This is a genomic window from Halorubrum sp. 2020YC2 (assembly GCF_018623055.1).
Classification (GTDB): domain Archaea; phylum Halobacteriota; class Halobacteria; order Halobacteriales; family Haloferacaceae; genus Halorubrum.
The window spans coordinates 57,672-279,005 of the sequence record NZ_CP076019.1 but is presented as its reverse complement, the minus strand read 5'-3'; the positions used below and the strand labels follow the sequence as shown (position 1 = coordinate 279,005).

The window sequence follows — 221,334 nt, the reverse complement described above, 5'->3', positions numbered from 1 at the left end:
GCGGGCGCTCCGCGACCTCGGCGTCGACACCGAAATCGTCTCGGCGGACGCGCCGGCCGACGAGGTCGAGGCGGACGGGGTCGTCCTCTCGGGCGGCCCGGACATGGACCGCGTCGGCAACGCCCCCGACTACCTCGACCGCGACATCCCCGTGTTGGGGATCTGCCTCGGGATGCAGCTGATCGCCAGCGAACTCGACGGCGCGGTCGGCGCGGGCGACTACGGCGGCTACGCCGACGTCGACGTCGACATCGTCGACGACGCGGACCCGCTCGTCGGCTCGCTCGCGCCGGAGACGCGCGTCTGGGCCTCCCACGCCGACGAGGTGACGGAACTGCCCGACGGGTTCGCCCGGACGGCCACCTCCGACGTCTGCGACATCGAGGCGATGGCGGACCCGGACGCGGGGCTGTACGGCGTTCAGTGGCACCCGGAGGTCGCCCACACGGAGCGGGGCGAAGAGGTCTTCGAGAACTTCGTCGCGATCTGCGAGTCGTCGTAAGACGCGTCGGCCGGCAGCGCGCGCCCGTCGCTCCTCGGTCGGGAAAGCGACGGGAGCGAAAAAGCGGCGAGCGGCTACGCTTCGAACAGCTCGTCGACGGCCTCGCCCGCGGTCTCGACCGCCTCCTGCGCGACCGCCTCGCGGTCGGGGTCGGCGTCCTCGGGGGCGTTGAGGTAGACGTCGACGTCGAGGACGCCCTCCTCGAACGTGACGGTGACGTCGAGATCCGTGACCGTCGACTGGTCGTAGTGTTTGAACACGATCCCCTCGGCCGCCTCGGCGGCGGTGCGAACGACCTCGTCGTCGCTCGGCTCCGCGCCCGCGGCGGCCGTCTCGGAATCGTCGCTTCCGTCGTCGCTCACGGCCTTACGCGCCGCCGGCGCCCGGGCCGCCCGGTCCCATCGGGCCGCCGCCGCCCGCGCCGCCCTGAAGCATCTGCTGGAGCTCGCTCTGGAGGTCGTCGAACTGCTCTTCGACGCGCTCCTCCTGCTTTTCGAGCTGCTCGACGCGGACTTCGAGCGAGTCGACCTTGTTCTCGAGGTCGTCGTAGGCGGACTCGTAGTCCGTCTCGACGAGGACCTCACCGATCTCGCGGTACATGCCCGCGTCCTCGTCGACGTCTTCGAGGGCGTCGAGGGCGGTCTTCGACTCGTTGAGCGCGGACTGCGCCTGCTCCCGCTGCTCGGCGACCTGCTGTGCGGTCTCCTGAAGCTCCTGAAGTTCCTCGATCTTCTCCTGTGCCTCGGGCGGCATGTTCCCTTGCATGGACGAATCGAGGCGGCCCGGACGGAAAAACCCCCGACTTCTCCGACGGCGAGCTATCCGGTCGGGATAGGCCCGGAGACGGACGTTATCGGCGGTGGCACGGTAGCCTCATTCGCCGCCCGCGCCGACGCGCTCGGCCACGGCGACCAGCCGCGACCAGCTGTTGACGCCGGCGCGGAGGGCCACGAGGTCGTCCGCGAGCACGCGGACGCGGACCGCGTCGCCCTCGCGGTCGACCGTCGCGGTCGAGCGGGCGTCGTCGATTTCGCCGACCTCGGGACCGAGCGCGTCGGCCACGACGCGGGCGCGCCGCTCGGAGGGGTAACTGAAAGAGAGGACCGTCTCGTGTGCGCGCGTCGCGGTCACGGTCCGGAGAGGGGGCGAGGCGACGTTACTCGACGTCGACTTCCTTGATGTCGCCGCCGCGCTCCTTCAGGAGGACGCGGTGGCCGCAGTACGGGCAGCGCACGCCGCCGTACTCGTCGAGGGTGACGTCGCGCTTACAGCGGGAGCACTTGTAGCTCATCGTCCTATTCCTCGTCGGCGAGCGCGGCGCGGATGGAGCGGCGGACCGTGCGACCGCCGGGCGTCTCGGGGCGGTACGCGCCGCCCGTGAACGTCTCGCCGGTCTCCTCGTTGACCCAGATGCCGGTGCCCTTGCGCGTGACGTCGTCGCCGTCGACGGTCGCGTTGCGCATCTCCGCTTCGATGTCCTGGACTCGCTTGCGGGCGACCCGGCCGTAGCGGGCGCCGAATCGGCCCGCGCTGCCGGTGCTTCGTGCCTTGTCCTCAGCCATAGTGAGTCCGTCTACCGCCAGCGCGGGTAAAAAGGCTGCGAGTTGCGCCGGTCGGGAACGCCCGCAGTGACGATGGAACGCGGGTGATGGAGGCGGTGGCGCGTGCCGACGAGCGCCCGCAGGGCGCGATGTCGCACGCGCGAGGGACGCGGTGAGCGACGGGCGACCGAAGGGAGTCCGGAGCGAACCGCGAGGCTGGGGAGGGGTGAGGCGCGGAGCGGTGCGGGGCGGGACTCAAAGGGGCAGTCGCGAGGGCGCCGTAGGCGACGCAAGGACCGCAGGGAGCGAGCGGAGCGAGCGACCGAGGACCGCAGCGAGCGTACGGCGTCCTCGCGACTGGGGCTTTGGCGGTGTTCGTATCGGTAGCGTCTGTGTATCGCCGAGCGACTGGGGCTTTGGTGGTGTTCGTATCGGTAGCGTCTGTGTATCGCCGAGCGACTGGGGCTTTGGCGGTGTTCGTATCGGTAGCGTCTGTGTATCGCCGAGCGACTGGGGCTTTGGCGGTGTTCGCCGCCGTCTCACAGTCACGGCGTATAAACACAGCCGCGTATCGACCGCAACACATTTCACAACCAAGTAATACTACGGAGTTGTATGGACGGATTCAACGGCTTCGCGGACGTGAGCGAGACTGACGTAACGAAAGCGATCGGCAACGAGTGGACCGACGGGTTCCTCGATTACACGGACTCCGAGGTCATCATCCTCGGCGGCGGTCCCTCGGGGCTGATGGCCGCGAAGGAGCTGGCCGAGCGCGGCGTGAAGGTGATGATCGTCGAGAAGAACAACTACCTCGGCGGCGGGTTCTGGCTCGGCGGGTTCCTGATGAACACCGTGACGGTCCGCGATCCGGCACAGGAGATCCTCGACGACCTCGACGTGGACTACGAGCCGGTCGAGGACGTCGACGGGCTCTACACCGCGCCGGGGCCGGAGGCCTGTTCCGGGCTGATCAAGGCGGCCTGCGACGCCGGCGCGCGCGTCCAGAACATGACGGAGTTCACCGACCTCGTCGTCCGCGAGGACCACCGCGTCGGCGGCATCGTGATGAACTGGACGCCGGTCCACGCGCTCCCGCGCGAGATCACCTGCGTCGACCCCATCGCGGTCGAGTCCGACCTCGTCATCGACGCGACCGGCCACGACGCGGTCGCGATCAGCAAGCTCGACGAGCGCGGCGTCCTCTCGGCGCCCGGCATCGAGCACGCGAAGGAGCACAACACCGGCATGGACCAGACCGATGACGGCGAGTACGGCGCCCCCGGCCACGACTCGCCCGGCCACGACTCGATGTGGGTCGGCGAGAGCGAGGACGCCGTCGTCGAGCACACCGGCGTCGTCCACGACGGCCTGATCGCCTCCGGGATGGCGGTCGCGACCGCCCACGGGCTCCCGCGCATGGGCCCGACGTTCGGCGCCATGCTCGTCTCCGGCAAGCGCGCCGCGCAGTCCGCCCTGGACGAACTGGAGGTAGACGCCCCCGAGGTGTCGCTGTCGACCGGAAGCGCGCCCGCGCCCGCCGACGACTGATAACTTACCGCTGACGCTCCGGCGACCCTCTCCTCCAACGTCTCAGTTTCTTATTTATAAATGACTAACCGCAAATCGCCGGCGAACACCTTCAAATCTTCAGCCGCTCACGGATAAACTGCTACCGACGGATCGACGGCGAACACCGCCAAAGCCCCAGCCGCGAGGACGCCGCACGCTCGCTGCGCGCTTCGGTCGTTCGCTTCGCTCACTCCCTCTAGTGCTTACGTCGCCTGCGGCGTCCTCGCGACTGCCCCTTTGAGTCCCACCCCGCACAGTACCGCGACCGCGCCTCACACCTCCCCAGCCTCGCGGTTCGCTCCGGGCTCCCTTCGGTCGCCCCTCGCTCACCGCGTCCCTCGCGCGTGCTGCTCGCGGCCTGTCGGCCGCTCGCAGGCACGCGCCGACTGCGTGTTGATTTATAAATAGTCGTCGCGATCCAAGTCGAGAAGCCGCGAGACAGCCGTCCATCACGAACGTTTACTCGGGAGCGACGCAACCGGATGCCTTTTTCCGGCCATGCGTCGAACCCGGCGACATGCGAAACGCCAAGATCGTCTGTACGATCGGTCCCGCCTCGGACGGCCGGGACACGATCCGCGGCCTCGCGGACGCGGGGATGTCCGTCGTCCGACTCAACGCCAGCCACGGAACGACCGACCACCGGGAGACCGTGATCGAGCGCGCCCGCGAAGTCGACGAGGAGATCGACGACCCGCTCGCGGTGATGGTCGACCTGAAGGGGCCGGAGGTCCGCACCGCCGAGATCGACGAGCCGATCGAACTCGCGACCGGCTCGGAGGTCACGTTCGTCGAGGGCGACGAGGCGACGCCCGAGCGCGTCGGTCTCACCCACTCGATCGGGGCCGCCGGACCGGGCGACACGATCCTCCTCGACGACGGCCGGATCGAGTGCCGCGTCGAGCGCGTCGACGACGGGTCCGTGGCCGCCACGGTCGTCTCCGGCGGGAAGCTCGGCTCCCGGAAAGGCGTCAACCTCCCGGGCGTCGCCATCGACGTCGACCTGATCACGCCGGAGGACGAGGCCGAACTCGACCTCGCGGCCCGGACGAACGCCGACTTCGTCGCCGCCTCCTTCGTCCGCGACGCCGACGACGTGTACGAGATCGCCGACGAGCTCGAGGCCCGCGGCGGCGACGACATCCCGATCGTCGCGAAGATAGAGCGCGCCGGCGCGGTCGAGAACCTCGAAGGGATCGTCGACGCCGCCGACGGCGTGATGGTCGCCCGCGGCGACCTCGGCGTCGAGTGCCCGCTGGAGGACGTGCCCGTGATCCAAAAGCGGATCATCCGGACCTGCGTCAACGAGGGCGTCCCCGTCATCACCGCGACGGAGATGCTCGACTCGATGGTCTCCTCGCGGCGGCCGACCCGCGCGGAGGCCTCCGACGTGGCCAACGCCGTCCTCGACGGCACCGACGCGGTGATGCTCTCCGGCGAGACCGCCATCGGTGAGGACCCGGTCAACGTCGTCGAGACGATGGACCGGATCGTCCGGCAGGTCGAGTCCAGCGACGAGTACGCGGAGACGCGCGAGCAGCGCGTCCCGACCGCCGACGAGGGGTCGCGCACGGAGGCGCTGGCGCGCTCGGCGCGCTACCTCGCGCGCGACATCGGCGCCTCGACCGTCGTCGCGGTCTCCGAGTCCGGCTTCACCGCGCGCAAGACCGCCATGTTCCGCCCGGGCGTCCCCGTGGTGGCGACGACGCCGAACGACCGCGTCCGCCGCCAGCTCGCCCTCTCGTGGGGCGTCCGCCCCGTGTTGACCGAGTACGCCCACGACATGGAGGGGATCCTCGACAACGCGGTCGACGCCGCGCTCGACCGCGGCGGCGCCGCGTCCGGCGACACCCTCGTGGTGCTCTCGGGCATGCTCACCGAGTTCGAGGGGACGAACACGACGAACACGCTGAAGGTCCACGTCGCCGCCGAGACGCTCGTGACCGGCAAGGCGGTCGTCGCCGGGCACGTCTCCGCACCGGTCCACCGCACCGACGACGGCGACATCGACGCGCTGCCGGACGGGTCGGTCGTCGCGCTCGGCCCCGACTTCGACGGGGAGTTCTCCGGCGACCTCGACCGGATCGCCGGCATCGTCGACGCCCGCGAGGGGATGACCGGCTACCCCGCGGTCGTCGCCCGCGAACTCGGCGTCCCGATGGTCTCCGGCGCCCGCCTGCCGGAGTCGGTCGCGGACGGGACCACGGTGACCCTCGACGGCGAGCGCGGCGTCGTGTACGACGGCGACGTGATCGCCGCCGCCCGGAAGCGGTAGGCCGTCTCCGCGGCCGGGGTCGCGTCCGCCGCCCGGGGCTGCGTCCGACACGCTGAGACCGCGCCCGCCAGCCATTTATTACGGAACCGCGTACGACCGCCCATGAGCGACGAATCCGGCGACGGTGTCCGCGACGGGAGTTCGAGCGCCGACGCCGGCGACGAGGCCGCGGCCCCCGGCGACAACGCGGTCTCCGGCGACAGGAGCCGGGCCAACGACGCCGCCGACGGGGCCGCGGACGACGGGTCCGAGTGGCGCTTCTCTGTCGACGACGTCGGACCGGACGGCGTCACCGAGGACACCGCTACGCCCGCAGACGAGCCGATCGAGCCGGGCGATATCACCCTCGAACACGCGGCGTTCGTCGTCCTCGGCGTCGCGCTCACGGTTGGCGTGCTGCTGCTCGGCCTCTGAGCGGAGGCGACGCCGGACGAGGCGAATCGGGCCGGCGACCGTCGACCGGGTGACGGACCCCGCGGCCGCGCACCACTTATCAGGCCGCGGCCGTAGGACCGAACATGGACGCGCTCGCACAGTCCGGGCTCCTCTCTCCGGACACTCTCCCGCTTCTACTCCTGACCGCGGGGCTGCTGCTCTCGATGGCGGAGGCGCTCGCGCCGGGGGCGAACTTCATCGTCGTCGGCATCGCGCTCATCGGCGCCGGCCTCGGCGGGCTCATCCTCTCGTCGGTCGTGGCCGGCGCCGCGCTGGTCGCCCTCATGGCCTTCCTCACGCTGGCGTTCGGCGCCGCCGCCTTCTACGGCTACCACGAGTTCGACCTCTACGGCGGGAAGGGGCAACAACAGACCAGCGACAGCGACTCCCTGAAAGGGAAGACCGGGACCGTCACGGAGCGGGTGACCCCCACGGGCGGCGAGGTGAAGCTCGCCGGCGGCGGGTTCAACCCCCACTACTCCGCCCGGTCGATGGAGGGCGAGATCGACGAGGGCGAGGAGGTGATGGTGGTCGACCCCGGCGGCGGCAACGTGGTCACCGTCGAGTCGATGGGGTACGTCGAGGACGACATCGACCGCGAACTCGCGGCCGACCGCGCGCGGAAGGCCGCCGCGAGCGAGGCCGAGGAGACCGACGCCGACGCGGAGACCGAACTCGACCGGGAGTGACGCGGCCCGCGTGAGGCGTCGGATCGGTCCCGGACCGCGGTCACCGCCACCGAGCGGAAAAGCACTTGCCGATCGCCGGAGATGCCCCGACCATGCCCTCCCCGCTCGCCGCGCTCGCGAGCCTGCCCGGTGGCCTCGTCGACCGCGTCCGCGACGCCTTCGGCTCCCCCCGAGCCGAGAGCGTCGCGGTCGCGATGCTCGTCGTCGTCACGGTCGGCACCGCCCTCGGGATCGTCGCGCTCGGGGCCGTCTTCGACGCGACGGTCGACCAGCAGATCACCGTCGACAACCCCGATCGCCCGCCGGAGTCGACCTGCGAGACGTTCGGTGACGACTCCGACTCCGTGCTTGCCGACCAATGCGACGAGCCGAAACGGATCGAGGTCGACGCCGGGGAGGAACTCCGCGACGCCGCGACCGGTTACATACACTACGGCCTGCTGGGCGTCCCCCTCTGGTGGATCATGTTCGCGCTCGCGCTCCACGTCGGGGCGCGCGTCGCGGGCGGTTCCGGCTCCGTGGGTGACTCCTTCGTGATCGCCGGGTGGGCGCTCGGCGCGGAACTGCTCCGACTCGGGGCCGGGATCGCCGCGATCTGGTACGCGCTCTCGAACGCGGCGCCGGCGGGGTCGTCGTTCGAGGCGCTCGCGACGGACCTCGTCGCCGCGATCACGGGCGCGACGGGACCGCTGCTGGTCGCGTCCGCGATAGCGATAGCGATCCAGTGGGTCGTCGTCGTCGCCGGGTTAGAGGCCGAACACGACCTCGGTCGCGGGGCCGCGGCCGGCGTGGCGACGTTCTTCGCCGCCATCGCGCTGTTGCTGGCGGCGGTCTGAGTCCTCAGGACGGTCGGCCGCGGCCGTCGGTCGGAACGGGCGCGACCGCGAATTCGGGAGTTTTTAAGCCGCCGGCGCTCCCCGTCTCGGTATGATCCTGTCGGACGCCGACATCCTCGACCGGCTCGCGGAGGGCGACCTCGCGATCGAGCCGCTCGACGACGTCGACCAGCAGGTCCAGCCCGCGAGCGTGGACCTGCGCCTCGGCGAGCGGTTCTTAGAGTTCCAGCGCACCAACATCCCCTGTATTCACCCGACCGACGCGGGCGAGGTGAGCGAGTACGTCACCGAGACGACCGTCGACGAGGGCGACGAGTTCATCCTCCACCCCGGCGACTTCGTCCTCGGGACGACCGTCGAGCGCGTTGCGATCCCGGACGACCTCGTCGCGCACGTCGAGGGGCGCTCCTCGCTCGGCCGGCTCGCGATCGTCGTCCACGCGACCGCGGGCCTGTGTGACCCCGGCTACGAGGGGCAGATCACCCTCGAACTCTCGAACCTCGGGACCGCCCCGGTCGCGCTCTCGCCGGGCATGCGCGTCTCGCAGCTCACCTTCACGGAGCTGAAGCGGCCCGCCGACCGCCCGTACGGCGCCGAGCGGGGCTCGAAGTACCAGGGACAGGACGGCCCGCAGGCGTCGCGGATCGGCAACGATCCCGAGTTCGGGGGCGAGGGCGGCGAGGCGGCGAAAGCGGCGGAGGGTGATCGCGAATGAGGTTCATCGAGGAGGTCGTCGTCGACGAGTTCCTGCCGACCGTCCGCTCGATGCTCGCGGAGGACCTCCGCGACCGCGGGTTCACCCAGAGCGAGGTGGCCGAGGCGCTCGGCATCTCGCAGTCGGCGGTCTCGAAGTACGCCGCCGGCGACGTGGCCAGACGCGAGGCGATCGTCGCGGACGAGCGCGTGCGCGACCTCGTCGAGCGCGTGGGCGAGGGGCTCGCGAGCGGCGACCTCACGCCGGTGGCCGCGCTCATCGAGATAGAGGTGCTGATCCGCCAGCTGGAGGAGGGAGACCTCCTCGCGGACCTCCACGAGGAGGCGATGCCGGCGCTCGCGGACGCCGACGTGGAGTTCTCGGTCCACGACCCGGACAGCGGCCTCCGCGAGCGCGAGCGCGTCCTCACCTCGGTCCGGCGGGGGCTCCGGACCCTGACGAACGCCTCTGGGTTCGCCGGGCTCATCCCGAACGTCGGCGCGAACGTCGCGGAGTGTACCGCCGACGCCGCCACCGTCGACGACGTCGCCGCAGTCCCGGGTCGGCTCGTCGACGTGAAGGGGCGGGCGATGGTGCCCGGCGAGCCGGAGTTCGGCGTGAGCGAACACGTCGCGACGGTGCTGCTCGCGGCGCGCGAGGCGGGCGCGGACGTTCGGGGCGCGGTGAACCTCCGGTACGACCCAGGGACGGTCGAGGCGCTCAACGAGTCCCACCCGACCGTCGAGTTCGACGCCGAGCGCCCGACGCGCGAGGCCGTCGCTGACGCGGTCGCGGCCGCCGACCTCCCCGCCGGCGAGGAGACGCTCGTGCTGTACCAGACCGGCGCGGTCGGCGTCGAGCCGATCGTCTACGTCCTCGCGCCCACCGCGGCCGAGGCGGCGCGGATCGTCCGCGAGCTGCTGTGAGTCGACGCGGACCGTCCGCGGGCTGCCGTGAGCCGACGCGGGCGGCTCGCGGGCCGCCGACCGGCGACGCTTTTTAGACCTGACCGCCCGAATCGACGGGTGTGACCGATACTCGGCGGTCCGGGATGCGGATGCGCTCCTTCTAGCGGCGGGTGGACCCGTCGCGCCGCAGTCGGTCGGTAACGCGACCGGCGTCGGCGCTCCGGCGAATCCCGTCGCCTCTCCGCAGCGCCCGGGCCGTCGATTCCGGCGGTCTTCGCTCCGGCGATGACGGCCCCGAACCAGCGGGCTTTAGACCCGATCGACCGACACACGACATACACACCACATGAGCCACGACGACTTCCCCACCGACCGCCCGGCGGTGGTGACCTGTGGACTGCCGTACGCCAACGGCGACCTCCACATCGGTCACCTCCGCACCTACGTCGGCGGCGACGTGTACAGCCGCGCGCTCGAACGACTCGGCCAGGAGACCGCCTTCGTCTCCGGCTCCGACATGCACGGCACCCCCGTCGCGGTCAACGCCGAGCAGGAAGGGGTCTCGCCAGAGAAGTTCGCGCTCGACTGGCACGAGCAGTACGCCGAGACGTTCCCGAAGTTCAACGTCGAGTTCGACAACTACGGCCACACCCATGACGAGACGAACACCGAGATAACCCAGCGGCTCGTCCGCGACCTCGACGAGGCCGGCCACCTCTACGAGAAGGAGATTATGGTCGCGTACGACCCCGTCGACGACCAGTACCTCCCCGACCGCTACGTCGAGGGGACCTGCCCGTACTGCGGCGCCCACGCCCGCGGCGACGAGTGCGACGAGGGGTGCCAGCGCCACCTCGAACCCGGCGAGGTGGAGGACCCCGAGTCGACGATCACCGGCAACCCCGCGGAGTACCACGAGCGCACCCACAAGTTCTTCGCGGTCTCGGAGTTCTCGGAGTACCTCTCCGAGTTCCTCGACCGGCTGGAGGGGACCTCGAACGCCCGGAACCAGCCCCGCGAGTGGATCGAGCAGGGGCTTCAGGACTGGTGTATCACCCGCGACATGGACTGGGGGATCGACTACCCCGGCGACGACGGCGAGCAGGACTTGGTCCTCTACGTCTGGGTCGACGCCCCGATCGAGTACATCTCGTCGACGAAGCAGTACTCCGAGCGCGTCGGCGCCGACGCGTTCGACTGGGAGACCGCGTGGAAGGAGGGCGCGAGCGACGAGTACCCCGAGGGCGGCGAGATCGTCCACGTGATCGGCCGCGACATCATCCAGCACCACACCATCTTCTGGCCCGCAATGTTAGAGGCGACCGACCACGCGGAGCCGCGCGCCGTGTTGGCGTCCGGCTTCGTCACCCTCGACGGCAAGGGCTTTTCCACGAGCCGCGACCGCGCGGTCTGGGCCGACGAGTACCTCGACGAGGGGTTCCACCCCGACCCGCTGCGCTACTACCTCGCGACCAACGGCGGGTTCCAGCAGGACGTGGACTTCTCGTGGGAGAAGTTTGCGGAGCGGGTCAACACCGAACTGGTTGGCACCGTCGGCAACTTCCTCTACCGCTCCCTCCTCTTTGCCCACCGCAACTACGAGGACGGTCCCGACGCCGACGCCCCGAGCGACGACGTGGCGGCGCGGATCGACGAGGCGGTCGACGACGTCGCGGCCGCGGTCAACGACTACTCCGTCCGCGCGCTCGGCGACGCCGTCACCGACCTCGCGCGGTTCGGCAACGAGTACATCCAGCGCAACGAGCCGTGGAAGCTCGTCGACGAGGAGCCTGAAGCGGCCGGACAGGTGATCTACGACTGCGTCGCGCTCGCGAAGGCGATCGCCGTCCTCTTCGAGCCGCTGGCGCCCGAGAAGAGCGAGCGGCTCTGGGACCAGTTGGGCGAGCCCGGCTCCGTTCACGACGCCACCGTCGAGGCCGCCCGCGAGGGGCCCGCCGGCGACCTGAGCGAGCCGACCGAGCTGTTCGAACAGATCGAAGACGAGCGCGTCGAGGCGCTGAACGAGAAGCTCGAAGCGCGCGTCGCCGAGTCGGAGCGCGACGACGAGGACGACGAGGAAGGCGAAACGGACGCCGGCGAAGCCGACGACACCGACATGACCGACATCGAACCCCTCAGCGACGACCGCATCAGCTTCGACGAGTTCCAGGAACTGGACATCCGCGTCGGCCGGATCGACGAGGCGGAAGGGATAGAGGGCGCCGACGACCTCGTGCGGCTCACCGTCGGCCTCGGCGCCGAGACCCGGACGATCGTGGCGGGGCTCAAGCAGCTCCACGACGTCGACGACCTCCCCGACACGAAGGTGATCGTCCTCGCGAACATGGAGAAGGCGGAGCTGTTCGGCGTCGAGTCGAACGGCATGGTGCTCGCGGCCGGCGAGGAGGCCGACCTCCTCACCACCTACGAGGACGCCGGGCCGGGCACGAAGGTGAAGTGAGCCGACCCGCGGTCGGTCGCGGAGCGGTACCTCGAGGTTTTATTTGACTGACGCGTGAACGCGGGACCGCAATGGCCCTCCTTCCCCGCTGGTTCGAGACGCTCTCGTTTCAGGCGCAACTGATCCTCACCGCGCTGGTGTTGGATCCGATCGGCTTCGGCGCCGGCTACCTGCTCGCCCCCGAGTTCGGCGTCGAACCGATCCTCGGCGGCGTCTACGGGCTGGTGGCCGCGAGCTTTCCGATGTCGCTGCTCGTGATGCGCGAGGTAGGTCGACAGTAGTCAGCGGGGGCGAGCCGGCGCGACCTCAGGCGTCGAGCACTTCGATGAGGTTCCCCTCCGGGTCCCGAACGAACAGGATCGTCGTCCCGCTCTCGGTCGTCCGCGGGGGCTGAGCGTCTCCACGTCGGCCGCGAGGTCGGCGTAAAAGGCCTCCACGTCGTCGACGGTGAGACCGAGGTGGGTCGCGCCGGATCGGCTCAGTTCGGGGTCAGCGGTCTCTTCGCCCGCCGGGTCGTACGCGACGAGTTCGACGATCGCGTCGCCGGCGTCGAGGTGGGCGAACTCGGCCGACGCGCCCTCGACGCCGACCGCCTCCGCGAAGGCGTCGCCGCCGACGGAGAACTCGCTGACGACGTCGAGGCCGAACGTCTCGGCGTAGAAGTCGACGGCGCGGTCGAGGTCGGACACGGTGACGCCGACGTGGTGCGCGGTTGGGTCGGACACGGGTGGGCGCTCGGCCGGCGCCGGCTAAACGGTGTCGGGTCAGAGCCCGAAGAGACGGGCGGCGAGGCCAGCCAGCACGACCAGCGCGCCGAGGATGAACGTGCCCGGGATCGGGAGGACGAAGAGGAACACGCCGAGGACGATGAGCAGCGTTGAGCGTCTCATGGCCTCACGTTCGTCGTTCCGGCGAATACGTGTTGGGGTGGGACCTCCACGACCGAAACGACCATTTCGCCCCGGGACGACCCTGACGTATGCACGTGGTCGTCAACGCGGCCCAGAGCGTCGACGGGAAGCTCGCCACCCGCCGCCGGGAGCAGCTCCGCATCTCCGGCCCGGAGGACTTCGACCGGGTCGACCGCGTCAGGGCGGCCGCGGACGCGGTGCTCGTCGGGGTCGGGACCGTCCTCGCGGACGACCCGCACCTCACGCTCGACGAGGAGGACCGCCGGGTCGAGCGCCTGCGGAACGGGCGCCCCGGTGACCCCGCTCGCGTCGTGGTCGACTCAACGGGTCGGACGCCGACCGACGCCCGGATCCTCGACGACGCCGCGACGACGTACCTCCTCGTCTCGGCCGCGACCGAGCGGGACCGGCGGGAGTCGCTGGCCGACGCGGGCGCGGAGGTGATCGTGGCCGGCGAGGAGCGCGTCGACGTCGCCGCGGGGTTCGGGAAGCTCGCCGACCGCGGCGTCGACCGCCTGATGGTCGAGGGGGGCGGCGAGGTGATCTTCTCGTGTTTCGAGGCCGGCGTCGTCGACGAGCTTCACGTCTATGTCGGCTCGCTCGTGATCGGCGGCCGCGACGCGCCCACGCTGGCGGACGGCGCCGGCTTCACCGAGGGGTTCCCCGACCTGACGCTCACCGAGACGGAGCGGTTCGACGACGGGGTCGTCCTCTCGTACGCGGTCGAGAGCGGCGACGCGTCGTAGGCGCGGACGGCCGTGTGAACGATAACCACGGAAATCGAGCGGTACACGCCCCGTGACACCGGTGTACACGGAAATCACCGAAGTATTTATGTATCGCCCGGGGGTAGTTGCGGGTACCAGAACGCCTCTGGCGCTGGTGGGATCGCACGCTGAAATGAACGGGATTTCTTGCAGACGGCCCGACGCACCACAGCGAGCGTCCGCTATCGCCGGAGCGGTGATGGAGAGATAACAAATGGTAACGAAAGAAGAAGTCATCGAGCAGTACGACGTGGAAGCGATGGACGAGGCGGACAACGTGGACCTTTCTGAGGACGACTTGGAGAACGGCTCCAAGGGGCAGCTCATCAAGCGCGCCGGTCAGCTGCGAGACCGACGCAACGAGCTGAACCAGATGGCCTCCGAGCGCGCCTCCAAGCGCGACGACCTCAACGCGAAGACCCGCGAGAAGGTCGACGAGGCCCAGGAACACCGCGAGAACCGCGACGAGCTCAACGAGCAGGTCCAAGAGCACAAGGACAAGCGCAACGAGCTCAACGCCGAGGCCAACGAGCTGTTCGACGAGGTCGAGGAGCTCAAACAGGACCTCGAACTCGGCTCCGGCAAGTCCATCGAGGAGCTCGAAGAGGAGATCGAGGACCTGGAGTTCCGGCAGCAGACGGAGGTCCTCGACGCGGAGGACGAGCGCGAGCTGATCGAGAAGATCGACGACAAACGCGAGAAGCTCGCGGAGAAGAAGGAGAAGGTCGACGACACGAGCGAGCTGGACGACCTCGTCGAGGAGGCCGAGGAGGTCCGCTCCGAGGCGTCCCAGCACCACCAGAAGGTGACGGAGCTGGCGGACAAGGCTCAGGAGCACCACAACCAGATGATCGAGGCCTACCGCGAGGCCGACGACATCCGCGATGAGGCCGACGAGATGCACGAGCTGTTCGTCGAGGCCCAGGAGGCGGCCGACCGCCACCACGAGGACTTCGTCCGCGTCCAGAAGCGCCTGCGCGAGCTGGACAAGAAGGAGGAAGAGGAGCGGCAGGACGAGCGCGCCGAGAAGCGCGAAGAGGAGAAGGAAGAGGCCGAGGAGATCTATCAGAAGTTCAAGGAGGGCGAGACGCTCGACACCGAGGACCTGATGAAGCTCCAGAAGACCGGCCTCCTGTAAGCCGGCGACCTGCGGTTCCGACGCGGTTTTCTGCGGCTTTTCGCGACGGAGAGCGTCGCGGCCGCGACGACCGATTCGAGGCCGGCCGCGACGGTCCGCGCCGGCCACGGCTTATAAACGCGTGCGCCGCCAACCGGCGGTATGGACGACGCGCCGGCGAACGGACGGAAGGGGTTGCTCGCGGCCGCCGCGGTGGGCGCGGCGACGACGATAGCGGGCCGCGCGGTCATCTCGCGGCTCACCGGCGGGCGGTTCGGTGACGCCGACGAGTACAACACCGCGAAGGTGACCGTGTCGGGGCCGATCCGACGGAGTCAGGGGCGACCGTCGCCGCTGTCGGGCCCGGGCGGCGCCACCGCGGACGACGTGGTCGAGCAGATAGGGGCGGCCGACGAGGACGAGGACGTCGAGGCGCTGCTCGTCGAGCTCAACACCCCCGGCGGCGAGGTCGTCCCGAGCGACGACATCCGGCGGGCCGCCGCCGACTTCGACGGGCCGACGGTGGCGTACGCGACCGACACCTGCGCCTCGGGCGGCTACTGGATCGCGAGCGGCTGCGACGAGCTGTGGGCGCGCGAGGCGAGCCTCGTCGGCTCCATCGGCGTCGTCGGCTCGCGGCCGAACGCGAAGGGGTTAGCGGACAAGCTCGGGATCTCTTACGAGCAGTTCACCGCCGGCGAGTACAAGGACGCCGGCGTCCCGCTGAAGGAGATCGAGGAGGACGAACGGGAGTACCTCCAAGGGATCATCGACGGCTACTACGAGCAGTTCGTCGAGACCGTGAGCGAGGGCCGCGACATGGACCCCGACGAGATCCGTGCCACCGAGGCCCGCGTGTACCTCGGGGACGAGGCCGCGGAGCTGGGGCTCGTCGACGAGCTGGGCACCGAGGACGACGTGGAGGACCGCCTCGCTGACCTGCTCGGCGCCGAGCCGGAGGTCCGGGAGTTCTCCCCGGAGCGCGGGCTCGCAGAGCGGCTCGGCATCGGCGCCGAGCGCGTCGCGTTCGCCGCCGGGAGCGGCGTCTCGGACGCCTTCGTCGACGACGGCGGCGACATCGACGTCGAGCTCCGATAGCGGGCGGGAGAGCGCCTCGAAAGACCGAACGCCGCGGGGCGGCCGACGGGGAGGATTTTTGTCCGGCCGCGGTGTGAGTCGACACGTGACGACGCTGGTCATCTGCGTCGACCGCTCGGGGGCGATCGGTCGCGCCACCAACGTCCCGATGCCGGTCGCCGGCTGGGAGGCCGTCCGGTCGCTGGTCACCGACGCCGGGCTGGACGACCCCGAGGACGCCAGCGTGAACTGCCTGCTGGAGTCGCTGCGCGTCGCGCGCGACCTCAGGGACGAGCGCGAGGAGTCTGTCGTGGCGGTCGTCTCCGCGGAGAGCGACACCGCGGTCGGCGCCGACCGCTCCATCGCGGCCCAGCTGGACGACCTCGTGGAGCGGTACGACCCGCGGGCCGCGATCGTCGTCGTCGACTCCGCCGAGGACGAGCGCGTCCTCCCCGTCGTCGAGTCGCGGATCCCCGTCGACTCAGTCGACCGCGTCGTCGTCCGACAGGCGCGCGACATCGAGTCCACCTACTACCTGCTGAAGCAGTTCCTCGCGGACGAGCAGCTGCGGTCGACGGTGCTGGTCCCCATCGGCGTCGCGCTGCTGTTGTTACCCGTACTGTTCTACCGGTTCTCCGCCGGAGAGGCGGTGGCGGGCGTCGCCGGTCTGCTCGGCGCCGCGCTGCTGTACAAGGGCCTCGGGGTCGACCGGTTCGTCGCGGGGATGCCGGAGCGCGTCCGAGAGGCGCTGTACGCCGGGCAGGTGTCGGTCGTGACGTACGTCGTCGCCGGCGGGCTGGCGCTGGTCGGCGGGTTCTTCGGCTTCCTCGCGGCCTCGGAGCTCGGTCCCGGATCCCCCCGGCTCGTCGAGGTCGTGGAGTTCGCCTACGCCGCGGTCCCGTGGTTCGCGGTCGCCGGCGTGACCGCGGCCGTGGGGCGGCTGCTCGACGAGCTGATCCGCGACGAGGGGATCCGGACGCCGTACCTCAACCTCCCGTTCGTCATCGCCGCGGTCGCGCTCGTCGTCCGCGGGTTCGCCGGCTACTTCCTCGCGCAGGAGGCGATCCACGAGCCGCTGTCGATGTACGGGATGACGGTGACCCCGGTCCAGCAGCTCGCCGCGTTCATCGTGGGGGGCATCGTCGTGTCGCTCGTCGGCGTCAAGATCGCCAGCGACGTCGGCACCGAGACGCTCGAAGACGTCATCGACGCGGAGCGGGACGCCGAGGGGCGGCGGGAGTGAGGGGCTGACCGGACCGCTCGGCGCCCGACCGACCGCCTTTTGTCGGTCGCGGCCGCGTGAGCGGGCATGGACGTGTACGGACTGATCGGGAACCCGGTCGGCCACTCGCTGTCGCCGCCGATGCACGAGGCGGGCTACGAGGCGCTCGGTCTCGACGCGCGCTACGTGACCTTCGAGCCGGACGCCGACGCGGCGGCCGCGGCGATTTCGGGCGCCGCCGACCTCGGCGTCGCGGGACTCAACGTGACGGTGCCGTTCAAGCGGGACGCGCTGCGCGCGGTCGACGCGGCCCCGCTGGCCGAGCGCATCGGCGCGGTCAACACGGTCGATTACGCCCCGGTCCGGGCCGGCGAGTCGGAGCGCCCCCGCGGGCGCAACACCGACGCCGCCGGGGTGACGCGGGCGCTCGCGCACCACGACGTCGGAATCGACGGCCGCGACGCGCTCGTGGTGGGCGCGGGCGGCGCGGGGCGGGCGGCCGCGTTCGCGCTGGCGGACGCGGGCGCGACGGTCCACGTCGCGAACCGCACCGCGGAGCGCGCGGTCGAGTTGGCCGGGGACGTGCCCGGCGCGACCGGCGGCGGCCTCGACGACTTGGGCGAGCGCGTCGCGGCCGCGGACCTGCTCGTCAACGCGACGAGCGTGGGGATGGAGGCGCCGGAGGAGACGCCCGTTCCGGCGGCGCACCTCCACGGCGACCTCGCGGTCCTCGACGCGGTGTACGCGCCGGTCGAGACGCGCCTGCTGCGCGAGGCGGCCGCCGCGGGGGCGACGACCGTCGACGGCGCGTGGATGCTGCTGTACCAGGGGGTCGAGGCGTTCGAGATATGGACCGGCGAGGACGCGCCGGTCGACGCGATGAACGCGGCGCTGCGGGCCGAGTTGGAGTGAGGCTGACGGCGCCGGGCGCGGGGTGCCCCAGTCGGGGCGCTCGGTGCCCGGCGCGCGTCGCTCGGGTCGCGGTCAAAACGAGAGGTCGGGATCGTCGTCCGCGCCGGTCCCGAGCGGCACGCTGCCGCGGTCGTCGTAGTACTTGCGACCGATGAACGTCTCGTCGAGGTTGCCGACTATCGTGGCGTAGAGGGCGTCCGAACTCAGGTACCCCTCCTCGTCGACCGGGTCGAGGACCTCCCGAATCGTCACGAAGTCGCCGGAAGGGGACTCGATCTCGACGGTACCGATCTGTTCGATCACGGCGTCGCGCGTCACCGGAAACTCGAGCGACTGCTCGACGACCCGCTCGGTGTCTGAGTATTCCATGTGTGTTGGTCGAGAACCGATGTATCGGTCTCTGTGTCTCCCGGTAGGCGACAGAACTGCATAAACACGGGCGTATTTTACCAGACGGGGGTTTTTGATTATGTGCGTCACAGCTCTCGAGCCGAGACGGAAGTCGCTCGTCGGTCGCTTTCGGCCTGGAACGGCGTCGAGAAGCGGGAGCGACGGAGCGGAGCCGCTAGATCAGCGTCGGGCTGGCGAGCAGTCCGGCGGTGACGATGAGTCCGACGGAGACCGCCGACGCGCCGTAGAGGAACGGCTTGGCGTCGCGGGCCGGCTCCCGGAGCTTCCCGGCGTCGAGTCCGTCGGCCAGCTTCGAGCCGGCGACCTCGACGAGTCCGGTCCCGACGAACCACAGCCCCAGCATCGTCACTACGAGGTGACCCCGCGGCGTGCTCGTCAGCGCCTCGAACGTGTACAGGGTCCCGGCCATGTGCCCGCCGGAAGCGACGAACGCGACCGCGCCGATCCGGGTGATCCAGCGCAGGCGGCCGACGACCGACCCGAGCGCGTCCCCGCCGATGTCGCCGCGGAGCGCGGGCGGGAGGACCGCGAGGGTGACGAACAGCACGCTGCCGACCCAGAGGACGGCGAAGCCGACGTGGACCGACCACATGACGGGGTTGATAACGTCCATACCGCCGGGACGGGCCGGTTACACTTATAAACCGGCGAGACGGAGCGACGGTTCGTTGCGGCGGAGACGGTTTTTAAATATCTCGCACGTGTAGCCGCCGGCAATGGCGCTACTTCAGAAGCTCAAAGAGAAGCTCGGATTCGGGAGCGGCTCGGCCGAACGCGAGTCCGGCGAGACCGAAGTGACCGTCGAGCGCGAGTCGGAGCCGGCCGCCGAGGCGTCCGCGGAGGCCACCGACGAGCAGCCTCCCCGGACCGGCGTCGACGAGGAGGGAGGCGAGCCGGCGGCCGCCGCGGCGACGGAGGCCGCCGCCTCGACCGAGTCGCTCGTCGACGAGGAGGCCGGCGCGACGGACGACGCCGGGACCGAGGCCGACGAGGGCGCGGAGCCGGCGGAGGCCGCGGCGGGCGAGGCGGACGACGCCGCGGTCGACGGCGACGACCGCGGCCCGAGCGTCGAGGAGATCAAGGGGATCGGCCCGGCGTACGCCGAGCGGCTCGCCTCGATCGGTATCGAGACGATAGACGACCTCGCCGGCGCGGACGCCGCCGAGGTGGCCGAGGGGACGAGCGTGGGCGAGAAGCGCGCCGCGACGTGGATCGACCGCGCGAGCGAGTTCTGAGGGCGGTCGGTTCCGACCGACTGCGGCCGGTTCCCGGCGCGGTTCCGGCGACCGCAACTGTTTCACCGACCCCGCCGAAGAGTGACACATGAGTCGAACGGTACACACCGACCGGAACCGGTTCCGCGCGGCCGCGGCCGCGGCGCCGGCGGGCGCGCGGGTCCCGGTCGAACTCCGGGTCGCCGTCGACGACCCCTTCGCCGCCTACCGGCGGGCGCGGGACGGTCCCGGCGGCGTCTTCTACGAGACGACCGGCGGCCAGTCGGGATGGGGGTACTTCGGCGTCGACCCGGTCGAGCGGCTGACCGTCTCCGGCGACGCGGTCGTCGCCGGCACGGGCGGCGAGGCCGAGGGGTCGGAGAGCGAGGGCGGCTCGGGACCCGCGGGCGACTACCGGCGCCCCTCCCCGTCGCTCTCGGCGCTAGAGGGCGTCATCGACGGCGAGCGGCTGGCGCGGGGCGACTGCGAGGTGCCGTACCCGTGCGGCGCGTTCGGCTGGCTCTCCTACGACGCCGCCCGCGAACTGGAGGCGTTCCCGCCCGCGGCGCCCGACGGTCCCGGGGCGGTCGACGACCGCGGACTCCCGCGGCTTCAGGCCGCGCTGTTCGACCGGATCGCGGCGTGGGAGTGTCCGGTGGACGCGGGCGGGTCGGCCGACGGCGGCCCGGACGACGGCGACGCGACCGTCACGCTCCGAGTGACCGCCTGCCCCCGCGTGCCGGCGGGAGTCGACGACCCCGACGCCGACCGCGAGGCGCTCGACGCGCTGTTCGACGACGGGCGAGCGCGCGCGGCGGCCCTGATCGACCGGATCGAAAGCGGCGACCCGGCCTCGGGGGCGGCGCCCGACCCGACGGCCGAGCGCGCGACCTTCGAGAGCGACGTGGGCCGCGAGGGGTACGCCGACGCGGTCCGGCGGGTCAAGGCGTACGTCCGCGAGGGCGACACGTTTCAGGCGAACGTCTCCCAGCGGCTGACCGCGCCGGCCGCGGTCCACCCGGTCGACGCGTACGACGCGCTCCGGGAAGTGAACCCGGCGCCGTACTCCGGCCTGATCGAGTTCGGCGGGACCGAGGGGGACGGGACCGGCCGTCCGAGCGGCGTCGACCTCGTGAGCGCGAGCCCGGAACTGCTCTTGGAGCGTGAGCCGACCGGTGACCCCCGGCGCGGCGCGCGCCTCGTCACGGAGCCCATCGCGGGGACGCGACCGCGGGGGGAGACGGAGGCGGCGGACGCCGGCATGGAAACGGAGCTGACCGGTGACGCGAAAGAGCGCGCCGAACACGCGATGTTGGTCGACTTGGAGCGCAACGACCTCGGCAAGGTGTCGCGGTTCGGCACGGTCGAGGTGAGCGAGTACCGCCGCGTCGACCGCTACAGCGAGGTGATGCACCTCGTGAGCCTGATCGAGGGGGAGTCCCGCCCGGACGCCGGGTTCGCTGACGCGGTCGCCGCCTGCTTCCCCGGCGGGACCATCACGGGCGCGCCGAAGCCGAAGACGATGGCGATCATCGACGAGCTGGAGCCGACCCGCCGCGGGCCGTACACCGGGTCGATGTTCGCGGCCGGCTTCGACGGGCGCGCGACGCTGAACATCGTCATCCGGACGCTCGTGCGCCACGCCGCCGAGTACCACCTCCGGGTCGGGGCCGGGATCGTCCACGACTCGGACCCCGGCGCCGAGTACGAGGAAACGCTCGCGAAGGCGCGCGCGCTGGTGAGCGCGGTCGACGAGGCGCTCGCGGCCGGCGGGATGGCGGTCGACGAGACCGTCGAGGAGACGGTCGACGAGGCGCTCGCGGCCGGCGGGATGGCGGTCGACGAGACCGTCGAGGAGACGGTCGACGAGTCGTCCGAGGAGGCGGTCGAGCGATGACGGGAGCCGACACCGGCGGCGAGGCGGACGCCGACGCGCAGGGCGGCTGGCGCCCCGGCGCGGGCGACGCCGACGCGCGGGTCCTCGTCGTCGACAACTACGACTCGTTCGCGTACAACCTCGTCCAGTACGTCGGCGAGGTCGCGGGCGCGGTGACGGTGCGGCGCAACGACGCGGTCGACCTCGCGGGGATCCGCGCGCTCAACCCCGACGGCGTCGTCGTCTCGCCCGGCCCGGGCACCCCGGCGGAGGCGGGCGTCTCGACCGCGGTCTTCGAACTCGACCGGCCCGTGTTCGGCGTCTGCCTCGGCCATCAGGCGCTGTGCGCGAGCCGCGGGAGCCGCGTCGGCCACGCGCCCGACGTGGTCCACGGGAAGCCCTCGACGATCACCCACGACGGCGAGGGCGTCTTCGCGGGCCTCCCCGACCGGCTCCGCGTCGGGCGGTACCACTCGCTTTGCGTCGAGCGCGAGGACCTCCCGGACGAACTGGTCGAGACCGCGCGCACCGCCGAGGAGCGCGAGGTCGTGATGGGCGTGCGCCATCGAGAGAAGCCGCACGTCGGCGTCCAGTTCCACCCGGAGAGCGTCCTCACACCTCGCGGGAAACGGCTGGTCCGGAACTTCGTGGAGGTGTGCGAGGAGCATGAGTGACGACGGCACGCTCCGCTATCACGTCGACGGCGACCTCGTCCCCGCCGCGGAGGCGACCGTCTCGGTGGAGGACCGCGGGTTCGCCTACGGCGACGCCGCCTTCGAGACGCTGCGCGCGTACGGCGGCGACGCCTTCCGGTGGGAGGCCCACGCCGACCGGCTCGCGGACACCTGCGAGACGCTCGGGCTCGACCACGGGATCGACGAGGCGGATCTGAAGCGCCGGGTCGACGAGGCGCTCGCCGCGAACGGCCTCGCGGACGCGTACGTCAAGCTCTCGATCACCCGGGGCGTCCAGCCCGGCACGCTCGACCCGAAGCCCGAGGTCGACCCGACCGTGGTCGTGATCGCGAAGCCGCTCCCGCGGGGCGGCGTGGGCGGCGAGCCGCCCCACGACGGGCCGGCCGCGCTCCAGACGACGAAGACGCGGAAGGCCGCGGACCGCGCGATCCCCGCCGCCGCCAAGACGCACAACTACCTCAACGGAATCCTCGCCCGGCTGGAACTCCGCGTGACCGGCGCCGACGAGGCGCTCATGCTCGACCCGGACGGTCGCGTCGCGGAGGGCGCGACCTCGAACCTCTTTTTCGCGGACGGGACCGCCCTCAAGACCCCCTCGCTCGACGGGCCGATCCTCCCGGGCGTCACTAGGGCGACCGTGATCGATATCGCGGAGTCGGAGGGGATCCCGGTCGAGGAGGGGACGTACGCGCCGGACGCGGTCCGCGAGGCCGACGAGGCCTTCCTCACGAACTCGACGTGGGAGATTCGACCGGTGGCGACCGTCGACGGCATCGCGGTCGACGGCGACGGTGAGGGGGTCGCCGGGCCGGTCACGACGCTCCTCTCGCGGCTGTTCGACCGGCGGATCGAGGAGGCGCACTACGACGGCGAGCGGCTCTGACCCGACGGGATCCGCCGTCGCGAACCGACGAGGGGGATACCGTCCCCCACAGCGTTATTCCGTCAGAGATCCTAAACGACGGATGGCAGACGACAAGGACGGACGGGAGAAACAGGCCGCAGACGAGGACCGGCGACAGCGCGAGCGCGACATGGAGGCGGCGCAGGACCGCGCTGACGAGACCGAACCGCCGATCGACCCCGACGAGGCCGACGAGTTCGAGTCGGCGCTCGAACCGCTGACGTTCCCGGCGACGGGCCGCGAGATCGTCGCCGCGGTCGGGGACCGCGAACTCGAGACCGGGGCTCGCGTGTACAACGTCGCGGACCTCCTCCCCGACGCCGACATGGAGGCGTTCGACACGCCCGCGGCGGTCCGGGAGCGGGTCCGGCGACCGGCGGTCGCGACCGCGATGAAGCGGGTCGTCGAGGCGGTTGCGACCCTCCCGAACGAGGAGTTCGGGCGGTCGCAACACGAGGCGTTCGAGCGGACCTTCCGCGCGCTGAGCGACATCGACGAACTCGACGACGAGGAGGGCGTCCGCGCGATGGCCGACTGGGTCGTCGACCGGATAGCCGAGACGGAGTCGGTCCCCGGGTCGCGGGACCTCCGGCGGCAGGCGGCGAAGCACTGCCGGAAGCACGGCTACGAGGTGCGCGACGACGAGTGGCTCGGCGTCTGATTCGGACCGTCCGAGGGGTCCACTTCGGCAAGCGGACCGCGTCCGACGCGGGAACGCACAACGTTCAAGCCGGTCGCCGGCCTCGCACGGACATGGACGAGCACCGCCGGATCGCTGGCGTCGAGGAGGTGCCGGAGGAGAGCACGCTGCTCGCGACGCTGCGACCGGTCGACTCCGAGACGGTCGACGAGGGCGAGGGCGACCTCGGGGAGGGCGAGGACGGCGCCCCCGAGGTCGAGGCGATCCTCACGCGGGCCGCGGGCGAGGTGCGCGCGTTCCGGAACTACTGTCAACACTGGACGGACGTCCGCCTCGACAAGGACGACGGGGCGTTCGTGCGCAACGGCGAGGTGTTCTGTCAGACGCACGGGGCGACGTTCGAGGCCGACGGCGGCTACTGCAACTTCGGGCCCTGCGAGGGCGCCGTCCTCGAATCGGTCGACGTCGCGGTCGCGGACGGCGCGGTGTACCTCGACGACGACGCCTACGAGTTCGTCCGGCTCGGGCCCTCCGCGGGGAAGGGCGACGGGAGCGGCTCGCGGATCGACTTCACCGGGAACTGAGCCGCGCGGACGCGGTCGGTCGCTACCGGTGTCTCAGCGCCGCGAGCGTGCCCACGTCGCGAGGGCGCTCAGGCCGCGAGCGCTCCGGTCAGAACCGCGTGCGCCCGCCGCCCCCGCCGCTCGCGTCCTCGTGGCCGAGCGCCTTCTTGAGGAAGTTCATCCAGCGCTTCTGGTCCGCCGCCTTCTGCCGCTGTTCCTCGGTCTCCGGGTCGGGCGCGTTCAGCCCCTCCAGCGCCTCCAGCGCGCGGTCGATGCCGATGATCGACGCCGCAAGCTCCTCGCCCTCCTCGCGGCTCACCTCGTTCTCCTCGATGGGTTCGAGCCGGTCGAGCCGCTCGCGCCGGAGGTTCCGCTTGGCGCGCTCGACGCGGTCGCGCTCGCCGGGCGGGACCGAGTCGCGGCGCTTGATCTCGAAGACGAACGACCGGAGGTCGATCGACTCGCCTTGGATCTCGATCGACTCCGGGATGTCGACGCCGATCGTCGAAGACTCCCGGTTGACCCGCTCCAAGAGCTGTTTCCGCTCGAACTCCTTCACGCCGTCCGGTAGGGAGCGGGCGCACTTCGCTCCTTCGGCCCGGGGTCGTCCCGGCCGAGGGGGCCGGGCGCCCCCGGAGGGACGACGTTAACCGCGCCGCGCCGCAACCGGGTCCCATGGAGTCACTCGAAGCCGAACTCGCCGCCGCCCGCGACCTCGACGCGGCCGACCTCGCGGACGCCATCGAGTCGATCGGGTTCGAGTGTACGCGCTGTGGCGGCTGTTGTACGGGCTACGCGCCCGACGAGCCGGGCGGCGCGCCGGCGGAAGCGGGCGCGAACGAGGGCGAGCAGGGAACCGCCGACGGCGACGCCGGATGCCACGACGGCGACGGCGCCGACCGCGAACCCCACACCGCGACCGTCTTCCCCGACGAGGTCCGCCGCGTCGCGGACGCCGCCGAGGAGCGGTCCGGCGAGGCGTACGACTGGCGGGACGTCGCCCGACCGATGCCGTTCGGGCTCGACGCGGACGCCGGCGGCGAGCAGACCGGCGAGACGTTCGAGTGGGCGCTCGCGACCGACGGCTGCGGCGACTGTACCTTCTACGAGGAGTCCGACGGACAGGGCGCGTGTACGGTCCACGACGCGCGCCCGCTGATCTGTCGGACCTACCCGTTCAGCGTCGCCCTGGAGGGGACGAGCCAGCCGATGGGTGAGGCGGTCGACGAGGCGGGCGTCGTCCGCGCCCACGAGTGCGAGGGGCTCGGCCGCGACATCTCCCGGGAGGACGCCGAGGCGCTGGCGGAGGCGCTGAAGGAGCGCGCCGTCCGGGAGTTAGAGGAGGCGATCGGGGTCCGCGACGGCTACGACCCGAACGCGCGCGAGCGGGCCGACGGCGACGTCGTCGTCTTCGACTCCGAGGGCCCGAAGGAGGCGGACGGGCGTCCGGTCGGCGGCCGCTGACCGCCCTCGGTACCGAGGCGGCCGGGGCGCACCCCCCGAATCGGCGCGGGGCCTGACTGTGTCGGCGGTACAACTATACTACCCCGCACCCAGCCTCCGATGGAGTCTACTATGGAAATCTCCGAGAAGCTCCTCTGTCTGTTCAGCGCGGAAGTCCGCGAGGCCGACGACGGCGAGTTCGTCGTCGACGTGCCCAGCCGAGAGGTCGAGGCCGGTTCGCTGGAGCCGGGCGAGACGTATCGCGTCGCGCTCGTCGCCCGCGACGGCTCGGCGGAGGCGACGAGTGACGCCGACGAGACCGCCTCGCGAAGCGACGACGGCCCGCAGCCGCCGGTGGAGCCGGGCGAGATGCGGTACGTCGAGATAGAAGACCTCGGCAAGCAGGGCGACGGGATCGCTCGCGTCGAGCGCGGCTACGTGATCATCGTCCCCGACACCGAGGTTGGCGAGCGCGTGAAGATCGAGGTGACAGAAGTGAAGTCCAACTTCGCCGTGGGCGAAGTCGTCGAAGAGGCGGTCTGAGGCCGCCGAGGCGGACGGAAAGCGAAGCGGGCGGCGCCGCGACGGACGCGCCGCCTTACGGTCTCTCTTCGTCCGGCACCCGAGCGTCCCAGTACGACACGGAGGCGACGTAGTCGCCCGGAATCGTGTCGCCCGCGAGCTCGTCGAGGACCCAGAACGGCCTCGCGACGGGACCCGGAAGCTCGCGGTAGAAGCCGTACGGTAACACGAAGTCGTGCTCCTCGTTCGCGAGCGTGAGCCCCGCCTCGCCCAGCATGGCGGCGACCTGTCGCTCGGAGTAGAGCCGCGACCCCATCGGGAGCAGCCAGGTGTACAGCGTCCGCAGGCTGCGGCTGTTGAACGTGTCGAAGAACACCTGATCCCGGCTGACCCGGCGGAGCTCCTTCGCGAACGGGACCGGGTCGTCCATCAGGTGGAAAAAGCGCATCGCGACCACCGTGTCGAAGTGGTCGTCGGGGAACGGGAGCCGCGAGGCGTCGCCGCGGAGGAACTCGACGGCGTCGGCGTGGCCGGCGGCGGCGACCTTCTCGCGGGCCTGTTCGAGCATCTCGCGGGAGACGTCGAGTCCGACGACGTCCGCGCCCTGGTCTGCGAGCATCGTCGTGAACCGACCGGTGCCGCAGGCGACCTCCAGCACGCGGTGGCCGGAGTCTATCGGACCCAACGCGGCGAGGACGGCCTCCTTCTCCCGGCGGTCGATGAGCTGTCCGCCGCCGGAGAAGCGGACGTCGTCGTACTCCTCGGCGACCTCGTCGGCCTGATACCAGTCCTGTCCCTTCACGTTGTCCGTGATGGAGGCCGGACCGACAAAACCGTACTGGATGCGGTCCGGCGGCGACCCCGGCGCGGTCGGTCGGAGTCGGTGCGGTCGAGACCGCCCGGGCGTGCCGGACGGGCCGGCGAACGCGCCGAGGCTACCCGCTCGTGGCGACGTTCTCGGCCGGAATCCTGACGATAACCCGCGCGCCCTCCTCCTCGTCGTGGTGCGGGTACTCGTCGACGCCGAAGTACCGCCGGGCGAGCTCGTCGATGTGTTCGCGGGCGCCCTCCTCCGTGAGTTCGGCCTCGCCGCGGACGGAGACGTAGCGGTACGGGTCGTCGGGGTCGAGCACGCTGACCCCGACCTTCGGGCTCTCGCGGACGTTCCGCTCCTTGCGCCGCCCGCGGGCGGTGTTCACGAGGACGTGCTCGCGGTCCTCGTGGTCGACCCACACCGGCGTGACGTGAGGGAGTCCGTCCGGCCCGACGGTGGCGAAGTGCGCGTACGACTCGGCTTCGAGGATGTCGACGTGGGACTCGGGGATCACGCGCCGGAGTACGACCGCCCGCCGGAAAACGTCCCGGGCGGATCGTCGACGACCCGGCCGAAGAGTGATATTAACACATTATATTATCACAGGCGGATTCCCCAATATGTAGCCAACCTTTACCACTATCCGTGGGATTCGTGTGAGACATGAGTACCAGTCCCGCGGAGACCGCTGACCAAGACCGCCTGTCGGAGAGCGAGTACCGCGACCGCCTGCGCGAGCTACCCCCGAGCGCCAAGCTCGTCGCGAAGGTGCTGGAGGGTGACGCACCCCTCTCGCAGGGCGGCCTCGCCGAGGAGTCGCTGCTTCCCGACCGGACCGTCCGCTACGCGCTCAACCGCCTCGAAGAGGAGGGCCTCGTCGACTCGCGGTACAGCTTCAAGGACGCGCGCAAGCAGGTGTACTTCCTGACGATCTGAGCGGCGACCGCGCCGCCTTCGCGGTCGGAGTCGACGCGGCGTCGGATCGAGCCGGTCGAACGCACACGCAGTCCTTTTTACCGTCTCGTCTCGATAACACACCGTATGGACCTCTCGGTCGTCGTCCCGACGCTCAACGGTCGGGACCGGTTGGCCGCCTGCCTCGACGCGCTGGCGGCCGGCGCCCCCGACGCCGAGGTGATCGTCGTCAACGGCCCCTCGGCCGACGGCACGACCGGCATGGTCCGCGACCGCGACGACGTGGACGTGCTGGTCGAGATCTCCGACCGGACGGTGAACGTCGCCCGCAACGCCGGCATCGAGGTGGCGACGGGCGACGCGGTCGCGCTCGTCGACTACGACAACCGGATCGAGCCGGGGTGGCGCGACGCGGTCGCGGCCGGCCTCGACGCGGCGCCGGTGGTCTCGGGACCGGTGACGCCGACGCCGTCGAGCGCCCCGACGGACGGCGACGCGGTCGCGACGGCGGACGGTGACGCGGTCGCGATCGACGACGCGGAAGGCGGCGATTCGACCGAACCGGAACGCGATCCGAGCGAACCGGAGCGCAGTCGGATCGCGGGCCGCGACGTCACCTACTTCGAGGGCGGCAACGTCGCGTTCCAGCGGGACGCCCTCCGCGACCTCGACGGCTTCGACGAGTACCTCCGGGTCGGCGGCGCGCGCGACGCCGCCCACCGACTCGCGCGCATGGACCGCGAGGTGGCGTGGCGACCGGAGATGGCCGCGCGGAAGGAGCTCCCGACCCCGACCGCCGCGGACGGCGGGCGCAGCGCGAGCGAGTGGGGCTGGAAGTACCGGGCGCTCGCCTACCGCCTGCTGAAGAACTACGGCGTGCGGTCGACCGCCCTCCTCCGGACGGGGTCGCACGCGCTCGGTGACGCGCTCGGCGCGGCGAGGGACGTGGTCCGCGGCGAGTCGACGCCCTCGCGGTGGGCCGCGACGGGCCGCGACGTGCTCTTGGGCCTCGCCGGCGGCACCTCCGACGGCCTCATCGCGCGGCGACGGGACCGCAGCCCCGCGCGGAACCCGAACGGCATCTCGACGCGCGCGGACCGCGCCGTCGCGAAGTACGACCGACGCCCGGGGGCGGACGACGGCGGGCCGGGCGGAGTCGGGAGCGCAGGAGCGACCGAAGTCGAGGACCCCGAGTAGGGGTTCGGCCCCGGTGAGCGCGCCCCGCGCCTTTTAACCGAAGGGCCGGCCTACGGTCCGGCAACGAATGGGACTCACGAAGCGTATCATCCCCTGTATCGACGTCGACCTCGACGACGACGGGGACGCGGCGGTGTACACCGGCGTCAACTTCGAGAACTTAGAGTACACCGGCGACCCCGTCGAACTGGCCAAGAAGTACAACGAGGCCGGCGCCGACGAGTTCGTCTTCCTCGACATCACCGCGAGCGCCGACGGCCGCGAGACGATGCTCGACGTGGTCAACGCGGTCGCGGACGAGTGTTTCATCCCGCTGACGGTCGGCGGCGGCATCCGGACGAAGGCGGACATCAAGGAGACGCTCCGCGCCGGCGCGGACAAGGTGTCGATCACGACCGGCGCCTTGGAGCGCCCGGAGCTGATCGAGGAGGGCGCGGCCGCGTTCGGCAGCCAGTGCATCGTCATCTCGGTCGACGCGCGGCGCCGGCACGACGACGCGGGCGAGCACTTCTACGAGGACGACGACGGCGAGACGGTGTGGTTCGAGTGCACGAAGAAGGGCGGCCGCGAGGGCACCGGCATCGACGCCGTCTCGTGGGCGAAGGAGGCCGAGGAACGCGGCGCGGGCGAACTGTTCGTCAACTCCATCGACAAGGACGGGACGAAGGACGGCTACGACATCCCCCTGATGAAGGCGGTCGGGGAGGCCGTCTCGACACCGCTCATCGCGTCGTCGGGGTGTGGCGGCCCAGAGGACATGTACGAGGTGTTCACCGAGGCGAACGCGGACGCCGGGCTGGCGGCCTCTATCTTCCATTTCGGCGACTACTCCATCGAGGAGACGAAGGCGTATCTCGACGAGCGCGGCGTCCCGGTGCGGCGCTGAGCGCGGGCGTCGGAGGCGCCGCTAACTACGGCCGTAGTGTATATTTTTTCGCGCCCGAAACCAACAGTTATTATCCGATCGGGCGCGAACCGCGACGTATGTCCACGTCCACGTCATCCGCACGTGTTCGCGACGAGTCGCCGGAGCTCGTCTGTAAGCGGACCGACGGCGACGGCGGCGGCGAGGTGACGTTCTTCGAGCCGGACGTCGACCCGGACGAGCGGACCACCCGCTGGGTCACGGTCCCGGAGGCCGACTGTATTCCCCGCGAGGAGTGGCGGTAAGAGGAATTTTGTCGTGGTTTTGGTTTTATTTATAAGGCATTGTGAGCGGAGCGGCGGTAATCACGTCCAGAACTTCAGCCGTTCGTTTATAAACAGCAGAAGGTAGATCGACGGCGAACGCCTCCAAAGCCCCAGTCGCGAGAGCGGCGTACGCTCGCTGCGCTCCTCACTCGGTCGCTCACTCCGTTCACTCCCTCGTTGCGGTGCTTACGTCGCCTACGCCGCTCTCGCGACTGCCCCTTTGAGTCCCGCCCCGCACAGCGACCGCACCTCACGCCTCCCCAGCCTCGTCGCCGGCGGCTCCGCCGCCGGCTGCCAGAGGCGCGTCGCGCCTCGCTGCCGCTCACGCCCTTCGGGCGTTCGCGGCGTCCCTCGCGCGTGCTGCTCGGCCGCGGAGCGGCCTCGCAGGCACGCGCCGACCGCAGCGTAGTCCTTTATAAATAGTCGTCGGGGTTCGGTCAGTCGTCGTCCGCGGGGGCGCGGTCCGCGAACTGCGGCAGTTCCTCATCGAGGAGGGCGACGGTCGCCAGCCGGATGGCGTGCGGCCAGCCGAGCGGGGTCGCGCTGTCGGGCGTCCCGTCGTCGAAGAACTGCTCGGGGAGGTACGTCGTCGGCTCGCAGAGCGTGCCGCCGGGCGAGACGTGCGCGAGCAGGTCGCGGGCGCGGGCCGTCATCTCGGCCGCGCGCGAGTCGTCGTGCGCCGCGAGCAGCGCGGCGAGCTCCGCGCAGGCGTTCGCGCCCCACGCGGTCGAGACCGTCCACACCTTCTCGGACACCTGTCCCGCCCGCCGCCAGCCGTCGCCCTCGTAGCGGATCAGCCCGGTGATGTCGTCGGTCTCGTGGTGGAGCCCGTCGACGACCGTCTCGACGTGCGAGACCAGCCGGTCAAGGCGCTCGTCGTCGACCGCGCCGGCGGCCCCGCTCCCCTCGCCGTCCGCTACGCCGAGCGCGTCGAACGATCGGTGCGCGGCCGCGAGCGCCAGCGTGGCGGAGTCGAGCCGGTCGTCGATACCGCCGTCGAGCGTCTCGCAGACGGCGTAGCAGCCGCGCTCGGGCACCCAGAGGTCGTCGAGCGCGTCGTACACCTCGCGGGCCCGGTCGCGGGCGTGCGCGGCGAGGTCCTCGGGGAGCGAGTCGGCGCCGGGCACGGCGTCGGGGTTCTCAAGCGCGTCGGCGGCGAGCCCCTCGCCGTGGCGGCCGAGTTCGCTGTACGCCTCCAGAAACGTCGCGGCGGTGTGCGTGAACCGGCCGGCGGAGTCCTCCCACGCGTTCTGACAGACGACGGGGCGGCCGTCGGGTTCGAGCGTCCGGTCGAGCCCCGCGAGCGCGGCGACCAGCGTGGCGTCGAGGCTGTCGACGTCGACATTACGGGACGACGTCCCGCCGGCAGCCGGACGGGGTCCGGCGACGCCGGCCGCCCGGGCCTGCGCGAGGTACGCGACGACGCTACCGGTCTGGTCGGCCTGATAGTCGACGTCCGGCCCGTCCTCGATGCGGGCGTTCGCCCACCCCGGCGCGAGCGCGCCGTCGCGGGGCCACACCCGGTGGGGCCACGAGCCGTCGGGGCGCTGCGTGGCGACGTACATCCGGACCGACCGGGCGTGCCGGTCGCCGAGGTCGACGCCGAGCGCGTCGGCCGCGCCGAGCAGGAACCCGGATATCTCCGCGTCGTCGCGGAACCAGGTGTAGCCGTAGCCGCCGGAGTGCTCGTAGTAGGGGTCGAAGTCCGGCCCCGCGATCCGGAGCCCGGACGGCGCGGAGAGCAGTGAGAGGACGCGCAGGTCCGCGACGACCGACTCGCGGGCGGGCGCCGACTCGGGCACCGACGGGAGCGCGTCCGCGGCCGCGTCCGCGAGGGCGTCGGCGCTGTCGAGGTCGGCAAAGAGCGCGTCGAGGCGCTCGCGGGCCGCCTCGCGGTCGGTCTCCGTCCGGTCCGTGAGGAGGGTGGCGACCGTCGCCGCCCCGTCGGAGAAGGGCACGTCGGCTATCACCTCCCCCGAGAGGCGCTCCTCCTCGTACCGGTCGCCGTCGCGGTCGCGCGGGAGGTCGGTGGGGTCGTCGTCGAGCAGTTCGGGGAACGTCGCCGGGAGCTGACCGCGGAGGTCCGCGAAGCCGGTCGCGCTCGCGAGGAAGTCGTGCTCGTCGGCGTGGTACACCTCGACGGCGTCGTCGTACCGGAGCTGTCCCACCCGGTCGTCGCGGCCGTCGGGCGCGAAGCGGGCGTAGACGACGAGCGAGGCGTCCGCGGGGTCGACGGCCGGCCCGTCGGCGTCCCCGTCGGCCGACGCGTCCTCGTCGAACTCGACCTCCGCCCGGGTGAGATGCGCATTGCCCAGCGTCACGTCGCGGCGAGTCACCGTCGCGCGCGGCGTCTCGTGGACCGTCTCGACCATCGCGGTGTCGCCGACGTACCGCTGGGTCGTCTCGGCCTCGTCGAGCCAGGCGACTTCGTCGCCGACGGCGAGCCCGATCCGGGACCGAACGAGACCCGTTTGCCCGGTGAGCGGGTAGCCGAAATCGCGGAGTTCGCCGTCGTCGCCGACGTGGACGAGCCGGCCGTCGCCGCCCGAGAAGCGGCCGGAGACGGTGCGCCGCTCGCCGGGGAAGCGCGTCCCGTCGCCGGCGTGGCGCTTGTAGTCGTCGAGCGCGTCGCGGAGTTGCATTACGGGGCCGTACGCCATCGGCCGATATGAAGTTTTGGTGTAATTGTTGTTCATTCGTTTCACAGACGGAAACGCTCAAACCCCGGCGCGCCGAGGTGTCGGGCGTGTACGAACCCGGCCCCCCGAGAGCGACGAGCGTCGGTGAGTCCGTGGAGTTAGCGCCGCGGTCTCCGGACCCCGACGGGACGTACCGGTGGACCGTCCGCGACGCGCCGGCGGACAGCGCGCTGTCGGCCGGAGACGGCCCGGACCCGGACGCGACCGGCCCGCCGAGTTCGGCGACGACGGTCGGCTCGGAGGGGTCGGCGTCGGACGCGACCGCTCCCGACGGGTCGACCGCGGCGTTGCGCGCGGGCGAGACGAACCGCGACGACGACCCGGTCGTCCACCTCGCCCCCGACGCGCCCGGGACCTACGTCCTCGCGCTCGACGCCCCCGACGGCGGCCACCGCCAGCGCGTGCGCGCCTTCCCCGACGAGCGCCGCGAGGCGGCGATCCGCGTGCCGGCCGCCGACCTCCCGGCCGACGACCCCGACCGCGTCTCCCTCCTGTGGCCGCGGAACGAGAACCGCCTCGCGCTCGACCGGGCCGAGCGCGACGGCGACGACTGGGTCGCCTCGGTGCGCGTGCCGCCCGGGAAACACGGCTTCGGCCTCGTCCCCGACGGCGACCGGTCGTCGGCGCACCACGGGGTCTGCGAGGTGCCCGGTCCGGGCCGCCCGCGGCTCTCGCTCGACGCGGCGGTCGTCGAGACCGACGCCCCCGAGGCGGGCGACCGCCTCCGCCTGACCGCCGCGGTCGAGGCCGCGCCCACCGTCGACGACGTGGAGCGCGGGGGCGACCCGGACGCGCTCGACGCGGCGTTCCTCGTCGACGACCGCGACGCCGACCCCGAGACGGTCGCGGCGATCGAGTCGCGAGCGGACGGCGGGACCCTCTCGGTCCCGCTCGACGACCTCCCCAACTCCGTCCGGATCCACGCGGTCCCGCACGGCGAGCGGTACGGGGCCGCGGAGACGGTGCGGATCGAGACGGGCGGGGGCGACGCGGCCGCCGGGGAGGCGGCCGGCGACCGCGGCGGACCGGTCGCGGTGAGCGACCCGAACCCGACGCCCGACTGGGCCGCGTCCCCGACGATCTACGAGGTCTTCGTGCGGTCGTTCGCGGGCGACACGCTGCCGACGACCTTTCAGGAAATCGAGCGCCGGGTCGAGTACCTGGAGTCCCTCGGGGTCGACGCGCTCTGGCTCACTCCCGTCCTCGCCTCGCCGACGGACCACGGCTACCACGTCACCGACTACTACGCCACCGCCGCCGACCTCGGCTCCCGGGAAGCGTTCGCGTCGCTCGTCGACGCCTGCCACGACGCGGGCATCCGGGTCGTCTTCGATCTGGTGATCAACCACACCTCCCGCGACCACCCCGCCTTCCAACTCCACTCCGCCGGGGTCGACGCGTACGCCGACCACTACCGCCGGACCGACGCGGCCGCCGACGTGACCGGGATCGACTGGGCGGAGGTCGACGGCAGCGCGGCGCCGGACTACTACTTCGAGTGGGGCCGCATTCCGAACCTCAACTACGACAGCCCGGCGGTCCGCGCGTGGCTCCTCGACGTGGTCGACGAGTGGGCGGGCGTCGTCGACGGATTCCGCGCCGACGTGGCGTGGGGCGTCCCGCACGGCTTCTGGAAGGAGGTCGCGGACCGCGTCCCCGACGACACGCTCCTCCTCGACGAGACGCTCCCGCACGACCCGTTCTACGGCGAGGGGGAGTTCCACCGCCACTACGACACCTCGCTGTACGAGACGCTCCGGGCGGTCGGCGCGGGCGAGGCGCCGGCCGACGCGGTCGAGACGGCGCTCGCGCGCGGCGAGTGGCTCGGCTTCGACGACCCGGGCGCGCAGATGCGCTACGTCGAGAACCACGACGAGGACCGGTACCTCGCGGAACACGGCCGCGAGGCCCTGCGCGCGGCCGCCGCCGTGACGTTCACGCTGCCGGGGGCGCCGATGATCTACGCCGGACAGGAGCGCGGCAACGAGACGTACCGGGGGCCGATCCGGTGGCACGACGGCGACAACGAACTCACCGCGTTCCACCGCGAACTGGCCGCGCTGCGCGAGGCCGAACCGCTCCTCCGCGACGGAGATGTGCGGTTCGACGGCCGAGCGAGCGAGGTGCGCGTCGTCGAGGGCGACGCCGAGCGCGTGGTCGCCTACGAGCGGACGGCCTCGGAGGGACGGGAGGCGGGGAGCGGGGACGCCGGGCCCGACGACTCGGTCCTCGTCGTCGTCAACTTCGCCGAGGCGCCGGCGATCGTCGCCGTGCCCGACGGTGTCGAGACCGATCTGTTCGGCGGCGACGAAGGGGGAATCGGAGCGAGCGGCGCGAACGACGATGACGACGCGAGCGACGGCGAGATCAGAATCGAGGTCGACGCGCTCGCGGTCCTCCGCTGACCCTCGGTCCCGCCCGAGCGGTCCCGGACCGACTCTTATAAGTGTCGCTCGGAAGAGGCGTGCGTATGGACGACCGGACGCTGACCGACCTCCTCCGGCGGTTCGGACTCTCCGACAAGGAGGTCGACACCTATCTCAGTCTGCTCGAACACGGCGAGGCGAAGGCGAGCACCGTCGCCGACGCGGCCGGGGTCTCGAAGCGGTACGTCTACAGCGTGAGCGAGTCGCTCGAAGGGCGCGGCTTCGTCGAGGTGAACGACCACGTCGTGCCGACGACGATCCGCGCGAACCCGCCTGACGAGGTGATAGACCGCCTCCGGTCCGACGTCGACGCGATGCGGCCCGGGCTAGCGGAGCGGTACTCCCGGGTGGAGCGGCAGGCCGAGCAGTTCGAGGTGATCAAATCGCGGGTCACCGTCCTCAAGCGGATCCGCTCGCTGCTCGCGGACGCCGAGTCCGAGGTGACGCTGTCGCTCACGGCCGAACAGGTCCCGGAGGTCGCGGACGCGCTCGCGGACGCGGTCGACCGCGGCGTGCTCGTCCTGCTCGTCGTCTCCGACGCGGACGCGGACCTCGACGCGGACGACCCCGCGCTGTCGGGGGTCGCGAACGTCGTCAGGAGCTGGGGCGAGGCGATGCCGACGCTGCTCACCGTCGACTCCGCGGCCGGCGTCGTCGCCCCGCCGGAGCTCCTCCGCCGGTCGACCACCGACCGGCAGGCCATCGCCTTCGCGCAGGAGCAGCTCGCGCCGGTGATCGTCGGCTCGTTCCTCGGGAACTACTGGCCCGCGGCGACGGAGGTCCTCGTGGCGGACTCCGCGCCGCTCCCGGCGGAGTACAGGAACTTCAGACACACCGTCCTCCAGGCGACCCTGCGGCTCCGCGCCGGCGACCCGCCGCGCGTGACCGTCGGCGGCCGGTGGACCGACGACGACGAGCCGGCCGAGGTGGTCGGGCGCGTCGTCGAGACGAGACAGGGGATGGTGGAGCCGACGAACAACGAGTTCCCGGTCGAGCACTCGCTCGTCGTCGAGACCGACGACGGCGAGGTCACCGTCGGCGGGCAGGGCGCGTTCGTCGAGGACGTCGAGGCGGACCTCGTCCGGATCGAGTCGGACGCGGAGTAGGCGTCGTCAGTCCTCTATACTCGGATGCGTCTCCTGCGGGTCCGGGTGCGGCGCGGCGAACCGGTCGCGGGTCGCGTCGAGCGCGGCCGCCTGACGCTCCCGGCGCTCCGCGGCGTCGATCGCCTCGCAGCCGGGCGGCACCTCGCGGCCGCGGTCGGTGAAGTACCCCTCGGGCGCGACCCAGTCGTGGTAGAACGGAGTCTCTGCCTCTTCGAGAAGCGTCACCGCGACCTCGGCGCCGTGGCCGGCGCACACGGCCGCCTGATGGGGTTTGCCGGCGAGTCGCCCCGCGGCGTACAGCCCGTCGACGCCGGTCCCACCGCGCTCGTCGGCGTCGACGTACGCCTTCCCGCGCTCGACGATGTCGACGCCGTCGAGACGAAATTTCGTATCGCGCTATCGGGTTTATCCGCCGCCGAACGTCCGAACGGTCTCGAACGTGCCGTCAGCGATGGCGGCGGCGATTCCGTCGGTGTCGGCGTCTCGGGGCACCTCGTGGGGGTACTTCCGGGCGAAGTACCGCAGGAGGTTCTCGACGTCGCGTTCGAGGAACTCCCGGGCGTTCTCGTGGTCGACCGAGACCGCCTGCGGCCAGTCGAAGATGGTGACCCCGCTTTCCGCGACCGCGACGTTGTGCTCTGAGGCGTCGGCGTGGACCCAACCCATCTCGTGGGCGGTCGCGAGCTCGCGGCAGATCAGGTCGAGGACGCCGACCGCCTGCTCGGGGTCGAGCTGCGCGCGCGACAGCTCGACGCCCGCGAACTTCTCCATCACGATGGCGTGCCGGTTGTGATCGACCGGTCGCGGCACGCTCACGTCGGGGTACAGCTCTTCCATCGCCTCGTACTCGCGTTCGGCGGCCTTGCGCGCGGTGTACAGCCACGAGACGTGGTCGCGGTCGGCGGTGTACTCGCGGTCGCGGTTCACCTCGCGGAAGTTGGTGTACCCCTCGCGGTGGTACTTTAAGGCGAGCGGGCGGAACGACTGCGCCTCGTACACGTCGCCCTCCTTGCCGAGCCCGAGCGGCGACCCGACGCCGTCTATCGTCTCGCGCTCCGCGAACGTCCGGAGCGCCAAGGCGTCGTACCCCTCGAAGGTGAGCTGGTACCCCTCGTACTGGATCGTCTTCCGCTCGATCAGCTCCCGGTCGAGACACCGGTCGATTCGGTAGTCGACCTCCTCACGCGTCAGGTCGGCGTAGTCCGGGAGCTTGTCGCGGCGGACCCACTCCGAGAAGCGCATCCCCTGCTCGACGCCCGAGAGGAGATAGAAGTCCTCGGGGTCGAGTTCCGCCATGTCGCCGGCGACGTTTCGCACCATACGCGCCCTTACTCCGGCGATTCCTAAAAGGGACGCGCGTTCGGCGGATCGGAGCGTATAGCGTATATCGCGATAGCAAATCCGATTTCGGCGTCACGACGCGCTCGGAGACCGGCTCCATCGAGGGGCACTGAGAAGGCGTTCGCTGGAGGGAAACTAGCGAGGCGGAGAGCAAGTCGCCGCGAACCGCTCCGTGCGGGCGTTCGACGGCGGGCCGTCAGCGTCGGGCCGCGGAGACGGCCTCGACGACCGCTCGCGCGTTCGACTCGATCGCGTCGAACTCCCCGTCGGCTATCGCTTCGCCGTCGACGATGCCGCTCCCGACGCCCACCGCGGCCGCGCCCGCCCGGACGTACTCGCCCGCGTTCGACGCGTCGACGCCCCCGGTCGGGACCAGCGGGATCTGCGGGAGCGGGCCGCCGATGGCCGCGACGTGGTCCGGGCCGCCGGTCTTCGCGGGGAACACCTTCACGAGGTCGGCGCCGGCCTCGAAGGCCGAGAGCGCCTCTGTCGGCGTGTACGCGCCGACCGCGGTCGGGGTCCCGTAGCGGTTCGCCGTCCGGATCACGTCGCGGTTCACGGTCGGCGTCACGAGGAACTCCGCGCCCGCGAGTTGCGCCGCGCGCGCCGTCTCCGAGTCGAGCACGGTCCCGGCGCCGACCAGCGCCTCGTCGACGCGGTCCGCTATCGCCTCGATGGAGGACATCGCGTCCGGGGTGTCCGCCGTCACCTCCAGCGCCGTCACGCCGGCGTCGACGACGGCGTCCGCGACCCGTACGGCGTCGTCACGCTCGACGCCGCGGAGGATCGCGATCACGCCGCCCGCCGTGACCCGGTCGAGTCTGTCGGTTCGCATGGTCGGTACCTGCCGCGGCGGGGTATTAAATCGGACCGTGTCGCGGGCGGCGCGGACACCCGTCATTTAAGAGACGAACGGGCAAGTACCGGTATGGCGACCGACGCAGACCCCGCCGGTACCCGGCGGCGACCGACGAACCGCGCGAGCCGTCCCGTACCCGTCGATTCCGCGGCCGGCACGCCGCACGGGAGGTAACACGGATGCGCGTCACCGACTACGAGCTGTTCGAGGTCCCGCCCCGCTGGCTGTTCTTGAAGCTGACGACGAGTGACGGCACCGTCGGCTGGGGGGAGCCGATCGTGGAGGGGCGCTCCCACACGGTCGTCGCGGCCGTCGAGGAACTGCTCGACAGCTACCTGCTGGGCGAGGACCCGACGCGGATCGAAGACCACTGGCAGGCGATGTACCGCGGCGGCTTCTACCGCGGCGGTCCCGTGCTGATGAGCGCCATCGCCGGCATCGACCAGGCGCTGTGGGACATCAAGGGGAGAGATCTCGGCGCGCCCGTCCACGAGCTGCTCGGCGGCCGCGCGCGGGACCGGATCCGCGTCTACCAGTGGATCGGCGGGGACCGGCCGGCAGACGTCGGCGAGGCCGCGAGCGAGAAGGTCGACGCGGGCTTCTCGGCGCTGAAGATGAACGCCACCGCGGAGCTGGAGTCGATCGACACGCCGGCCTCCGTGGCCGCCGCGGCCGACCGGATCGCGGCCGTCCGAGAGGCGGTGGGCGACGAGGTCGACGTCGGGGTCGACTTCCACGGGCGCGTGTCGAAGCCGATGGTCCGGCGGCTCGCGGCGGCGCTGGAGCCGTACGACCCGATGTTCATCGAGGAGCCGGTGTTGCCCGAGAACAACGACGCGCTCCCGGCGATCCGGGCGTCGACGACCATCCCGATCGCGACCGGCGAGCGGATGTACTCGCGGTGGGACTTCAAGCAGGTGCTGGAGGCGGACGCGGTGGACCTGATCCAACCGGACGTCTCGCACGCGGGCGGGATCACCGAGCTAAAGAAGATCGCGTCGATGGCCGAGGCGTACGACGTGTCGGTCGCGCCCCACTGCCCGCTCGGGCCGATCGCGCTCGCGTCCTGTATTCAGGTCGACGCCTGCACGCCGAACGCGCTCATTCAGGAGCAGTCGCTCGACATCCACTACAACGAGACGAGCGACGTGTTAGACTACCTCGCGGACCCGTCCGTGTTCGAGTACCGCGACGGGTTCGTGGACGTCCCCGACGGCGACGGGCTGGGGATCGAGATAGACGAGGACCACGTGCGCGAGCAGGCCGAGGAGGAGGTCGACTGGCACAACCCGGTCTGGCGGCACGACGACGGCTCCGTCGCGGAGTGGTGATCCGGATGGAAGCTCGAACGCGACGCGGCGGGGGAAAGCGATGACCCGCCGACGCGAGTCGCCGTCCGAGGGCGCGGTCCCCGGTCGGTTCGCCGGCGAGACGGCGATCGTCACGGGGTCGACGCGGGGGATCGGCGCCGGCATCGCGGAGCGGCTCGCCGCCGAGGGGGCGAACGTCGTGGTCAGCGGCCGCTCGGAGGAGGCGGGGAGGGCCGTCGTTGAGCGGATCGCGGCGGAGAGTGCGGAAGGAGACGCGACGTTCGTCCGCGCCGACATGCGCGACCCGGACGACGTGGCCGCGCTGGCCGAGGCCGCCGCCGAGCGCTACGGGTCGGTCGACGTGCTCGTGAATAACGCCGGCGTCCAGACGGAGACGGCCGCCGACGAGGCGACGCTCGACGACTGGGCGTTCGTCGTCGAGACGGACTTCCGGGCGTACTGGCTCGCCGCGCGGGCCGCCCTCGAACACATGGACCGCGGGGCGATCGTGAACGTCTCGTCGAACCACGCGTACGCGACGATGCCGGCGCACTTCCCGTACAACGCGGTGAAGGCGGGGATAAACGGCATGACGCGGTCGCTCGCCGTCGACTTCGGACCGAAGGTGCGGGTGAACACGGTCGTCCCCGGCTGGGTGGAGATCGAGCGGACCCGCGATGAGCTTCCCGAGGGCCGGCTCGAAGAGGTCGAGTCGATCCACCCGACCGGTCGTATCGGGACGCCCGCCGACGTCGCCGGCGCGGTCTCCTTCCTCGCGAGCGGGGACGCCGCCTTCGTCACCGGGGCCGCGCTGCTCGTCGACGGCGGCCGCGGCGCGGTGATACAAGACGACACCCTCCCGGACTACCGGGCGCGGGAGCGCTCGGAGTAGGCGGGGACGGCGCGGTGCGGAGAGGCGCGGCGGTGCGGAGAGGCGCGGCGCAGGCGCGGTGCGCGAGTCCCAGCGCCCGCCGGTCGACTGCGATCACCTCTTCTTATAGTCGGCCGAGCGTAGCACCCGGTATGAGTCCGTTCGAAGCCCGCGCCGTGGGGTGGCGCCGATGACCGACCTCGTCACGTTCGGCGAGACGATGCTCCGCCTGTCGCCGCCGCGCGGCGAGCGGCTGGAGACGACGCGCGACCTGACCGTTCAGGCCGGCGGCGCGGAGAGCAACGTCGCCGTCGGGGCCGCGCGGCTCGGCGCCGACGCCCGCTGGCTCTCGAAGCTCCCGGACTCGCCGCTCGGCCGACGGGTCGCGACCGAACTGCGGAGCCACGGCGTCCGGCCGGGCGTCGCGTGGGCGGACCCGGAGACGAGCCGAGTGGGGACCTACTACCTCGAACACGGCGGCGAGCCGCGGGGGACGAACGTGATCTACGACCGCGCCGACGCGGCGATCACGACGGTCGAGCCGGACGAGCTACCGACCGACGCGGTCGCGGCGGCGGACTGGTTCCACACGACGGGGATCACGCCCGCCCTCTCTGACGCCGCCGCGGACACGACGACGGCCCTGCTGCGGACCGCGGGCGACGCGGGGACCACCCGCTCGTTCGACCTGAACTACCGGTCGAAGCTCTGGGACCCGGAGACGGCGCGGGCGGCCTACGAAGGGGTGTTCGAGCACGTCGACACGCTGTTGGTCCCCCGGCGCGACGCGCGCGAGGTGCTCGACCGCGAGGGCAACGCCGTCGAGATCGCGCACGGGCTGGCCACGGAGTTCGGGTTCGACACGGTGGTCGTCACCCGCGGGCTGGAGGGGGCGGTCGCGCTCCACGACGGCTCGGTGTACGAGCAGGACGTCTACGAGGCGGAGACGTTCGACGCGATCGGGACCGGCGACGCGTTCGTCGCCGGGTTCATCGCGGAGCGGCTGCGCGGCGGCGACCTCCCGGCGGCCCTCCGGTGGGGATCCGCGACCGCGGCGCTGAAGCGCACGACCGACGGCGACCTCGCGGTGACGACCCGCGAGGAGGTCCGGAGCGTCATCGAGGGCGAGGGCGGGATCGACCGGTGACGCGGGGCGGGAGGTAGCGACCGAGCGCAACCGCTTTCGGAGCGGCGTCCGAGAGTGCGGGTATGACCGCCCCCGCCGTCGACTGGCGGCTGATCCGCGAGGAGGCCCGCCCCGGTCCGATGCAGATGGCGTTAGACGAGGTCGCCGCCGAGACCGCCGCGGCGGGCGGCCCCGCCACGCTCCGCACCTACCGCTGGGAGCCGGGCTGTCTCACGCTCGGCCGCCATCAGGACCCCGAGACGGTCGATTGGGCGTTCTGCGAGCGCGAGGGGATCGACGTCACCCGCCGCCAGACCGGCGGCGGCGGCATCTACCACGACGGGTTCGGGGACGTCGCCTACTCGGTCGCGGTCCCCGCGGAGACCGTTCCGGGCGAACTGCTCGACTGCTATCACCTCCTCTGTGAGCCGATCCTCGACGCGTTCGGCCGGCTCGGGGTCGACGCCGACTACGTCGACGAGCCGATGCCGGAGCTGTATCACCCCGCCTGCTACCTCCGCGAGCTTCATCCGGCACACGACGTGGTGGCGGGCGGGAAGGTCGGGGCGGGCGACGGCCGAGACGGGTCCCGCAAGGTCGCCGGCAACGCGCAGTACCGCAAGCGCGAGGCGGTGATCCAGCACGGCTCGCTGACGTTCGCGGTCGACGCGGCGCGGCACCTCGGGGTCTTCGCGGACCCGCCGGTGACGCCCGAGGCGTTCCGCGAGCGCGTCGTCGGGATCGACGAGTTCGTCGACGTCGGCCGCACGGACGCGGTCGCGACCGTCGAGGCGGCGCTTGCCGACTGGGCGAGCGAGGCTCCGGAGGCGACGCTGGATCCGAACGGGTCGTGGACGGACGCGGAGTTGGAGCGCGCCGAGGAGCTGGTCGCGGAGAAGTACCGCGACGAGGAGTGGATCCGGACGCGACCCGGAGGCGGCGGGGCGTAGGCGGGGTTCGGCGGGCCGTAGGCGGAGTGCGACGGGCGCGGTCGGCGGAACCGCCCGGTTCCGAAGGGGCTTTTTCGACCGCCCCCCTGTAACCGGTATGAGTCTCAAGGTCGGCGCGCACGTCTCCATCGCCGGCGGCGTGGACAACGCCGTGGCGAATCAGGTCGAGGTCGGCGGCAACTGCGGACAGATATTCACCCACTCGCCGCAGGTGTGGCAGGACCCGAACATCGGCGGCGACGAGGCCGAGCGGTTCCGCGAGGGGACCCAACGCGACCTGGAGGGGCCGTGGGTGATCCACACCTCCTACCTCGTGAACCTCTGTACGCCGAAGGAGGGACTGCGCGAGAAGTCGGTCGACTCGATGCAAAAGGAGGTCGACGCGGCCGACAGGCTGGGTATCCCGTACGTGAACGTCCACCTCGGCGCGCACACGGGCGCCGGCGTCGAGGGCGGCCTCGACAACGCCGCGTCGGTGATCGACGACCTCGACGTGCCCGACGGCGTCACGATTCTGATCGAGAGCGACGCCGGCGCGGGGACGAAGCTCGGCGGCGAGTTCGAGCACCTCGCGGGGGTCATCGACCGCACCGAGACCGACATCGACGTCTGCGTCGACACCGCCCACGTGTTCGCGGCGGGCTACGACCTCTCGACGCCCGAGGCGGTCGACCAGACGGTCGGGGAGTTCGACGACGTGGTCGGGGTAGAGCACCTGAAGTACGTCCACCTCAACGACTCGAAACACGAGTGCGGCACCAACAAAGACGAGCACGCCCACATCGGGGAGGGCCACATCGGCGAGGCGGGGATGGAGCGGTTCCTCAACCACCCGGACCTGACCGACGTGCCGCTCGCCCTAGAGACGCCGACTGAGGACGGCAAGAGCTTCGCGTGGAACATCGACCGCGTGCGCGAACTGCGGCACGACTGAAGGTCGTCGAGCCCGCGGGCGACTCCCGTTAAATCGGCCGACGACGCCCGTCCGACGCCGTCCGTCCGACGCGGATTTAAGTTTCCCCGAGCGGGATCCGCGCACATGCCCACCACGAAGGCGCTCCTCGTCGGCGGCCGCCGCGACCTCGCCGTCGGGCTGGTGGTCGGGTTCGCCGGCGTCGTGACGCTCGCGCTCGTCGCCGCGTTCGTCGCGGAGTCGGCGGACGCCGCGACGGCGAGCGCGCTGACCGACCGGCTCCTGCCGCTGTTGGTGTTCTACGCGCCCGGACCGCTGGCGGCCGCGGGGGCGTACGCGCGCTGCGGGGGACCGGCGTGTCTGGCCGTCGGCGTCGTGCCGGCGGCCGTCCTCGGCGGGTTCGTCCTCCTCGGAACTGCGGTCGGCGTCCCCGGCGTCAACGGCGGGAATCCGGCGCTCGGCGGCGTGACGGTGAGCTTCGCTGCGGTCGGGCTGACGAGCGCGTTCGCCGGCTACTGCGCCGGCGTGACCGCCGTCCTCGCCGCCGACCTCCTCGGGTTCGGCGGCGACGGGGGCGACCCCGTCGACGGGGGCGACGAGCGCGACGCCGCCACCGACGACGAGAACTGAGCGGGCGCGACGCGGACGCGGCGGCGACCGATCTCCGGACGTTTATCCTCTCCCGTGCCGAATCGGAGCCGTGCGACGCTTCTCCGCCGAGTACCTCGAACACACCCGCCGCGGGATGTGGGAGGGCGGCCGCGACGCGCTCGCGGACCTGGCGCTGTCGAGCCGCGAGCGCGTCCTCGACGTCGGCTGCGGCACCGGCGAGTTGACGAGGGTGTTGGCCGCCGAGGCGGCGGCCCGCGACCCCCCGGCGACCGTGGTCGGCGTCGACGCCGATCCGGACCTCCTCTCGGTCGCCCGCGAAGCGGAACGGGGATCCGAAACCGACGCCCGGATCGGCTACCTCGCGGGCGACGCGACGCGGCTCCCGGTCGGCGGCGACGCGGTCGACCTCGCGGTCTGTCAGGCCCTGCTGATCAACCTCCCGGACCCGACCGCGGCGGTCAGGGAGTTCGCGCGGGTCTCCTCGGACCTCGTCGCCGCGGTCGAACCGGACAACGCCGACGTGCGGGTGGCGTCGACGGTCGACGCCGAGGAGCGGTTGGAGCGCGAGGCCCGCGAGGCGTACGTCGCGGGCGTCGACACCGACGTGGCGCTGGGCGACCGCGTGCGCGAGGCGTTCGACGCGGCCGGCATCGTCGACGTGCGGACGCGGCGCTACGTCCACGAGAAGCGGACCGAACCCCCGTACGCGGAGCCGGCGCTGCGGTCGGCGGCCCGGAAGGCCTCCGGCGCGGGGCTGGCCGACCACCGCGAGGAGCTGGTGGCCGCGACCTCCGAGAACGCCTACGACGACCTCCGCGGGCGCTGGCGCGAAATGGGCCGTGAAGCGGTCGACCAGATGGAGGCGGGCGAGTACGAGCGCGTCGAGTACGTCCCGTTCGACGTGACCGTCGGACGAGTGAAGTGAGCGAAAAGGCGTGAATCAATGCGGCTAGGCGGTTATTTATGAACTGAAGTCAGGGGTTTCGACAGACCTTTATAAGTGAGTAGCAGCGGATCGGCGGCGAACATCGCCAAAGCCCCAGTCGCTCGGCGATACGTAATCGATGACTCTCCGGTGAACACCTCCAAAGCCCCAGCCGGGAGGACTCGCGCGGCTCGGTGCGCTCCTCGGTCGCTCACTTCGTTCGCTCCCTGCGGTGCTTCCGTCGCCGTGCTTCGCCCTCCCGGCTGCCCCTTTGAATCCCGCCCCGCCCCACCGGAAGACGTTCCTGCTCGCTCACTCCGTTCGCTGCGCGGGCTGCGACTTCCGTGCTCCCGCTCGCTCCCGTCGGTCGCTCGCGGGAACGCACAGCAACCGCGCCTCACACCTCCCCAGCCTCGTCGGCTGGCCTCCGCTTCGCTCCGGCCGGCCGACTCCCTCGCACGCGCTCCTCGCGGCCGCCTCCGGCGGCCACTCGCAGGCGCGCGCCACCGCACTAGGTTTTACTTATAAATAGCGTCGCGGCGCGTCCGAGTCAGACCATGTCGCCGCGCACCGAGGCCCCCTCCTGCTCGGCGCGCTCCCGTTTGAGCACGTCCGCGGCCTCGGTCGCGGCCTCCTCGTCGGCGCCGAGCATCCCGAGCGCGGCGGGCAGCGTCGGCATCGCGAGCGAGGCCTCGCGCAGGCGGTCGAACGCCTCGTCGTCGCGCTCGCCGTCCACCCAGAGACAGACCCCGCGGGGGTCGAGCACCTCCTCGTAGGCGTCGCGGGCGAGCGCGCCCTTCAAGCGCTGGCGGACGTTGTCCTCGAAGCCCGCGTTGCACACTTCGAGGTGGATCGGCTCGTCGTCGTCGCCGGACTGCGTCCGGCTGCCAGAGGGACGTAGTCCCTCGCTGTCGACGAGTTCGGCCGCGAGGCACTTCTCGGGCGCCGCGTACCCGTTGTCGCTCGTCCGCACGCGGTCGGGATTCGCTCGCGCCCAGTCGGCGTCGACCGTCGTCCCGACGCCTTTCACGCCGTACTCGGCCTCGAACTCGGCGGCCGCGTCGCCGTCGCCGCCCATGATCACGTCCTTCGTGAGGTAGACGTCGAGCCGGTCGACCGGGTCGAGGCCGAGCGCGACGTCACCGAAGGCCCACACCTCGCGGACGGGCACCGGCATCTGCTCGCCCGCGACGCGGTCGACGAGCGACTCCAAGCGGTCGACTGCCCGTTCGCGTTCCATTAGCGAGGCGTAGGCGGCGGGCGGGCAAACCGGTTACGCTCGCCCGGAGGGCGCGCCGATCGGGGGCGCGCCGACCGGACGAGTCAGATCCCCCCCAGCCGCGCCGCGACGTCGTCCCAGTGGCCGCCCTTCCAGAACCACCGGCCGCAATCGGTACAGCGCCAGCCGGGCCGGTCGACTCCCACGTCGTCGGGGACGTAGCCGGGGCGGTCTGCCGGCGGGAAGCCGTCGGGTCCGCCGTCGCCGTCGTCCCCGCCGGCGCCGACGCGCTCGACGGGGCCGTTACACGCCCCGCACCGCGACGGCTCCGCGGCGAGTTCGACCGGGAACCCGGCGGCGTCGAGTTCGCGGAGCTGGTCGAGGGGGTCGCGCTCGGTGAGCAGGACGGCCTCGACCGCGGGGTCGGCGCCCGGCGCGCGGTCCGCCAGTTCGCGGTCGCGGGTGATCAGCGTCCGCCCCTCCGCGGCCGCGAGCGAGAGGAGCCGGTCGTCGGCCTCGGCCCCGCGGTCGAGCGCGTAGGCCGCGTCGTACCCGCAAAAGCGGAGGTAGGTGGCGAGCTTCCCGCACATGACGTCGAGGAGGACGGGCGGGCGGTCGCCGGGACCGCGAGCGCGACCGGGCGGGGAGTCGGCGCCGTCCTCGTCGCGGTCCGGCATCTACAGGACGAAGGACCGGAGCCCGTTGAGCGAGCGCGCGTTGAGCACGTCCGCGGCCTCGGCCCAGCCCCGCCGGGCGGTGTGGACCCCGTACCGGGCGTTGTCGAGTTCGCGGGGCGCGTGCGCGTCGGTGTCGACCGCGATCGTCGCGCCCGCCTCGACCGCGGCCCGGACGAACTCGCCGTCGGCGTCGAGCCGGGCGGGGTTCGCGTTCACCTCGATCGCGGTGCCCGCCGCCGACGCGGCCGCCGCGACCGCCTCGACGTCCGGGTCGAGTCCGGGCCGCTCGTTGATCAGGCGGCCGGTCGGGTGGCCGAGCACGTCGACGTGCGGGTGCTCGACCGCGCGGACCAGCCGCTCGGTGGCTTCCTCCCGGTCCTGTCCGAGCGCGGCGTGCGGCGACGCGACGACCAGATCGAGGGCGGCGAGCGTCTCGTCGTCGGTCGAGAGGTCGCCGTCCGCGTCGACGTTGGCCTCGATCCCGTGGAGGATCGGGATGTCGACCTCGTCCGCGGCCTCCGCGATCGCCGCGGCCTGCCCCTCGATGTCGGACTCGTTGAGGCCGACCCCGCCGACCATCCCCGGGCCGGTCGCGTGGTCGGTGACGACGTGGTAGTCGTAGCCGCGCTCTTCGGCCGCGGCGGCCATCTCGGCTATCGAGAAGCCGCCGTCCGACCAGTCGGTGTGGGTGTGGAGGTCGCCGCGGAGGTCCGACGGTTCGACGAGGAACGGGAGCCGCCCCTCGGCGGCCGCGTCGACCTCGCCGCGGTCCTCCCGCAGTTCGGGCGGGATCGGGTCGAGATCGAGGGCGCGGTAGACCCCGTCCTCGCTCTCGCCCGCGACGCGCTCGCCGGCGCGCGTGGCGTCCGGCTCCTCGGCCCCGGCGTCTGTCTCGTCACCGTCTCCGGCCTCGGCTCCCTCGCCCTCGACATCGCTCACGTCGAAGAGCCCGTACTCGTTCAGCTTGAGCCCGCGGTCGATCGCGCGGTTGCGGACGGCGACGTTGTGGGCGCGCGACCCGGTGAAGTACTGGAGCGCGGCGCCGAACTCGTCGGGGTCGACGATCCGGAGGTCGACGCGCGTGCCGTCCGCGCGCACGCTCGCCTTCCCGGTGCCCGCCTCGATGGTCGCGTCCGCGGCGTCCCAGTCGGTGAACGCCTCGACGATCGGGTCGCGCGCCTCGCTGGCGACCAGCAGGTCGACGTCGCCGATCGTCGGCTTCCACCGCCGGATCGAGCCGCACACCTCGACCGATTCGACGGGGTCGAGGGCGGCGAGGGACGCGAGCGCGTCGTCCGCGACGGGGCGGGCGTCTCCGAGGCGAGTGCGCTCGCGGGCCTCCCGCGCGAACGGCACGTTGTCGAGGATGTTCTGTTCCGTCTTCGCGCCGAATCCGGAGACCTCCTGAATCTCGCCCGCCTCCGCGGCGGCCTCCAGCTCGTCGAGGTCGGTGATTCCGAGCGCGTCGTACAGCGAGCCGACCGTCTTCGGGCCGACGCCCTCGACCGCGGTCAACCCGGCTATGTCGACGGGAAGCTCCTCGCGCAGGTCGTCGAGCTCCTCGATCCCGCCGGTCTCGACGTACTCGACGACCTTCGCCGCGATGGCGTCGCCCACCCGGTCTATCTCCGCGACCGCCTCCTCGCCCTCGGCGGCGAGCCCCTCTATCGGCGCTGGGTGGTCGCGGACGTTCTCGGCCGCCCGTCGGTAGGCGGTCGGCTTGTACTCGACGCCCGTCGCCTCGAGGAGGTCGGCGAACTCCTCTAACCGCGTCGCGACCTCGTCGTTCCGGCTCATCGGTCACCGTTCGTCGGCGTCCCACTTATGTCGACGGGGCGGGAACCGTGATCCGTGTCAGCGGACGACAGTCACGACGACGACCGCGACGAGCGCAACGTGTTCGGCGACGAACTGGCCCCCTGCGGCCGCGACCCCGTCACGGGGTACCTCCGCGACGGGCGCTGCCGCGACGTCGACGGCGACGCCGGAGAGCACACGCTCTGTGCGGTCCTCACGGCCGAGTTTCTCGAGTACAGCCGCGACCGCGGCAACGACCTGATCACGCCGCGCCCCGAGTTCGACTTCCCGGGGCTGGAGCCGGGCGACCGCTGGTGTCTCTGCGTCGGTCGGTGGCTGGAGGCGGCCGAGGCGGGGGTCGCCCCGCCGGTCGTCCTGGAGGCCACGAACGAGTCCGTCCTGCGGGCGGTCGACGCCGACCGGCTCCGCGACCACGAGTTCGACCCGGAGGCGTTCGAGCCCGGGAGCCTCGACTGAGCGTTGCGAGCGCCGTGTAGGAGCCAGTTACTCCGTCACCCAGAGCCCGCCCGCGACGACCGCGGCGAGGCCCATCGACCCGGCGAGCAGCCCGAACGCGGGGCGGAACCCGACCGCGTCCGCGGTGACGCCGACCGCGCTCGGCGCGAGCGCGCCGGCGCCCATGAGCAGCGTCCGGACGACGCCCAGCCCCCCACCGGCGAGCCGCTCTGGGAGCAGTTCCATCAGGTAGGCGCTGCGCACGGGCTGGAAGCCGTGCGAGCCGAGTCCGAACGCGGCGACGACGACGGCGGCCGCGACGGCGCCGAGCCCGAGGCCCGGGAGTGAGACGAGCGCGACGAGCGCCGCCGCGGCCAACCCGAGCGTGCCGACCATCACGGGGAACCGCCCGACGCGGTCGGAGAGGTCGCCGGTGACCAGCTGGACGAACGTCACCGCGAAGACGAGCGAGTAGAGGAGGTTCGCGGTCGACGTCGCCAGCCCGGCGGCCTCCGAGAGGTACAGCGGGAGAAACGCGACCAGCCCGTTGTGCGCGAACGAGAACCCGACCGTCACCAGCACGAACGCCGAGAAGCGCGGGTTCCGGAACAGCCGGAGGTACTCGCGCGTCCCCGGCGAGTCGTCGCCGTCGGCGTCGCTCCCCCCGGTCGCCGCGGGCGACCCGGAGAGCCGGACCGCGGTCGCGACCGCGAGGCCGACGGCGAGGACGCCGGTGAGGAGGAACGGCGCGCGCCAGTCGGCGCCGGGGAGGTACGCGAGGACGGCCGCGAGCGCGGGCGGCGCCGAGAGGACGGCGACGACGACCGCGGGCGCGGCCACCCCGCCCATCGCGCCGAGCGTGTCGTGCGCGCCGAGCATCCGTCCGGTGCGGGCGGGGTAGACGCGGGCGATCAGCCGCACGGAGACGGTCTTGTGGACGCCCGTCCCCGCGCCGACGACGAGCATCGCCGCGACGAGGGCGGCGAAGGGGGCGTCGAAGACGATGGCGAGCGACCCCGCGCCGGCGACGAGCGCGCCGGCGACGATCACCCGCACCGGGCCGAGCCGGTCCGCGACCGCGCCGCTCGGGAACTGGAGGAGGGCGTACACGACCATGAACCCCGTGAACGCGGTCCCGACGGTGGCGTTGCTCACGCCGTAGGCGCCCTGAATCGACTCGAACAGCGGCGGGAAGAGGTAGCGGACGAACTTCCCGAGGAACCAGATCAGCGAGACGAGGATCAAGGCGTCGTACTCGCCGATCCGGTCGCGGTCCATCGGCGGAGCGTAGCCCGGTCACCCGTATAAAGGGCCTGAAGCGCTCGGGGACTGCCGGTAGGGATCGATCTTGTTACCTCGATTTCCGCGGTGGCGCGTGCTGACGAGCGCCCGGAGGGCGCGAGTCACACGCGTGAGGGAGTCGGGCGCTCCGAGGGCGACCGAAGGGAGCCCGAAGGACGCGCCCGACGAGGCTGGGGAGGCGTGAGGTGCGGTGCGGTCGCTGTGCGGGGTGGGACTCAAAGGGGCAGCCGGGAGGGCGAAGGCGCGCGACGTAAGGACCGCAGGCGCGAACGGAGTGAGCGCCGAGGACCGTGGTTCGAGAGAGCAAAGCTCTCTCGTCATCACGAGACGCCTTCGGCGTCTCGAACGACAGCGAGCGCACCGAGCCCTCCCGGCTGGGGCTTTGGAGGTGTTCGCCGTCGATCCGCAATTGGCTGTTTATAAGTGACCGGCTGGGGAGTTGGAAGCATTCGCCGTCGCCCGCGTGGGCGACGATTTCTAATCAGTTCGCGGATGAGATACTATTTAAAACGGCCCTTTGCCGCCGCCCATCATGTCGCCGAGACCGCCGCCGCCCTCGCCGCCCATCTTCTTCATCATGCGCTGCATGTCGCCCTCGCCCATCCCCTGGAACTGGCCGATCGTCTCCTCCATCATCGAGTGCTGCTCTAAGAGCTGCTGGACCGTCTCCTCGTCGGTGCCGGAGCCGCGGGCGATCCGCTCGACGCGGGACTGGCCGACGACGCGGGGGTTCTCTAGCTCCTCCTCCGTCATCGAGTCCATGATGCGCTCGAACCGGCGCATCCGGTCTTGGGTGACGTCCATCGCGTCGTCCGGGAGTTCGTCCATCATCCCGCCGCCCAGCCCGGGGATCATGTCCATCACCTGGTCGAGCGGTCCCATCTTGTTCATCGCGTCCATCTGGCGTTTCATGTCCTTCAGGGTGAACTCGCCCTGAAGCATGTCCTCGGGGTCCCAGTCGTCGTCCTCCTCTTGGGTCTCCTGCATCGCGCGCTCGACGCGCTCGGAGAGCTGTTTCAGGTCCCCCATCCCGAGCAGCCGGGAGATGAACCCGGACGGCTCGAAGCGCTCGATGTCCTGCACCGTCTCGCCGGTGCCGAGGAAGGCGATGGAGGAGTCGGTCTCGTTGACCGCGGTCAGCGCGCCCCCACCTTTCGCGGTCCCGTCGAGCTTGGTGATCATCACGCCCTCGATGCCGATCGACTCCTCGAACTGGCGGGCCTGCTCTTTCGCGCCCTGCCCGATCGCGGCGTCCAAGACGAGCAGCGAGCGGTCGGGGTCGACGACGCCCTCGATCTCCTCTATCTCCGCGATGAGGTCGTCTTCGAGCGCGTGCCGGCCCGCCGTGTCGACGATGTGGACGTCGGCGTCTTCGGTCTCTTCGAGACCGGTGCGCGCGATGTCGACCGGGTCGTCGTTGTCGGGGTTCCCGTAGAACTCGACCTCTGCGCGCTCGCACATCTGTTTCGCCTGATCGTACGCGCCCGGCCGGAACGTGTCGGTCTGGATGACCGCGGGGCGGAGTCCCTTCTTCGAGAACCACCACGCCATCTTCGCCGCGGAGGTGGTCTTCCCCGACCCCTGAAGCCCGGCGAGCAGGATCGTCTGGTTTTCTAAGGGGAGTTCGGTGGAGTCGCCCACCAGTTCGACCATCTCCTCGTAGACGATCCGGAGGACGTGGTCCTTCGCGGTGGTGCCGCCCGGCGGCTCCTCTTCGAGCGCGCGGGACTTGATCGAGTCCGACAGCTCCATGACGAGGGAGACGTCGACGTCGGCCGAGAGGAGGGAGCGCTGGATCTCCTTGACGATCTCCTCGACGTCGCTCTCGGAGAGTCGGGACTTCCCCTGGAGCTTGTCGAGGCTGCTCCGCAGGGACGTACCGAGGTCGTCGAGTACCATTTGCCGGAGCTAGGCGGGCGACGCGGTAAAGCTTTGTTCGTCGGCGGCCGCGGAATACGTGCGTGATTGTGACTTGGTGGTGGACACCGCCAAAGCCCCAGCCGCTCGGCTATACGTGATCTGTGACTCTGTGGTGAACACCGCCAAAGCCCCAGCCGGGAGGACTCGATGCGCTCGCTGTCGTTCGAGACGCCGAAGGCGTCTCGTGATGACGAGAGAGCTTTGCTCTCTCGAACCACGGTCCTCGTCACTCGTTTCACTCGTTCCTGCGGTCCTTGCGTCGCGCGTCTTCGTCCTCCCGGCTTCCCCTTTGAGTCCCACCCCGCACAGCACCGCGACCGCACCTCACACCTCCCCAGCCTCGTCGCTGGCGCCGATGGCGCCAGCGACTCCCTCGCGCGTGCGACTCGCGCCCTCCGGGCGCTCGTCGGCACGCGCCACCGCTAGATGATTATATCGCCGCCGCCTCGATCCGACGGTTCTCCCCTAACCGTCCGCCTCAGACGTGTTCCGCGATATACCGCTCGATCCGCGTCACGAGCTCCGGGCGGAACGTCCAGAAGCCGTCCCAGACGTTCGGCTCGTCTTCGAGCGCGAGCAGCGCGACGTGGTCGCCGTCGACCCCCTCGGGCGGCGTGAACACGACGAACCACGACCGCCGGTACGGGTAGGAGGTCCCGCTGTGGACCGTCACGGGCAGCGACGACAGCGGGTCCACGTCACCGACGCCGTACACGTGGACGTCGACGCCGCTCCCGGCGACGCGCTCGTACACCGACCGGGTGCCGCGCTCGTCGTCGATCCGCGAGAGGCGCTGGAACGAGGCGCGCAGCGTCCCCGTCCCGTGTTCGGCCGCGATCCGCTCTATCACCCGCGAGGTGATGATGAGGAGGAGCTTCTCCTTGTTCGAGGCGGGGTAGCCGCGGACCCGAAACGGGACCTCGTCGAGCCCCTCGAACACCGCCGGGAGCGCGGCCTCGTCGAGTTCGATGCCCCCAGTCTTGTACAGGTCGGAGTTGATGACCAGCACCGATTCGAGCAGTTCGTCGAAGAACGAGCGGAGCGACTCGGCCATGCGCTACTCCGGCGAGAGGCGCAAAGTCCTTATCGCCGGTCACGGCCGTCGACGAGCCGCGCGCCGGCGGCGTCGACCCGACAGACTTCGGGGTCGTAGCCCGCGTCCGAGAGCCCGGTCCCGAGTGCGAAGACGGTGCGCCCGAGCATCGCCATCGCGGCCCCGGGGTCGTCCCCCCCCTCCGTCCCCTCATCGCCGGCCGACTCGACCGCCGCGAGCGCCTCGGCAACTTCCGGGACGAGGAGGTCCGCCCCGCGGGCGAACTCGCGGGCGGCGTCCATCAGCGTCGGGAGCCGCGGGTCCGCCCGGAGCCGGTCGAGCGCCTCCTCGCCGGCCGCGGAGAGGGCCGCCGTGTCGCCGCCCAACACCGCCTCCGTCGACAGCTCACCGAAGGTGACGTACTCGACGCGCGCCGTCGCCGGCACCCCGTCGAGCGCTCCGACGCCCGGGGCGCCCGGCTCCAGCCGGACCGGGACCCCGCCGCGCGCCTGCGCGACGACGTCACCGAGGCCGGTCCCGCGGCCGACCTCCGCGGCGTGGGCGGTCCGGACGAGTTCGTTCTCGGAGCGGCCCAAGTCGAACGCGGCGTTCGCCGCGAGCGCGGCCCCCAGCGCCGCCGCGCCGGAGACGCCGAAGCCGGCGCCGATCGGGAGATCGGTCTCGACCGCGACGTCGGCGGCGGCGGCGCCCAGTCCGTCGAGGACGTCGTCGACCGTGCCGATCGACCCGCTCTCGCCGTCGATCGTGCGGGAGCCGACGGCCTCGCTCGCGCCGCCCGCGACCTCGTCGTCGATCCCCGTTCCGTCGGCCGCACCGTCCGGCGCCGACACCCGGACGGTCACGCCGTCGGTGAGCGTCACGCCCGCGCCGCGCGACCCGGCGACCGCGGGGTCGTCGGCGGGGTGCGCGCTGAAGAAGGCGGTGACGTGACCCGGGACGAACGCGGTCGCCCGCTGGCTGCTCATGTGGCGGCGGACGAGCGGGCCGCGATTAACGGTTGTTATCCCAGACGAAAACCGGTCCGGAGAGGGTGCGGGCGCGGCGGGCGGGTCGAGGGCTCCCGGCGCTCGGGACGACACCGCAGGCCTAAATACCGGCCGGGCGAAGCCGGGCCGTATGCGAAGCCAGTTGCGTCCCGTCCTCGCCGCCGTGCTCGCGCTGGTCCTTCCGGGGCTCGGCCACCTCTCGCTGCGCCGGTGGGGGCGGGCGCTGCTGTGGCACCTGACGGTCGTCGGCGGCGGGGTGGCCCTGTTCGCGCTGTACGACGTCGAGCCGGTCGACCCCCTCGCCGATCCCGCCGCGGCGTCGGCCGCGATCCCGACCGACGTGGCGCTGCCCGTCGCCCTCCTGTTCGCGCTGTCGGCGCTCGACGCGTACCTCGTCGGACGGGCGGATGTCGCGGAGCGCGAGCGGGCCGACGCCGCCGCCGAGGCGATGCGCCGCCGCGCCGCGAGCGCGGAGGGCGAGGACGGCCCGGAGAGCGGTCGGAACCCGCCGGCCGCGGCGATCAGCGGCGGGGACGGCGAGACGCTCGAAGTGACGTGCCCGAACTGCGGGCAGGAGACCGACGCCGACCTCGGCTTCTGTTACTGGTGTACCGAGCCGCTCCCGTGGGCGGAGTCAGACGAGTAGCGCGGGCGGAATCAGGCGAGGAGCGCGGGCAGAGGAGTCCCCCGGTAGTTTCTCACCGGTGATAACTGAGGGCCAACTATCATATGAGCCCGCCGAGAGGGTTCGAGTACGGACGCGAACGACGGACGGAACATGAGTCTGAATCCACGACGATACGACGTACGAGAGCTGCGCCGGATCGCGGACGCACCGCGAGACGGCGCGGACGGAGCGCCTCGGGAGCGGGCGCTCCGGCGGCCGAACCGGAACCGGGCCGAGCAAGCGGCGCGCTCGGCCGCGTTCACGGAGCTGCTCCAGCGTCAGCGTGGTGCGCGGTTGAACGGCGACGGCGCGGGGGAGAAGCCGTACCTGACGGCTATCCCGGCGTCGCCCGCGGCGGAACGCGAACTCGGCAAGTGGCTCGGTTACCTCGTCGACGTCGGCGGTCACGTGCGGAGCCGGGACGCGCTGTCCTACTACGCCGAACTCGACTGGGTCGGAGACGACGCGGTCGCGGCGCTGACGCGCCGCCTCGAGGGGTTCGACGCCCCGACGCGCGACCGGCCGTTCACGCCCGCGGACCACCGGATCAGCCTCGTCTCCATCGTCCGGATCGCTTCGTGTGCGAGTGACCAATGAGCGACGACGAATCCACGGACATCAACGAATCGGACGAATCGGCAGCGGTCGGCGTGAAACTGGGCAGCACCCGAACGGTGCTCGACATCCCCGACGGACGCGGGGGGCGCGAGCGCCACTCGGTGCTGACCTGTCTGGCGACCTACGAGGACGCCATCACCGGCGAGGAGAAGGTGCTGTTCGGCGAGGAGGCCGCGGTCGAGTACCCCGACCGCGTGCGCTTCATGCTGCGCTCGGGCCTCCCCGAGGACGACGACAGCGTCGCTGACGCCGAGCGCTTCTTCGAGGCGGTCGTGGACGCCCACGACGTGCCCGAGGACAGCGCGGTCGTCTACGCGGTCCCGACCATCGACAACGAGGCGGGCGTCGAGAACCTCAAGTCGGTGATCGAGGGCTCCTCCATCGGTGAGGTCGAGACCCGGAGCTACCCCGAGTCGCTGTGCGGGGCGATCCCCGCCTACGGCGACGACCTCGACGCCATCGACGAGGTGTTCGTCTCAGTGAACCTCGGCTCGACGACGATGGAGGCGTGCGCCTACCGGCGCGGCGAGCAGCTCTCGCCGTTCTCGACCGGCTCGGTGACGGGCAACGAGGTCGACCGCCGGATCGTCGCCGCCGTCGAGGAGGAGACCCAGGGCCGGGTCCACATCGACCGGACGACCGCGCGGGAGTACAAAGAGCAGCACGGCAACGTGTACGACTTCGAGCCGTTCACCGACGTGGTTCAACAGCCCGGCGGCGGGAGTCACGAGTTCACCGTCGACCGCGGCGTTCAGGAGCCGATCGACCGCTACATCGACGAGGCGGTCGACGTCGTCGCCAACGAGTTCCTCCCCGAGCTCGCGAACGACCACATGAAGCCCTACCAGCTGGCGCTCGGGCGCCCCCTCGCCGCCACCGGCGGCATGGCGTGCATCCCCGGGCTGACCGAGGAGTTCGAGAAGCGCCTCAGCGACGAGCTCGACCGCGACGTCGAGGTCGTCTCGCCCGACGAGCCCGCAGTCGCGGCCGCGGACGGCGCGGCGCGCATCGCGGCGCGACTCGTCTGAGCGGCGCGCGAGCGGTTCGGGTTTCTATTTTTAACGCCTGTAGCGATCGATCCACGCTATAGATAGTGAAATCGATGCGGTGGCGCGTGCCTTCGAGCGCCCACCGGGCGCGAGAAGCACGCGCGAGGGAGTCGCGGCCGCTTTTAAGCGGCCGCGACGAGGCTGGGGAGGTCTGAGGTGCGGTGCGGTCGCGGTCGGGCGGGACTCAAAGGGGCAGCCGCGAGGACGAAGACGCGCGACACAAGGACCGAAGGGAGCGAGCGAAGCGAGCGACTGAGGACCGCAGCGAGCGCATCGAGTCCTCGCGGCTGGGGCTTTGGAGGCGTTCACCGCGGAGTTACGGATCACGTACAGCCGAGCGGCTGGGGCTTTGGAGGCGTTCACCGCGGAGTTACGGATCACGCACAGCCGAGCGGCTGGGGCTTTGGAGGCGTTCACCGCGGAGTTACGGATCACGCACAGCCGAGCGGCTGGGGCTTTGGAGGCGTTCACCGCCGATCCGTATTCGAGTATTTATAAGTGATCGACAGGGAATTCGATAGCGCTCACTCTCGATCCGCAGACCGCTATTTACACGTCAAAGAGGCGCTCGACGTCGTCGGCCTGTCGGCGGTAGATCCCCCGCCCCTTCAGCCGCGGCACCTCGTGGCGGTGGAGCCGCTCCGCCGCGGTGTCGTACACAAGCGGGAACACGTTCGTCCGCCGCTTCGCGACCGTGAACCCGGACATCGCGTCGAGCAGCGACGCGTCCGGGTCCGGGACCGCGAACGCCACGTAGCCGATGGCCGTCTGGGATTTGCCGCCGTCGGCGCGCCCCGGTCGGGCGTCGACGCGGTCGGCCAGCGCGTCGCGGAACGCGGCCGCGGTCTTAGCGAGCGCCGCCGCGTCGATTCCGTCGTCCTCGGGGCCGTCCCCCTCGACTACCGTCGCCAGCACCGCCACGTCACCGAGGGTGTCGTCCGTCTCGCGGATCGCCCACAGTCGATCGAACTCGCCCGTCCCCTCGTCGACCGCCTCGAAGCCGTGTTTGCGCCGGTTCGCGGCGACCGACTCCCGGTATTCGGAGATGTCCATGAGACACCCACAATCCGCATGGTAAAAAATAACACAGGTGATTCGGACGCGACGACGGAGGCGCGGGCTGTCAAGAGGTGGGACGCTCGCGGAACGCCTGGCAGTCGGTCCGGTTGGACGACGCTCTCGGGCGGATTCGAACCTCAGTCACTCCGCTTCGCTCCGTTCCCTACTTCGAATCCGTAGTCGGGACTGTTCGTCCTCACTTCGTTCGGAGAATAGTCCCGGGCGGATTCGAACCGCCGTCAATGGCTGACTTCGGGCATCCGACGGGCGTTCTTGCCGGAACGCCCAACAGCCGCGTGTGAGCCGTAGACGCGGACGGATTCCCTCCAAAGGCCATTATGATTGGCCACTACACCACGGGACTGCGAGTTCGGCTAACCGGCGGGCACTCAAGTACGTTACTCTCCGCGGCGAGAGCCGGCACCGCCGGCTACGCCCCCTCCTCGATCCGGTCGAAGCGCTGTTCGAAGTTCTCCCGGCAGGAGCCACAACAGAAGTGGTACAGCGTCCCGTCGATCCGGGCGGACTCCCCCTCGGCGGTGACGGTGTTCCCGCACTCGACGCAGTCGACCGCGAGGTCCGCGTCCCCGACCGCGGGCGACCACTCGTGAGCGTCGAGCACGCGCACCGACAGGTCGCGCACCGCCTCCAACCCGACCGCGTCGTCGACGAGGTCGCGGGCGGTCCCCTCCTCGACGCGCGCCGCGATGGTCACCTCGCCGTCGGCGGTGAGGAACGCGTGTTCGACGCGCTCGTGGCCCGCGACCGCCTGGTGAACGCGGTCGGCGTCCGCGGGCGCGACGGCGAGCGTCGCGAGGACCCGCAGGCCGTCGGAGAGCGCGTCGCCGTCGATACGGAGCGTGAACCCGTCTATCACGCCCACCTCCCGGAGGCGGTCGATCCGGTCCGACACCGCGGGCGCCGACAGGTCCACGCGCTCCGCGATGTCGCTGTACGAGCGCCGCGCGTCGGCCAACAGCAGCCGGATGATCTCCCGGTCCGTCTCGTCGAGGGTGCGCATAGTCGACCGTTCGGCCGGCGCGGCAAAAAGGCGTCCGGGCGGAGGGACCCGCAGTTACGCACCCAGCAGAGCGAACGCGGACAGCCAGAAGACGAGACAGCTACCGACGGTGACGGACGTGAACGAAAGCGCGGTTTTCCAGGAGCGCTGAGGGGCGTAGATAGCCGGCAGTAGCGCACTGGCGCCCGCCAGCAGTACGGAACTGTACAGCAACCGAGACCCGTCGATAGCGGTGCCGTTCGCCAACACGAACGGCGATGCGACACCACAGCAAACGGCGGCGACTCCGCTGATAACGCGGCGATTTACACCGGGGACCATAGAGGTAGCACAAACGTCCGTATAATAAACTTTCTGTTGGGAGAAAACTGTTGGAATAATGTCGCGCTTCGAGTACCCCGTGTGACTCGAAGCGGCTCTGGGCGGATAACCGACGGCTCAGTCGGCGCGGCAAAAAGGCGTCCGTGGGGCCGTTCCGGACAGGTCTGAGCGACGGGTCCCCCGGGCGGGGCTACCGGGCGACCCGCGTCCGCGAAACCGGCCGACCGTGGGGGCGACGGAAAGGCAGTTCTGTCCGCGGCGCCAACGGGCGCCCATGACGACGATAGATGTCGACGGCATGTCTTGTACCGGCTGCGAGGACAACGTGACCGACGCGCTCGGGGAGCTACCGGGCGTCGAGTCGGCCAGCGCCGACCACGAGTCGGGGACCGCGACCGTCGAGGGCGACGTCGACGTCGACGCCGTCGTGGCCGCCATCGAGGACGCCGGCTACGAGGCGTCGGCGTAAGAGACGGCGCCAACGGAGCGTCGGAGACGAGGCGCGAATCTCTGCCGACCGAACTGCCGGACTTCTTTGATCGGATCGCGCTCGCGGGGAGGTAGACGCCGACTAGTCACCGGGAGCGACGGCGACGCCCGGCGCGGGGCGAGGGTGTCGTCGCCGTCGGCGGCCGGGGCGGTCAGGCCCGGTCGTCGTCCCCCTCGTCCGAGCCACCCGCGTCGGCGTCCGTCGGCCGGGTGTCCATCTCCCAGACGTCCGCCTCGTCCGGCACGTCGACGTCGGCGGCCTCACGCTCCTCGTCCGGCGAGTCGCCGTCGGCCGAGGGGGTCGCGGCGGTCGAGCCCGGAGCCGACGCGACGGCCGTCGAGTCCGCGTCGGTGACCGCCTCGTCGTCAGACCCCTCGTCGTCGACCGCCTCGGCGGCGGCTTGGCCGTCGTCGCCGGCGATTCCACCGTGGTCGCCGGTCGCCGGGGCGGGCGGTCGGTAGGTGTAGACGAACTCCCCGGAGACGGCGTGGAACGCGCCGGTCTGGGGGTCTTCCACGACGCCGGTGTCGTTATCTATCGCGAAGTCGACGAGGTCGCGCAGCGACTCCGCCTCGGCCGTCGGGCGCTCGTGGGTCGACGCCGGGAGCCGGAACGTCGTGATCCACTCCGCGAACTCCGAGCGGTCGTCGCGGTACGAGAGGTACTCCCGCTCCGCGGACGTGAGCGCGAGGTCGTACTCGCGCGTCGCGTACCCGATTCCGCCGGCACCGACGAGCCCGGCGAGCAGGAGGAGCGGCCCGCCGAACGACCGGAGCGCGCCGTACTCCCGCTCGACCGTCTCCTGTACCGTCCGGGGCGTCGTGTCGGACTGGACGCCCGGCTCGTCGACGGCGTACGTGGCGCCGCCGTGGGTGAGCGCCATCTCGAGCGTCTGGGTCGTCGCCGTGGGAACGCCGCCGATCGACCCGTCGACGGCGACCTCGGTCGTGACGAACGTCTCCGTCTCGCCGGGCGAGGCGCCGAGCTGCTCTTCGATCGACGCCGTCCGCTGGTCTATCGCCGTGCTGTTGAGCGTGAACGAGGCGTTCACCGTCTCCCCCGGAGCGACGTTCGAGACGGTCTCCGACGCGAGCGGCTCCGTGTCGCGCCAGTAGACGACGTCGCCTTCACCGACGTTGCGGACGACGAGCGTGGAGCCGACCTCGACGGTCACGTTCTCGGCGCTCGACGCCGCGTAGCTCGTCGCCACGTCCACGTCGAGCTCCGGGGCGATCCGCGCGAAGTACGTGTCGCGCCCGTCGAGCACCGCGCCCGTCTGGAAGACGGCGTTCGGCTCCGTCACCGTCGCGCTGTGGCGGTACTCGCTCTCGACGGTCAGCGAGGAGACCGTCCGGGTCTCCGTCTCCGTCCCGGGGTCGACGTGCGTCGTGTACGCGAGCCCCGCGCCGACCGCGGCGAGGAGGAGGCAGGCGACGAGGATAGCGGTGGACTGTTCGTTCAGGACGGCGCGGAGTCGGAGTCGACGTTCGTTGGGGCCTGAAGACATGTGTTACTTGTAGAACTCGCGGAGGAGCCGTCTGTGGAGCGGGGGGCGCTCGCGGGAGTCGCGCGACCGGATCCGGGCCGGTTCACCGCGCAACAGCAGTAGTCCGATACCGACGATACCGCCGCCGAGCAGCCCGTTGATCGCGACGAGCGGCGCCCAGGGGTGGACGCCGTACAGCTCGTCGACGACCCCGGGCGGCAACACCGCGAGGTAGCGGTGTTCGGCGACGAACAGCCGGTAGTACCCCGTCTCGTCGGGCGCCGAGAGGGTCACCGTCGTCGACGCCTCGCCGCGGCTGCCGACCGAGAGGCGCTGCGGGTCGACGTCGACGCCCGGACTCGCTGGCGTGACGTACGCGTACACCGGAACCAGCCCGGCGTTGGGGACGACGTACTCTAGCTCTTGACTCGCGCCGCTCTCGATGACGGTCGGGTTTTCGGACTCGAACTCGGCGCTCACGACGCCGTACTCCTGCGTTCCGGCCGGGACGACCATCGCGGCGGTGGCCGTCGCCATCAGCACCAGCGCCAGCACGCCGAGGATCGCGAGCACGGAGGTGCCGTCGTCGCGCGACCGGTCCCGCGAGTCGCGGTCGCGGGAGCCGGCGTTGAGGTACCAGTCGACCGCGTAGGCGACGACCGAGACCGCGAAAACGATGTACGCAAGCCCCTGCGTCCCCTGGAGCGAGCGGACGCCGAACGTCACCGCGAGCCGCGTCTGAACGGCGTCGAGCGCGGACTGGAACCCCATTGCGGCGGTTCCCAAGTGGGGGATCACGACGACGCTCCCACCGACCTGGAGCGCCTTCGCGACGACGTCCGCGTCCTGAACGATCGGTTCGCCCCCGTCTTGGTCGGTGAAGGGGTTGTTGTCCCCGCGGGTGATATAGCCGCGCTCGGTCTCCTCGACGACGCGGTGGGTCGTCAGCCCGCCGCCCTGGATCTCTTGCGCGTCGAACGTCACGACGTCGCCCGTCCCGATCCCGCCGGCGATCTGCGCCGGGATCGCTACGAACCCGTCGCCGGGGTCGAGCGTCGGCTGCATGCTCCCGGTCTCCACGTAGCTGAGGAGGATCGGCTGGCCGAGGAACTGTCCGACGACGAGCGAGACGACGACCAGCACCGCGGCCGCCTGAAGGGCCACGGACAGCGTTCGTTTGATGGACATTGTGTCGGACTCGGCTCGGAGACGGCCCCGAAGCGGCCACCGCCGCGCCGGAATTCCTGTCGCGCGAGCGTCAGGTAGCCGTCGATCGCTGAAGGGCGGCGTGTCCTAATAAGTTCGTGGGTGTAGGCGAGCCCGAACGGTTGCGGGCGGCCCTAGTCGTCGAAGGCGCCGCCGGCGAGCAGCGCGAACGGGGCGATGAACCCGAGACAGAACCCGAGCAGGTGGACGTAGAGGTTCACGACGCTCCCGCCGCCGGCGGGGTCGGGCGGGAAGCCGACGACGGGGTAGCCGACCGCGACCACCGCGCCGACGGCGAGTAAGTCCCCGTAGCCGGGACGCGACGCGACCGCCCTCGCGTGTCGCCGGACCGGCCGCGGGAACCGCACCCCGCTGCTGGCCGCGTACAGCGCCGCGAGGAGCGCGCCGGCGACGGCGATCGACAGCCCCGCCAACCCGTCTCCCGACGTCGAGACGGGCAGCGCCAGGAGCGCGATCCACCCGACGAGCGCGAAGAAGACCGCGGGCAGGGCGGCGGTCGAGGCGGCCGGCGCGAACCGGTCGCGGGCGTAGCAGTACCACAGGATCGGGAGCAGCCCGGCGAGCGCCATGTTGACCCCGGAGAAGCCGAAGCCGATCGCGTCCCGCGGGACGGCGAGGTTCAGCGCAGAGAGCGCGAACGGGAAGGCGCCGAGGTAGGTCGCGAACGCGGTGAAAAAGAGGCGCCGGCGCCCGCTCAGGACCGCGAGCGCGTAGCCGACCCCGGCGAGGAGCGCGTACCCGGCGAGGTTCCCGAGGAGGTGGTCGACGCCGAGGTGGACGTAGTGGGCGGTGAACGCCGACAGCGGGTCGGGGTCGGCGTAGGCGAACGCGAGCGAGCGCCGGGTCGCGTCCGGCAGCGCGAACGCCGCGAGGAGGGCGACCGGCGGGGCGAAAAGCGCGAGGAGGTCGCGGACGCGAGCGCGGGCGGCCAGTTCGTCGACGAACGCCGCGTACCCCGACCGGTCGCGCGCGTCCCGGTCGCGGACGGAGCCGTCGCTCCCGCCGCGGTCCGGGACCGAACGGTCGGCCTCCGACGAGAGGTCGGTCACGGGAGTGTCTTCCGCGACGGTCGGTTAATCTCTATGGTCTCGGGATCCAGCGGTGATAACGTCGAGCGCTGTTCGCGCGACCGGCGCCGGACCCGGCGCGAGCGGGCGTCACGACCGCGGCATGCGCCGGACGAGCGCGACGCTCGCCAAGACGATGGCGACGAGCGCGGCGAGACCGACGAGGTTCGACGGGTCGATCCCGCTCGGCTCCTCGGTCGGCGGATCGGACGCGGGGTCGTCGGGCGCCGTCGCGCCGCCGGTCCCGTCCCCGACGGACGCGCCGTCGCCCTCGTCGCCGTCGCCAGCCGGATCGCCGACGACGAGCGTCCCGGCGGGAGCCGCGTCGACCGCGATGTCGTACGACCCCGGCTCGTCGAACGTCGCTTCGAGCGCGAGGGCGGCGGTCTCGTCCGGGTCGAGTTCGACCCGCTCGGTCGCGACCGCCTCGCCGTCGGCGGTGAGCGTCAGGTCGCGCGCGCCGTCGCTGCCGCCCCCGTTCGCGACCGTCGCGCGGACGACGACCGGCTCGCCCGGGTCGACGGCCTCGCGGTCGAGCGCGGCGGACGTCGCGCGGATGCGGGACCGCTCTGTCGCCACGGCGAACACCGAGAACTCGTCGGTCGACGCCGTGACGTGGACTCGGTCCTCCGGGAGGTTCAGCAGCCGGCGGACCGCCGGGTCGACGCGCTCCGTCTCCAGCCGCTCCCAGCCGTCCGGCTCCGACGCCGCCCGGCGGTACAGCGAGAGGTCCTCGGGATCCCCGCCGGTCTCGTTCAGGTAGTCGCGGTCGACGCTGACGGAGAACCGGACGCGGGAGACCGCCTCGTCGGTGAACGAGTGGTCGAACTCGAAGTAGCCGTTCGGCGCCGCGCCCCGGGAGTCGTTCAGTTCCCCGGCCGACGCGAACGGGTCCGGCCGGCCGACGGTCCCGAAGCCGACGTCCCCGCCGCGCGTCCCCTCGATTCGCACGCGGTCGAGGGTGACGTCGCCGCCGACGATCGCCATCCGTTCCGCGTCGAAGGTGACGCTCCCGCCGGCGGAGAGACCGCGCCCCTCGAACTCCCGCCGGTCGGGAGCGGGACGCCGGACGACGGTGGCGGCGCCGCCCCCGCCGTCGTCGTCCGCGGTCGAGACCGACTCCGGCTCCGCGACCTCGGCCCGGATGTCGAAGTCGTCGCCGCCGAGTTGGGTACCCGCAACGGCGCCGCGCGCGTCCACGTCGAGGCCGACCGCGACCGTCTCGTCGGACCGAGGGTGACGTTGTTCGCCTCCCCCTCGATCGACGCGCCGTCGGCGACGAAGGTGACGTTCGCCTCCGGGTGTTCGATCCAGACGCGGGCGCGCTCGTCGGCGGTGTAGGTGATCGTGAAGACGCCCTCGGCCGCGGCGAGACTTCCGGGGTTGACGCCCTCGAAGTCGGTCGGGAGTTTGGGGTTCGACGCCGAGACGTCGACGACGATCTCGTCGTCGTTATTTAAATAGGCGTACGCGCCGTTCGGACCCTCAGCGGGTTGGACCGCGAGGCGCTCCTCGGCGAGCGAGTCCGTCGGCCCGTCGATCACCGCCGCTCCGGTGGCGAGGGCGAGACCGCCCGCGGCGGCGACGAGGACGACGAGCAGGGTTCGACGCGCGGTAGACATCCGTGACTGATCGCCCGTTACCGTCGGAGGCCCTTGGTTATGCGCTGCTTGAAGTTCGGAAGGGAGCCGTCAGGCCGTCCGAGAACGGTGTACGGCCGCCAATCGGCCCCCCGACAGAGTGATCCGGGATGTGATATTTTCGGGTGAATCCCCTCGATCAAATATGTTGTCAGGAATACAGAACGCGCGAATTTGGACGTTTGAGGGGCTTTAGTTCGGTTTTCGAGTCCGGGCCGGGGGTCGTTCGTAAACGCATGTAAACGTTGCTGAGTTATCACAACCCGTGGTTTTATGTTGGCGTATTCATATTTGTCAGACGTTAATGGCGTCGGCACAGCGGATCGACGGAGCTCTCCGAGGACGACCTGTTCGACGTTCTCGCGAACCAGCGGCGCCGGTTCGCGGTCCACCTGTTGAAACGCGACCCGGACGACGCGGTCGAGATTGGCGAGATGGCCGAGCAGATCGCCGCCTGGGAGAACGGTATCGACACCGCCGAGATATCGAGCAGCGAGCGGAAGCGAGTGTACACGGCCCTTCAGCAGTCGCACCTGCCGAAGATGGACGACGCCGGGGTCGTGGAGTTCAACAAGGATCGCGGGGTCGTCGAACCGACCCCCGCGCTGACCGACGTGGACGTCTACCTCGACGTCGTCGAGGGGCGAGAGATCCCGTGGAGCGAGTACTACCTCGGGCTCTCCGGGGTGGCCGCCGCGCTGGTCGCGGCGGTGTGGCTCGGGGTGTGGCCCTTCACCCTCCTGCCCGAGATGGGGTGGACGCTGGCCATCGTCGTCGCGTTCGCCTTCTCGGCGCTGGCGCACAAGTACTACGCCGCGGAGATGGAGGTCGGGCGCGGGGAGGAGCCGCCGGAAGTGGACCGCGAGTGACGCGACCCGCGTCGCGGGAGCCGCCGACCGGGCCGAGGGGAGGTCGACAGACGATGTTCAGGCAACGACCGCGGGCGTTCAAGCGGCGCCATACCGGCTTCCAGCGGCGCATAACCTTATGCTTCCGAGGCGTTGTCCCGACGAGTAGACGACACCGGTCCCCACACGGCACATGAAACGACGCAACCTCATTCTTCTGCTCGGCGGCGCGAGTTCCGGCGCGATGAGCGTCGGGACCGGCGCGTTCAGTAGTATGGAGGCGGAGCGGGGGGTAGAGGTGAACGTGGCGGACGACGAGAACGCGTACATTCGGTACGAGACGCCGAGCGACGGCGCAAGCGTCGAATACGGTCAACAGGTCACGCTCGTTCGCGTTCGGAATCAGTTCGGTGGCAACCAAGACCTCGCTCTCGTCGCGTCGAGTACGAGTACGAAGACGACGACAGAGAGGGTGACGTACTGCGAGACGTCGCCGTCGAGCGCTACGATAGCCAAGCGGCTCCCGACGAAACGCTCAGCGACGAGGACTTCACCGACGTCAACGAGGATCACGTAGCGATCGAGCGCGGGTCAACGAACGGCGACTACCCGGCCGCGAACGAAGATGACGCGTTCGGACCCGGCGAATGGGTTCGGATCGTCGCGGATGCGTACCTCCCGCTCGAAGGCAGCGCCGACGTCGAAGTAACAATCACGATCGAGGGGGTCGAAGGCGGTGTCAGCGCGCAGCTGTTCGGTGACACGCGCTCGTTCACGCTTCACAGGGCGGAGAGCGATCCGTAAGAGTTCGTTGATCGGGTACAGTTCCCCGGACAGAGCAGGAAGTGTACGGCCGCCAATCGGCCCCCCGACAGAGTGATCCGGGATGTGATTTTCGGGTGAATCCCTCGATCAAATATGTTGTCAGGAATACAGAACGCGCGAATTTGGACGTTTGAGGGGCTTTAGTTCGGTTTTCGAGTCCGGGCCGGGGGTCGTTCGTAAACGCATGTAAACGTTGCTGAGTTATCACAACCCGTGGTTTTATGTTGGCGTATTCATATTTGTCAGACGTTAATGGCGTCGGCACAGCGGATCGACGAGGAGGGGCAGAGCCGACGGCGGAGCTCTCCGAGGACGACCTGTTCGACGTTCTCGCGAACCAGCGGCGCCGGTTCGCGGTCCACCTGTTGAAACGCGACCCGGACGACGCGGTCGAGATTGGCGAGATGGCCGAGCAGATCGCCGCCTGGGAGAACGGTATCGACACCGCCGAGATCGAGCAGCGAGCGGAAGCGAGTGTACACGGCCTTCAGCAGCGCACCTGCCGAAGATGGACGACGCCGGGGGCGTGGAGTTCAACAAGGATCGCGGGGTCGTCGAACCGACCCCCGCGCTGACCGACGTGGACGAAGCGTGTTCAACACCGTCCAGAACGCCTTCTGCTGACTCATAACGATATGGGATACGTCCCATGGATGTAGTAGAGCGACCCGGGGTGACACGAGATGTCTCGTGTCCCCGAAGGCGGGTCGCGTGCTGTAACAGGTAGACCAACAATGGAACGACGCAAATTCGTGGTCGGGCTGGGCGCATTGGCAACTGGAACTGCGGCGGCAACGGGGACAGGTGCGTTCTCGCAGGCAAGCGCATCGCGTGGTGTGAGCGTTTCAGTCGTCTCGGACAATAGTGCGTTCGCAACGCTGCTCGCAGATGATTCAGGCTTGGAGAATTCACAGTACGCCGAACAGCAGAACGGCAAACTCGAGTTACGGTTCAATTAGAATGCAGATGTCGACAGTGGTGGCTTCCTTTCCGACGGGACGGGGCTCAGTACCGACTCCGAGTACTTCTTTGACAACGTGTTTGGGTACGGATCGCGGATCGGTGACAGTGTGACGGCCGAGATCGACTGGAGTAGACTCGATAATCCGGAACATTTCGTTCTACGATATACCGCAGCAGGGTCGACCAACCGAGGTCAACCCCGACGGAGACTACACTGAGGGATTCCCCGGTACGGGTAGCGGTTCGTACGTGGGAGTTGGGGTTGGTATCGACACGACGGGAGCCGACCTTGGAAGCGAGTGGGAAACTGGGACGGTTGAAATAACGTTCGAAAACTAAAACCCGACAGCACCCATTTAATTACAAATTTTGGGCCAGTAGCTCTCCGTAGTTTTTGACGATGTCAATTTTTAGTGTCAGTCATACAGTCCAAACTCGGTACATTGAGGAATGTAACTAAAGACAAAGCAGATACGGGTGTACGAAGTATATACAAGCCGACGCATACGTTCACGCAGTTACACCCGGCGACCGCACAACCGCACATGGACAGTACAGTCACTCCAGCAGCCCGACCCGGACGCGTGCCTGACTACCCTGATGTAGGAGTTCAAGAGCCCCCGAGTCGGCATTGATGTGGCTGTCACGCTCGTCCACCTTGATCCCGTTCACCGTTCCGTTCTTCGCCACTTTCTGAGCGCTGTTGTAAGGAATATGGTAACCACATAGACTCCGGATTTGAACGGTGCTCCTGTACCGACAGAAGCGAACAGAACGTCAAGATGGAGCGCGATCAGGCGTCGGGATCGCCGTTAGTGTCGTACAACTCCGTGTCAGCGAACTCCCGGATTGCCTCCTGCTCCTCGGCGCTCTCGTCGACCGCCTGCGCTCTCGATCTGCCCGTTCACGACCGCGTTCTGCTGTGGTCCCCACACCTCGGCGGCTGCGCTTTGATATACTCGGCCCATCGGATCACCTGCTCGTAGCGGGGCGGTCGCTCGGGACCGTCATCAGCTCCGGCCGGATTCTCCTCGGACGTGCGTGAATCGCACATCGAGTACGAATCGGCGCTCAGTCGTCGCCGGGACGGTACGCGTCCGATCGATGCTCGATGTCGTAGATCACCACGACCCCTCGATCGCGATCCGCGGAGGCTCCAACCGAAAGTCACCGATACGAATTTTTCCATGTGGAACGCCCGAAAGCGGTTCGATATACTCGGGCGGGTCTCGCCACTCGTCGGTCACGATGTCGTCGAGCTTCGAGACGATCCGGCGCTGTATCGGCGCATCGAGCCCCTCGAACGCCCGTGCGGCCGGCGGCCGGAACTCCCACGTCCAGTCGTCACTCCTCGTCATCGATCAGTTCGAGGACCTCGTCGCGAGAGACGGCCTCGCTCTCACCCTTTCGCATCGCGTACTCCTCAGCGGCGATGCTCGCCAGCATGTCGCGCGACGCGCCGGGGTGATGCGTCGCGTCGCGGATCGCGTGCCGGAGGAATTCGCTCCGAGACGTGTACCCCTCCTCCTTCCAGACCGCGTCGATCTCCGCCAACTGACGCTCGGTGACCCGAATGTTGATCGTCGTCGTCTCGGGATCATCGATATCGGAGTCGTTCGTACCCGTTTCTGACATACCGTTGTGTTGCGTCCGCGGTTGTATAAATCATACCCGAGCGGAAGCCAGGACCGTCCACAACGTCAAATCCGTCCAGTTAACGGGCCTGATCGGGTTCCGAACGGCGTTTCTCCGGCCTGACAGCGACACGGAACGACTGTCCCGTTCAGGTGACCTTATGTATCCCCCGACCGGATCCGCGAGCATGGACGACCACTCGCACGAGCCGGACCCGGACGAGCGCGTGACCGCCCCGATGCAGGAGTTCGGGAGCCGCGAGGTCGGTATCGGCGCGGCCGTCACGCTCGTCGGCCTGCTGATCGCGTACGCGGTGCCGTTCCTCGCGACCTTCTGAGCCGCCGCTCGACGCTTTTTGAATCATCCCGAATCAGCCAACAGCGACTCGCTTACCGCGGGTACCAGGCGAGCGGGTGGTCCGCGGTGAGTTCGAGGGCGACCGGCTCGTCGAGGTCGAACTCTTCGACGTGGTTGTGGAGGCAATGGACCGCCTCGCCGGAGTCGAGTTCGACCCGGTAGACGAACGAGGGACCGACGTACTGCCGCGAGGTGACGACGCCGTCCGCGAGTTCGGGGCTGGCCGGCGTCGCGCGCAGGTCGTCGGGACGGACGAGCACGTCGACGGGCGCGCCGTCGTAGACGGTGTCGTACCCCTCCAGCGTCACGGCGTCGAAGCGGCCGATACCGGTGTCGACCTTCCCGTCGCGGAGTTCCCCTTCGAGGAACGACGCCCGGCCGAGGAAGGAGGCGACGAACTTCGACTCGGGGCGCTCGAACACCGACTCGGGCGGCCGACCTGTTCGATCGTCCCGTCGTTCATGACGGCGACCCGGTCGGAGATTGAAAGCGCCTCCTCCTGGTCGTGGGTGACCGAGACCGCGGTGACGCCTGCCTTTTTAAGGATGCGGCGCACCTCCTCGCGCATCTCCACCCGGAGGCGCACGTCGAGGTTCGAGAACGGCTCGTCTAAGAGGAGCACCTCGGGTTCGGGCGCGAGCGAGCGGGCGAGCGCCACGCGCTGCTTCTGGCCGCCGGAGAGCTGGTCGGGAGTCTTCTCGCCGTGGTCGGTCATCTCGACGAGTTCGAGCAGTTCGTCGACGCGCGCCTCGCTCTCGGCGGCGTCGGCGTCGGTCAGCCCGAACGCGATGTTCTCGCGGACGGTGAGATGCGGGAAGAGCGCGAAGTTCTGGAAGACGATGCCCACGTCGCGCTGCTCCGGCGGAACGAACGCCTCGTCGCCGGCGACGGTCTCGCCGTCGATCGATATCCGGCCCTCGGTCGGCTCCTCCAGCCCCGCGATCGTGCGGAGCGTCGTCGTCTTGCCGCAGCCGGAGGGGCCGAGGAACGTCAGCAGTTCGCCGGAGCGCACGTCGAGCGAGACGTCTTCGACGGCGGTCTCGGGACCGAACGCCTTCGTGATCCCCGACAGCGACAGGACGGGGTCCGCGGCGGCGGGGGCCGCGTCGTCGGAAGCGGTGTCCGTCCGACCGCCGGCGGCCGCGCCGTCCGACTTCTCGGTCGTCGCGTCCTCCGACTCGACCGAGCGCGTCGTCCCGACTGGTTCAGTAGATGCCATCGATGAGTGGCGGGCGCCGGGCGACCGGCGTCCCGCGGTTGCCGCCACATACTTTAGGAGTACCTAAAAGCGTATCGCTCGCTCTCGCGGCGTCGAAATCGGTGGTCGCAAAGGGGCGCAGGTCCGGGCGTCGCGGCGGCTCAGGCCAGTTCGCGGTCGATCACGTCGCGGCGGTCGCGGACCGCGTCGGCCGAGAGCGCGACCGACTCGTCCCCGACCGCGAGCGAGAGCGTCCCATCGGTCGTCACGTCGCCCAGCCGGAAGACGGGGAGGTCGCCGGTCGCGGCGGCGAGCGCCTCGGGGTCGGTCGTCTGGACGAGCAGCCGACCGGGCGTCTCGTCGAAGGCCGCGACGCGGTCGGGGAGGGTGGCGTCGACGCCGGCGTCGTCGGTCACTAGCTCCGCGAGCGCGACCGCGAGTCCGCCCTCGCTCACGTCGTGAGCCGCCAGCGTGGACTCGTGGCGCGCGGCCGCCGAGAGCGACGCGACGAGGCCGGCGAGGTCGTCGGCGGCGCCGGAGTCGTCGGGCAGCGTCGGGAACCGGTCGCTCCCGCCGGCGTGCGCGAGGTACTCCGAGCCGCCGAGCGCGTCGCCGCCGGCGCCGACGAGCAGTAGTTCGGAGTCGTCGGCGCGGTCTGCGTCGAGCGCGGCGGGCGGGGCGTCGTACCCGCGCGTCGTGCCCAGCACCGCGAGCGTCGGCGTCGGGGGAATCGGTCCCTCGACGCTGTCGTTGTACAGCGAGACGTTGCCGCCGACGACGGGCGCGTCGAGCGCCGAGCAGGCGTCCGCGAGGCCGTCGACGATCCCCTCGAACGCGCCGTACACGTCCGGGTTCTCCGGGTTGCCGCCGTTGAGGCAGTCGACGGCGGCGAGCGGGACCGCGCCGGTCGCGGCGAGGTTCGTCGCGTTCTCCAGCGCGACCGCGCGGGCGCCGTCGTACGGCGCGACCGCGGTCCACTTCGGGTTCGCGCCGGAGGCGAGCGCGAGACCGACGCCGTCGGCAGAGGCGCTCTCGCCCTCCGTCTCGCGGATGGCGAGCAGCGCGGCGTCGTCGCCGGGCTTCACGGCCGTCCGCGTCCCCACCTCGTGGTCGTACTGCCGGTACACCCAGCGCTTGCTCGCCGTCGAGGGGGCCGCGAGGACGGCGTCGACGGCCTCGTCGAGGGACGGTTCGTCGTCGGGGAGGTCGCGCTCGGGCGGGCTCGGCGGCTCGCTCGCGAGGTCGTTCATCGGTGCGCCGTCAGCGAGGAACTCGGCGTCGGCGTCGACGACGACCTCGGAGTCCGCGTCGTCCTCCCCGCCGTCGTCGTCTCGCACCGCGTCGCCTGCGAACTCGCAGACGTAGTTGCCGTCGGTCACCTCGCCGATCACCGAACAGCCGAGGTCGAACCGCTCCGCGAGCGCCGCGACGCGGTCGACGTCGCCGGGCGCCACCTCGTAACACATCCGCTCTTGGCTCTCCGCGAGCAGGATCTCGGTGGCGTTCATGTTCGGCTCGCGCTGGTGGACGGCGTCGAGGTCGATCCGCGCGCCCAGCCCGCCCTTCGCGACGAGTTCGGAGGAGGCGCCGCCGAGGCCGGCCGCGCCGAGGTCGCGGGCGGACAGCACGAGGTCCTCGTCGACCAAGGCCTCGTTACACTCGATCAGCCGCTTCTCGGCGTAGGGGTCGCCCACCTGAACCGCGGGGCGGTCCTCCGTCTCGGCGTCCTCCGCGAGGTCCTCCGAGGCGAAGGAGGCGCCGCCCAGCCCGTCGCGGCCGGTGCCGTTGCCGACGAGGACCAGCTTGTTGCCCGGCTCCTGCGCGGTGGCCGTGACGAGGCGGTCCTCGTTCGTGACGCCGACGCAGGCGACGTTGACGAGGGGGTTCCCCTCGTAGCCGCCGTGGAAGGCGACGCTGCCGCCGACCGTGGGGACCCCGATGCAGTTGCCGTAGTGGGAGATGCCCTCGACGACGCCCTCGAAGAGGTAGCGGGAGCGCTCGCGGTCGAAGCCGCCGAAGTACAGCGAGTCGAGGAGGCCGATCGGGTACGCGCCCATGCTCATCGTGTCGCGGACGATGCCGCCGACGCCCGTGGCCGCGCCGTCGAACGGGTCGACGAAGGAGGGGTGGTTGTGGCTCTCGACGCCGAACGTGACGTAGGTGTCGCCGTAGTCGTCGGCGTCGCGCTCGGCCGCGGGCACGTCCGCGACCTCGGGGTCCGGCAGCGCGAGGACCGCGGCGTCGTCGCCGGGACCGACCACGACCTGATCGCCCTCGCTGTCGAACGCCGACAGCAGGGGTCGCGAGGAGCGGTACGCGCAGTGCTCGCTCCAGAGGTTCTCGAATAACGCGGCCTCGGCCGCCGTCGGCTCCCGACCGAGCTCCGCGGTCACGAGCTCGTGGTCCGCATCGGACAGACTCATTCACTTACGTGGTTACCGAGCCGGTTCTAATGCTTTTCTATACGCACGTTTGTGTGTATCCGAGGATCGAGATCCCAAACGGATCGCGGTGCTGTGCGGTGGCGCGTGCCGATGAGCGCCCGGAGGGCGCGAGTCGCACGCGCGAGGGACGCCGCGAACGCCCGCAGGGCGTGAGCGGCGAGGCTGGGGAGGCGTGAGGTGCGGTTGCTGTGCGGTCGGGTGGGACTCAAAGGGGCAGCCGTGAGGTGGGCACAGGCGATGTAAGCACCGCAGGAACGAGCGAAGCGAGTGACGAGGAGCGCAACGAGCGTGTGCCCACCTCACGGCTGGGGCTTTGGAGGTATTCGCCGCCGAATTTCGGTCAACCAGTTATAAGCGAGCGGCTGGGGCTTTGGCGGTGTTCGTCGTCGATCCGCAGTCGACTATTTATAAACGAGCAGCTGGATCTGTAGCGGTGTCTGCCGCCGATCCACTCGGCGCTATTTATAAGAGAACGGTCACCGCACCGAAGACGACCACCGTCCCGGCCGCGCCGATCGCCATCGCCTTCGCGTTGAGCCGGACCGCCTTCTTGCGGTCGGCGGCGAGCGCCTGCTCGTTTTGAATCTCGTTCGTCCCCCCGCCCACGTCGAAGACGCCCATGCCGGCGAAGCCGATACAGAAGCGCTCGCGGTACTGTAACGCGCCCATCGCGGCGCCGTACAGCGGGAACACCGAGACAAGGAGCGCCCAGTGCGGCCACGCGAGCGCGACGACCGCCGCGACGTAGACCGCCGTGAGCGCGAGCGAGCCGACGCCGAGGAGGAGCCGCCGTCGCTGTTGGGTCGGTCCGATGTTACACACGCCCGGTTGATACTCCATACCGACGCTGAGGGGCCCGCGAGTAAAAGCCCTCCTGACGGTCGGGGTCGCCGCGGTGGAAACCGTGAAATGGCCGGCGGGCGAGGGGTCCGTGTGAAACGGATCCAGCTCGGTAACACCGTCTTCGAGGGCGAAAACGACGTGTACCTGCTCGACGGCGAGACGACCGCGCTCGTCGACACCGGCGTCGCGCTCCCGGACGTCCGCGAGGAGTTGGTCGACGGCCTCGCCGGGTACGGGCACTCGTTTGCCGACGTCGACGCCGTCGTCCTCACCCACTGGCACCCGGACCACGCGGGGCTGGCGGGCGAGGTTCAGGCCGAGGGGGGCGCCGACGTGTACGTCCACGAGGCGGACGCCGGCCTCGTCGACGGGACCGAGACGCCCCTGTTCGTCGACCGCGACCTCCAGCGCGAGACGTTCGAGCGGTGGGGGATGCCGGAGACCGACCGCGAGCGGCTCACCGACTTCTTCGCGGCGGTCAGCGCGGACCTCACCGGGGAGCCGGCGGACGTGACCACCTTCACCAACGGCGACGCGATTGAGGCCGGCGGCGTCGAACTGGAGGCGCTCCACCTCCCCGGCCACACCGCGGGCCTCTCCGGGTTCGCGTTCGACCCGCGGACGGTGCCGGACCACGAGCCGGTCGCCGGCGCGGACGCGACGGAGGAGGCGTTCACCGGCGACGCGCTGCTCCCGAAGTACACCCCCAACGTCGGCGGTGCGGACGTGCGCGTCGAGGGCGCGCTCGCCGCCTACGCCGAGAGCCTCGCGCGGATCGTCGCCCGCGAGTTCGACGCCGCCCACCCCGGCCACCGGTGGCGGATCGACGAGCCGAGCCGCCGCGCCGCGACGATCCTCGACCACCACCGCCACCGGACCCGCCGGGTGATCGGCGTCCTCGACGAGTCGGGACCGGCGACCGCGTGGGAGGTGTCGGCCGCGCTGTTCGGCTCGTTGGAGGGGATCCACGTCCTCCACGGGCCCGGCGAGGCGTTCTCGCACCTCGATCACCTCGCGGCCGCCGGCGTCGTCGAGCGCGACGGGACCGCCTACCGCCTCGTCGACCCGGACCCCGACGTCGACGCGCTGTTCCCGACTACGCCCCTCGACGACCTCGTCGACGGGAGCGAGGACGGGTAGTCGGGAGCCGCAGTCCGGCGATCCCCCTGCGTCTCTGCCGCCGAAAGCTATTCACGGCGGCCGCCGTATTCGCGGACGTGAAGCGGGACGCCCTCGCCGCCGTCGTCGTCGCCCTCCTCGCCCTCGTCGCGCTCGGCGTCGCGGCCGCGACGCTGGACACCGCCGTCGAAACCGGCAGCGGCGGGTTCGGCGGGGGCGGCGGCGACGCGCCGAGCGTCGGGGAGTCGGACGGCGATCCGAGCGTCCTCACCTCGTCGGGGGCGGCGAGCGGACCCTCCACCGGTGGGATCTGTTTCCCGTCCCTGAGGGAGCCCCCCGCCGTGGCCGCGCTCCTCCTCGGGATGGCGCTGCTCGCCGGGGTGGCCTACCGGGACACCGCGTCGCCGTTCGCGGGCGTCGCCGTCGCCGGAGTGATCGGCGCCCCGGTCGCCGTCCTCTTCTGGGTGCTGTCGGCGTGCGGGTCGGCCGGCCGGAGCCTCTCGGTGTCGCTCGGCCTCGGCGGCAACGAAACGGGCCTGTTCCCGGAGGGCGCCCGCGGCGGCGGCGGGTTCGGCGGGGGCGAGGGGGCGGCGTCGACGCCGGAGGCCCTGTTCGCGGTCGTCGTCGTCGCCGCGGTCGTCGCGAGCGTCGCCGTCCTCCTCCTCGCCGGCGGCGACGACGAGGCCGACGACGGCGAGACCGGCGGCCCCGATCCGGCGGACGACGACCCCCCGGAGCTGGACGCGATCGGTCGGGCGGCCGGCGAGGCCGCGGACCGGATCGAGTCGTCGGACGCCGACAACGAGGTGTACCGCGCGTGGCGCGACATGACGGACGTCCTCGACGTCGACCGCCCCGCCTCCTCGACGCCCGCCGAGTTCGCGACCGCGGCGGTCGACGCCGGGGTCGACGAGGAGTCTGTGACCGCGTTGACTGAGGTGTTCGAGCGCGTGCGGTACGGCGGCGAGGACGCGACCGACGACCGCGAGCGCCGCGCCGTCGACGCGCTGCGCCGGATCGAGGAGCGACACGGGGAGGACTCGTGAACCGCGGACCCGCCGGGACGGGGCGCGTCGGAGCCGGCGGAGGTGACCGGTAGTGCGCCCTCTGGTCGTCGCGGGGGTGGCGGCGGTCGCCGTCGGGTTCCTCGCGGCGCTCGACCGCGGCGTGGCGGCGGCGGTCTCCCCGACGTCGACCGTCGTCACGCTGATCGGCGTGCTCGGCGTGGTTCAGGGGGTCCGATACGCGAACGCGCGCCGAGACCGGCGGCGGCTCCCGGCCGACCCCGGAGAGCCGGAGCGCCGCGCGCCGGCCGCGGTGCCCGGCGCGGCCCTCGACGAGCGGATCGCTCGGGTCGCCGGCACGGACCCGGGCGGGTACCGGGACCGCCGGGACCTCCGCAACCGGGTCCGGGAAGCCGTGGTCGACGTCGTCACCCGCGACCGCAACTGCTCGCGGGAGGCGGCCGAGGCGGCCGTCGACGACGGGACGTGGACGGACGACCCCGTCGCCGCCGCGTTCCTCGGCGCGCGGGGCGGGTACCCCGTCCGAGTCCGCCTGTCGGCCGCGGTCCGGGGGCGGTCGCGCTACTGGTACGGGCTGCGGGCGGCGATAGACGAGGTCGACCGGACCGAGTCCGGGGGTGGGGCGTGAGCGACTCGCGGGCGGAGACCACGCCCGGGTCGGCCGATTCGACCGATAGCGAAAGCGACGCGGCCGAACGGGAGGACGATACGACCGCGACGGCGTCGGCCGAACGGGAGGACGATACGACCGCGACGGCGTCGCCCGAACGGGAGGACGATACGACCGCGACGGCGTCGCCCGAACGGGAGGACGATACGACCGCATCGACCGAGACCCCGACCGACCGGGAGCGCCGACGAGAGGTCGAGACGGAGCGGTGGCTCGGGGTCGCGGGCGCGGCGCTGGCGCTCGTCGGTCTGGGCGTGGTCGTCCGCGAGCCGTCGCTGGTGCTCGCCGGCGCGGTCGGGGTCGGGTACGCCGTGTACGCCCGGGCGGGAGACGCGCCGACGCCGACGTTCGCGGTGACCCGGTCCGTGAGCGAGGCGGCGCCGGCGCCCGGCGACGAGGTCCGGGTCACCGTTCGCGCGGAGAACGTCGGGGAGGCCGCGCTCCCGGACCTCCGGCTCGTCGACGGCGTCCCGCCGGGGCTGGCGGTCGTCGACGGCCCGGCCCGGGTCGCGACCGCGCTGCGACCGGGAGCGGCGGTGACGTTCGAGTACACGGTTCGCGCGGCGCGCGGCGACCACGAGTGGGAGCCGCTGACCGCGATCACGCGCGACGCCGCCGGCGCTCGGGAGCGCACGACGGCCCTCGACGCGGCGACGGCGATCGCCTGTACCCCGGAGCTTTCGGCCGGCGGCGATCTCCCCCTGCGCGGGCTGACGACCGTCCACCACGGCCGGGTGCCGACGGACGTGGGCGGGGCCGGCGTCGAGTTCCACGCGACCCGGGAGTACCGCCGCGGCGACCCACTCAAACGCGTCGACTGGAACCGGCGGGCGCGCACCGGGGAGCTGTCGACCGTCGAGCTACGCGAGGAGCGCTCCGCCACCGTCGTGCTGCTCGTCGACGCCCGCGAGTCCGCGTACGTCGCTCCCGACCCGGACGCCGAGACGGCGGTGGAGGCGAGCGTCGCGGCCGCCGGACAGGCGTTCTCGGCGCTCTTGACGGGCGGCGACCGGGTCGGGATCGCGGCGCTGTCGCCGCTGGACTGCTGGCTCCCGCCCGGCAGCGGGAGCGTCCACGCGGCCCGCGGGCGCGAGACGCTGGCCACCGACCCGGCGCTGGCGCCGACCCCGAGCGGCGAGCGGTTCTACCGGTCGCTGTGGTTCCGGCGGTTCCGGCGGCGGCTCCCCGGCGACGCGCAGGTGTTGTTCTTCACCCCCCTCGTCGACGACGCCGCGGCGTCGCTCGCGCGCCGGATCGACGCGCACGGCCACCTCGTGACCGTCCTCTCGCCGGACCCCACTGCGACCGAAACGACCGGAGAGCGGCTGACCGCGTTCGAGCGTCGCCAGCGGCTGCGGACGCTCCGGTCGGCCGGGATCCGCGCGCTGGAGTGGCGGGACGACTCCTTCCCGGTCGCGGTCGCGGCCGCGACGAGGCGGTGGTCGCGATGAGCGGCGCGGGCGGCGCTGGAGAACGCGGCGCGGACGACGACCCGAGCGCCGACTTCCACGAGGTCGACGCCCGGCCCCCGACGGTCGCGGTCGTCGCGAGCCTCGCGGCCGCGGGGGTCGCGGCGACCGCCGGGGCCGTCGCGAGTCCGCTCGGCGGCGCGCTGCTCGGGGTCGCCGCGCTCGGGTTCCTCGGCGGCGGGCTCCGGGGGTCGACGCGGGTCCTGACGTGGGGCGCCGCCGTCGGCGTGGTCGGGGTCGGAGTCGCGGGATACCGCGGCGCGCCGGTCGAGGCGCTGCTCGTCGCCGGCGTCGGGCTGGCGGTCGCGTGGGACGTCGCGGACCACGGCGTCGGCCTGGGCGAGCAGGTCGGCCGGGGCGCGCGGGTCCGCCGGAACGTCGCGGTCCACGCGGGGGCGAGCCTGCTCGTCGGCGCGCTCGCGGCGGGTCTCGTCTACGGGGTCACCCTCGCGGTCGGCGGCGGGCAGCCGGTGGCCGCGCTCGCGCTGCTGCTCGCGGGCGGCATCGCGTTGACCTCGGCGCTCCGGTGAGCGCGGGCGGCGAGACCGGCGGTGTCGGTCGGGTCGCGGGCGCCTCGCCCGCGGAGCTAAACCCTTATCACCGCGCGGACGGCAGGTACGCTCGTATGAGCGACCTCCCGGACGACTTCGACTGCACGCTCACCAACTGGGAGTACATCTACGGGCTCTGCCGCAACGTCTCCGACGCGGTGAAGCGGGCCGACTTCGAGCCGGACGTGATCGTCGCCTTGGCCCGCGGCGGCTGGTTCGCGGGGCGGTGCGTCTGCGACTTCCTCGGGCTCAACGACCTCACCAGCCTCAAGATGGAACACTACGTCGGGACCGCGGAGAAGAGCGGCGAGCCGCAGATCCGCTACCCGATGCCGGAGGGGAGCGTGGAGGGGAAAAACGTCCTCATCATCGACGACATCGCGGACACCGGCGGGTCGATCCGCCGCGCAGAGGAGTACGTCGACGAGCGGGACGCCGCCGAGGTCCGCACCGCGACGCTCCAGCTTCTCGGCACCTCCGAGTTCCAGCCGGACTTCGTGGGCGAGCGACTGGAGCAGTGGACGTGGGTCGTCTACCCGTGGAACTTCCTCGAGGACATGGTCGACCTCACCGAAGGCGCGATGGAGCGCGCCGACGAGTCCGCGTTCTCCCGGGAGGACCTGCGCCACTACTTAGAGGAGTTCCACGGCGTCGGGCGCATCGAGATGGAGGTGGCCCAGCCCGACCGCCTCGACGAGGTCATCGACGAGATGGTCCGCCGGGACGTCGCGGTGCCCGTCGGCGAGGAGACCTGGGCGCTCGCCGAGTAGCGGGCCGGAGTGATGGAGGAGGAACCGCGCAACGACGACGACCGCGACGCGGCGCTCAACGCCGTCCTCGCCGCCTACGAACTCAAAGACGAGCGGCGCACCGGCTGGCAGCTCCGCGGGGTCGAGGAGCCGGAGTCGGTCGCCGCCCACTCGTGGGGGGTCGCGTACCTCGTCGCCTCGCTGGGCGACCGGCTGGCCGCCGACCTCCCGGGCGTCGACCTCGACCGCGCGCTCCGGCTCGCCGTGGTCCATGACGTCGCGGAGGCCGAGACCGGCGACGTCGCGACGCGCGCCGACTCGACCGCGGACGCGGTGGACCGCGAGGCGAAGGTCGCGGCGGAGCGCGGGGCGATGGCGGACCTCGCCGGGCCCCTCCCCGAGCGCGTCCGCGACGCGTGGGAGGCGTACGAGGCCCGCGACTCGCCGGAAGCGGTCCTCGTCAAGGAGTGTGACCTGCTCGACACCTGCCTCCAGGCCGTGATCTACGAGCGGGACGACCGGTACGAGCCGGAGCGGGGCGAGCCCGACGCGTTCCGCGAGTACGACGACCTCGACGAGTTCTTCGCGACGGCCGAGCCCCGCTTGCGGACCGAGGCCGGCCGAGGGCTGTTCGCGGCGGTCCGCGAGCGGTACCGGGCCGCGCGGGACGGGACGTGAGAGACGGGGCGTGAGGTCAGTTCGATGCCCGCCAGGCGACCGCGGCGGCGTCGATCACTTCCAACGCGTCGCGGGCGCCGTCCGCGTCCCCCTTCTCGAAGTCCTCCTCGGTCTGCCCCATCTGGTTCGTCACGTGCGCGAAGCAGACGACCGGCCGGTCTCGGACGTCGGCGAACGCGTACAGCGCCGCCGCCTCCATCTCGACGGCGAGGATCCCCTCGGACCGGGCGCGCTCGATCGCGGCCTCCGTCTCGCGGAAGGGCGCGTCGGTCGTCCACGTCGCGCCCGCGAAAACCGGACGCGACACCGCTTCGCACGCGCGCTCAACCGACTCCCGGAGGTCGGGGTCGAGGCTGGCGTAGCGGCCCGCCGACCGGTAGTGGTGACTCGTCCCCTCGTCGCGAAGCGCGCGCTCGACGAGCACGAAGTAGGGCGGGTCGTCCTTCGAGACGATCTGTCCCGAGGAGGTGACGCTCACGAGGAACTCGCAGCCGGCGGCGAACAGCTGCTCCGCGACGAGGACCGCGAACGACGCCCCGACGGCGCACCCCACGATCCCGAACTCCTCGCCGGCTCGCTCGAAGCGGTAGAGGTCGGTGTGATAGCCGGGCCACGTCTCGTCTTTTTGCGCCGCGCCCGTGGCCGCCAGCTGGCGGACGACGTCTCCGTCCGGGTCGAGGACGCAGACGTCCGGAACCGAGCGCTCCGGGAGGTCCTTCTGCCGGCGGGCGTTCTCCATGAGCGCCGCCGGTTCGAAGACGGACGGCTCCTCGAACGCCTTCGCCTCGAAGAGCGGCGACGCGTCCGAGTCGGACGGATCGGTCATACGACCGGTGTTCGCGGGAACAGGAAAGGACGTTGCGGTCGCTCGACGGCTCCGACGCGAGCGGCCGACGGCGGACGCGTTCGTGACCGGCAAGGTATTCGACGATCGTCGTATTGCTAGTCGACGTTCGTAGGCGCTCTACCGCTCGATTTCGCGGACGGATGGTAAAATGGTTAACGGGGGAGCGTGTCGCGTGAGGTGAGCTTTCACCACGCATGTCTGACACCGATCTCGTAATCATCGGCGGGGGGATAAGCGGGGCGTCGCTGCTGTACACGGTCGCGAAGTTCACCGACGTCGACGACGTCACGCTGATCGAGAAGGAGCGGGATATCGCCGCGATCAACACTCACCGGACGAACAACTCGCAGACCCTCCACTTCGGGGACATCGAGACGAACTACACCCTCGAAAAGGCCGAGGAGGTCAAGGAGGGCGCGGAGCTGCTCGCCGGCTACCTCGAAGGGGAGGACCCCGACCGCGAGATGCACAGCAAGCGGAGCAAGATGGTGCTGGGCGTCGGGGGCGAGGAGGTCGCCAAGCTGGAGGAGCGCTACCGCGAGAACGGGTTCGGCGACCTGTTCCCGAAGCTCCGGGAGATCGGCCGCGAGGCGATCGCGGAACTGGAGCCGAAGGTCGTCGAGGGGCGCGACCCCGACACCGAGCTCAAGGCGCTCCAGACGCCCGACGGCTACGTGGTCGACTACGGCGCGGTCGCGGAGTCGTTCGTCGACGCCGCCCGCGAGGAGGAGGGCGTCGCCGTCCACCTCGGGACGACCGTGACGAACGTGGACGAGCGGGGCGACGGCTTCCGCGTCGAGACGGACGACGGCGAGTTCGACGCCGAGGCGGTCGTCGTCGCGGCCGGCTCGCACAGCCTCCAGTTCGCCAAGGAGATGGGGTACGGCGAGGGGATGTCGCTTTTGCCGGTCGCGGGGAGCTTCTTCCTCGCTGACGACCTGCTGAACGGGAAGGTGTACACGTTACAGATGAAGAAGCTCCCGTTCGCGGCGGTCCACGGCGACGCCGACGTCCACGACGACGAGATCACCCGGTTCGGCCCGACCGCGAAGCTCGTGCCCGCGCTCGAACGCGGCCACCTCTCGACGGTGAGCGACTTCGTCGACGTGTTCGGCTTCAACCCCGACTCCGTGCTGAGCTACGTCAACATCCTCTCGGACAGGATCCTCTTCCCGTACGTCGTTCGCAACCTCGTGTACGACCTCCCGGTGGTCGGCAAGCGCGCGTTCCTGCCGGATGTCCAGAAGGTCGTCCCGAGCGTCGACGTCGACGACATCGACCGGGCGAAGGGGTACGGCGGCGTGCGCCCCCAGATCGTCGACACCGAGAACAAGGAGTTAGACATGGGCGAAGCGAAGATCACCGAGGACGGCATCCTCTTCAACATCACGCCCTCGCCGGGCGCGTCGACCGCGCTGAAGAACGCGATGACCGACGTCAAGACCGTCCTCGGCTTCTTCGAGGAGGACTACGAGTTCGACGAGGCCGCCTTCCGCGACGCGACCATCGAGAACTTCCCGCGACTCGACGACGGGGAGGAGGCCGACGACAAGACGGCGGCGCCCGACGCGGACGCGGGCGACGAGGTCGCGGCCGAGGCCGACGACTGATCGGAACCGGGCGCGAGCGACACGCGTAAGTAGCGCCCCGGCGGACTCGCCCCCATGGCATCGACCGGCGACGAGGGAGCGGAATCGGACGGCTCGGCGGGCGACGCCGGGGTCGTCGACCGCTGGACCGCGCTCGACCGCGGCTGGCAGGCGCTCGCGCTGGGCCTCGGAATCGTCGCCGCCCACGTCGCCGGACAGGCGCTGTGACGGGGGCTCTCGAGGCGGTCCGAGCGTACCTGCCCGGCCTCGCGCTGCTCGCGGGCGGCGCCCTCGCCGCGACGCTCCTCGCGGACGCGGTTTCCGGCCTCCAACCCCTCGTCGTCGCCGTCGCGATCGGGGTGGTCGTCGGGAACACGGTCGGGGTTCCCGAGGTCGCGGAGCCGGGCGTCGGCGTCGACAAACTGTTCTTGGAGACCGGCATCGTGCTGCTCGGCGCCGCGGTCGCGGTCGAGGAGTTCCTCGCCGCGGGACCGACCGTCCTCGGATTAGTGGTGGCGTTCGTCGCGGGTGGACTCCTGTTCGCGGAGGTCGTCGCGCGCGGCCTCTTCCGGATCGGATCGCCTACCTCGTCGCTTCTCGCGGCCGGCGCGAGCATCTGCGGCGTCTCCGCGGTCGTCGCGATCGGGAGGGTGCTGGACGCCCGGGGCGCCGCGATCACCTTCGCGGCCGCGACGATACTGCTGTTCGACGCCGCGACGCTCGTCGCGTTCCCGCTGGCGGGCGAGTGGCTCGGGCTCACCGGTCGGCAGTTCGGCGTCTGGGCGGGCGTGAGCATGTTCTCGACCGGGCCCGTCGCGGCCGCGGGGTTCGCCTACTCGCCCGAGGCCGGCCAGTGGGCGACCGTGACGAAACTGGCGCGCAACTCGCTTCTGGGCGGCGTCGCGGTCGCGTACTCGCTGGCGTACACGGCGCGGTCGGCCGCCGACCCGGGCGTCCGACGGCTCTGGGCGGAGTTCCCGAAGTTCCTGCTCGGGTTCCTGATCGTCGCGGCGGTCGCCAACGGGGGGCTGCTCTCGCCGGCCGCGCTCGACTCTCTCGGCCGCGTCTCGGACGCGCTGTTCGCGCTGGCGTTCGTCGGTCTCGGGCTCTCGATCCGGGTCGACGACATGCGCGCGGTGGGGGCCGCGCCCGTCGGCGCGGTGCTGGTCCACCTGCTCGTCGTGAGCGCGGTCGCGCTCGCGGCGGTGCGCTGGCTGCTTTGAAATGCGTCGGGCGCACACCGGCTCGCCGTGTGGCGACGCGGGTTCACGCCATATAAGTAGCGAGCGGGCACAGTTCGGGTATGGGAACCATCGGATTCATCGGCGGCAGCGGCATCTACGAGGCGCTCCCCCTGAACGACGTGCGGGAGGTCGAGTTCGACACCCCGTACGGGGAGCCGAGCGACGCGGTGACGGTCGGGGAGTTCGGTGACACCGGTCGCGAGGTGGCGTTCCTGCCGCGCCACGGCTCGGAACACGGCGTCTCTCCGACCGACCTCCCGTACCGCGCGAACATGTACGCGCTGAAGCAGGCCGGCGTCACGCACATCTTCGCGTCGAACGCGGTGGGGAGCCTGAAGGAGGAACTGGAGCCGGGGACGCTGGTCGTCCCCGACCAGATCTACGACCGGACGAAGGGCCGCGACCTCTCCTTCTACGGCGACGGCGTCGTCGTCCACCAGCCGTTCGCGGACCCGTACAGCCCCGAACTCGTCGACCACCTCACCGAGGCCGCGGAGTCGGCCGTCGGCGGCGAGGGCGACGACGGCACGAACGTCGTCAAGGGCGGCACCTACGTCTGTATCGAGGGGCCGCAGTACTCGACGCGCGCGGAGTCGGAGTTCTACAAGAGTCAGGGCTGGGACCTCGTCGGCATGACCGCGATCCCGGAGGCGAAACTGGCCCGGGAGGCCGAGATCGCGTACGCGACGATCGCCGGCGTCACCGACTACGACGTCTGGAAGGAAGACAGCGAGGTGACGCTCGAAGAGGTGCTCGAAAACGCCGAGCAGAACCAGAAAGCGATCAAGGCCGCCGTCGAGGAGGCCGTGCGATCGCTTCCCGAGGATCTGGAGTGCGACGCGCACACCGCGCTCGAAGGCACCGTCAACACGCCGACCGAGGCGATCCCCGAGGCGACGAAAGCGCGCGTCGAGCCGCTGCTGGGCGACTACTTATAAACACCAACTGCGGTGGCGCGTGCCGGTGAGCGGCCGACAGGCTGCGAACCGCACGCGCGAGGGAGTCAGTCGCCGGAGCGAAGCGGAGGCGACTGACGAGGCTGGGGAGGTGAGAGGTGCGGTGCGGAGCGGTGCGGGGAGGGGCTCAAAGGGGCAGTCGTGAGGTCGCCGTAGGCGACGTAAGCACCGCAGGGAGCGAGCAGCGCGAGCGACTGAGGAGCGCAGCGAGCGTACGGCGACCTCAGGACTGGGGCTTTGGAGGTGTTCTCCGTCGATCCGCAATCAGCTATTTATAAGCGAGCGACAATGACCTCAGAACCGGTGACGAAGTCGTAAACGCACTAGTCCGCGATCGCTTCCGACTCGCCGGTCATCGCCGCCGGGTCTTTCACCCACAGGTCGCCGAACAGGTCGTCCTGCTGGAGTCGGACCGAGCCGCGGTGCGCCATGAAAAGCAGCGCGAGGTACGTCATGAACGGGCGGCCGCCCGCGGTCTCGATCTCCGCGAACAGCACCTCCGTGCGCCCCCGATCGAAGTGGCTCCGGAGGGCGTTGTCGATCTCCACGATCACCTCCTCGATGTCCTCGTCGTGGGTGCGGTCGGTCGCGTCGCCCGCGGTCGGCTCCCCGTCCTGCCGGAACTCGTCGCCGGCGTGGTAGTCGAGCGTCTGCGTGCCGCGGGCGTGGCCGTGCGGCGACTCCGCGGTGTCGTACTCGCGGGACTCCTTCCACCACGAGCCGCGCTCGGCCTCGCGCAGCTCGCGGACCAGTTCGTCGAGCGTCTCCGGCGACCCGCGGGTGTTCTTGCGGTCGAGCCGGCGGTCGATCTCTTCTTCCAGCTTGTCGACCGGGTCGAACCCGTCGGCGGCCGGGTCGGGCGCGCCGCCCTCCATCGCGACCTCCCACGGCTCCGGCTCCGGCTCCTCGTCGTCGTCGTCCGCCAGCATGCCGTCGCTCTTCATCCGGAGTAAGACGCTGGCGTAGAACAGCGCCCGTCCGGTCGTCCGGAGGTCCGTCTCGTCGAGCTTCTCTAAGAAGGTGTCCGTCACCTGTACGATGTCGATGTCCCACGGCTCGATCTCGCCCTCCTCCGCGAGTTGGACGAGGAGCTCGACCGGCTCGACCTCGTCGTCGTCGGTCTCGTCGGGCGGTGAGACGCCGGCCACCTCCGGACCGGAGTCGGCGGTCGAGTCCGGGTCGTCGTCGGACGACGAGCCGCCGCCGAACGGGTCCGCGCCGTCGCGCTCGCTCGTCAGGTCGAGGTCGGGGACGCCGCCGTCGGCGTCGGCGCTCGACCCCCGGTCACCGCCCTCCTCAGTCATCCGCGCTCACCTCCTCGTCGGCGTCGTCCCCGAACTGCATGCCGGTGACCGCCGAGAGGTTGTCGCCCTGCATCGTGACGCCGATGGCGCGGTCCGAGCGCTCCAGCAGCGCCGAGCGGTGCCCGACGACGACGAACTGCGCCTCCTCGGCCAGCTCCTCTATCATCTCCCCGACGCGCTCGGCGTTGACCGCGTCGAGGAACGCGTCGATCTCGTCTAAGGCGTAGAACGGCGCGGGGTTGTGCCGCTGGACGGCGAAGATGAAGGAGAGGGCGGTGAGCGACTTCTCGCCGCCGCTCATCGCGTCGAGCCGCTGGACCGGCTTGTCCGCGGGCTGCGCCTTCATCGTCAGCCCCTCCTCGAACGGGTCCTCGGGGTTCTCCAAGACGAGTTCGCCGCTCCCGGCCGAGAGCCGTGCGAAGATGTCCTCGAAGTGGTCGTTGATCGAGTCGAACGTCTCCATGAACGTCTCCTTCTTCGCCGCCTCGTACCCCTCGATGCGCTCCTCGATGGCGTCGCGCTCCTCGACGAGCACGTCGCGGCGCTGTTGGATCTCCGCCAGCGCCTCCTGCACCTCGTCGTACTCGTCGATGGCGAGCATGTTCACCGGTTCGAGCGCCTCCATCTCGGTCTCTAGCTCTTCGATCCGCGACTCCACCTCGTCGAGGTCGGGGATTTCGTCGGCGTCGTACGCGCCCACCTGCGACTCCAGCTCGTCGATCTCCCACTCCAAGCGGTCGCGGCGGTCGGTGAGCTCCGAGAGGTCGGACTCGGCCTCGGAGACGAGCGACCGCTGCTCGTCGCGCCGCTGGGTCGCCTCGCGGATCTCCTCGCGGAGGTCCTCGCGGTCCTCCTTCAGCGCCGTGAGCTCTTCTTCGAGGTCCGCGATCGCCTCCTTCTTCGCCGCCAGCTCCGCCTCCCTCTCCTCGATTGCGGCCTCGTGGTCCGCGATCGCCTCCTCCGCGTCCGCCTTCGCGTTCTGGGCCTCCTCGACGTCGTCGTGGAGGTCGTCGAGCGCGTCCTCGGCGTACCCCTTCTCCAGCTCCAGCTCGTTGACCCGGCCGTCGAGCGAGCTCATCCGGCCCTCCAGATCGTCTATCTCCGCGCGGATCTCGTCGGCGCGCTCGGAGAGCTCGGGGATCTTCGAGTCGGCCAGCTCGGCCTCGATCTCCGATATCTCGCCGGCGAGCTCGTCGATCTCCGCGTCGGTCTCGGCCAACTCCTCGTCTAACGCCGTCATCTCCGCGTCGACCGACTCGCGTTCCGCCTCCAGCTCCTCCAGCTCGGCTTCCAACTCCTCGATCCGATCCTCGGCCTCCGCGAGGTCGTCCTCGGCGCGCTCGACGTCCGCCTCCAGCGACCGGACGCGCTCGGCCGCGTCGGCCTTGCGGTCGCGGGCGTCCTCGATGTCGTCGTCGAGGGCGTCGATCTCCGACTGGAGCGACTGCCGCTCGTCCTCGAGGTCGGATATCTCGGTCGCGAGGCGTTCGAGCTTCCCGCCGCCGGACTTCGTGAACGAGTAGCGGGAGCCGCCGCCGGAGCCGCCGGTCATCGCGCCCGACTTCTCGACGAGGTCGCCGTCGAGGGTGACCATCCGGTAGTCGCCCATCAGCTCCCGGGCGGTCGCCATGTCCTCGACGACGAGCGTCGAGCCGAGCACGTACGAGAAGATCGACTCGTACTCGGCGTCGTAGTCGACGAGGTCCCGCGCGAAGTCGACGACGCCCGGCAGGGAGGGCTTCCGCGGCAGGCTCCGGTCGTCCATCTCCGTGATCGGGAGGAACGTCGCCCGCCCCGCGTTGCGCCGCTTGAGGTAGTCGATACAGGTCGAACCGACGCCGTCGTCGTCGACGACGACGTTCGCCAGCCGGCCGCCCGCGGCGGTCTCGCAGGCCTCGGCGTACCGGGCCTCGACCGAGGCCAGCTCTCCGACCGCGCCGTGGACGCCGTCGATGCCGCCGCTCTTCACCTCGGTGACCGCCCGCGGCCAGGAGGCGTCGCCGCGCTGGTCGGCGGCCGCCTCCAGCTTGGCGTACTCGTTCTGCTTCTCGCGGAGCGTCGCCTCGACCTCTTCGAGGTGCTCCTCCTGCTCCGCCTTCTCCGCGAACAGGTCCGCGACCGCGTCCTCGATGGTCGCCTCGTTCTTCTCGGCTTTGTCGAGTTCGCCTTTCAGCTCGGAGATCCGCGCCTTGTGCTCCGGGAGCGACTCGCGGGCCGCCTCCAGCTTCTCGCGGGCCTCGCTCACCGCGTTCGAGCGTCTGCGGGCCTCGTCGAGCAGCCGGTCCTTCTCGCGTTGCGTCTCGTTTTTCTCCTCGCGGAGCGACTCGATTTCCTCCTTCCTCTCCGACAGCTCGGCCTTCAGCTCGTCGAACTCGGTGTCCGCGCCCTCGATTTCGGCCTCGACGTCCGCCAGCTCCGAGCGCTTCGTCGCCAGCTCCGATTTCACCGACGCCTTCTCCACTTTCGTCTCGCGGATCTCCGCCTCCAGCTCCTCGATCTTCTCTTCCTTGCGATCGATCTGGACGAACGCCTGTCGGCGGTCGTTCTCGGCCGACTCGGCGCGCGACTCCGCGGACTCGATCTTGTCCTCCAGCCGCGAGACCTCGCCTTTGATCTCCTCTATCTCCGAGCGGATCTCGATCTGTTCCTCTTCGCCTTTCGTCTCTATCTCGTGGTTGAGATCCGCCAGATCCTCCTCCAAGCGGGTGAGCTTCCCCTGTCTGGCGTCGAGTTCGGTCCGGAGCTCGTCGAGGTCCGCCTCCGCCTCGTCGATGTCCGCCTCGACGGCCGCGAGCGACTCGCGCTTCTCCTCTAGCTCCGAGGCCTTCCGGAACCCGCGGTACTCCTCTAGCTCCTCGCGGAGGTCCTGGTACTGGAGGGCGGTCTCGCGCTCGTCGGCGAGCTGATCGAGGCGGTCCTCCTTCTCCCCGATCCGGAGGTCCGCCTCGCCGATCCGGTCTTCGACGGTGTCTAGCTCCTCGTAGGCGGCCTCCTTCTTCTCGTCGAACTCCGCGACGCCCGCTATCTCGTCGATTATCCCCCGCCGCTGGTAGGGGGTCATGTTGATGATCTCGGTGACGTCGCCTTGCATCACCACGTTGTACCCCTCCGGCGTGACGCCCGCCGCCGCGAGCAGGTCCTGAACGTCCGAGAGGTTCACCGAGCGACCGTTGAGGTAGTAGTACGAGTAGTAGTTGTCCTCGGTCTCTTTCACGCGGCGTTTGATCGTGATCTCCGAGACGTCACCGACGTTCTCGGTGCCCGCGGCGGAGACGACCTGCGACCGGTCGAGGGTGCCGTCCTCGTTCGAGAGCACGACCGTCACCGAGGCCTCGTTCGGGCCGTCCGCGGCCTCGCCGTCGTCGTGGCCGGGGTTGTAGATGAGGTCGGTGAGCTTCTTCGCGCGGATCCCGCGGGTCCGGGCCAGCCCGAGCGCGAACAGCACGCCGTCGATGATATTCGACTTCCCGGAGCCGTTCGGGCCGGTGACGACGGTGAAGTCCTCGTAGAAGGGGATCCTCGTCGTCCGCCCGAAGCTCTTGAACCCGTCCAGAACGACTTCAGTAATGTGCATGTGGTCGGAGGCGACCGATCACGCGACGATGATGTCGTCGCCCTCGCTCGACTCGGTCTCGTCGTCGTCGGCCTCGTCCGTCGCCGTCTCCGCGTCGGGCGTCGTCGCGGACTGCTCGGGCACGATGACGTCCGCTTCCTCGGTCGCGTCGGCCGCGGTCGACGCGTCGTCGGACGGGTCCTCGACGGACTCGAAGACGTCGACGTGGTCGTCGGAGTGGGTCGTCCGCTCGCCGCCGGGCGCCGGCTCGTCCGCCGCCGATTCGGCCGCGGGGCCGTCGGACTCGCCCGCCGGGCGCTCGGCGTCGGCCGCGTCCGCCTCGACCGCGACCGCGCGTTCGTCCTCCAGCTGTCGGACGCGCTCTTTCATCTCGACGAGCTCTTCGGTGAGTCCGTTGACCGCCGCCTGTAGCTCCGCGACCTGCCGTTCGAGGTCCTCGACGCGGTTGCTCATTTATGTCCGTGTGTGCTCGCGCGACGCGTATAAATCTGCGTCAGACACATGTGTGACCACATACCACGGTCGGCCGCGTTCGGCCGGAAATTTCATATTTATTATATTTGTCGGACGCAGGGGGAAGATACTTGTATCGACCGGAGGTACTCTTTCGGTATGAGCAAGATCACCTTCCGGGCGGACGACGGGCTCGTCGACCGGCTGGAAGCGTGTGACGCCTCGAAGAGCGAGGTGATGCGGAAGGCGCTGCGGACGTACCTCGACGGGGACGACCCCGCCGCGTCGGACGCGTCCGACGCGCCCGCCGAGAGCGTCGACGACGCCCTCGCGGAGCGGGTCGACGAGCTGATCGCGGAGCGGCTCGACGCCGCCCTCGACGAGCGGTTGGGTCCGACGGGCGGCGCCGCGACGCCGACGCGGTCGCCCGGAAGCGCCGGCGACATCAACGTAAACGTCACGCTCGACGCTCCGAGTGCCGAATTCGACGAGTCGGAGGCGGACGTCGGCGCGACGCGCGAGACGGCCGGCGCTCCGGAGCCGGACACGCGTAAGACGGACGGGAGCCCGAGCGCGCAAACGCGAGCGAACGTCTGCGGCGGATGTGGCGAAAACGTGCCGTCAGACCACGTGTACTGCCCGAACTGCGGGGAAAAGCAGTCCCACAGGGCGTTCTGCGAGTGCGGCGACGAGATCCGGACGGACTGGGCGTTCTGCCCCGGCTGCGGGCGCCGAACCCCCGCTGCGGACGTGTTGAACGACCGGTGACCGGTGTCTGACGCCGTGACCCGTCGGAGAGGCAACGGGTCGCGAATTGTCTTACAACCACCGGTAGATTTATATTAGTAGGCTCGATGACTTCAACTGCGTAAGACGGTCGTCTTACAGCGGACGTCCGGCGCGGGGTGTCGCTCCGCATTCGGGCGGTTCCGGACTGTAAGACACACGCGTCGCGTGTTCGCCGTCTTACCGGGGGAATACCAATGGAGCGTGTGACACTACGAATCCCGAAACAGCAGATCGACGAGGTCGAACAGATGGTGGAGACGGGCGAGTTCCCGAACCGGAGCGAGGCGATCCGGTCGGCCGTCCGCGACATGTTGAACGAACAGGACGGCGACCGCGACGAGCGCGGCCGCAACCGCAACTGGGCGAAGGTGTAAACTGATGCAAGATCTCGTTCAGGACGCCCTTGACAACGCGGAAGCGGAGAAGCGCGACATGGACGTCGACATGGACGACGACGAGTTCGGGGACCCCCGGATCGTCATCGTCGGCGCCGGCGGCGCCGGGAACAACACGGTCAACCGGCTGTACAACATCGGCGTCGACGGCGCCGACACCGTCGCCATCAACACGGACAAACAGCACCTCAAGATGATCGAGGCCGACACCAAGATCCTCGTGGGCAAGTCGCTCACGCAGGGGCTCGGCGCCGGCGGCGACCCCAAGATGGGCGAGCGCGCCACCGAGATGGCTCAGGGCACGATAAAGGAGGTGCTCGGTGACGCCGACCTCGTCTTCGTCACCGCCGGCATGGGCGGCGGCACGGGCACCGGCGCGGCGCCGGTCGTCTCGAAGATCGCCAAAGAGCAGGGCGCCATCGTGGTCGGGATGGTCTCGACGCCGTTCAACGTCGAGCGCGCCCGCACGGTGAAAGCCGAGGAGGGGTTAGAGACCCTCCGCAACGAGGCCGACTCGATCATCGTCCTCGACAACAACCGGCTCCTCGATTACGTCCCGAACCTGCCGATCGGGAAGGCGTTCTCCGTGATGGACCAGATCATCGCGGAGACGGTCAAGGGGATCTCGGAGACGATCACCCAGCCGAGCCTCATCAACCTCGACTACGCCGACATGTCGACGATCATGGACCAGGGCGGCGTCGCGGTCATGCTCGTCGGCGAGACGCAAGACAAGAACAAGACCCAAGAGGTGGTCAACGACGCGATGAACCACCCGCTGCTCGACGTGGACTACCGCGGCGCCTCGGGCGGACTCGTCCACATCACTGGCGGCCCGGACCTCACGCTGAAGGAGGCCGAGGGGATCGCGAACAACATCACCGAGCGGCTGGAGGCGAGCGCCAACGTGATCTGGGGCGCCCGCATCCAAGAGGAGTACAAGGGGAAGGTGCGCGTCATGGCGATCATGACGGGCGTCCAGAGCGCGCAGGTGCTCGGCCCCTCGACCCAGAAGCAGGCGGACAAGTCCCGGGCGGCGGTCAACGGCGACGACCTCGGCGACTCGCGCCAGCGGGCGGCCGAGGCGAACGACGCCGCGGGCGGCCGCGGCGACAGGGGCGAGGCGGCGGTCTCCGGCGGCACCGAGCGCAACGCGTGGGAGTCCGACGGCGGTAGCGAGCCGATCGAGAAGAACAACGGGCTGGACGTCATCCGCTAGGCCTCCCGCGACCGCCGCGGTCCGGCTTCGACATCGCTTTTCTCGGTCCCGCGTCGACCTGGCGCGAGGACTTAATATCACGCGGTCCGTGTGACGCTACGTGTCACGCCACCAGCCGGGCCGGGCGTCGCCGCGTCGCTCCGGCGCCGTCAGCGAACGGGACGAACTCGCGACCCGATGACCGACGCCGCGCTCTACTTCACGGGCCCGGAGACCGTCGAAGTGCGGGAGACGTCGGTCGGTCCGCCGGGCGCCGACGAACTGCTCGTCGACACTCGGGCGTCGGCCATAAGCGCCGGGACGGAACTGCTCGTGTACCGCGACCAGACGCCGGACGACCTCCCGGCCGACGAGGCGCTCGACGCGCTCGACGGCGACCTCTCGTACCCCCTCCGGTACGGGTACGCCGCGAGCGGGGTCGTCACCGAGGTCGGGGCGGACGTCGACCCGGAGTGGGTCGGTCGGTCGGTGTTCTCGTTCGTCCCGCACCAGACGAGCTTCCGCGCGACCCCCGAGTCGGTGGTCGCGCTCCCGCCGGGGACGACGCCGGCCGTCGGGGCGCTCCTCCCCTCCGTCGAGACCGCGACGAACATCGTCCTCGACGCCGCGCCGCGGCTCGGAGAGCGGGTCGTGGTGTTCGGCGCCGGCGTGATCGGGCTCTGCGTCACCCGACTGCTGGCCGCGTTCCCGCTGGAATCGCTCGTCGTGGTCGACCCGATCGAGCGCCGTCGGACCCTCGCCGCGGCGTTCGGCGCTGACCGGACGACGACGCCGGCGGCGCTGGACGACGTAGCCGACGCCGACCTCGCCGGTTCGGACGCCGCCCTCGACGACGCCGACCTCGCGGTCGAGCTCTCCGGCCAGCCGAGCGCGCTCGACGACGCCATCGGCGTCGTCGGCTACGACGCGCGGATCGTCGTCGGGTCGTGGTACGGGACCAAACGCGACCCGATCGGACTGGGCGGGCGGTTCCACCGGGACCGCATCGACATCGTCTCCAGTCAGGTGTCGACGATCAGCCCCGAACTCCGGGGGCGCTGGGACCGCGACCGTCGCATGGACGCGGCGCTCGACCGGCTCGACCGGATCCCCGCCGACGATCTGATCACCCACCGGATCCCGTTCGATGGCGCGGCCGAGGCGTACGAGCTGCTCGACTCGGGGTCCGACGCGGCGGTTCAGGTGGTCTTGGAGTATTCGTGAACGGCCGCCGCGGTCACCGGCGGTCGGGGAGCCGCCCGCTGACGGCGAGGTAGTCGCGCGTAAACACCGCGAGCGACGGCGCGAGGACGAGGGGCGCGACGGTCCACACGAGTTCGGTCGGAACCGGCGGGACGAGCGCGACCGTCACGAACACCATCTGGACGCCCGCGAGGTACTTCCCGAGGTCGCTGTCGGGGAGGTCGCCGACGGGGAGCCCGCGGACGCGGCGCAGCCACACGGCCCCGCGGAAGACGTACCGCGCGGCGGAGATAGAGAGGTACCAGACCGGCAACAGCCCCCACAGCACCGCCACCAGCGGCGCGGCGACGAACCCGAAGGTGTCGAACGCCATGTCGAGCCGGCGGCCAGCCTCCGTCTCGCGGCCGACGGTTCGGGCGACGGTGCCGTCGAGGTTGTCGAGGGCGACGCCGGTCCCGTAACACAGCGCCGGGACCCAGACGAGCGTCGGCTCCGGCGGCACGACGGCGAACCCGGCGACGACGACGTACAGCGCCCCCCGGACGAGCGTGAGCGCGTTCGCCAGCCCGAGCAGCCGGCGCCAGAACCCGACGGTCGGGCGCCCCGGCCCGAGCCGGGACCCGACGTACCAGAGCTGTCCGGCCCAGCAGACGCCGGCGACGACGGCGGGCGAGAGCCCCCAGCGACCCGTCGTGCCCGCGGGGAGCAGCCGGAACAGGAGGGCCGCGAGCGCGACCCCGGCGACGATGGGAAGCGCGACGCCGACCCCGACGCGGACGGGGCGTCGCTGACGGGTCTCCGCCATCCTACCCACCCCCAGTCACCGGTTCGGCGGCGTTTACGACGGGGTGAACCGCGTTTACGACTCTCTCGGGGGTCGCGTCGTCGGGCAGCGCGGCGGCGGGTAGCCCGGGGGCGACGGACGCCGCGGCGCCCGGAGCGACGGGCTCGCACCGCGGTCGGCGGGTCTGCGTCGACACGGTCAGCGGCGGAGCAGGGCGATCAGGACGGCGATCAGCGCGACCTGTGCGACCTTGTCGACGGCGCCGAGCGTCCCGACGTCGCCCGGGAACGACTTCGCGCCGCCGGAGAAGTTGACGACGTACCACAGGACGATCTGGACGAGCGTGAAGGCGATCCCGACCGCGTACACCGTCCGGCGGCGGTAGTCGATCGCGAGGAGGCCGACGCCGCCGACGAATCCGAGCCCCGCGAGGACGAAGCTGATCCCCATCGGGGAGGGGAACATCCTGACGCCGAGGAGGAGGTGGACGGCCGCGGAGACCAGGGCCGCGGCGACGCCGATCCAGTGGAGACCGTTCAGCGAGCCGAGGTCGACCGCCGACTGCTGCGTTTCGGTCGTTGCCATAACACACACATGGGTTCCTTTCACATAGGAATACCGCCCGGACCGACCCGATCGCGTCGAGGACGACCCCTCATCGCTCGAAGCCGGGGTCGCGCAGGCCGTCGATCCGCGCGACCTCGTCGTCGGGCAGCCGCGCGCTGCCGGCCGCCAGGTTCGAGACGAGATGCGCCTCGCTCGTGCTGGACGGGATGGGAACGACTCCCCGGGAGGCGTTCCACGCGAGGACGACCTGCGCGGGAGAGAGCCCCCGGTCGCCGCCGATCGACTCCAGCACCGGCTCGTCGAGGAGGCCCGGCGCCGACAGCGGCGAGTGCGCGACGACTCGGATCCCCCGCTCGTGACAGAACTCCACGAGGTCGTTCCGGGGACGGTACGGGTGGCGCTCCACCTGAACGAGCGCCGGGTCGACGTCGCCCGTCGCCAGCACCGTCTCCAGTTCCGCGCGCGAGGCGTTGCAGATCCCCAGCGTCCGCGCCCACCCCCTGTCGCGAACGGCCTCCAGGTTCTCCCACGCCGTCGCCAGCGACACGTCGGCGGTCGCGAGGTCGCCGTCGGCGCCCTCCGGGAAGGTGAGCGCCTCCTGCCGCTCGACCGGCTCCTCCGCGAGCCGGGTCAGCTCGCCCCGGTGTTCGAGCGCATCGGGCCAGTGCAGCGCGTAGCAGTCGAACGCGTCGATCCCCAGCTCCTCGCGGCTGCCCGCGCAGGCGGCTAACAGGTGGTCGCGGCGGTGGTTGGTGCGCCACGCCTTGCCGAGGAGGAACACGCGCTCGCGGTCCGGCGCGCCCGGCGCGGCGAGCAGCTCCCCGATCCGGTGTTCGTTGCCGTACAGCTCCGCGGAGTCGAGGAGGCGGTAGCCGGCGTCGAGCGCGGTCGCGACCGAGTCGGCGCGCTCGACGTACTCCCCGTCGCGGTAGCGCGAGCAGCCGAAGCCGACCGCGGGGAGCCGGATCGCGTGCTCGCCCGCGACCGCGGCCTCGCGCTCGGTCTCGCCCTCGGCCCCGTCTCCGGCCGGCCCCGCCGGCCGGACGACCGGCGCGGGCGGCGGGTCGGCGGTCGCCCCGCAGTCGTCGACGGCGACCGACCCCTCGCGCTCGGCGGCCGCCTCTATCGCGTTACAGACGGCGACGACGTGGGCGCCCCGACGCCCGCCGGCCCGCGAGGGGGAGCCGGCCTCGACCGTCGCCGCGAGGCGCTCGACGGCGTCGACGTACTCGTACGGTTCGGTCGGCGCGTCCGGCGGCGCGCTCACGTACTCCCGCCCCACGCGACCGAACCGGACGCCATCGCGGTCGGCGTCCATCGCGCCGGTCCCCTTGAGGTACAGCGAGCCGTCGTCGCCGTGGAGCTCCAGCCCGTAGAACTCCCGGCTCCGGTGGGGCGCGTAGAAGCTCGCGGTCAGCCTGACGGTCGGTCCCGCCGCGAACGCGAGCGTCGCCTCGACGTGGCTCGGCGTCGACGGCCGCCGCTCCTCCCGCTCGGGCCAGACGTCGAGGGCGTCGGCGGCCCGGACGCGCTCGACGGGACCGAACCACGCGACCAGCAGCGCGAGTGGGTACACCGCCCCGTCGTACAGCGGACCGATCTCGAGGAAGGAGTCGGGCCGGTCGTGCCAGTCGGTGACGCGGCCGACGTGGGCGTGGGCGTACCCCAGTCCGACCGCTCCGAGCCGGCCGTCAGCGAGGAGGCGGCCCGCGCGGCGCTGCGAGGGCGCCCGCGGCGTCCCGGGCGCGCAGCCGAGCGCGAGGCCGCGGTCGCGGGCGAGCGCCACCAGCCCCCGCGCCTCGTCGGCGTCGAGCGCGAGCGGCTTCTGCGAGTAGACGTGGCGGCCGGCCTCCAGCGCGGTCCGCGTCACCGGCGCGTGGGCGGCGTGGCTCGTCAGGTTCACCACGAGCGGCGCGTCGACCGCGGCGAGCGCCGCCTCCAAGTCGGCAAAGGACGGGCAGTCGTGCGCCGCCGCCAGCGACGCCGCGCGGTCCGCGTCGAGGTCGACGACGCCGGCGAGCGACAGGTCGCTCTCCGACAGCCCGGCGGCGTACTCCGGCGCGATCGCTCCGGCCCCCACGAACAGACAGTTCACGGTCGTACCGGGGCGGCGAGACGTATAGGTGTCCCGACGGGGGCGGGTTCGGCGGGACCGCGCGGTCGACGGGACCGCTCCCGCCGGAGCGGTTTAGTCGCCTCGCGCCGAACTCGCGGGCGTGACGGAACCGGGCATGAGCCGCCTCGGGACCGCCTACCTCCGCGGGCTACAGGCGGTCGGGCGGCGGCTCGACTACGGGACGAACGCCTTCGACCGCGAGTGGGACGTCCTCGTCGTCCTCGACGCCTGTCGGGCCGACGCGCTGCGCGCGGTCGCTCCCGAGTTCGACTTCCTCGGCCCCGTCGAGACGGTCCGGTCGGTCGGGAGCTCCTCCTCGGAGTGGCTGGAGAACACCTTCCTCGGTCGTCCCGAAACGGCGCGGACGGTCATGGTCACGGGCAACACCTGGACCGACCGGTACCTCGACGCCGACGCGTTCGCCGCGCTCGACGAGGTGTGGAAGTACGCGTGGGACGACGCCGTCGGCACCGTGCCGGCGGCGGCGGTCACCGACCGGGCGGTCGCGCTGGCCCGCAAACTCGACCCGGACCGGCTCGTCGTCCACTACATGCAACCCCACCACCCGTTCGTCCCGGACCCGCTCGACGGCGACGACGGGCTGGCCCGGACCGGGAGCCACAGCAGCGAGGGGAACCCGTGGGTGTCGCTCCGGCGCGGGGAGGTCTCCGAGGAGCGCGTCCGGGAGGCCTACGAGGCGAACCTCCGTCACGTCCTCCCCGAGGTGGCCGCGCTCGTCGACAACGTCGACGGCCGCGTCGCGGTGACGGCGGACCACGGCAACCTCTTCGGGGAGTGGGGGCTGTACGGCCACCCGATGTACACGCCCGTCCCCGCCCTCCTCGCCGTGCCGTGGGCGGAGGCGAAGGGCGTCGACCGGGGGACCCGCGACCCCGAACTCGAACCGCCGGAGCCGCTGCCGGTGAGCCGGGTGCGCGGCGAGACGGGCGAGCGGGAGCGGCTGGAAGCGCTCGGCTACCTGTGACGGCGGGCGACGGGCTGTGACGGCGGGCGACGAGAGGGCTCGCCCGGTCCCGCGACGGCGATTCCCCGCCACCCCCTTCCGCGGCCCTCCGGATTTAGGTGCGTCGCGCCCGTGTGTCGGTCTATGTACGCGACGACGGTCCTGACGGACTTCGTGGCACAACACTACCTGACGGTCCCCGATCCCGGCCCCGAAGGCGTGCCCCACTCCCACCACTTCGAGGTGGAGCTGACGTTCCGCGGTCCGGAGCTCAACGCCCACGACTACCTCGTCGACATCGACGACGCCGAGGCGGCGCTGGCCGACCTCGCGGACCGCTACCGCGACGAGCTTCTCAACGACCTCCCGGAGTTCGAGGGGGACAACCCAGCGTCGAGCGCTTCGCCCGCGTGATCTTCGAGCGCGTGACCGAGACCGTGACCGACGACACGGTCTCCGAACTGGCCGTGACGGTCTGGGAGGACGACGCGGCCGCCGCCACGTACGACGCGCCGGTATGAGGATCGGGTTCGCGCTGTACGGGAGCCTCGACGAGCGGTCGGGCGGGTTCCGCTACGACCGGAAGTTAGTCGAGGGGCTCCGGCGGGCCGGCGACGCCGTGGAGGTGGTGGAGCTACCGTGGCGCGCGTATCCGCGCGGGCTGCTCGACAACGCCAGCCCGGCGCTCCGGGACCGGCTCCGCGTCGACGTCGACGTGATGCTCCAAGACGAGCTGGCGCACCCCTCGCTACTCCTCGCCAACCGCGACCTGCCGTTCCCGGTCGTGGGCGTCGTCCACCACCTGCGCGCGAGCGAGCCGCGCCGCCTCTCGCCGCTGTACCGCGCCGTCGAGCGGCGCTACCTCGCGACCCTCGACGGCGTCGCCTGCAACAGCGCGGCGACCCGCGACGCCGTCGCCGCGCTCGGCGTCGACCCCGAGGCGACCGTCGTCGCTCCCCCCGCCGGCGACCGGTTCGACCCCGCGATAGACGACGCGGCCATCGGGGCGCGGGCCGCGTCGCTCGCCGGTCCCGACCCCGGTCCCCTCCGGGTCGCCTTCGTCGGGAACGTCGCGCCCCGAAAGGGGTTGGACACGCTCGTCGAGGGGGTGGCTCGGGCCGAGGCCGCCGTCGAACTCACCGTTGTCGGGCGCGCTGTCGACGAGGGGCACGTCGCGGACGTCCGGCGGCTGGTCCGCGAGCGCGGCCTCGGGGAGCGCGTGCGCTTCGCCGGCCGGCTGTCGGACGCCGACCTGGCCGACGCGCTCCGCGCGAGCCACGTCCTCGCGGTCCCCTCCCGGTACGAGGGGTTCGGGATCGTCTACCTGGAGGGGATGAGCTTCGGGCTCCCCGCGGTCGCCTCGCGGGCCGGCGGCGCGGACGAGACGGTCGCGGACGGCGAGACGGGCGTCCTCGTCGACCCGGACGACCCCGCCGCCGTCGCCCGCGCGCTCGACGGGTTCGCGGCCGACCCGGAGCGGCTGGCCGAGATGGGTCGGGCGGCCAGGCGGCGGTACGAACGCCACCCGGGCTGGGAGGAGACGACGGCCCGCGTCCGCCGGCTGCTCGCGGCGGTCGCCGGCGAACCCGACGCCGTCGAGCCAGAGGTGGCGACGTGACGGGGGGAGAAGACGACGGCGCCACGGACAACGGTGGTCCCGTGGACGGCGGCGGCGACGCCCTCGCCGCCGACGCCGCGGCCTTCCAGCGCTACCTCCGGGCGAAGCGGAGCGTCGACGACCGGGCGCTCGACCGGCGGCTCCTCGACGTCTTCCGGGAGCGGCTGGCGGACCGCGCGGCGGCGGGCGACGGTCCCCTCCGCGTGTTCGAGGTCGGGACGGGCGTCGGGACGATGATCGCGCGGCTGATCGACTGGGAGGTGCTCCCGCCCGGCGAGACGCGGTACGTCGCCGTCGACAGCGACCCGGACGCGCTCGCCGGGCTGGCTCCCTTCATCCGGGAGTGGGCGGGCGACCGGGAGTCCGTCTCCGTCGCTGACGGAGCGGGGCGCACCGACGGCGACCCGCTCGTCGTCGAGACCGACGCGCGCACGGTGGCCGTCGAGCCGGTCGCGGCCGACGGGGTCGCTTACGCCGCGGAGCGCCCGGGCGAGTGCGACGCGCTGATCGGGATGGCGCTGCTCGACGTACTCGAAGCCGAGGGGATAGCGACGCTGGTCGACGCGGTGGCGCCCGGCGGGACGTACTACTTCCCGATCACCTTCGACGGGGGGACGCGGTTCAGACCCTCTCACCCGGCCGACCGGGTGATAGAGCGGCGCTACCACGCGCACATGGACGCCAAGCCCGGCGGGAGCAGCCGCGCCGGCGGCGACGCCCTCGTGCGCCTCCGCGGGGTCGACGGCGCGTCGCTCCTCGGCGTCGCCGGGTCGGACTGGGTGGTCAGGCCGGTCGCGGACGGGGACCGCGGGGTCGCGCCCGAGTCGCCCTACCCCGGCGACGAGGCGTTCTTCCTCCGGCACATCCTCGACACCGTGGAGGAGGCTGTCGGGGAGCTGATCGAGGGGGAAGACGGCGAGGAAGTCGACGAGACGGCCGCGTCGGCGGGCGGCGTCGGCGCCGACCCGGCCGCCGCGCTCGACGACTGGCTCGCGCGTCGCCGGCGGCAGGTCGACGACGGGGAGCTGATCTACCTCACCCACCAGCTCGACCTGCTCGGCGGGGTCGACTCCGAGGGGTAGCCCCCCTCGATCGGTAACTCCCCCCGGCGAACGGCTCAGACCGCCTCGATCGACTCCAGCAGCCGGCACTTCCGGCAGACGTCGCGGCTCGTCTGCGAGCCGCAGCGCTCGCACTCGCGGAGGCCGGAGTCCCCGCCGTCGCCCACGTCGCCGTCTTCGCCGTTCTCGTCGGCCCCGTTACCGTTCTCGTCGCCCCCGCGGTACGCCTCGGCCGCGAGCGCGGACAGCTCCTCGTAGCCGGCCATGATCGAGTGGCGCGCGCCGGGGTGGTTCTCCTCTAGCTCGTGGATCGTCGACTGGATCTCGCCGCGGTACGCCTCCTCCGCGTGGGGGCACTCGGCCATGTGGGTCGGCAGGTCGCGGACGTGGCAGTACAAGGCGATCTCCTTTTCGGGCACGTCGCGGAGGGGCTTGGCGCGCGGGACGAACGCGTCGGTCTCGGCGCGCTCGTCGAAGGGACCGAGCGAGGCGTCGAAGTGTTTCGCCACCTGTCGCACGTCGCCGTCGAGGAAGTTCATCATCGCGGTCTGGGCCTCGTCGTCGAGGTTGTGGCCGGTGAGCAGCTTGTCCGCGTCGAACTCGGCGGCGTAGTTCTCTAAGAGATCGCGCCGGAACACGCCGCAGTACGCGCAGGCGGCCATGTCCTCGGGGTCGTCCTCGACCACGTCGTCCATTCGCACGTCGAACTCCTCCTCGTAGGAGACCAGTTCGTGGCGCAAGGAGAGGTCGTCGGCCAGTTCCACGCAGGCGTCGACGCTCGCGTCGCGGTACCCCTCGATCCCCTCGTGGATCGTCAAGGCGAGCATCTCGACGCGGGGGTCCTTCCCGAACACGTCGTCGAGAATCCGCGTCAGGGCGACGCTGTCTTTCCCGCCGGAGAGTCCGATCACCCAGCGGTCGGGGTCCTCGGGGGTCGCGTCCGGGTCGAGGAGGCCGTCCTCGCGGACCCGACGCTTCACGCGCTTCTCGACCGACTCCCGGAGGTGGTGGCCACAGAGGTGCGCCCCGGAGTAGGCGGCGTGGTGGATCGCGTCGCTCCCGCACTTGTCGCACTCCATCGGTGTCGGGTTGCGGTCGCGCGGGCATACGGGTTTCGGGCCGACTACGTGATTAACGGCTCCGCCGAGACCACCGCCAAAGATCCAGTCGAACGGTTGTAAACCGCTACTGGCGGATCGACGGCGAACCACTCCAAAGCCCCAGCCGCGAGGACTCGCGCGGCTCGCTGCGCACCTCGTCACTCGCTACGCTCGTTCCTGCGGTGCTTCCGTCGCCGTGCTTCGTCCTCGCGACTGCCCCTTTGAGTCCCGCCCCGCACCGCCCAGCACAGCACCTCACACCTCCCCAGCCTCGTCAGTCGCCTCCGCCTCGCTCCGGCGACTGACTCCACCGCAGTTGGTGTAAACGAGCGTCTGACATCGACAACCCCCGGCCGGTTGTCGCCGGTTCCGATACCGGTTTGTCGGCGGGGCGTCGCGAATCGGCGTGAGCGATTCCCCGACCGGGGTCAACCGCGATCCCGACCCGCGACCGCTGCGCGAGGACCCCCCGGCGGAGAGCCGTCGGACCCGGCTCTGGCGCCTCGGGTTCAACCTCCTGCCGGCGTACCGGGGCACGGGCGCGCGCGTCGACCACATCGCGGCCGACTGGCGCTACGTCCGGATCCGAGTGCCGTTCAACTGGCGCACCCGGAACGCGGTCGGGACCATCTTCGGCGGCAGCATCTACGGCGCGATCGACCCCGTTTACATGACGATGCTTCGGCGGACGCTGGGTGACGGGTTCACCGTGTGGGACAAGTCGGCCGCGCTGGAGTTCATCGAGCCCGGCCGCGACACGCTGTACGCGGAGTTCGACCTGCCGCCCGCCGAGACCGAGGCGATCCGCGACGCGCTCGGGCCGGGCGAGTCGACCGACCGCGAGTACCTCGTCTCGCTCGTCGACGAGGAAGGGGAAGTCCACGCGGCCTGCGAGAAGACGCTGTACGTGCGCCGCGACGCCTGATCCGGTGGGTGTCGTCGGCTCCGCCGCGGTCAGTCGTCGGCGGGCTGCCGGACCGAGTCGAGCGGCGAGACGGAGATGATCAGCCGGTCGTCGGCCGTCGCGCTCACCATCTTCGACTCGGCGAAGCGACTGCCGTCCGCCCGGAGCCCCGTGCTCGCCCCGGTCCACCGCTCGCCGTCGGTCACGGCCGGGATGACGTTCCGTTGGATGTGCTCGACCGCCGGCTCGGGGTGGAGCCGCTGCCACGGCTCCCCCTCCAACTCCCCGGGGTCGTACCCGTACACCGAGCCGTACTCCTCGCCCACGAACTCGAACGTCCCGTCGGGCGCCACGGTACAGATCCCGTCGAGGGTGACGCCGCCCGCGGCGGCCAGCCTGACGCGCCGCAGCAGCGCCGTGTAGCCGTCGGGGCCGCCGCGCTTCGAGACGTAGTCGCTGACGCCGGCGCGGACCATCTCGGCCGCGATGTCGGCCGGTCCGGTCGCGGAAAAGAGGAGGAACGGGAGGTCCGGGTCGAGTTCGCGGGCGGCCAAGAGCAGTTCGACGCCGGTCAGGCTGGGCATGTCGTAGTCGCTGACGACGCAGTCGAACGGCTCGCGCTCGATGCGCCGGAGCGCGTCGTCGGGGCGCGTCTCGACCGCGGTCTCGCAGTCGAGTTCGTCGTCGCGTTCGAGGTGCGTCGCGACGAGCCGCGCCAGTCCCGGCTCGTCGTCGACACACAGCACGCGAAGCGTTTCGCTCGCCATGCCCGTCGTCGCCGGCGGCCGTACTTATTAGTGTTCGCCTGATGTTCAGCGGTGAGAACCGGGTTTCGGGGGCGCCCGGCGGTACTCGGCCCAATCCGGCAGCGCTCGGCCCGAACCGCCGTCGGTCGGGGGGTTACGCCGCCGTGCCCGCGACGAGCGCCTCCTCGACCGTCTCGACGAATCGCTCGGGGTGTTCGACGTGCGGGAGCAGCCGCGCGCGGTCGAAGACGACGAGCCGCGCGTCGGCGGCGTCCGCGAGTTCGCGACCGTCGGTCAGCGGGCTCACCGTCGCCTCGCGCCCCCAGACGATCGTCGGGGGGACGTCGAGGGCGGCGAGCGCGCCGGCGAGGTCGACCTCGCTGTTCAGGCTCCCCGAAACGAACGAGGCGGGCGCGAACCGCGCGTTCTCGACGTGGGTCGTGCGCCACTCGTAGTCGGTCCACTCCGCGCTCGGGTTCGCGGGGTCGTCGTAGCCGTGGTCGGCGTTGAAGTACCGGATCGACGGCTTCGCGGTGATGACGTTGAACAGCGCCCGCCCGACGAGCGGCGCGCGGAGCAGTTCGCGGAGCCACCCTTTCGCCGGGCTCGGTCCCGCGGTCGCGGTCGGACAGACCGCGACGAACCCGCCGAGGGCGACGCCGCCGTCCGCGTCGCCGCCGTCGACCGCCGCGACCGCGTACGCCGCCGACAACGAGGAGGCGACGACCGCCGGCTCGTCGAACTCCGCGAGGAAGTCGTGGACGAAGTCCTCGTACAGCGCGGCGGAGTACCGGAGCGGCGGCCGGTCGGAGCGGCCGTACCCCGGGAAGTCGGGAGCGACGACGTGGTAGTCGGCGGCCAACTCGTCGAACACCGCGCGCCACTCGCCGGAGGAACCGGCGGCGTTGATCCCGTGGAGCAAGACGAGGTCCGGGTCGTCCGGGTCGCCCGCCTCGGTGTACGCGACGTCCATCCCGCGCCAGCGGAAGACGCCGTCGTCGCCGTCGAGCGGGGACTCTAACTCGCCCTCGTACCGGAGACCGGTGTTGAGCGCGGCGAGCGCGCCGACGCCGAGGACGGCGCTGCCGAGGAGGTTCCTGAGCTTCATAGAAAACTGTTGGTTCGCTGGCGACTTATACCCGTGGGACGCGGCGGGGGCGTCGGGGTCGAGCTGGACCGTCGCGGACGCGGCGGCCCCCGCCGCGTCGAGCGAGACCGGGGCTCAGTCGTCGGGCTCCCGGTCGGCCGCCTCCTCCACGCAGTCGGCTATCGGGCCCACGATCGCCTCCGCGACCGCGTACGGGTCCGTCTCGCGGTCGCGGACCCGCTCCGCGAGGCGGTCGATCCCGCCGCGGCGCTCGATCTCCGCGGTCGCGAGCGCCCCCACGTCCGCTCGCACGAGCGTGCGGATCTCCTCGGCGTACCGGCGGCGCTCCGTCACCTCGATCTCGCCGGACTCCCGGAGGTGCGACGCGTGCGCGTCGAACGCCTCGATCAGCGCCGCGACGCCCTCGCCGGTGTTCGCGACGGTCTCTAACACGTCCGGCGTCCACGAGTCGGCGGAGTCCGCGTCGGTCGCGTCGGACTCGCCGGACGCCGAGTCCGTCGAGCGGTCGGCGTCGCGGTGGCTCCCGCCGGATCCGGCTCCCTCGGTCGAGGCCATCGAGGCCGCGCCGTGGTGGCCGGCACCGCGGCCGGTCGTCCCGCCCTCGCGGCGGTGGACCATCTCCTCTAGCTCCGCGACGGTCCGCTGTGCGCCGTCCATGTCCGCCTTGTTGACGACGAAGACGTCGCCTATCTCCAGTATCCCGGCCTTCAGCGTCTGGACGTCGTCGCCGGAGCCGGGCTGGACCAACACCGCGACGGTGTCGGCGGTGCGGACCACGTCGACCTCGTTCTGTCCGGCGCCGACGGTCTCTAACACGACCACGTCCTTTCCGAAGGCGTCGAGCGCCTTCACGGCGTCCGCGGTCGCGGTCGAGAGGCCGCCGAGCTGGCCGCGCGCGCTCATCGACCGGAAGAACACGTCCATGTCCCCGACGTTCGACCCCATCCGGATCCGGTCGCCGAGGACGGCCCCGCCGGTGTACGGCGAGGAGGGGTCGACCGCGATCACGCCGACCGTGTCGCCGCGGTCGCGGTAGGCGGCGGCTAGCTTGTCGACCAGCGTCGACTTCCCGGCGCCCGGCGAGCCGGTGACCCCGATCACGTCGGCGCCGCCGGTGTGTTCGTGGAGCGCGGAGACGATCGCGCGGTACCCCGGCGTTCGGTTCTCGATTTTGGTGATCACGCGAGCGAGCGCGCGGTGGCTCCCCGCGAGCAGCTCCTCGACGAGCGCCGCGTCGGCGTCCGAAAGCGTCGGCGCGTCCGCGAACGCGGGTGCGTCCGGCCCGGCCATCTACGCGCGCTCCGGGACGTTGTTCCGGATGAACTCGACCGTCTCCTCCATCGGCGTCCCCGGCCCGAACACCTCGGCCACGCCGAGCCCCTTCAGTTCGTCCTCGTCCTCGTCCGGGATGATCCCGCCGACGAGCACGAGGGTGTCGTCGAACGCCTCGTACTCTTTGAGCCCCTCGATCACCTTCGGAACGAGCGTGTTGTGCGCGCCCGAGAGGATCGAGATGCCGAGCACGTCGACGTCCTCTTGTACCGCCGCCTGGACGATGTCCTCCGGCGCGCGGTGGAGCCCGGAGTAGACGACCTCGAAGCCGGCGTCGCGGAACGCCCGCGCGATGACGTGTGCGCCCCGATCGTGGCCGTCAAGCCCGACCTTCGCGACCAGACACCGGACGGCGCGCTCCTGCTGTTCGGCGCTCATACCACCCTCTGGGTCGCGTGCCCGCTTGATTCTAACGGAAGATGGGGATAGACCGCCGACTCACCCGACGATCGTCCGGAGGGTCGACTCGGTCAGCAACGCGGTGATCCCGAGCGCCTCGGTCGTCATCCACGCGATGAAGATGACGTACATCGCGAGGAAGACGTACCCCTCCTCGGTTGTGATCTCGAAGTCCGTCGCGGCCATCACCACCACGACGAGGGTGGTGTAAAACAGGAACAACAGGAGCGGCACGGAGGTGAGGAAGCCGATGGAGACGCCGCCAGCGAGGATGACGCCGATCGGCAGCGCCGCGACGAGGTTGAACGTGTTCGTCCCGAAGACGTTCGCGACCGCCGCCCGCTTGTCGCCGGCCTTGCCCATCTTCACGCCGACGAGCAGGTCGGGGAACGAGCTCATCGCGGACAGCACCGTCACGGAGACGAGGAACGACGGCGCGCCGAGCGCGTCCGAGAGCTGTACCGTCATGGTGACCATCGACTCGACGCCGACGAGCACGACGGCGAGGCCGGCCGCGAACAGCCCGGCCTGTTTCGGGAGGTTCGTCGATTCCGTCCGCTTCATATCCGACGCGCCGCTCTTGCCGCCGGCGAGGAGGATGACGTACACGCCGTACAGCACCAGCAGTCCGACGCCCATCTGGGGGGAGATCCGGGCCAGCTCCCGCCCGTCGGTCCCGAGGACGCCAAGGGCGATCACGCCGAACAGCGCGAGGACGGCGACCATGTAGAAGATGGCGTCACGGTAGACGATCCCCTGTGTCGTCGTCGTGTCGCCGCTCGTGATCGAGACGGCGGCCGGGATGACCAAGATGTTGAACACCGCCGTCCCGATGAGCGCGCCGGCGCCGACGCCGAAGTCACCGAGGAAGACCACCGAGATGACGATGATCGCGAGTTCGGGGAACGAGGTGGCAGCCGCGACGATGAGTCCGCCCTGAATAGCCTGTGAGACGCCGAAGTGGTCGCTGATTTTCGAGGTCGTCGACTCGATGACGTTCGCGCCCTTCCAGGTGAGCAGGAACCCGATCAGCCCCAACACGATCCAGACGACGAGCGACTGGTCACCGATGAGCTCCTGCAGTACAGTCACGTTCGGCTACTGCGCCCGAAGCCGATTATGGCTTCCGGAGGGTAGAGGCGGAGAGCTACTCGCCGTCGAACGCGCCGAACCGCTCGTCGAAGACGGCGACCACGCGGCGCTCGACCTCGTCGCGGATCTCGCGGACCGCCTCGATCGGTCGCTCGCCCGGGTCCTCGAGGTCCCAGTCGTCGGTGTCGACGTCGTCGAGTTCGAGCGTCGAACACCCCATCGTCGCGACGAAGTCCGACTCGGCCAGCGACGCGTCGGATATCTCCCGCGGCGTCCGGCCGTTTGCGTCGAGACCGACCTCCGCGAGCGCCTCGACGACGACGTCGTGAACGCTGTCGGCGGGTGCGGTGCCGCCGGTCCGGATCTCGACGCGGTCGCCGAGCCCGCGCCGGTCGCGCTCGCGCTCCGCGAACGCCGTCGCCATCTGGCTGCGCCCGGCGTTGCGGACGCACATGAACGTGAGGATAGTCGTCTCGTCGGTCGTCTCGTCGTCGGTCGTGTCGGTGGGTGTCGTCATCGTGGATCGTGGAACCGCCCGCAGCGGGCCGAACCGGGCCCGCCCGCTTCAGTAGATCAGCTCGTCGTCGTTCTCGATCATGTACAGCGTCCGCGCCGCGACGTTGACCGCGTGGTCCGCGACGCGTTCGAGGTCGCGCACCGCGAGCAGCGCCTGCGACACCTCGTCGAGGGAGTCTTCGAGCGCCTCGCCGTCCGTCGGCGCCGGGCCGTCGCGCGCCGCGTTCCGGGCGCGGTCGGCCTCCAGCAGCTCGCGGACGACCGCCTCGCTCGCCCGCCGACAGCGGTCGTCGAACGCGTCGTCGCGGGCGGCGATCTCGCGGCAGGCGTCGGGGTCGCTCGCGGCGTAGGCGGCGACCGCGTCGGCCACCATCTCGCGGGCGCCGTCCCCGAGGTCGCGCACGTCGACGGCGTCGTGGACGCCGCCCTCCGGACCGCCGTACGCCGCGACGTTCGTCGCGAGGTCGGCCACGCGTTCGAGGTCGGTGATGATCTTGAAGGAGGCGGCGACGAGTCGGAGGTCGCCCGCGACGGGCTGCTGGAGCGCCAAGAGCTCCGTACACTCGTCTTCTAAGGCGAGGTACGTCTCGTTGACCTCGTGGTCGCTCTCGATCACCGACTGAGCGAGGTCGTCGTCGCCGGACACCGCGGCCTCGATCGCGTCGTCGAGCCGGTCGCAGACGGTCTCGCCCATCGCGACCACGTCCTCGCGGAGCTCGTCGAGCCGATCTTGGTAGTTCTCGCGGGGCATCTATCCGAACTTCCCCGTGATGTAGTCCTCGACGCGCTGTTCTTCCGGATCCTCGAATATCTTCGTCGTGTCGTCGTACTCCACGAGCCGCCCGCCGGTGAGGAAGACGGCGGTCCGGTCGGAGATGCGGGCCGCCTGCTGCATGTTGTGCGTGACGATGATGACGGTGTACTCCTCCGCCAGATCGTCGATGAGGTCCTCGATCTTCGAGGCCGCGACCGGGTCTAACGCCGAGGTCGGCTCGTCCATCAGGATGACTTCCGGGTCGGGCGCGATAGCGCGGGCGATACAGAGCCGCTGTTGTTGGCCGCCGGAGAGGTCGAGCCCGGAGGAGTCGAGCTGGTCTTTCACCTCGTCCCACAGCGCGGCGCTCTTCAGCGACTCCTCGACGCGGGCGTCGACGTCGCCGTCGAACCCCTGAATTTTCAGGCCGTAGGCGACGTTGTCGCGGATCGACTTCGGGAACGGGTTGGGCTTCTGGAACACCATCCCGATCTTCCGGCGTAGGGCGACGGGGTCGACGTCGGCGTCGTACACGTTCTTCCTGCCGAACTCCACGTCGCCCTCGACGCGGCACACCTCGATCATGTCGTTCATCCGGTTGATACACCGGAGGAACGTCGACTTCCCGCAGCCAGAGGGGCCGATGAGCGCGGTCACGCGCTTTTCGGGGATCTCGATCGACACGTCGTCGATCGCCTGTTCGTCGCCGTAGTAGACGTTCAGGTCGCGCGCGGCGACCGCGGTCCGGTTCGAGGGGGCGGTCCGGTCGTTCGATTCGGTCTCTACGTCCGTCGTGATGAGCGAGTCGCTCGGTTCCGTCTTGGGTTCGGTGTTACTCATATCAGTCACCCCGCTCCGCGCGGTTCCGCAGCAGTATCGCCGTCCCGTTCATACCGACGAGGATGATCAACAGCGTAATAACGCCTGCGGCGACGACCCCGTAGCGGAACTCCGCCTGCGGGAAGTTCGCCCACGCGTAGATCTGCATCGGCATCGCGCTGAACTTGCTGAACAGGCTGCTCGGCGGGCTGAACACCGTCGTCGCCGCGCCGACCATAATGAGCGGCGCGGTCTCGCCGATCGCCCGGCCGAGCGCGAGGATCGTCCCGGTGAGAATCCCGGGGAACGCCTCCGGGAGGACGACGTTTTTCGTCGTCTGCCAGCGGGTCGCGCCCATCGCGTCCGACCCCCGGCGCAGGTCGTCGGGCACCGACCGGATCGCCTCCTGTGCGGAGATGATCGTGATCGGGAGGATGAGCAGCGACAGCGTCAGCGACACGGTCACCGCAGTCCCGAACCCGAACCCGAGGAGGTTCGCGAACAGTCCCAGTCCGAGCAGTCCGTACACGACGGACGGGACCGCCGCCAGGTTCGCGATGTTGATCTGAAGCAGCCGCGTCAGCGCGCCGACGATGCCGGTGTCCGCGGTGTACTCCTCGAGGAACACCGACGTCGCGACCCCGAGGACGAACGACAGGACGGCGACCATCGCGATGATGATCACCGAGCCGACGATCGCCGGATAGAGTCCCGCCTCGGTGGCGTTTCTGGACGGCGCCTCCGTGAGGAACGTCTCGCTGACCCACGGGCTCGGCGTCGGGATCCCGAACGTTTCGACGACGGCGGCGCCGGCGAGCGCACCGGCGATGAGAAGCACCGGGAGGCCGAGCCCGATGACGCCCTCGCCGACGTCGAACGCCCGATCGAGATACACGGCGGCCGGGACGCCCGCAACGACGATGACCAGCAGCGCGTTCGGGCCGCCGACACCGAGTCCGATTGCGCGGCCGAAGAGCCCGACGACGGCCGCAAGTCCGAGCGGAACGCCGCCCGCGAGGACCGCTTTGGGCCGACTCGATCGCGCGTCGACGACGAGGGCTCCCGCGGCCGCGATCGGGATCGCCAGCGTCCAGAGGTAGATGAACGCCGTGGTCGGGTACGTGTCGACAATGGGGCGTAGGAACACCGCGAGCAGCGTACCGAGGATGGCAGTCGGAAGCGCGGCCGTCAGAGCGGACGAGACGTCCCGAGTGTGCCCGTATCCGTAGACGAGAGCGGCCGGAACGACCCCGAGCGTGTACACGAGGAACCACAGCCGCTCGTCGAACACTAAGAAGAGGACGCTGAACGCCATCCCGATAGCGGCCCCACCGATCAGCCGTCCGATGAGCCCGAACCCGACCGACCCGGGACGACCGCGCGCGCCCATGTAGACGAGGTATCCGGTGAGCGGGACGACGACGACGAAGAGGTACGTGAGCTGCCAGTTGAGTCGCGGGACTCGGCCGACGAACGTCTCGATCGCGGTGAAAACCGCGGCGACCGCGACGAGTCCGCCGCCGCCGACGGCGACCGCGCGGCGCGTCAACGCCGAGTCGTGGGCGCTGTATAGGCAGAATCCGAGGAACGGCACGACGAGCGTGAGGAAGTAGGTCAATAGCCATAGCGGGTTCGCCCCCGCGAGGTCGAACGCATCGATCGTGACGTAGATGAGCAGCACCGCGAGCGCGAAGATCCCGAGCACGCTCGCCCCGAGCGAGAGGTACTCGAAGGCGATCCCTCGGACGCGGCTCACCTCGCCGAACCCCCCGACGCGACTGGCGTCGGTGTCGGTCGCCATCAGTACTCCTCCCGGTACCGTTCCGCGATGATGTCACTGAGAACGTTCATTACGAGGGTCACCACGAACAGCGTGAGTCCGAGCGCGAACATCGCGTCGTACGGGATTGTCCCGCCAGTCAGGTCCCCGCCGGCGATCTGTACCATCGCGACGGTGATCGTCATTCCGGAGTCGAGAAGCGTGTCGGCGGGGTTGATGTACGGGACCCCAAGGAGCCCCTCCCGAACCGCGGGCATCCGCGCCTGCGCCCCCATCGCGACAACGACGATCATCGTCTCGCCGATTGCGCGCGAGACGGCGAGGATATACGATGAGGCGATCCCGGAGATGGATGCCGGAACCACAATACCGGTCGACACCTCGAACTTCGTCGCGCCGAGGCCGTAGCCGGCCTGCCGCAGGTCGTCCGGCACCGCGCTCATCGCGTCCTCGGAGATCGACGAGACCATGGGAATAGTCATTATTCCGACCATCAGCGACGCCGACAGGGCATTGAACGTGCTCATCTCCGGGAACAGCGTCGCCTTCAGCGCCGGGGTGACGTACACCAGCGCGAAGTAGCCGTACACGACCGTCGGGATGCCGGCGAGGATCTCCAAGAGCGGTTTCAGTATCGAGCGCGCGTTCGACGTCGCGTACTCGCTGAGGTATATCGCGGTCAGCGTTCCGAGCGGCAGCGCGACGAACGCGGCCGTGATCGTTACGGTGAGCGTCCCGATCACCAACGCGACGATACCGAACGTCTGCCCGCCCCCGCGCGGGTTCGGGCTCCAACTGGTGCTGGTCAGGAACTCGCGGATCGGTACCTCGGCGAAAAACATCACCGCGTCCGACAACAGGGTCGCGATGATTGCGACCGTCGTGAGCAGCGTGATTACTGCGCACGCGGCGAAGAACCCGCCGTAAGTTCCCTCCTTCAGTCGTGTGAGCCCGCTCCGTCGCTGTAGATCCGGACTCTCGGTGCTATCTGTCACGGACGGTCGGGTATCGCACGCTGTCGTAAATCAATACACCGGTTCATGACGCGGGTCTCAGCCCTGCGCCTGCTCGATCGCGTCTTCGAGGATCTGCATCTGCTCTTGCTGCGTCTCCTCGGTCGCGGGGACGTACCCGACGTCGCCGGCGACGAGGTCCTCGTTAGTCGTCTGCTCGACGAAGTAGCGGGCGAACTCCGCGATGTGTTCCTCACCGAGCGCCTCGATCTTCGTGTAGGTGAACAGCGGCCGCGAGAGCGGGGCGTACTCGCCGGAGGACGCGGTCTCGAGGCTCGGCTCGACCGGCCCGTCGCCGTTGTCGATGGCGACCGGCGTGATCTGGTCTTGGTTCTGGAACCAGTACGCGAACCCGAAGTAGCCGATCGCGTACTCGCTGCCCTCGACCCCCGAAGCGATGGTGTTGTCCTGCTCGGTGGCCTGATAGTCGTCGGTGTGGCCGTCCTCGCCCATCACGTTCTCGATGAAGTAGTCGTACGTCCCCGAGGTGTCGGCGGCGCCGAACCGCTCGATCTCCTCGTCGGGCCACTCGTCGCGGACGTCGCTCCACAGCTCGGCGGCGTCGGACTGCCAGATCTGCGAGAGCTCGTCGACGGTCATCTCCGTCGCGAAATCGTTGTCGTTGTTGATCACGACGGTGAGCGCGTCCGTCGCAGCGATCAGCTCGACGTACTCGACGCCGTTTTCGGCGCACAGCTCCTCTTCTTCCGGCTGGATCGGCCGGCTGGCGTTGTTGAAGTCGGTCTCACCGACACAGAAGAAGTTCGAGAAGCCGCCGCCGGACCCCGTGGAGCTGATGTCCGGGTCGACCTGCGGGTGCTGCTCGGCGAAGTCCTCCATGACCGCGCTCATCAGGGGGAACACCGTGCTCGACCCCGCGATGTTGATCGCGCCCGACAGCGAGTCGGAGCCGTCGGAACCGTCGGAACCGTCGGAGCCGCCGGAGCCGTCCCCCCCCTCGGTCTCGGTACACCCTGCGAGTCCGAGCGCCCCCGCGCCGGCGAGCGCCGCGAGCGATTTCCGCCGAGTGATCCCCGCTGTGTCCGCGTCGTGGCTTGAAGCCATCACCTGTTGCTGGGCGAGTTCCCGTTAAGTAGTATGCTATGTGTGGTACGTGGCGGCGGGTACGGCCCGGTACGGCTATATGTGTGTACATAGCCTATATAGAGATGTATATTCTTCGGCCGGCGCGGTCGATCGGTCGGAAGGGGCGGCGGACGGACGGTCCGCGGCGTCGGCTCCGACGGCGAATCGGTCGCGTTAAGTTTGGCGTGAATTGTGGTAGACGGCGAAGGCTTCTAGCCAGTTTTGAGCTGTCTCTAGCGCGACATTGCTGAAACTATTCGCAAACGATGATGTTCGTCGTTCTATTTCCCAAAAGACACGTTCGATAGCATTCCGATTTCCATGTTGAATGACTTGAAATCGATAGCCGTCTTCATCGAGAACTGATCCGAGATAGTCTGCGTCATCGACGAGAAATTCCACGCTATCGAGCTGATAGCGCCGGTGAAGCTCGGTGAGAAACCATCGCGTCGTCTGTTTATTTGCGGTCGGATAGATACTCACGTGAAGGATCTCGTTCGTCTGCGGATCAACCGCGCCGTACAGCCAGAACTTCTGGCCGTGGAGGCGGATCATCTTTTCGTCAACCGCGATTTGATCCTCGGAGACGGTCGAGATCGGCTGTAGTTCGGCCTTATGAACCCAGTTATGGATCGCGACGTGACTCCGCTTGATCCCAAACAGCTCAAGATGCTTACTTACCTCTCGCAATGACATACCGGCCAAGTGACAGCGGATCCCTACTTCAATCGCCCATCGCGGCGTTCGATCTCGCTCCACAAACGACAAGTCGATCCACGCGATACGTTCGCTGAGGCGCTCGGTTTCGGCCATAGACACTCTGAAGTCGAGCGCCTCATCCTCTAACTTAACGCGACGGGCGAATCGGGACGTGGTTTTAAGTACCCGTACCGGGAGAAGCCGGACGAATGACGCCTCCCACGACCGACGGGCCGCCGGCGCCGACGACCACCCGGGAGGAGGCGTGGGTGGCTCACGCCGCGCTGCTCGACGCCGCACGGAACGCGACCGACGACGAGACGCCGTACCATCGCCCGATCGAGTCGATAGAGCGGGGGGCGGCGCTCGACGACGAGGACGTCGCCCTGCTGCGAGACGCGCTCGTCGACTATCTCGGCAACGCGCCGGTCCGCGACCGCGCTCCCGGACGAGCCCTGCTGCGTCGCACCGACGACGCGGCGGACGCGCTGTCGGGGCGCGCGTAGCGACGGGCGTTTGAAAGTCCCCCAGCCGTTACGAGCCGGCCTCCACCGCCTCGATCAGCAGTTCCGCGACGTCGACTATCTCCACGTCGTCCTCGAAGTCGCCCGTCTTCCGGCCGTCTTCGAACATCGTCGTACACATCGGGCAGGCGACGACGAACTTCTCGATGTCGGCGCCCGCGTCGGTGTCCTCGACCGCCTCCCGGAGGCGCTCCTCGCTCGGCTTGACCTCCTCGTCGTGTTCGGTCCAGAGCCCGCCGCCGCCGCCGCCACAGCAGAACGAGTCGTCCCGCGAGCGGGGCATCTCGTAGAGGTCGGCGCCGGTCGCCCTGATCAGCTCTCGGGGCGCCTCGTACTCGTCGTTGTACCGGCCGAGGTGACAGGGGTCGTGGTAGGTGACGGTGTACTCTAATTCGTCGCCGGAGAGGTCGAGTCGCCCCTCGCTCACGAGTTCTTCGACCACCTGCGTCCAGTGGAACACGTCGATTTCTCCCTCCGGGTTCCACGGCGCCTCGCGATCGAACGGCATCATCGGGTCGTCCGCGAACTCCGCGAAGTCGACCTCGGGGTACTCGTTTTTGATGGTGTTGTACGAGTGCGGGTCGGTACAGACGACGTTCTCGAACTCGCAGTCCGCGAACGTCTCGACGTGGTGCCCGGCGAGTTCGAGGTAGAGGAACTCCTCGCCTATCCGGCGGATATCGTTGCCGTCCGTCTTCTCGTCGTCGAAGAGGATGCCGAACGACACGTCCGCCTCGTCGAACAGCCGAGCGAGCGCGCGGGCCACCTTCTTGTTCCGGTCGTCGAAGCTCGGGTAGTCCCCGACGTACCAGAGGTACTCGACCTCGTTTTCGCGGGCGTCCGGGACCTCGACGTCGTCGAGGTCGTCCGCCCAGTCGCCCCGTGTCGACTGCGACTCCCCGAAGGTGTTCCCCTTCTGCATGACGTCTTGGAACACGTCCTGAAGGTTCGAGTCGACCGCCCCCTCGTCGACGAGCTGGCGGTTCATCTTCGTGAAGGAGGTGAGGTGTTCGATGTCGACCGGGCAGGCGTCCATACACGCCATACAGGACATGCACGACTCCATCGACTCGGCGTCGACCACGCCGCCCTCGTCCGCGACGATGGGGACCGTGCCGCCGTCGCTGGCGGCGGCGGTTCCGCCGTCGGTCGCCATCGTCCCGTTCCCGGGACCCGACCCGGCCACCGGGTCGTCGCTCACCGACTCGCGGTACGACTTCAGGTCGAGGATGACGTTCCGCGGGTCGAGGTTCCGGCCGACCGTGTCGGCGGGACAGGCGTCGGTACAGCGGCCGCACTTCGTGCAGGCGTCGCCGTCGAGCAGCTCCTTCCACGTGAAGTCGTCGAGCGACTCGGCGTTGGTGTGATCGAGGTCGGCGGGGACGTTCGGGAGCCGCGCGCCCGCCTGCTCGTCGCGGGCGACGACGTTGGCGAACGAGGAGATCATGTGGAACGGCTTCGCGTACGGGATCCACGCGACGAACGCGAACGCCAAAAGCGAGTGGCTCCACCAGAGGGCGCCGTATATCGCCTCGGCGCCTGCGGCGGTGAGTCCCGCCGTCTCCAGTCCGGTGGCGAGCGCCATCCCGACGAAGCTCACCGTCTCGGTCGCGCGCTGGGGCTGCCCGACCATGCTCACGCCCTCGACGAGGAAGCCGCCGACTCCGAGTGCGAAGAGGGTCCAGAGGAACGCGTCGTCCTCCAGCGAGGTGTGTTTCCCCCAGAGCCGCCCGTCGCGGTTCCGGTAGCGCCGGTAGCCGGCCATGCCGACGCCGACGACGAACAGCAGGCCGAACGCGTCGACGGCGAACTGGTAGGCGAGGTAGAAGTCACCGACCCAGAAGGACTCGCCCGTGAGCGGGCGGTAGAGGTCGATGTCGATGCCAAGAATAGTCGTCGCGACGAGTAAGACGAGGAACCCCCACAGCACGAACGTGTGCATCACGCCCGTGTAGCGGTCGCCGTCGAACTGGTTCTCGTTCGAGAGGACGGTCTTCGTCGCCGCGACGACGCGGCCCGGGAGGTTCGACAGCCGGTCTCTGGGGTCCGCGCTCCCGCGCGCGTACGCCGCGAACCGGGCGTAGACGCCATACAGGAAGACGAGGACCGCGACGGCGGCGAGCCAGTAGAACGCCGCCTTCCCCACCGGACCGATCGTCCAGAAGGTCTCTCGGGTGGCCGCCTGTAGGGGAGTCATGATCGATCACCGGGATACGGTGAGGTTAAAACTTGCCACGACGAGGTGGTCGTCGCTCGGCGTTCACGCGGTTTCGGGACCCGAGTCGCCTCCGCGGCGCCCGTCGAACGCCTCGCCCGGCGTCAGACGACCCGCAGGACCGCGGCCGCGAGCAGGCATCCGGCGAGCGCCAGCGCCGGGGCGTCGACGCGCCGGAACGCTAAGCGCGGGAGCGTCGGGTTCCACGCGAAACACCGGGCGACGAGCGCCGTCCCGAGCCGGTCGGCCCGGGAGAGCGCGCGGTCGATCCCCGCGACCGCGACGATCCGCATCCGGTCGCGGAGGGGGCGTTCGCCGCCGAGCCGCGCCCGCATCGCGGCGCGCGCCGCGAGGAGGTCGCGCCGCAGGAGCGGGAGGAACCGGAAGACGAGCGCGACGCCCGCGCCGAGGAAGACGCCCGCCCGGCCCGGGACCGTCCGCTGGACCGCCGCGCGCGACTCTCGGACCGGCGTCGACCGGACGTACGCGGCCGCGACGACCAAGATCAGGAGGACGCGGTAGCTCGCGAGCGCCGTGTCGGCCGCGCGCTCGACCCGGAACCACGGCGCGCCGAGCGTCGCGCCGGCCACGACGGGCGCGACGAGCAGGAACGGGAGCGCGACCCGATACGCCCACAGGTCGCGGGGACCGCCGTCGGCCGCGAGGAGGCAGGCGGCGGCGACGCCGGTGAGGACCGCGAGCCCCCGGGGCGTGGTGTACGCGTACGCCGCCGCGGCGAAAGCGACCTGCACGAGCAGCTTCGAGCGCGGATCGAGCCGGTGGCCGGCGGAGTCGCCGGGGACGTACGACAGCGTCATCCGTCGCTCGGGCGTGGCCCGGCGGCGGCGCCGTCGGGGACGCGCACGTCGACTCCGGGCAGCGACTCGGCGGCCGCGGCCGGCGGGGCGTCGACCGCGACGCGCCCGTCGGCCAGCCCGACCACCCGGTCGGCTATCTCGAACACGTCCCGGAGGTCGTGGGTGACGGCGACGACGCCGGTCCCCGCGCGGCGGAGCGCGCGGAGGCGGTCGACGACCGAGCGCCGCGCCGGCTCGTCGAGGCCGGTGAACGGCTCGTCCAAGACGAGGTGGTCCGGCTCCATCGCCAGCGCGCCGGCGATCGCGACGCGCTCGCGCTCGCCGCCGGACAGCGACGCGATCCGGTCCGTCCCGCGGCCGGCCATGTTGACGGCGTCGAGCGCGGCCTCGACGCGGCGGTCGATCTCGGCGTGCGCGAGGCCGAGGTTCTCCGGGCCGAAGGCGACGTCGGCGCCGACGGTCGCCGCGACGAACTGGTCGCGCGGGTCCTGAAACACCATCCCGACCGCGGTCCGGGCCGCGACGAGGTCCTCGTCGACCGGGGTCCCGTTCACCGAGACCGTCCCGGCGTCGGAGTCGACGAGGCCGTTGAACGTCCGGACCAGCGTCGTCTTCCCGGAGCCGTTCGCGCCCGCGACGATCAGGAACTCCCCGTCGGGGACGGAGAGGGAGACGTCGTCGACGGCGGTGACGCCGTCGCGCCCGTCCGACCCGCCGTACCGACAGGTGACGCCGTCGACCTCGATCACGGCGACGACCTCACTCGGCCGCGATCGCGTCGGACCGGACGATACCGACCGCCGCGGCCATCTTCGCGCCCTCCGCGGGGAGGAAGACGACGGCCCCCTGAACGAACGACTCGACGAGGGTGAGCTCCAGCGTCAGGTAGAGGCCGACGACGCCCATCGCGTAGACGACGACCGTTCCCGCGGCCATCGCGCCCACGAGGGCCGGGGCGGAGACGGCGTCGAGGTCGCGGAGCCGGGCGCCCCGGTGGACGACCGCGCCCACGAGCGCGGCCGCGATCGGGTACGACCAGAGGTACCCGGCGGTCGAGCCGACGAGCTCTCCGAACCCCGCGGCGCCGCCGGAGAACACCGGCGCGCCGAGCGCGCCGGCGACGAGGTAGAGGGCGAGCGCCGCGCCGCCCCAGACCGGGCCGAGGAAGATCCCGGCGAGGAACACGCCGAGCACCTGAAGCGTGACCGGCGCCGGCGACACCGGGAACGGGAACGATACGTACGCGAACGCGCCGACGAGCGCCGCGAACAGCGCGGCGCGGGCGAGGTTCGTCGCCGCCTCGTCGCCCACGAGGTCGACGGACTCCGTGTTCGTTGCCATGGCTCAACGGATTCGTAAACCCACTTCAACGTAGCGGTTTACGAGTTCGGAGCCGGCGGGACGGGAGCGACAGGAGCGACACACAACCGTTCCGAGCATCGAGAGAGTCCCTCGATAATCCTCAGATAATAACGTTCATGCCCGGCCGGCGTCCACGACGCGAGTATGCCGAAGATAAGCGTCGAGATCCCGGCGGAGCTGCTGGCCGACCTCGACGAGCACGTCGGTGACGACGGGAAGTTCGTGAACCGGAGCGACGCGGTGCGCGCCTCGATCCGCAAGAACCTCGACCTGCTCGACGAGATCGACGCCCGCCACGACCGGCTCGACGACGAGGGGCCGTCGACCGCGGCCGGATCGGGAGGGGGGAGCGATGAGTAGCCGGACGGCAGCCGGCGGTCAGGGCGGTCCGTTCCGGACCGACCCGCTGGACCGGTCGGCGGTCGCGGCGGTCGCGCTGATCACCCTGTTCACGGTCGCGCTCGCGACCTCGCAGCTCACCGCCGCGAAGGTGCTCGCGCTGCCGCTCCCGTTCGCGCTGCCGGTCGTCGGCCCGGAGATCATGCTCCCGGGCGCCGCGCTGGCGTACGCGCTCACGTTCCTCGCCTCCGACTGCTACGCGGAGCTGTACGGCCGGCGGGCGACGCAGGTCGTCGTCAACGTCGCGTTCCTCGCGAACTTCCTCGTGTTGGCGCTGGTGTGGTCGACGCTCGCGGCGCCCGGGGACGACCCCGGGGTGTCGGCCGCCTTCCAGACCGCGCTCGGGCCGGCGGCGAACATCGTCGCCGGGAGCCTGCTGGCGTACGTCGTCAGTCAGAACTGGGACGTGTTCGTCTTCCACGCGATCCGCGAGCGCACCGGCGAGGGGATGCTGTGGCTCCGCAACATCGCGTCGACGGCGACGAGCCAGGCCATCGACACCGTCATTTTCGTCGGCGTCGCCTTCTACGCGGCGCCGACCCTGTTCGGCGTCGGGATCGCGTTCGAGCCGCCGGCGCTGCTCGCGCTCGGACTGGGCCAGTACCTCCTCAAGCTCGCGATCGCCGCCCTCGACACGCCCGTCGTCTACCTGATCGTCGGCGCGGTCCGGAACTGACGCGACCGGCCGCGCTCGGTTCCCGTCCGCTCTCCCTCCCGACTCAGGCGACCGCCAGCGCCCGGGCCGCCCGGTCGGGGAGGTCGACCGGGACCTGCTCGAAGGAGTCACCCGCGTCGCGGGTGACGTAGAGTCCGCGGTTCGAGAGCGCCCAGACCTCTCCGTCGGACTCCCCGGACGCCAAGGCCGCGCGGTGCGTGCCCTCGCCGGTCGGGAACCCGCTGCCGTCGAGCCGATCGAATCCCCCGTCGCGGCGGTAGCGGTACAGGTACGCCTCGCCGCGGCGGTGAGCGGCCGTCGCGTCCTCGGCCGCGCTGACGAGCGCCGTGTCGGGGTCGCCGGGGTCGACCGCGAGCCCCCAGACGTAGCCGTGGTCGAGTCCCCCGTCGCGGACGCGCCACGACTCCCCGCGGTCGTCGCTCTCCGCGAAGCCGTCGCCGGCGGCGGCGTAGACCCGGTCGGGCGCGTCGGGATGCGTGGCCATCGCGTGCGTGTCGCGGCGCGACCCGGCCGGCCGGTCGGTCCACGTCTCGCCGCCGTCGGGCGTCACGACGAGCGCGCCCGCCTCGATCCCGAGGAGCAACCGCCCCGGGTCGGCCGGCGACGGCTCGATCCACCGGACGTGGTGGGTGTCGGGACGGGGCGGGAACGACCACTCGGACGCGGACGGGACGGCGGTCAGTCCGCCGACGCGCTCGGCCGTCCCGCCGCCGTCCGCGGAGCGGTACGCCCGCGACGGCTCCGTGCCGATCCAGACGACCGCGGGGTCGTGCGGACTGGTCGCGACCGCGGTCACCGCGTCCGGCCCGGCCCCCTCGGGGCCGAGCGTCGCGGCCGCCACGCACGCGAACCGGTTCCCGCCGTCGACGGAGCGGAACAGCCCCGCGTCGGCCGTCCCCGCGAGGACGCGGGGGCCGGCGGCCGCGTCTCCCTCCCCGGCCTCGTCCGCCGGGAGGCCGGGGTGCGCGGCGGAGAGGCACTCGACGCGCTGGCCGGAGAGACGCGTCTCCGCCGCGCCGCTCGCGGGGTCGACGATCCGGAGCCCGTCGTCGTAGGCCGCGTAGACGCGCATGGGTCGGAGTTCGACCGCGAGACTCAAAAGCGTACGCCGGTCTCGGGGCGAGCCGAGGCGCCGGTGCGGCGACGCCGCCCCGCCGGCCCCGGGCCGCCGAGCCGAGCGTCGGTGAGCCGGGCTCCACGAGCGCAAGAGACTTACCGCCCGCTCCCGTGCCAAACGTACGCATGGATCTTCGCGTACAGGGGGACGTTCCCCCCGACCCGTTTCTCGGCGCCGCGGACCTCTTCGAGACAGAGCGCTCCGTGGAGGCGCCGGTCCGCGTCGTGGTCCGCGAGGACCCCGACGAGCGGACCTGGGCCGGCCACTACGACGACCACCACGTCCTGAACGTCTCGCGGCGGGCCGCCACGAGCGCGATGGCGCGCGAGCTGGCGATCCACGAGCTGGCGCACATGGCGCGCTACGAGGAGGGCCACCCCTCCCACCTCCAGTCGACGGAGGAGGCGCTGTACCTCGGCCTCTCCGGCGAGAAGGTCGAGCGCCGCAAGCTCGCGCACTGCTACCAGATCGCGAACCACATGAAGGACATATACGCCGACGACATCACGCTCTCGGTGGCGCCCGCGGACAAGCTCCTCGGCTTCCTCGAATCGACGCTCGCGGCCGCGGTCGCGGACCGACCCGACGTGTCGCGCACCGGCTCGCCCCCGGTGACGGCGGGCGCCGACCCGGAGATAACGGCCGTCAACGCCGCGTTCGCGCTCGCCCTCGTCGAGCGCCACGACATCGCCGGCCTCGACCACCGCATCTACGACCTCGCGCGCGCGGCCGGCAGCGACACCGACGCCGTCGACGTCGACGCGTTCAAAGACAGGTTCCTCGACCTCGGCCACGACCCCTCCGAGAGCGACTACCGGAAGGCGCTCGTGGCCGCCGCCCGCGCCTACGCGGTTTAAAATCACAACGCGCCATACGGACGGTCGAGTTGTGGACGACGCCTTTCCGAGACGAGACCGACCGCGACGATTACTTATAAATGAACGCTGTGCGGTGGCGCGTGCCGACGAGCGGCCGCCACCGGTGGCCGCGAGTCGCACGCGCGAGGGAGTCGCGAGCGAAGCGAGCGACGAGGCTGGGGAGGCGTGAGGTGCGGGGCGGTGCTGGGCGGGGCGGGACTCAAAGGGGCAGTCGCCGGCGGCTTCGCCGCCGGCTGTCACCGGGCGAAGCCCGGTTGCCAGAGGGACGGAGTCCCTCGCTGCCCGTGCCGCGTAGCGCCTCGCGGCTGGGGCTTTGGCGGTGGTCTCCGCCGATCTACGGTCAATTATTTATAAGTAACCGGCTGGGACTTCGGCCGTGTTTGCGACTGAAACGCCGGCAGCCGTTTATAAATAGTCGCTCCGGTCTCCGAAACGCACCTCGACCACCTCTTACTCCGCGTCGTTCCGCGCGGGTCCGCCGTCGCCGTCCGCCTCGGCCGTCCCCCCCTCGCCCGTCGAGTCGGTCGTCTCCACCGGCGCGGTCGAGTCCCCCTCCGCGGCGGCGCCGTCGAGGACGGTGACGCGCGCGGACATGATCCGGGTGTTGTCGACGCGCTCGATCCGGATCCGGATCTGGTCGAACTCGATCTCCTCGCCCTCCTCGACGAGGCGCCCGGCGCGGTTGAACACGAAGCCGGCGAGCGTCTCGAACTCCTCGCCCTCCGGGAGGTCGATGCCGAGTATCTCGTTGACCTCGTCGATGTTCACCTCGCCTTGGACGACCGCGACGTTCTCCTCGACGAACTCCACCGGCGCCTCCTCATCGCCCTCGAGGATCTCGCCGACGATCTCCTCGACCATGTCCTCTAAGGTGATGATCCCCTCGGTAGTGCCGAACTCGTCGATAACGGTGACCATCTGGAGGCGGTTCTCCTGCATCTCCGCGAGCAGTTCGTCGGCGTTCTTCGACTCGGGAACGTGGAGGGTGGGCTTGACAACGCGCTCTAAGGAGGGCGTCCCCTCGGAGTAGCGCAGCTCGCGGACCAGATCCCGCACCGTGACCACGCCGATGATGTTGTCGAGGTTGCCCTCGTACACGGGAACGCGCTCGTGGTCGGCCTGGATGCACGTCTCGATCGCCTCCTCGACGGAGTCCTCCTTCGCGACCGCGGTGACGTCGAGCCGCGGCGTCATCACCTCCTTGGCGATGGTGTTGTTAAATCGGAAGATGCGGTCGAGCATCTCCCGCTCCTCCTCCTCGATTACCCCCTCGCGCTCGCCCGTCTCGATGATGTCTTGGATCTCGTCGCGGGTGACGTACGTCGACTCGATGGCGGCCGAGCCGCCGATGAGGGCGTTGACGCCCTTGACTATGTAGTCGAAGAGGACGACGAGCGGGTACAGCGCGTACTCGGAGAGCTTCAGCGGGCGGGCGATCCGGAGCGCCCACGACTCGGTGTTCTCGACGGCGTACGACTTGGGCGCGCTCTCGCCGAAGATCAGCACGAGCGTCGTGATCCCGAACGTCGTCGCCAGCACCGACTGGCCCCGCGAGAGGTAGATCCCGAACAGCGCGGTGGCGATGGAGGTCATCGCCACGTTGACGATGTTGTTGCCGACGAGGATCGTCACCAGCAGCCGATGCGGGTTCTGTTTCATGTCGCGGATCGTCTCCGCCCCCGTCACCCCCTCGTCGACGAGGCTGTCGATGCGGTGTTGCGGCAGCGAGAACATCGCGATCTCGGACGAGGAGAAGAACGCCGAGAGCCCGACCAACACGAGGATCGCGACGGCGCCGAGGACGGTCACGACGCTATCGCCCGGCATCGGTAGCTGGAGGAGGTCGACCACCGGCGCGCTAGACGACAAGCCCATATTCGTTTGTCATCCGTCGCCCCGCGATTAAAGCGTTCCCTTCGGCTACCCTCGACGCGCCCCGATCGACGCCGGGGTCCGCGTCTCGACGGCCGCGAAGGCCCGCCGCGGCCGAGGGGTGCCGCTGCCGACACGATTACCCGTCTCGCGAGCGAATCGCGGGACATGAGCGAGCCACAGATCACCCTGTACCGGCTCCAGGCGTGTCCGTTCTGCGAGCGCGTGGTCCGGACGCTGAACGAGTTGGACGTGGAGTACCGCTCTCGGTACGTCGAGCCGATGCACTCCGAGCGCAACGTCGTCAAGCGCGTCTCCGGCGCCCGGAGCGTGCCGGCCATCGTCGACCGCGAGACGGGCGTCACCATGTCCGAGAGCGCGAACATCGTCGAGTACCTCGAAGGGACCTACGGCGAGGGAGGTGCCTGAGATGCCCGACTTCGACGTCGTCTCCCTGCCCGAGACGGACCACGTCGACGAGGGCGACACGGCGCCCGAGTTCACCCGCCCGCTCGTGAACGACGAGTACTGGGAAGACCGCGCGCTTTCAGACGTCGTCGACGGGCCGACGCTCCTGCTTTTCCACCCGATGGACGGCGCCTTTCAGGGGACGTACCTCTACAACACCGTCGACGACAACGGCTGGGCCGACGACGTCGACGTGCTCGGCGTTTCCGTCTCGACACCGTACGCCCACAAGCGCCTGCTCGCTGACCGCGGCGACGGCGTCCGGATCTTCTCCGACCCGGGCGCGGGCGTCATCGAGGAGTACGGCCTCGCACAGGATATCGACGGCATGACCGGGATCACGGAGAGCCGACCGGCCGTCTTCCTGCTCGACGCCGACCGCACCGTCGAGTACGCGTGGGTCGCGAACGAGCACCCCGAGTTCCCCGACGCCGATGCGATCGGCGACGCGGTCGCCGACCTCGTCGACTGATCGGACCCGCGCTCGTCGACCGGAGCGGAACTCACACGCTCACACGTCACCCTTTTTCAACTCGGCGCCGAACGGTCGCCCGTGACAGCCGACACGAGCGACGACCGACCGGACCGATCCGACGAGCTGCGCGCGGCGGCCGCCGCCGTCGACCGTGGTGACCTCGTCGTCTACCCGACCGAGACGGTGTACGGGCTGGGCGCTGACGCGCTCGACGCCGACGCCGTCGAGCGCGCCTTCGAACTGAAGGGCCGCGACCGGTCGAACCCCCTCTCGCTCGGCGTCGCGAGCGTCGACGACGCACTCCGCTACACCCGCCCGACGGAGCTGGCCGTCGCCTTCGGACGGGCGTTCCTCCCGGGACCGGTGACGGTCGTCGTCCGGCGCGGCGACCGGGTGCCGGACGCGCTCACCGCCGGGCGCGACCGCGTCGGGATCCGGGTGCCGGACCACGACCTCGCGCGGGCGCTGCTGGCCGAGACCGGCCCGCTCACCGCGACGAGCGCCAACGTCTCGGGCACCGGCAGCGTCACGGACCCGAGCGATCTCGACGAGCGGATCCGCGACGGGGTCGCCGCCGTGATCGACGACGGGGAGGCGCCCGGCACGGAGAGCACGGTCGTCGACCCCGAGGCGGGGACGATCCACCGGCGCGGCGCGATGGCCGGCGCCGTCGAGGCGTGGCTGGCGGACCCGCCGGTAGACGAGTGAGGAGAGCCGGCGGAAAGCGCTCGTTCGGACCGGTCAGACAGACAGCTCGCCTTTCGCCTTTATCACGTCGAGGTCCTCGGCGTCGACCGTTTCGACGTCGAGCCAGTGAGGGACGTACTCGCGTTTGTCGTACGCCTCGCGCTCGTCCTCCGTGCCGACGGTACACCAGAGCTGCGGCTCGTCCGGACCGTGCCAGCCGCCCTGAACGTTGATACCGAAACAGACCAGCTCCTCGCCGTCGTGCTCGATCACCGCGTCCTTCCGAATGTCGGGGTCGCCGCGGATGATGAGGTGGTGCATACGCCGGGGTTCGCGTGTTCCGGGCTTAATCGCTTCGATAGTGAGGATCGGATCGCGACCGCGCCCCGCGCGAGCGGGCGGAGTGGGTGGGTGCACCGCCGGCGCGCGCCGTCACCCGCTCACCCGGAGTAGTAGTACTCGCCGTCGCGCTTCTGCTGGCTGTCGAGCTGCGACCCCGGCTTGTTGATCCGGGGGCGGCCCGTGCGCTCGTCGCGGCGGAAGGTGATCTCGAGGTCCGCGAGAAACTCGTTCATCCCGTCTCGCATGTCCTGCGGCGGCGCGGCGCGACCGCGCTCGGCCGGCTCGCCGTCGAACACCATCAGGCGGTCCGCGAGGAGGTCGATCATGTAGATGTCGTGGTCGATCACCATCACCGTCGCGTCGTGGTTCTCGGCGTACCGGCGGATCGCGGTCGTCGCCCGCACGCGCTGCTCGACGTCGAGGTGCGCCGACGGCTCGTCGAGCAGGTAGAGGTCGGCGTCGTCGGAGAGGCAAGCCGCGATGGCGACGCGCTGCCGCTCCCCGCCCGAGAGGTCCGAGAGGTTCTGCTCCATCACGCGGTCGAGCTGGAGGGGCTGCGCGATCTCCGTGTTCCAGTAGGAGGAGCCGAACTCGTCGGTGATAGACGAGAGGAAGGCGTCGACCCGCATGTGCTGGTCGATGTCGATGTACTGCGGCTTGTAGGAGATGTCGAGCGCGAAGTCGAGTTCGCCCTCGTTGGGCTCCAGATCGCCCGTGAACAGCTGCGCGAGCGTCGACTTCCCGATCCCGTTCGGGCCGACGACGCCGAGCACCTCGGAGCGGTTGATCTCGCCGCCCTCGACGTGCAGCTCGAACTCGCCGTCGCCGTACGACTTCCGCATGTCGGGGTACTCGATCAGCGTCTCGCTCCGGGAGGCGACCCGCGGCGCGTGCTCCTCGAAGGTGATCGCGGACGGGCGGATCCGCATGTTCTCGTTGTCGAGGTACCCCTTCAGGTACTCGTTGATCCCGTTGCGGACCGACTTGGGGTCGGTGATGACCCCGTACGCGCCCGGCTCCCCGTACGCGACGTGGAGGGTGTCCGCCAGCAGGTCGAGGATGGCGAGGTCGTGCTCGACGACGAGCATCGACCGGTCCGCGGCGTCGTCGTCCGCCAGCTCGCGGATGAGCCGGGCGACGATCATCCGCTGGCCGATGTCGAGGTACGGCGTGATCTCGTCGAGGAAGTAGAAGTCGGCGTCGCGGGCGAGACACGCCGCGATGGCGACGCGCTGGAGCTCGCCGCCGGAGATGGAGTCGATGTCCTGGTCCATCACCGGCCGGATGTTGAGCCGGTCGACGAGGTCGTCGAGCGCGCCGCGCTCGTCGGTCCGCTCCAGCAGCTCGCGGGTGTTGCCGTCGAACTGGTTCGGGATCTGGTCGACGTACTGCGGCTTGCGCGCGACGGTCACGTCGCCCTCCTTCAGCGATTCGAGGTAGTTCTGGATCCCGGTGCCGCGGAAGCGGTCGAGCACGCGCTCCCAGTCGCCCTCGGCCGCGTAGTCGCCGAGGTTCGGGACCATCTCGCCGGCGAGCGCGTGGACCGCGGTCGACTTCCCGATCCCGTTCGGGCCGAGGATGCCGGTGACGCTGCCCGGCTCCGGCGTCGGGAGGCCGTACAGCGAGAACGCGTTGTCGCCGTAGCGGTGGACCGGGTCGTCGTCGAGTTCGGAGGGCAGGTTGATGATCTCGATGGCGTCGAACGGGCAGGAGTTGACGCAGATACCGCAGGTCTCGCCCAGACAGATCTCCTCGGAGATGTGGATCTGGTCCGGGTCGCCCTCCTCCGCGTCCTCGCCGCGCTTCGTGATACACTCCTTGCCCGTCCGATTGGGCGGGCAGTCCTTCATGCACTCGTAGTTACAGCGGTCGGGCTGACACCGGTCGAGGTCCACGACCGCGATGCTGTCGTCGGCCATCTCAGACCCCCAGATCGACGGCGGATGTCAGCAACACGGTGTAGCTGATGAACCAGAGAGTGAACGTGAGAAACGCCACGTAGAGGTTGTCCTTGATCCCGAGGTCACCGACGCCGACCGCCTTGAATATCGGGTACTGGGCGATGACGAACGCCCCGAGCACGAAGACCGCGGTGGTGCTCGCGGCGGCGGCGGGGTCGGTCCCGACGTAGACGGCCGAGACGACGCCGGCCGCGATCCCGGCGAGACAGCAGATGGTCGTGACGACCACGCCGCGGGCGTGGTCGGACAGGCCCGAATCGTCGCTCATGCCTTCGGATCCGCGAGCGCCCGTGAAAAACCGTTCGTTCCGGCGGTCGACCGGGTCGCGACGGCTCGACGGCGCGGGCGACTCCGGAGGCGAGCGCGGCGCGCGCGAGCCGAATCGCTGACTGACTGGTCAGTCTAGCGGGCAGAAACCAGAGATAGTTGCTGGTTTTTGCGGCAAGATGCGGCGTATATCTCCGGTAAACGGCGTTTCAGCGGGAATACTCCATCAACATTTATCACCGTGTGCGGTTTCGAATCGTAACGATGGAAGGAACTCAAACGGAGGGCCTCGACGACCTCCCGCCGAGCGCCAAGCTCGTCTTCAAGGTGCTCGAGTACAACGGACCGCTGACCCAGAAGGGGATCGTCCAGGAGTCGATGCTGTCGGCTCGCACCGTCCGATACGCGCTCGAACGGCTGGAGGGCATCGGCGTCGTCGACGAGGACGTCTACTTCGCGGACGCCAGACAGAACCTCTACAAGCTCACGGAGCCGGCACAGGAGTTCACGGCCGACGAGAGCGAGGCCTCCTGCACTGCCGACTGACGCGACGCCGTCGACGCCTCGTTCGATTCTGCGCTCTGTGTCTCTTCCTCTCCGGTCCGCGGTGTCGACTACTCCGGACCGTCGGGTCCGTCCGCACGCGCGCCGCGGACCGCCGCCGCTATCGTGAGGACGACGGCGACGAACAGCGCCGACGTCGCCGCCAGCACGAACGCCAACAGGAGGAACCAGACGTCCGGGCCGAAAAGCGGGTAGTCGCGGGCGTCTATCACGGGCCCGAGCAGCTCCAGCGTCCTGACGAGGTACAGCAGGACCGCGAGCAGCGCGCCGACCGCCGTCCCGATCCGAACGTTGCGGTAGAACGACAGCGACTCCAGTAAGACCAGCATCGGCGGTTTCGAGCGCTCGTCGGTCACGGCGAACGGTACGGCCGGCGGCCGCAAAGAGCCATCGGAACGCGGCGGTGGACGGCCGATTCCTCACGATCGAAACGGACGTACGAAGGCCTGACAGCGTTAGTGACAGCCGTCAAGTGGATCGGCGGAGAAGCGCGACGTATGCCCAGAGTCGTGCTGTCGGCGTTCCCGATGATAGACCCGGAGACGTACCGCGAGGTCCTCGCTAACGCCGTCGACGAGCCGGTCGATATCGAGGTCGCGGAGCTGGGGTCGACCGAGCGGCTGATCGAGGCGGCGGCCGGCGCCGACGCGGTCGTCACCGACATCAACACGCCCGTCACCGAGGCGGCGCTCGACGCCACGGACCTCGACGTCGTCGTCCGGTCGGCGGTCGGCGTGGACAACGTCGACGTCGCCGCGGCGGCGGAGCGCGGCGTGACCGTCACCCGCGTGCCGGACTACTGTACCGACGAGGTGGCGACCCACTCCGTCTCGCTGCTTTTCGCCTGTCTGCGCTCGCTCAAGCCGTACGACGACGCGGTCGCGGCCGGCGGGTGGAGCTGGGAGGACGGGCGGCCGGTCCGCCGCGTGAGCGCGTCGACGATCGGACTGCTCTCGTTCGGGCCGATCGCCCGGCGGGCGGCCGAACAGCTCTCCGGGTTCGGCGCCGACCTCGTCGCGCACGACCCGTTCGTCGACGCCGAGGAGATGGCCGAACACGGCGTCGAGAAGGTCGACTTCGAGGGGCTGTTCGACCGCGCGGACCACGTCGGCGTCTACGCTCCCCTGACGGACGCGACGCGGGGAATCGTCGACGCGGACGCGCTGGAGCGGCTGAGCGAGGACTCGGTCGTCGTCAACGTGAGCCGCGGCCCGGTCGTCGACGCCGACGCGCTGCTCGGCGCGCTGGAGGCGGACGATATCAAGGCGGCCGGTCTCGACGTGCTGGCCGAGGAACCCCCGGAGGACGACCCGCTCGTCGGCCGGGCGGACACGGTCGTGACGCCGCACGCGGCGTGGTACAGCGAGGAGGCGAGAGACGACCTGAACCGAAGCGGCGCGAACGACGTGGCGGCCGTGTTGAACGGCGAGACGCCGGACGGGCGGGTCGACCCCGACGCCGACTGGCTGTAGCGCGGCGGCGAGTCGCGGCGGGGGATGACCGGCTACAGGCGGTCGAGCGCGTCGAAGTCGTCGTCTTCGTCGAGCGGATCGGAGCTGCCGGAGTCGTCCGAGCCGTCCGAGTCGTCGGGAACGAGGGAACCGCCGTCGTCGCCGCCGGGGTAGCTCGCGTCGAGTCCCGCGGCGAGACCCGGACCGAGGTCGTAGGTGTCCCGGACCGTCTGCGCGAGGACGCCGTCGCGGTCGAAGACGACGTAGACGGCGACGAACTCGTGTGCCGCGGGGCGTAACACGAACACCTCCCGCGGGTCGTCGTCGTCCCGTGAGTCGTTCACGCGCGCGACGAGCGGCTCGACCGGGAGCCGCCCCGTGCGGACTTCGTCGAAGGTGTCGCTACCGGGCGCGTCCGCGAAGAGGTACAGCGCGCCGTTGGGGTCGCCGTCGTTCGACCGCGTCGTGATCGAGCCGACCGGCTCGCCCTCGGCGCGGATCTGCCGCCAGGTCTCGACGGCCGCCTCGAACATCCCCTCGATACCGTCCGCGAAGCGGAACCGCGTCTCGCGGACGACCGCGACCTCGCGGAACCGCGCGGAGCCGTCGGTCCACGCCAGCGTCGCGTCGACGACGAAGCCGGGCCGAAGCGCGTCGACCGCGTCCGCGAGGTCCTCCTCGTACCCCTCGGCGGTTGCGTAGAGCGGGTCGTATCGGTCCCCGGCGTCGGGGTCGGTCGGGTCGACCGGCTCGTCGGCCAGTTCGACGAGGACGAACTCCTCGGTGCCGTCGGCGCCGGCGGCCGCGGCGGCGGAACCGGCTTCCGGGGGGTCGGCGGGCGCGTCCGCGCCGTCGTCGATGTCCGGCCGCTGGCGGCGGTCGTGGACGCGGAACCGGCCGCTCGTCGTCGGGTCCATACCGGGAGGTGGGGCGGAGCGCGGAAAAGCCGGTCGGAAGCGGGACGGCGAGACCGTCGCTCGCCGCCCGCGGATCCGTGTCGTTATGGGGCGGGCGGCCCAAGGAACCGGTAAATGGGGATCCTCGAGGACAAGTCGAACGCCCGGCTCTTCTACAAGTACCTCTCGAAGGTGTACGACCGGGTTAACCGCTTCAACTGGACCGAGGAGATGCGGGCGGAGGCGCTCTCGTGGCTGGAGTTCGGCGACGACCCGAAGGTGCTCGACGTCGGCTGCGGCACCGGGTTCGGCACCGAGGGCCTGCTCGAACACGCCGACGACGTCCACGGGCTCGACCAGAGCGTCCACCAGATGGAGAAGGCGTTCGAGAAGTTCGGGAAGCGCGACCGCGTGAACTTCTACCGCGGCGACGCCGAACGGCTCCCGTTCCGCGACGACGCCTTCGACGTGGTCTGGTCGTCCGGCTCCATCGAGTACTGGCCCAACCCCGTCGAGGGGCTCCGGGAACTCCGACGGGTGGCGAAGCCCGGCGGACAGGTGCTCGTCGTCGGACCGGACTACCCGCACAACCCGATCCTCCAGCGGGTGGCCGACGCGATCATGCTGTTCTACGACGCGGACGAGGCCGACCGGATGTTCGAGGCGGCCGGCTACGAGGCGTTCGAACACCACATCCAGCAGGCGACGCCGCAGAGCCCGCGGGCGATCACGACCGTGGCTCGGGTCCCGGGCGGCGACGAGACGGACGACCGCGAGTAGGGCCGAACAGAACCATTTCTCCGCCGGGTCGCGCCCTCACCCCGGTTCGACGACCGTCTCCAGCGACGCGACCGGTCGACCGTCGACCGCGATCCGCACGGTGACCGTCCGGCCCGGTTCGAGCGTCGGGTCGTTGGTCCCGGCGACGCGGAACGTCGCCCGCTCGCCGGGGCGCCACGCGCCGTCGCCGGCGGCGTTGAACGGACCGGTCGGGCCGGGGTGGAAGCCGGCCGCCGAGAAGAACGGGACCGGCGGCTGCTCGGCGAGCGGTTCGCCGTCGACGCGGACGCGGACCGTCGCGGCCGCGACGTCGATGGGGTCGCCGCCGCGGTGGTCGATCGAGATCCGGTCGTCGGTCGCGGACAGCGACAGGGCCGCCGACGGCGGCACCGTCGCGCTCGGGCCGTCGAGCGTCGCGGCCGCGACGCCGCCGGCTAACGCGACCGCGATCGCGATGAGCAGCACGCCCGCGACGGGCGCCATCCCGCGGGCGCGACGAGTGACTGGTGACACGGCGGCGCTGGGGCGGTTTCGGATAAAAGGGTCGGCCCGGCGCTCACTCGTCGTCGATCGGTCTCGGCGTCGGGAGGGGTTGGATGTCGCCGACGACGACGACGCGGGGCTCGTCGACGACCGTGATGCGGTACGGCTCCGCCGGCGAGAGCGTCCGGACGACGCCGTCGTCGTCGGTCGCGCCGATGGCCTGGCTGTCGCCGTCACCGACCGATTTGGTGACGGTGACGTCGGGGACCGGGTCGCCCGTCTCGTCGTCGAGGACGGTGACGCTCACCGGCCCGCCGGGGTAGGTCCGTTCGACGGTGACGTTGAACCCGTCGCCGCTCTCCGAGACGGGTTCGCTGTCGGGGAACGCGGAGAGATCGATGCGCTGGTGCTCGACGAACACCTGCTCGGTCCCGCCGCTGACGAAGGTGCGGAGCGTGCCGAAGTCGTGCGGGATCGTGATCCGCTGGACCGCGCCCGCGCCGAACGCGTCCGGCTCGCGGAGCGACGCCGTCTCCGGGTACGCCGCCTCGGTCACTTCGATCGCCAGGTCGTTCGAGATGGGACCGCCGCCCCGGTCCCAGCGGTCCGTCCGGAACGCCTCGCGGACGTACTCGCCGTCGACGACGGTGGCGAGCACGACCGCGCCCTGGCTCGACGCGACGTACACGTCGGTCGGGGACGACTGCCCCCTGGCGGTCGCGAGCGCGTGGTCGCGGACCGGTCCCTCGTACACCTGTAGCGCGACCTGAAGCTCGTCGAGCCGGCTGGGGGAGCTGAATCCGTCGGTCCCCTCGGCCAGCGCGTCGAGCTCGTCGAGGCGCTCGTCGTACTCGCGGGCGGTCGCGGACACGCGGACGAGCTCGTCGACCAGTTCGCGGTCGGACAGCTCTCCGGCGGCGTGCGCGGTGAAGGCGTTCGCCTGCCGGCTGTTGAGCGCCACCTCCGCGCGCTCGACGCGGTTTATCTCCGCGAGGATCTGCTGCTGTCGCTCGACGGTCGACTCGGTGGTTTCGATCCGGCGGACGACGGCGGCGGTCTCGACCGCGGCGTCGGCGTCCGCGGTCGCGAACCCGAGCGAGGAGCCGAGGTCGGGGCCGCGGGCGTACGTGCCGACGCGGGTCTCCGCGCCCGACGGCGTCGACAGCGTCCGGAGCGTGAGGTTCGCTCGGTCGACCTGCGGCGTCGGGACCTGTCCGGCGACGGGGGACGGCGAACCGGAAGCGAGGGTCGGATCGGCAGAGGAGGCCGGCCCGGCGGACGATGACGAGTCGACCGGCGACGTGCCGGCGGACTGCGGGGCGCCGCCCGGCGCGGCGACGGGGGCGACCGGCGCCACGAACAGCAGGACCGCGACGACGGCGACGAGGAGGGCTCTCATCGTGCGACGATTCGCCCCGCGATACAAAAAGTCCACCTACTGCGGGCGGTCGCCCGGCGGCCCGCGGGGAGAGCCGGACGGGCGCGGCGGGCACGTCGGGGGGCGAGACGGGAGTTCGACCGGGCGTCCCGTCGAAAAACAGCGTATGGAAAGCGTTTTGCCGGGTGCGCGAGTGACCCGAGACGTATGCGGAACCCCGCTCTCCGCGTGCTTCTGGTCGCGGTCGTCGCGCTCGCGCTGATCGCGAGCGCCGGCGGCGCGGCCGGCGGCGCGGCCACGATCACCTCCTCCCCCGACGCGGACAGGACGGCTACCTCCGCCGCCGCGGCCGAGGCTCTCCCCGCCGCCGCGGGCAGCGCCGGTTCGTTGGACGAGAGAGCGGCCCTCGTCGACCGCGACGCCCGAGACGGTAAAGAGTCGCTCGGAGACAGTCCGGGAGCGGTCCGGCCCCAGACGGAGGACGACATCACCTCGCCGTCGACGACTCGGATCCGGATCGGGTTGAGCCCCGACCGCAGCGCCGACTGGACCGTCGCGGTGCGATACGCGCTCGCTGACGAGAACGAGACCGCCGCGTTCGAGGCGGCCGCCGAGCGCTTCCGCGACGGCGAGGTCGGTCCGGACAGCGAGCTGTTCGAGGGATTCCGCCGCGAGGCGAACCGCAACGTCGATCGGTCGATGACGATCCGAGACGTCGACCGCGAGGCCGTCGTTCACGACGACCCGGACGAGTACGACGTCGCCACGGAGGAGTCGGCGGCCGTCGGGGAGCTGCGGCTGACGTTCACCTGGACCGAGTTCCTCGCGCAGGACGGCGAGAGCCTGATCCTCGGGGACGCGCTGACGACCCCGGGCAACGAGACGTGGCTGCGCAGCCTCGAAGCCGGCCAGACGCTGGAGGTGTCGACGCCGGAGGGGTACACCGTCACCGGAACGCCGAGCACGGCCGTCGCGCGGCTCTCGGACGGCGACGTGATAATCGATGGCCCGCAGACGTTCGACGGCGGCGAACCCGTGGCGATCGTCTACGGCCCGGCGGGAGCGGGGGCGCCGCCGTGGCTGCTGCTGACCGGCGCGGTCGCGCTCGTGGCAGCCCTCTTCGCCGGCGTCGTCTGGTACCGACGGAGCGACTCCGAGGACGGCGGAGCCGACGAGGCGGCGTCGGGCGGCGGGAACGCGCCGAACGGCGACGACCGCGGTCCGACCGGGGCCGTCGACCCGGACCGGGCGGAAGGCGACGCGGGCGGTGCGGGCAGCGCCGCGACCGACGACTCAGGCGACGAGGACGGTCCGGACCTCTCGCTGCTCTCCGACGAGGAGCGCGTCGAGCGGCTCCTCAACGAGAACGGCGGGCGGATGCGACAGGCCGACATCGTCGCGGAGACCGGCTGGTCGGACGCGAAGGTGTCGCAGCTGCTCTCCGCGATGGCCGACGAGGGCCGCGTCGAGAAGCTCCGGCTGGGGCGCGAGAACCTCATCTCGCTGCCCGACGGCGAGGAGGGCGACGGCGATGCGGACGGCAAGGGCGGTTCGGAGGGGTCCGCTCGCGGCGACGAGCGCGGGACCTGACCCGGGAGCCCGAACTCGCCCGAACGGCGCGGAAACCGTCGTTCCGCGGTCGACCGTTCCGAAAACCATTACAGGGCGAGCGACCGAGTATCGATCATGAAGGTTCTGGTGACCGTCAAGGAGGTCGCGGAGGCGGACGACGACTTCGCGATCGAGGGAACAGACATCGCCGAGTCCGACCTCGAGTACGACCTCAACGAGTGGGACGACTACGCCGTCGAGGCCGCCGTCCAACTGGCCGAGGCCGGGGTCGCTGACGAGGTCGTGACCGTCACCGTCGGCCCGGAGCGCGCCGAGGAGACGATCCGCATGGCGCTCGCGAAGGGCGCCGACCGCGCGGTCCGCGTCTGGGACGACGCGCTCGGATCCGGGTTCCCCGACGTCGCCTCGAAGGTCGACCTGTTCGAGGCGGTCGTCGACGAGGAGGAGCCGGACCTGATCCTCGGCGGCGTCCAGGCCGCCGACACCGGGTTCGGCGCGACGGGCGTCGCGCTCGCGGAGCGGATCGGCTTCGAGCACGCCGCGGTCGTCAACCACCTCGACGTGGACGCGGACGCGGGCGTCGCGCACGTCCACCGCGAGCTCGAGGGCGGCGTCGAGGAGCTGACCGACGTCGACCTCCCCGCCGTGTTGACGGTCCAGACCGGACTCAACGAGCCGCGGTACGCGAGCCTGCGCGGGATCCGGCAGGCGCAGCGCAAGGAGATCGCCGCGACGGACCTGTCCGACCTCGGCCTGACCGACGCCGACGTCGAGAGCGCGCTGACGATCACCGAGATGTACGAGCCGGAGAGCGAGTCCGACGCGGAGATCATCGAGGGCGACGCCGGGGAGTCCGCTAGCCGCCTCGCGGAGGTCCTCCGCGAGAAGGGGGTGAGCGCGTGATGGCCGACGTGCTCGTCGCCGCCGAACACCGCCGCGGGTCGCTCCGTGACGTCACGTACGAGGCGATCACCGCGGGCCGGGAGCTGGCCGACGAACGCGGCGGCGACCTCCACGTGGCCGTCGTCGGGGGCGACGTCGACGGGTTCGCGGAGGACCTCGACCGCGAGGGCGTCGACGCGATCCACACCGTCGCGGACGGCGAGGAGTTCGACCACAACGCCTACCAGACCGCGGTCTCGACGCTCGCGGACCGGCTCGACGCCGGCTCGGTCGTGGCGCCGAACTCCGTCAACGGACTCGACTACGTCCCGGCGCTCGCGGAGGACCTCGGCGTTCCGGTCGTGACCGACGCGGTCGGGATCGAGTACGACGACGGCCTCACCGTCACCCGGGAGATGTACGGCTCGAAGGTCGAGACGACCGTCGACGTCGCCGGCGACCGGTTCGTCCTCACCGTCCGCGGCGGCGAGTGGGCGCCCGCGGAGGGGGTCGGTGACGCCACCGTCGAGTCGGCCGACGTCGACATCCCCGAGTCGGGCGCCCGCGTTACGGGCTTCGAGGAGGTCGGCGGCGGCGACGTCGACATCGCGGACGCCGACGTGCTCGTCTCGGTCGGGCGCGGCATCGAGGAGGAGGAGAACCTCGAACTCGTCGAGGACCTCGCGGACGCGCTCGGCGCGACGCTGTCCGCCTCGCGGCCGATCGTCGACAACGGCTGGCTGCCGAAGAACCGGCAGGTCGGCCAGTCGGGGAAGGTCGTCACGCCGGACGTGTACGTCGCGATCGGCATCTCCGGCGCGGTCCAGCACGTCGCCGGCATGAAGGGGTCGGACACGATAATCACGATCAACACCGACCCGAACGCCCCCATCTTCGACATCGCGGACTACGGGATCGTCGGCGACCTCTTCGACGTGGTGCCCGAGCTGATCGACGAGTTCGCCTAGATCGGCAACACCGAACTCGCAACGGGACGAGAGTCGGGCTTTCGGACGGCCGTCCGCCGGACCACCGCCGGAGAAACACCTATCACGGTCGTCAGGAATATGACGACCATGCCACATATCCGAGGGACGATTCACGGCTTCGCCGCGATGGTAACGCTGGTCGTCGGATCGATGCTGACGAACACGATCCGCGCGGAGTTCGAGCTGTTCGCACAGATCGCCGCGACGACGAGACACCTGCTCATCGACGTCGCGGAGCTACCGGTCTCGCGGGAGATCGCCGAAGTGGTCGTCCCCGTCGGCGTGCTGATGGGCGTCTGGGTGTTCGCCTACGAACTCCAGCGGCTGGCTCGGAGCGACTGACACGGAAGGAGACGGGCCAGTCTCGGTTCGTTTATCACCCCGCCGACCCTCAGATCGGACAATGAGCGAGGCCGACGAGCAGGCGGCTGCGACCGCGACCGGGCGGGAGATCTGGATCGAGAAGTACCGGCCCCAGACCCTCGACGACATCCACGGCCAAGAGGAGGCCGTCGAGCGGCTTCAGAGCTATATCGACCAGGACGACGTGCCCCACCTGCTTTTTTCAGGGCCTGCGGGCGTGGGAAAAACCACCGCGGCGACCGCCATCGCTCGACAGGTGTACGGCGAGGAGAACTGGCGCGGCAACTTCCTCGAACTCAACGCCTCCGACCAGCGCGGGATCGACGTGGTGCGCGACCGGATCAAGGGGTTCGCGCGCTCGTCGTTCGGCGGCGACTTCCGGATCGTGTTTCTCGATGAGGCGGACTCGTTGTGCGTGCCGCCGGGGACCGATGTCGTCACGGGGTATCCGTCGAATCCCGAGGTGAAACCGATCGAGGAAGTGAGTGCGGAAGGAGAACCGATCCCGTCCGTCGATTTCGAGACCAACGAGGTACAGTCCGACAAAGGGAAGCTCGTCGACTCCGGTACCGCGGACTTCCTCGAAGTGGAACTGGAAGACGGTCGAACCACGATCGCGAGTCCGACGCACCCGTTCTTCGTGGTCGGCGGAGACGGGAGGCTCGTAGAGAAAGAGCTCAGAGAACTATCGTCGGGAGACGAAATCGCGGACTTCAAAGACGATATCGGCGTGTCTCAGTGCGAGATCTGTGAGTCCTGGACGGCAGGACGCTTCTGTTCCGTCGAGTGTAAAAATGAGGGCCACAGCCAGGAGATGCGCGGGGACGGAAATCCGATGTACGGGACCGAGTGGTCCGACGAGCGGCGGGAGAAGATCGTCGAAAAGCTATCGGACGGTCGATTTGCCGGAAGTAACAACCCGAATTACGGCGGGAATTTCCACGGAGTCCACGTCATGGAGATGGACGAAGAGACCGTCGAACAGTTTCGCGAGACGATCAGCGAGATGCGGTCTGGAACCTCGTGGGAGGAGTGGGTCGTCGACGCGGATCCCGACGAGGTGAAAGCAGACATCGGTGCGGCCACGGTCAAGTGGTGGGAAAGCTTGGACGACGACGAGAGGCAGGCGGTAATCGACAAGAGCGTCGAAAACTGTGATTACCCCGTCTGCGACATCACCGGCGACAACAATCCGATGCGTGACCCGGAGGTCGCCCAGAAAGTCTCGGAGGCGTTGAAGGGGCACGAACCAACCGGAGGAGGGAACATCAGACACAGCGACGAGCTCGGGCATCTGGTTCGGTCCGACTGGGAGTACGATGTCGCGGAGGCGCTACAGGAGGCAGGCATCGACTACGAGTACGAACCGGCGTTCGAGTTGTCCGACTCCGTGTACCATCCCGACTTCTTACTCGGAGACACGGTGATCGAGGTCAAGGGGGTCGCCGAGCTGTGGGGACGGACCGAGAAAGTCGAAGAGTTCCTCGAAACGTACGGAGACGAGTACACGTACGTCGTCGTCGGCGACGGCGCCATGCCTCACGACGAACATTACGAGAAAGAAGAGTTCGAACCGGCGGTCGTCGCCGACGGCGGAGTCCAGAGCGTTCAGACGGTAGCGATCGACAGCATCGAGTACAGTCATCGCGGCAAGGCGTACAACATCACCATGGAGGACACTCCAAACTTCATGCTCGCGAACGGGGTGTTGACGCACAACACCGACGACGCCCAAGCAGCGCTCCGCCGGACGATGGAGCAGTTCTCCGACAACACCCGCTTTATCCTCTCGTGTAACTACTCGTCGAAGATCATCGACCCGATCCAGTCTCGCTGCGCCGTCTTCCGGTTCTCGCCGCTCTCGGACGAGGCGGTCGGGGGGATGATCCGCGAGATCGCGGCCGCGGAGGAGATCGAGGTGACCGACGCGGGCGTCGACGCCCTCGTCTACGCGGCCGACGGCGACATGCGCCGCGCGATCAACTCGCTCCAGGCGGCCGCGACGACCGGCAACGTCGTCGACGAGGCGGCGGTGTACGCGATCACCGCCACGGCCCGCCCGGAGGAGATCGAGTCGATGGTGACCGACGCGCTGGACGGCGACTTCGCGCGGGCGCGGTCGACGCTCGACACCCTCCTCACGGAGACGGGGATGGCCGGCGGCGACGTGATCGACCAGCTCCACCGCTCCGTCTGGGAGTTCGATCTGAGCGAGCGCGAGGCGGTGCGGCTCATGGAGCGCATCGGTGAGGCCGACTACCGGATCGCGGAGGGGGCCAACGAGCAGGTCCAGCTGGAGTCGCTGCTCGCCGCGCTCTCGTTGGACGAATAGCGATAGACTGGTTTCGGATCTCCGGCCACTTGTTTATAAGTAATCGACCACACAGCGACAGCTACCGCCGCCAAATTTCCGGCCGCTTACTTATAAATAGCTGACTGTGGATCGACGGCGAACACCGCCAAAGCCCCAGCCGCGAGGACTCGATGCGCTCGCTGCGCGCTTCAGCCGCTCGCTGCGCTCGCTCCCTCCAGTGCTTACGTCGCGCGTCTTCGTCCTCGCGGCTGCCCCTTTGAGTCCACCCCACAGCACCGCAACCGCAGCCTCACGCCTCCCCGGCCTCGTCGCTCGCGCTTAAAAGCGCTCGCGACTCCCTCGCGCGTGCTGTCGCCGGCGCTTCGCGCCGGCTTCCAGAGGGACCTTCCGTCCCTCGCGGCTCGGCCGCAAAGCGGCCTCGCAGGCACGCGCCACCGCAGGCGCGCTTTTTAAATCACGCCGGCGCGGACGGCCGGTATGCTCGTCGTCGTCTCCGACACGCACGCACGCGAGGAGTCGAGGCTTCAGGGACGGACCGCGGAGGCGGTCCGCGAGGCGGAGCTGGTGATCCACGCGGGCGACTTCTACCGCGAGCCGGTCTTGGACGCCTTCCGGTCGGCCGCCGCGAGCCTCCGGGCCGTCTACGGGAACAACGACGACGCGTCGATCCGCGACCGGGTCCCCGAGGTGCGGACCGTCGAGTACGCCGGCGTCCGGTTCGCGGTCACGCACCGCCACCGCAGCGGCGACACGGGCCTCGTCATGCTGGCTCGCGGTCGCGACGCTGACGCCGTGATCTGCGGCCACAGCCACCGACCGCGCTTCGACGACTCCGGCGGCCTCCCGATACTGAACCCGGGGAGCCACGCGCAGCCGCGGGGCAACCGCCCGGCACACGCGGAACTGACCCCGTCGGCGGACGAGAGAGGAAGGGGGTTGGACGGGCGGCTGGTGACGCCGGACGGCGAGGCCTTCGAGACGTTCCGGATCGAGGGCGAGAGTACCCAGTAAGAACGAGAGCGGTCGTGAGAAGCGGGGCGGAGGGAGTCGCCGTCGCGGGCGGCGGGGACCGGACGCGACGCCCCGCGGACGGCCGGGCCGACCGACGGTCGTGTACACGGTGGAGGACCCGGATCGGAGCGGGTGCGGGCGCCGGCGGTCGGTCGCGTCGGTCGGCCGGAGAGGGGCACCGGGCAGGGGAGGGGTGCGAGGCCGACCGGCCGGCACGTCGGCCGGCAGTTTCGAGCGTCTGAGGGCCGAAGCGGGGGTCGCACCCGTACGTAACGCGGCCGACGAGATATACGTGGCTGAGGGACAAAGGGGCGTTTTAGTCACCGATCGGTCGACCGCGCGTGGCGGCGTTCGGGGCGTCTCGCCGCCGTCCGGCTCGAAAGGTATAACCCCGTCCCGACGGATTCGAGCGTATGCTTCCGGTCCAACCGCTGTTCGTCCTGATTTTGGTGGGGCTTCTCGGGCTGTTCTTCTTCGGGTTCCTCCTCGTCCGTCGCACGGTGACGGGACTGAACGAGGGGTACGACGACGGGCGTAACTGATGGTCCTCGTCACCGCCGCGACGCTGCTCGTCGCCGCCGCGGCGAGCCTCTTCATGGCGTGGTCGATCGGCGCGGGGTCGTCGGGGTCGACACCGTTCGCGCCCGCGGTCGGCGCGAACGCCATCTCCGTCATGCGGGCCGGCCTGATCGTCGGCGTCCTCGGCCTGCTCGGCGCGATACTTCAGGGCGCGAACGTGACGGAGGCGGTCGGCACCGAACTGATCGGCGGGGTGACGATCACGGCGGCGGCGGCCATCGTCGCGCTCGTCACGGCCGCCGCGCTGGTCGCGATCGGCGTCTTCGCCGGCTATCCGATCGCGACGGCGTTCACCGTCACCGGCGCGGTCGTCGGCGTCGGCCTCGCGCTGGGCGGCGACCCGGCGTGGCCGAAGTACGCGGAGATCGCGGCGCTGTGGGTGCTCACGCCGTTCGTCGGCGGGGGGGTCGCCTACGGCGTCGCCCGGATGCTCATCGGCGAGTCGCTGCCCGAGCGCCCGCTCACGGCCGCCCTCGCCGGACTCGTCGGGGTGATCCTCGCGAACGTCGGGTTCGCGCTGCTCGGTCCCGCCGGCGAGCAGGCGTCGGTCGCGACGGCCCTCGGCTCGGGGCTCGGGGTCGGCGGCGCGGGGCCGCCCGCGGTGAGCCTCGCGATCGCCGCCCTGGTCGCGGTCGCGGTGTACGCGGACCTCGGTCGCGACCGCGCGGGCGCCCAGCGGCGGTTCCTGCTCGCGATGGGCGGCCTCGTCGCGTTCTCGGCGGGCGGCTCGCAGGTCGGCCTCGCGATCGGCCCGCTCGTCCCGATCTTCACCGAGGTCGGCGTCCCGGTGTGGGCGCTGCTCGTCGGCGGCGGGGTCGGCCTGCTGGCCGGGTCGTGGACCGGCGCGCCGCGGATGATCAAGGCGATCTCACAGGACTACGCCTCGATGGGGCCGCGCCGGTCGATCGCGGCGCTCATCCCCTCGTTCGCGATCGCGCAGACCGCCGTCGCCTTCGGGATCCCCGTCTCGTTCAACGAGATCATCGTCTCCGCGATCGTCGGCGCGGGCTACGCCGCGGGCGACGCCGGCGTGAGCCGCAAGAAGATGGGGTACACGGTCCTCGCGTGGATCGGGTCGCTCGTCGGCGCGTTCGTGCTCGGGTTCGGCGTCTACTCCGCGGTCGATCTCGTGGTGTGAGGGGTTTCCGCGGCCGAAGCCCCGGATCCCGCGGAGCGTTTCAGGCCCGCAGCCCCGGGTACGACGGGAGCCGCGCCGACCGAGCGCTCCCGTCGACGAACGGGAGGTCGACGGCGGCGGCCGGGACCTCCTCGCCGTCGACGCGGACGGTGACGCCGCCGAGGTCGGCGTCGAACGCGACGAGCGCCAGCGCGATCGGGACGTCCGTCGCGGGACCGACCGCGGCGCGGGTGACCTCGCCTATCGCCTCGTCGCCGTCGAAGACGGCGGCGCCGGACGCGGGGAGGGCGTCGTCGATCCCGGCCGGGTTCGCGTCCGCGTCGACGTCCGCGACCCTCTCGACGAGGCCGTCGAGTTCGAGCCCGACGAGCCGGCGGCTCGGCCGGCCCTGATTCTCCACGCGTGAGACGACCTCCTGCCCGACGTAACACCCCTTGTCGAAGTCTAAGGCGTTCCGGAGGCCGAGGACGTTCGGGATCGCCCCCGCCAGTTCGTACTCGAAGAGGGGCGTCCCGGCCTCCGTCGCGAGCGCGTCCCACGTTCGGTAGCCGAACGGCGTTGCGTTGAGCCCGCGGTTGATCAGGGTGTCGAACACGTCGCCCGCGTCGGCGGCGGCGCAGACGATCTCGTACCCCTCCTCGCCCAGCGGCGCGTCCGTCGCGATCACGGTGACCCCGGCGTCGACCATCGACCCGCGGACGAACGAGAGGGGTTCCTCGGGGGCGCCCGGACCGCCGAGGACGGACGCGACCTTCTCCGTCGACTTGGGTCCGTGGACACCGAACACGCCGAACTCCTCGGTGACGTCGTCGATCTCGACGTCCTGAATGAACACGTTCTCCGCCCAGTCGGTCGCGACCGACTCGGTCCGCTCCGGCGGCAGGAAGACGAGCAGCCGCTCGTCGGCGTTGTACACGTACATGTCCGTCTCGATCCCGCCCTGCGGGTCGAGCAGCAGGGCGTAGGTCCCCCCGCCGTCCTCGGTCGGGACGCGGTTCGAGACGGCGTTGTCGACGAACTCGACGCGGTCGGCGCCCCTGACGGCGAGGACGCCGTACCCCATCTCGATCACGCCGGCGACCTTGCGGACCGCCTTGCCGACGCGGACGGGCTTCCCGTAGTGGTCGACCACTTCGCGGCCGCCGCGGTCGCGGTACGCCGCGCCGTGCGCGTCGTGGGTGCCGGAGACGAGCGTCATGGTGGGAGGAACGCGATCGAGAGTCAAAAGGCCGCCGTCTCCGGCGGCTACAGTCCGATCCGGTCGCGGATCGCGTCGACGAGGCTCTCGGAGGGGTCGTCGACCTCCGCCTCCGGGTCGGGAACGACGCGCTCGTGGGCGTACACCCGGACGCGCTCGTCGGTCTCCACGATGATGAGCGAATCCTCTTTCAGCGCCGAGAGCCCCTCCTCGACGGCGTCGATGTCGGCGTCGACGGCCGCGCGAAGTTCGAGGACCGTCATCCCCTCGTCGCCGCGGTCGACGAGCGCGTCGAGCAGCGCTACCTCGACGTCCGGCCGGTCGCGGTATTCCGGCTTTGCGGCCATACGCGTTCCTTGTAGGGGACGGACTTTACGTCTACCGGCAGGAGAAGCGGGGCGGGCCCGAGCGCGCGAAGCGTCAGCGGACGAGCCGCGAACAGGTGCCACAGAGGTTCTCCTCTTTCACGTCAACCTCGCGGACCGTGGGAGAAAACGACATCACGCACTTGCTGTTGTCGCAGTGCTCCAGCCCGAGGGTGTGCCCGATCTCGTGGACGACTTCCTTCCGGACGCGGTCACCGAATACGTCGACCGCGGGCTTGGTGGAGACGCCGCCGTCGGAGGAGGTGCGGAGGCGGTGCGTGGAGATGACCGAGCCGCTGCCGTTGAGATACGCGAGGCCGAACACGTAGTTCCGGCGGCGGTAGTAGAGGTCCTCGGGCGTGATTCCGATGTTCTTCTCGCCGCCACCGACCCGCGTGACCGTCTCGATGAGGTCCTCGGCGCGGTACTGACCGCGCTCGGCCTCGAACGCGGAGTCGGGGATCGCCTGGTCGTCGTGGACGGTCACGTCGCAGTCGTACACGGAACGCAGCGCGCCGGAGGCCTCCCGCTTCACTTGGGGGGTAACCTCTCCGACCGGGACGATGTCCACGAGCATGGAACCGTTTTTGACCGCCGCAATCATAAAGCCCGCGCCGTGGCATCAACGTCCCCGTCGGAGCGGGCGCTCGCCGTCGCCCTCGACCGACACGAGCGGCTCGTCGAGGTCGGCGTCGGTCGCCGCCCGGGCGTCGCTCGCGCGCTCGCCGCCCGCGGTCGCGAGGTGGTCGCGTTCGACGTCGACGTGAGCGAGGCGGCGCGGGACGCGGCGGCCGAGACGCAGGCGTCCGGCGGGGGGTCGCTCCGCGTCGTCGCGGCGGACGTGACCGCGCTGTCGATCGCCGACGACCGAGCGGTCCGGGACGCGCTCGGATGCGGCGCGTCCGAAGACGAACCCGCCGCCGGGGGCGAACCGACCGCCGGGGGCGAGCCGAGCGCGGCCGCCGGCGTCGACGCCGTCTACGCCCGGAACCTCCCGGCCGAACTCCAGCGTCCGACCGTCGCGCTGGCCGAGCGGCTCGACGCCGCCTGCCTGTTCACCACGCTCGGGTTCGAGGAGCCGATCGTCGACGTCCGGCGGCGGTCGGCGGAGGCGGGCCCCGTCGTGTTCGTCGCGCGCTGAGGTCGTGCGCCGGGGTCTCGTCTCGACCGGGGGGAACCGAGCCGGCGACGGCGACCGCGAACCCGAACGTTCATTCCGCCGCCAGCCGGCGTAGCGGTATGCAGGTCGACGCAGTGGTCCTCGACATCGACGGGGTGTTGGTCGACGTGGCCGACTCCTACCGGCGGGCGATCCTCGAATCGGTCGACCGAGTGTGCGGCAAGCCGATCGACCGGGACGCGGTCCAGGCGTTCAAAGACGCCGGCGGATTCAACAACGACTGGGAGCTGACCGACGCGGCCGCGCTGTTCGTGTTGGCCCGCCGCGAGGGGCTCCGGATGAACGTCGACGAGTTCACCGACCGCGTTCACGAACTCGGCGGCGGCCTCGACGCCGCCAAGGAGGTCGTCGGCGACCTCCCGCGAGTCGCGCAGGCGCGCGTCCGAGACCAGTGGGACCGCGACGCGCTCCGCGAGACGTTCCAAGCGCTGTACCTCGGCGCGGAGCTGTACCGCGAACTGGAGGGCGGCGAGCCGCCGGCCGAGACGGACGGGTACATCCGCGACGAGCCGACGCTCGTCGACCCCAAGACGATAGCCGACCTCAGCGCGCGGTTCGACGTGGGCGTCCTTACCGGGCGACCGGCCGCGGAGGCCGACATCGCCTTAGAGCGCGTCGGCCTCAACGTGCCCGCGGACCGGCGGTTCACGATGGACGACTGGGAGGAGGGGAAGCCGCACCCGCGGGCGCTCGTCGAGCTCGCGGAGCGGTTCGACGCCGAGCGCGTCGCGTTCGCGGGCGACACCCTCGACGACGTGCGGACCGCACGCAACGCCGACGAGACCGACGAGACGCGTGTCTACTACGGTATCGGCGTGCTCACCGGCGGCCTCACCGGCGAGGCGGGCCGCGAGAAGTTCGCCGGCGTCGGCGCCGACGCGGTGATCGACGACGTGAACGAACTGGTCGGGCTGTTGGAGTAGTCCGCGGCGCGCCGTGGCGCCGTGTCGGGGGACGATCGGTCAGGCCGGGATCGTTCCGGCGACGCGCCCGCGGAACTCGCCGGTATCCGTGACGCGCCGAATAGGTTCCGAGCGGCGGAGAGACGGTGACAGAGCTTTCCAGCCCGCACAAACGCCGTTTGTGCGTGAATCGAGCGTCACGGTCGGCGGCACGAACCCGGCGTACGTCGCCGGTTTAACCCCGCTGAACCGGTAGCTCGGCCGATGAGTGACGCCAACGCGACGCAGCGGATGGAGGTCAGCGGCGAGAGCGACAGCGAGTCGAAGTTCGTCGCCGAGGCCAGAGGCCACGAACTGGTGATGGACGACCCGGAGGCGATGGGCGGCGACGACGACGGCGCGATGCCCGTCGAGTACCTCCTCGCGGCCTGGACCGGCTGTCTCAACGCGACCGTCCGCGCGACGGCGCCCGACTTCGACCTTGACGTTGAGGGCGTCGCAGTCGAGGTCGCCGGCGAGTTCGACCCCCGAAAACACCTCGGCCACGCCGAAGAGCCCCGAGCGGGCTATCAGGGCGTGGAGGCGACCGTCGACGTCGACTTCGCCGGCGACGTGGACGACGACACGCTCGCCGAGTTCACCGCTGCCGTCGAGGAGCGGTGTCCGGTGAGCGACAACCTCGCGAACGAGACGGCGACCGACGTGACGCTTCAGCGGGAGTAGGCAGCGTTTTCCGGGGCTGTTTTCGGCGACTAGGCGGTTTCAAAAACCGGTCGGAGAACAGTCGAAAGATGGGCCCTGCCGGATTCGAACCGGCGATCAACTCGTTATGAGCGAGTCGCTTTAACCGGACTAAGCTAAGGGCCCGTACCCGTCGGTACGTCCGAGACGTTTTTAGCGTACCGACTCGCGACGAAGCAGGTGACAGCAGAAGGCGCCGAAGCCAGGACTCGAACCTGGGACCGCCTCGTTAACAGCGAGGCGCTCTACCAACTGAGCTACTTCGGCTCACTCTCGGGTACTCGCGTCGTTTTGATAGGGCTTTCGTTTCCGCCCGACGGAGCGGGATCCGGACGACGCGAGGGGTGCGAAACGCTACCGCGGCGCCCGCGCGTCGCGCCGCCGATCCGACCGACACGTTTTCGGCCGGACCGCGAGACCGTTCGGTATGGACGAGTTGGAGGCGGTGCTGTCGCGGGTCCGCGAGCGCGTCCTCCCGGAGCCGGCGGAGCGCGAGCGGCTGCGCGAGGCGGCCGCGACGCTGACCGAGCGGACCCGCGAGGCGATAGCCGACCTCCCCGTCGACGCCGACGCGGTCCAAGTCGGGTCGACCGCGCGCGGGACGTGGGTCGCGGGCGACCGCGACATCGATCTGTTCGTCCGGTTCGACGCCGACCTCGACCGCGCCGAACTGGAGGAGTACGGGCTGGCGGTCGGCCACGCGGTCCTCCCCGACGGCCACGAGGAGTACGCCGAACACCCGTACGTGAAGGGGAGCTACGAGGGGTTCGACGTCGACTTAGTCCCCTGTCACGACGTGGAGACCGCGGGCGATCTGGTCTCCGCGGTCGACCGCACCCCGTTCCACGACGCGTACCTCTCGGCGCGGCTCGACGACGACCTCGCGGCCGACGTGGTGCTGGCGAAGGCGTTCCTGAAGGGGATCGGCGCGTACGGGAGCGACCTCCGCACGGAGGGCTTTTCGGGGTACCTGACGGAGCTGCTCGTGTTGGAGCTCGGCGGGTTCGTCCCGCTCGTCGAATCGGCGCGGAGCTGGCACCCACCGGTTGAGTTCGACCCCGAGGGACACGCCGAGCGCACGTTCGAGGACCCGCTCGTCGTCGTCGACCCCACGGACCCGACGCGGAACGTCGCCGCGGTGCTGTCGGCGGCGAACCTCGCGCGGTTCCAGCACTACGCGCGGGAGCTGCTCGCGGCACCGAGCGAGGCGCTCTTCGAGCCGGACGAGCCCGAGCCGCTCGACTCGAAGGCGGTACGCGCTCACCTCGACCGCCGGGGGACGACGCCGGTCGCGGTCGTCTTCGACGCGCCCGACCTCGTCGACGACCAGCTGTGGCCGCAGCTCCGCCGCTCGCTGGACGGGATCGTCGGCGGGCTCAACGAGCACGGGTTCGACGTGCTCCGGGCGCGCGCCATGACGGACGGGGCGGAAGCGACGGGGAGCGTCGAGGCGAGCGACGCCGAGAGAGCGGGCGAGCGCACCGATTCCGACGGGCCGACGCGGGCCGCGCTGTACGCGGAACTGGAGGTGACGGAGCGGCCGGCCGTCGAGCGCCACGAGGGGCCGCCGGTCGCGGTCAGGAAGCACGCCGCGAGCTTCTACGAGTCGTACGTCGACGACGTCGACCCGGACACGTACGGCCCCTTCATCGACGGGGACCGGTACGTCGTCGAGCGGGAGCGGGAGTTCGCCACCGTCCGGGAGTACCTGGAGAGCGACGCCGCGAGCGACGTGGCGCTCGGCGCGCGGGTAGAGCCGGCGTTCGACGACCGCGACGTGCTGGTCGGGGAAGCGGTCGCGACGCTCGCGCCCGCGTTCGGGCGGCCGCTCCGGGAGTTCTACGAGCCGCGGCCGTGAGGGCGCCGGCGGGAAGCGAGCCGCCGCGGGGACGCGAGCCGGGACGCCGACGAGCCGCCCGGCGTCACCGGGAGACGCGGTCGAGGAGCCAGTACACGACCGCGGCGACGGCGGCGACGATCAGCGCGAGCGCCGAGAGGAGGCCGGCAGCGCGGGGAAACGACAGCCAGAACGCGGCGTAGAAGGCGAGCGCGAACGCGAACAGGCCGACGACGAGCAGCCCGCGCGAGGGGTTCTGCGCGGCGGCCACGAAGGCGCGCTGGGGGATCGAGAGGTCACCGAACTCGGGGACGTCCTCGGGCCCGACGTCGTCGGAGAGCGGTCCCGAGTCGCCCGGGTCGGTCGACTCGCCGTCGACGGAGCGGTCGGTGTCGGTCACGGGAGCGCGTAGGGACCGAGGGATGCTGTACCTATCGCTTGTCGAGTCGGATCGGACCGAAGAGCGAGGAATTCCGGTCAGGCGAGAAGGGTCCCGGCGAGCAGCGAGCCGAGGAGGAACGCGACCAGCGCGGCCGCGAGGGTCGACCCCGCGACCGTCGCGGCGGCCCGGGCGCCGGTCTCGCTCGCGGCCCGCACGGTCCCGACCGCGAACGACGAGAAGGTCGTGAACGCGCCGCAGAAGCCGACGCCGAGGAGCAGCGCCGCCGTCGACCCGATCGGTGCGGCGGAGACGGCACCGAGCGCGAAGCTCCCGACCGCGTTGACCAGGAGGACCGAGCGGCGCCCCTCGACGCGGAGGCCGACCGCGTGCCGAGAGACGGCACCGAGCGCGCCGCCGACCCCGACGAGCGCCGTCGCGAGGAGCGGCGAGGCGGTCATCGGTCCCTCCGCCTCCCGACCGCGAGTCCGAGCGCGGCCGCGGCGAATCCGGTCAGGTAGCTGACGGCGACGTACCAGGCGCCGGCGGGCGTCCCGAGCGCGACGGCGTCCGAGACGAACGTGCTGTACGTCGTGAACGACGAGAGCGCGCCGGTCCCGACGAACAGGCGGGTCCGGTCGCCGGACGCACGGGTCAACAGGAGTCCGAGCGCGAACGACCCGGCGACGTTGGCGGCCAGCGTGCCGAGGCCGGTCGTGGTTCCGTCGAGGACCGCGAGACCGCTTCCGGCGTGGATCGCCGCGAGGAGTCCGCCGACCCCGACGTCGACGGCGTGTCTGGCGACCGCGCCGAGGAACCCGCCGGCCGCGACGAGCAGGAACCCGTACGGCGTCTGTTCCATGGGCGCGAGTGGGTCCGGGACGGCTTGTGCGTTCTGAACCGCGTCACCGCGACCCCGGGTCAGACAGCCGGCTCGCTCGGGGACTCGCACCCTCGTGTGGCGTTCGTCGCTCTCTGATCCGGACCGTGTGAGCCGTCTCGGTGGCGTCGTCGACGACGAGCGCCTCCCCGACGCCCTCGGGGAGCCGCGTCGCGAGGTCGCCCCCCAAGTACGTCGCCTCCGCCTCCGCCAGTCGCTCGACGTCGCGCGCGGCCGTGAGCCGGTGAGAGACGAGGAGGTCCGACTGCGAGACGGCGACGCTGGGCAGCGCCGCCGGCCGCTGCGTCGCGCAGACGAGCGAGACGCCGGGGGCGCGACCCCGAGTGAGGAGCGTCCGGAGCGCCGGGTCCGCGACCCCGTCGAAGAAGGCGTGGGCCTCGTCGACGAGCAGCCACGGGAGCCGGGGGATACCGCCGTCGATCCGGGCGTCGTAGAGCCCCCGAGCCACCGCCCGGACGACGGCGGCCGCGGCCGCGTCGGGGACGCCGGCGAGGTCGAGTACCACCGGATCGCCGTCCGCGGCGAGCGCGGCGACCGGCGGCGCGTCGGCGTCGAAGACGCCCCACGAGGCCGCCAGCCGGAGGTGGTTCGACGCGGCGCGCCGGGTCTCCGCCGGCGCGTCGGCCGCGTCGACCGCCCCGCGGAGCGCCGCGAGCGAGGGGGACGGACCGCCGCCGGTCGCTGTCGACGCGGAGTCGCCGGCGTCGATCGCGTCCCCACCATCGACGTCGAGCGCGTCCGCGACGACGCGCCAGACGAGACTCCCCGGCCCGCTCGCCGGCTCGAGACCGAGCAGGTCCGGCCACGCCGACGGGGGTATCGAGGCGGGGCGGACCGCGGGGTCGACGACCCGGCCGCCGGCCGCTTCGAGGCCGCCGAAGACGCCCATCGGGTCGACGACGACCGGCGCGACGCCGGCGGCGGCGGCGATCTCCTCTGCGAGGACGCCGAGCGTGTACGATTTCCCGGTCCCGCGCTTCCCGAAGACGACCCCCGCGTGCGGGCGGTCGAGGTCGACGCCGACCGCCGCGCCGGCGCTCCCGTCGCGAGCGAGGAACGAACCGATCCGGGCGGTGTGTGGCGGTCGGTCGCCGCCGCGGTCGCTCGCGGATCGAGGATCGCTTACGGTGTCGGTTCCGCTGTCGCGGTCCGCTCCGTCTTCGTGGTCGGTCCCGCTATCGCGGTCGGTCCCGCCGTCGCGGTCGGTCTCGTCGCGGCCGAGTACGTACACGCAGTCTGGTGGTCTCGGTATCCGATAAAAACGGTCGGGAGTCGCCACACCCCCAGCGACGAGCGCGTCTCTCGGGCGTCCGTCGCGGCGCCGTCGGGGCCGGCCGACTCTTTATAAGCGATGGCGCGGCCAGCGGAGCGTATGTCCGATCGAACACAGCGGACCGCGAACCGCCGGACGTTCAGCACCGACACCCGCGCGATCGAGGGGCTTCCCGTGCGCCTCGTCATCGCGCTCGTCGTCGGCGTCGCCAGCCTCAGCGTGATGATGGGGATGATAGGCGACATCGACGGGCTGGCCGCGACCGAACTCGACGCGCAGCCGCAGCCGGAGGTGACTTCGCCCGGCGAGCAGTCCATCGACGTCGCGGTCGTCGACCCCGACGGCTCCCGCGTCGCGGACGCGACGGTCATCGTGCGCGGCGGCTCGGCGCAGATCGACGGCGTCGCCACCGCGCAGACAAACGGCGAGGGGGTCGCGAGCGTTGACGTCGCCCCCAAGCTCGGTCCGAACCAGGCGGACGGCACGCTCACGGTCGACATCAAGCCGCCGGCGGAGGGCGATTACGTCGACGAGCGGGGGAACACCGAGGTGCTCGTCGTCGAGGAGTGACTCCGGGAACGACGCGACGCGGAGGCCCAGTCAGAGCCGATCGTCCCAGTCTATCCAGTCCTGCTCCCAGCCGTGCCGGCGCCGCCGACCCCGCTCGGCGCGTTCGGCGTCCTCCCGTCGGGTCCGGTTCCGTTCCGTTCCGGGCTGTTCGCCGTCGACGAGCATCGGCTGGAGGCGCGCCGGCCCGTGCGTCTCGACGGTCTCGAACCCCGCCGGCGCCGGGTCGTCCTCCGCGTCGCCGGTCGACGGCGGTGCGTTCGCGTCGGCGCCCGGCGCGGGAGCGTCGTCCGCGTCCGGACCCCGGGCGGACGACGGTTCGATCGCCGCGACCGTCTGGACGCCGGCGCCCCGCGGGTAGACGATCCGGCCGCCGGGCGCCAGCTGTTCCCGGAGGGCGCGCGGCGGCTCGACCACGGCGGCTTCGAGGAGGATCCGGTCGTACGGCGCGTACGCCGGAAGCCCGTCCGCGCCGTCGGCGCGGTCGACGAGGACCGCCCCGTAGCCGGCCGCGTCGAGGTTCGACCGCGCGGCGACGACGGCCGAGCGGTCGATGTCGACCGCGTGAACGTGACGCGCGCCGGCAATCTCCGCGAGCATCGCGACCGAGTAGCCGACTCCGGCGCCGACGACGAGGACCGAGTCCCCCTCCTCGACGTCGAGCGCAGTGACGAGCCGGACCACGGTCGCGAGCGAGAGCGAGTGGGGATCGTCGCCGTCGGCGGCACCACCGCGGGGAGCGTCGTCCACGAAGGGGTCGCGTGGCACGCGCTGGAGCGCGGTCAGCACGGGCGGCTCGATCGGCTCGCCGATCTGGTGTTCGAGCCCCTCTATCATGTCCGCCCTGAGCGACGCTTCGTCCATGGCCGGACTCGGGACTCGGTCCTCTAAAACTGTGCGTTCGGCGGACCGACGCCGAGGTCCGGTGACGAGCGACGCGGTTCGGGGACCCTCCTCTCGGCGGGCGTCGGCTACCGCATCGGAACGAACCGCACTCCTCCGTGGTCCTCGCGGTCGATTCCGTCCTCGCGGAGCTCGAGTCTGACGAGCCGCTGACCGCCGGCCTCGCGGACGGGAGCGACGACGCGGCCGCCCGTCCGGACGCGGTCGACGATGGGGTCCGGGACCGACTCGGGCGCCGCGCAGGTGAGGTAGGCGGCGTCGAACGGGGCCTCGTCCGCGAACGCCTCGCGGCCGTCGCCGGCCGCGACCGTCACGTCGTAACCGAGACGGTCGAGTCGCTCCCGGGCGTCCGCGGCCAGTTCCGGGACGCGCTCGGCCGAGAAGACGTTCCCGGGACCGACGACCTCGGACACGACCGCGGCGTGGTAGCCGCAGCCGGTCCCCACCTCGAAGGCGCGGTCGCCGCGCTCGACCCCGAGGAGGTCGGTCATCAACGCGACCATGTGCGGGGCGCTGACCGTCTGGTCGTGCCCGATCGGGAGCGGGCGGTCGGCGTACGCCGCCGGCCGCTGCGGCTCCGGGACGAACTCGTGGCGCGGGACGGCGCCGATCGCCGACAGGGTCCGCTCGCTCGCGTCGAGGCGGTCGCGGAGCGCGCGCACCAGTTCGCGCCTGGCGGCCGCGTCGTCGGCGTCATTCATGCGGCACGCTAACACGGGAGTCGTTGAGAAAGCATCGGCCGAGGAGGGCGTCGGTCCGGTCAGTTCACGTCGATCCGCGGTCAGTTCACGTCGATCCGGTGCCCCTCGTCCGCGTTGGGGGCGTCGAGCGGGATCGTCGCGGTGAGCACGCCGTGACGGTACGTCGCGGTCGCGTCCTCGGACCGGGCGGTCGGGGGGAGGTTGACGCTCCGGGTGACGGACTCGTGGCGGCGCTCGCGGCGGAGGTACCGTCGGTCCGGATCCTCGCGTTCCGCGTCGCGCTCGGCGGCGATGGTGAGCCGGTCGCCACGGGCGCGAACGTCTATCTCCTCGCGGTCGAACCCCGGGAGGTCGGTCATCACGACGAACTCGTCGTCGTACTCCGCGACGTCGATGTCCGCGGTCCGGAGGTCGCGGCCCCATGCTCGCTCGCCCGCGAAGCGGGAGCGGCCGAGGAACTGCTCGATCTCGTCGAAGAGATTCGTCGTTTTCATACCAACAGGAAGGCGCCGTGAGGTATTAAACGGCGAGTGAGGCGTGCTATCTCGCGGCCGGGGCGGGTGACGGCGTCGATCCCGACGACGCGTCAGAGACTCAGCTAACGTCGATCGTGTGCCCGCGGTCGTCGTCGGGCGAGCGCTTCGGAAGCGTCACGGTGAGCACGCCGGCGTCGAAGGAGGCGGTCGCCGCGTCCGCCTCGACCGGTTGGGGGATCGGGACCCGCCGGGAGACGGACTCCAGGCGTCGTTCGCGCCGATGGTAGCGCACGTCGTCGTCCGCGCCGTCGCGCTCCCCGCCCTCGGCGTCCGCGTCTCCCTCGACGTCCGAGTCGCTCTCGTTGGCGAGGTCGAAGTCGCTCGACTCCTCGCGGGAGCCGGCGATCACGAGCGCGTCGTCGCGGAGTTCGACGTCGACGTCGTCGGCGTCGAACCCGGGGAGGTCGGCGACGACGGTGATCGACTCGTCGTCTTCGATCACGTCGACGTCGACGTCGCGGGCGCCGGGGAAGCGCGGGACCTCGGGACCGGTCCCCTCCAGCGTGCCGCCGAGTTCCTCGAACTCGCGGCCCATCCGTTCGAGCAGGTCTTCGATCTCGTCGAAGGGATCGCGTCGGGTCATACAGGTCAGGATTCGTGACGGAGCGTCTTGAACGTACTGGCGGAGGCGGGCACGCGGGCGCTCCGGGGCGACGCTCGCGGGGGACGGGCGACAGACACTATCCGCTGGCGTCCCTAGCGATCGCATGCGCCTGTTTTGGCACCGAGGCGACGCGCGAACGCGGGACAACGCCGGCCTCGCGGCCGCGGCCCGAGAGGGGGAGGTCGTGCCGGTCTTCGTGTACGACGCCGACCTGCTCGCGACGGTCGGCGCGCGCCAGCGCGCCCTGTTCCTCCGGCACGTGAAGCGACTGGAAGAGCGGTATCAGGAACTCGGGAGCGACCTGATCGTCCGCGCGGGCGACCCCGACGAGGTCCTCGTCGACCTCGCCGCGGAGTTCGACGCGGAGGCGGTCGCGTATAACGAACACTACCGCCCGGCCCGCCGAAACCGCCAGCGGACGGTCGAGGACGCGCTCGCCGGCGCGCGCGTCGAGACGGACTCGCGGACGGATCTGGTGTTGGTCGACCCCGGGCGGCTGGAAGAGCGGTACCCGAACCACAGCCAGTTCCACGGCGACTGGGAGGCCGTACCGAAGCGCGGGCCGTACGCGGAGCCGGATCCCGAGGCGCTGGCCGACGTGCGCGACGGGAAGACCGTTCCCGAACCCGACGCCGACATCGCCCTCCCGGCGGCCGGGTACGAGGCCGCCCGCGAGCGGTTCGACGAGTTCCTCGATCGCGGGATCGCCTCGTACAACGACACCCGCGACGACCTCGCGCGGGCCGTGGAGGCGCCGACGCGCGCCGTCTCGCGGATGTCGCCGTACCTCGCCACGGGCGCGATCGGCATCCGGGAACTGTGGGCGGGCGCGAGCGACGTCTACGACGCCGTGACCGGCGGGGAGCGGCGCAACGTCGACAAGTACCGCTACGAGCTGTCGTGGCGCGAGCAGATGTACCACCTGCTGTACTACAACCCGGATCTCGCGGTGTCGAACTACAAATCGTTCCCGAACGAGATCGCGTGGCGCGACGACGACGAGGACTTCGAGGCGTGGACTCGCGGCGAAACCGGTTACCCGCTCGTCGACGCCGGGATGCGCCAGCTGAACGCGGAGGGGTACGTCCATAACCGCCCGCGGCAGGTCGTCGCGAGCTTTCTGACGAAACACCTCCTGATCGACTGGCGGCGCGGCGCGCGCTACTTCACGAAACAGCTGACCGACCACGACTACGCCTCGAACCACGGCGCGTGGCAGTGGACCGCCTCAACGGGGACCGACTCCGTCGACGTTCGCATCTTCGATCCGGTGAGCCAGATGAGCAAGTACGACGACGGGGCGCATTTCGTGAAAGAACACGTCCCGGAGTTGGCGGACGTGCCGGCCGACAAGGTCGTCGACTGGCCGACCCTCTCGCGGGCGGAGCGCGAGGAGTTGGCGCCCGACTACCCGCACCCGATCGTCGACCGGAACGGGGGGTACGAGCGGGCCCAACGCGTCTTCGAGGAGGCGCTCGGTAAGCGATGACGCCGCGGTGAGGGCGCGGCCGCGGACGGCGGTCCGAGCGCGGGCCGGACGCGACCGACCCGACTCCGTTCCGTAACCGAGTCCTTTTGGTGGGGGGCCGAGAACGCCTCCGCCATGTCCGCCGTCACGATCGACGACGTCGAGGCCGCCGCCGAGCGGCTCGCCGGCACCGACATCGTCCAGCGCACGCCCGTCGAGCGGAGCCGGTCGCTGAGCGAGCGGTGCGGCGCCGACGTGCGCCTGAAGATGGAGCACCTCCAGCGCACCGGCTCGTTCAAGACGCGCGGCGCGTACAACGCGATCTCGCAGACGATCGGCGGGTCCGGAGCGGGAAGCGACGAGCCCGCGATCGAGCGCGTCGTGGCCGCGAGCGCGGGCAACCACGCGCAGGGGGTCGCGCTGGCGGCGTCGGACGCGGAGATCGACGCGACGATCGTGATGCCGGAGTCGGCGCCGGCCGCGAAGATCGAGGCGACCCGCGCGTACGGCGCCGAGGTCGTCCTTCGCGGGAACGCCTTCCCCGAAGCGATGGCGCACGCGCAGACGCTGGTCGACGACCCCGGGACGCGGTTCGTCCACGCGTTCGACGACCCGGACGTGGTCGCCGGGCAGGGGACGCTCGGACTGGAGGTGATCGATCAGGTCCCCGACGCCGACACCGTCCTCGTCCCCGTGGGCGGCGGCGGCCTCGCGGGCGGCGTCGCGACCGCGGTCAAGGCGCGCTCGCCGGCGACGCGCGTCGTCGGGGTTCAGACGGAGGGCGCCTCCACGCTCTCGGAGAGCCTCGCGGCCGGCGAACTCGTGACGCGCGACGAGCCCGACACGATCGCGGACGGCATCGCGACCGGCGGGCTGAGCGACCTCACCTTCGGCCTGCTGGACGAACACCTCGACGAGGTGGTCGTCGTGAGCGACGACGACGTGGCGAACGCGATCCTGCTACTCCTTGAGCGCGCGAAACAGATGGTGGAGGGCGCGGGCGCGACCGCGGCGGCCGCCCTCTTAAACGACGACGCGCGCGACGAACTCGACCTGGGCGGCGAGACCGTCGTCCCCCTCCTCTGTGGCGGCAACATCGACGTGACGACCCTGAAAGAAGTGGTGACCCACGCCCTCGTCGACCGCGACCAGCTGATCGAGCTGTCCGTCCGCATCGACGACACGCCCGGGACGATGGGCGAGATATCTACTCTGATCGGCGGCGAGCGCGCGAACATCCGGACGGTGCGCCACGAGCGCAGCCGCCCGGACCTGCCGGTGGGCGACGCCGACCTCGTGTTCGAGGTGGAGACGAACGGCCCCGCACACGTCGACCGCGTCCTCAAGGCGGTGCGCAAGGCGGGCTACGAGGTGGCGTGGACGACGCAGGAGGCGTGAGAGGCGGCATCGCTGATCTATAAACGGAACTGCGGTGGCGCGTGCCGGTGAGCGCCGCATCGCGGCGCGAACCGCACGCGCGAGGGAGTCGCGAACGGAGTGAGCGACGAGGCTGGGGAGGCGTGAGGCTGCGGTCCCGCGAGCGACCGGAGGGAGCGAGCGGGAGCACGGAAGTCGCAGCCCGCACAGCGAACGGAGTGAGCGAGCAGGAACGTCTTCCGGCGGTTGCGGTGCGGGGTGGGGACTCAAAGGGGCAGCCGCGAAGCCGCCGCAGACGACGCAAGCACCACAGTGAGTGAGCGAAGCGAACGAACGAGGAGCGCAGCGAGTGTGCGGCGGCTTCGCGGCTGGGGCTTTGGCGGTGCCCGCTGTCGATCTGTTGATTGCTATTTATAAGCGAGCGGCTGGGGCGTTGGAGACGTTCCCTCTCGTTCGAGAATCAGCTGTGTCCAGCCGAGCGGCTGGATGTTTCTCGGTATTCGTCGCTACTCCGCGGTCGATGTCGAGGATAAGTGCGTAAACAGACGAACCGACAGCGGACCGGTCCTCGTACCCGTCGTCTCGCTCGATCCGACGATTTAAAACGCTCACCTCGGCAACCGTCTTGTAATGAGTCTCGTCGTTACCGACACCCTGGAAGACGAGCGCGTCGAGTTCACGGCCGACGGCGACGTCACGCTGTACGTCTGCGGCCTGACGGTGTCGGACGACCCCCACCTCGGGCACGCCCGCCTGTGGTTCCACGCCGACGTCCTCCACCGGTGGCTCGAACACGTCGGCTACGACGTGCGCCACGTCGAGAACGTCACCGACGTCAACGAGAAGATCACCGCCCGCGTCGGGGAGCGGGACGACTGGGCGGCCGAGCGCGACGTGGCCGAGACGTTCACCGCGAGCGTCTTCGACGCGATGCGCGGGCTGAACCTGAAGCGGGCCGAGGTGTACCCGCGCGTCACCGAGCACGTCCCGGAGATACTCGACCTCGTCGAGACGCTGATCGAGCGGGGGTACGCCTACGAGTCGAACGGCTCCGTCTACTTCGACGTGACCAGCTTCGACGGGTACGGCAAGCTCTCGAATCAGGAGGTGGACGCACTCGAAGCGCAGGGCGAACCGGACGAGCGCTCTGAGAAGCGCAACCCCGCGGACTTCGCCCTCTGGAAGGCCGACGGCGTGAGCGAGACCGCCGCGCGCGAGCACGCGAAGCACGACCACGGCGCCGAGACGCCCGACGGCGAAACGTGGGACTCGCCGTGGGGCGAGGGGCGCCCGGGCTGGCACGTCGAGTGCTCGGCCATGTCGACGACGCACCTCGGGGACACCCTCGACGTCCACATGGGCGGCCGGGATCTGGTCTTCCCGCACCACGAAAACGAGATCGCGCAGTCGGAGGCGGCCACCGGCGAGGCGTTCGCGCGCCACTGGCTCCACGTCGGCTTACTGGAGATGGACGGCGAGAAGATGTCCTCCTCGATCGGCAACTTCTGGACCGTGCCGGACGCCTTAGAGGAACTCGGCGTCAACGTGGTCCGCACCTTCTACGCCGGCGCGGCCTACCGCTCCGAGCAGGCGCTCACCGAGGAGACGATCACGGAGGCCGAGGAGCGCTGGGAGCGCCTCTCGCGCACCTACGACCGCGCGGTCGGGGCGCTCGACTCGACCGAGTCCCGCACGAAGGCCGCGGACGCGGACCTCCGCGAGGCGGCCGACGCCGCGCGCGGCGACTTCGCGGCCGCGATGAACGACGACCTGAACCTCCGGGAGGCGACCGCCGCGCTCTTGGACCTGACCGACGCGGTGAATCGGCACGTGGACGCGGTCGACGAGGCGGGCGACGGCGACGCCAACAGCGAGTCCGCTTACGACTACCGCGGCCTCCGCGAGGCGGTCGAGGCGTTCGAAGAACTCGGCGGCGACGTGCTCGGCCTCCAGTTCGAGTCGACGAGCGACGGCGACGTGGACCTCGCCGGCGAGCTGGTCGAGCTGGTGCTGGACGTGCGCGAGGCCGAGCGCGAGGCCGGCAACTACGAGCGCGCGGACGAACTCCGGGACGCGCTTCAGGAGGTCGGCGTCGAAATCGAGGACGGCCCGGACGGCGCGACGTACCGATTCGAATAATACGGGAATTCGTGTTTCTCCGGTATGGGCGTCAGTGTGGTGACAGTAGCGGAACTCGCGGCCGTTCACTTATAAATGGTTGATGACAGATCGGCGGTTAACACCGCCAAAGCCCCAGCCGCGAGGCGGCCGCACACTCGCTGCGCGCCTCACTCGGTCGCTCACGCTGTTCGCTCCCTCGTTACGGTGCTTGCGTCGTCTGCGGCCGCCTCGCGGCTGCCCCTTTGAGTCCCGCCCCGCACAGCACCGCACCTCACGACTCCCCCCAGCCTCGCCGCTCGCTCGGGGCTCCCTACGGTCGCCCACGTCGTCGCCGGCGCTTTGCGCCGGCTGCCCGTGGCGCTTCGCGCCACGCTGCTCGCGGCGTCCCTCGCGCGTGCGACTCGCAGCCTGACGGCTGCTCGTCGGCACGCGCCACCGCACCGCTGCGTTCATTTATAAACAGTCGTCATCGTCGGAGCTGGTCAATTAAATATCGGATCGGCGGCATCGGCCGCCGCCTTCCGAGGTTCGGGCCTCAGTTCAGCACGTGTTCGGTGTCGTACGAGCCTAACACCTTCACCCACCCCTTGTCGGCGATGGCCTCCACGTCCGCGACCGCCTTCGCCATGTGGTCCTCGTAGAGGCCGGCGTCCACGTCGAAGTGGAACAGGTAGTCGCCGAGGCGCTCGCCGCTCGGGCGCGACTCGATCCGCGAGAGGTTGAGGTTGCGGTCGGCAAAGGCTTCCAGCAGTTCGAGCAGGAGGCCGGGGTAGTTCGCGTTTGGGTAGACGATCAGGGTGGTCTTCCCGCCGGCGTCGGCGCGGGCGGACTCGGGCGCGACGACGAGGAACCGGGTCGCGTTCGAGGTGCGGTCCTGAATGTCCTCCGCGAGGATAGCGAGGTCGTCGCCGGCGTTATCCGGGTGCCCGATCCCGGCGACGCGGGCGTCCTCGCGGGCGCGCTCGACCCCGCGAGCCGTGGAGGCGACCGCTTCGAGCCCGGCGTTCGGGTAGTTCGCCTCCAGCCAGTTGCGACACTGCGCGAGCGCCTGCGAGTGGCTCGCGACGACGTCGAACCCGTCGCCCTGCGCGAGGAGGGCGTGGCGGATCGGGGTGACGACCTCGCGGGAGACCGAGACGTCGTACTCCGCGAGCGCGTCGAGGCTCTCCGTGACGGAGCCCTCGATGCTGTTCTCGATGGGGACGACCCCGCGCTCGAACTCGCCGTCCGCGACGGCGTCGACGATGGCGGTGACAGACTCCCGGAACGACACCTCGGCGGCGACGGCGCGCGCGGCGCGGTGCGAGTACGTGCCGGCGGGGCCCAGCGTGACGGCGTTCATTACCTCACCGTACCGGGGGCGGTGAGAAAAGCCTGCGGGGCGCGGCGATGTTTCCGAGGCGGCGCGGTCAGGTCCGACCCCCGGAGGGAGTCACTCCTCGTCCGGGTCGGTCGGCACGCCGCCGAGGTTCCCCTCGTCGTCGAACCGCTTCGCTCGCAGGAACCGGGCGCGGTAGCGGTTCGCGCCCTCCTTCGCGTCCGCCTCGCGGATCTCGTCGGTCCGGCCGTCCGCGACCGCGTCGATGATGTCCTCCACCTGCTCCTTCTCGCTCGGCGTCAGGTCGAACTCGTAGGTCCGCGGCTGCTCGCTCTCTAACCGCGTCCACTTCCGCGCGGCGGACACGACGACGGAGCAGGGCTCGCGACAGGGGAAGACCCCGTCGCCGCCGTCGACGTCAAGGTCGGTGTCTTCGTCGTACTCCCACTCCCGGCGCTTGAGACACTGCGAGTCGTCACAACACGCCTCCGCGACCCAGTCGACGTGCTCGTGGCCCTCGCCGCGGTCCCACGTCTTCACGACGCCGTAGATGCCCGACTGGCGTTCCATCGTCTCGCGCCAGTGGGTCACGTCCAGCTCACCCTCGCGCTCGCGGTGCCAGTTGGCGACCGTCGCGGGGTAGATCGTCTCCACCGTCTCGTAGAGGTCGCGCGGCCCGAGGTCGGGGAAGACCCAGCCGCCCGCGAGCGACGGCGCGGTCTTGAGGGGACGGTACCGCCCCTTCTCGTCGAAGGTGACGAGTTCGCGCGCGTCGAGCGGGTCCTCGTGCGCCTCCAGGTCGTCGACGGGGACGCCGGCGTCGTCGGCGTGGCGCACGTCGTAGCGCCGCTCGCCCCGGTCCGTGGCGGTCGCCGTAATCCGCAGCTCGCCCCAGGCGCGCTCGATCCCCTCCGCGAGCGCGGCGTACCGGGTCGCCACCGTCTCGCCGTCGGCGTCCTCGATCCAGCGGAGGAAGGCGCGGCGCGGCCCGAACTCGCCCACGACCCGCTCGAAGGCGTACCAGTCCGTGACCGCCGGGGCGCGCTCCGACAGGGCCTCGTGGAGCTCGCGCTCCGACAGCCCGTCCCGGCGGTCGCCGTCGGCGGGGTCGAGGCGGTACTCGCCCGCCGCGTCGCCGTTTCCGTCTCCGGTGTCGCTCCCGACGCGGGCGACGCCGAACCCCTCGAACCGGATCGGGTCGCCGGGGTCGCGGTCGTCGAGCGCGTCGAGGACCGCGTCGAAGGCGTCGCTCGGGAGGTCGATATCGGGGACCTCCGGCCCGCCGTCGCCCGCTTCGCCGTCGCCCGCCTCGTCGCCGGTCGCGGAAGTGGCGTCGGTCACGGTCAGTCCCCCGTGGCGACGCGGGTCGTCTCGCGCACGTCGTCGAGCGCGGTCCCGAGGTCGGCGCCGGCGTCGGCCGCGCGCTCAAGCACCACGTCGGCCATGAGCGGCTCCGTCCCCACCGCGCCGGCGTACCAGATCCGGGTGCCGTCGACCGTCTCTGGCACGTCGTATCCCTCGGTGTGGTCCTCGCAGAGGCCCACGTCCTCCGGGATGTCCTCTTGGGTGTGGTAGCCGTCCGCGATGAAGAGGGGGACCAGGACCACGTCGTCGCTCTCGAAGTGCTCGGGGAGGTCGTCGACCTCCGGCTCCTCGTCCATGTACAGCGCCTTCACCTCGTCGAAGCGGTCACGCTCCGCGATCCGGTCGGCGTGGTACTCGATGGCCTTCGCGCTGTTCTCGTTGCGCTCGGTGCCGTGGCCGACGACGGCGAGGCCGAAGTCGTCGCCCACGTCCGGGTCGTCCGTCACCGACTCCGCGCGCCGGACGATCACGTCGGTCATCGCGCGGTGGGTCCCGACCGGGCCGCAGTAGTGGACCTCGCGGTCGATGTCCTCGGCGACGAGCGTGGCCTGATCGGCCGAGAGCCCGTCCGACCCCCACTCGGAGACGTCCCAGCCGCCGAGCCGGAGTTCGCGCGGGATCACCTGCTCGGTGAAGTACCCCTCCGAGACGAACAGCGGGACGACGTATACCTCGTCGCCCTCGACGGTGCGGAGCACCTCTCGGAAGTGCGGTTCCTCCTTCCAGAAGCCAGTTCGGACCTCGTCGAAGGCACCGGTCGCTCGGATCGTGTCGGCGTGGTCGTACGTCGGCGCGCTCGACTCGGGGTTGAGGTGCGAGCCGTGCGCGACGATGACGAGCGATTGCATACCCGATCTGGGGCCGCGCCGCTCTTAGGGACTTCGGAGGCTTCGGGGGGACGGGAACGGAGCGAGACGGTCGACGGCGGGACGCGCGGACCGCGAGAGGGGTCCGGGCGGGAACGTCGGCCGCGCGTCAGGGTCGGTCGACGGCTGGCACCGCGTCGAGCGCGGCCTCGACGGCTCGGACCGCGTCCGGACCGTCCCGTCGACCGACGACGCAGACGAGCGCGTCGCCCGCGACTCCCGCGGCCGCGACGCCGGCGTCGCGGGCCGCGAGTCGGCGGAGGGCCGCCGCGAGCGCCGCGGCGTCGACGCCGCCGGTCGCGACGACCGCGGTGCGGTCGCCCTCGGGGACGAGGGCGACGTCTCCGACCCGGATCAGCGGGTCGGGCGCGTCCGAGTCGGTCTCGCCGTCGGAGAGGCCCACGCCGCTGCGCATCGAGACGGTCGCCGTCCGCGTTTCGGTCGCGTACGCGGGCAGTTCCTCGCGGAACCGACGGAGCGCGGCCGCGACCGCGTCGGGGTTGCCGTCGAGGTCGGCGGCCTTGACCAGCCACGCGGCCGCCGCGCTGTGGTTCAACAGCCCGGCGCGGAGCGCGTCGAGGACGAACGGGCGCGAGCGGACCGCCTCGCGGGTGTCGGCTGCCAGCGACATGGGCGGACCTGCGCGGCGGTCCCGCAAGGCCGTTTCGGTCGCCGCGGCGGCAGAGGGGGTCGCCGGGGGGCTCAGTCGTCGTCCTCGGCGAGCGCCGTCGGCGCGGCGGGCGCCGGGTCTGGCTCGGGCTCGCGGCCGTCGCTGGCGGCCGGCTCGGCAGATGCCGACAGCCACCGCAGGAATCCCCCCATGGCGACGAGGCAGACGAGCGCGAACGGGGCGCCCGTCACGATCACCGACGACCGAAGCGCGGTCGCGCCGCCGACGACCACGAGGACGGAGGCGATCGCACCCTGGAGCGCGCCCCAGAAGACGCGGTTCGCGCCGGACGGGTCCCGGCTGCCGCCGGTCGTGAGCATCCCGACGGCGAGCGTCGAGGAGTCGGCGGAGGTGAGGAAGAACGTCGTCACCAGTACCAGAAACAGCAGCTGCCACAGCTCGCCGCCGGGGAACGCCCCGAAGATGACGTAGCCGGAGACCCCGTCGCCGTACTCGCCGACCGCGCCGAGCACGTCGACCGCGCCGGACTCCTGAAGCCGGATCGACGTCCCGCCGACGACGGTGAACCACAGCGCCGAGACCGCAGTCATCGTCCCGAACGCGGTGCCGACGACCGACCGGATCGTCCGGCCGCGAGAGATCCGCGCGAGGAACAGCCCGACGAACGGGGCCCACGCGATCCACCACGACCAGTAGAAGACGGTCCACGCCGCCGACCAGCTCGCGCCGCCCTCGACGCCGCTGCCGGTGAACAGGCTCATCTCGAAAAAGGAGGTCGCGTACGTCCCGAGCGCCGCCACCCCGACGTTGAGCACGTCGGTCGTCGGTCCGGCGACGAGCGCCACGCCGAGGAGCAGGGCCATGACCGCGATGTTGAACACGGACAGCCGGCGGATGCCGCGGCTCACGCCCGCGACGAGCGAGAGCGTGAAGAGGACGGTGATGCCGACGATGACGGCGACCGTCTCGGCGTCGCCGAACGCGACGCCGGTCCGGAACGTGACGCCGGTGAGCAGCTGCGTGGCGATGAAGCCGAGCCCGGTCGCGATCCCGCCGATGGTGGCGACGACTGCGAGGGTGTCGACCGTCCGGGCGACGAGGCCGTCGAGCCGGTCCGGGCCCAGAACGGGATACAGCGCGGTGGAGACGCGGAACGGGGCGTCGTGCCGGTAGGCGAAGTACGCGACCGGCAGCCCGATGGCGAGGTAGCCACCCCACGCGCTGACGCCGTAGTGGAAGACCGTGTACGCGACCGCCGGCACCGCCGCCGCGCCCGACTCCGCGGCCGCCTCGCCGGCGAACAGCGGCGGGACCGTCTGATAGTGTAAGAGCGCCTCAACGGGCCCGAAGAAGACGATGCCGGCCGACAGCCCGGCGGAGAAGAACATCGCCACGTACGACGCCGTGCCGTACTCCGGCTCGGCGTCACCGAGGCGGACCCGGCCGTAGCGGCTGAACAGGAGGTACGCGCCGACCCCGACCAGCGCGAGCACCGTTCCGAGGTACAGCCACGCGAGCCCCTGACCGAAGGTCACGAACGCCGCGTCGATGGCGGCGGCGGCGCCGTCCGTGTCGACGGCGGTGTACGCGAGGAAGGCGAACGTCACCAGCGCGCCGGCGGCGAAGGGGACGGGGTCGGCCTCGGATCTGAACGAGCGTATCGACTCGACGACGGAGCGTTCACTCATAAACAAACGTGTATCGATCAGGTGGGGCGCGACGTGGTTAAACCTGTTTCCGGCCGCGTCTGCGTCGGGTTTTTGCGAGAGACGGGCTCGGCCATCGCGCCCGAGTGACCGCCGCGAGCGCGACGGCCGATCCGGCAGGGCGCGAGCGGCGTGCGGGACAAGCGATTCCCGCCGCGAGCCCCTCGGTCGGGGCATGAACCACGTCCCGAACGAGGCGCTGTCCGCAATCGACGCGTTCGGCGAGGGACACCTCCGCGGCGAGCCGCCGCCGGTCCGCGAGCGGCTCCGGTCTGACCTCCGAGTCAGGATCGAGGCCGACGGCGACGGGCGGACGGCGCGCTGTCGGTTCGAGACCGAACACGCTCGGACGCCGCCGACGCTCCGCGACAGGGGGTCGTTCCTCACCACCTACGTCGACGGGGTCGACGGGCGGCTCCGCGAGTGGGGGATCGAGCCGCCCGCGGCGTACGAGTACCGGGGGACGGTCGACGGCACGCACCGGTACGAGGGGACTCTGACCCTGCCGTGACGCCGCGGTCTCGGAGCGCGGCGCCGCGGGCCGAGATTTATTCCGAAGCCGGGCGGAGACGGAGGCGTGCTCCTCACGACCGCGTTCGTCTTCCACGTGCTCTCCGGCGCGCTGTGGACCGGCGCGACGCTGTACGTCGTCTACGCGACCCTGCCGCGGGCGACCGACGGGACGCTCGGCCGCACAGCGTTCGTCGACGCCGCGCACCGACTCCTCATGGTCACGCGCTGGACCGGCGTCGTCCTCCCGGTCACCGGCGCGTACATGGTCTGGCGGCTGTACACGCCGCTCGGACTCCTCGCGACGACCGGCCGGGGCTGGGCCGTCCTCGCGATGCTGTCGCTGTGGGGCGTCATGAACGGGGCGGTCGAACTGGGCGTCCTCCGGATGCGACGCGAGGTCGACCCGGAGATCGGCTGGGGTCGATACATGGCCGAGGGGTTCCCGACCGAGGCGCTCGACGGGGCCGGCACCGCGCCCGGGTCGGCTCGGTTGGCGGCCGTCTCCCGGCCCTACCTGCTGGCGAGCGCCGGGTTCGCGGTCCTGCTGCTCGTCGACGCCGCGCTTCTGGCGGGCGGGATACCGGCGTGACGGGAGGCCGAGAGAGATATGTATATAAATGCCACCAGATCGGCGCTCTCGAAGCGACAGAGATCAATGCTAACTCCCCGCATGAAATAGGGCCGAAAGCGTCGAAGTCGTGCGGTTTCGGTCGCAGCCTTCTGACGGCGCTCGTTCGCGCGCGGACGCCCCTCACCGAGAGATTTATATAGAATCACAATCAATCAAGCGGTGTATGAGTCAGCGAATGCAGCAGGGCCAGCCGATGATCATTATGGGCGATGACGCCCAGCGCGTCCAGGACAAGGACGCACAGGAGTACAACATCTCCGCGGCGCGCGGCGTCGCCGAGTCCGTCCGCTCGACGCTCGGGCCGAAGGGGATGGACAAGATGCTCGTCGACTCGATGGGCGACGTCACCATCACCAACGACGGCGTCACCATCCTCCAGACGATGGACATCGACAACCCGACGGCCGAGATGGTCGTCGAGGTCGCCGAGACCCAAGAGGACGAGGCCGGCGACGGGACGACCAGCGCGGTCGCCATCGCGGGCGAGCTACTGAAGAACGCCGAGGACCTCCTCGAACAGGACATCCACCCGACGGCGGTCATCAAGGGGTTCAACCTCGCGAGCGAGTACGCCCGCGAGCAGATCGACGAGGTCGCGACGGCCGTCGAGCCCGACGACACGGAGACGCTGCGCAACGTGGCCGAGACGTCGATGACCGGGAAGGGCGCTGAGCTGGACAAGGACGTGCTCGCCGACCTCGTCGTCCGCGCGGTACAGGGCGTCACCGTCGCGGCCGACGACGGCTCCCACGTGGTCGACTTAGCGAACCTCAACATCGAGACGCGCACCGGTCGCGCGGCGGGCGAGTCACGCCTGCTCACCGGCGCGGCGATCGACAAGGACCCGGTCCACGAGGACATGCCGACGGACTTCGAGTCCGCGAACGTTCTCCTCCTCAACGACCCGATCGAGGTCGAGGAGGCGGACGTCGACACCTCCGTCAACGTCGACTCCCCGGACCAGCTCCAGAAGTTCCTCGACCAGGAGGAAGAGCAGCTCCGCGAGAAGGTCGACAAAATTGTCGAGTCGGGCGCCGACGTCGTCTTCTGTCAGAAGGGCATCGACGACCTCGCCCAGCACTACCTCGCGAAGGAGGGCGTTCTGGCGGTCCGCCGCACGAAGAAGTCCGACCTGACGTTCCTGAAGAACGTCCTCGACGCGCCGATCGTCACGGATCTGGACTCCCTCACCGCCGACGACCTCGCGGTCGGCTCGGTCGAGCGCGACGCGGACGAGGAGCTGTTCTACGTCGAGGGCGAGGACGCCCACGGCGTCACGCTCCTCCTGTACGGCACCACCGAGCACGTCGTCGACGAGCTGGAGCGCGGCATTCAGGACGCGATCGACGTGGTCTCGACGACGGTCTCCGACGGGCGGACCCTGCCCGGCGGCGGCGCCGTCGAGGTCGAGCTCGCGCGCCGCCTGCGCGACTACGCCGACTCCGTCGAGGGTCGCGAGCAGCTCGCGGTCGAGGCGTTCGCTGACTCCCTCGAACTGATCCCCCGCGTGCTCGCGGAGAACGCCGGCCTCGACGCCATCGACCTGCTGGTCGACCTGCGCGCGGCCCACGAGGCGGGCGACGAGCACGCCGGCCTCAACGTGTTCGCCGGCGAGGTCGTCGACACGGCCGAGGCGGGCGTCGTCGAGACGGCCCACGCCAAGGAGCAGGCGATCGCCTCCGCTGCCGAGGCGGCGAACCTGGTCTTAAAAATCGACGACATCATCTCGGCGGGCGACCTCTCGACGTCGGGCGGCGACGACGAGGGCGGCGCCCCCGGCGGCGGCATGGGCGGTATGGGCGGCATGGGCGGCGCGATGTAGGCGAGGTTCCGAAGGAACCTCGACACCCACGCCGACCGCGGATCGCCCCGACAACTTCCCCCGTTCGAACGCTCCGATTTTCCTCCGTTTTCGCGCTCTCCGACCGACCGGACCGCAGTCCGCGATCCGGACGCGTCCCGACCGCCCGTGCGCGTCGGACGCATCCGCGGCCGCACCTCTTTACCGGTCCAAGCCGTACGTGACGGCGATGGCAAACCTGACTCTCTACGAGCTCGAAGGCTGTCCGTACTGCGCGAAGGTGAAGACGAAGCTGTCCGACCTGGAGTTGGAGTACGAGTCGGTGATGGTGCCGCGCTCGCACAGCGAGCGCACGGAGGTCGAGGAGGTCTCCGGACAGACCGGCGTCCCCGTCCTCGTCGACGAGGAGCACGGGGTCGAGGGGATGCCCGAGAGCGACGACATCGTCGAGTACCTCGAAGAGACGTACGGGAGCGCGAGCTGAGCGGCGGTCCCGGCGCGCGGTCGCGGGAACGCGGCCGCGAGACGCGACGCGGAGCGAACGAGAGGCTATTTATCCGACGCCGGTGAGGTGACGGGCGTGCGACTCGTTCACCGTCCCGAATCGGGGTCAGAGCGCGTCCTCGCGAGCGACGTCGACGTCGCGCGCTCGGCGTTCGAACAGGCCCGCGGGCTGATGTTTCGGCGGTCGATCCCGGACGACTACGCGCTGGCCTTCCCTTTCGACGAGGCCGACACGCAGTGGCTCCACATGCTGTTCGTGCCGTTCGGGATCGACGCGGTGTGGCTCGTCGACGGCGAGGTGACGGCGAAAAAGCGGCTCGCGCCGTTCGTCGGGCTGGGCCGCGGCCGCGCCGACACCGTCGTCGAACTCCCGGCCGGCGCGGCCGAACCGGTCGCGGCCGGCGACGAACTACGGCTCGTACGGTGATCCGGGAGCGGGGCCGGCTTACCCCGTGCCTCCGTCCGGGGCGAACAGCTCCGCGTCCTCCGCCGGCGACTCCTCCGCGGCGCGCAGCGACAGTTCGATCCGACTGCCGCCGGCCTTGCTCTCGACGATGTCGAGGCTCCCGCCGCCGGCGGTGACGATCCAGTTCACGTACCAGAGGCCGAGCCCGCTCGCGTGTTCGAGCGGCGTCTCTTCGCCCGTGAGGACGGCGCGCTCGGCCGGCGGGATTCCCGGTCCGTCGTCGGCCACGACGAGCGAGACCCACGACTCGCTGGGCAGCTCCGCGGCCGAGATGCGAACCCGCGGGTCGTCCGCGTCGTTGTGCCGGACCGCGTTGTCGACGAGTTCGGTGATCGCCTCCGGTAAGAACGGGACCGCGGAGACGACGACTCCCTCCGGCACGTCGACGTCGATCACCCCCCGAGCGCGGACCGCGGTGTCGAGCGATTCGAGCGCCGCGTCGACGGCGGCCCCGAGCGCGACCGGCCGCGGGGAGGGGCGCTGAGAGAGCAGCCGCTCCACCTTCCGCGAGGTCTCACCCAGGCGCAACAGCCGCTCGGCGGTTTCGATCACCCGTTCGAGTTCGGCGGTCAGCTTGGGGTCGTCGACCGCCTCGACCGCCCGCCCCGTGAACCCCGTGACCACGTTGAGATCGTTCCGGAAGTTGTGCCGCAACACCCGCGTCAGCACGGCGAGCCGCTCCTCCCTGAGCGACGCCTCGGTGAGGTCCTCGCCCATGCCGACCGCGCCGACGACCCGGTCGCCGTCGGTGACGGGACCGACCGAGAGCCGGTACGGGACGCGTTCGCCGGTCCGAGTGAGCAGCCGCGCCTCGCGCGAGAGGGACTCACCGTCGCGGTACACCCGAGAGAGCGCCTCGCTGACGGCGTCGCGCGTCGCCTCGTCGAACAGCGACGTGAGCGCCCTCCCGGACAGCGCATCCGGCTCGTAGCCGGCGGCGGCCGCCAACCGGTCGTTCCAGCGGGAGAGCGTCCCCTCCTCCGTACAGCGGAACAGCGCGAGCGGGACGGTCTCGGCCAGCGCGTCGACGACCCGGCGCTCCGCGTCGCGTTCGGTCGCGGCCGCGACCCGGTCCGTGACGTCGGAGAACCCGACGACGAGCCACTCGCCGCCGGCGATCGTCGCCGTGTGAAGCGCCGCGGCGACCCGTACTCCCGGATCACCGAGCCGGACGTTCCACTCGAAGCGCTCGACCCGAGGGGCGGAACCGGCGGAGGCTGGCGGGCCGGCGGAAGGGCCCGAGGGGGCGGCGGCGTCCGCGACCGGCTCTCCGGCGACGGTGACGTCGGTCTCCCCGACGTCCGGAAGCCCCATCAGCGTCAGCGTGCCGCGGTCGTGGCCGAGGAGGTCGGCGGCGGGGGCGTTCGCGGCGCGGATCGCCAGCGTGTCTGGGTCACAGACGAGCGTCGGGGTCGGCACCGCCTCGACGAACGCGCGGAGGATCCCGGCCGCGCCGCTCGACGACGGTCCGTCGTCGGGCGTCGGCGCTCCGTCGCGGTCCTCCATCTGTTGATAATCGAAACACTCTGTCCATATGTGTTTATGGTTTTATGGGTCGTCTCGCACGCGAGGGGCTGACGGCCGCCGACCGGTCAGTCCGCCTTGGCCTGCCAGTCGCGCACGGTGGCCGCGCCCACGCCGTCAACGTCGGACGCGAGGTCGTCCGGGTCGGCCGATTTGAGCTCGTCGACGCCGTCGACGCCGGCGTCTCTCAGCTTCGCGGCGGTCTTCTCGCCTATCCCCTCGACCGCCTGAAGCTCCGACCCCTCCTGTCGGGCCGTGAACTCGCGATAGTTACAGATCGGACAGCCGAGCTCCCACGGGTCGTCCCCGGAGTGGACGCGGAGGTGCGGGAGGCCGTGCTCCTCGCAGGTCTCGTCGGTGACCTCGACCTCGCCGCGCCGGGGGAGCGGCAGCGAGTAGTCGCAGTCGGGGTAGCGCGTACAGCCGACGAGCCGCGAGCCGGAGCGGAGTCGCTTGATCGCCAACTCCCCCCCGTGTCCCTCTCCACATTCGGGACAGACGCCGATCACCTCGTCCTCCTGCTCGTCGGCCTCGTCGGCCTTACACTGCGGGCAGCCGTGGACGAACGTCTTCCGCCCGGCGAGCATCTTCACGTGGCGGAGGTCGTGCTCCTCGCAGGTCTCGTCGAGGATGAGCGGCTTCCCGGTCGAGGGAAGCGGGAGGGTGTACTCGCAGTCGGGATAGCCGTCGCAGCCGACGAAGTACGACCCCTGCCGCGACTTCCGGACGAGGAGGTCCGCGCCGCACTCCGGGCACGGGCCGAGCGTCTTGTCCGCCTTCAGCGAGTTCTGGAGGTGGTCGCCGACGGCCTCGCGCGACTCGGTGAGGTCGTCGAACACGCTCGAAAGCAGCTCGCGGGAGGCCGCCGTCACCTCGTCGTACGCCCTCTCACCGGCCGCGATGGCCGCCATGTCTTCTTCGAGCTGGGCGGTCATCTCCTCGCTCACGATCCGGTCGGCGAACTCCTCGGCGGCCTCGACGACCGCCTCCGCCAGCCGCGTCGGGCGGGGCGGGTCGCTCTCGACGTAGTTGCGGTCGTACAGCTTCTCTATCGTCCGGTGGCGGGTCGCCTTCGTGCCCAGCTGCCGCTTCTCCATCTCCTCGATGAGCCGCGACTGCCCGTAGCGGCGGGGCGGCTGGGTCGCTTTCCCCTCGGTGGTGCGGTCCGACAGCGACAGCGTCTCGCCGGCCTCGACGTCCGGGACGATCCGCTCGTCGCTGGAGCGGTACGGGTAGACGTCGTGGTAGCCGGCCTCCAGCAGGCGCTTCCCGTTGGCCTTCAGCCGCAGGCCGCCGTCCGCGACGAGGTCGGCCGGCCTCGCCGCCTCGTCCGGGTTCCGGAGGGCGGCGAGTCCGTCGGCGCTCTCGGCTATCGGAGTCGCCCCGCCGTCCGCCAAGGCGACCACGCGGAGGCGCTCCCAGGTGGCCGGGTCGGCGCAGGTGGCGAGGAAGCGGCGGACGATCAGCTCGTACACCTCCCACTCGTCGTCCGAGAGGTCGGAGGCCGAGGGGAGCTCGCCGGTGGGGTGGATCGGCGGGTGGTCGGTCGTCTCCTCGTCGCCCTCGGTCGGCTCGACGTCGCGGTCCTCGTCCAGCAGGCTCGCGGCGTCTTTCCCGAACGTCGAGGCCGCCGAGAGCTCCTCGATCAGCTCCTCGGGCTCCAAGTCGTCGGGATACACCGTGTTGTCGGTCCGCGGATACGTGACGTAGCCGGCGGTGTAGAGGTCCTCCGCGAGCGACATCGCGCGCTGGGCGGAGTAGCCGAGCGACCCCGCGGCGCGGATGAACGCGGTGGTGTTGAACGGCGTCGGCGGGTCGTCGGTCTGGGTCCGACGGGTGACGTCGTCGACGGTCGCCCCGTCGGCCGCGTCGAGCGCCTCGGTGAGCGTCTCCGCGACGGTCTCGTCCCAGACGCGCTCGCGCTCGTTGCCCTCGTCGTTCAGGTAGAAGTAGCGCGCCTCGAACGGGTCGCCGCCGGACTTCGCAAGCTCGCCGGTCAGCTCCCAGTAGGACTCGGGGTCGAACGCCTGAATCTCGCGCTCGCGGTCGACGATGAGCTTGAGCGTCGGCCCCTGAACCCGGCCGACGGAGATGAAGTCGTCGCCCATCTGGCGGGCCGAAAGGGAGAGGAACCGCGTCAGGGCGGCGCCCCACGTGAGGTCGATGGTCTGACGGGCCTCGCCGGCGGCCGCGAGTTCGAAGTCGAGGTCGTCGGGGTTCGCGAACGCCTCCTGCACCTCGTTCTCCGTGATCGAGGAGAAGCGGACGCGGTCGACGGGGACGTCCTCGTTCACCTCGCGGACCAGCTCGTACGCCTCCTTGCCGATCAGCTCGCCCTCGCGGTCGTAGTCGGTCGCGATGACGACCCGGGAGGCGTTGCGCGCGAGCTTGCGGAGCGCGGCGACGATCCCCTCCTGCGTCGGCGTCTTGGTGACGGGCGCGTCGATGAGCTCGACCGGCTCGACGTCGCGCCAGTCGTTGTACTCGGCGGGGAAGTCGACGCCGACGACGTGGCCGGAGAGGCCGATACACCGCTTGCCGCCCCACTCGTAGACGTTGACGTCGTTGGTCCGCTCCGCGGTCGCGGACTCGCCGCTCAGGATGTCGGCGATGCGCCGCGCCGCGTTGTCTTTCTCCGTGATTATCAGCTCGGGGCCGCGACTCATTGCGCCGAGATACGCCGCTCCCGGGTCTAAAGCTTTCGCGACGCGAGATTGCGGGCAGGCGCGGGGTCGAACGGGGACCGAAAAGGGGCGCTCCGAGCGCGACCGTCACCGGGCCGCGTCGTCGGACTCAGCGAGGAACTCCGCGTCTGTCGGCTCCCGGTACGGTTCCGGCGGCTCGTCGTCCGCGTTGAGTTCGCGCCGTGCGAGGTGGTTCTCGAGTTGGCGGCGCTTGTTCCTCCCTTTCCGCTCGCGGCCCGATTTCGTGTCTGGCATCGTCACCCGTGTCAACAATACCCACACATATGAATCTTGTGGCGGTGTGCGAGGCGGTGTTCAGATAAGAATTGAAATGTGAGGCGGTGCGTTTTCAAAGTGATCTATGCCCGAAAACGACCGCCTCAGCGGCTGTTTAGACGATATCAACTTAGAGTTTGTGGAGCGAGAGGCAACACCGCGGCTGTTGATGAAGCTCAGTATTCAGCTTCATTTAGCAGGACTGTCGCTTTCGAATACTGTCTTGTTTCTTGAGGTATTCGGTGTTGAAAGAGTGCGCTCCACCGTTCACAACTGGGTTCACAAAGCCGATCTACAGCCGGAATCTGGTCGGAGCCCGAATCACGTTGCGGTTGATGAGACTGTGATTCGGCTTGATGACGAACAATATTGGCTGTACGCTGCTGTTGATCCGGAAACGAATGATCTGCTTCACACACAGCTTGAGCCGACGACAAATAACGCTCTCGCAGATCGGTTTTTCGCCGATCTCCGTGACAAACACGACGTGGATGACGCAACTGTTCTCGTCGATGGATCAGCTTCACTTCAGCGAGCCTGTCGCAAACACGACCTCGATTTTAAATATGAACGACATGGAAATCGGAACAGCGTCGAACGTGTCTTTCGCGAGATAAAACGCAGAACTACCAGTTTCTCAAACTGTTTTAGTAACGCCAAAGCAGAGACTGCTGACGAGTGGCTCAGATCGTTCGCTTTCGCATGGAACCAGCTTATCTGAACACTACGGTGTGCGAATAGATCCGCGAAAGGTGGGAGCAAACGTCACCGGAGCAGCGCAGCCCGACGACAGCGGTTTAGTATTTAAATATCGACGGGCGGCAGCGACAACTACTTATAAATAAATGATGCGGTGGCGCGTGCCTGCGAGCGGCCCTCGGCCGCGAGCAGCACGCGCGAGGGAGTCAGTCGCCCGGAGCAACGCGGAGGACGACTGACGAGGCTGGGGAGGTGTGAGGTGCTGTGCGGTTGCTGTGCGGGGTGGGACTCAAAGGGGCAGCCGGGAGGCGGGCGCAGGCGACGCAAGCACCACAGGGAGCGAACGAAGTGAGCGACCGAGGAGCGTGGTTCGAGACGCCAAAGGCGTCTCGCCATCACGAAAGGCGCAAAGCGCCTTTCGAACGACAGCGAGCGTGCGCCCGCCTCCCGGCTGGGGATTTGGCGGTGTTCGCCGTCGATACGCAAGCGGCAAGAAAGGGATTTGAACCGCAGTCGTTCCTCTCGCTCCGCTCGCCGTGTTATTCGTCGAAAACGCCAGGAGAGGGATTTGAACCGGAATCAGACGTGCTCGCTCACTGCTCGCGGCTTCGCCGCTCGCAATCGAGGTGCTCGCTTCGTCGCCGGCGCTTCGCGCCGGCTGCTTGAGGGACCTTCGGTCCCTCTCAGCTCGCACCTCGCACCGCTCGCTGCGCGCGACTGATAGGGTTCAAATACGCTGGCGCTTCGCTGTCGCGGTACTCGCTCGTCGCTGTCGCTCCTCGCTCGTTGTTGCGACGGCGAAACGCCAGGAGAGGGATTTGAACCCCCGATCCCGGATGGGAACACGCTTTCCAGGCGTGCGCCTTACCACTCGGCCATCCTGGCTCACTCGGTGATACTCCGGTGCGACTGTTAAGTCCTTCTTTTCGCCCGGAGGCGCGCCTCGGCGAGGTAGGAGAGACCGCCCGAGGCGACGCCGACGCCCAACGCGATGAGCGCCGTCCCCCCAAGACCGACCGGCAGCGACCCGGGCCCGAGGAGCCGGTACCCCTGCGCGAGCGCGAGGAAAGCGAACCCGCCGACGAGGCCCCACAGCGCCGCGGACCGCGCTCGGGCGCGCGGCGTGGCCGGAGCGCCGCGCGCCCCCGCCGGTTCGCCGCCGCCGTCCGGCATCACTCGACGACGGCGACGGCCTCTATCTCGACGCCGGCGCCCTTCGGGAGCGCGCCGGCCTCGACCGCGGAGCGGGCCGGCGGCGACTCGTCGAAGTAGTCGGCGTACGTCTCGTTCATCTCGTCGAAGTCGTCGATGTCGGCCATGAACACGGTCGTCTTGAGCACGTCCTCGGGGCCGGCACCCGCCTCCGCTAACACCGCGAGGAGGTTGTCGAGCGCCTGCTCGGTCTGGACCGCGATCGGCGCGTCGTCGAGGAGGTCGCCCTCTGGCGTCAGCGGGATCTGCCCGGCCGTGAACACGAGGTCGCCGTCGGTCGTCGCCTGACTGTACGCGCCCACCGCCGCCGGGGCGTCGTCCGTGTGGATGGTCTCTTTCATGCGAGTGCGCCTTCGGCCGGCGGCCTCAAGAGTACTCTGGAGCGGAGTCGTCGGATACGTCCAGGCCGAGCCATCGGACCCGGTCGAGCCGAGGCGCCGGACGCGGCCGGACCCACCCGCCAGACCCGACTAACCGAGTCCGCTCCCGGACCCGACCTGTCCCACCGTCAGACACAAGCGGCTGGAATGGTAACACGACACGCATGACGGGTGATCAGCTCGTGCCGCTGGCAGCGATATTCGCCGGCGTGGCGGCGGTCAACCTCGCGGTGATGTGGCTGCTCGTCCGGCAGAACCGCGACCCCGCGGAGCTGTTCGGCTCGGCCGCGACCCGGTCGTCGGACGCGGACCGCGACGGGGAGGCGCCCGAGGCGGGCCCGGCGGTCGGGCTCGGCCGCGACGCGGACGCCGACGGGACGGGCGCGGCGAGCGGCGGGGGCGGCGGGGACGACCCCCCGCCGCTCGACGCCGACGGAGAGACCGTCGTCTGCCGCCACTGCGGCGCCGAGAACCGGGCGGGCTATCAGTACTGCCGGTGGTGCGTCCGGTCGGGGTTCGTCGACGAGGACGCCGACGTCACCGCGGGCACCGCGATGACCGACCGCTCGCTGTGAGCGGGGGAGCCGGTCGCGCCGGGACCGCGAGAAGAGGTTACGCCGCGTCGACCTGACAGCCGGCCGCGTAATCGATCCCCTCGATGGTGTCGATACCGTCGTCGCCGCAGACCGGGCAGTCGGGGTTGCGCGCGTACGGCACCGTCTCGAAGGAGAGGTCCATCGCGTCGTAGAACAGCATCCGGCCGACGAGCGGGTCGCCTATGTCCATGAGTAGCTTCACCGCCTCCGTCGCCTGAAGACAGCCGACCGTCCCCGGAAGGACGCCGAGGACGCCCGTGCTGGCGCAGTCCGGCACCGTCCCCGGCTCCGGCGGCTCCGGGAACAGACAGCGGTAGCAGGGACCCTCGGGCGAGAGCGTCGTCACCTGTCCCTCGAACTTGTAGATGGCGCCGTGCGAGACGGGAACGCCCTCGATCCGGGCGGCGTCGTTCACCACGTACCGGGTGGCGAAGTTGTCCGAGCAGTCGACGACGACGTCGTAGTCCGCGACCAGTTCGCGGGCGTTGCTCGCGTCGAGCCGCCGTTCGTGACGCTCGACGTCGACGTCGGGGTTGAGGTCGGCCACGAACTCGGCCGCCGAGTCGACCTTCTTTCGCCCCACGTCGCCGTCGGCGTGGATGACCTGCCGCTGGAGGTTCGAGCGCTCGACGACGTCGTCGTCGACCACCCCGATTGTCCCGACGCCCGCGGCCGCGAGGTACTGGATCGCGGGCGACCCGAGTCCGCCCGCGCCCACGACGAGGACGCGGCCGTCGAGCAGCCGCTTTTGTCCCTCCGGGCCGACGTCGTCCAAGATGACGTGTCTGGAGTAGCGGTCGAGTTGGGTCGCGTCGAGAGAGAGGCTCATGTGCGTGACCTGTGCCGGCGCGGATATAACCGTGTTCCCGGGCGGCGGTCGCGACGCCGCCGAAGCGACTCACTCCACCGACGCCGCCACGGCGTCGGTCATCCAGCAGTCGTCCGCGTCACCGAGCGAACCGTCCGCGTCCCCGCTCCCGCCGGCGACCCGGACGAGTCGGAACTCGTAGCGGCCGGTGACGCTGCCGTTCTCCCGGGTGACGACCTCGACCGCCGCCGTGTCGTCGGTCACCTCCGGCACCGAGTACTCCGCCGTGTCGTACGCGAGCATCGGCGCGTACCGCTCCGTCTCGAACAGTTCGGCGTACTGGCCGACCGAGCCGACGACGTCTCTGTTCTCCGGCGACGCGAACGCCCGCAGGGTCCGGATGCCGTCGTTCGTCGCGTCGTCGTTGTATCGGAGCGCGTTCATCTGAACCTGGACGACCTGAAGCGCGGACCGGTCGCAGGTGGGAGAGGGCGCGGTGTTCCTAGCGGCCTCACCCGTCGAGTCGCCGTCCGCGACCGAGGCGGTGTCTCCGCCGTCGCCGTCCGCGACCGACTCTCCGCTCCCGTCGTCGCCGTCCGCGACCGACCCTCCGCTCCCGTCGTCGCTCTCGTTGGTCGCCCCGGTCGCGTCCGCGTCCGTCGCGGACGGGTCGGTCGCTCCGCCGTCTCCCACGCCCGCGATCCCCGCCAAGCCGCCCAGTCCAGCGGTCCCGGCGGCGAAGCCGCCCCCGGCCGCCGCGACGAGGAGCGCGGCCACGGCGACCGCCGCGAGGACGGTCCGCGGAGAGCGCAGATCGCCCGGCGCGTCGGCGGCGGACTCGGTCGGTCGGTCGCGCGTCCGCGAATCGTCGGTCGAACCGGCGGCGCCCCGGTCGGCAGACGGAGGACTCGGTGCGACGCCGCTCCCCGTCGCGCCCGACGCGACGGCGCCCGTCGCCGCGCCGTCATCGATCGCCGCGCCGTCATCGACCGTCGCTCTGTCGTCGTCCGACTCGTCGCCGTCGACGTCGGTCACGCCGTTACCGTCGCCGTCAGCCGTGCCGGCGTCGGAATCCGCCGCGTCGTACGCGTCGGACCGGACCGGAACGCCGAGGAGCCGGTCGGCGGTCGCGTTCGCCTCCGCGGGCGGGACGGCGTACAGGAGGCGCTCCCGGAGGTCCGCCGGCGTCACCACGTCGGCGTCGAGTTCGGCGCCGAGGTCGTCGACCGAGTCGCTCGCGACGGCGACCGCGTCGACCGTGTCGACCGCGTCGTCGGAGACGCGCTCGTCCGCGGCCGCGACGACGAGCAGTTCGGTCCGGCGGTCCCCCTCCGACACCGTGACGCGCGGCGGGTCGACCTCGACGCCGTCGGCGGTGGCCGCGTACGTCTCGCCGACGAGCGTCGCGAACCCGTCGCTATCGAGCGACCGGAGTTCGGTCGCGAACGCGTCGAGGGGGACGGGGTTGCTCGCGGTCACCGGCGGATCGCCACGTATGTTAGTACGTGACGCGGTCTCTTTGCTCTTGTGTCGACGCGTCCGGCGCCGCGGCTGGGGGAGAGAGCGGAGCGCGAAAAAACGGGTGTCGTCGGCCGCGAGGCGGGACGGGCTACTTGCCCTGCCGGTCGTTCGAGGTGACGCTCGGGCGCGTCTTCTCGGTGCCCTTGCCGCGCTTGCGCTGGCCGCGGCCCTTGGTGCCGGCGGAGGTGAGGCCGCGGTACGCGCGGCCCTTGTGGTCGTCCGAGCAGATCCAGTTCAGCTCGTCATCGTTCTCGATCGCGGGGTGAGCCGGGTCCACGAGGATGACCTCGTGCCACTTCTGGGAGCCGTCCTCACCGACCCAGTAGGAGTTGAGCACGCGCAGGTTCCGGTACTTCCGCGAGGCGCGCTCCTCCGCGATGCGCTGGATCGACTTGCGGCGCGAGACGCGGTTGACGCCCTGGCGCTTCGAGCGGCGGCCCGCCTTGAAGCGCTGCTTGCGCGAGCCGCCCTTGCGGACGCTCACGCGGGCGACGACGACGCCCTGCTTGGCCTTGTAGCCCAGTTCGCGGGCCTTGTCCAGCCGAGTGGGGCGCTCGATGCGCTCGATGGCGCCCTGATCGCGCCACTCCTGTTTGCGCTGCCACTGCAGTTCCGCTAGTTTCCCCTCCTTGGGGGACTGCCACGCCTCCTTGATGTGCGAGTAGAAACTTCGTGCCATTGTGTGTCCGCGGACGGTTGCGATTCAGCCGCGAGGGGCCACATGTCGTCTCGTCCCGGAGCACGCGGCGGTCGGCCCGACCGCGGTCCCGGCGGCGAGTGCCCGCTGTGTCCGCACCAGCGAGTTGGCGAGAATACCCGCGGTTCGCCCTTAACCGCTTCGCTCCGCGGGTCGCGTGGGGGCCGGTGGCACGCCCGACAGCGGCGATCGCGCCCTGACCGCGCCGCCGCGCGTCGATCGAGTGAACTACCCCACCCTACTCGCTCACCGCTGACGCGGTTTGCTCCTTGAGGAAGGGGACTTAGCGCCTGAACAAAGGTTAAAGTTCACTTGTATCGATGAGCCGCTAGTGGTACGTATCGACGCCGCGTCGGGAAGTCGCGGACTCGACGGAGGGGGAATCCGGTGAGAGACGCGAGGCTCGTTGTCGTCGCGGGGACGACCGCGACGGCCGCGATCGACGGGATCAGCGCCGCTGGCGCCGACCCCGACCTCCGGGTCCACACGCCGAGCGCGGACCTCGAGATAGTGGAGACGGGACGGCCCGCGCCGGACTCGCCCCTGCCGGTGAGTCCGAGCGGCTGTCCGACGCCCGCGGTCGTCACCCGCGCGGTCCGCGAGCTGCTCGGTCCGGAGCGTCTCCCCGTCGAGTTCGTCGACGCCGGGCTGGGAGCGCCGACGGCGGCGACGGTCCGCGACGTGGCGGCGTCTCCGGGCGGCGACGTTCGCGACCCGGAGCCGGTCCCGGCGGCGGCGACCGTGTTCGAGCGCGCCCGCGCGTTAGCGCCGGAACTCGCCGCGTCCGACGGCGACCCCGACGGCGCGGGCGAGGCGGGAGGCGACGCCGAACTGCTCGTCGCCGAGACGATCCCCGGCGGGACGACGAGCGCGCTCGGGGTCCTGACCGCGCTGGGCGAGCGCGCCGCCGTCTCCTCGTCGCTGCCGGCGAACCCGATCGAGCGCAAGCGCCGCGTCGTCGCGGAGGGGTTGGACGCGAGCGGCCTCGACCCCGGCGACGCGGCCGGCGACCCGATCGAGGCGGTCAGACTGGCCGGGGACCCGGTCCTCGCCGCGGTCGCCGGGCTGGTCGTCGGCTGCGCGGACGCCGGGGTCGACGTCACCCTCGCGGGCGGCACGCAGCTCGCGGCCGCGGCCGCGCTCGCCCGACACGCCGGCGTCGACCGCCCGCTCCCGCTCGCCACCACGTCGCTGGTCGCGGGCGATCCGACTGCCGACCTCCCGGCGCTCGCCGCCGACCTCAACCTGACGCTCGCCGCGGCCGACCCGGGGTTCGACGAGGGCGACCACCCGGCGATGTCGGCGTACGCCCGGGGCGAGGCGAAGGAGGGCGTCGGGATGGGCGGCGCGCTCGCGCTCGCGGAGCGGGCGGGGGTCGCGGACGCCGCCGTCCGCGAGCGGATCGCCGCCGTGACCGACCGGCTGCTCGCTGAGCGTCCGGAAGAGGGAGGTGACCGGCGGTGAGGGGCCTCGTCCTCGCCGGCACGGCCTCCGGCGTCGGCAAGACGGTGGCGACCCTCGCGGCGCTGCGCGCGTTGGAGTCCGCCGGCCGGACCGTCCAGCCCGCGAAGGCTGGCCCGGACTTCATCGACCCGAGCCACCACGCCCGGGTCGTCGGTCGCCCGTCGCGGACCCTCGACCCGTGGCTCCAGGGCGAGGACGGGCTCCGGCGAAACTACGCTCGCGGCGACGGCGACGTCTGCGTGGTCGAGGGGATGATGGGGCTGTACGACGGCAGCGCCGCCAGCACGGCGGGCGTGGCCGCCGCGCTCGACCTCCCGGTCGTCCTCGTCGTCGACGCGAGCGCCGGGATGGAGAGCGTCGCGGCGACCGCGCTGGGCTTCGCGACGTACGCCGAGCGGACCGCACACGACGTCGACGTGGCGGGCGTGATCGCCCAGCGGGCGCACGGCGGCCGCCACGAGGAGGGGATCCGCGAGGCGCTCCCCGACGGACTCGCCTACTGTGGCCGGGTCCCGCCCCGCGAGGACCTAGAGATCCCCGACCGACACCTCGGATTACAGATGGGCAAGGAGGCCCCGCTCGACGACGCCGAACTCGACGCGGCCGCGGAGACGCTCCGGACCGACCGGCTGCTCGATATCTCCCGGGAGCCGACGCCGCCTGCGACCGGACCGACCCCGGGAGCGCCCGACCCCGCCGCTGGCGACGGTGTCGGGGCGGAGACCGACGGCGACCGAGGCGACCGCCCGCGGGTCGCGGTCGCGGACGACGCCGCCTTTCGGTTCCTCTACCCGGCGACCCGCGAGCGACTCCGCGAGCGCGCGACCGTGGTCCCGTTCGCGCCCACGGCCGGCGACGACCTCCCGCCCTGCGACGGCGTCTACCTCCCCGGCGGCTATCCGGAGCTCCACGCCGAGGCGCTCGCGGCCGGCCCCGCGCTCGGGTCGATCGCGGACGCCGCGGCCGAGGGGACGCCCGTCCTCGGGGAGTGCGGCGGGCTGATGGCGCTCGCGGAGACGCTGACGACGGTCGACGGCGACGCCCGCGAGATGGCGGGCGTCCTCCCGGCGGACGTGACGATGCGGGAGCGGTATCAGGCGCTCGACCACGTCGAACTCCGCGCCCGGGAGGAGACGCTCACGGCGGGAAGCGGCGACCGGCTCCGCGGCCACGAGTTCCACTACTCCGCGGCCGACGTGGCGTCCGACGCCCGGTTCGCCTTCGACGTGGAGCGCGGGACCGGGATCGACGGCGACCGCGAGGGGCTGACCGAGCACCGCACCCTCGGGACGTACTGTCACCTCCACGCCGAGAGCGGGGCGTTCGACGCGTTCCTCGACGAGGTGGAACGGTGACGGCGGGAGTCTCCCCGGTCGTTGCGGCCGCCGGTCTCCCAGTCGACGCGCCCATCGCCCCGGCCGTCACGCTCATCGCCCCGGCCGTCACGCTCATCGCCCCGCTCCTCCTCGCGGTCGCGCTGGACCTCGCCGTCGCGGAGCCGCCGCGCCGGGTCCACCCGGTCGCGCTGTTCGGGCGGAGCGTCGGGCGGTTCGACCGGGAGTGGGCCCGCCCGCGGCCCGTCGGCGTCGCGGTCGCGGTCGCGCTCCCCCTCGCCACGGCCGCGGTCTGCGGCGGGACCGTCGCGCTCGCGGCCGAGTACGGGCCCCGGGCGGGCGGCGTCCCGCTCGGCGCCGTCGCCGTCGCGGCCGGCGTCTGCTTCTCCGCCGCGAGCCTCCGCATGCTGCTCGACGTGACGGCCGAGGTCGTCGCGGAGACCGAGTCCGACCCCGACGCGGCCCGCGAGTCCGTCCGAGCGCTCGTCGGGCGCGACCCGGCGGACCTCTCGCCGGCCGACCTCCGGAGCGCCGCGGTCGAGAGCGCGGCGGAGAACCTCGCTGACGGGTTCGTCGCCCCCCTCGGCTGGTTCGTCGCCGGCGCGACGGGCGCCGCCGCGCTCGCGTCCGTCGGCGCGGTCCCCGAGGTCGGCGGGACCGGCGTGGGCGCCGAGACCGCGCTGGCCGCCGGAGTCGCCGCCGCGGCCTGGGCGAAGGCCGTGAACACGCTCGACTCGATGCTCGGCTACCGGTCGAAACCGGTCGGGTGGGCGAGCGCCCGGCTCGACGACGCGGTCATGTTCCTCCCGGCGCGGGCCGCGGCGTGCTGTCTCGCCGTCGCGGCCCGGTCGCCCGGGAGCCTGCGACGCGCGCGACCGCTGGCCCGCGAGCCGGCGTCACCGAACTCCGGCTGGCCGATGGCGACGGCCGCGGTCGCGCTCGGCGTCCGCTTGGAGAAGCCGGGCGCGTACGCCCTCGCCGGGGGTCCGGAGCCGCCGACGCCCGCGGCCGCCCGCGACGCGGTGCGGCTCGTCGCCGTCGGCGGGGGCGTCGCGGTCGCGGCCGCGGCGGGGTGGCTCCTCGCGCTCGCGGGGGTGGTCGCGTGGTCCTGACGGCCGCCGCGCTCCGGGGGGCGCTCGGGTTCCTCTCGCGGGCCCCCGTCGGCCGATCCGACGGCGACTGGGAGGCGTTCCGGCGGACGCCCGCCGCCCTGCCGGCGGTCGGGTACCCGATCGGCGCGCTCGGCGCGCTCCCGGTCGCCGCGGCCGCGCTGGCGCCGGTCCGCGTCCCGTCGCTCACGGTCGGGGTCGCGTTCGCCGCGTGGCTCTACCTCGTCACCGGGATCACCCACCTCGACGGCGTCGCGGACCTGGGCGACGCGGCGGTCGTCCACGGCGACGCCGACCGCCGGCGGGAGGTCATGAAAGACTCCGCGCTCGGCGTCGGCGGGACGGTCGCGCTCGCCCTCGTCGTCCTCGGCCTCGCGGCCGCGGCGGCGGCGATCGCGGACCTCGCGCGCGGCTCGCCCGTCGGCGCGGTCGCCCTCGTCGTCGCCGCCGAGGTGGGCGCGAAGGCCGCGACGGCCACGCTCGTCTGCGTCGGGGAGGCCGCACACGAGGGGCTCGGCGCCGCGCTGACGGAGGCGTCCGACCCGCGCGCGCTGGTCGGCGTCGCGCTCGCGACGGCCCCCGTACTGCCGCTCGGGCGGGTCGCCATCAGTCCCGGCGGACCGGGCGTCGTCGCCGGCGCGCTCACGGCCGCGGCAGTCGTCGCCGCGCTCGCGTTCGCGTGGTCGCGCGCCCGTCTCGGCGGGGTCAGCGGCGACGTGCTCGGCGCGACGAGCGAACTCGCCCGCGTCGCCGGGCTTCACGCGGGGGTGATCGCGTGGACGCTCTCCTGATGTGCGGCGGCCGGGGGACGCGGCTCGGCGGCGACCGCGAGAAGCCGCTGGCGCCCGTCGCCGGACGGCCGATGGTCGACCGCGCGCTCGACGCGCTCGCGGCGAGCCGGGTCGAGACCGCGTACGCGGCCGTCTCGCCGCACGCCCCCCGGACCCGCGAGCGGCTGGTCGCGCGGCGGGACGGCGGGGAGGGCGAATCGGGGACGGGGTCGCTCGAACTCGTCGTCGTCGACACGCCCGGCGACGGCTACGTCACGGACCTTCAGGCGGCGCTGGCAGAGGGACCAGAACCGCCGGCGCTCACCGTCGCGGTCGACCTCCCGCTGCTCGACGGGGCGGCCGTCGACGCCGTCCTCGACGCCCGCGCCGCGGCCGGGACCGACGCGCTGTCGGTCCGCGTGCCCGCGGCGCGCAAGCGGGAACTGGGCGCGAGCGCCGACGCCGCGACCCGGTACGACGGAGCCGGTGACGGCGAGGGGACCGGCGCGAACGAGGAGGCGGCCGACGCGGGCGACGAGACGGTCGTCGAGCGCGTCCCCGCGGGGGTCAACGTCGTCGGCGCGCTCGACGGCGCGGGCGACGAGGCCGTGCGCGCGACCCGCGACGCGCGCTTCGCCGTCAACGTCAACCGACCCGGGGACAGACGGCTGGCAGAGCGGATCCTCGCGGGCGACTCGGACGCCCCCGCGCTCCCGAGCGGCGGGGTCGACTGGCTCGACCGGCGCGGCGAGGGCGCGGGGTGGGAGGGAGGTGCGTCGCCGTGAACCGGGAGCGCGCGGCGGCGCTGGGGCGCGAGCCGCACGGGAGCAGCGACGACCCCGACCTGCTGGACTTCAGCGCGAACGCGAACCCCGAGGTCCCAGACGGGGTCGAGCGCGCGTACCGCGCCGCGTTCGAGTCGGCGCGGACGTACCCGCCGGAGCCGCCGACGGGGTTCCGAGCCGCCGCCGCCGACTACGTCGGCTGCGACCCGGAGGAGGTGGTCCCGACGCCGGGCGGGCTGGCGGCGATCCGGGCCGCGGTCGCGCTCGCGGTCGACCCGGGCGACACGGCCCTCCTTCCGGCGCCGAGCTTCGGGGAGTACGCCCGCGAAGTCCGGCTTCGGGGGGGCGAGCCGGCGTTCGTCGACGCCGAGCGCGTCCTCGACGCCGACCCGAGCGGCCACGCGCTGGCGGTCGTCTGCGCGCCGAACAACCCCACCGGGACCGGCTACGACCGCGAGGCCCTGCTCGCGTTCGCGGCGCGCTGTCGCGCGGCCGGGACCGTCCTGCTCGTCGACGAGGCGTTCCTCGGGTTCACCGAGCGCGAGTCGCTCGCGGGGACGGCGGGCGTCGTCGTCGCCCGAGCGCTCACGAAGCTGTTCGGGCTGCCCGGGATCCGGGCCGGCTTCGCGGTCGCGACGGGCGACCTCGGCGCGGCGCTGCGGGGCGCGCGCCGGACGTGGAACCTGAGCGCCCCGGCGCTGGCGACCGGCGAGTACTGCCTCCGGCAGGGGGAGTTCGTCGGCGAGACCCGCGACCGCGTCGAGCGGGAGCGCGGGCGGCTGCGGGCCGCCCTGAGCCAGCGGTACGAGGTGGGTCCCTCCGAGGCGCCGTTCCTCCTCGTCGACGCCGGCGACCGCGACGTCGACCGGGTGATCGAGCGCGCCCGCGACCGGGGCGTCGCCGTCCGCGACGCGCGCTCCTTCCGCGGCCTCGACTCGCACGTCCGGGTCGCGGTCCGGCGTCCGGCGGAGAACGACCGCCTGCTCGCGGCGCTCGGTGTCGGAGAGGCGGGAGACCGAGGCGAGGGGGGAGAGAGCGATGTTTGAGGCGACGGTCAGCGACGGCGTCCTCCGGCTCCGACGGTCCGGCACGCGCTGGCTCTCGACCGGCTGGGACGGCGGGCGGTCGCGGGCGCCGGCCGCGTACAACGTCACCGTTCCCGAGGAGTTCGACCGGACGGACCTCGCGGCCTACCGCGACGAGCGGCTGGGGCGGGCGGGGTTCGGGGGCGGGGAGAGCGGGGCTCCGGAAGCGGACGCGGGAGCCGGGTCTCCCGGGGCCGACCGCGACGCCCCGCCGACGCTTTTCACCGGCGTCTCGATGGCCCACGCCCGGGGCGCGCGGCTCGGGCCGGTCGTCGCGTACGCGACGGTCGGCCTCTCGAACCCCGCGATGCTGCCGGTCGGGGCGGAGGAGGCGACCGGGTCGCGCGAGCCGACGGCGCGTCCCGAGGGTCGCCCGGGCCCCGGAACGGTCAACCTGATCGTCGGCGCGGCGCGCAGTCTCGCGCCCGGGGCCGCGGCGAACCTCGTCGCGGTCGCGGCCGAGGCGAAGGCGGCGACGCTGCTCGCGACGGCCGGGGTGCCGGGGACGACGAGCGACGCGGTCGTCGTCGCGGACGACCCGGAGGGGGCGCCCGCCGAGTTCTCCGGCAGCGCCACGGCGGTCGGCGGGGCGGCCCGCGCCTGCGTCCGGGACGCGGTCCGCGCGAGCCTGCGGTCGCGGTACCCGGACGGCGACCTGCCCGGCCCGGCGGCCGACGCCGAACACGGCGTCGTCACCGACGAGCGGGCGGAGGTTTTCGACCCATGACAACGAACCACGACGACGCGAACGCGGACGCGCAGGAGGAACCGACCGACGGCGACGACGGCACGTCGACGAACGACGAGACGGAGCCGAGCGACGACCTCGCCGCCCGCACCCCGGGCGGCGGCGCGGCCCCCGAACCGGAGCCGATCGAGCCCGCCGCGCCCGCGGAGTTCGGGCTGGTCCAGGCGTTCTGGGGCGGCGGCAAGGGGAAGACGACGGCCGCGATGGGGATGGGCTTTCGGGCCGCGGGCCACGGCTACCGCGTCCACATGCTCCAGTTCATGAAGGGCGGCGCGGACAGCGTCGAGGGCGTCAGGGGCGAGTACAACGCGATTTCGACCGTGCCGGGGTTCTCCTACGAGAACGCCGGCCACTACGGCTGGCACGGCCTGCTCGACGGCTCGGCCGACGACGAGCACGAGGCGAAGGCGGCGGCCGCCTTCGAGCGCGCACAGGCGCTCGTCGCGGGCGCGGCCGAGGCGGACCTCACCGAGCCGCTCCCGCTCGACGGGGGAGCGGAGGACGGCGTCCACATGCTCATCCTCGACGAACTGCTGTACGCCGTCGACCGCGGCCTCGTCGACGCCGACGACGTCGTCGCGCTGGCCGAGTCGAAGCCGGACCGCCTCGAACTCGTCCTCACCGGGAGCCACGGCTCCCCCGACTACCTCGACGGCGTGGCCGACCTTGTCACGAACGTCCGGAAGGTCGCGCACCCGTTCGACGACGGCCAGCGCGCCCGCCGGGGACGGAGTACTGACGATGGGGGTCGAGCGGCCGTGACCGACGCCGACGCCGCGGAGGCCTCCGAGGCCCCGGCCGACACCGTCCTCATCGCGGGGACCGCGAGCCACGTCGGCAAGAGCACGCTGGCGGCCGGCCTCTGTCGGCTGCTCGCCCGGCGGGGCGTCTCGGTCGCCCCGTACAAGGCCCAGAACATGAGCAACAACGCGCGGGTGGCGCTCGCGCCGGACGGCGAGTGGGGCGAGGTCGGCGTCTCCCAGCACGTCCAGGCGCGGGCCGCCGAGGCGGTGCCGACGACGGACATGAACCCCGTCCTGCTCAAGCCCCGCGGCGGCGGCGAGAGCCAGATAATCGTCGACGGCGAGGCGGTCGCGAACGCCCCGGCGTCGGCGTACTACGACGGGCACTGGGCGGACGCCCGCGCGGCCGCCGTCGCGGCCCACGAGCGGCTGGCGGCGGCCCACGACGTTATCGTGGCGGAGGGCGCGGGCAGCGTCGCGGAGATCAACCTCCGCGACCGCGACCTCGCGAACGTCGAGTGCGCGCGGTTCGCGGACGCGCGGATCCTGATCGCGGTCGACATCGAGCGCGGCGGCGCGTTCGCGAGCCTCTACGGGACCCTCGAACTGCTCCCCGACGACCTCCGCGAGCGCGTGTGCGGCGCCGTGATCACGAAGTTCCGCGGCGACCCGGACCTCCTCGAACCCGGCATCGCGGAGATCGAGGAGCGCACCGGCGTCCCGGTCGTCGGCGTCGTCCCGCACGACGACCCGGGCCTCCCGGCCGAGGACAGCCTCTCGCTGCCGGAGGCGGGGAGCGGCGGCGAGAACGCCGGCGGCGGCGACGCCGGCGTCCTTGGGGCCGACGACGGCGTCCCGGACGAGGAGAGCGTCCGGATCGGGGTCCCGCGGCTCCCGCGGATCTCGAACTTCACCGACCTGGAGCCGCTGGCGGGCGAGCCCGGCGTCCGCGTCGCCTACCTCCCGCTCGACGCCGCGCTCGGCGGGGTCGACGCGGTCGTGCTTCCGGGGTCGAAAAACACCGTCGACGACCTGCTCGCGCTCCGCGAGGCCGGCCTCGACGAGGCGCTGCGCGCGTTCGACGGGCCCGTTATCGGCGTCTGCGGCGGCTACCAGCTCCTCGGGGAGCGCCTCCTCGACGCCGACGTGGAGGGCGTCGGCGGCCGCGAGACCGTCCCGGGCGTCGGTCTCCTCCCGGTCGAGACGCGGTTCTCGACGGAGAAGCGCGTCGAGCGCGCGACGTGCGCCGTCGAGGGCGTCGGACCGATCGCGGGCGCCGACGGCGAGGCGACCGGCTACGAGATCCGCGCCGGGCGGACCCGACCGCTCGACGGCGAGAAAAAATCGCCGTCGTTCGCGATGGAGCCGCTGGGTTCGGAGAGCGTCGCCACCGACCGGGTCCTCGGGACCTACCTCCACGGGCTCTTCGAGGCGGAGAGCGTGCGCGACGCGTTCGTCGAGCGGGTCTTCGCGAGCGCGGGGCGGGCGCGCCCGGACGCCGCGGCGGCCGACCGCTCCCCGTACGACCGCGCGGCCGACCTCGTCGCGGAGCACGTCGACCTGCCCGCGGCCGGGCTGGGCCGCCTCCTCGCCGGTGGGGAGGCGAACGGTCGAGAGACCGGCGGTCGCTGACCGCGGTCCGGGGCGGAAGGTATATTGTTCGACAGCCCCAATACTCTCGCATGAGCGACGCAGCAGAAGCGAGCGAATCGGCGGACGAGGAGCCGGAGACGGAGCGCGAGCGCATCCGCGAGCGGAAGCGCCGGGAGCTCGAAGCGCGGCTCGGAGACGGGGACGCGCTCGACGAGGCCGCGGGAGCCGACGCGGGCGACGGCGGAGCGGCGACTCCGGGCGAGCCGATCCACGTGAACGGACCGGACGAGCTTCGGCGTGCGGTCGACGAGCACGACGTCGTCCTCGTCGACTGTTACGCCGACTGGTGCGGTCCCTGTCAGATGATGGAGCCGACGATGGAGGCGCTCGCGGCCGAGACCGACGCCGCGGTCGCGAAGGTCGACGTGGACGCGAACCGGGCGGTCGCCCAGCAGTTGGGCGCTCGCAGCATCCCGACGCTCGTGTTGTACGCCGACGGCGAGGCGGTCGAGCGGTTCGTCGGCGCGCAGGACCGCGCGACGCTGGAGTCCGCGATCGACGAACACGCCGCCTGAACGCCGTCGGCGGGCATGCCGACTCCCCCCGGCGACCGGGTACGCCGCCCGAAGCGGGCCGAGGCGTCAGTCGCCGGCGAGCGTCTCCTCTAACAGCTTCCGCTGTGCCGCCGCGAGGTGTTCCGCGAACGTCGAGGGGGCGATGTCGAGGGCGTCCGCGACCGCGCTCGCGTTGGCGTCGCGGGGGCGCTCGAAGTAGCCCATACGGTATGCCGTCCGGAGCACCTCGCACTGGCGGTCGGTAAGCCGGCCGCGGTCGACGAGGGTCCGGTCCGAGACCGCGTCGCCGCGCGCCGCGCCCTGGACGAGGTAGCGCACCTCGACGCGGTCGACGGCGCCGTCGAGCGCCGAGACGACGTCGCGGAGGCGTTCGAGGTCGGGGAGATGGAGCGTCAATAGCAAGACGCCGTCCTCGGCGCGCGCGTCCGCGATCGGACAGTCCAGCTCCTCGATGATCCGGCAGGCGCACTCCCCGTCGGCGGGGCGGTCGTAGCGGTACACGCGCTCGCCGCCGAGGTCGACGACCGACTCGGCCGGGGGGACCCCCTCGGTCCCCTCGACCGCGTCCGCGTCGCGGGCGCGGAACTCCTCGGTGTGGGTGCCGTCGGCGTGCGTCCAGTTGACCCCCGTGATCGGCCCGTCGTGGGCGGTCGACGCCGCGACGACCGGGCAGTTGCCCGTCCCGTGGATCGCGACGCCGGCGCGGACGCCGCCGGGCGCGGCTCCGGCGCGGTCGTCCGCCGACTCTCCTTCCGTTCCCATCGAGTCGGAGTTGGGACGACGGGTACAAAGTCCTGATCCCCGACGAGCGGGTCGCTCGGCCGAGTCCACCGAGAACACCCGCAATACTGAGGGGTTGACTGTATCGGGCAGCCGCCCCGAGTCGCGGCCGTGAACCGAGCGATCCACGCCCTCGGAGCGTTCGCCCTGGCCGGTGCCGGGGCCGGAATGAGCGTCGCGGCGGCCGTCGGCCTCGCGTTCGGGGTCGGCGGCGGCCCGGACCCGCTGACCGGCGCGGTCGCCCTCGCCGTCGCCGCGGTGGGGCTCGGCTACACCGCCGCGACGGAGACCCGAGACGCGCTACGGACCGACGGCTTCCGCGTCACGCGGACCGACCTCGGCAACGCCGCCGCCGTCGCCGTCGGCGCGCCGCTCACCTTCCTCCTCTCCGTCCGGGTCGGCGTCGGGCCGGTCGTGGCGTCCGCGCTCGTCGGACTGTGCGCGTACCTCCTGACGGAGACGTACGGCGCCCCGGCCTACTGCGGCTCGTTCGTCGGGATGGCGACCCCCGCGGCCGGCGCCGACCTCGGGGCGGTGGTCGCCGCGGGCCTCGTCGCCGGGGGCGTCTTCGTGCTCGCCAAGCGCGCGTTCAACGGGTTCGGCGGGAAGCTCGGCACGACGGCGTTCGTCGGCTGCCTCTCGGTGGCCGCGTTCGGCGGGCTGGCACCGGGGACGGGGTCGGTCCCGGAGCCGACCGTCGCGGCTGGGCTGGTCGCCGCGGCCGCGCTCGCCGCGCTCGTCACCGTCTTCCTCTCCGTCCGGCTCGGCCACGGTCCGGTCGTCGGCTCCGCGGTCGTCGGGCTGGTCGCCGGGGTCGTCTGCCCGCCGCTCTTCGCCGCCGGCGACGCGGTCGCGGCGGTCGCCTTCTGCGCGTCGTTCGCCGGGATGGCGACGCCGGAGCGGATCCCCGGTCCCGGCGCGATGCTGCTGGCCGGCGGGACCGCGGGGGTCGTCTTCGTCGGCGCGACGCCGTACTTCGTCGGCTTCGGCGGGAAGCTCGGCACCATCGCGTTCGCCGCCTGCCTCGTGACCGCGGGGGTCCTGTCTCTCGGCAGCGCCCTCGCGCCGGTCGCGGGCGACGCCGTGAGCGGGTGACAGTCGCCGGCGACCGACGCGTCCCGCGGTCGCGGTTCCGGGCCGAGAGCCCGGCTCCGACTTAAAACACCACGCAGTTCCGGTGGCATCCGGACGGTCGTGGAACCCCTACGTCGACGCGATGCCCGACCCGACCGAGACGCCCGAGCGGAGCTTCGAGTCGAACCCCACCGTCTGTCCGTTCTGCGGCGTCGGCTGTCAGATCGAGTACGCCGGCCGCGGCAGCGCGACGGGGGTCGAGGGACCGGTGAACGACCGCGGGGAGATCTGCCCGAAGGGGGCGGCCGCGTTCGACGTCGTCGACCACGACGACCGCCTGACGGAGCCGCTCGTCCGGCACAACGGCGATTTCGTCACGGCGCCGTGGGAGGAGGCGCTCGACCGCGTCGCGAGCGGGATCGGGGACGTGGTCGAGGAGCACGGCCCGGACGCGGTCCAGTTCTTCGCCTCCTCGAACTGTACGAACGAGGAGAACTACGTCCTCCAGAAGCTCGCGCGGGTCCTCGGGACGAACAACGTTGACAACTGCGCGCGCCTCTGTCACGCCTCGACGGTCGCCGCGATGAGCGAGCGCCTCGGCGCGGGCGCGATGACGAACACCTTGGACGACCTCGGGGAGGCCGACTGCATCTTCGTCAACGGGGCGAACCCCGCCGAGCAACACCCCGTGGCGTTCCGGTCGTACGTCCTCCCGGCGGTCCGCGACGGCGCGACGCTGGTCCACGTCGACCCGCGCGCGAACGACACGACGGAGGCGGCGGACGTCCACCTCCCGCTGCGGCCCGGCACCGACATCGAACTGCTGAACGCGGTCGCCGCGGTCCTCGTCGAGGAGGACCTCGTCGACGAGGCGTTCCTCGCGGAGCGGACGACCGGCTTCGACCGCCTGCGCGAGCACCTCGCCGGCGTCGACGTCGCGGCGAACGCCGAGGCCGCCGGCGTCGACCCCGAGGCCCTCCGGGAGGCGGCGCGGGCGTACGGCGAGGCCGACCGCGCCGCGATCGTGACCGGGATGGGGACGAGCCAGCACCGCTGCGGCACCGACAACGTCCACGCCCTGCTCAACCTCGCGCTCCTGACCGGCAACGTCGGCCGCCCCGGGACCGGCGTGAACCCGCTGCGCGGGCAGAACAACGTTCAGGGCGCGAGCGACGTGGGCGGGCTCCCGAGCGTGCTCCCCGGCTACGAGCCGGTGACGGACCCGGACGCCCGCGAGCGCGTCGCCGCGGAGTGGGGCGTCGAGCCGCCGGCCGAGCCGGGGCTCACCGAGGTCGAAGCGACGCACCGCTTCGGGGACGACGTGCGGGCCGCGGTCGTCTTCGGGGAGAACCCGGCGGTGACCGAGCCGAACGCGACCGCGGTCGGGTCGGCGTTCGACGACCTCGACTTCTGTGTCGTCATCGACCTCTTCGAGACGCGGACGGCGGAGCACGCCGACGTGGTGCTCCCCGGGAGCGCGTGGGCCGAGAAGTCCGGCACGGTGACGAACACCGACCGGCGCGTGATGCGGATGCGGCCGAACGCCGACCTCCCGGGGAACGCCCGGCGCGACTTCGGGATCCTGACCGAACTCGGCCGGCGGCTGACCGACCGCCCCGAGGCGTTCGACTACGACGGCCCGGAGGACGCGTTCGACGAACTGACCCGCGTCGCGCCGATCTACGAGGGGATGAGCTACGAGGGGATCGGCGACGGCTACCAGCGGTGGCCGTTCTCGGCGGCCGACGGGACCGGGACCGACGTGTTACACGCGGAGCGGTTCGCGACCGGCGAGCGCACCGCGCCCCTCGCGGTCGTCGACGCGGTCCCGCCCGTCGACGAACTCGACGCGGACGAACTGACGCTCACGACCGGCCGCGTGCTCCAGCAGTTCAACAGCGGTGCGCTCAGCCGGCGCTCGGACCGGCTCACCGCGATGCGGGGCGAGGACGTCCTCCAGATCCACCCGAGCGACGCCGCCGAGCGCGGGATCGAGGACGGCGACCGCGTGACCGTCTCGAACGAGCGCGGGAGCGTCGCGGTCGCGGCCGACGTCACCCCCGCGGTCCGCGAGGGCGTCGCGTTCTGTACGTTCCACTACGCGGAGCCGCTCGCGAACGCCCTGACCGGCGACGCGCTCGACCCCGAGGCGAAGATCCCGGAGTTCAAGCACTCGGCGGTCGCCGTCGAGCCGGTCGACGACGGCGGGGAGGCGGCCGCGGAGAGCGAGGCGGCCGGGGCCGACTGAGCCGGGCGTCGCCGCGCGCGGTCGCGACCCCGAGCCGACGCCGCGGGTCGACGACCGCTTCCCGCCCGCCGACGCGCGGTTCGGTATCACTCGTGAGATCCGGGTGTGGTAGCTTATATAACCCAAGCGGAGAACCCTCAGCATGGCTACATCCGGCGAGTACGGTCGGAAGGACTTCGGTCAGGGCGGCATGAACGACGGACTCGACGTGTCCGAGCTGGTCGACGAGATCGGGTTAGACGCCGACGAGATCGCGTGGCGGAAGGAGTTCGTCGGGTTCGACGAGGAGGACGAGCGGCGGCTGAGCCGGTACGAGGACGCGTTCGCGGAGAACGCGGAGCAGATCGCCGATGACTTCTACGAGAACCTCACCGGGCGCGAGCAGACCGTCGACGTGATCGGCCGGTCGGAGAAGGGGCTCGAACAGCTCAAGCGGACGCAGTCGGCGTACCTCGTGACGCTCGCGGAGGGCGAGTACGGCGAGGAGTACTTCGAGGACCGGGCGCGGATCGGCAAGATCCACGACATGCTGGAGATGCCGATGAAACACTACCTCGGGCAGTACGGCGTGTACTACGACCTCATCCTCCCGCTCGTCGGTGACCGCCTCGTCGACTCGCTCACCGAGCGCCTCGCTCCCGACGCCGCCGGCGAGGGCGTCGACGAGGCGACCGCGACGGCGGTCGAGGAGGAGGTCGACGACGCGATCGAGGACCTGCTGTCCGTCCTCCGGATCGTCAACCTCGACATGCAGGTCGTCACGGACACGTACATCCACTCGTACAGCCAGAAGCTCACGGAGGCGGTCGAGGAGAACGAGCGGCTGATGGCCGAGGTGGAAGACGAGGTCAAGGAACCGATCAGCGACCTCCGCGAGTCGGCGGGAGACGTCGCGGACAGCGCCGCCGCGGTCGGCGAGGCGTCGGAGGACCAGTCACAGCGGGTCGCGGAGATCTCTTCGGAGGTCGCGAACCTCTCCGCGACGGTCGAGGAGGTGGCCTCGACCGCCGACGAGGTCGAGCGCACGAGCGGCCGAGCGGAGACGCTCGCGACGGACGGGCGGGCCGCGGCCGACGACGCCGCAGCGGCGATGGACGACATCGGGGAGGCCGTCGACGAGGTGGCGGACGACGTCGAGGCGCTCCAAGAGCGCGTCGAGGAGATCGACGAGTTCGTCGACGCGATCAACGGGATCGCCGACCAGACGAACCTGCTCGCCCTGAACGCCTCGATCGAGGCGGCGCGGGCCGGCGAGGCCGGCGCCGGGTTCGGCGTCGTCGCGGACGAGATCAAGTCGCTCGCGGAGGAGTCACAGGGGCACGCGGCCGACATCGAGTCGATGGTCGACGGGATCCGTACCGACACCGAAGACACCGTCGAGAGCCTCTCTGAGACGACGGTGCGGGTCGACGAGGGGAGCGAGCGCGTCGACGACGCGACGGAGAGCCTCGCGGCCATCGCCGAGGCGGTGACGGAGACGGCGGACGGGATCGACGAGGTCTCCGACGTGACCGACGAGCAGGCCGCCGCCGCCGAGGAGATCGCCGCGACGATAGACGGGGTGGTCGAGCGGTCGAACCGCATCAGCGACGAGATGCAGGAGTTAGCGACCGAAAGCGAGCGCCAGTCGGCGGCGGTCGAGGAGCTGGAACGCACCGTGCGCCGGTTGGCCGTGGACGACGGGGCCGGCGGCGGCGTCGGCGGTCCCGACGGGGCGTCTCTAACGGACGGCGGAACGCGGGCGGAGGAGGCGGCGGACGGCCGGTCGGTTCCGGCGGGGCTGCCGGAGGGCCTACCGCAGTTCGTGATCGATCGCCTCTCCGAGGAGGAGCTCCGCGCGGTCGCGGCCGGTGAGTTGGAGATCGACGATCTGCGGTGAGGCGGCGGCGGCGACCGCGACGCGAGCCTCCCGGGATCCGCGGCGCGCGCCGAACTCAGGGCGCGAAGTACGCGTCCGGCCCGCGAACGTCCCGCAGTTCGCGGAGGGCCCGGGCGCCGCACCGACCGCAGGCGGGCGGCTCGTCGGGGTCGTCCGGCAGCGCGAACACCGTCTCGCAGGCGTCGCAGGCGACGTAGCGGAGCGCGAGCGACGGGGCGTCGGTCATGCGGTGTGTAGGCGGTCGAGGCACTTGAACCGACGCTCCCGGGGCGTCGCTGCCGGCCGGAGCCGGGGTCGCCGGTCGGGTCGCTGCCGGTCGGAACCGGTCCGCCGATCGGGGCGGGTCGCTACTCGCCGGAGCCGGGGTCGCCGGACGAATCGATCCGCGCCTCGTACTTCGCCAGCGCCTCGTCGAGCGCCGCGTCGGCGTCGACGCCGGCCGCTTCAGCGAGCGCGAGCAGCGCGAACAGCGCGTCCCCGACCTCGTCGGTCGCGATCGACGCGGCGTTCGGGTTGCGCCCGTAGTCGGTCGAGGTCGTCACCTCCTTCGCGATCTCGCCGACCTCGCTCTCTAAGTCGAGGGCGTGGTACGCGAGGTCGGTCTCCAGTCCGTACTCGTCGACGAACGCGGCGACGCGGTCCTGCTCGTCCATGTGCGTCGCCACCGGGCGTTCGGACAAGAATCCCCCGCTCCGACCGCGGCGAGCCCGTCGGTTCCGACCGTGGCGAGGACGGCCGGTCACGCAACCCCTAATACGCGAGCGACCCCACAGACCGTATGAAAATCGCCATCCTAGGCGGCACCGGCGACATCGGTGAGGGACTCGCGCTCCGGCTTGCGGCCGACACGTCCCACCGGGTCGCGGTCGGCTCGCGAGAGGCCGAGAAGGCGGCGAACAGGGCCGAGGAGTACACCGCCGAACTGGAGAGCCGCGGCCTCGACGCCGCGGTGACCGGCGGCGAGAACGCCGCGGTCGCGGCCGACGCCCGGATCGTCGTCCTCGCGGTCCCGCCGTACCACGTCGGCGACACCGTGGAGGCGGTGGCCGAGTCGCTGGAGGCGGGTGACGTGCTGGTCTCGCCCGCCACCGGGATGAAACGCGACGACGAGGGGTTCCATTACCACAAGCCGGGCGCCGGCTCCGTGACGGAGATCGTCGCCGGCGCGGCGCCCGAGGGCGTCGCCGTCGTCGGCGCGTTCCACAACCTCGCGGCCGCGCGCCTCGCGAACCTCGACGCCGACCTCGGGGTCGACACGCTCGTGATCGGCGACGACGAGGACGCGAAAGAGACCGTGGCGGACGTCGCCGAGGGGATCGAGGGCCTGCGCGCGCTCGACGCCGGCGGGATCGCCAACGCACCCGAAATCGAGGGGCTGACGCCGCTTTTAATCAACGTCGCCTCGAACAACGACGGCCTCCACGACCTCGGCGTCCGATTCCAGTAAAAGGTCGTTCTGAGCGGGTTGCTTATAAATGAACAGCCGGGTGTTCGGTGGGGATTATAAATAGAATCGAGCGGCGGGGGCGGTCGCCGCTCCGGTGGCCGATCGCTTATAACTGAGTGGCTGCGGATCCGCGGCGAACACCGCCGAAGCCCCGGTCGCGAGGCGATACGCGATCACCGACCTGAACACGACCGCCGAAGCCCCAGCCGGGAGGACTCGCGCGACTCGCTGCGCTCCTCAGTCGCTCACTCCGTTCGCTCCTTGTGGTGCTTACGTCGTCGTGCTTCGTCCTCCCGGCTGCCCCTTCGAGTCCCGCCCCGCCCAGCACCTCACACCTCCCCAGCCTCGCCGCTCACGCCCTGCGGGCGTTCGCGGCGTCCCTCGCGCGTGCTGACTCGCGACCGCCTCCGGCGACCGCTCGCAGGCACGCGCCACCGCGGTGATTGAGGTCGGAGTGGCGTCGTCGCCGTCGTTCGAATCCGGCGGTCGCAGGGCGTTCCGTTAGGCCTTTGCGCGCCGGGACCCACCGTGCGGTAGATGGAGTACTTGGAGCGTCGGGTCGGGCTGGTCGAAGACCGGATCGAGTCGGTCATCGACGACGTCGAGCCCGACGAGCTGTCCGACGAGGTCGGGCACGTCGTCTTCGCGGGCGGTAAGCGGGTCCGCCCAGCGGTGACCGTCCTCGCCTGCGAGGCGTTCGACGGCGACCCCGAGGCGGCGGTCGACTTCGCGGCCGGCATCGAGTTCGTCCACAACGCCTCGCTCGTGATCGACGACATCATCGACCGCTCGGAGGTCCGCCGCGGCACCGCCGCGGCCTGGTCGGAGTTCGGCTACGGCCCGGCGATCATCGCCAGCGACGGCCTGCTGGGCGAGGCGTTCGCGCTGTTCTCGACGAACCCCCGCGCGATGCGCACGGTCGCTGAGGCGATGGTCGAACTCGGGGAGGGCGAGGCGACCGAACTCGCGGCGCGACCGACGAACGAGGCGGAGTACATGGAGCTCGCGCGCCGGAAGACGGGCGCGCTGTTCCGCGCCGCCGCCGAGCTGGGGGCGGTCGCCGGCGGCGCGGAGCCGCACGCGATCGACTCGTTCGGAGAGTACGCCGAGCGCGTCGGCGTCGCCTTCCAGATGCGCGACGACGTGTTAGACGCCACCGCCGACGCCGACGACCTCGGCAAGCCGACCGGGCAGGACGCCGAGATGGATCGCCCCTCGGTCCTCCAGGTCACGTCGCTGTCGCCCGAGGAGATCAACGATCGCGCCCGGGAGGAGTCCGAGCGCGCGCTCGCCGCCCTCGACGACGCCGACCCCCCGGAGACCGAGGCGATCGAGTACCTCCGCGACCTCGCGGAGTTCGTCGTCGTTCGGGAGCGGTAGGGTCGGCCGGGGAGTCGCTGAGGGCCTCAGAGCTCGTAGCCCGCCTTGTCCATGAGGTCCGCGAACACGTCCGTCCCCATCGCCCGCTCGTAGACGATGGTGGTGAGCATCCCGCCGGGGTAGGAGCCGCCGTTGCGAACGTGGTCCACCTTGTGGCAGTGTAGCGGGTAGATGCCCGGGTCCGCGTCCGCCTCGAACTCGACGGTGTACCGCTCCGCGGGCGCGACGTTCACCACGTCCTCTGGCAGTTGCATCACGTCGGGGTACGGGGCGCCGTCCTTCTCGACCGTGCGGAACCGGTGGTTGTGCGTGTGCATCGGATGCGACATGAACCCGGCGTTGACCAGGTGGAGCCGCACGGTGTCGCCCTCGCTGACGACGATCGGCGAGCCGTGGTCCGGGTTGAACGTGTACGGCGCGACCCGCCCGTTGATGGTGAACGCGTCCGGGCGGCGGTTCTCGACGTCGTAGGTCGCGTCCTCGCCGCCGTACGACCGGGAGAGCCGCGTGTCCCAGTCTTTCAGCGTCATGAACTGCTCGACGTCGGCCGCCTCGTACCCCTCGGGGTCGATTCGGAGGATCCCGTACATCCCCATGTCCATGTGCATGGGGGTCTGGAAGTGGCAGTGATAGAGGTGCGTGCCGGGCACGTCCGCGCCGATCTCGTAGGTGTGTTTCTCGCCGGGCATCACGGTGATCCCGGTCGTCGACGGGACGCCGTCGTCCTTCCACGACTTCGAGACGCCGTGGAAGTGGAGCGTGTGCGGCATCTCCCCGTCGGTGTTGTCGAGCGTGATCGACAGGTCGTCGCCCTCGGTCGCCCGGAGGACCGGCCCGGGGACGCTCGGCGTGCCGTCGTCGGCCTGAAACGCCCACGTCACCGGCATCTCGACCGGCCCGCCCAGCGAGTCGCCGGGGTGGGCCGCGTGGCGGGCGTGGACCGAGCGCAGCGTCACCTCGCGGCCGCGCTCGTCGAGGTCGACGACCTCCGGCGACCCCGTCTCGGGGAGCGCGGGCTCGCCGTCCTCGGTCTGTGTCGCGGCGGCGCTGTCGGCCGAGGCGGTGGGAGCCGCCTCGCTCAGGCAGCCGGCCAGCCCGGCGACGCCCGAGAGGCCCGCGGCCTGGAGGATCGATCGTCGCGCGAAGCCGCCGTCGGAACCGGAGTCGCTGTGCGTCATGTCTCGAGCGAGTGGACGGGGAGGAATAACCGGGGCGCGGGTTCCCGGTTCGGGATACGATCGACGAACCGGTTCGGGCGGGAATATATCAAAGAAGCAGCGGTCGCGGAGACCACCGCCGCGACCGGTCCGGGCGGTCGCCCGCGGGTGCGCTCAGTCGTCCGCCGGCTCGCCGGCGTCCGCCGCCTCCTCGCCGGCCGCGTTCTCCCCGATCGGCTCGCTGTCCCAGTACACGTGGTCGTCGTCCGACCGGAAGCAGGTCGTCGTCCGACCGTCCCCGACGTCGTACGCCGGCGGCGCCGATTCCCGGCAGGCCGCGCGCGCCTGCGGACAGCGCGTGTGGAACCGGCAGCCGGCGGGCGGGTTCCGCGGCGAGGGCACGTCGCCGCGGAGGGTGGTGAACTCCTCGTCGCGCGCCTCCGTGGTCGCCCGCGGGACGCTCGACAGCAGCGCCTTCGTGTACGGGTGCGCGGGGTCGTCGAATATCTCCTCGACCGGCCCGATCTCGACGATCTCACCGAGGTACATCACCGCGACGCGGTCGCAGACGTGCCGGACCACGCCGAGGTTGTGCGCGATGAAGAGGAACGTCAGCCCGAAGTCGTCCTGAAGGTCTTCGAGCAGGTTCAGGATCTGCGCCTGAACGCTCACGTCGAGCGCCGACACCGGCTCGTCGAGGACGACGAAGTCGGGGTCCAAGGCGAGCGCCCGGGCGATCCCGATCCGCTGGCGCTGCCCCCCCGAGAACTCGTGCGGGTACCGGTCCATCTGGTCGGCGGAGAGCCCGACGCGTTCGAGGAGGTCGCGGGCCGTCTCGCGGCGCTGCTTTTTGTCCGCGATGCCGTGGATCCGGAGTCCCTCCGTGACGATGTCGCCGGTGGTCATCCGCGGGTCGAGGCTGGAGAACGGGTCCTGGAAGACGATCTGCGCGCGCCGGCGGAACTGGTTCAGCTCCGCGTCGGTCATCCCGCGGACGTCGGTCCCGTCGAAGGTGATCTCGCCCGCGGTGGGCTCGCGCAGCCGGAGCACCGTCTCGCCGGTCGTCGACTTCCCGCAGCCGGACTCCCCGACCAGCCCGAGCGTCTCGCCCTCGCGCACGTCGAAGGAGACGCCGTCGACCGCCTTGACGCTCTCCGACTCCTGGCCGAGCAGGCGGTCGACGAACGACGGGTCGTCCGCGTAGTACTTCTTCAGCCCCTCTACGGAGAGCAGCGGGTCGCTCACTCGCCGTCACCCCCGTCGGTCGCGGCCGCGTCAGGGTCGGCGGCGTCGCCGTCCCCGCCGAAGTAGTCGTCCGGGAGCGCGTCGGCCGGGTCGTACTCGCGGTCCGCGAGGACACACTTGGCGCCGTGGTCGGTCGCGGCGTTGACCGTCGCCTCGGGCGGCTTCTCGAGGCACGCGTCCATCGCCTTCGGGCACCGGTCCGCGAAGTAACACCGGTCGTCCATCTCGGCGTCGACCAGGCTCGGGACGTTGCCCGCGATCGGTTCGAGCCGCGCCCGCGGGTCGTCCACGTCGGGGATCGAGCCGAGCAGCCCCTGCGTGTACGGGTGGACCGTGTCCTCGAACACCGAGTCGAGCGTGCCGCGCTCGACGATCTCGCCGGCGTACATCACGCAGACGCGGTCGCACATCTCGGCGATGACGCCGAGGTCGTGGGTGATGAGGACGATGCTCATCCCGCGGTCCGCCTGAATCTCCTTCAGCAGGTTCAGGATCTGCGCCTGGATCGTCACGTCGAGCGCGGTCGTCGGCTCGTCGGCGATCAGCACGTCCGGCTCGCCGGCGAGCGCCTGCGCGATCATCGCGCGCTGGAGCATCCCGCCGGAGAACTGGCCGGGGTACTCGTCGACGCGCTCCTCGGGGTCCGGGATCCCGACCTGCCCGAGCAGTTCGACCGCGCGGTCCATGCTCTCCTCGCTCGTGTAGTCGCGGCCGGGGACGATCCCGTCGAGTAAGTACTGCCCCAGCCCGTACCCCTGCGTCCGCGAGCGCGTCGAGCGGGGGTTCGCCCGCGCCCGGCGCTGCACTTCGACCGCCTCGGCGATCTGCTCGCCGACGGTGATCGAGGGGTTGAAGCTGCTCATCGGGTCCTGGAAGATGACGCTGAACGAGGGACCGCGCAGCGACCGGCGGACGCCCGGCGGCGCGGTCCGGAGGTCGACGTGGTCGCCGTCGACCCGCACCGCGTCCGCGTCGCGGAACTCGTCGGCCAGGTCGGGGTCGCGGTACCACACCTCGCCGGCGGTGATCCGGCCGGGCGTCTCGACGAGGTCCACGAGCGACAGCGCGGTCACCGACTTGCCGGACCCGGACTCGCCGACGACGCCGAGGATCTCGTCTTCTCGGAGGTCGAACGACACCGACTCCACCGCGTTGATCTGTCCCTCCTCGGTGAAAAAGCGGGTCGAGAGGTCGCGGACCGACAGCACGTCGTCGGCCGCGGGCACTCCCGTCGGGGCCGCGTCGCCGGTCTCGAACGCGTCGCTCATGCGGCACCCCCTTCGCCCTCGATCCCGGGATCGAGCGCGTCACGCAGCCAGTCGCCGAGCAGGTTGATCCCGATCACCGAGAGCATGATCGCGAGCCCGGGGATGGAGGCGATCCACCACTGCCCCGAGGAGACGTAGTCGCGCCCCTGCGCGATGTCGAAGCCCCACGACAGCGTCGTCCCCGAGAAGCCGAGGAACGACAGCGAGCTTTCGAGGAGGATGATCGCCGCCACCTGCACCGTCCCGAGGACGATGATCGGCGTGATCGCGTTCGGCAGGACGTGTCGGAGGATGATCGTGTTGTCGTCGGCGCCGAGCGCGCGCGACGCCTTCACGTACTCCTGCCCGCGTAAGGAGAGCGCCTCCCCGCGGGCGACGCGGGCGAACCACACCCAGTTGACGAGACCGACGACGATCACCACCGTTATCGGCAACACGAAGCTCTCCGGCATCTCCGGCGCCAGCCCGGCGACGACGAAGGGGTCGGGGACGTCGACCGCCGCGCGGCCCCACAGCCCGATCAGCGCGACCGCCAACACGAGCGAGGGGAACGCGAGGCTCACGTCCGCGATCCGCATCAGCGCGTCGTCGACGCGGCCGCGGTGGTAGCCGGCGAGTAGGCCGACCGGGACGCCGATCGACGCCGCCAGCAGCGTGCCGAGCACGCCGACGACCAGCGACGTCCGAGCGCCGTACACCACCCGCGAGAACATGTCGCGGCCGAGCCCGTCGGTACCGAACACGTGGTCGGGGTCGGCGGTGATCTCGACCTCCTCGGTGACCGTCTGGATCTCGCCGTCGACCATCTGCGAGGAGGTCCGCTCCGACGTCTCCGAGAAGCCGATCGGCGGCAGCTCGCTCTGGTCGAGCTGTTGGTCGGTGGGGTTGTGGGGCGCGATGAAGGGGGCGAACACGGCGGTCAAGGTGATGAGGACCACCAGCGCCAGCCCGAGCTTCGCGAGCCCGCTTCCTCTGAACTCCTTTTTGAGATTGCGTATGACACGTGAAGAGACCATGTTAGTCGTTGACCACCTCTGGGTCGAGGTAGGCGTACACCACGTCGACGAGGATGTTGACGAACACGAAGCTCGTCCCGATGACGATGAGGCTCCCCTGAAGCGCCGGCCAGTCGCGCTGGTTGATGCTCTCGATGACTAGCGTGCCGAGCCCGGGCCACGAGAACACCGCCTCGGTGATGACGGCGCCGCCGATCAGCGTCCCGAGCTGCAAGCCGAGGACGGTGATCACGGGGATGAGGGTGTTCCGGAGCGCGTGTTTGTACCGGATCAGGGTCCGCGGAAGCCCCTTGGCCCGCGCGGCCTGAACGTAGCCCTTACTGAGTTCGTCCAGCATTCCCGACCGCGTCAGTCGGGTGATAAGCGCCATGAAGTACGTACCGAGGGCGATCGCCGGCAGCGTGATGTACGCGAGCCACGTCAGCAGCGTCCCGACGAACGGCTCGGCGTTGACGACCGACAGCGCGACGTCACCGACGTCGACCCCGCGGCCGCTGGTGTTGAAGATGTTGAACTCCACGGCGAAGATCAGGATGAGCATGATCCCGAGCCAGAAGTTCGGCGTCGAGATGCCGCCGAGCGACAGCAGCGTCGCGCCGTAGTCGACCGGCTCGTTGCGGCGGGTCGCGCTGATCACGCCGAGCGGGATCGCGAGGGCGATCGCGACGACGCTGGCGGCGACGGCCAGTTCGATCGTCGCGGGCAGGCGGCTGAACACGAGCGTCGTGACCTCCTGTCCCTTGATGTACGACTGGCCCATGTCGCCCCGAAGCAGGTCGAAGACGTACTGTCCGTACTGGACGTACAGCGGCTGGTCGAGTCCCAGTTCGGCGGCGATCGCCTGTCGGGTCTCCTGCGTGGCGTCGAGCGGTGCGACCGCGTTGATCGCGCTGCCGGGCGTGACGAACCGGAGCGCGAACACGACGGTGACGACGCCCCAGACGACGCCGATGCCCTGGAGGCTTCTTTTGAGTGCGAATCTTCCGAATGACATTAATAACGGTGTGGGGAGATGGCGGTCGCGTTACTGTTGGGTGGCCGTGTCCGGGTCGATGAACTCGTCGGCCCGCGGCTCCCAAGAGATGTCGCTGGAGACGCCGTAGACGCTGTACTGCTGGTGCATGAACACCCACGGCGCGAGGTCGTGGGCGAGCTGGTTCGCCTCCTGAAGGATCTCGACCCGCTCGTCGGGGTCCTCGGTCGCCTCGGCGTCTTCGAGGAGTCCGTCGAGCTCGTCGTTCTCTAACACCGTGAGCGCGCCGCTCGAAGAGAGCAGCGGCGTCAGCGTCTGACTGCCGTCGAACTCGCCGTTCCCCCAGCCGAGGAGGTTGAAATGCGGGCGGTCCTCGATGTCCGGCGCGGTGACGTCCTGAACGAGCGAGGAGAACTCGCGCTGTTCGACCTCGCAGGTGACGTTCGACAGCGAGTTGATCTGGTTGGCCGCCGCCTGCGCGATGTCGACGTCGCGGAGGTACCGGCCGATCGGCGTCTCGAGCGTGATCTCGACGCCGGCGTGGCCGGACTCCTCGACGAGCCGCTCGGCCTCGTCGGGGTCGTACGGGTACGGGTCGATGTCGGGGTTGTAGCCGACGTGGCCGTCGAGGGTGGGCTGGGCGGTAATGTTCCCGAAGCCGTTGAGGACGTTCTCGATGATGCTCTCGACGTCGACCGCGTGGTTCAGGGCCTGCCGGAACTGCTGGCTGGAGAACGGCTCCACGTCGTAGCGCATCTGGAGGAAGATGATCCGCGCGCTCGCCACGGAGTTAATCGTCGCGACGTCGGAGTCGTTGACGCGAGAGACCTCGTTCGGCGGGACGTTCGTCACGATGTCCGTCTCCTCGGCGAGCAGTTGGTTGACCCGCGTGCTCGACTCGCTGGAGGCGCTCATGGTGAGCTCGTCGACCTCGGGGGCGCCGTCCCAGTACTCCTCGTTCGGCTCGTAGACGACCTCGTTGCCCGAGTCGTACTCGCTGAGGCGGAACGGTCCCGTGCCGTTGGCGTTCCGGTTGATGTAGTCGCTGCCGTTCTCCTCGACCCACGACTGCTGCACGACGGGACCGTTCGTCGCGAACAGCTGGAAGGCGATCGGGTTGTATCCCTCGAAGGAGACCGTCACCTCCCCGTCGCCGGTCGTGACCTCTGACACGGAGCCAAGGTCGTTCGACTGCGGGCTGGCGAACCCGACGTCCTCGAAGACGATACGGCGGATGCTGTACCGGACGTCTTCCGGCGTGACTTCGTCGCCGTTGTGGAAGGTGAGCCCGTCGCGCAGCATAAACCGGACGCTGCCGTCGTCGTTGCGCTCCCAGTCTTCTGCGAGGCCGGCGATGATGCCGCCCTCCTTGTCGCGGTCAAGTAGGCCGTCGTACAGCTGCCCGACGATGATCTCGGTGTTCGTCTCCGCGTGGTCCTGCGGGTCGAGCCCGGAGTCCATCTGGCCCATGGTGACGCCGACTTCGAAGGCGTCGTCGCCCCCGTCGGAGCCGTCCTCGCCGTCCGACCCGTCGCCGCCGTCCATGCCGTCGGAGCCGTCCCCGCCGTCCGACCCGTCGCCGCCGTCGCCGCCGTTTCCGGAACAGCCCGCGAGGCCGACAGCACCGGCCGTTCCCGCGTACTTGAGCACCGTCCGCCTATCGACGTGCGTGTCGTTGTCAGTAGGCATGGACGATCCCATACGACAGAACGTAATGAACCTACCGGCAGACACAGCGTCTGTCGCGACCGCTTGCTGGCGATCGGCTGACAGTACGACCCACGAATTCCCCGGCGTGTAACGGCGGAACGGGCGAATCTGACACGAGCGGAAACCGACGCCTATGTAGGGGCGCCGGCGGTACCCGCGCGACATGGACGCACCCGATCCCGGACCGCAGTGGGGGGCGGTTGAGGCGGACGCGGAGTCGACGGCGGCGGCGTACCGAGAGCGCGGCTGGACCACGGTCGCGGGGCACCCCGGACAGGTGAACCCCGTCGCGGACGCCGCGCGGATCGACGTGCTGTTGCCCGGGTCTGAGTTCGAGGCGGCGCTGTCCGCGGTCGACGACGCCGTGATCGACGGCGTCGACGTGTACGCGGGCGCCGCCGGGGGCGTCGCGTACCGGCTTGTGGTCGCGACCGACGAGGCGGCGAAGGTGGCGCTCTGCGTGCCGACGTACCTCGCGAGCGACGACCTCACCTCGATGCGCGCGGCCGCCGAGGCGACGGGGACGCTCACCGTCCGGTTACGACCGCTCGACGACCGCGACGGCGTCGAGATCGCGGTCGACGAGCCGGCTGTCTTCTTCGACGCGCCCGAGGCGTGAGGCTGTCGCGGCGGTCAACGCGAGAGCCGAGAGGCCCGTCCGCCGAAACGCACGCTCGTGGGTATCGATACCGCGATCGACTTCGACGTATTCATAGTTGTGCGATCGCGATCATTCGTATGAATCGCGCAGAGAAGGCGGCCCTCCAGCTACAGGCGGTCGCCGTGTTGCGGATGCTGAAGGAGACGCGAACGTACGAGGAGCTGTCCGAGGTCACCGGGCTGCCCGCGGGCGACCTGAACCGCTACGTGAACGGCCACGTGCTGCCGGGCACCGACCGCGCGAGCGAGGTCGTCGAGTCGGTCGGGCGGGAGGCGCTCGCGGACGAGCTCGTCGCGCGCGTCGAGTTCGACGACGAGGGGTACGTCGACAACTCCGGCGTCGTCTTCGACCAGTCGTTCCTCGACCTGGTGGCGCCCGTCGCGGCGGAGACGTTCGAGTTCGAGTCGCCGGACGTGGTCCTGACGGCCGCGACCGACGGGATCACGTTGGGCGCGGCGATGGCCTCCTTCTTCGACGCGCGGCTGGCGTACGCGAAGAAGTCGAAGGAGACCGCGGTCGAGGAGTTCATCGAGTCGCGCCAGCGGCTCGCCTCCGGCATCGAGCTCACCTACTACCTCCCCGCGAGCGCGATCGACGCCGGCGACACCGTCCTCGTCGTCGACGACCTGATCCGCTCGGGCGAGACCCAGGAGCTCCTCTTGGACATCGCGCTCCAGGGCGACGCCGACGTCACCGGCGTGTTCGCGCTCATCGCCGTCGGCGACGAGGGGATGGACCGCGCGCGAGCGATCACCGACGCCCCGGTCGGGGCGTTGACGACGTTCGAGTAGCCACGTTTGCGCATACTATTCGAGAATAAACAGAAATTACGCCCGTTTTGATCCACATTCTCGGATCAGCCTTCGGCTCGTTCAGCAAGGCTTATCACTCGATCCGCGGGAACCTCCACGCGTTCAATGGGGCTTTCAGACACGCTGGCCGCGCGGTTCGACGTGGAGGCGAACGGGTCGGACGTCCGCACCGAACTGATCGCCGGGCTCACGACGTTCCTCGCGATGTCGTACATCATCGTCGTGAATCCCGCGATCCTCTCTCAGGCGATTCAGATCGAGGGGTACAGTCAGGGAGAGGTGTTCCAGATGATCGCCATCGCGACGATTCTCTCGGCGGCCGTCGGGACCGCGGTGATGGCGCTGTACGCGAACCGGCCGTTCGGGCTCGCGCCCGGGCTCGGGCTCAACGCGTTCTTCGCGTTCACGGTCGTGTTGGGACTGGGCGTGCCGTGGGAGACGGCGCTGGCCGCCGTCTTCGTCGAGGGCGTGGTGTTCATACTGCTCACCGCGGTCGGCGCCCGCGAGTACGTCATCCGCCTGTTCCCCGAGCCGGTGAAGCGGTCGGTCGGAGCCGGTATCGGGCTGTTCCTGCTTTTCATCGGCTTCCAGGAGCTTCAGATCGTCGCGAACGACGAGACGACGCTCGTCACGCTCGGGACCGTCTTCGGCAGCCCGTGGTCGATCCTCGGCGTGCTCGGACTGGTGTTGACGTTCGTCCTGTGGGCGCGTAACGTGACCGGCGCCATCATCCTCGGCGTCATCACCACCGCGGTCACCGGGTGGGCGCTCACGCTCGGCGGGGTCTTCGCCCGCGGGACGGTCACGCCGGAAACGCTGCCCAATCCGCAGTACGACATCACGCCGCTCGCGGGCGCGTTCGTCGACGGGCTCTCCGGGATCGACCCGCTCACGTTCGTGCTGGTCGTGTTCACGTTCTTCTTCGTCGACTTCTTCGACACCGCCGGGACGCTCATCGGCGTCTCGCAGTTCGGTGACTTCCTCGACGAGGACGGCGACCTCCCCGACATGGACAGGCCGCTGATGGCCGACGCCGTCGGGACGACCGCCGGCGCGATGCTCGGCACCTCCACGGTGACGACGTACATCGAGTCGTCCGCCGGCGTCGAGGAGGGCGGCCGGACCGGCCTCACCGCCTTAGTCGTCGCGCTCCTCTTCGTCGGCTCGCTCGCCGTGATTCCCGTCGTGGCCGCGATCCCAGAGTACGCCTCCTTCATCGCGCTGATCGTCGTCGGCGTGATGATGCTCCAGGGGCTCGTCGAGGTCGACTGGCAGGACCCCGCGTGGGCCGTCTCCGCCGGGCTCACCGTCACCGTGATGCCGTTCGCCTACTCCATCGCGGACGGGCTGGCGGCCGGTATCATCGCGTACCCGATCATCAAGTTCGCCGTCGGCGAGGGCGACGACGTGGCGCTCGGCCAGTACGCCATCGCCGCGCTGCTCGCCGTCTACTACGTCCTCTCGACCGCCGACCTCATCCTTTGAAGCGGCGACGCGGCGCGCTGAGTTTTCCGCACACCGTTTTTCGACTTATAAATGTCCACGAGCGAAAGCCACTTCTATTATAAAAGACGGATGCGGTGGCGCGTGCCGACGAGCGGCCAGAGGCCGCGAGTCGCACGCGCGAGGTCGCCGGCGCTACGCGCCGGCTACCAGAGAATCTTCGATTCTCGCTGGACGCGGTGAGCGCTCGAAGAGCGCGAACCGCGAGGCTGGGGAGGCGTGAGGTGCTGTGCGGGGCGGGGTGGGACTCAAAGGGGCAGTCGCGAAGGCGGCGCAGGCGTTCACGAGAGCGGAGCTCTCGTGAGCCAATCAGAACGCGAAGCGTTCTGACGACATCACGAGACGCCGAAGGCGTCTCGAACGACAACGAGTGTGCGCCGCCTTCGCGACTGGGGCTTCGGAGGTGTTCGCCGTCGATCCGGAGTCGACTATTTATATCGGCAGAACGCTCTTGAGCCGTCAGCGCGCATCCCGACCGAGGCGACCGAAACAATGACAGACCAGTCCGACGGCTTCGCCGTGACCGTCGCCGACCGCGAGCGACACGCGAGCGACCCGGCTCGCGAACTCGCGCTTGACTGCGTTACCGCGGGGATCGAGGCGGCGCACCCGGAGCGAATCGTCGCGGAGGCGCTCGCGCTCGACAGCGATCGACTCACGGTCACCGCAGTCGACGGCACCTCGACGGCCTACGACCTCGCCGCGTACGACCGCGTGCTGGTCGTCGGCGCCGGCAACGCCGCGGGGCACTTCGCGGCCGCGGTCGAGGGACTCCTCGGCGACCGCGTCGACGGCGGCGCGGTCGTCACGGACGACCCCGTCGAGACCGAACGGATCGCCGTCCTGCCCAGCGACCACCCGACGCCGAGCGAGCGGGGCGTCGAGAGCGCCCGAGCGGTGCGCGAGGTCGCGGCCGACGCCGGCGAGTCCGACCTCGTGATCGGCCTGATCACCGGCGGTGGGAGCGCGCTGCTGGCCGCGCCCGCGAGCGGAATCGGCCTCGACGACCTCCGCGGGACGACCGCGGCGCTGCTGGCGAGCGGCGCGACCATCTCGGAGATCAACGCGGTCCGCAAACACCTCTCGGCGGTGAAGGGCGGGCGACTAGCGCGGGCCGCCGCGCCCGCCGACGCCCTCGGCCTCGCGGTCAGCGACGTGACCGGCGACGACCCGGCCGTGATCGCGAGCGGCCCCCTCTCGCCCGACCCGACGACGTACGCGGACGCGCTCGCGGTCCTCGACCGGTACGGGGTCGACGCGCCGGCCGCCGCGACGGAGCGGCTCGAACGCGGCGCCGCGGGCGAACTCGCGGAGACCCCGAAGCCGGGCGACCCCGCGTTCGACGGCGCCGACGTTCGGATCGTCGCGAGCGCGCGCACCGCGCTGGACGCCGCCCGCGAGGTCGCCGCAGCGGCGGGGTACGAGCCGCTCGTGCTCTCCTCGCGCGTGCGCGGCGAGGCGCGGGAGGCGGCGAAGACGCACGCCGCGGTGGCCGAGGAGTGCCGCGCGGCCGGCAACCCGATCGAACCGCCCGCGGTCCTCCTCTCCGCCGGCGAGGTGACGGTGACGCTCGGAGAGGATCCCGGGACAGGCGGGCCGAATCAGGAGTTCGCGCTGTCGGCGGCGCTCGAACTCGACGCCGGCGGCGCGGAAGCGGGCGACGCGGCCGCGGTCGCCGTCGCGAGCGTCGACACCGACGGGATCGACGGCGCCACGGACGCCGCGGGCGCCCTGGTCGATGACGGCCTCGTGGGCGACGGCGGTGGCGGCGCCGACGGGTCGCTGGACCGCGAGGCGGCCGCGCGAGCGCTCGACGCGCACGACGCGTACCCGGCGCTCGACGGGGCGGGGGCGCTGCTGCGGACCGGCCCGACCGGGACGAACGTCAACGACCTCCGCGTGTCCGTGATTCCGGCGGGGGAGTCGCGTTCGGAAGGGACTAAGTAACGGCCGGCAAATTCTGCGACATGCAGACGCTGCTCCTCAACGCGGACGACGTCGACGAGAACGCCGAGATGGACCGCGTGATCGACGCGGTCCGCGGCGCGTTCACGGCCTACGAGCGCGGCGACGCGAAGATGCCGGCGAAGTCGTACATCGACCTCCCCGAGTACGACGGCGACTTCCGGTCGATGCCCGCCTACCTCGACGTGCGCGAGGAGGACGTCGCGGAGGAGACCGAGACCGGCGAGGGGTGGGACGCCGCCGGGATAAAGTGGGTGAACGTCCACACCGACAACCCCGCCGACCACGACCTCCCGACCGTGATGGGGACGATGATCTACTCCGACCCGGAGACGGCGTTCCCGCTGGCGGTCCTCGACGGGACGACGCTGACGATGAAGCGGACGGGCGCGGCCGCCGCGGTCGCGACCGACCACCTCGCCGTCCCCGACGCGAGTTCGCTCGGGATCGTCGGCGCGGGCGTCCAGTCGTACACCCAACTGGAGGCGATCGCGGCGGTGCGGGACGTCGAGGAGGTCGTCGTGAGCGACCTCGACGAGGAGCGCGTCGCGGACTTCATCGACGCCTTCGGGGACCGGTTCGACGTGCGCGCCGGCTCGGTTTCGGAGGCCGGCCACTGTGACGTTCTCTCGACGGTGACCCCGGTCGAGACCCCGATCGTCGGCCCGGACGACGTGGGCGAGCACACGCACGTCAACGCGATGGGCGCGGACGCCGAGGGCAAACACGAACTGGCGGACGACCTCCTCACCGACGCCACCATCGTCATCGACGACCACGAGCAGTGCACCCACTCCGGCGAGATCAACGTCCCCTACGCCGCAGGGACGCTCACCGACGACGACATCTACGGCGAGATAGGCGAGATCGTCGTCGGCCGGCGGGCGGGTCGCCCCGGCACGCCGGGGACGGCGGCAGACGTGGCGGGCGTCGAGGGGGTCAGCGTCTTCGACTCCACCGGCCTCGCGATCCAAGACGTGGCGGCCGCGCGCGTCGTCTACGAGCGCGCCGACGAACTGGACAACGGCTACCCGTTCGACCTGCTCGGCCTCGACGGCTGAGCGACGGACCGTTTTTGTCTCCCCCTCGCGTACGCCGTCCGTGAAACTCGTCAGCGTCGCCGCGCTCGCGGAGAACCGGGTGATCGGGAAGGACGGCGAGGTGCCGTGGCCGCACATCGAGGCGGACGTGAGACAGTACCGGGAGCGAGTCGCCGGCTCGCCGGTGGTCTTGGGTCGGTGGACGTTCGACTCCATGCGTGACGACCTACCCGGAAGCCGACAGATCGTCGTGAGCCGGAGCGTCGACGCGGTCGACGTGCCGACCGCGGTCGTCGCGAACGGCGCCGAGGAGGCGCTCGCGCTGGCCCGCGACCTCGCCGCGAGCGCCGCCGACCCGACGACGGCCGGCGGCACGGAACGGGTCGCGGCCGAGGCCGACCCCATGCCGGAGCCGCGCGAGACCGACCTCGTGCCGGGACCGGGATCGGACGAGACGGTGTACGTCCTCGGCGGCGGCGGGATCTACGGGCTGTTCCAGCCGCACCTCGACGGGATGGCGCTGAGTCACGTCGACGGCGCCTACGAGGGCGACACGTACTACCCGGAGTGGGACGAGGCCGGCTGGGAGGTGGCCGAGGAGACAGAGTACGACCGGTTCACGCTGCGCGAGTGGGTGCGCCGGGAGCGCTGAACGGCGCCGCCCCCGACGGGGAATCGATACCCCGGCGAGGACCCGATCCGCGACAGGGAGCCGCTAGTCGCGGTTACGACCCGTCGGCCTGCTCCTCGGCGTAGCGGTCGAGCTGTAAGGCGGTGCTGTCCGCGAGCCGCTCGACCGCGGACTCGACCCCGTGTTCGCGGGCGTCGACGGACGCCTCGGCCGCGAGCGTCCGGACCGTGTCGAACGGGCCGATCCGGGCGCCCGTGGTGGCGACCGCGTCCTCGGCGTCGAGCAGCTGGTTCATCGCGGTCCGGTAGCCGGGGTTCTCGTCGAACCATCCGTCGCGGTCGAGCCGGTCGACCGCGCCCTCGTGGACCGGAAAGTAGCCGGTCTCGCGGTGCCAACGCGCCTGCCGCTCCGGCGCCGCGAGCCAGCCGAGGAACGCCGCCGCGGCGCGCTGCTCGGCGGTCGACGCGCCGTCCGCGACCCACAGCGACCCGCCGCCGACGACGACGCCGTGCCGCTCGTCCGCGACCGGGAAGTAGCCGACGCCGACCGGGAACGAGGCCCCCTCCCGCACGTCGACCATCGCGGAGGTGGAGCCGATCAGCATCCCGGCGCGCCCCTCGTGGAACGCCTCGCGGGCCTGCCCGCGGGCCTCGATGCCGGGGTCGTGGTAGAGGCCGTCGGCCGCCATCTCCGCGATCCAGCGGTAGACCCGCTCGCCCACCGGGCCGTCGAAGCGGCTCTCAGTCGGCGTGCCGCCCCGCCCGTTGTCGGCGTCGACGAGCGGCTCGCCGGCCTCCGCGAACCACTGCTCGACGAACCACGAGTACGTCGCGAACGTGATCCCCGTCTCGGTCGCGCCGCTCTCGACGAGCCGCTCGGCGCAGCGGCGGACCTCGTCGAACGTCTCCGGCGGGTCGTCGGGGTCTACCCCGGCGCGTTCGAAGGCCGTCCGGTCGTAGTACAGCACGGGCGTCGACGCGTTGAACGGCATCGAGTGGAGGACCCCGTCGGTCCGGTAGTAGTTGGCCACGGGGGCGAGCAGGTCGTCGGGGGAGAAACCGGCGGCCGGACCGGCCGCGGCGTCCGTCCCCCCGGCTCCGCCGGCGCCGACACCGCCGGCTTCCGCGTCGAGGAGGCGCTCGACCGGCGTGAACGCCCCGCTGTCGAGCGCGCGCTGGGTGCCGATCTCGTAGAGGTGCGAGATCGCCGGCGGGTCGCCCCGGTCCGCCGCCGCCAGCGTCGCCTCGAACACGCCGCGGTAGCTCCCCTTCGAGGAGGGCCGGACGGCGATTCCGTCTGTCTCCGCGGCGAACTCGGCCGCGAACTCGTCGAGGAGCCGCGCCTTGCGTCCGCCGAACGCGTGCCAGAAGTCGAGGACGACTGCGTCGTCGTCGGCCGCGCCGTCGGCGTCGTAGGCGTCGAGCGCGTCGTCGAGGGTGCCGGTCCGGTCGGAGAGCGTCGCGGCGCCGGCGGCCACCTCCGCCAGCGACGTCTTCTGCGCGTGCGCGACCGCGGTGGCGTCGCCGGCGTCCGCGACCGTCTCCTCGGCTAAGTCGCCCACCGACTCGACCGCGTCGACCACCGCCTCGATCGAGGTCGCCTGGTCGTCGGTGGCGTCGCGGATCTCCGCGACCCCGCTCGTCGTCTCCTCGACGTCGGCCGCGAGGTCGGTGAACGCCTCCAGCGCCGCCTCGGCGGTGGCTATCCCCTCGTCGGCGCGCTCGCGCATCTCGGTCATCTCGTCGACGGTCGCGTCCGTCTCCGCGCGCACCGACCGGATCGACGACTCGATCTCGCCGGTCGCGTCGCGGGCCTCCTCCGCGAGGCTCTTGACCTCCTCCGCGACCACCTCGAAGCCGGCGCCGGCCTCGCCGGCGCGGGCCGCCTCGATCGAGGCGTTGAGCGCGAGGATGTTCGTCTCGTCCGCGATGTCCTGTATCAGGTCGGTGACGTCCTCGATCGCCGCGACCTCCGACTCCAGCGTCTCGACCCGTTCGAGCGCCTCCTCGGTCCGCTCGTCCACGACGCGGAGGTCCTCGATTGCGGCGCTCGCGGCGTCGGTCCCCTCGTCGGTCCGCTCGGCGACGCCGGCCGCGGTCTCGGCCACCTGGTCCGCGGAGGCGGCGACCTCCTCGGTGGCCGCCGAGACGGTCTGAAGCTCGCTCGTCGCGGCCGCGATGTCGTCGCGCTGGCGGGCCGCCGCCGACTCGATGTCGTCGACCGCGGCGTACACCTCGTCGCTCTGCGCCTTCGCGCGGTCGACGTTCGATCGGACGTGCTCGGTCGCGCCCGCGACCTCGTCGCCGAAGCCGTCGACCGCGGACACCGTCTCCGCGACCCCGTCGACGAACTCGTTGAGCGCCGCCGCCAGCGCCGCCGCCTCGCCGTCGATCTCGTCGGCCGAGAACCGAGCCCCGAGGTCGCCCTCCGCGAGCCGCTCCGCGGTCTCGCGGAACGCCGAGACCGGAACGTCGCCTCCGGCGACCGTCCCGCGGGCCGCCGTCTCCTCGGCCGCGACCCCGCCGTCGGCGGTCGCCTCCGCGCCTGTCGATGCCGTCAAACGGTCCCCGCCTGCGGGACCCGGACCGGACCGGTCGCTCGCGTCGTCGCCGTCCATTTGTCGCCACTCGCCTACGGGGGTATATAAGACCGAGAGTCGAATTATCTCGCTTGATACCGGTCGCGAAGACGTGCGGGCGCCGGGCGGTGGCGCAAGAGATCGGCCGACCGCGTCGGCTCAGACTGACCGCGTCGACTCAGGCCGACCGCGTCGGCTCGTCCTCGTCGGCACGCTTCCCGTCGGCGCGCTCCGCGAAGCCGAACCGCGGCTTGACGTCGGTGACCTCGACCGCGAGGCTCTCGCCCACGTCGGCGTCGACGAAGAGGGTGTAGCCGTCGACGTAGGCGATGCCGTCGCCCTCGTCGCCCTCCTCCTCGACCGTCACCTCGACCCGGTCGCCCTCGGAGACGGGCGACGCGGTGTACCCCTTCGCGACGAGGTACACCTCGGAGGAGGCGTCGCGCGAGGCGGGCGGCGAGACGGTCCGGACGTACTGGAACGCCTCGCTCACGTCGTCGCGGAAGGCGTCGAGGTCCTCGCCTTGGAACACCTTCACGACGAAGTCGCCGCCGGTCGCGAGCAGTTCGTCGGCGGCGTCGAACGCCTGCCGCGCGAGGTGGACCGACCGGGCGTGGTCGAGGTTGTACTCGCCGGTCATGTTCGGCGCCATGTCCGAGAGGACGACGTCCGCGCCGCTCTCGCCGACCGCCTCCCGCAGGTAGTGGCGGGTGCGTTCCTCGGTCACGTCCCCGCGGATCGTCTCCGCCTCGTGGTCGTCGAGGTCGTCGATGCGCTGGAGGTCGACGCCGACGACGGTGCCGCCCTCGCCGACTTCCTCGGCGGCGACCTGGAGCCAGCCGCCGGGCGCGGCCCCGAGGTCGACCACGGTGTCGCCGGGGGCGAGCAGGTCCGCCTCCTCGTCGAGCTGTTTCAGCTTGTAGGCGGACCGGGCGCGGTACCCCTGCTGTTTGGACCGGTTGTAATAGTCGTCTTTTCCACTCATTGGCGGCTCGTAGGCCGGCCGGCCGTTTATCGGCGTCGTTCGCCGGAAGCCGCCGGTTCGCGGGGACCGCGAGGGGAGTTACGCCGAGCGCCGGCCGACGCGTCGCCCCTCGCCCGCGCCGCCGTCGTCGACCGCGAACCCCAACGCCTCGTAGAAAGCGGCCAAGTCGGCGTCGAACGCCGCGGTGACGCCCTCGACCGCGGGGTCCGACTCGCCGCGCCGGACCGCCGCCGCGACGAGCGCGGAGCCGATCCCCTGACCGCGACGCGCCCGCCTGACCGCGACGGCGTCGACGTGGAGCCGATCCGGGTCGGGCCGCATGGCGACCAGGGCGCCGACGACCCCGCCGGTCCGCGTCGAGCGCGCGACGAGGGCGTCGCCGGCCGCGATCCGGTCGTCGACGGCGTCCGCGTCGGTCTCCAGCATCGCTGCGTCGAGGACCCGGAGGACGTCGAGGCGGTCGTCGGGGCTGGCCTGATCGACGATCACGTCCTCGGGCGGGTCGGGAAGGTCACGGGAGGCGGAGGGATCGGACGGGCCGCGCTCCCCGGTCACGCGCCGCCGTCCGTCGCGCCGCCTTTTATCAGTCGCAGGACTCGGACCTCGTCGGCGTCGACGACGCGGTCGCCCGGGACCGGCGAGCCGTCGACCAGCGCCGACGCCTCCTGGGGGTGGTAGCCCGCGGCGCGGATCAGGTCGTCGTACGTTGCGTCGGCGGCGAGGCTGTGCTCTTCGGTCCCCTCCCCGACGACCTCGACGGTCACGTCCATGAGCGCGGTAGCGGGCGGGCGGGCGTCAATCGCACGGTTTCGGCGGGGGAAGCGTCACTTCGCGGGGCGCTCCGCGCGGACGTTCCGCTTCCAGAGGAACCACCCGACCGCGCCGGCGATCAGGAGCGTCACCAACAGGCCGGGGCGGGGGACGGCGCCGGTCCACGCGTCGACGACGAGGAGGCTCGTGGCGGCCGCGGCGACGGCGAGGACCCGGGCCGCGTCGCGAGCGAGTTCGGCCTCGCGCTCGGGCGAGAGGTCGCCGTCGTAGCCGGCGATCAGGCCGACCTTCCCGCGGCGCCGGATCGCCCACGCGAGCAGGAGACAGAGGCCGATCGGAAACGCGGACAGGAGGGTGGCGGGGAGGGCCATGCGTGGAGGTACGTCAGGCGATTGGAATAAAAACAGTCAGTCGTTGGGATGGGTGAATCGGATTTGCGACGTGGCTTTTATAAATAAGCGAGTGATGTCGCTGCGGCGAACACCGCCGAATCCCCAATCGCTCGTTTATAAATAGTCACTTGCGGATCGACGGAGAACACCACCAAAGCCCCAGCCGCGAGGGCTCGCGCGCCTTGCTGCGCGCCTCCCTCAGTCGCTACCGCTCCTTCGCTGCGGTGCTTACTGCGGCGTGCTTCGCCCTCGCGGCTGCCCCTTTGAGTCCCACCCCGCACCGCACAGCACCGCAGCCTCACACCTCCCCAGCCTCGTCAGTCGCCGTCGCTTCGCTCCGGCGACTGACTCCCTCGCGCGTGCGACTCGCGGCCTCCGGCCGCTCGTCGGCACGCGCCGACCACGTCGTTCTTTATAAATAGTCGTCGCCGCCGCTAACGGAGTTTAAATATCACGTCGCCGCCGCCGCTCCGATTCGTCTCTTCCCGAAACCGTTCAGCGACCGACCGTCTCAGCCGTCCAGCTCCTCGCGGAGCAGCCCGTTCACCTGTCCGGGGTCGGCGCTGCCGCCGGTCGCCTGCATCACCTGCCCGACGAGGAAGTTGATCGCGCCCTCGTCGCCGTCGTGGTAGTCGCTCACGGCGTCTGGGTTCTCGTCGATGGCGGCCGCGACGGCGGCCTCGACCTCGCCGCTCTCGGCCTTCCCGAGCCCCTCGCGGTCGATGACCGTCTCGGGGTCGTCGCCCTCGTCGAGCATCTCGCGGAGGACGACCTCCTCGGCGTTCTTCACCGTCAGTTCGTCGGCCGCGACCAGCTCGATCAGGCGCGTGAACTCGTCGAGCCGGCCCTCGACGTCGGTTATCTCCATCTCGCGGTAGTTCAGCTCGCCCAGCAGGTTGTCCGCGACCCACGTCGCGGCCAGGTCGGGGTCGAACTCGCTCGCCACGTCCTCGAAGAAGTCCGCGACCGCCTTCGTGGAGGTGAGCTTGGAGGCGGCCTCGCGGTCTACCCCGTACTCCTCGCGGAAGCGCTCGCGGCGGGCGTCGGGGAGCTCCGGGATCGCGATCCGATCTTTCCAGTCGGCCACCTCCAAGGCGGGGAGGTCGCCCTCGCGGAAGTAGCGGTAGTCCTTCTCGGCCTCCTTCGAGCGCATCCCGACGGTGACGCCGCGGTCCTCGTCCCAGTGCCGGGTCTCCTGTTCGATCTCGCGGCCGCGCCGGAGGACGTTCTCCTGCCGAGTGACCTCGTAGGCGAGCGCCTGCTCGGCGCCCCTGTGGCTGGAGATGTTCTTCACCTCGGCGCGGTTCACGTCGTCGAGGGCCGCGTCGTCGATCGTCCCGTCGTCGTCGACGTGCTCTGCGGGGACGAGGGAGACGTTGGCGTCGACGCGTAAGCTCCCGTCGCGGCCGGGGTCGAACACGCCGAGGTATTCGAGGACCTCCTCCAGCTTCGCGAGGAACGCGCGCGTCTCGGCCGGCGAGCGGAAGTCCGGCTCCGTGACGATCTCCATGAGGGGGGTGCCCGCGCGGTTGTAGTTCACCAGCGTGTGGGTCGCGGACTCGATGGAGCCGCCCGCGTGCTGGAGGCTGCCGGGGTCCTCTTCGAGGTGCGCGCGGGTGATCCCGATCGTCCGCGGGTCGCCGTCGACGCGGACCTCCAGCTCGCCCGACTGGCAGATCGGCGCGTCGTACTGGGTGAGCTGGAAGTTCTTCGGGAGGTCGGGGTAGTAGTAGTTCTTCCGGTGGAACGTGGTCGTCTCGGGGATGTCGGCGTCGATCGCCTTCCCCACCTTGACGGCGGCCTCGACGGCGGCCTCGTTGAGGACGGGGAGCGCGCCCGGCAGCCCGAGGCAGGTCGGACAGGTGCGCGTGTTCGGCTCCTCACCCTCGGCCGGCTCCGTCGAGCAGCCGCAGAAGATCTTCGTGTCGGTCTCGAGCTGGACGTGGACCTCCAGCCCGATCACGACTGTCCGGTCCGCCGTCGCGGCCTGCGTGCTCATTACCGGCCCGTTGTGAGCGGGCCGCCTAAATCGTGTCGGGACGACCGCAGCGACGGATCCGAGGGGAAGCCTCGGAGAACCGCGAGGGGACCGCCGGCCCGCTGCCGCGTTCCGACCCGTTTATTGTCGGTGGCGGCCGTTCTCGGCGTATGACCGACAACGACCGACGACGGGAGCTGATCGCCGCGCTCACCGCGGCCGACGCCGTCCGGTTCGGCGAGTTCGAGCTGTCGCACGGCGGCACGAGCGACTACTACGTCGACAAGTACCTGTTCGAGACCGACCCGGAGGCGCTGACGCTCGTGAGCGAGGCGTTCGCCGCCCGGCTGGCCGACACCGACGCGAAGCTCGCCGGCGTGGCGCTGGGCGCGGTCCCGCTCGTGGCCGTCACGGCCGCGGAGCTGGGGCGCCCGTACGTCATCGCGCGCAAGCAGGCGAAGGAGTACGGCACGGGCAACCGGATCGAGGGGCGGCTCGACGAGGGCGAGGAGGTCGTCGTCATCGAGGACATCGCCACCACCGGCCAGTCCGCCGTCGACGCCGTCGAGGCGCTCCGGGAGGCGGGCGCGACCGTGGACCGCGTGCTGGTCGTCGTCGACCGCGAGGAGGGCGCGGCGGAGCTGTTGGCCGAACACGACGTCGAGCTGGAGTCGCTGCTCACGGCGACGGAGCTGTTGGCCGAGCGGGACGAGAGCGCGGAGTAGCTCGGCAGGCCGAACCGCTTCTCCGAGCTACGCCCCGGGCGCCTCCACCGTCGGCACCGCGATGCGGCCGAGCACGTCGGCTATCACGTCGCGCTCGTCGACGTCGTTGACGGCCGCGTCCGGGGTCAACACGAGGCGATGGGCGAGCGTCGGCTCCGCGACGCGCTTCACGTCGTCGGGCGTGACGAACTCGCGGCCGGCGATCACCGCGGCCGCGCGGGCCGTCTCGAAGAGGCGCTGGGTCCCCCGGGGAGAGACGCCGGCCTCGACGCGGCGGTCCTCGCGGGTCGCCCGCGCGAGCGACGCCGCGTAGCGC

General features: G+C 71.0%; 218 protein-coding genes, 4 tRNA genes and 12 pseudogenes (2 of these 234 running past the window's edge). 123 read left to right on the top strand and 111 right to left on the bottom strand.

Annotated elements, in window-relative coordinates:
- A protein-coding gene (locus KI388_RS01445) for a GMP synthase subunit A (protein WP_215087643.1) crosses the window boundary here: on the top strand, positions 1-502 show its 3' portion. 53 nt of this gene lie to the left of the window's left edge; 502 of the gene's 555 nt are visible here — the last part of the coding sequence; its start codon lies beyond the left edge, outside the window; the stop codon is at positions 500-502.
- Between the two features lie 74 nt (positions 503-576).
- On the opposite strand, the gene KI388_RS01440 is transcribed toward KI388_RS01445, so the two are convergent.
- The 5 genes from KI388_RS01440 to KI388_RS01420 all read right to left on the bottom strand — a co-directional run bounded on the left by KI388_RS01440 (position 577) and on the right by KI388_RS01420 (position 2,064).
- A complete protein-coding gene (locus KI388_RS01440; protein ID WP_215087642.1) occupies positions 577-864 on the bottom strand; it encodes a DUF3194 domain-containing protein in 288 nt (95 codons plus the stop codon).
- 4 nt (positions 865-868) lie between these two features.
- Complete coding sequence (locus KI388_RS01435; protein ID WP_215088708.1) at positions 869-1,255, bottom strand: prefoldin subunit beta; 387 nt, start codon at positions 1,253-1,255, stop codon at positions 869-871.
- Positions 1,256-1,375: 120 nt separating this feature from the next.
- A complete protein-coding gene (locus KI388_RS01430) occupies positions 1,376-1,633 on the bottom strand; it encodes a KEOPS complex subunit Pcc1 (protein WP_215087641.1) in 258 nt (85 codons plus the stop codon).
- Between the two features lie 25 nt (positions 1,634-1,658).
- The gene (locus KI388_RS01425; RefSeq protein WP_007994536.1) at positions 1,659-1,793 is read right to left on the bottom strand and encodes a DNA-directed RNA polymerase subunit P; all 135 of its coding nucleotides are present in this window, start codon (positions 1,791-1,793) and stop codon (positions 1,659-1,661) included.
- Positions 1,794-1,797: 4 nt separating this feature from the next.
- The gene (locus KI388_RS01420; protein ID WP_048078289.1) at positions 1,798-2,064 is read right to left on the bottom strand and encodes a 50S ribosomal protein L37; all 267 of its coding nucleotides are present in this window, start codon (positions 2,062-2,064) and stop codon (positions 1,798-1,800) included.
- 594 nt (positions 2,065-2,658) lie between these two features.
- Here KI388_RS01420 and KI388_RS01415 point away from each other — a divergent pair.
- From KI388_RS01415 to KI388_RS01375, 9 genes are all read left to right on the top strand, one after another.
- Positions 2,659-3,594 carry an FAD-dependent oxidoreductase gene (locus KI388_RS01415; protein ID WP_215087640.1) on the top strand — a complete coding sequence of 312 codons (936 nt, stop codon included), beginning with the start codon at positions 2,659-2,661 and terminating at the stop codon, positions 3,592-3,594.
- A 538-nt stretch (positions 3,595-4,132) separates the two neighbouring features.
- Positions 4,133-5,890 carry a pyruvate kinase gene (pyk, locus tag KI388_RS01410; protein WP_215087639.1) on the top strand — a complete coding sequence of 586 codons (1,758 nt, stop codon included), beginning with the start codon at positions 4,133-4,135 and terminating at the stop codon, positions 5,888-5,890.
- Positions 5,891-5,992: 102 nt separating this feature from the next.
- Entirely contained in the window at positions 5,993-6,304 is a 312-nt protein-coding gene (locus tag KI388_RS01405) for a hypothetical protein (RefSeq protein WP_215087638.1), read from the top strand.
- A 104-nt stretch (positions 6,305-6,408) separates the two neighbouring features.
- Positions 6,409-7,014 carry an NfeD family protein gene (locus KI388_RS01400; protein ID WP_215087637.1) on the top strand — a complete coding sequence of 202 codons (606 nt, stop codon included), beginning with the start codon at positions 6,409-6,411 and terminating at the stop codon, positions 7,012-7,014.
- A gap of 92 nt (positions 7,015-7,106) precedes the next feature.
- Entirely contained in the window at positions 7,107-7,850 is a 744-nt protein-coding gene (locus tag KI388_RS01395) for a YIP1 family protein (RefSeq protein WP_215087636.1), read from the top strand.
- 91 nt (positions 7,851-7,941) lie between these two features.
- A complete protein-coding gene (gene dcd, locus KI388_RS01390) occupies positions 7,942-8,565 on the top strand; it encodes a dCTP deaminase (RefSeq protein WP_215087635.1) in 624 nt (207 codons plus the stop codon).
- Positions 8,562-9,470, top strand: coding sequence for a thiamine-phosphate synthase family protein (locus tag KI388_RS01385; RefSeq protein WP_215087634.1), 909 nt, complete (start codon positions 8,562-8,564; stop codon positions 9,468-9,470). The genes dcd and KI388_RS01385 overlap by 4 nt, the downstream gene beginning before the upstream one ends.
- Before the next feature lie 328 nt (positions 9,471-9,798).
- Positions 9,799-11,913: a methionine--tRNA ligase gene (metG, locus tag KI388_RS01380; protein ID WP_215087633.1), complete on the top strand. Its 2,115-nt coding sequence runs from the start codon at positions 9,799-9,801 to the stop codon at positions 11,911-11,913.
- 71 nt (positions 11,914-11,984) lie between these two features.
- Positions 11,985-12,194 carry a hypothetical protein gene (locus tag KI388_RS01375; protein ID WP_215087632.1) on the top strand — a complete coding sequence of 70 codons (210 nt, stop codon included), beginning with the start codon at positions 11,985-11,987 and terminating at the stop codon, positions 12,192-12,194.
- Between the two features lie 25 nt (positions 12,195-12,219).
- On the opposite strand, the pseudogene KI388_RS01370 reads toward KI388_RS01375, so the two are convergent.
- Together KI388_RS01370 and KI388_RS15475 are read right to left on the bottom strand one after the other, a co-directional pair.
- A pseudogene (locus KI388_RS01370) lies at positions 12,220-12,638 on the bottom strand (VOC family protein).
- Positions 12,639-12,677: 39 nt separating this feature from the next.
- A complete protein-coding gene (locus tag KI388_RS15475; protein WP_256441511.1) occupies positions 12,678-12,803 on the bottom strand; it encodes a hypothetical protein in 126 nt (41 codons plus the stop codon).
- 89 nt (positions 12,804-12,892) lie between these two features.
- On the opposite strand from KI388_RS15475, the gene KI388_RS01365 reads away from it, so the two are divergent.
- From KI388_RS01365 to KI388_RS01345, 5 genes are all read left to right on the top strand, one after another.
- Complete coding sequence (locus KI388_RS01365; protein WP_215087631.1) at positions 12,893-13,570, top strand: 2,5-diamino-6-(ribosylamino)-4(3H)-pyrimidinone 5'-phosphate reductase; 678 nt, start codon at positions 12,893-12,895, stop codon at positions 13,568-13,570.
- A gap of 235 nt (positions 13,571-13,805) precedes the next feature.
- Positions 13,806-14,729 carry a coiled-coil protein gene (locus tag KI388_RS01360; protein ID WP_215087630.1) on the top strand — a complete coding sequence of 308 codons (924 nt, stop codon included), beginning with the start codon at positions 13,806-13,808 and terminating at the stop codon, positions 14,727-14,729.
- Positions 14,730-14,870: 141 nt separating this feature from the next.
- Positions 14,871-15,806 carry a signal peptide peptidase SppA gene (gene sppA / locus KI388_RS01355; protein WP_215087629.1) on the top strand — a complete coding sequence of 312 codons (936 nt, stop codon included), beginning with the start codon at positions 14,871-14,873 and terminating at the stop codon, positions 15,804-15,806.
- 85 nt (positions 15,807-15,891) lie between these two features.
- A complete protein-coding gene (locus KI388_RS01350; protein WP_215087628.1) occupies positions 15,892-17,028 on the top strand; it encodes a DUF373 family protein in 1,137 nt (378 codons plus the stop codon).
- 66 nt (positions 17,029-17,094) lie between these two features.
- A complete protein-coding gene (locus KI388_RS01345; RefSeq protein ID WP_215087627.1) occupies positions 17,095-17,919 on the top strand; it encodes a shikimate dehydrogenase in 825 nt (274 codons plus the stop codon).
- Between the two features lie 72 nt (positions 17,920-17,991).
- On the opposite strand, the gene KI388_RS01340 is transcribed toward KI388_RS01345, so the two are convergent.
- On the bottom strand, positions 17,992-18,288 hold the full coding sequence (locus KI388_RS01340) for a hypothetical protein (RefSeq protein ID WP_215087626.1): 297 nt from the start codon (positions 18,286-18,288) through the stop codon (positions 17,992-17,994).
- 196 nt (positions 18,289-18,484) lie between these two features.
- Positions 18,485-18,943, bottom strand: coding sequence for a transporter (locus tag KI388_RS01335; protein WP_215087625.1), 459 nt, complete (start codon positions 18,941-18,943; stop codon positions 18,485-18,487).
- A 103-nt stretch (positions 18,944-19,046) separates the two neighbouring features.
- Here KI388_RS01335 and KI388_RS01330 point away from each other — a divergent pair, with 103 nt between their 5' ends.
- The 6 genes from KI388_RS01330 (at position 19,047) to KI388_RS01305 (ending at position 24,243) form a co-directional block, all read left to right on the top strand.
- Positions 19,047-19,565: a helix-hairpin-helix domain-containing protein gene (locus KI388_RS01330; protein WP_215087624.1), complete on the top strand. Its 519-nt coding sequence runs from the start codon at positions 19,047-19,049 to the stop codon at positions 19,563-19,565.
- Positions 19,566-19,653: 88 nt separating this feature from the next.
- A complete protein-coding gene (locus KI388_RS01325) occupies positions 19,654-21,441 on the top strand; it encodes an anthranilate synthase component I family protein (RefSeq protein ID WP_215087623.1) in 1,788 nt (595 codons plus the stop codon).
- Positions 21,438-22,094, top strand: coding sequence for an aminodeoxychorismate/anthranilate synthase component II (locus KI388_RS01320; protein ID WP_215087622.1), 657 nt, complete (start codon positions 21,438-21,440; stop codon positions 22,092-22,094). The genes KI388_RS01325 and KI388_RS01320 overlap by 4 nt, the downstream gene beginning before the upstream one ends.
- Positions 22,087-22,998 carry an aminotransferase class IV gene (locus KI388_RS01315; RefSeq protein ID WP_215087621.1) on the top strand — a complete coding sequence of 304 codons (912 nt, stop codon included), beginning with the start codon at positions 22,087-22,089 and terminating at the stop codon, positions 22,996-22,998. The genes KI388_RS01320 and KI388_RS01315 overlap by 8 nt, the downstream gene beginning before the upstream one ends.
- A gap of 82 nt (positions 22,999-23,080) precedes the next feature.
- Entirely contained in the window at positions 23,081-23,680 is a 600-nt protein-coding gene (locus KI388_RS01310) for a hypothetical protein (RefSeq protein WP_215087620.1), read from the top strand.
- Positions 23,681-23,772: 92 nt separating this feature from the next.
- Positions 23,773-24,243 carry a Rieske 2Fe-2S domain-containing protein gene (locus tag KI388_RS01305; RefSeq protein ID WP_215087619.1) on the top strand — a complete coding sequence of 157 codons (471 nt, stop codon included), beginning with the start codon at positions 23,773-23,775 and terminating at the stop codon, positions 24,241-24,243.
- A gap of 88 nt (positions 24,244-24,331) precedes the next feature.
- Here KI388_RS01305 and KI388_RS01300 read toward each other — a convergent pair whose 3' ends face one another.
- Complete coding sequence (locus KI388_RS01300; protein WP_215087618.1) at positions 24,332-24,781, bottom strand: DUF5788 family protein; 450 nt, start codon at positions 24,779-24,781, stop codon at positions 24,332-24,334.
- A gap of 116 nt (positions 24,782-24,897) precedes the next feature.
- On the opposite strand from KI388_RS01300, the gene KI388_RS01295 reads away from it, so the two are divergent.
- On the top strand, positions 24,898-25,686 hold the full coding sequence (locus KI388_RS01295) for a YkgJ family cysteine cluster protein (protein ID WP_215087617.1): 789 nt from the start codon (positions 24,898-24,900) through the stop codon (positions 25,684-25,686).
- 111 nt (positions 25,687-25,797) lie between these two features.
- Entirely contained in the window at positions 25,798-26,208 is a 411-nt protein-coding gene (locus tag KI388_RS01290) for a TRAM domain-containing protein (RefSeq protein ID WP_215087616.1), read from the top strand.
- A 55-nt stretch (positions 26,209-26,263) separates the two neighbouring features.
- Here the strand turns inward: KI388_RS01290 and KI388_RS01285 are convergent, their stop codons facing one another.
- Positions 26,264-26,989 carry a class I SAM-dependent methyltransferase gene (locus KI388_RS01285; protein WP_215087615.1) on the bottom strand — a complete coding sequence of 242 codons (726 nt, stop codon included), beginning with the start codon at positions 26,987-26,989 and terminating at the stop codon, positions 26,264-26,266.
- A 133-nt stretch (positions 26,990-27,122) separates the two neighbouring features.
- Positions 27,123-27,515, bottom strand: coding sequence for a PPOX class F420-dependent oxidoreductase (locus KI388_RS01280; protein WP_215087614.1), 393 nt, complete (start codon positions 27,513-27,515; stop codon positions 27,123-27,125).
- Positions 27,516-27,664: 149 nt separating this feature from the next.
- On the opposite strand from KI388_RS01280, the gene KI388_RS01275 reads away from it, so the two are divergent.
- The 4 genes from KI388_RS01275 to KI388_RS01260 all read left to right on the top strand — a co-directional run bounded on the left by KI388_RS01275 (position 27,665) and on the right by KI388_RS01260 (position 30,283).
- Positions 27,665-27,937 (top strand): helix-turn-helix domain-containing protein, encoded by a 273-nt coding sequence (locus tag KI388_RS01275; RefSeq protein WP_215087613.1) that lies wholly within the window; start codon positions 27,665-27,667, stop codon positions 27,935-27,937.
- 105 nt (positions 27,938-28,042) lie between these two features.
- Positions 28,043-29,113, top strand: coding sequence for a glycosyltransferase (locus KI388_RS01270; protein ID WP_215087612.1), 1,071 nt, complete (start codon positions 28,043-28,045; stop codon positions 29,111-29,113).
- Positions 29,114-29,180: 67 nt separating this feature from the next.
- A complete protein-coding gene (hisF, locus tag KI388_RS01265) occupies positions 29,181-29,999 on the top strand; it encodes an imidazole glycerol phosphate synthase subunit HisF (protein WP_215087611.1) in 819 nt (272 codons plus the stop codon).
- A 98-nt stretch (positions 30,000-30,097) separates the two neighbouring features.
- Entirely contained in the window at positions 30,098-30,283 is a 186-nt protein-coding gene (locus KI388_RS01260) for a hypothetical protein (protein WP_215087610.1), read from the top strand.
- Between the two features lie 458 nt (positions 30,284-30,741).
- Here KI388_RS01260 and KI388_RS01255 read toward each other — a convergent pair whose 3' ends face one another.
- Positions 30,742-32,946 (bottom strand): glucan 1,4-alpha-glucosidase, encoded by a 2,205-nt coding sequence (locus KI388_RS01255; RefSeq protein WP_215087609.1) that lies wholly within the window; start codon positions 32,944-32,946, stop codon positions 30,742-30,744.
- Positions 32,947-33,050: 104 nt separating this feature from the next.
- On the opposite strand from KI388_RS01255, the gene KI388_RS01250 reads away from it, so the two are divergent.
- Both KI388_RS01250 and KI388_RS01245 read left to right on the top strand, forming a co-directional pair.
- Complete coding sequence (locus KI388_RS01250; RefSeq protein WP_215087608.1) at positions 33,051-35,408, top strand: alpha-amylase family glycosyl hydrolase; 2,358 nt, start codon at positions 33,051-33,053, stop codon at positions 35,406-35,408.
- 65 nt (positions 35,409-35,473) lie between these two features.
- A complete protein-coding gene (locus KI388_RS01245) occupies positions 35,474-36,535 on the top strand; it encodes a TrmB family transcriptional regulator sugar-binding domain-containing protein (protein ID WP_215087607.1) in 1,062 nt (353 codons plus the stop codon).
- A 6-nt stretch (positions 36,536-36,541) separates the two neighbouring features.
- Here the strand turns inward: KI388_RS01245 and KI388_RS01240 are convergent.
- The 3 genes and pseudogenes from KI388_RS01240 to KI388_RS01230 all read right to left on the bottom strand — a co-directional run.
- Positions 36,542-36,913: pseudogene (locus KI388_RS01240) on the bottom strand (thioredoxin reductase); the annotation flags it as partial.
- A 27-nt stretch (positions 36,914-36,940) separates the two neighbouring features.
- On the bottom strand, positions 36,941-37,855 hold the full coding sequence (locus KI388_RS01235) for a serine/threonine-protein kinase RIO2 (protein WP_215087606.1): 915 nt from the start codon (positions 37,853-37,855) through the stop codon (positions 36,941-36,943).
- Between the two features lie 217 nt (positions 37,856-38,072).
- Positions 38,073-38,711: a bifunctional 4-hydroxy-2-oxoglutarate aldolase/2-dehydro-3-deoxy-phosphogluconate aldolase gene (locus KI388_RS01230; RefSeq protein ID WP_215087605.1), complete on the bottom strand. Its 639-nt coding sequence runs from the start codon at positions 38,709-38,711 to the stop codon at positions 38,073-38,075.
- 203 nt (positions 38,712-38,914) lie between these two features.
- On the opposite strand from KI388_RS01230, the gene dgoD reads away from it, so the two are divergent.
- The 7 genes from dgoD (at position 38,915) to KI388_RS01195 (ending at position 45,442) form a co-directional block, all read left to right on the top strand.
- Complete coding sequence (gene dgoD / locus KI388_RS01225; RefSeq protein WP_215087604.1) at positions 38,915-40,066, top strand: galactonate dehydratase; 1,152 nt, start codon at positions 38,915-38,917, stop codon at positions 40,064-40,066.
- 40 nt (positions 40,067-40,106) lie between these two features.
- Complete coding sequence (locus tag KI388_RS01220) at positions 40,107-40,937, top strand: SDR family oxidoreductase (protein WP_215087603.1); 831 nt, start codon at positions 40,107-40,109, stop codon at positions 40,935-40,937.
- Between the two features lie 169 nt (positions 40,938-41,106).
- Entirely contained in the window at positions 41,107-42,063 is a 957-nt protein-coding gene (gene kdgK1 / locus KI388_RS01215; RefSeq protein WP_215087602.1) for a bifunctional 2-dehydro-3-deoxygluconokinase/2-dehydro-3-deoxygalactonokinase, read from the top strand.
- A gap of 62 nt (positions 42,064-42,125) precedes the next feature.
- Positions 42,126-42,992, top strand: a complete 867-nt coding sequence (locus KI388_RS01210) for a biotin/lipoate A/B protein ligase family protein (RefSeq protein WP_215087601.1) — start codon at positions 42,126-42,128, stop codon at positions 42,990-42,992.
- A gap of 97 nt (positions 42,993-43,089) precedes the next feature.
- Positions 43,090-43,926, top strand: coding sequence for a deoxyribonuclease IV (locus KI388_RS01205; protein ID WP_215087600.1), 837 nt, complete (start codon positions 43,090-43,092; stop codon positions 43,924-43,926).
- A gap of 105 nt (positions 43,927-44,031) precedes the next feature.
- Positions 44,032-44,535: a hypothetical protein gene (locus KI388_RS01200; protein ID WP_215087599.1), complete on the top strand. Its 504-nt coding sequence runs from the start codon at positions 44,032-44,034 to the stop codon at positions 44,533-44,535.
- Between the two features lie 70 nt (positions 44,536-44,605).
- The gene (locus KI388_RS01195; RefSeq protein ID WP_215087598.1) at positions 44,606-45,442 is read left to right on the top strand and encodes a class I SAM-dependent methyltransferase; all 837 of its coding nucleotides are present in this window, start codon (positions 44,606-44,608) and stop codon (positions 45,440-45,442) included.
- 550 nt (positions 45,443-45,992) lie between these two features.
- On the opposite strand, the gene KI388_RS01190 is transcribed toward KI388_RS01195, so the two are convergent.
- The 3 genes from KI388_RS01190 to KI388_RS01180 all read right to left on the bottom strand — a co-directional run bounded on the left by KI388_RS01190 (position 45,993) and on the right by KI388_RS01180 (position 49,135).
- A complete protein-coding gene (locus KI388_RS01190; RefSeq protein ID WP_215087597.1) occupies positions 45,993-46,682 on the bottom strand; it encodes a hypothetical protein in 690 nt (229 codons plus the stop codon).
- An 83-nt stretch (positions 46,683-46,765) separates the two neighbouring features.
- A complete protein-coding gene (locus KI388_RS01185; RefSeq protein ID WP_215087596.1) occupies positions 46,766-47,338 on the bottom strand; it encodes a Mut7-C RNAse domain-containing protein in 573 nt (190 codons plus the stop codon).
- Complete coding sequence (locus tag KI388_RS01180) at positions 47,339-49,135, bottom strand: helix-hairpin-helix domain-containing protein (protein ID WP_215087595.1); 1,797 nt, start codon at positions 49,133-49,135, stop codon at positions 47,339-47,341.
- Positions 49,136-49,189: 54 nt separating this feature from the next.
- Here KI388_RS01180 and KI388_RS01175 point away from each other — a divergent pair, with 54 nt between their 5' ends.
- Positions 49,190-49,612, top strand: coding sequence for a DUF2237 domain-containing protein (locus tag KI388_RS01175; RefSeq protein ID WP_215087594.1), 423 nt, complete (start codon positions 49,190-49,192; stop codon positions 49,610-49,612).
- Positions 49,613-49,639: 27 nt separating this feature from the next.
- On the opposite strand, the gene KI388_RS01170 is transcribed toward KI388_RS01175, so the two are convergent.
- The 4 genes and pseudogenes from KI388_RS01170 to KI388_RS01155 all read right to left on the bottom strand — a co-directional run bounded on the left by KI388_RS01170 (position 49,640) and on the right by KI388_RS01155 (position 54,832).
- Positions 49,640-50,869 carry an MFS transporter gene (locus tag KI388_RS01170; protein ID WP_215087593.1) on the bottom strand — a complete coding sequence of 410 codons (1,230 nt, stop codon included), beginning with the start codon at positions 50,867-50,869 and terminating at the stop codon, positions 49,640-49,642.
- A 528-nt stretch (positions 50,870-51,397) separates the two neighbouring features.
- On the bottom strand, positions 51,398-52,792 hold the full coding sequence (locus KI388_RS01165) for a signal recognition particle protein Srp54 (protein WP_215087592.1): 1,395 nt from the start codon (positions 52,790-52,792) through the stop codon (positions 51,398-51,400).
- A gap of 499 nt (positions 52,793-53,291) precedes the next feature.
- A pseudogene (locus KI388_RS01160) lies at positions 53,292-53,840 on the bottom strand (DICT sensory domain-containing protein); the annotation flags it as partial.
- 56 nt (positions 53,841-53,896) lie between these two features.
- The gene (locus tag KI388_RS01155) at positions 53,897-54,832 is read right to left on the bottom strand and encodes a pantoate kinase (RefSeq protein ID WP_215087591.1); all 936 of its coding nucleotides are present in this window, start codon (positions 54,830-54,832) and stop codon (positions 53,897-53,899) included.
- A 151-nt stretch (positions 54,833-54,983) separates the two neighbouring features.
- Between KI388_RS01155 and KI388_RS01150 the strand changes: the two genes are divergently transcribed.
- The 4 genes from KI388_RS01150 (at position 54,984) to KI388_RS01135 (ending at position 57,689) form a co-directional block, all read left to right on the top strand.
- Positions 54,984-55,499, top strand: a complete 516-nt coding sequence (locus KI388_RS01150; RefSeq protein WP_215087590.1) for a zinc ribbon domain-containing protein — start codon at positions 54,984-54,986, stop codon at positions 55,497-55,499.
- 132 nt (positions 55,500-55,631) lie between these two features.
- Positions 55,632-56,117, top strand: a complete 486-nt coding sequence (locus tag KI388_RS01145) for a FlaD/FlaE family flagellar protein (protein ID WP_215087589.1) — start codon at positions 55,632-55,634, stop codon at positions 56,115-56,117.
- Positions 56,114-57,166, top strand: coding sequence for a hypothetical protein (locus tag KI388_RS01140; RefSeq protein ID WP_215087588.1), 1,053 nt, complete (start codon positions 56,114-56,116; stop codon positions 57,164-57,166). Before KI388_RS01145 ends, KI388_RS01140 begins: the two co-directional genes overlap by 4 nt.
- Positions 57,167-57,482: 316 nt before the next feature.
- Positions 57,483-57,689: a hypothetical protein gene (locus KI388_RS01135; protein WP_215087587.1), complete on the top strand. Its 207-nt coding sequence runs from the start codon at positions 57,483-57,485 to the stop codon at positions 57,687-57,689.
- A 47-nt stretch (positions 57,690-57,736) separates the two neighbouring features.
- Here the strand turns inward: KI388_RS01135 and KI388_RS01130 are convergent, their stop codons facing one another.
- The 3 genes from KI388_RS01130 to KI388_RS01120 form a co-directional block, all read right to left on the bottom strand.
- Entirely contained in the window at positions 57,737-58,240 is a 504-nt protein-coding gene (locus KI388_RS01130) for a hypothetical protein (protein WP_215087586.1), read from the bottom strand.
- Positions 58,241-58,459: 219 nt separating this feature from the next.
- Positions 58,460-58,610 (bottom strand) — tRNA-Gln (locus tag KI388_RS01125).
- Positions 58,611-58,676: 66 nt separating this feature from the next.
- On the bottom strand, positions 58,677-59,267 hold the full coding sequence (locus KI388_RS01120) for an AsnC family transcriptional regulator (RefSeq protein WP_215087585.1): 591 nt from the start codon (positions 59,265-59,267) through the stop codon (positions 58,677-58,679).
- 595 nt (positions 59,268-59,862) lie between these two features.
- Between KI388_RS01120 and KI388_RS01115 the strand changes: the two genes are divergently transcribed.
- Positions 59,863-60,057 carry a heavy metal-associated domain-containing protein gene (locus tag KI388_RS01115; RefSeq protein ID WP_215087584.1) on the top strand — a complete coding sequence of 65 codons (195 nt, stop codon included), beginning with the start codon at positions 59,863-59,865 and terminating at the stop codon, positions 60,055-60,057.
- A gap of 172 nt (positions 60,058-60,229) precedes the next feature.
- Here the strand turns inward: KI388_RS01115 and KI388_RS01110 are convergent, their stop codons facing one another.
- From KI388_RS01110 to KI388_RS01095, 4 genes and pseudogenes are all read right to left on the bottom strand, one after another.
- Positions 60,230-61,585, bottom strand: a complete 1,356-nt coding sequence (locus tag KI388_RS01110; protein WP_215087583.1) for a DUF5305 domain-containing protein — start codon at positions 61,583-61,585, stop codon at positions 60,230-60,232.
- 3 nt (positions 61,586-61,588) lie between these two features.
- A complete protein-coding gene (locus KI388_RS01105) occupies positions 61,589-62,752 on the bottom strand; it encodes a signal peptidase I (protein WP_215087582.1) in 1,164 nt (387 codons plus the stop codon).
- 152 nt (positions 62,753-62,904) lie between these two features.
- A complete protein-coding gene (locus KI388_RS01100) occupies positions 62,905-63,840 on the bottom strand; it encodes a hypothetical protein (RefSeq protein WP_215087581.1) in 936 nt (311 codons plus the stop codon).
- 108 nt (positions 63,841-63,948) lie between these two features.
- Positions 63,949-65,480 (bottom strand): annotated as a pseudogene (locus tag KI388_RS01095) (DUF1102 domain-containing protein).
- 322 nt (positions 65,481-65,802) lie between these two features.
- Between KI388_RS01095 and KI388_RS01090 the strand changes: the two are divergent.
- The 3 genes and pseudogenes from KI388_RS01090 to KI388_RS01080 form a co-directional block, all read left to right on the top strand.
- Positions 65,803-66,367, top strand: a pseudogene (locus KI388_RS01090) (hypothetical protein).
- A 172-nt stretch (positions 66,368-66,539) separates the two neighbouring features.
- On the top strand, positions 66,540-66,923 hold the full coding sequence (locus KI388_RS01085) for a hypothetical protein (RefSeq protein ID WP_251133176.1): 384 nt from the start codon (positions 66,540-66,542) through the stop codon (positions 66,921-66,923).
- Between the two features lie 500 nt (positions 66,924-67,423).
- Positions 67,424-67,757, top strand: a pseudogene (locus tag KI388_RS01080) (hypothetical protein); the annotation flags it as partial.
- Positions 67,758-69,255: 1,498 nt separating this feature from the next.
- Here KI388_RS01080 and KI388_RS01075 read toward each other — a convergent pair.
- Positions 69,256-69,492, bottom strand: a complete 237-nt coding sequence (locus KI388_RS01075) for a type II toxin-antitoxin system RelE/ParE family toxin (protein ID WP_251133175.1) — start codon at positions 69,490-69,492, stop codon at positions 69,256-69,258.
- A complete protein-coding gene (locus KI388_RS01070) occupies positions 69,479-69,769 on the bottom strand; it encodes a ribbon-helix-helix domain-containing protein (protein WP_215087580.1) in 291 nt (96 codons plus the stop codon). Before KI388_RS01070 ends, KI388_RS01075 begins: the two co-directional genes overlap by 14 nt.
- A 187-nt stretch (positions 69,770-69,956) precedes the next feature.
- On the opposite strand from KI388_RS01070, the gene KI388_RS01065 reads away from it, so the two are divergent.
- The gene (locus KI388_RS01065; RefSeq protein WP_215087579.1) at positions 69,957-70,106 is read left to right on the top strand and encodes a hypothetical protein; all 150 of its coding nucleotides are present in this window, start codon (positions 69,957-69,959) and stop codon (positions 70,104-70,106) included.
- Positions 70,107-70,158: 52 nt separating this feature from the next.
- On the opposite strand, the pseudogene KI388_RS01060 reads toward KI388_RS01065, so the two are convergent.
- The 3 genes and pseudogenes from KI388_RS01060 to KI388_RS01050 all read right to left on the bottom strand — a co-directional run bounded on the left by KI388_RS01060 (position 70,159) and on the right by KI388_RS01050 (position 74,608).
- Positions 70,159-71,345: pseudogene (locus tag KI388_RS01060) on the bottom strand (ABC transporter ATP-binding protein).
- 140 nt (positions 71,346-71,485) lie between these two features.
- The gene (gene purL / locus KI388_RS01055; protein ID WP_215087578.1) at positions 71,486-73,747 is read right to left on the bottom strand and encodes a phosphoribosylformylglycinamidine synthase subunit PurL; all 2,262 of its coding nucleotides are present in this window, start codon (positions 73,745-73,747) and stop codon (positions 71,486-71,488) included.
- A 483-nt stretch (positions 73,748-74,230) separates the two neighbouring features.
- On the bottom strand, positions 74,231-74,608 hold the full coding sequence (locus KI388_RS01050; RefSeq protein WP_215087577.1) for a hypothetical protein: 378 nt from the start codon (positions 74,606-74,608) through the stop codon (positions 74,231-74,233).
- A 93-nt stretch (positions 74,609-74,701) separates the two neighbouring features.
- Between KI388_RS01050 and KI388_RS01045 the strand changes: the two genes are divergently transcribed.
- The 7 genes from KI388_RS01045 (at position 74,702) to KI388_RS01015 (ending at position 80,872) form a co-directional block, all read left to right on the top strand.
- Positions 74,702-75,751 (top strand): MBL fold metallo-hydrolase, encoded by a 1,050-nt coding sequence (locus KI388_RS01045; protein WP_215087576.1) that lies wholly within the window; start codon positions 74,702-74,704, stop codon positions 75,749-75,751.
- Between the two features lie 77 nt (positions 75,752-75,828).
- Positions 75,829-76,776 carry a DUF4129 domain-containing protein gene (locus KI388_RS01040; RefSeq protein WP_215087575.1) on the top strand — a complete coding sequence of 316 codons (948 nt, stop codon included), beginning with the start codon at positions 75,829-75,831 and terminating at the stop codon, positions 76,774-76,776.
- Between the two features lie 52 nt (positions 76,777-76,828).
- On the top strand, positions 76,829-77,383 hold the full coding sequence (locus KI388_RS01035) for a hypothetical protein (RefSeq protein ID WP_215087574.1): 555 nt from the start codon (positions 76,829-76,831) through the stop codon (positions 77,381-77,383).
- Positions 77,380-78,876 carry a DUF58 domain-containing protein gene (locus KI388_RS01030; protein ID WP_215087573.1) on the top strand — a complete coding sequence of 499 codons (1,497 nt, stop codon included), beginning with the start codon at positions 77,380-77,382 and terminating at the stop codon, positions 78,874-78,876. Before KI388_RS01035 ends, KI388_RS01030 begins: the two co-directional genes overlap by 4 nt.
- Complete coding sequence (locus KI388_RS01025; RefSeq protein ID WP_215087572.1) at positions 78,816-79,424, top strand: hypothetical protein; 609 nt, start codon at positions 78,816-78,818, stop codon at positions 79,422-79,424. The genes KI388_RS01030 and KI388_RS01025 overlap by 61 nt, the downstream gene beginning before the upstream one ends.
- 95 nt (positions 79,425-79,519) lie before the next feature.
- Positions 79,520-80,215 (top strand): phosphoribosyltransferase, encoded by a 696-nt coding sequence (locus KI388_RS01020; protein ID WP_215087571.1) that lies wholly within the window; start codon positions 79,520-79,522, stop codon positions 80,213-80,215.
- Between the two features lie 12 nt (positions 80,216-80,227).
- On the top strand, positions 80,228-80,872 hold the full coding sequence (locus KI388_RS01015; RefSeq protein ID WP_215087570.1) for an HD domain-containing protein: 645 nt from the start codon (positions 80,228-80,230) through the stop codon (positions 80,870-80,872).
- Positions 80,873-80,888: 16 nt separating this feature from the next.
- Here the strand turns inward: KI388_RS01015 and KI388_RS01010 are convergent, their stop codons facing one another.
- Positions 80,889-81,698 carry a nucleoside phosphorylase gene (locus KI388_RS01010; RefSeq protein ID WP_215087569.1) on the bottom strand — a complete coding sequence of 270 codons (810 nt, stop codon included), beginning with the start codon at positions 81,696-81,698 and terminating at the stop codon, positions 80,889-80,891.
- A gap of 215 nt (positions 81,699-81,913) precedes the next feature.
- On the opposite strand from KI388_RS01010, the gene KI388_RS01005 reads away from it, so the two are divergent.
- The 4 genes from KI388_RS01005 to mtnP all read left to right on the top strand — a co-directional run bounded on the left by KI388_RS01005 (position 81,914) and on the right by mtnP (position 85,490).
- Positions 81,914-83,329, top strand: a complete 1,416-nt coding sequence (locus KI388_RS01005) for an FAD-dependent oxidoreductase (protein ID WP_215087568.1) — start codon at positions 81,914-81,916, stop codon at positions 83,327-83,329.
- 54 nt (positions 83,330-83,383) lie between these two features.
- The gene (locus KI388_RS01000; protein WP_215087567.1) at positions 83,384-83,536 is read left to right on the top strand and encodes a hypothetical protein; all 153 of its coding nucleotides are present in this window, start codon (positions 83,384-83,386) and stop codon (positions 83,534-83,536) included.
- Positions 83,533-84,531, top strand: a complete 999-nt coding sequence (locus tag KI388_RS00995) for a putative sulfate exporter family transporter (RefSeq protein ID WP_215087566.1) — start codon at positions 83,533-83,535, stop codon at positions 84,529-84,531. Before KI388_RS01000 ends, KI388_RS00995 begins: the two co-directional genes overlap by 4 nt.
- Positions 84,532-84,611: 80 nt before the next feature.
- Complete coding sequence (gene mtnP / locus KI388_RS00990; RefSeq protein ID WP_215087565.1) at positions 84,612-85,490, top strand: S-methyl-5'-thioadenosine phosphorylase; 879 nt, start codon at positions 84,612-84,614, stop codon at positions 85,488-85,490.
- A 341-nt stretch (positions 85,491-85,831) separates the two neighbouring features.
- Here mtnP and KI388_RS00985 read toward each other — a convergent pair whose 3' ends face one another.
- Genes KI388_RS00985 through KI388_RS00975 form a run of 3 tightly spaced genes read right to left on the bottom strand, consistent with a single transcriptional unit; the run spans position 85,832 to position 90,839 of the window.
- The gene (locus KI388_RS00985; RefSeq protein WP_215087564.1) at positions 85,832-86,812 is read right to left on the bottom strand and encodes a ScpA family protein; all 981 of its coding nucleotides are present in this window, start codon (positions 86,810-86,812) and stop codon (positions 85,832-85,834) included.
- Positions 86,805-90,386, bottom strand: a complete 3,582-nt coding sequence (gene smc / locus KI388_RS00980; RefSeq protein WP_215087563.1) for a chromosome segregation protein SMC — start codon at positions 90,384-90,386, stop codon at positions 86,805-86,807. The genes KI388_RS00985 and smc overlap by 8 nt, the downstream gene beginning before the upstream one ends.
- A gap of 18 nt (positions 90,387-90,404) precedes the next feature.
- A complete protein-coding gene (locus KI388_RS00975; RefSeq protein WP_215087562.1) occupies positions 90,405-90,839 on the bottom strand; it encodes a bZIP transcription factor in 435 nt (144 codons plus the stop codon).
- A 159-nt stretch (positions 90,840-90,998) separates the two neighbouring features.
- On the opposite strand from KI388_RS00975, the gene KI388_RS00970 reads away from it, so the two are divergent.
- The 4 genes from KI388_RS00970 (at position 90,999) to KI388_RS00955 (ending at position 94,445) form a co-directional block, all read left to right on the top strand.
- The gene (locus tag KI388_RS00970) at positions 90,999-91,607 is read left to right on the top strand and encodes a zinc ribbon domain-containing protein (protein WP_215087561.1); all 609 of its coding nucleotides are present in this window, start codon (positions 90,999-91,001) and stop codon (positions 91,605-91,607) included.
- A 215-nt stretch (positions 91,608-91,822) separates the two neighbouring features.
- Positions 91,823-92,002 carry a ribbon-helix-helix domain-containing protein gene (locus KI388_RS00965; protein WP_049906530.1) on the top strand — a complete coding sequence of 60 codons (180 nt, stop codon included), beginning with the start codon at positions 91,823-91,825 and terminating at the stop codon, positions 92,000-92,002.
- Positions 92,003-92,006: 4 nt separating this feature from the next.
- Positions 92,007-93,242, top strand: coding sequence for a cell division protein FtsZ (ftsZ, locus tag KI388_RS00960; protein WP_215087560.1), 1,236 nt, complete (start codon positions 92,007-92,009; stop codon positions 93,240-93,242).
- Positions 93,243-93,419: 177 nt separating this feature from the next.
- Positions 93,420-94,445: a zinc-binding alcohol dehydrogenase gene (locus tag KI388_RS00955; RefSeq protein WP_215087559.1), complete on the top strand. Its 1,026-nt coding sequence runs from the start codon at positions 93,420-93,422 to the stop codon at positions 94,443-94,445.
- 13 nt (positions 94,446-94,458) lie between these two features.
- On the opposite strand, the gene KI388_RS00950 is transcribed toward KI388_RS00955, so the two are convergent.
- From KI388_RS00950 to KI388_RS00940, 3 genes are all read right to left on the bottom strand, one after another.
- Positions 94,459-95,229 (bottom strand): CDP-alcohol phosphatidyltransferase family protein, encoded by a 771-nt coding sequence (locus KI388_RS00950; protein ID WP_215087558.1) that lies wholly within the window; start codon positions 95,227-95,229, stop codon positions 94,459-94,461.
- A 177-nt stretch (positions 95,230-95,406) separates the two neighbouring features.
- Positions 95,407-95,793, bottom strand: coding sequence for a hypothetical protein (locus tag KI388_RS00945; protein WP_215087557.1), 387 nt, complete (start codon positions 95,791-95,793; stop codon positions 95,407-95,409).
- Positions 95,794-95,863: 70 nt separating this feature from the next.
- Positions 95,864-97,870, bottom strand: a complete 2,007-nt coding sequence (locus KI388_RS00940; protein ID WP_215087556.1) for an aldo/keto reductase — start codon at positions 97,868-97,870, stop codon at positions 95,864-95,866.
- A 136-nt stretch (positions 97,871-98,006) separates the two neighbouring features.
- On the opposite strand from KI388_RS00940, the gene KI388_RS00935 reads away from it, so the two are divergent.
- The 4 genes and pseudogenes from KI388_RS00935 to KI388_RS00920 all read left to right on the top strand — a co-directional run bounded on the left by KI388_RS00935 (position 98,007) and on the right by KI388_RS00920 (position 101,555).
- Positions 98,007-98,876 (top strand): hypothetical protein, encoded by an 870-nt coding sequence (locus tag KI388_RS00935; RefSeq protein WP_215088706.1) that lies wholly within the window; start codon positions 98,007-98,009, stop codon positions 98,874-98,876.
- 123 nt (positions 98,877-98,999) lie between these two features.
- Positions 99,000-99,376 (top strand): annotated as a pseudogene (locus KI388_RS00930) (6-carboxytetrahydropterin synthase).
- Entirely contained in the window at positions 99,373-100,473 is a 1,101-nt protein-coding gene (locus KI388_RS00925) for a glycosyltransferase family 4 protein (protein WP_215087555.1), read from the top strand. Before KI388_RS00930 ends, KI388_RS00925 begins: the two are co-directional and overlap by 4 nt.
- Positions 100,470-101,555, top strand: coding sequence for a hypothetical protein (locus KI388_RS00920; protein ID WP_251133173.1), 1,086 nt, complete (start codon positions 100,470-100,472; stop codon positions 101,553-101,555). Before KI388_RS00925 ends, KI388_RS00920 begins: the two co-directional genes overlap by 4 nt.
- A gap of 35 nt (positions 101,556-101,590) precedes the next feature.
- On the opposite strand, the gene KI388_RS00915 is transcribed toward KI388_RS00920, so the two are convergent.
- The gene (locus tag KI388_RS00915) at positions 101,591-102,613 is read right to left on the bottom strand and encodes a TIGR00269 family protein (protein WP_215087554.1); all 1,023 of its coding nucleotides are present in this window, start codon (positions 102,611-102,613) and stop codon (positions 101,591-101,593) included.
- A 427-nt stretch (positions 102,614-103,040) separates the two neighbouring features.
- Here KI388_RS00915 and KI388_RS00910 point away from each other — a divergent pair, with 427 nt between their 5' ends.
- A complete protein-coding gene (locus KI388_RS00910) occupies positions 103,041-103,559 on the top strand; it encodes a DUF4442 domain-containing protein (protein ID WP_215087553.1) in 519 nt (172 codons plus the stop codon).
- A 29-nt stretch (positions 103,560-103,588) separates the two neighbouring features.
- Here KI388_RS00910 and KI388_RS00905 read toward each other — a convergent pair whose 3' ends face one another.
- The 12 genes from KI388_RS00905 to KI388_RS00850 form a co-directional block, all read right to left on the bottom strand.
- Complete coding sequence (locus KI388_RS00905) at positions 103,589-104,305, bottom strand: response regulator (protein WP_215087552.1); 717 nt, start codon at positions 104,303-104,305, stop codon at positions 103,589-103,591.
- Positions 104,306-104,438: 133 nt separating this feature from the next.
- Positions 104,439-105,392, bottom strand: a complete 954-nt coding sequence (locus KI388_RS00900) for an alpha/beta hydrolase (protein WP_215087551.1) — start codon at positions 105,390-105,392, stop codon at positions 104,439-104,441.
- 114 nt (positions 105,393-105,506) lie between these two features.
- Positions 105,507-106,682: a methylmalonyl Co-A mutase-associated GTPase MeaB gene (gene meaB / locus KI388_RS00895; RefSeq protein WP_215087550.1), complete on the bottom strand. Its 1,176-nt coding sequence runs from the start codon at positions 106,680-106,682 to the stop codon at positions 105,507-105,509.
- Entirely contained in the window at positions 106,683-107,102 is a 420-nt protein-coding gene (locus KI388_RS00890) for a cobalamin B12-binding domain-containing protein (RefSeq protein ID WP_215087549.1), read from the bottom strand.
- 60 nt (positions 107,103-107,162) lie between these two features.
- Positions 107,163-108,215: a sodium:calcium antiporter gene (locus KI388_RS00885; protein WP_215087548.1), complete on the bottom strand. Its 1,053-nt coding sequence runs from the start codon at positions 108,213-108,215 to the stop codon at positions 107,163-107,165.
- Between the two features lie 55 nt (positions 108,216-108,270).
- Entirely contained in the window at positions 108,271-108,732 is a 462-nt protein-coding gene (locus KI388_RS00880; RefSeq protein ID WP_215087547.1) for a low molecular weight phosphatase family protein, read from the bottom strand.
- A gap of 48 nt (positions 108,733-108,780) precedes the next feature.
- The gene (gene phoU / locus KI388_RS00875) at positions 108,781-109,482 is read right to left on the bottom strand and encodes a phosphate signaling complex protein PhoU (RefSeq protein WP_215087546.1); all 702 of its coding nucleotides are present in this window, start codon (positions 109,480-109,482) and stop codon (positions 108,781-108,783) included.
- Positions 109,483-110,325, bottom strand: a complete 843-nt coding sequence (pstB, locus tag KI388_RS00870; protein ID WP_215087545.1) for a phosphate ABC transporter ATP-binding protein PstB — start codon at positions 110,323-110,325, stop codon at positions 109,483-109,485. It abuts the gene before it with no gap.
- Position 110,326: 1 nt separating this feature from the next.
- Positions 110,327-112,105, bottom strand: a complete 1,779-nt coding sequence (gene pstA / locus KI388_RS00865; RefSeq protein ID WP_215087544.1) for a phosphate ABC transporter permease PstA — start codon at positions 112,103-112,105, stop codon at positions 110,327-110,329.
- Positions 112,105-113,079 carry a phosphate ABC transporter permease subunit PstC gene (gene pstC / locus KI388_RS00860; protein WP_215087543.1) on the bottom strand — a complete coding sequence of 325 codons (975 nt, stop codon included), beginning with the start codon at positions 113,077-113,079 and terminating at the stop codon, positions 112,105-112,107. Before pstC ends, pstA begins: the two co-directional genes overlap by 1 nt.
- Positions 113,080-113,136: 57 nt before the next feature.
- Entirely contained in the window at positions 113,137-114,162 is a 1,026-nt protein-coding gene (locus KI388_RS00855) for a PstS family phosphate ABC transporter substrate-binding protein (protein WP_215087542.1), read from the bottom strand.
- Positions 114,163-114,357: 195 nt separating this feature from the next.
- Positions 114,358-114,996: an IS6 family transposase gene (locus KI388_RS00850; protein WP_215087541.1), complete on the bottom strand. Its 639-nt coding sequence runs from the start codon at positions 114,994-114,996 to the stop codon at positions 114,358-114,360.
- Positions 114,997-115,091: 95 nt separating this feature from the next.
- On the opposite strand from KI388_RS00850, the gene KI388_RS00845 reads away from it, so the two are divergent.
- Positions 115,092-115,388 carry a hypothetical protein gene (locus KI388_RS00845; protein WP_215087540.1) on the top strand — a complete coding sequence of 99 codons (297 nt, stop codon included), beginning with the start codon at positions 115,092-115,094 and terminating at the stop codon, positions 115,386-115,388.
- Positions 115,389-115,416: 28 nt separating this feature from the next.
- Here KI388_RS00845 and KI388_RS00840 read toward each other — a convergent pair whose 3' ends face one another.
- The 4 genes from KI388_RS00840 to KI388_RS00825 all read right to left on the bottom strand — a co-directional run bounded on the left by KI388_RS00840 (position 115,417) and on the right by KI388_RS00825 (position 119,780).
- Entirely contained in the window at positions 115,417-117,603 is a 2,187-nt protein-coding gene (locus KI388_RS00840; RefSeq protein ID WP_215087539.1) for a (Fe-S)-binding protein, read from the bottom strand.
- Positions 117,604-117,725: 122 nt separating this feature from the next.
- Positions 117,726-118,439 (bottom strand): CbiQ family ECF transporter T component, encoded by a 714-nt coding sequence (locus tag KI388_RS00835; RefSeq protein WP_215087538.1) that lies wholly within the window; start codon positions 118,437-118,439, stop codon positions 117,726-117,728.
- The gene (locus tag KI388_RS00830; RefSeq protein ID WP_215087537.1) at positions 118,436-119,188 is read right to left on the bottom strand and encodes an ABC transporter ATP-binding protein; all 753 of its coding nucleotides are present in this window, start codon (positions 119,186-119,188) and stop codon (positions 118,436-118,438) included. Before KI388_RS00830 ends, KI388_RS00835 begins: the two co-directional genes overlap by 4 nt.
- Before the next feature lie 10 nt (positions 119,189-119,198).
- Positions 119,199-119,780 carry a biotin transporter BioY gene (locus tag KI388_RS00825; protein ID WP_215087536.1) on the bottom strand — a complete coding sequence of 194 codons (582 nt, stop codon included), beginning with the start codon at positions 119,778-119,780 and terminating at the stop codon, positions 119,199-119,201.
- A 165-nt stretch (positions 119,781-119,945) separates the two neighbouring features.
- On the opposite strand from KI388_RS00825, the gene KI388_RS00820 reads away from it, so the two are divergent.
- Positions 119,946-120,161, top strand: a complete 216-nt coding sequence (locus KI388_RS00820; protein ID WP_215087535.1) for a type II toxin-antitoxin system ParD family antitoxin — start codon at positions 119,946-119,948, stop codon at positions 120,159-120,161.
- Positions 120,154-120,876 carry a queuosine precursor transporter gene (locus KI388_RS00815; RefSeq protein ID WP_215087534.1) on the top strand — a complete coding sequence of 241 codons (723 nt, stop codon included), beginning with the start codon at positions 120,154-120,156 and terminating at the stop codon, positions 120,874-120,876. The genes KI388_RS00820 and KI388_RS00815 overlap by 8 nt, the downstream gene beginning before the upstream one ends.
- Positions 120,877-120,919: 43 nt before the next feature.
- Here the strand turns inward: KI388_RS00815 and KI388_RS00810 are convergent, their stop codons facing one another.
- Positions 120,920-121,948 (bottom strand): hypothetical protein, encoded by a 1,029-nt coding sequence (locus KI388_RS00810; protein WP_215087533.1) that lies wholly within the window; start codon positions 121,946-121,948, stop codon positions 120,920-120,922.
- Positions 121,949-122,118: 170 nt separating this feature from the next.
- Here KI388_RS00810 and KI388_RS00805 point away from each other — a divergent pair, with 170 nt between their 5' ends.
- Positions 122,119-122,850 carry a DUF5781 family protein gene (locus KI388_RS00805; RefSeq protein WP_215087532.1) on the top strand — a complete coding sequence of 244 codons (732 nt, stop codon included), beginning with the start codon at positions 122,119-122,121 and terminating at the stop codon, positions 122,848-122,850.
- A 471-nt stretch (positions 122,851-123,321) separates the two neighbouring features.
- On the opposite strand, the gene KI388_RS00800 is transcribed toward KI388_RS00805, so the two are convergent.
- Positions 123,322-124,746 carry a hemolysin family protein gene (locus tag KI388_RS00800; RefSeq protein WP_215087531.1) on the bottom strand — a complete coding sequence of 475 codons (1,425 nt, stop codon included), beginning with the start codon at positions 124,744-124,746 and terminating at the stop codon, positions 123,322-123,324.
- Positions 124,747-124,911: 165 nt separating this feature from the next.
- On the opposite strand from KI388_RS00800, the gene KI388_RS00795 reads away from it, so the two are divergent.
- The 3 genes from KI388_RS00795 (at position 124,912) to KI388_RS00785 (ending at position 126,394) form a co-directional block, all read left to right on the top strand.
- On the top strand, positions 124,912-125,172 hold the full coding sequence (locus KI388_RS00795; RefSeq protein WP_215087530.1) for a glutathione S-transferase N-terminal domain-containing protein: 261 nt from the start codon (positions 124,912-124,914) through the stop codon (positions 125,170-125,172).
- Between the two features lies 1 nt (position 125,173).
- Positions 125,174-125,683 carry a redoxin domain-containing protein gene (locus KI388_RS00790; protein ID WP_215087529.1) on the top strand — a complete coding sequence of 170 codons (510 nt, stop codon included), beginning with the start codon at positions 125,174-125,176 and terminating at the stop codon, positions 125,681-125,683.
- A gap of 81 nt (positions 125,684-125,764) precedes the next feature.
- Entirely contained in the window at positions 125,765-126,394 is a 630-nt protein-coding gene (locus KI388_RS00785) for an L-threonylcarbamoyladenylate synthase (protein ID WP_215087528.1), read from the top strand.
- A gap of 33 nt (positions 126,395-126,427) precedes the next feature.
- Here KI388_RS00785 and KI388_RS00780 read toward each other — a convergent pair whose 3' ends face one another.
- From KI388_RS00780 to KI388_RS00770, 3 genes are all read right to left on the bottom strand, one after another.
- Complete coding sequence (locus KI388_RS00780) at positions 126,428-126,694, bottom strand: HAH_0734 family protein (protein ID WP_137686977.1); 267 nt, start codon at positions 126,692-126,694, stop codon at positions 126,428-126,430.
- 119 nt (positions 126,695-126,813) lie between these two features.
- Positions 126,814-128,634, bottom strand: a complete 1,821-nt coding sequence (locus KI388_RS00775) for a ribosome biogenesis/translation initiation ATPase RLI (RefSeq protein ID WP_215087527.1) — start codon at positions 128,632-128,634, stop codon at positions 126,814-126,816.
- 1 nt (position 128,635) lies between these two features.
- Positions 128,636-128,944 (bottom strand): hypothetical protein, encoded by a 309-nt coding sequence (locus tag KI388_RS00770; RefSeq protein WP_137686975.1) that lies wholly within the window; start codon positions 128,942-128,944, stop codon positions 128,636-128,638.
- A gap of 263 nt (positions 128,945-129,207) precedes the next feature.
- On the opposite strand from KI388_RS00770, the gene KI388_RS00765 reads away from it, so the two are divergent.
- A complete protein-coding gene (locus KI388_RS00765; protein WP_004598013.1) occupies positions 129,208-129,489 on the top strand; it encodes a helix-turn-helix domain-containing protein in 282 nt (93 codons plus the stop codon).
- Positions 129,490-129,557: 68 nt separating this feature from the next.
- Here the strand turns inward: KI388_RS00765 and KI388_RS00760 are convergent, their stop codons facing one another.
- Positions 129,558-129,836, bottom strand: a complete 279-nt coding sequence (locus tag KI388_RS00760) for a hypothetical protein (protein ID WP_215088704.1) — start codon at positions 129,834-129,836, stop codon at positions 129,558-129,560.
- A gap of 168 nt (positions 129,837-130,004) precedes the next feature.
- Here KI388_RS00760 and KI388_RS00755 point away from each other — a divergent pair, with 168 nt between their 5' ends.
- On the top strand, positions 130,005-130,979 hold the full coding sequence (locus KI388_RS00755) for a C-terminal binding protein (RefSeq protein ID WP_215087526.1): 975 nt from the start codon (positions 130,005-130,007) through the stop codon (positions 130,977-130,979).
- Between the two features lie 32 nt (positions 130,980-131,011).
- Here KI388_RS00755 and KI388_RS00750 read toward each other — a convergent pair whose 3' ends face one another.
- On the bottom strand, positions 131,012-131,875 hold the full coding sequence (locus KI388_RS00750; RefSeq protein WP_215087525.1) for a DUF6663 family protein: 864 nt from the start codon (positions 131,873-131,875) through the stop codon (positions 131,012-131,014).
- Positions 131,876-131,989: 114 nt separating this feature from the next.
- Here KI388_RS00750 and KI388_RS00745 point away from each other — a divergent pair, with 114 nt between their 5' ends.
- Positions 131,990-132,634 carry a methyltransferase domain-containing protein gene (locus KI388_RS00745; RefSeq protein WP_215087524.1) on the top strand — a complete coding sequence of 215 codons (645 nt, stop codon included), beginning with the start codon at positions 131,990-131,992 and terminating at the stop codon, positions 132,632-132,634.
- A 36-nt stretch (positions 132,635-132,670) separates the two neighbouring features.
- On the opposite strand, the gene KI388_RS00740 is transcribed toward KI388_RS00745, so the two are convergent.
- Together KI388_RS00740 and KI388_RS00735 are read right to left on the bottom strand one after the other, a co-directional pair.
- Positions 132,671-133,117 carry a type IV pilin gene (locus tag KI388_RS00740; RefSeq protein ID WP_215088703.1) on the bottom strand — a complete coding sequence of 149 codons (447 nt, stop codon included), beginning with the start codon at positions 133,115-133,117 and terminating at the stop codon, positions 132,671-132,673.
- Between the two features lie 73 nt (positions 133,118-133,190).
- Complete coding sequence (locus KI388_RS00735) at positions 133,191-134,516, bottom strand: hypothetical protein (RefSeq protein ID WP_215087523.1); 1,326 nt, start codon at positions 134,514-134,516, stop codon at positions 133,191-133,193.
- A 186-nt stretch (positions 134,517-134,702) separates the two neighbouring features.
- On the opposite strand from KI388_RS00735, the gene KI388_RS00730 reads away from it, so the two are divergent.
- The 10 genes and pseudogenes from KI388_RS00730 (at position 134,703) to KI388_RS00700 (ending at position 143,343) form a co-directional block, all read left to right on the top strand.
- Positions 134,703-136,085 carry a helix-turn-helix domain-containing protein gene (locus KI388_RS00730; protein WP_215087522.1) on the top strand — a complete coding sequence of 461 codons (1,383 nt, stop codon included), beginning with the start codon at positions 134,703-134,705 and terminating at the stop codon, positions 136,083-136,085.
- Positions 136,086-136,181: 96 nt separating this feature from the next.
- Positions 136,182-136,970 (top strand): electron transfer flavoprotein subunit beta/FixA family protein, encoded by a 789-nt coding sequence (locus tag KI388_RS00725; RefSeq protein WP_215087521.1) that lies wholly within the window; start codon positions 136,182-136,184, stop codon positions 136,968-136,970.
- Positions 136,970-137,917 (top strand): electron transfer flavoprotein subunit alpha/FixB family protein, encoded by a 948-nt coding sequence (locus tag KI388_RS00720; RefSeq protein WP_215087520.1) that lies wholly within the window; start codon positions 136,970-136,972, stop codon positions 137,915-137,917. Before KI388_RS00725 ends, KI388_RS00720 begins: the two co-directional genes overlap by 1 nt.
- Positions 137,918-138,025: 108 nt before the next feature.
- Positions 138,026-138,280, top strand: a complete 255-nt coding sequence (locus KI388_RS00715) for a hypothetical protein (RefSeq protein WP_215087519.1) — start codon at positions 138,026-138,028, stop codon at positions 138,278-138,280.
- Positions 138,281-138,341: 61 nt separating this feature from the next.
- Positions 138,342-138,713, top strand: a pseudogene (locus KI388_RS15170) (AAA family ATPase); the annotation flags it as partial.
- Positions 138,687-139,961, top strand: a pseudogene (locus KI388_RS00710) (replication factor C small subunit); the annotation flags it as partial. The pseudogenes KI388_RS15170 and KI388_RS00710, both read left to right, overlap by 27 nt.
- Before the next feature lie 60 nt (positions 139,962-140,021).
- Positions 140,022-140,633: pseudogene (locus KI388_RS15540) on the top strand (replication factor C small subunit); the annotation flags it as partial.
- A 459-nt stretch (positions 140,634-141,092) separates the two neighbouring features.
- Positions 141,093-141,626 carry a metallophosphoesterase gene (locus KI388_RS00705; RefSeq protein ID WP_215087517.1) on the top strand — a complete coding sequence of 178 codons (534 nt, stop codon included), beginning with the start codon at positions 141,093-141,095 and terminating at the stop codon, positions 141,624-141,626.
- Between the two features lie 413 nt (positions 141,627-142,039).
- Positions 142,040-142,168, top strand: a complete 129-nt coding sequence (locus KI388_RS15470; RefSeq protein WP_256441505.1) for a hypothetical protein — start codon at positions 142,040-142,042, stop codon at positions 142,166-142,168.
- Complete coding sequence (locus KI388_RS00700; RefSeq protein ID WP_215087516.1) at positions 142,168-143,343, top strand: inorganic phosphate transporter; 1,176 nt, start codon at positions 142,168-142,170, stop codon at positions 143,341-143,343. The genes KI388_RS15470 and KI388_RS00700 overlap by 1 nt, the downstream gene beginning before the upstream one ends.
- Before the next feature lie 40 nt (positions 143,344-143,383).
- Here KI388_RS00700 and KI388_RS00695 read toward each other — a convergent pair whose 3' ends face one another.
- The 3 genes from KI388_RS00695 to KI388_RS00685 all read right to left on the bottom strand — a co-directional run bounded on the left by KI388_RS00695 (position 143,384) and on the right by KI388_RS00685 (position 145,483).
- Positions 143,384-144,541 carry an aminomethyltransferase family protein gene (locus KI388_RS00695; protein WP_215087515.1) on the bottom strand — a complete coding sequence of 386 codons (1,158 nt, stop codon included), beginning with the start codon at positions 144,539-144,541 and terminating at the stop codon, positions 143,384-143,386.
- Between the two features lie 47 nt (positions 144,542-144,588).
- Complete coding sequence (locus KI388_RS00690) at positions 144,589-144,888, bottom strand: DUF6432 family protein (protein WP_215087514.1); 300 nt, start codon at positions 144,886-144,888, stop codon at positions 144,589-144,591.
- Between the two features lie 73 nt (positions 144,889-144,961).
- A complete protein-coding gene (locus tag KI388_RS00685) occupies positions 144,962-145,483 on the bottom strand; it encodes an archaemetzincin family Zn-dependent metalloprotease (RefSeq protein WP_215087513.1) in 522 nt (173 codons plus the stop codon).
- A 39-nt stretch (positions 145,484-145,522) separates the two neighbouring features.
- Between KI388_RS00685 and KI388_RS00680 the strand changes: the two genes are divergently transcribed.
- From KI388_RS00680 to KI388_RS00670, 3 genes are all read left to right on the top strand, one after another.
- Positions 145,523-146,047 carry a UPF0146 family protein gene (locus KI388_RS00680; RefSeq protein ID WP_215087512.1) on the top strand — a complete coding sequence of 175 codons (525 nt, stop codon included), beginning with the start codon at positions 145,523-145,525 and terminating at the stop codon, positions 146,045-146,047.
- Between the two features lie 98 nt (positions 146,048-146,145).
- The gene (locus KI388_RS00675; protein ID WP_215087511.1) at positions 146,146-147,009 is read left to right on the top strand and encodes a TIGR01548 family HAD-type hydrolase; all 864 of its coding nucleotides are present in this window, start codon (positions 146,146-146,148) and stop codon (positions 147,007-147,009) included.
- Between the two features lie 243 nt (positions 147,010-147,252).
- On the top strand, positions 147,253-147,711 hold the full coding sequence (locus KI388_RS00670) for an OsmC family protein (protein WP_215087510.1): 459 nt from the start codon (positions 147,253-147,255) through the stop codon (positions 147,709-147,711).
- Between the two features lie 69 nt (positions 147,712-147,780).
- On the opposite strand, the gene KI388_RS00665 is transcribed toward KI388_RS00670, so the two are convergent.
- Positions 147,781-147,855 (bottom strand) — tRNA-Ile (locus KI388_RS00665).
- 68 nt (positions 147,856-147,923) lie between these two features.
- Positions 147,924-147,996: transfer RNA gene (locus tag KI388_RS00660), tRNA-Asn, on the bottom strand.
- Positions 147,997-148,156: 160 nt separating this feature from the next.
- Here KI388_RS00660 and cca point away from each other — a divergent pair.
- Positions 148,157-149,587, top strand: a complete 1,431-nt coding sequence (cca, locus tag KI388_RS00655; protein ID WP_215087509.1) for a CCA tRNA nucleotidyltransferase — start codon at positions 148,157-148,159, stop codon at positions 149,585-149,587.
- Between the two features lie 64 nt (positions 149,588-149,651).
- On the opposite strand, the gene KI388_RS00650 is transcribed toward cca, so the two are convergent.
- The 4 genes from KI388_RS00650 to KI388_RS00635 form a co-directional block, all read right to left on the bottom strand.
- The gene (locus KI388_RS00650) at positions 149,652-149,966 is read right to left on the bottom strand and encodes a hypothetical protein (protein WP_215087508.1); all 315 of its coding nucleotides are present in this window, start codon (positions 149,964-149,966) and stop codon (positions 149,652-149,654) included.
- Positions 149,967-150,043: 77 nt separating this feature from the next.
- The gene (locus KI388_RS00645) at positions 150,044-150,406 is read right to left on the bottom strand and encodes a CrcB family protein (protein WP_215087507.1); all 363 of its coding nucleotides are present in this window, start codon (positions 150,404-150,406) and stop codon (positions 150,044-150,046) included.
- Entirely contained in the window at positions 150,403-150,807 is a 405-nt protein-coding gene (locus tag KI388_RS00640; RefSeq protein WP_215087506.1) for a CrcB family protein, read from the bottom strand. Before KI388_RS00640 ends, KI388_RS00645 begins: the two co-directional genes overlap by 4 nt.
- 43 nt (positions 150,808-150,850) lie before the next feature.
- Positions 150,851-152,077: a DUF87 domain-containing protein gene (locus tag KI388_RS00635; RefSeq protein ID WP_215087505.1), complete on the bottom strand. Its 1,227-nt coding sequence runs from the start codon at positions 152,075-152,077 to the stop codon at positions 150,851-150,853.
- 141 nt (positions 152,078-152,218) lie between these two features.
- On the opposite strand from KI388_RS00635, the gene KI388_RS00630 reads away from it, so the two are divergent.
- Complete coding sequence (locus KI388_RS00630) at positions 152,219-152,689, top strand: carboxypeptidase regulatory-like domain-containing protein (protein WP_215087504.1); 471 nt, start codon at positions 152,219-152,221, stop codon at positions 152,687-152,689.
- A gap of 30 nt (positions 152,690-152,719) precedes the next feature.
- Here KI388_RS00630 and KI388_RS00625 read toward each other — a convergent pair whose 3' ends face one another.
- The 4 genes from KI388_RS00625 to KI388_RS00610 form a co-directional block, all read right to left on the bottom strand.
- Positions 152,720-153,550 carry a methyltransferase domain-containing protein gene (locus KI388_RS00625; protein WP_215087503.1) on the bottom strand — a complete coding sequence of 277 codons (831 nt, stop codon included), beginning with the start codon at positions 153,548-153,550 and terminating at the stop codon, positions 152,720-152,722.
- Between the two features lie 107 nt (positions 153,551-153,657).
- Positions 153,658-154,290, bottom strand: coding sequence for a protein-L-isoaspartate O-methyltransferase (gene pcm / locus KI388_RS00620; RefSeq protein ID WP_215087502.1), 633 nt, complete (start codon positions 154,288-154,290; stop codon positions 153,658-153,660).
- Between the two features lie 80 nt (positions 154,291-154,370).
- A complete protein-coding gene (locus KI388_RS00615; protein WP_215087501.1) occupies positions 154,371-154,784 on the bottom strand; it encodes an Hsp20/alpha crystallin family protein in 414 nt (137 codons plus the stop codon).
- Between the two features lie 100 nt (positions 154,785-154,884).
- Positions 154,885-155,409 carry an Hsp20/alpha crystallin family protein gene (locus tag KI388_RS00610; protein ID WP_215087500.1) on the bottom strand — a complete coding sequence of 175 codons (525 nt, stop codon included), beginning with the start codon at positions 155,407-155,409 and terminating at the stop codon, positions 154,885-154,887.
- 124 nt (positions 155,410-155,533) lie between these two features.
- On the opposite strand from KI388_RS00610, the gene KI388_RS00605 reads away from it, so the two are divergent.
- The 3 genes from KI388_RS00605 (at position 155,534) to cysS (ending at position 160,414) form a co-directional block, all read left to right on the top strand.
- Positions 155,534-156,919, top strand: coding sequence for a deoxyribodipyrimidine photo-lyase (locus tag KI388_RS00605; protein ID WP_215087499.1), 1,386 nt, complete (start codon positions 155,534-155,536; stop codon positions 156,917-156,919).
- Between the two features lie 114 nt (positions 156,920-157,033).
- A complete protein-coding gene (gene ilvA / locus KI388_RS00600) occupies positions 157,034-158,296 on the top strand; it encodes a threonine ammonia-lyase (protein ID WP_215087498.1) in 1,263 nt (420 codons plus the stop codon).
- Positions 158,297-158,905: 609 nt separating this feature from the next.
- A complete protein-coding gene (gene cysS / locus KI388_RS00595; protein WP_215087497.1) occupies positions 158,906-160,414 on the top strand; it encodes a cysteine--tRNA ligase in 1,509 nt (502 codons plus the stop codon).
- Between the two features lie 517 nt (positions 160,415-160,931).
- Here the strand turns inward: cysS and pheA are convergent.
- The 5 genes from pheA to KI388_RS00570 all read right to left on the bottom strand — a co-directional run bounded on the left by pheA (position 160,932) and on the right by KI388_RS00570 (position 166,264).
- Positions 160,932-161,738 (bottom strand): prephenate dehydratase, encoded by an 807-nt coding sequence (gene pheA / locus KI388_RS00590; protein WP_215087496.1) that lies wholly within the window; start codon positions 161,736-161,738, stop codon positions 160,932-160,934.
- 90 nt (positions 161,739-161,828) lie between these two features.
- Positions 161,829-163,055 (bottom strand): DR2241 family protein, encoded by a 1,227-nt coding sequence (locus tag KI388_RS00585; protein ID WP_215087495.1) that lies wholly within the window; start codon positions 163,053-163,055, stop codon positions 161,829-161,831.
- Between the two features lie 2 nt (positions 163,056-163,057).
- Positions 163,058-163,927: a CbiX/SirB N-terminal domain-containing protein gene (locus KI388_RS00580; RefSeq protein ID WP_215087494.1), complete on the bottom strand. Its 870-nt coding sequence runs from the start codon at positions 163,925-163,927 to the stop codon at positions 163,058-163,060.
- 127 nt (positions 163,928-164,054) lie between these two features.
- Positions 164,055-164,576, bottom strand: a complete 522-nt coding sequence (locus KI388_RS00575; RefSeq protein WP_215087493.1) for a hypothetical protein — start codon at positions 164,574-164,576, stop codon at positions 164,055-164,057.
- Positions 164,577-164,647: 71 nt separating this feature from the next.
- Positions 164,648-166,264 (bottom strand): BCCT family transporter, encoded by a 1,617-nt coding sequence (locus tag KI388_RS00570; protein ID WP_215087492.1) that lies wholly within the window; start codon positions 166,262-166,264, stop codon positions 164,648-164,650.
- 193 nt (positions 166,265-166,457) lie between these two features.
- Here KI388_RS00570 and KI388_RS00565 point away from each other — a divergent pair, with 193 nt between their 5' ends.
- From KI388_RS00565 to KI388_RS00545, 5 genes are all read left to right on the top strand, one after another.
- On the top strand, positions 166,458-166,793 hold the full coding sequence (locus tag KI388_RS00565; protein ID WP_215087491.1) for a hypothetical protein: 336 nt from the start codon (positions 166,458-166,460) through the stop codon (positions 166,791-166,793).
- A 66-nt stretch (positions 166,794-166,859) separates the two neighbouring features.
- Positions 166,860-167,384, top strand: a complete 525-nt coding sequence (locus KI388_RS00560; protein ID WP_215087490.1) for a copper resistance protein CopD — start codon at positions 166,860-166,862, stop codon at positions 167,382-167,384.
- A 217-nt stretch (positions 167,385-167,601) separates the two neighbouring features.
- Positions 167,602-169,248 carry a thermosome subunit beta gene (gene thsB / locus KI388_RS00555; RefSeq protein WP_215088702.1) on the top strand — a complete coding sequence of 549 codons (1,647 nt, stop codon included), beginning with the start codon at positions 167,602-167,604 and terminating at the stop codon, positions 169,246-169,248.
- 208 nt (positions 169,249-169,456) lie between these two features.
- Complete coding sequence (locus tag KI388_RS00550) at positions 169,457-169,711, top strand: glutathione S-transferase N-terminal domain-containing protein (RefSeq protein WP_215087489.1); 255 nt, start codon at positions 169,457-169,459, stop codon at positions 169,709-169,711.
- Between the two features lie 87 nt (positions 169,712-169,798).
- Positions 169,799-170,158, top strand: coding sequence for a DUF192 domain-containing protein (locus KI388_RS00545; RefSeq protein WP_215087488.1), 360 nt, complete (start codon positions 169,799-169,801; stop codon positions 170,156-170,158).
- An 18-nt stretch (positions 170,159-170,176) separates the two neighbouring features.
- Here KI388_RS00545 and KI388_RS00540 read toward each other — a convergent pair whose 3' ends face one another.
- The 3 genes from KI388_RS00540 to KI388_RS00530 all read right to left on the bottom strand — a co-directional run bounded on the left by KI388_RS00540 (position 170,177) and on the right by KI388_RS00530 (position 174,660).
- On the bottom strand, positions 170,177-171,703 hold the full coding sequence (locus KI388_RS00540; RefSeq protein WP_215087487.1) for a PAS domain-containing sensor histidine kinase: 1,527 nt from the start codon (positions 171,701-171,703) through the stop codon (positions 170,177-170,179).
- An 86-nt stretch (positions 171,704-171,789) separates the two neighbouring features.
- A complete protein-coding gene (locus KI388_RS00535) occupies positions 171,790-174,387 on the bottom strand; it encodes a DNA topoisomerase (RefSeq protein ID WP_215087486.1) in 2,598 nt (865 codons plus the stop codon).
- A 105-nt stretch (positions 174,388-174,492) separates the two neighbouring features.
- Positions 174,493-174,660, bottom strand: a complete 168-nt coding sequence (locus KI388_RS00530; RefSeq protein ID WP_215087485.1) for a hypothetical protein — start codon at positions 174,658-174,660, stop codon at positions 174,493-174,495.
- 106 nt (positions 174,661-174,766) lie between these two features.
- On the opposite strand from KI388_RS00530, the gene KI388_RS00525 reads away from it, so the two are divergent.
- Positions 174,767-175,402, top strand: a complete 636-nt coding sequence (locus tag KI388_RS00525; RefSeq protein WP_215087484.1) for an IS6 family transposase — start codon at positions 174,767-174,769, stop codon at positions 175,400-175,402.
- A 781-nt stretch (positions 175,403-176,183) separates the two neighbouring features.
- On the opposite strand, the gene KI388_RS00520 is transcribed toward KI388_RS00525, so the two are convergent.
- From KI388_RS00520 to KI388_RS00510, 3 genes are all read right to left on the bottom strand, one after another.
- Positions 176,184-176,265 (bottom strand) — tRNA-Ser (locus tag KI388_RS00520).
- Positions 176,266-176,292: 27 nt separating this feature from the next.
- Complete coding sequence (locus KI388_RS00515; RefSeq protein ID WP_215087483.1) at positions 176,293-176,553, bottom strand: hypothetical protein; 261 nt, start codon at positions 176,551-176,553, stop codon at positions 176,293-176,295.
- A complete protein-coding gene (locus KI388_RS00510; protein WP_215087482.1) occupies positions 176,553-176,933 on the bottom strand; it encodes a Rid family detoxifying hydrolase in 381 nt (126 codons plus the stop codon). The genes KI388_RS00515 and KI388_RS00510 overlap by 1 nt, the downstream gene beginning before the upstream one ends.
- 203 nt (positions 176,934-177,136) lie before the next feature.
- Between KI388_RS00510 and KI388_RS00505 the strand changes: the two genes are divergently transcribed.
- Positions 177,137-177,547, top strand: a complete 411-nt coding sequence (locus KI388_RS00505; RefSeq protein ID WP_215087481.1) for a zinc ribbon domain-containing protein — start codon at positions 177,137-177,139, stop codon at positions 177,545-177,547.
- Positions 177,548-177,584: 37 nt separating this feature from the next.
- Here KI388_RS00505 and moeB read toward each other — a convergent pair whose 3' ends face one another.
- The 3 genes from moeB to KI388_RS00490 all read right to left on the bottom strand — a co-directional run bounded on the left by moeB (position 177,585) and on the right by KI388_RS00490 (position 180,576).
- Positions 177,585-178,397 carry a molybdopterin-synthase adenylyltransferase MoeB gene (moeB, locus tag KI388_RS00500; protein WP_215087480.1) on the bottom strand — a complete coding sequence of 271 codons (813 nt, stop codon included), beginning with the start codon at positions 178,395-178,397 and terminating at the stop codon, positions 177,585-177,587.
- Positions 178,398-178,466: 69 nt separating this feature from the next.
- Complete coding sequence (locus KI388_RS00495) at positions 178,467-179,855, bottom strand: hypothetical protein (protein ID WP_215087479.1); 1,389 nt, start codon at positions 179,853-179,855, stop codon at positions 178,467-178,469.
- Between the two features lie 130 nt (positions 179,856-179,985).
- Positions 179,986-180,576, bottom strand: coding sequence for a 50S ribosomal protein L15e (locus tag KI388_RS00490; protein ID WP_215087478.1), 591 nt, complete (start codon positions 180,574-180,576; stop codon positions 179,986-179,988).
- Between the two features lie 405 nt (positions 180,577-180,981).
- Here KI388_RS00490 and KI388_RS00485 point away from each other — a divergent pair, with 405 nt between their 5' ends.
- From KI388_RS00485 to trxA, 10 genes and pseudogenes are all read left to right on the top strand, one after another.
- On the top strand, positions 180,982-182,058 hold the full coding sequence (locus KI388_RS00485; protein WP_215087477.1) for a nicotinate-nucleotide--dimethylbenzimidazole phosphoribosyltransferase: 1,077 nt from the start codon (positions 180,982-180,984) through the stop codon (positions 182,056-182,058).
- Entirely contained in the window at positions 182,055-183,413 is a 1,359-nt protein-coding gene (locus KI388_RS00480) for a cobyrinic acid a,c-diamide synthase (RefSeq protein WP_215087476.1), read from the top strand. Before KI388_RS00485 ends, KI388_RS00480 begins: the two co-directional genes overlap by 4 nt.
- Positions 183,414-183,466: 53 nt before the next feature.
- Positions 183,467-184,504 carry a CobD/CbiB family cobalamin biosynthesis protein gene (locus tag KI388_RS00475; RefSeq protein WP_215088701.1) on the top strand — a complete coding sequence of 346 codons (1,038 nt, stop codon included), beginning with the start codon at positions 183,467-183,469 and terminating at the stop codon, positions 184,502-184,504.
- On the top strand, positions 184,495-185,292 hold the full coding sequence (gene cobS, locus KI388_RS00470) for an adenosylcobinamide-GDP ribazoletransferase (RefSeq protein WP_215087475.1): 798 nt from the start codon (positions 184,495-184,497) through the stop codon (positions 185,290-185,292). The genes KI388_RS00475 and cobS overlap by 10 nt, the downstream gene beginning before the upstream one ends.
- Entirely contained in the window at positions 185,292-186,056 is a 765-nt protein-coding gene (locus KI388_RS00465) for an NTP transferase domain-containing protein (protein WP_215088700.1), read from the top strand. The genes cobS and KI388_RS00465 overlap by 1 nt, the downstream gene beginning before the upstream one ends.
- Entirely contained in the window at positions 186,053-187,102 is a 1,050-nt protein-coding gene (locus KI388_RS00460) for an aminotransferase class I/II-fold pyridoxal phosphate-dependent enzyme (RefSeq protein WP_215087474.1), read from the top strand. Before KI388_RS00465 ends, KI388_RS00460 begins: the two co-directional genes overlap by 4 nt.
- Positions 187,095-187,868 (top strand): adenosylcobinamide amidohydrolase, encoded by a 774-nt coding sequence (locus KI388_RS00455; RefSeq protein WP_215087473.1) that lies wholly within the window; start codon positions 187,095-187,097, stop codon positions 187,866-187,868. The genes KI388_RS00460 and KI388_RS00455 overlap by 8 nt, the downstream gene beginning before the upstream one ends.
- A pseudogene (locus KI388_RS00450) lies at positions 187,865-188,557 on the top strand (cob(I)yrinic acid a,c-diamide adenosyltransferase); the annotation flags it as partial. The gene KI388_RS00455 and the pseudogene KI388_RS00450, both read left to right, overlap by 4 nt.
- Positions 188,558-188,647: 90 nt before the next feature.
- On the top strand, positions 188,648-190,264 hold the full coding sequence (locus tag KI388_RS00445) for a cobyric acid synthase (protein WP_215088699.1): 1,617 nt from the start codon (positions 188,648-188,650) through the stop codon (positions 190,262-190,264).
- A gap of 50 nt (positions 190,265-190,314) precedes the next feature.
- Positions 190,315-190,800: a thioredoxin gene (gene trxA / locus KI388_RS00440; RefSeq protein WP_215087472.1), complete on the top strand. Its 486-nt coding sequence runs from the start codon at positions 190,315-190,317 to the stop codon at positions 190,798-190,800.
- A gap of 66 nt (positions 190,801-190,866) precedes the next feature.
- On the opposite strand, the gene KI388_RS00435 is transcribed toward trxA, so the two are convergent.
- Complete coding sequence (locus KI388_RS00435; RefSeq protein WP_215087471.1) at positions 190,867-191,562, bottom strand: helix-turn-helix domain-containing protein; 696 nt, start codon at positions 191,560-191,562, stop codon at positions 190,867-190,869.
- 129 nt (positions 191,563-191,691) lie between these two features.
- Here KI388_RS00435 and KI388_RS00430 point away from each other — a divergent pair, with 129 nt between their 5' ends.
- The 3 genes from KI388_RS00430 to KI388_RS00420 all read left to right on the top strand — a co-directional run bounded on the left by KI388_RS00430 (position 191,692) and on the right by KI388_RS00420 (position 196,781).
- Positions 191,692-192,675, top strand: coding sequence for a hypothetical protein (locus KI388_RS00430; protein WP_215087470.1), 984 nt, complete (start codon positions 191,692-191,694; stop codon positions 192,673-192,675).
- Between the two features lie 121 nt (positions 192,676-192,796).
- On the top strand, positions 192,797-194,902 hold the full coding sequence (fdhF, locus tag KI388_RS00425; protein WP_215088698.1) for a formate dehydrogenase subunit alpha: 2,106 nt from the start codon (positions 192,797-192,799) through the stop codon (positions 194,900-194,902).
- A 190-nt stretch (positions 194,903-195,092) separates the two neighbouring features.
- A complete protein-coding gene (locus tag KI388_RS00420; RefSeq protein WP_215088697.1) occupies positions 195,093-196,781 on the top strand; it encodes a globin-coupled sensor protein in 1,689 nt (562 codons plus the stop codon).
- A 55-nt stretch (positions 196,782-196,836) separates the two neighbouring features.
- Here the strand turns inward: KI388_RS00420 and KI388_RS00415 are convergent, their stop codons facing one another.
- The gene (locus KI388_RS00415; protein WP_215087469.1) at positions 196,837-197,007 is read right to left on the bottom strand and encodes a hypothetical protein; all 171 of its coding nucleotides are present in this window, start codon (positions 197,005-197,007) and stop codon (positions 196,837-196,839) included.
- A gap of 121 nt (positions 197,008-197,128) precedes the next feature.
- On the bottom strand, positions 197,129-197,434 hold the full coding sequence (locus KI388_RS00410; protein WP_215087468.1) for a MazG-like family protein: 306 nt from the start codon (positions 197,432-197,434) through the stop codon (positions 197,129-197,131).
- A 125-nt stretch (positions 197,435-197,559) separates the two neighbouring features.
- Between KI388_RS00410 and npdG the strand changes: the two genes are divergently transcribed.
- Both npdG and KI388_RS00400 read left to right on the top strand, forming a co-directional pair.
- On the top strand, positions 197,560-198,228 hold the full coding sequence (npdG, locus tag KI388_RS00405) for an NADPH-dependent F420 reductase (protein ID WP_215087467.1): 669 nt from the start codon (positions 197,560-197,562) through the stop codon (positions 198,226-198,228).
- Between the two features lie 537 nt (positions 198,229-198,765).
- On the top strand, positions 198,766-199,608 hold the full coding sequence (locus KI388_RS00400; RefSeq protein WP_215087466.1) for a polyprenyl synthetase family protein: 843 nt from the start codon (positions 198,766-198,768) through the stop codon (positions 199,606-199,608).
- A gap of 26 nt (positions 199,609-199,634) precedes the next feature.
- Here the strand turns inward: KI388_RS00400 and KI388_RS00395 are convergent, their stop codons facing one another.
- The 6 genes from KI388_RS00395 to KI388_RS00370 form a co-directional block, all read right to left on the bottom strand.
- Entirely contained in the window at positions 199,635-200,786 is a 1,152-nt protein-coding gene (locus KI388_RS00395; RefSeq protein WP_215087465.1) for a multicopper oxidase domain-containing protein, read from the bottom strand.
- 153 nt (positions 200,787-200,939) lie between these two features.
- A complete protein-coding gene (locus KI388_RS00390) occupies positions 200,940-202,010 on the bottom strand; it encodes an oligopeptide/dipeptide ABC transporter ATP-binding protein (RefSeq protein WP_215087464.1) in 1,071 nt (356 codons plus the stop codon).
- The gene (locus KI388_RS00385; protein WP_215087463.1) at positions 202,007-203,278 is read right to left on the bottom strand and encodes an ABC transporter ATP-binding protein; all 1,272 of its coding nucleotides are present in this window, start codon (positions 203,276-203,278) and stop codon (positions 202,007-202,009) included. The genes KI388_RS00390 and KI388_RS00385 overlap by 4 nt, the downstream gene beginning before the upstream one ends.
- On the bottom strand, positions 203,275-204,294 hold the full coding sequence (locus KI388_RS00380; RefSeq protein WP_215087462.1) for an ABC transporter permease: 1,020 nt from the start codon (positions 204,292-204,294) through the stop codon (positions 203,275-203,277). The genes KI388_RS00385 and KI388_RS00380 overlap by 4 nt, the downstream gene beginning before the upstream one ends.
- A gap of 1 nt (position 204,295) precedes the next feature.
- A complete protein-coding gene (locus KI388_RS00375) occupies positions 204,296-205,288 on the bottom strand; it encodes an ABC transporter permease (RefSeq protein WP_215087461.1) in 993 nt (330 codons plus the stop codon).
- A gap of 30 nt (positions 205,289-205,318) precedes the next feature.
- Positions 205,319-206,956 carry an ABC transporter substrate-binding protein gene (locus KI388_RS00370; protein WP_215087460.1) on the bottom strand — a complete coding sequence of 546 codons (1,638 nt, stop codon included), beginning with the start codon at positions 206,954-206,956 and terminating at the stop codon, positions 205,319-205,321.
- Between the two features lie 184 nt (positions 206,957-207,140).
- Between KI388_RS00370 and KI388_RS00365 the strand changes: the two genes are divergently transcribed.
- The 6 genes from KI388_RS00365 (at position 207,141) to KI388_RS00340 (ending at position 213,610) form a co-directional block, all read left to right on the top strand.
- Positions 207,141-207,596 (top strand): hypothetical protein, encoded by a 456-nt coding sequence (locus tag KI388_RS00365; RefSeq protein ID WP_215087459.1) that lies wholly within the window; start codon positions 207,141-207,143, stop codon positions 207,594-207,596.
- A 119-nt stretch (positions 207,597-207,715) separates the two neighbouring features.
- Positions 207,716-208,429 carry a phosphoribosyltransferase family protein gene (locus KI388_RS00360; RefSeq protein WP_007344990.1) on the top strand — a complete coding sequence of 238 codons (714 nt, stop codon included), beginning with the start codon at positions 207,716-207,718 and terminating at the stop codon, positions 208,427-208,429.
- 126 nt (positions 208,430-208,555) lie between these two features.
- Positions 208,556-209,935, top strand: coding sequence for an NCS2 family permease (locus tag KI388_RS00355; RefSeq protein WP_215087458.1), 1,380 nt, complete (start codon positions 208,556-208,558; stop codon positions 209,933-209,935).
- A 510-nt stretch (positions 209,936-210,445) separates the two neighbouring features.
- Positions 210,446-211,900 carry a DUF4147 domain-containing protein gene (locus tag KI388_RS00350; RefSeq protein WP_215087457.1) on the top strand — a complete coding sequence of 485 codons (1,455 nt, stop codon included), beginning with the start codon at positions 210,446-210,448 and terminating at the stop codon, positions 211,898-211,900.
- A gap of 20 nt (positions 211,901-211,920) precedes the next feature.
- On the top strand, positions 211,921-212,979 hold the full coding sequence (locus tag KI388_RS00345; protein WP_215087456.1) for an ornithine cyclodeaminase family protein: 1,059 nt from the start codon (positions 211,921-211,923) through the stop codon (positions 212,977-212,979).
- A 40-nt stretch (positions 212,980-213,019) separates the two neighbouring features.
- Positions 213,020-213,610: a dihydrofolate reductase gene (locus tag KI388_RS00340; RefSeq protein WP_215087455.1), complete on the top strand. Its 591-nt coding sequence runs from the start codon at positions 213,020-213,022 to the stop codon at positions 213,608-213,610.
- A gap of 73 nt (positions 213,611-213,683) precedes the next feature.
- Here the strand turns inward: KI388_RS00340 and KI388_RS00335 are convergent, their stop codons facing one another.
- From KI388_RS00335 to gatB, 6 genes are all read right to left on the bottom strand, one after another.
- Positions 213,684-216,206, bottom strand: a complete 2,523-nt coding sequence (locus KI388_RS00335; protein WP_215087454.1) for an extracellular solute-binding protein — start codon at positions 216,204-216,206, stop codon at positions 213,684-213,686.
- A gap of 139 nt (positions 216,207-216,345) precedes the next feature.
- Positions 216,346-217,152 (bottom strand): 23S rRNA (uridine(2552)-2'-O)-methyltransferase, encoded by an 807-nt coding sequence (locus KI388_RS00330; RefSeq protein ID WP_215087453.1) that lies wholly within the window; start codon positions 217,150-217,152, stop codon positions 216,346-216,348.
- Positions 217,153-217,230: 78 nt separating this feature from the next.
- Positions 217,231-217,707, bottom strand: coding sequence for a GNAT family N-acetyltransferase (locus tag KI388_RS00325; protein ID WP_215087452.1), 477 nt, complete (start codon positions 217,705-217,707; stop codon positions 217,231-217,233).
- The gene (locus tag KI388_RS00320) at positions 217,704-217,922 is read right to left on the bottom strand and encodes a ubiquitin-like small modifier protein 2 (protein WP_215087451.1); all 219 of its coding nucleotides are present in this window, start codon (positions 217,920-217,922) and stop codon (positions 217,704-217,706) included. The genes KI388_RS00325 and KI388_RS00320 overlap by 4 nt, the downstream gene beginning before the upstream one ends.
- 54 nt (positions 217,923-217,976) lie before the next feature.
- On the bottom strand, positions 217,977-218,294 hold the full coding sequence (locus tag KI388_RS00315) for a hypothetical protein (RefSeq protein ID WP_215087450.1): 318 nt from the start codon (positions 218,292-218,294) through the stop codon (positions 217,977-217,979).
- A 532-nt stretch (positions 218,295-218,826) separates the two neighbouring features.
- Entirely contained in the window at positions 218,827-220,314 is a 1,488-nt protein-coding gene (gatB, locus tag KI388_RS00310; protein WP_215087449.1) for an Asp-tRNA(Asn)/Glu-tRNA(Gln) amidotransferase subunit GatB, read from the bottom strand.
- 149 nt (positions 220,315-220,463) lie between these two features.
- On the opposite strand from gatB, the gene pyrE reads away from it, so the two are divergent.
- On the top strand, positions 220,464-221,018 hold the full coding sequence (pyrE, locus tag KI388_RS00305) for an orotate phosphoribosyltransferase (protein ID WP_215087448.1): 555 nt from the start codon (positions 220,464-220,466) through the stop codon (positions 221,016-221,018).
- A gap of 27 nt (positions 221,019-221,045) precedes the next feature.
- Here the strand turns inward: pyrE and KI388_RS00300 are convergent, their stop codons facing one another.
- Positions 221,046-221,334: the end of a MoxR family ATPase gene (locus KI388_RS00300; protein WP_215087447.1), read on the bottom strand. It continues 674 nt past the right edge of the window; only the last 289 of its 963 coding nucleotides appear in the window; its start codon lies off the right edge, out of view; it ends in the stop codon at positions 221,046-221,048.

Excerpts from the sequence above, each read along its gene's own strand:
- smc (WP_215087563.1), bottom strand. The coding sequence starts at position 90,386 with ATGCACATTACTGAAGTCGTTCTGGACGGGTTCAAGAGCTTCGGGCGG.
- KI388_RS01065 (WP_215087579.1), top strand. The coding sequence starts at position 69,957 with ATGGACGACCACTCGCACGAGCCGGACCCGGACGAGCGCGTGACCGCC.
- KI388_RS00985 (WP_215087564.1), bottom strand. The coding sequence starts at position 86,812 with ATGACTGAGGAGGGCGGTGACCGGGGGTCGAGCGCCGACGCCGACGGC.
- KI388_RS00750 (WP_215087525.1), bottom strand. The coding sequence starts at position 131,875 with ATGGACCCGACGACGAGCGGCCGGTTCCGCGTCCACGACCGCCGCCAG.
- KI388_RS01290 (WP_215087616.1), top strand. The coding sequence starts at position 25,798 with ATGGAAATCTCCGAGAAGCTCCTCTGTCTGTTCAGCGCGGAAGTCCGC.
- KI388_RS00810 (WP_215087533.1), bottom strand. The coding sequence starts at position 121,948 with ATGCGCGTCTACGCGGCCTACGACGACGGGCTCCGGATCGTCGACCCC.
- meaB (WP_215087550.1), bottom strand. The coding sequence starts at position 106,682 with ATGGCCGGGCCGGACGCACCCGCGTTCGCGGACGCGCCGACGCTTTCG.
- KI388_RS00685 (WP_215087513.1), bottom strand. The coding sequence starts at position 145,483 with ATGCTCGTGGACATCGTCCCGGTCGGAGAGGTTACCCCCCAAGTGAAG.
- KI388_RS00630 (WP_215087504.1), top strand. The coding sequence starts at position 152,219 with ATGTCCGATCGAACACAGCGGACCGCGAACCGCCGGACGTTCAGCACC.
- KI388_RS01190 (WP_215087597.1), bottom strand. The coding sequence starts at position 46,682 with ATGGAACGCGAACGGGCAGTCGACCGCTTGGAGTCGCTCGTCGACCGC.
- KI388_RS00385 (WP_215087463.1), bottom strand. The coding sequence starts at position 203,278 with ATGAGCGACGCGTTCGAGACCGGCGACGCGGCCCCGACGGGAGTGCCC.
- KI388_RS01140 (WP_215087588.1), top strand. The coding sequence starts at position 56,114 with ATGAGCGACGACGAATCCACGGACATCAACGAATCGGACGAATCGGCA.
- KI388_RS00745 (WP_215087524.1), top strand. The coding sequence starts at position 131,990 with ATGGGGATCCTCGAGGACAAGTCGAACGCCCGGCTCTTCTACAAGTAC.
- KI388_RS00805 (WP_215087532.1), top strand. The coding sequence starts at position 122,119 with ATGGATCTTCGCGTACAGGGGGACGTTCCCCCCGACCCGTTTCTCGGC.
- KI388_RS01115 (WP_215087584.1), top strand. The coding sequence starts at position 59,863 with ATGACGACGATAGATGTCGACGGCATGTCTTGTACCGGCTGCGAGGAC.
- KI388_RS01315 (WP_215087621.1), top strand. The coding sequence starts at position 22,087 with ATGAGTGACGACGGCACGCTCCGCTATCACGTCGACGGCGACCTCGTC.
- KI388_RS01105 (WP_215087582.1), bottom strand. The coding sequence starts at position 62,752 with ATGTCCATCAAACGAACGCTGTCCGTGGCCCTTCAGGCGGCCGCGGTG.
- pstA (WP_215087544.1), bottom strand. The coding sequence starts at position 112,105 with ATGGCGACCGACACCGACGCCAGTCGCGTCGGGGGGTTCGGCGAGGTG.
- KI388_RS00800 (WP_215087531.1), bottom strand. The coding sequence starts at position 124,746 with ATGGGCTTGTCGTCTAGCGCGCCGGTGGTCGACCTCCTCCAGCTACCG.
- cysS (WP_215087497.1), top strand. The coding sequence starts at position 158,906 with ATGAGTCTCGTCGTTACCGACACCCTGGAAGACGAGCGCGTCGAGTTC.
- KI388_RS01425 (WP_007994536.1), bottom strand. The coding sequence starts at position 1,793 with ATGAGCTACAAGTGCTCCCGCTGTAAGCGCGACGTCACCCTCGACGAG.
- KI388_RS00690 (WP_215087514.1), bottom strand. The coding sequence starts at position 144,888 with ATGGCCGCAAAGCCGGAATACCGCGACCGGCCGGACGTCGAGGTAGCG.
- KI388_RS01330 (WP_215087624.1), top strand. The coding sequence starts at position 19,047 with ATGGCGCTACTTCAGAAGCTCAAAGAGAAGCTCGGATTCGGGAGCGGC.
- KI388_RS00535 (WP_215087486.1), bottom strand. The coding sequence starts at position 174,387 with ATGAGTCGCGGCCCCGAGCTGATAATCACGGAGAAAGACAACGCGGCG.
- KI388_RS00320 (WP_215087451.1), bottom strand. The coding sequence starts at position 217,922 with ATGGACGTGACCGTCGAGGTCGTCGGGGAGGGGACCGAAGAGCACAGC.
- mtnP (WP_215087565.1), top strand. The coding sequence starts at position 84,612 with ATGGGAACCATCGGATTCATCGGCGGCAGCGGCATCTACGAGGCGCTC.
- KI388_RS00505 (WP_215087481.1), top strand. The coding sequence starts at position 177,137 with ATGACGGGTGATCAGCTCGTGCCGCTGGCAGCGATATTCGCCGGCGTG.
- KI388_RS00975 (WP_215087562.1), bottom strand. The coding sequence starts at position 90,839 with ATGAGCAACCGCGTCGAGGACCTCGAACGGCAGGTCGCGGAGCTACAG.
- KI388_RS00335 (WP_215087454.1), bottom strand. The coding sequence starts at position 216,206 with ATGGACGGCGACGACGCGAGCGACCGGTCCGGTCCGGGTCCCGCAGGC.
- KI388_RS01395 (WP_215087636.1), top strand. The coding sequence starts at position 7,107 with ATGCCCTCCCCGCTCGCCGCGCTCGCGAGCCTGCCCGGTGGCCTCGTC.
- KI388_RS01305 (WP_215087619.1), top strand. The coding sequence starts at position 23,773 with ATGGACGAGCACCGCCGGATCGCTGGCGTCGAGGAGGTGCCGGAGGAG.
- KI388_RS01385 (WP_215087634.1), top strand. The coding sequence starts at position 8,562 with ATGAGGTTCATCGAGGAGGTCGTCGTCGACGAGTTCCTGCCGACCGTC.
- KI388_RS01310 (WP_215087620.1), top strand. The coding sequence starts at position 23,081 with ATGGCAGACGACAAGGACGGACGGGAGAAACAGGCCGCAGACGAGGAC.
- KI388_RS00880 (WP_215087547.1), bottom strand. The coding sequence starts at position 108,732 with ATGACGACACCCACCGACACGACCGACGACGAGACGACCGACGAGACG.
- KI388_RS00835 (WP_215087538.1), bottom strand. The coding sequence starts at position 118,439 with ATGACGCTGTCGTACGTCCCCGGCGACTCCGCCGGCCACCGGCTCGAT.
- KI388_RS01145 (WP_215087589.1), top strand. The coding sequence starts at position 55,632 with ATGAGTCTGAATCCACGACGATACGACGTACGAGAGCTGCGCCGGATC.
- KI388_RS01015 (WP_215087570.1), top strand. The coding sequence starts at position 80,228 with ATGGAGGAGGAACCGCGCAACGACGACGACCGCGACGCGGCGCTCAAC.
- KI388_RS00730 (WP_215087522.1), top strand. The coding sequence starts at position 134,703 with ATGCGGAACCCCGCTCTCCGCGTGCTTCTGGTCGCGGTCGTCGCGCTC.
- KI388_RS00700 (WP_215087516.1), top strand. The coding sequence starts at position 142,168 with ATGGTCCTCGTCACCGCCGCGACGCTGCTCGTCGCCGCCGCGGCGAGC.
- KI388_RS01185 (WP_215087596.1), bottom strand. The coding sequence starts at position 47,338 with ATGCCGGACCGCGACGAGGACGGCGCCGACTCCCCGCCCGGTCGCGCT.
- KI388_RS00840 (WP_215087539.1), bottom strand. The coding sequence starts at position 117,603 with ATGACTCCCCTACAGGCGGCCACCCGAGAGACCTTCTGGACGATCGGT.
- KI388_RS00615 (WP_215087501.1), bottom strand. The coding sequence starts at position 154,784 with ATGAAAACGACGAATCTCTTCGACGAGATCGAGCAGTTCCTCGGCCGC.
- KI388_RS01200 (WP_215087599.1), top strand. The coding sequence starts at position 44,032 with ATGCCCACCACGAAGGCGCTCCTCGTCGGCGGCCGCCGCGACCTCGCC.
- KI388_RS00950 (WP_215087558.1), bottom strand. The coding sequence starts at position 95,229 with ATGGCGGAGACCCGTCAGCGACGCCCCGTCCGCGTCGGGGTCGGCGTC.
- KI388_RS00370 (WP_215087460.1), bottom strand. The coding sequence starts at position 206,956 with ATGCCTACTGACAACGACACGCACGTCGATAGGCGGACGGTGCTCAAG.
- KI388_RS00410 (WP_215087468.1), bottom strand. The coding sequence starts at position 197,434 with ATGGACGAGCAGGACCGCGTCGCCGCGTTCGTCGACGAGTACGGACTG.
- KI388_RS01415 (WP_215087640.1), top strand. The coding sequence starts at position 2,659 with ATGGACGGATTCAACGGCTTCGCGGACGTGAGCGAGACTGACGTAACG.
- KI388_RS00400 (WP_215087466.1), top strand. The coding sequence starts at position 198,766 with ATGGAGTACTTGGAGCGTCGGGTCGGGCTGGTCGAAGACCGGATCGAG.
- metG (WP_215087633.1), top strand. The coding sequence starts at position 9,799 with ATGAGCCACGACGACTTCCCCACCGACCGCCCGGCGGTGGTGACCTGT.
- KI388_RS01325 (WP_215087623.1), top strand. The coding sequence starts at position 19,654 with ATGAGTCGAACGGTACACACCGACCGGAACCGGTTCCGCGCGGCCGCG.
- KI388_RS00850 (WP_215087541.1), bottom strand. The coding sequence starts at position 114,996 with ATGGCCGAAACCGAGCGCCTCAGCGAACGTATCGCGTGGATCGACTTG.
- KI388_RS00465 (WP_215088700.1), top strand. The coding sequence starts at position 185,292 with ATGTGCGGCGGCCGGGGGACGCGGCTCGGCGGCGACCGCGAGAAGCCG.
- pstB (WP_215087545.1), bottom strand. The coding sequence starts at position 110,325 with ATGAGTAACACCGAACCCAAGACGGAACCGAGCGACTCGCTCATCACG.
- KI388_RS00360 (WP_007344990.1), top strand. The coding sequence starts at position 207,716 with ATGAATCGCGCAGAGAAGGCGGCCCTCCAGCTACAGGCGGTCGCCGTG.
- KI388_RS01020 (WP_215087571.1), top strand. The coding sequence starts at position 79,520 with ATGAGCGACCTCCCGGACGACTTCGACTGCACGCTCACCAACTGGGAG.
- gatB (WP_215087449.1), bottom strand. The coding sequence starts at position 220,314 with ATGAGCACGCAGGCCGCGACGGCGGACCGGACAGTCGTGATCGGGCTG.
- KI388_RS00565 (WP_215087491.1), top strand. The coding sequence starts at position 166,458 with ATGAACCACGTCCCGAACGAGGCGCTGTCCGCAATCGACGCGTTCGGC.
- KI388_RS00350 (WP_215087457.1), top strand. The coding sequence starts at position 210,446 with ATGACAGACCAGTCCGACGGCTTCGCCGTGACCGTCGCCGACCGCGAG.
- KI388_RS00705 (WP_215087517.1), top strand. The coding sequence starts at position 141,093 with ATGCTCGTCGTCGTCTCCGACACGCACGCACGCGAGGAGTCGAGGCTT.
- KI388_RS00695 (WP_215087515.1), bottom strand. The coding sequence starts at position 144,541 with ATGACGCTCGTCTCCGGCACCCACGACGCGCACGGCGCGGCGTACCGC.
- KI388_RS00670 (WP_215087510.1), top strand. The coding sequence starts at position 147,253 with ATGAGTGACGCCAACGCGACGCAGCGGATGGAGGTCAGCGGCGAGAGC.
- KI388_RS00345 (WP_215087456.1), top strand. The coding sequence starts at position 211,921 with ATGCAGACGCTGCTCCTCAACGCGGACGACGTCGACGAGAACGCCGAG.
- cca (WP_215087509.1), top strand. The coding sequence starts at position 148,157 with ATGGACGAGTTGGAGGCGGTGCTGTCGCGGGTCCGCGAGCGCGTCCTC.
- KI388_RS00490 (WP_215087478.1), bottom strand. The coding sequence starts at position 180,576 with ATGGCACGAAGTTTCTACTCGCACATCAAGGAGGCGTGGCAGTCCCCC.
- KI388_RS01070 (WP_215087580.1), bottom strand. The coding sequence starts at position 69,769 with ATGTCAGAAACGGGTACGAACGACTCCGATATCGATGATCCCGAGACG.
- KI388_RS01235 (WP_215087606.1), bottom strand. The coding sequence starts at position 37,855 with ATGGTGCGAAACGTCGCCGGCGACATGGCGGAACTCGACCCCGAGGAC.
- KI388_RS00540 (WP_215087487.1), bottom strand. The coding sequence starts at position 171,703 with ATGGAGGACCGCGACGGAGCGCCGACGCCCGACGACGGACCGTCGTCG.
- moeB (WP_215087480.1), bottom strand. The coding sequence starts at position 178,397 with ATGAGCCTCTCTCTCGACGCGACCCAACTCGACCGCTACTCCAGACAC.
- KI388_RS01120 (WP_215087585.1), bottom strand. The coding sequence starts at position 59,267 with ATGCGCACCCTCGACGAGACGGACCGGGAGATCATCCGGCTGCTGTTG.
- KI388_RS00965 (WP_049906530.1), top strand. The coding sequence starts at position 91,823 with ATGGAGCGTGTGACACTACGAATCCCGAAACAGCAGATCGACGAGGTC.
- KI388_RS00935 (WP_215088706.1), top strand. The coding sequence starts at position 98,007 with ATGAGCCGCCTCGGGACCGCCTACCTCCGCGGGCTACAGGCGGTCGGG.
- KI388_RS00580 (WP_215087494.1), bottom strand. The coding sequence starts at position 163,927 with ATGCAATCGCTCGTCATCGTCGCGCACGGCTCGCACCTCAACCCCGAG.
- KI388_RS00675 (WP_215087511.1), top strand. The coding sequence starts at position 146,146 with ATGCAGGTCGACGCAGTGGTCCTCGACATCGACGGGGTGTTGGTCGAC.
- KI388_RS00365 (WP_215087459.1), top strand. The coding sequence starts at position 207,141 with ATGGACGCACCCGATCCCGGACCGCAGTGGGGGGCGGTTGAGGCGGAC.
- KI388_RS00515 (WP_215087483.1), bottom strand. The coding sequence starts at position 176,553 with ATGCCGGACGGCGGCGGCGAACCGGCGGGGGCGCGCGGCGCTCCGGCC.
- KI388_RS00755 (WP_215087526.1), top strand. The coding sequence starts at position 130,005 with ATGCCCAGAGTCGTGCTGTCGGCGTTCCCGATGATAGACCCGGAGACG.
- KI388_RS00780 (WP_137686977.1), bottom strand. The coding sequence starts at position 126,694 with ATGCACCACCTCATCATCCGCGGCGACCCCGACATTCGGAAGGACGCG.
- KI388_RS01270 (WP_215087612.1), top strand. The coding sequence starts at position 28,043 with ATGGACCTCTCGGTCGTCGTCCCGACGCTCAACGGTCGGGACCGGTTG.
- KI388_RS00945 (WP_215087557.1), bottom strand. The coding sequence starts at position 95,793 with ATGGCAACGACCGAAACGCAGCAGTCGGCGGTCGACCTCGGCTCGCTG.
- KI388_RS00765 (WP_004598013.1), top strand. The coding sequence starts at position 129,208 with ATGGAAGGAACTCAAACGGAGGGCCTCGACGACCTCCCGCCGAGCGCC.
- KI388_RS15475 (WP_256441511.1), bottom strand. The coding sequence starts at position 12,803 with ATGAGACGCTCAACGCTGCTCATCGTCCTCGGCGTGTTCCTCTTCGTC.
- KI388_RS00775 (WP_215087527.1), bottom strand. The coding sequence starts at position 128,634 with ATGGCCGACGACAGCATCGCGGTCGTGGACCTCGACCGGTGTCAGCCC.
- KI388_RS00420 (WP_215088697.1), top strand. The coding sequence starts at position 195,093 with ATGAACGACGGACTCGACGTGTCCGAGCTGGTCGACGAGATCGGGTTA.
- KI388_RS00740 (WP_215088703.1), bottom strand. The coding sequence starts at position 133,117 with ATGGCGCCCGTCGCGGGCGTGCTGCTCATCGCGATCGCGGTCGCGTTA.
- KI388_RS01170 (WP_215087593.1), bottom strand. The coding sequence starts at position 50,869 with ATGGACCGCGACCGGATCGGCGAGTACGACGCCTTGATCCTCGTCTCG.
- KI388_RS01255 (WP_215087609.1), bottom strand. The coding sequence starts at position 32,946 with ATGCAACTCCGCGACGCGCTCGACGACTACAAGCGCCACGCCGGCGAC.
- KI388_RS01180 (WP_215087595.1), bottom strand. The coding sequence starts at position 49,135 with ATGAGCCGGAACGACGAGGTCGCGACGCGGTTAGAGGAGTTCGCCGAC.
- KI388_RS01375 (WP_215087632.1), top strand. The coding sequence starts at position 11,985 with ATGGCCCTCCTTCCCCGCTGGTTCGAGACGCTCTCGTTTCAGGCGCAA.
- KI388_RS00525 (WP_215087484.1), top strand. The coding sequence starts at position 174,767 with ATGCCCGAAAACGACCGCCTCAGCGGCTGTTTAGACGATATCAACTTA.
- KI388_RS00890 (WP_215087549.1), bottom strand. The coding sequence starts at position 107,102 with ATGAGCGCCGAACAGCAGGAGCGCGCCGTCCGGTGTCTGGTCGCGAAG.
- KI388_RS00905 (WP_215087552.1), bottom strand. The coding sequence starts at position 104,305 with ATGGCGAGCGAAACGCTTCGCGTGCTGTGTGTCGACGACGAGCCGGGA.
- sppA (WP_215087629.1), top strand. The coding sequence starts at position 14,871 with ATGGACGACGCGCCGGCGAACGGACGGAAGGGGTTGCTCGCGGCCGCC.
- KI388_RS00605 (WP_215087499.1), top strand. The coding sequence starts at position 155,534 with ATGCGCCTGTTTTGGCACCGAGGCGACGCGCGAACGCGGGACAACGCC.
- KI388_RS00570 (WP_215087492.1), bottom strand. The coding sequence starts at position 166,264 with ATGAGTGAACGCTCCGTCGTCGAGTCGATACGCTCGTTCAGATCCGAG.
- KI388_RS01360 (WP_215087630.1), top strand. The coding sequence starts at position 13,806 with ATGGTAACGAAAGAAGAAGTCATCGAGCAGTACGACGTGGAAGCGATG.
- KI388_RS00715 (WP_215087519.1), top strand. The coding sequence starts at position 138,026 with ATGCCACATATCCGAGGGACGATTCACGGCTTCGCCGCGATGGTAACG.
- KI388_RS01210 (WP_215087601.1), top strand. The coding sequence starts at position 42,126 with ATGACCGCCCCCGCCGTCGACTGGCGGCTGATCCGCGAGGAGGCCCGC.
- KI388_RS01345 (WP_215087627.1), top strand. The coding sequence starts at position 17,095 with ATGGACGTGTACGGACTGATCGGGAACCCGGTCGGCCACTCGCTGTCG.
- KI388_RS00820 (WP_215087535.1), top strand. The coding sequence starts at position 119,946 with ATGCCGAAGATAAGCGTCGAGATCCCGGCGGAGCTGCTGGCCGACCTC.
- KI388_RS00760 (WP_215088704.1), bottom strand. The coding sequence starts at position 129,836 with ATGCTGGTCTTACTGGAGTCGCTGTCGTTCTACCGCAACGTTCGGATC.
- npdG (WP_215087467.1), top strand. The coding sequence starts at position 197,560 with ATGAAAATCGCCATCCTAGGCGGCACCGGCGACATCGGTGAGGGACTC.
- trxA (WP_215087472.1), top strand. The coding sequence starts at position 190,315 with ATGAGCGACGCAGCAGAAGCGAGCGAATCGGCGGACGAGGAGCCGGAG.
- KI388_RS00395 (WP_215087465.1), bottom strand. The coding sequence starts at position 200,786 with ATGACGCACAGCGACTCCGGTTCCGACGGCGGCTTCGCGCGACGATCG.
- KI388_RS01150 (WP_215087590.1), top strand. The coding sequence starts at position 54,984 with ATGCGAAGCCAGTTGCGTCCCGTCCTCGCCGCCGTGCTCGCGCTGGTC.
- pyk (WP_215087639.1), top strand. The coding sequence starts at position 4,133 with ATGCGAAACGCCAAGATCGTCTGTACGATCGGTCCCGCCTCGGACGGC.
- KI388_RS00435 (WP_215087471.1), bottom strand. The coding sequence starts at position 191,562 with ATGGGAACGGAAGGAGAGTCGGCGGACGACCGCGCCGGAGCCGCGCCC.
- KI388_RS01165 (WP_215087592.1), bottom strand. The coding sequence starts at position 52,792 with ATGGTACTCGACGACCTCGGTACGTCCCTGCGGAGCAGCCTCGACAAG.
- KI388_RS01340 (WP_215087626.1), bottom strand. The coding sequence starts at position 18,288 with ATGGAATACTCAGACACCGAGCGGGTCGTCGAGCAGTCGCTCGAGTTT.
- KI388_RS01260 (WP_215087610.1), top strand. The coding sequence starts at position 30,098 with ATGTCCACGTCCACGTCATCCGCACGTGTTCGCGACGAGTCGCCGGAG.
- KI388_RS01155 (WP_215087591.1), bottom strand. The coding sequence starts at position 54,832 with ATGAGCAGCCAGCGGGCGACCGCGTTCGTCCCGGGTCACGTCACCGCC.
- KI388_RS00610 (WP_215087500.1), bottom strand. The coding sequence starts at position 155,409 with ATGACCCGACGCGATCCCTTCGACGAGATCGAAGACCTGCTCGAACGG.
- KI388_RS01275 (WP_215087613.1), top strand. The coding sequence starts at position 27,665 with ATGAGTACCAGTCCCGCGGAGACCGCTGACCAAGACCGCCTGTCGGAG.
- KI388_RS00550 (WP_215087489.1), top strand. The coding sequence starts at position 169,457 with ATGGCAAACCTGACTCTCTACGAGCTCGAAGGCTGTCCGTACTGCGCG.
- pheA (WP_215087496.1), bottom strand. The coding sequence starts at position 161,738 with ATGAACGCCGTCACGCTGGGCCCCGCCGGCACGTACTCGCACCGCGCC.
- KI388_RS01085 (WP_251133176.1), top strand. The coding sequence starts at position 66,540 with ATGAAACGACGCAACCTCATTCTTCTGCTCGGCGGCGCGAGTTCCGGC.
- KI388_RS01295 (WP_215087617.1), top strand. The coding sequence starts at position 24,898 with ATGGAGTCACTCGAAGCCGAACTCGCCGCCGCCCGCGACCTCGACGCG.
- KI388_RS01335 (WP_215087625.1), bottom strand. The coding sequence starts at position 18,943 with ATGGACGTTATCAACCCCGTCATGTGGTCGGTCCACGTCGGCTTCGCC.
- KI388_RS00795 (WP_215087530.1), top strand. The coding sequence starts at position 124,912 with ATGAGCGAGCCACAGATCACCCTGTACCGGCTCCAGGCGTGTCCGTTC.
- KI388_RS01050 (WP_215087577.1), bottom strand. The coding sequence starts at position 74,608 with ATGGAGTATCAACCGGGCGTGTGTAACATCGGACCGACCCAACAGCGA.
- KI388_RS00380 (WP_215087462.1), bottom strand. The coding sequence starts at position 204,294 with ATGGTCTCTTCACGTGTCATACGCAATCTCAAAAAGGAGTTCAGAGGA.
- KI388_RS00355 (WP_215087458.1), top strand. The coding sequence starts at position 208,556 with ATGGGGCTTTCAGACACGCTGGCCGCGCGGTTCGACGTGGAGGCGAAC.
- KI388_RS01010 (WP_215087569.1), bottom strand. The coding sequence starts at position 81,698 with ATGACCGATCCGTCCGACTCGGACGCGTCGCCGCTCTTCGAGGCGAAG.
- KI388_RS00845 (WP_215087540.1), top strand. The coding sequence starts at position 115,092 with ATGACGCCTCCCACGACCGACGGGCCGCCGGCGCCGACGACCACCCGG.
- KI388_RS00530 (WP_215087485.1), bottom strand. The coding sequence starts at position 174,660 with ATGCCAGACACGAAATCGGGCCGCGAGCGGAAAGGGAGGAACAAGCGC.
- KI388_RS01365 (WP_215087631.1), top strand. The coding sequence starts at position 12,893 with ATGCACGTGGTCGTCAACGCGGCCCAGAGCGTCGACGGGAAGCTCGCC.
- KI388_RS00510 (WP_215087482.1), bottom strand. The coding sequence starts at position 176,933 with ATGAAAGAGACCATCCACACGGACGACGCCCCGGCGGCGGTGGGCGCG.
- KI388_RS00855 (WP_215087542.1), bottom strand. The coding sequence starts at position 114,162 with ATGGCTTCAAGCCACGACGCGGACACAGCGGGGATCACTCGGCGGAAA.
- KI388_RS00970 (WP_215087561.1), top strand. The coding sequence starts at position 90,999 with ATGAGCAAGATCACCTTCCGGGCGGACGACGGGCTCGTCGACCGGCTG.
- KI388_RS00455 (WP_215087473.1), top strand. The coding sequence starts at position 187,095 with ATGTTTGAGGCGACGGTCAGCGACGGCGTCCTCCGGCTCCGACGGTCC.
- KI388_RS01400 (WP_215087637.1), top strand. The coding sequence starts at position 6,409 with ATGGACGCGCTCGCACAGTCCGGGCTCCTCTCTCCGGACACTCTCCCG.
- KI388_RS00575 (WP_215087493.1), bottom strand. The coding sequence starts at position 164,576 with ATGTCGCTGGCAGCCGACACCCGCGAGGCGGTCCGCTCGCGCCCGTTC.
- KI388_RS00915 (WP_215087554.1), bottom strand. The coding sequence starts at position 102,613 with ATGGAGTGCGACAAGTGCGGGAGCGACGCGATCCACCACGCCGCCTAC.
- KI388_RS01005 (WP_215087568.1), top strand. The coding sequence starts at position 81,914 with ATGTCTGACACCGATCTCGTAATCATCGGCGGGGGGATAAGCGGGGCG.
- KI388_RS00825 (WP_215087536.1), bottom strand. The coding sequence starts at position 119,780 with ATGGCAACGAACACGGAGTCCGTCGACCTCGTGGGCGACGAGGCGGCG.
- KI388_RS01245 (WP_215087607.1), top strand. The coding sequence starts at position 35,474 with ATGGACGACCGGACGCTGACCGACCTCCTCCGGCGGTTCGGACTCTCC.
- ftsZ (WP_215087560.1), top strand. The coding sequence starts at position 92,007 with ATGCAAGATCTCGTTCAGGACGCCCTTGACAACGCGGAAGCGGAGAAG.
- dgoD (WP_215087604.1), top strand. The coding sequence starts at position 38,915 with ATGCGCGTCACCGACTACGAGCTGTTCGAGGTCCCGCCCCGCTGGCTG.
- thsB (WP_215088702.1), top strand. The coding sequence starts at position 167,602 with ATGCAGCAGGGCCAGCCGATGATCATTATGGGCGATGACGCCCAGCGC.
- KI388_RS00625 (WP_215087503.1), bottom strand. The coding sequence starts at position 153,550 with ATGGACGAAGCGTCGCTCAGGGCGGACATGATAGAGGGGCTCGAACAC.
- KI388_RS00720 (WP_215087520.1), top strand. The coding sequence starts at position 136,970 with ATGGCCGACGTGCTCGTCGCCGCCGAACACCGCCGCGGGTCGCTCCGT.
- KI388_RS01420 (WP_048078289.1), bottom strand. The coding sequence starts at position 2,064 with ATGGCTGAGGACAAGGCACGAAGCACCGGCAGCGCGGGCCGATTCGGC.
- KI388_RS00815 (WP_215087534.1), top strand. The coding sequence starts at position 120,154 with ATGAGTAGCCGGACGGCAGCCGGCGGTCAGGGCGGTCCGTTCCGGACC.
- KI388_RS01075 (WP_251133175.1), bottom strand. The coding sequence starts at position 69,492 with ATGACGAGGAGTGACGACTGGACGTGGGAGTTCCGGCCGCCGGCCGCA.
- KI388_RS00375 (WP_215087461.1), bottom strand. The coding sequence starts at position 205,288 with ATGTCATTCGGAAGATTCGCACTCAAAAGAAGCCTCCAGGGCATCGGC.
- kdgK1 (WP_215087602.1), top strand. The coding sequence starts at position 41,107 with ATGACCGACCTCGTCACGTTCGGCGAGACGATGCTCCGCCTGTCGCCG.
- KI388_RS00725 (WP_215087521.1), top strand. The coding sequence starts at position 136,182 with ATGAAGGTTCTGGTGACCGTCAAGGAGGTCGCGGAGGCGGACGACGAC.
- KI388_RS00790 (WP_215087529.1), top strand. The coding sequence starts at position 125,174 with ATGCCCGACTTCGACGTCGTCTCCCTGCCCGAGACGGACCACGTCGAC.
- KI388_RS00955 (WP_215087559.1), top strand. The coding sequence starts at position 93,420 with ATGACCGACGCCGCGCTCTACTTCACGGGCCCGGAGACCGTCGAAGTG.
- KI388_RS01230 (WP_215087605.1), bottom strand. The coding sequence starts at position 38,711 with ATGCGAACCGACAGACTCGACCGGGTCACGGCGGGCGGCGTGATCGCG.
- KI388_RS00415 (WP_215087469.1), bottom strand. The coding sequence starts at position 197,007 with ATGACCGACGCCCCGTCGCTCGCGCTCCGCTACGTCGCCTGCGACGCC.
- KI388_RS01205 (WP_215087600.1), top strand. The coding sequence starts at position 43,090 with ATGAGTCTCAAGGTCGGCGCGCACGTCTCCATCGCCGGCGGCGTGGAC.
- KI388_RS01320 (WP_215087622.1), top strand. The coding sequence starts at position 21,438 with ATGACGGGAGCCGACACCGGCGGCGAGGCGGACGCCGACGCGCAGGGC.
- KI388_RS01130 (WP_215087586.1), bottom strand. The coding sequence starts at position 58,240 with ATGGACATCTCCGAATACCGGGAGTCGGTCGCCGCGAACCGGCGCAAA.
- hisF (WP_215087611.1), top strand. The coding sequence starts at position 29,181 with ATGGGACTCACGAAGCGTATCATCCCCTGTATCGACGTCGACCTCGAC.
- KI388_RS00925 (WP_215087555.1), top strand. The coding sequence starts at position 99,373 with ATGAGGATCGGGTTCGCGCTGTACGGGAGCCTCGACGAGCGGTCGGGC.
- fdhF (WP_215088698.1), top strand. The coding sequence starts at position 192,797 with ATGCCCGACCCGACCGAGACGCCCGAGCGGAGCTTCGAGTCGAACCCC.
- KI388_RS01110 (WP_215087583.1), bottom strand. The coding sequence starts at position 61,585 with ATGTCTTCAGGCCCCAACGAACGTCGACTCCGACTCCGCGCCGTCCTG.
- KI388_RS01000 (WP_215087567.1), top strand. The coding sequence starts at position 83,384 with ATGGCATCGACCGGCGACGAGGGAGCGGAATCGGACGGCTCGGCGGGC.
- KI388_RS01220 (WP_215087603.1), top strand. The coding sequence starts at position 40,107 with ATGACCCGCCGACGCGAGTCGCCGTCCGAGGGCGCGGTCCCCGGTCGG.
- pyrE (WP_215087448.1), top strand. The coding sequence starts at position 220,464 with ATGACCGACAACGACCGACGACGGGAGCTGATCGCCGCGCTCACCGCG.
- purL (WP_215087578.1), bottom strand. The coding sequence starts at position 73,747 with ATGAGTCTGTCCGATGCGGACCACGAGCTCGTGACCGCGGAGCTCGGT.
- phoU (WP_215087546.1), bottom strand. The coding sequence starts at position 109,482 with ATGCCCCGCGAGAACTACCAAGATCGGCTCGACGAGCTCCGCGAGGAC.
- dcd (WP_215087635.1), top strand. The coding sequence starts at position 7,942 with ATGATCCTGTCGGACGCCGACATCCTCGACCGGCTCGCGGAGGGCGAC.
- KI388_RS00315 (WP_215087450.1), bottom strand. The coding sequence starts at position 218,294 with ATGGCCCTCCCCGCCACCCTCCTGTCCGCGTTTCCGATCGGCCTCTGT.
- KI388_RS00640 (WP_215087506.1), bottom strand. The coding sequence starts at position 150,807 with ATGGAACAGACGCCGTACGGGTTCCTGCTCGTCGCGGCCGGCGGGTTC.
- ilvA (WP_215087498.1), top strand. The coding sequence starts at position 157,034 with ATGTCCGCCGTCACGATCGACGACGTCGAGGCCGCCGCCGAGCGGCTC.
- pcm (WP_215087502.1), bottom strand. The coding sequence starts at position 154,290 with ATGAATGACGCCGACGACGCGGCCGCCAGGCGCGAACTGGTGCGCGCG.
- KI388_RS00770 (WP_137686975.1), bottom strand. The coding sequence starts at position 128,944 with ATGAGCGACGATTCGGGCCTGTCCGACCACGCCCGCGGCGTGGTCGTC.
- KI388_RS15470 (WP_256441505.1), top strand. The coding sequence starts at position 142,040 with ATGCTTCCGGTCCAACCGCTGTTCGTCCTGATTTTGGTGGGGCTTCTC.
- KI388_RS01435 (WP_215088708.1), bottom strand. The coding sequence starts at position 1,255 with ATGCCGCCCGAGGCACAGGAGAAGATCGAGGAACTTCAGGAGCTTCAG.
- KI388_RS00645 (WP_215087507.1), bottom strand. The coding sequence starts at position 150,406 with ATGACCGCCTCGCCGCTCCTCGCGACGGCGCTCGTCGGGGTCGGCGGC.
- KI388_RS00900 (WP_215087551.1), bottom strand. The coding sequence starts at position 105,392 with ATGAAGCTCAGGAACCTCCTCGGCAGCGCCGTCCTCGGCGTCGGCGCG.
- KI388_RS00330 (WP_215087453.1), bottom strand. The coding sequence starts at position 217,152 with ATGAGTGGAAAAGACGACTATTACAACCGGTCCAAACAGCAGGGGTAC.
- KI388_RS01405 (WP_215087638.1), top strand. The coding sequence starts at position 5,993 with ATGAGCGACGAATCCGGCGACGGTGTCCGCGACGGGAGTTCGAGCGCC.
- KI388_RS00735 (WP_215087523.1), bottom strand. The coding sequence starts at position 134,516 with ATGAGAGCCCTCCTCGTCGCCGTCGTCGCGGTCCTGCTGTTCGTGGCG.